At 62.6% G+C, this 180,611-nt stretch carries 160 protein-coding genes and 3 tRNA genes; 79 read left to right on the top strand and 84 right to left on the bottom strand.

The window, feature by feature from the left end:
• Positions 1-223: 223 nt before the first annotated feature.
• From etfB to ABIB24_RS16090, 6 genes are all read right to left on the bottom strand, one after another.
• Positions 224-994: an electron transfer flavoprotein subunit beta gene (gene etfB, locus ABIB24_RS16115; RefSeq protein WP_003257512.1), complete on the bottom strand. Its 771-nt coding sequence runs from the start codon at positions 992-994 to the stop codon at positions 224-226.
• A gap of 10 nt (positions 995-1,004) precedes the next feature.
• Complete coding sequence (gene etfA / locus ABIB24_RS16110; protein ID WP_039613190.1) at positions 1,005-2,237, bottom strand: electron transfer flavoprotein subunit alpha; 1,233 nt, start codon at positions 2,235-2,237, stop codon at positions 1,005-1,007.
• A complete protein-coding gene (dgcB, locus tag ABIB24_RS16105; RefSeq protein ID WP_013970509.1) occupies positions 2,237-4,189 on the bottom strand; it encodes a dimethylglycine demethylation protein DgcB in 1,953 nt (650 codons plus the stop codon). The genes etfA and dgcB overlap by 1 nt, the downstream gene beginning before the upstream one ends.
• Positions 4,190-4,395: 206 nt before the next feature.
• Positions 4,396-6,456 carry a dimethylglycine demethylation protein DgcA gene (dgcA, locus tag ABIB24_RS16100; protein ID WP_025337383.1) on the bottom strand — a complete coding sequence of 687 codons (2,061 nt, stop codon included), beginning with the start codon at positions 6,454-6,456 and terminating at the stop codon, positions 4,396-4,398.
• A 15-nt stretch (positions 6,457-6,471) separates the two neighbouring features.
• The gene (locus tag ABIB24_RS16095; protein WP_013970507.1) at positions 6,472-7,002 is read right to left on the bottom strand and encodes a DUF5943 domain-containing protein; all 531 of its coding nucleotides are present in this window, start codon (positions 7,000-7,002) and stop codon (positions 6,472-6,474) included.
• 77 nt (positions 7,003-7,079) lie between these two features.
• Positions 7,080-8,057 (bottom strand): dipeptidase, encoded by a 978-nt coding sequence (locus tag ABIB24_RS16090; protein WP_003257506.1) that lies wholly within the window; start codon positions 8,055-8,057, stop codon positions 7,080-7,082.
• Positions 8,058-8,344: 287 nt separating this feature from the next.
• On the opposite strand from ABIB24_RS16090, the gene ABIB24_RS16085 reads away from it, so the two are divergent.
• Positions 8,345-8,746, top strand: coding sequence for a lysozyme inhibitor LprI family protein (locus tag ABIB24_RS16085; RefSeq protein ID WP_274079974.1), 402 nt, complete (start codon positions 8,345-8,347; stop codon positions 8,744-8,746).
• Between the two features lie 299 nt (positions 8,747-9,045).
• On the opposite strand, the gene ABIB24_RS16080 is transcribed toward ABIB24_RS16085, so the two are convergent.
• The gene (locus tag ABIB24_RS16080; RefSeq protein ID WP_354316859.1) at positions 9,046-9,990 is read right to left on the bottom strand and encodes a GlxA family transcriptional regulator; all 945 of its coding nucleotides are present in this window, start codon (positions 9,988-9,990) and stop codon (positions 9,046-9,048) included.
• 147 nt (positions 9,991-10,137) lie between these two features.
• Here ABIB24_RS16080 and choX (ABIB24_RS16075) point away from each other — a divergent pair, with 147 nt between their 5' ends.
• The 4 genes from choX (ABIB24_RS16075) to ABIB24_RS16060 all read left to right on the top strand — a co-directional run bounded on the left by choX (ABIB24_RS16075) (position 10,138) and on the right by ABIB24_RS16060 (position 13,561).
• Positions 10,138-11,082, top strand: coding sequence for a choline ABC transporter substrate-binding protein (choX, locus tag ABIB24_RS16075; RefSeq protein ID WP_013970502.1), 945 nt, complete (start codon positions 10,138-10,140; stop codon positions 11,080-11,082).
• A gap of 123 nt (positions 11,083-11,205) precedes the next feature.
• Positions 11,206-12,090: a 3-dehydrocarnitine:acetyl-CoA trimethylamine transferase CdhC gene (gene cdhC, locus ABIB24_RS16070; protein ID WP_137162798.1), complete on the top strand. Its 885-nt coding sequence runs from the start codon at positions 11,206-11,208 to the stop codon at positions 12,088-12,090.
• Positions 12,091-12,108: 18 nt separating this feature from the next.
• Positions 12,109-13,074 (top strand): L-carnitine dehydrogenase, encoded by a 966-nt coding sequence (locus tag ABIB24_RS16065; RefSeq protein WP_137162797.1) that lies wholly within the window; start codon positions 12,109-12,111, stop codon positions 13,072-13,074.
• 10 nt (positions 13,075-13,084) lie between these two features.
• Complete coding sequence (locus ABIB24_RS16060) at positions 13,085-13,561, top strand: thioesterase family protein (protein WP_137162796.1); 477 nt, start codon at positions 13,085-13,087, stop codon at positions 13,559-13,561.
• Between the two features lie 177 nt (positions 13,562-13,738).
• Here ABIB24_RS16060 and ABIB24_RS16055 read toward each other — a convergent pair whose 3' ends face one another.
• A complete protein-coding gene (locus ABIB24_RS16055; RefSeq protein ID WP_137162795.1) occupies positions 13,739-15,328 on the bottom strand; it encodes a reprolysin-like metallopeptidase in 1,590 nt (529 codons plus the stop codon).
• Between the two features lie 347 nt (positions 15,329-15,675).
• Between ABIB24_RS16055 and ABIB24_RS16050 the strand changes: the two genes are divergently transcribed.
• A complete protein-coding gene (locus tag ABIB24_RS16050; RefSeq protein WP_003257487.1) occupies positions 15,676-15,933 on the top strand; it encodes a hypothetical protein in 258 nt (85 codons plus the stop codon).
• A 119-nt stretch (positions 15,934-16,052) separates the two neighbouring features.
• On the opposite strand, the gene gbdR is transcribed toward ABIB24_RS16050, so the two are convergent.
• Both gbdR and ABIB24_RS16040 read right to left on the bottom strand, forming a co-directional pair.
• Positions 16,053-17,159, bottom strand: coding sequence for a choline metabolism transcriptional regulator GbdR (gbdR, locus tag ABIB24_RS16045; RefSeq protein WP_025337376.1), 1,107 nt, complete (start codon positions 17,157-17,159; stop codon positions 16,053-16,055).
• Between the two features lie 517 nt (positions 17,160-17,676).
• On the bottom strand, positions 17,677-19,053 hold the full coding sequence (locus tag ABIB24_RS16040) for an L-serine ammonia-lyase (protein ID WP_025337375.1): 1,377 nt from the start codon (positions 19,051-19,053) through the stop codon (positions 17,677-17,679).
• 453 nt (positions 19,054-19,506) lie between these two features.
• Here ABIB24_RS16040 and choX (ABIB24_RS16035) point away from each other — a divergent pair, with 453 nt between their 5' ends.
• The 3 genes from choX (ABIB24_RS16035) to choV all read left to right on the top strand — a co-directional run bounded on the left by choX (ABIB24_RS16035) (position 19,507) and on the right by choV (position 22,559).
• Positions 19,507-20,454 carry a choline ABC transporter substrate-binding protein gene (choX, locus tag ABIB24_RS16035; protein ID WP_085591296.1) on the top strand — a complete coding sequence of 316 codons (948 nt, stop codon included), beginning with the start codon at positions 19,507-19,509 and terminating at the stop codon, positions 20,452-20,454.
• Positions 20,455-20,535: 81 nt separating this feature from the next.
• Positions 20,536-21,384 (top strand): choline ABC transporter permease subunit, encoded by an 849-nt coding sequence (gene choW / locus ABIB24_RS16030; protein WP_169774667.1) that lies wholly within the window; start codon positions 20,536-20,538, stop codon positions 21,382-21,384.
• Complete coding sequence (gene choV / locus ABIB24_RS16025; protein ID WP_025337373.1) at positions 21,381-22,559, top strand: choline ABC transporter ATP-binding protein; 1,179 nt, start codon at positions 21,381-21,383, stop codon at positions 22,557-22,559. The genes choW and choV overlap by 4 nt, the downstream gene beginning before the upstream one ends.
• A gap of 120 nt (positions 22,560-22,679) precedes the next feature.
• Here choV and hisF read toward each other — a convergent pair whose 3' ends face one another.
• From hisF to ABIB24_RS15995, 6 genes are all read right to left on the bottom strand, one after another.
• On the bottom strand, positions 22,680-23,450 hold the full coding sequence (gene hisF / locus ABIB24_RS16020) for an imidazole glycerol phosphate synthase subunit HisF (protein ID WP_025337372.1): 771 nt from the start codon (positions 23,448-23,450) through the stop codon (positions 22,680-22,682).
• 10 nt (positions 23,451-23,460) lie between these two features.
• A complete protein-coding gene (gene hisA, locus ABIB24_RS16015; RefSeq protein ID WP_003257484.1) occupies positions 23,461-24,198 on the bottom strand; it encodes a 1-(5-phosphoribosyl)-5-[(5-phosphoribosylamino)methylideneamino]imidazole-4-carboxamide isomerase in 738 nt (245 codons plus the stop codon).
• 27 nt (positions 24,199-24,225) lie between these two features.
• Complete coding sequence (locus ABIB24_RS16010; RefSeq protein ID WP_274078857.1) at positions 24,226-24,486, bottom strand: DUF2164 domain-containing protein; 261 nt, start codon at positions 24,484-24,486, stop codon at positions 24,226-24,228.
• Positions 24,487-25,125: an imidazole glycerol phosphate synthase subunit HisH gene (hisH, locus tag ABIB24_RS16005; RefSeq protein WP_025337371.1), complete on the bottom strand. Its 639-nt coding sequence runs from the start codon at positions 25,123-25,125 to the stop codon at positions 24,487-24,489. It lies immediately after the preceding gene.
• Positions 25,126-25,719, bottom strand: coding sequence for an imidazoleglycerol-phosphate dehydratase HisB (hisB, locus tag ABIB24_RS16000; RefSeq protein ID WP_003255736.1), 594 nt, complete (start codon positions 25,717-25,719; stop codon positions 25,126-25,128).
• A gap of 233 nt (positions 25,720-25,952) precedes the next feature.
• Positions 25,953-27,614, bottom strand: coding sequence for an OFA family MFS transporter (locus ABIB24_RS15995; protein ID WP_137162792.1), 1,662 nt, complete (start codon positions 27,612-27,614; stop codon positions 25,953-25,955).
• Positions 27,615-28,030: 416 nt separating this feature from the next.
• On the opposite strand from ABIB24_RS15995, the gene ABIB24_RS15990 reads away from it, so the two are divergent.
• The 5 genes from ABIB24_RS15990 to ppk2 all read left to right on the top strand — a co-directional run bounded on the left by ABIB24_RS15990 (position 28,031) and on the right by ppk2 (position 32,958).
• Entirely contained in the window at positions 28,031-30,277 is a 2,247-nt protein-coding gene (locus tag ABIB24_RS15990; protein WP_274078856.1) for an AsmA family protein, read from the top strand.
• The gene (gene mutY / locus ABIB24_RS15985; protein ID WP_013970490.1) at positions 30,274-31,341 is read left to right on the top strand and encodes an A/G-specific adenine glycosylase; all 1,068 of its coding nucleotides are present in this window, start codon (positions 30,274-30,276) and stop codon (positions 31,339-31,341) included. The genes ABIB24_RS15990 and mutY overlap by 4 nt, the downstream gene beginning before the upstream one ends.
• Positions 31,338-31,610: an oxidative damage protection protein gene (locus ABIB24_RS15980; protein WP_003257478.1), complete on the top strand. Its 273-nt coding sequence runs from the start codon at positions 31,338-31,340 to the stop codon at positions 31,608-31,610. The genes mutY and ABIB24_RS15980 overlap by 4 nt, the downstream gene beginning before the upstream one ends.
• A gap of 90 nt (positions 31,611-31,700) precedes the next feature.
• Positions 31,701-31,776 (top strand) — tRNA-Phe (locus ABIB24_RS15975).
• Positions 31,777-31,983: 207 nt separating this feature from the next.
• Positions 31,984-32,958 carry a polyphosphate kinase 2 gene (ppk2, locus tag ABIB24_RS15970; protein ID WP_274078855.1) on the top strand — a complete coding sequence of 325 codons (975 nt, stop codon included), beginning with the start codon at positions 31,984-31,986 and terminating at the stop codon, positions 32,956-32,958.
• A gap of 59 nt (positions 32,959-33,017) precedes the next feature.
• Here ppk2 and ABIB24_RS15965 read toward each other — a convergent pair whose 3' ends face one another.
• On the bottom strand, positions 33,018-33,287 hold the full coding sequence (locus ABIB24_RS15965) for a hypothetical protein (protein WP_137162790.1): 270 nt from the start codon (positions 33,285-33,287) through the stop codon (positions 33,018-33,020).
• A 238-nt stretch (positions 33,288-33,525) separates the two neighbouring features.
• On the opposite strand from ABIB24_RS15965, the gene ABIB24_RS15960 reads away from it, so the two are divergent.
• On the top strand, positions 33,526-33,969 hold the full coding sequence (locus ABIB24_RS15960) for a hypothetical protein (RefSeq protein ID WP_013970488.1): 444 nt from the start codon (positions 33,526-33,528) through the stop codon (positions 33,967-33,969).
• Positions 33,970-34,150: 181 nt separating this feature from the next.
• Here the strand turns inward: ABIB24_RS15960 and gabP are convergent, their stop codons facing one another.
• Positions 34,151-35,536: a GABA permease gene (gabP, locus tag ABIB24_RS15955; RefSeq protein ID WP_025337364.1), complete on the bottom strand. Its 1,386-nt coding sequence runs from the start codon at positions 35,534-35,536 to the stop codon at positions 34,151-34,153.
• A gap of 663 nt (positions 35,537-36,199) precedes the next feature.
• Between gabP and ABIB24_RS15950 the strand changes: the two genes are divergently transcribed.
• From ABIB24_RS15950 to ABIB24_RS15930, 5 genes are all read left to right on the top strand, one after another.
• Complete coding sequence (locus tag ABIB24_RS15950) at positions 36,200-36,973, top strand: ABC transporter ATP-binding protein (RefSeq protein WP_075044343.1); 774 nt, start codon at positions 36,200-36,202, stop codon at positions 36,971-36,973.
• A gap of 11 nt (positions 36,974-36,984) precedes the next feature.
• Complete coding sequence (locus ABIB24_RS15945) at positions 36,985-37,737, top strand: ABC transporter substrate-binding protein (RefSeq protein WP_013970486.1); 753 nt, start codon at positions 36,985-36,987, stop codon at positions 37,735-37,737.
• A gap of 54 nt (positions 37,738-37,791) precedes the next feature.
• Positions 37,792-38,484: an ABC transporter permease gene (locus ABIB24_RS15940; RefSeq protein ID WP_025337363.1), complete on the top strand. Its 693-nt coding sequence runs from the start codon at positions 37,792-37,794 to the stop codon at positions 38,482-38,484.
• A complete protein-coding gene (locus tag ABIB24_RS15935) occupies positions 38,484-39,173 on the top strand; it encodes an ABC transporter permease (protein ID WP_015268628.1) in 690 nt (229 codons plus the stop codon). The genes ABIB24_RS15940 and ABIB24_RS15935 overlap by 1 nt, the downstream gene beginning before the upstream one ends.
• 127 nt (positions 39,174-39,300) lie before the next feature.
• Positions 39,301-40,506, top strand: coding sequence for a methyltransferase (locus ABIB24_RS15930; RefSeq protein ID WP_354316858.1), 1,206 nt, complete (start codon positions 39,301-39,303; stop codon positions 40,504-40,506).
• Positions 40,507-40,894: 388 nt separating this feature from the next.
• Here ABIB24_RS15930 and ABIB24_RS15925 read toward each other — a convergent pair whose 3' ends face one another.
• Complete coding sequence (locus ABIB24_RS15925) at positions 40,895-41,170, bottom strand: DUF3077 domain-containing protein (protein ID WP_013970482.1); 276 nt, start codon at positions 41,168-41,170, stop codon at positions 40,895-40,897.
• A 563-nt stretch (positions 41,171-41,733) separates the two neighbouring features.
• Here ABIB24_RS15925 and ABIB24_RS15920 point away from each other — a divergent pair.
• The 7 genes from ABIB24_RS15920 (at position 41,734) to ABIB24_RS15890 (ending at position 48,913) form a co-directional block, all read left to right on the top strand.
• On the top strand, positions 41,734-41,982 hold the full coding sequence (locus ABIB24_RS15920; RefSeq protein ID WP_085618309.1) for a hypothetical protein: 249 nt from the start codon (positions 41,734-41,736) through the stop codon (positions 41,980-41,982).
• 98 nt (positions 41,983-42,080) lie between these two features.
• A tRNA-Thr gene (locus ABIB24_RS15915) sits at positions 42,081-42,156 on the top strand.
• Positions 42,157-42,320: 164 nt separating this feature from the next.
• Positions 42,321-43,649 (top strand): tyrosine-type recombinase/integrase, encoded by a 1,329-nt coding sequence (locus ABIB24_RS15910; RefSeq protein WP_354316857.1) that lies wholly within the window; start codon positions 42,321-42,323, stop codon positions 43,647-43,649.
• 899 nt (positions 43,650-44,548) lie between these two features.
• Complete coding sequence (locus ABIB24_RS15905; RefSeq protein ID WP_354316862.1) at positions 44,549-45,529, top strand: integrase domain-containing protein; 981 nt, start codon at positions 44,549-44,551, stop codon at positions 45,527-45,529.
• Positions 45,526-45,801 (top strand): hypothetical protein, encoded by a 276-nt coding sequence (locus ABIB24_RS15900; protein ID WP_354316856.1) that lies wholly within the window; start codon positions 45,526-45,528, stop codon positions 45,799-45,801. Before ABIB24_RS15905 ends, ABIB24_RS15900 begins: the two co-directional genes overlap by 4 nt.
• Positions 45,802-45,956: 155 nt before the next feature.
• On the top strand, positions 45,957-46,823 hold the full coding sequence (locus ABIB24_RS15895) for a hypothetical protein (protein ID WP_354316855.1): 867 nt from the start codon (positions 45,957-45,959) through the stop codon (positions 46,821-46,823).
• A 293-nt stretch (positions 46,824-47,116) separates the two neighbouring features.
• Positions 47,117-48,913, top strand: coding sequence for a reverse transcriptase domain-containing protein (locus ABIB24_RS15890; RefSeq protein ID WP_354316854.1), 1,797 nt, complete (start codon positions 47,117-47,119; stop codon positions 48,911-48,913).
• Between the two features lie 573 nt (positions 48,914-49,486).
• Here the strand turns inward: ABIB24_RS15890 and ABIB24_RS15885 are convergent.
• The 5 genes from ABIB24_RS15885 to ABIB24_RS15860 all read right to left on the bottom strand — a co-directional run bounded on the left by ABIB24_RS15885 (position 49,487) and on the right by ABIB24_RS15860 (position 53,766).
• Positions 49,487-50,101 (bottom strand): hypothetical protein, encoded by a 615-nt coding sequence (locus ABIB24_RS15885; RefSeq protein ID WP_354316853.1) that lies wholly within the window; start codon positions 50,099-50,101, stop codon positions 49,487-49,489.
• Between the two features lie 356 nt (positions 50,102-50,457).
• Positions 50,458-51,123 carry a hypothetical protein gene (locus ABIB24_RS15875; RefSeq protein ID WP_354316852.1) on the bottom strand — a complete coding sequence of 222 codons (666 nt, stop codon included), beginning with the start codon at positions 51,121-51,123 and terminating at the stop codon, positions 50,458-50,460.
• A gap of 17 nt (positions 51,124-51,140) precedes the next feature.
• The gene (locus ABIB24_RS15870) at positions 51,141-52,256 is read right to left on the bottom strand and encodes a protein kinase domain-containing protein (RefSeq protein ID WP_354316851.1); all 1,116 of its coding nucleotides are present in this window, start codon (positions 52,254-52,256) and stop codon (positions 51,141-51,143) included.
• A gap of 636 nt (positions 52,257-52,892) precedes the next feature.
• The gene (locus tag ABIB24_RS15865) at positions 52,893-53,366 is read right to left on the bottom strand and encodes a helix-turn-helix domain-containing protein (RefSeq protein WP_061550697.1); all 474 of its coding nucleotides are present in this window, start codon (positions 53,364-53,366) and stop codon (positions 52,893-52,895) included.
• A 46-nt stretch (positions 53,367-53,412) separates the two neighbouring features.
• Positions 53,413-53,766, bottom strand: coding sequence for a type II toxin-antitoxin system HigB family toxin (locus ABIB24_RS15860; protein WP_082810503.1), 354 nt, complete (start codon positions 53,764-53,766; stop codon positions 53,413-53,415).
• A 177-nt stretch (positions 53,767-53,943) separates the two neighbouring features.
• Here ABIB24_RS15860 and ABIB24_RS15855 point away from each other — a divergent pair, with 177 nt between their 5' ends.
• A complete protein-coding gene (locus ABIB24_RS15855; protein WP_354316849.1) occupies positions 53,944-54,150 on the top strand; it encodes a DUF3079 domain-containing protein in 207 nt (68 codons plus the stop codon).
• Between the two features lie 594 nt (positions 54,151-54,744).
• Here ABIB24_RS15855 and ABIB24_RS15850 read toward each other — a convergent pair.
• A complete protein-coding gene (locus ABIB24_RS15850) occupies positions 54,745-57,042 on the bottom strand; it encodes a TonB-dependent siderophore receptor (protein WP_354316848.1) in 2,298 nt (765 codons plus the stop codon).
• A 140-nt stretch (positions 57,043-57,182) separates the two neighbouring features.
• On the opposite strand from ABIB24_RS15850, the gene ABIB24_RS15845 reads away from it, so the two are divergent.
• The 3 genes from ABIB24_RS15845 to ABIB24_RS15835 all read left to right on the top strand — a co-directional run bounded on the left by ABIB24_RS15845 (position 57,183) and on the right by ABIB24_RS15835 (position 61,212).
• Positions 57,183-57,902 carry a response regulator gene (locus ABIB24_RS15845; RefSeq protein ID WP_054573664.1) on the top strand — a complete coding sequence of 240 codons (720 nt, stop codon included), beginning with the start codon at positions 57,183-57,185 and terminating at the stop codon, positions 57,900-57,902.
• Between the two features lies 1 nt (position 57,903).
• Positions 57,904-59,319 carry an ATP-binding protein gene (locus ABIB24_RS15840; protein WP_354316861.1) on the top strand — a complete coding sequence of 472 codons (1,416 nt, stop codon included), beginning with the start codon at positions 57,904-57,906 and terminating at the stop codon, positions 59,317-59,319.
• Positions 59,320-59,547: 228 nt separating this feature from the next.
• Positions 59,548-61,212, top strand: a complete 1,665-nt coding sequence (locus tag ABIB24_RS15835) for an FMN-binding glutamate synthase family protein (RefSeq protein WP_274078839.1) — start codon at positions 59,548-59,550, stop codon at positions 61,210-61,212.
• A 127-nt stretch (positions 61,213-61,339) separates the two neighbouring features.
• On the opposite strand, the gene ABIB24_RS15830 is transcribed toward ABIB24_RS15835, so the two are convergent.
• Positions 61,340-62,659: an OprD family porin gene (locus ABIB24_RS15830; RefSeq protein WP_354316847.1), complete on the bottom strand. Its 1,320-nt coding sequence runs from the start codon at positions 62,657-62,659 to the stop codon at positions 61,340-61,342.
• A 504-nt stretch (positions 62,660-63,163) separates the two neighbouring features.
• Here ABIB24_RS15830 and ABIB24_RS15825 point away from each other — a divergent pair.
• On the top strand, positions 63,164-65,242 hold the full coding sequence (locus ABIB24_RS15825) for a TonB-dependent receptor (RefSeq protein WP_274078837.1): 2,079 nt from the start codon (positions 63,164-63,166) through the stop codon (positions 65,240-65,242).
• A gap of 515 nt (positions 65,243-65,757) precedes the next feature.
• On the opposite strand, the gene aguA is transcribed toward ABIB24_RS15825, so the two are convergent.
• Positions 65,758-66,864, bottom strand: a complete 1,107-nt coding sequence (gene aguA, locus ABIB24_RS15815; RefSeq protein ID WP_025337343.1) for an agmatine deiminase — start codon at positions 66,862-66,864, stop codon at positions 65,758-65,760.
• Between the two features lie 279 nt (positions 66,865-67,143).
• Here aguA and rfbC point away from each other — a divergent pair, with 279 nt between their 5' ends.
• The 4 genes from rfbC to ABIB24_RS15795 are packed head-to-tail and all read left to right on the top strand — an operon-like array spanning position 67,144 to position 71,404.
• Positions 67,144-67,689, top strand: a complete 546-nt coding sequence (rfbC, locus tag ABIB24_RS15810) for a dTDP-4-dehydrorhamnose 3,5-epimerase (RefSeq protein ID WP_137162780.1) — start codon at positions 67,144-67,146, stop codon at positions 67,687-67,689.
• Between the two features lie 42 nt (positions 67,690-67,731).
• Positions 67,732-69,546: a sensor histidine kinase gene (locus ABIB24_RS15805; protein WP_354316846.1), complete on the top strand. Its 1,815-nt coding sequence runs from the start codon at positions 67,732-67,734 to the stop codon at positions 69,544-69,546.
• Positions 69,543-70,949: a sigma-54-dependent transcriptional regulator gene (locus tag ABIB24_RS15800; protein ID WP_025337340.1), complete on the top strand. Its 1,407-nt coding sequence runs from the start codon at positions 69,543-69,545 to the stop codon at positions 70,947-70,949. Before ABIB24_RS15805 ends, ABIB24_RS15800 begins: the two co-directional genes overlap by 4 nt.
• Complete coding sequence (locus ABIB24_RS15795) at positions 70,949-71,404, top strand: thioesterase domain-containing protein (RefSeq protein ID WP_274078836.1); 456 nt, start codon at positions 70,949-70,951, stop codon at positions 71,402-71,404. Before ABIB24_RS15800 ends, ABIB24_RS15795 begins: the two co-directional genes overlap by 1 nt.
• A gap of 156 nt (positions 71,405-71,560) precedes the next feature.
• Here ABIB24_RS15795 and cysQ read toward each other — a convergent pair whose 3' ends face one another.
• Positions 71,561-72,379: a 3'(2'),5'-bisphosphate nucleotidase CysQ gene (gene cysQ / locus ABIB24_RS15790; RefSeq protein WP_084785110.1), complete on the bottom strand. Its 819-nt coding sequence runs from the start codon at positions 72,377-72,379 to the stop codon at positions 71,561-71,563.
• The gene (gene nudE, locus ABIB24_RS15785) at positions 72,376-72,942 is read right to left on the bottom strand and encodes an ADP compounds hydrolase NudE (RefSeq protein ID WP_015268611.1); all 567 of its coding nucleotides are present in this window, start codon (positions 72,940-72,942) and stop codon (positions 72,376-72,378) included. The genes cysQ and nudE overlap by 4 nt, the downstream gene beginning before the upstream one ends.
• Before the next feature lie 64 nt (positions 72,943-73,006).
• On the opposite strand from nudE, the gene yrfG reads away from it, so the two are divergent.
• Positions 73,007-73,669, top strand: a complete 663-nt coding sequence (gene yrfG, locus ABIB24_RS15780; protein ID WP_003257447.1) for a GMP/IMP nucleotidase — start codon at positions 73,007-73,009, stop codon at positions 73,667-73,669.
• Positions 73,670-73,780: 111 nt separating this feature from the next.
• Here yrfG and lysM read toward each other — a convergent pair whose 3' ends face one another.
• A complete protein-coding gene (lysM, locus tag ABIB24_RS15775) occupies positions 73,781-74,221 on the bottom strand; it encodes a peptidoglycan-binding protein LysM (protein WP_023661080.1) in 441 nt (146 codons plus the stop codon).
• A 187-nt stretch (positions 74,222-74,408) separates the two neighbouring features.
• Here lysM and fdhD point away from each other — a divergent pair, with 187 nt between their 5' ends.
• The 3 genes from fdhD (at position 74,409) to ABIB24_RS15760 (ending at position 78,391) form a co-directional block, all read left to right on the top strand.
• Positions 74,409-75,239 (top strand): formate dehydrogenase accessory sulfurtransferase FdhD, encoded by an 831-nt coding sequence (fdhD, locus tag ABIB24_RS15770; protein ID WP_075044326.1) that lies wholly within the window; start codon positions 74,409-74,411, stop codon positions 75,237-75,239.
• Between the two features lie 5 nt (positions 75,240-75,244).
• Positions 75,245-77,590, top strand: coding sequence for an FdhF/YdeP family oxidoreductase (locus ABIB24_RS15765; protein WP_137162776.1), 2,346 nt, complete (start codon positions 75,245-75,247; stop codon positions 77,588-77,590).
• A 318-nt stretch (positions 77,591-77,908) separates the two neighbouring features.
• The gene (locus ABIB24_RS15760) at positions 77,909-78,391 is read left to right on the top strand and encodes a YMGG-like glycine zipper-containing protein (protein ID WP_085599970.1); all 483 of its coding nucleotides are present in this window, start codon (positions 77,909-77,911) and stop codon (positions 78,389-78,391) included.
• Positions 78,392-78,446: 55 nt separating this feature from the next.
• Here the strand turns inward: ABIB24_RS15760 and ABIB24_RS15755 are convergent, their stop codons facing one another.
• The 3 genes from ABIB24_RS15755 to hslO form a co-directional block, all read right to left on the bottom strand.
• A complete protein-coding gene (locus tag ABIB24_RS15755) occupies positions 78,447-78,887 on the bottom strand; it encodes an acyl-CoA thioesterase (RefSeq protein ID WP_274078835.1) in 441 nt (146 codons plus the stop codon).
• A 290-nt stretch (positions 78,888-79,177) separates the two neighbouring features.
• On the bottom strand, positions 79,178-80,719 hold the full coding sequence (locus tag ABIB24_RS15750) for a phosphoenolpyruvate carboxykinase (RefSeq protein ID WP_061550685.1): 1,542 nt from the start codon (positions 80,717-80,719) through the stop codon (positions 79,178-79,180).
• A 179-nt stretch (positions 80,720-80,898) separates the two neighbouring features.
• Positions 80,899-81,798 carry an Hsp33 family molecular chaperone HslO gene (gene hslO, locus ABIB24_RS15745; protein WP_137162774.1) on the bottom strand — a complete coding sequence of 300 codons (900 nt, stop codon included), beginning with the start codon at positions 81,796-81,798 and terminating at the stop codon, positions 80,899-80,901.
• 121 nt (positions 81,799-81,919) lie between these two features.
• On the opposite strand from hslO, the gene ABIB24_RS15740 reads away from it, so the two are divergent.
• Positions 81,920-82,714: a phosphatase PAP2 family protein gene (locus ABIB24_RS15740; RefSeq protein WP_274078834.1), complete on the top strand. Its 795-nt coding sequence runs from the start codon at positions 81,920-81,922 to the stop codon at positions 82,712-82,714.
• 126 nt (positions 82,715-82,840) lie between these two features.
• Here ABIB24_RS15740 and ABIB24_RS15735 read toward each other — a convergent pair whose 3' ends face one another.
• A complete protein-coding gene (locus ABIB24_RS15735; RefSeq protein ID WP_013970457.1) occupies positions 82,841-83,242 on the bottom strand; it encodes an RNA-binding S4 domain-containing protein in 402 nt (133 codons plus the stop codon).
• Positions 83,243-83,351: 109 nt separating this feature from the next.
• On the opposite strand from ABIB24_RS15735, the gene rimB reads away from it, so the two are divergent.
• A complete protein-coding gene (rimB, locus tag ABIB24_RS15730; protein WP_003257436.1) occupies positions 83,352-83,834 on the top strand; it encodes a retropepsin-like aspartic endopeptidase RimB in 483 nt (160 codons plus the stop codon).
• Positions 83,831-84,736, top strand: coding sequence for a 30S ribosomal protein S6--L-glutamate ligase (gene rimK / locus ABIB24_RS15725; RefSeq protein ID WP_013970455.1), 906 nt, complete (start codon positions 83,831-83,833; stop codon positions 84,734-84,736). Before rimB ends, rimK begins: the two co-directional genes overlap by 4 nt.
• 114 nt (positions 84,737-84,850) lie before the next feature.
• On the opposite strand, the gene ABIB24_RS15720 is transcribed toward rimK, so the two are convergent.
• Together ABIB24_RS15720 and ompR are read right to left on the bottom strand one after the other, a co-directional pair.
• Positions 84,851-86,164: an ATP-binding protein gene (locus tag ABIB24_RS15720; RefSeq protein WP_013970454.1), complete on the bottom strand. Its 1,314-nt coding sequence runs from the start codon at positions 86,162-86,164 to the stop codon at positions 84,851-84,853.
• 13 nt (positions 86,165-86,177) lie between these two features.
• On the bottom strand, positions 86,178-86,918 hold the full coding sequence (gene ompR / locus ABIB24_RS15715) for an osmolarity response regulator transcription factor OmpR (RefSeq protein WP_012270052.1): 741 nt from the start codon (positions 86,916-86,918) through the stop codon (positions 86,178-86,180).
• Positions 86,919-87,135: 217 nt separating this feature from the next.
• On the opposite strand from ompR, the gene ABIB24_RS15710 reads away from it, so the two are divergent.
• From ABIB24_RS15710 to ABIB24_RS15695, 4 genes are all read left to right on the top strand, one after another.
• Positions 87,136-89,460: a Tex family protein gene (locus tag ABIB24_RS15710; RefSeq protein ID WP_354316845.1), complete on the top strand. Its 2,325-nt coding sequence runs from the start codon at positions 87,136-87,138 to the stop codon at positions 89,458-89,460.
• Positions 89,460-89,843, top strand: coding sequence for a PaaI family thioesterase (locus ABIB24_RS15705; RefSeq protein WP_003257433.1), 384 nt, complete (start codon positions 89,460-89,462; stop codon positions 89,841-89,843). The genes ABIB24_RS15710 and ABIB24_RS15705 overlap by 1 nt, the downstream gene beginning before the upstream one ends.
• 286 nt (positions 89,844-90,129) lie before the next feature.
• On the top strand, positions 90,130-91,707 hold the full coding sequence (gshA, locus tag ABIB24_RS15700) for a glutamate--cysteine ligase (protein WP_274078833.1): 1,578 nt from the start codon (positions 90,130-90,132) through the stop codon (positions 91,705-91,707).
• Entirely contained in the window at positions 91,707-92,339 is a 633-nt protein-coding gene (locus ABIB24_RS15695) for a TetR/AcrR family transcriptional regulator (protein WP_025337328.1), read from the top strand. Before gshA ends, ABIB24_RS15695 begins: the two co-directional genes overlap by 1 nt.
• Before the next feature lie 139 nt (positions 92,340-92,478).
• On the opposite strand, the gene ABIB24_RS15690 is transcribed toward ABIB24_RS15695, so the two are convergent.
• From ABIB24_RS15690 to ABIB24_RS15655, 8 genes are all read right to left on the bottom strand, one after another.
• The gene (locus ABIB24_RS15690; protein WP_003255829.1) at positions 92,479-92,694 is read right to left on the bottom strand and encodes a TOBE domain-containing protein; all 216 of its coding nucleotides are present in this window, start codon (positions 92,692-92,694) and stop codon (positions 92,479-92,481) included.
• A 40-nt stretch (positions 92,695-92,734) separates the two neighbouring features.
• Entirely contained in the window at positions 92,735-93,547 is an 813-nt protein-coding gene (gene ssuB, locus ABIB24_RS15685; RefSeq protein ID WP_013970450.1) for an aliphatic sulfonates ABC transporter ATP-binding protein, read from the bottom strand.
• Positions 93,544-94,341 (bottom strand): aliphatic sulfonate ABC transporter permease SsuC, encoded by a 798-nt coding sequence (gene ssuC / locus ABIB24_RS15680; protein WP_274078832.1) that lies wholly within the window; start codon positions 94,339-94,341, stop codon positions 93,544-93,546. The genes ssuB and ssuC overlap by 4 nt, the downstream gene beginning before the upstream one ends.
• Before the next feature lie 10 nt (positions 94,342-94,351).
• Complete coding sequence (ssuD, locus tag ABIB24_RS15675; protein WP_025337326.1) at positions 94,352-95,500, bottom strand: FMNH2-dependent alkanesulfonate monooxygenase; 1,149 nt, start codon at positions 95,498-95,500, stop codon at positions 94,352-94,354.
• A 58-nt stretch (positions 95,501-95,558) separates the two neighbouring features.
• Entirely contained in the window at positions 95,559-96,524 is a 966-nt protein-coding gene (locus ABIB24_RS15670; RefSeq protein ID WP_025337325.1) for a sulfonate ABC transporter substrate-binding protein, read from the bottom strand.
• 84 nt (positions 96,525-96,608) lie between these two features.
• On the bottom strand, positions 96,609-97,202 hold the full coding sequence (gene ssuE, locus ABIB24_RS15665) for an NADPH-dependent FMN reductase (protein ID WP_024087992.1): 594 nt from the start codon (positions 97,200-97,202) through the stop codon (positions 96,609-96,611).
• 289 nt (positions 97,203-97,491) lie between these two features.
• Complete coding sequence (locus tag ABIB24_RS15660; protein ID WP_013970445.1) at positions 97,492-98,130, bottom strand: peroxiredoxin; 639 nt, start codon at positions 98,128-98,130, stop codon at positions 97,492-97,494.
• A gap of 165 nt (positions 98,131-98,295) precedes the next feature.
• On the bottom strand, positions 98,296-99,621 hold the full coding sequence (locus tag ABIB24_RS15655) for an OprD family outer membrane porin (RefSeq protein ID WP_274078830.1): 1,326 nt from the start codon (positions 99,619-99,621) through the stop codon (positions 98,296-98,298).
• A gap of 659 nt (positions 99,622-100,280) precedes the next feature.
• Here ABIB24_RS15655 and tauA point away from each other — a divergent pair.
• Genes tauA through tauD form a run of 4 tightly spaced genes read left to right on the top strand, consistent with a single transcriptional unit; the run spans position 100,281 to position 103,786 of the window.
• On the top strand, positions 100,281-101,252 hold the full coding sequence (gene tauA / locus ABIB24_RS15650) for a taurine ABC transporter substrate-binding protein (RefSeq protein WP_274078829.1): 972 nt from the start codon (positions 100,281-100,283) through the stop codon (positions 101,250-101,252).
• Positions 101,253-101,279: 27 nt separating this feature from the next.
• Positions 101,280-102,068: a taurine ABC transporter ATP-binding subunit gene (gene tauB / locus ABIB24_RS15645; RefSeq protein ID WP_023660883.1), complete on the top strand. Its 789-nt coding sequence runs from the start codon at positions 101,280-101,282 to the stop codon at positions 102,066-102,068.
• Positions 102,065-102,904, top strand: a complete 840-nt coding sequence (gene tauC, locus ABIB24_RS15640) for a taurine ABC transporter permease TauC (RefSeq protein WP_274078828.1) — start codon at positions 102,065-102,067, stop codon at positions 102,902-102,904. Before tauB ends, tauC begins: the two co-directional genes overlap by 4 nt.
• A 48-nt stretch (positions 102,905-102,952) precedes the next feature.
• Positions 102,953-103,786, top strand: a complete 834-nt coding sequence (gene tauD / locus ABIB24_RS15635) for a taurine dioxygenase (protein WP_075046922.1) — start codon at positions 102,953-102,955, stop codon at positions 103,784-103,786.
• A gap of 114 nt (positions 103,787-103,900) precedes the next feature.
• On the opposite strand, the gene betT is transcribed toward tauD, so the two are convergent.
• A complete protein-coding gene (gene betT, locus ABIB24_RS15630) occupies positions 103,901-105,862 on the bottom strand; it encodes a choline transporter BetT (protein WP_170929293.1) in 1,962 nt (653 codons plus the stop codon).
• A 332-nt stretch (positions 105,863-106,194) separates the two neighbouring features.
• Positions 106,195-107,127 (bottom strand): serine O-acetyltransferase EpsC, encoded by a 933-nt coding sequence (epsC, locus tag ABIB24_RS15625; protein ID WP_085618358.1) that lies wholly within the window; start codon positions 107,125-107,127, stop codon positions 106,195-106,197.
• Positions 107,128-107,520: 393 nt separating this feature from the next.
• Here epsC and tcyJ point away from each other — a divergent pair, with 393 nt between their 5' ends.
• The 9 genes from tcyJ to ABIB24_RS15580 all read left to right on the top strand — a co-directional run bounded on the left by tcyJ (position 107,521) and on the right by ABIB24_RS15580 (position 116,602).
• Complete coding sequence (tcyJ, locus tag ABIB24_RS15620) at positions 107,521-108,315, top strand: cystine ABC transporter substrate-binding protein (protein WP_003257420.1); 795 nt, start codon at positions 107,521-107,523, stop codon at positions 108,313-108,315.
• Positions 108,312-108,980, top strand: coding sequence for a cystine ABC transporter permease (gene tcyL / locus ABIB24_RS15615; RefSeq protein WP_025337317.1), 669 nt, complete (start codon positions 108,312-108,314; stop codon positions 108,978-108,980). Before tcyJ ends, tcyL begins: the two co-directional genes overlap by 4 nt.
• Before the next feature lie 2 nt (positions 108,981-108,982).
• Positions 108,983-109,741 (top strand): L-cystine ABC transporter ATP-binding protein TcyN, encoded by a 759-nt coding sequence (gene tcyN, locus ABIB24_RS15610; protein ID WP_013970435.1) that lies wholly within the window; start codon positions 108,983-108,985, stop codon positions 109,739-109,741.
• A gap of 374 nt (positions 109,742-110,115) precedes the next feature.
• Positions 110,116-111,357: an SfnB family sulfur acquisition oxidoreductase gene (locus ABIB24_RS15605; protein WP_274078826.1), complete on the top strand. Its 1,242-nt coding sequence runs from the start codon at positions 110,116-110,118 to the stop codon at positions 111,355-111,357.
• A 134-nt stretch (positions 111,358-111,491) separates the two neighbouring features.
• Positions 111,492-112,673, top strand: coding sequence for an SfnB family sulfur acquisition oxidoreductase (locus ABIB24_RS15600; protein ID WP_354316844.1), 1,182 nt, complete (start codon positions 111,492-111,494; stop codon positions 112,671-112,673).
• On the top strand, positions 112,673-114,064 hold the full coding sequence (locus tag ABIB24_RS15595) for an LLM class flavin-dependent oxidoreductase (RefSeq protein WP_354316842.1): 1,392 nt from the start codon (positions 112,673-112,675) through the stop codon (positions 114,062-114,064). Before ABIB24_RS15600 ends, ABIB24_RS15595 begins: the two co-directional genes overlap by 1 nt.
• The gene (locus tag ABIB24_RS15590) at positions 114,057-114,857 is read left to right on the top strand and encodes a MetQ/NlpA family ABC transporter substrate-binding protein (protein ID WP_274078824.1); all 801 of its coding nucleotides are present in this window, start codon (positions 114,057-114,059) and stop codon (positions 114,855-114,857) included. The genes ABIB24_RS15595 and ABIB24_RS15590 overlap by 8 nt, the downstream gene beginning before the upstream one ends.
• A gap of 1 nt (position 114,858) precedes the next feature.
• Positions 114,859-115,968, top strand: coding sequence for a methionine ABC transporter ATP-binding protein (locus ABIB24_RS15585; protein WP_274078823.1), 1,110 nt, complete (start codon positions 114,859-114,861; stop codon positions 115,966-115,968).
• Complete coding sequence (locus ABIB24_RS15580) at positions 115,958-116,602, top strand: methionine ABC transporter permease (protein ID WP_008096606.1); 645 nt, start codon at positions 115,958-115,960, stop codon at positions 116,600-116,602. The genes ABIB24_RS15585 and ABIB24_RS15580 overlap by 11 nt, the downstream gene beginning before the upstream one ends.
• A gap of 291 nt (positions 116,603-116,893) precedes the next feature.
• Here the strand turns inward: ABIB24_RS15580 and dibA are convergent, their stop codons facing one another.
• The gene (dibA, locus tag ABIB24_RS15575) at positions 116,894-118,789 is read right to left on the bottom strand and encodes a phosphodiesterase DibA (protein WP_137162764.1); all 1,896 of its coding nucleotides are present in this window, start codon (positions 118,787-118,789) and stop codon (positions 116,894-116,896) included.
• A gap of 146 nt (positions 118,790-118,935) precedes the next feature.
• On the opposite strand from dibA, the gene desA reads away from it, so the two are divergent.
• A complete protein-coding gene (desA, locus tag ABIB24_RS15570; RefSeq protein ID WP_039614263.1) occupies positions 118,936-120,120 on the top strand; it encodes a delta-9 fatty acid desaturase DesA in 1,185 nt (394 codons plus the stop codon).
• 111 nt (positions 120,121-120,231) lie between these two features.
• On the top strand, positions 120,232-121,260 hold the full coding sequence (locus ABIB24_RS15565; protein ID WP_137162763.1) for a GGDEF domain-containing protein: 1,029 nt from the start codon (positions 120,232-120,234) through the stop codon (positions 121,258-121,260).
• A 116-nt stretch (positions 121,261-121,376) separates the two neighbouring features.
• Here the strand turns inward: ABIB24_RS15565 and ABIB24_RS15560 are convergent, their stop codons facing one another.
• The 5 genes from ABIB24_RS15560 to ABIB24_RS15540 all read right to left on the bottom strand — a co-directional run bounded on the left by ABIB24_RS15560 (position 121,377) and on the right by ABIB24_RS15540 (position 130,047).
• The gene (locus ABIB24_RS15560) at positions 121,377-122,639 is read right to left on the bottom strand and encodes an HDOD domain-containing protein (RefSeq protein ID WP_354316841.1); all 1,263 of its coding nucleotides are present in this window, start codon (positions 122,637-122,639) and stop codon (positions 121,377-121,379) included.
• A gap of 136 nt (positions 122,640-122,775) precedes the next feature.
• Complete coding sequence (gene gabT, locus ABIB24_RS15555; RefSeq protein WP_003255866.1) at positions 122,776-124,053, bottom strand: 4-aminobutyrate--2-oxoglutarate transaminase; 1,278 nt, start codon at positions 124,051-124,053, stop codon at positions 122,776-122,778.
• A 183-nt stretch (positions 124,054-124,236) separates the two neighbouring features.
• A complete protein-coding gene (gene gabD / locus ABIB24_RS15550; RefSeq protein WP_015268576.1) occupies positions 124,237-125,679 on the bottom strand; it encodes an NADP-dependent succinate-semialdehyde dehydrogenase in 1,443 nt (480 codons plus the stop codon).
• 337 nt (positions 125,680-126,016) lie between these two features.
• A complete protein-coding gene (locus ABIB24_RS15545) occupies positions 126,017-127,693 on the bottom strand; it encodes an aryl-sulfate sulfotransferase (RefSeq protein WP_085618370.1) in 1,677 nt (558 codons plus the stop codon).
• Between the two features lie 17 nt (positions 127,694-127,710).
• Positions 127,711-130,047 carry a TonB-dependent receptor gene (locus tag ABIB24_RS15540; protein WP_354316839.1) on the bottom strand — a complete coding sequence of 779 codons (2,337 nt, stop codon included), beginning with the start codon at positions 130,045-130,047 and terminating at the stop codon, positions 127,711-127,713.
• 192 nt (positions 130,048-130,239) lie between these two features.
• Between ABIB24_RS15540 and ABIB24_RS15535 the strand changes: the two genes are divergently transcribed.
• Positions 130,240-131,154 (top strand): LysR family transcriptional regulator, encoded by a 915-nt coding sequence (locus ABIB24_RS15535; protein ID WP_075044302.1) that lies wholly within the window; start codon positions 130,240-130,242, stop codon positions 131,152-131,154.
• A gap of 114 nt (positions 131,155-131,268) precedes the next feature.
• On the opposite strand, the gene ABIB24_RS15530 is transcribed toward ABIB24_RS15535, so the two are convergent.
• Positions 131,269-132,174, bottom strand: coding sequence for a TauD/TfdA dioxygenase family protein (locus ABIB24_RS15530; RefSeq protein WP_025337303.1), 906 nt, complete (start codon positions 132,172-132,174; stop codon positions 131,269-131,271).
• A 37-nt stretch (positions 132,175-132,211) separates the two neighbouring features.
• Positions 132,212-133,249: an ABC transporter substrate-binding protein gene (locus ABIB24_RS15525; protein ID WP_025337302.1), complete on the bottom strand. Its 1,038-nt coding sequence runs from the start codon at positions 133,247-133,249 to the stop codon at positions 132,212-132,214.
• A 297-nt stretch (positions 133,250-133,546) separates the two neighbouring features.
• Here ABIB24_RS15525 and ABIB24_RS15520 point away from each other — a divergent pair, with 297 nt between their 5' ends.
• Both ABIB24_RS15520 and ABIB24_RS15515 read left to right on the top strand, forming a co-directional pair.
• Positions 133,547-135,136, top strand: a complete 1,590-nt coding sequence (locus ABIB24_RS15520; RefSeq protein WP_249352803.1) for an ABC transporter permease — start codon at positions 133,547-133,549, stop codon at positions 135,134-135,136.
• Positions 135,133-135,993 (top strand): ABC transporter ATP-binding protein, encoded by an 861-nt coding sequence (locus ABIB24_RS15515; protein WP_137162757.1) that lies wholly within the window; start codon positions 135,133-135,135, stop codon positions 135,991-135,993. Before ABIB24_RS15520 ends, ABIB24_RS15515 begins: the two co-directional genes overlap by 4 nt.
• On the opposite strand, the gene ABIB24_RS15510 is transcribed toward ABIB24_RS15515, so the two are convergent.
• Positions 135,990-138,164: a dermonecrotic toxin domain-containing protein gene (locus ABIB24_RS15510; RefSeq protein ID WP_137162756.1), complete on the bottom strand. Its 2,175-nt coding sequence runs from the start codon at positions 138,162-138,164 to the stop codon at positions 135,990-135,992. The genes ABIB24_RS15515 and ABIB24_RS15510 overlap by 4 nt on opposite strands.
• Before the next feature lie 190 nt (positions 138,165-138,354).
• Between ABIB24_RS15510 and ABIB24_RS15505 the strand changes: the two genes are divergently transcribed.
• The 6 genes from ABIB24_RS15505 (at position 138,355) to ABIB24_RS15480 (ending at position 142,631) form a co-directional block, all read left to right on the top strand.
• Positions 138,355-138,431 (top strand) — tRNA-Arg (locus ABIB24_RS15505).
• Between the two features lie 217 nt (positions 138,432-138,648).
• Complete coding sequence (locus ABIB24_RS15500; RefSeq protein WP_087501888.1) at positions 138,649-139,152, top strand: hypothetical protein; 504 nt, start codon at positions 138,649-138,651, stop codon at positions 139,150-139,152.
• Positions 139,153-139,163: 11 nt separating this feature from the next.
• On the top strand, positions 139,164-139,694 hold the full coding sequence (locus ABIB24_RS15495; protein WP_137162755.1) for a DUF5384 family protein: 531 nt from the start codon (positions 139,164-139,166) through the stop codon (positions 139,692-139,694).
• A gap of 57 nt (positions 139,695-139,751) precedes the next feature.
• Positions 139,752-140,075, top strand: coding sequence for a hypothetical protein (locus ABIB24_RS15490; protein WP_015268559.1), 324 nt, complete (start codon positions 139,752-139,754; stop codon positions 140,073-140,075).
• Between the two features lie 174 nt (positions 140,076-140,249).
• Entirely contained in the window at positions 140,250-141,980 is a 1,731-nt protein-coding gene (locus ABIB24_RS15485; RefSeq protein WP_354316838.1) for a dipeptidase, read from the top strand.
• A gap of 213 nt (positions 141,981-142,193) precedes the next feature.
• Entirely contained in the window at positions 142,194-142,631 is a 438-nt protein-coding gene (locus ABIB24_RS15480) for a CBS domain-containing protein (RefSeq protein ID WP_196181284.1), read from the top strand.
• Positions 142,632-142,637: 6 nt separating this feature from the next.
• On the opposite strand, the gene ABIB24_RS15475 is transcribed toward ABIB24_RS15480, so the two are convergent.
• From ABIB24_RS15475 to ABIB24_RS15465, 3 genes are all read right to left on the bottom strand, one after another.
• The gene (locus ABIB24_RS15475) at positions 142,638-143,276 is read right to left on the bottom strand and encodes an NADH:ubiquinone oxidoreductase subunit N (protein WP_137162753.1); all 639 of its coding nucleotides are present in this window, start codon (positions 143,274-143,276) and stop codon (positions 142,638-142,640) included.
• A gap of 69 nt (positions 143,277-143,345) precedes the next feature.
• Positions 143,346-143,588 (bottom strand): DUF2789 domain-containing protein, encoded by a 243-nt coding sequence (locus ABIB24_RS15470; protein ID WP_274120029.1) that lies wholly within the window; start codon positions 143,586-143,588, stop codon positions 143,346-143,348.
• A gap of 60 nt (positions 143,589-143,648) precedes the next feature.
• Positions 143,649-144,107: an aminoacyl-tRNA deacylase gene (locus ABIB24_RS15465; protein WP_003260230.1), complete on the bottom strand. Its 459-nt coding sequence runs from the start codon at positions 144,105-144,107 to the stop codon at positions 143,649-143,651.
• 98 nt (positions 144,108-144,205) lie between these two features.
• On the opposite strand from ABIB24_RS15465, the gene ABIB24_RS15460 reads away from it, so the two are divergent.
• Both ABIB24_RS15460 and ABIB24_RS15455 read left to right on the top strand, forming a co-directional pair.
• A complete protein-coding gene (locus ABIB24_RS15460; protein WP_289514950.1) occupies positions 144,206-145,552 on the top strand; it encodes an NfeD family protein in 1,347 nt (448 codons plus the stop codon).
• A 2-nt stretch (positions 145,553-145,554) separates the two neighbouring features.
• Positions 145,555-146,307, top strand: coding sequence for a slipin family protein (locus ABIB24_RS15455; RefSeq protein ID WP_025337287.1), 753 nt, complete (start codon positions 145,555-145,557; stop codon positions 146,305-146,307).
• A gap of 106 nt (positions 146,308-146,413) precedes the next feature.
• Here the strand turns inward: ABIB24_RS15455 and ABIB24_RS15450 are convergent, their stop codons facing one another.
• The 3 genes from ABIB24_RS15450 to ABIB24_RS15440 form a co-directional block, all read right to left on the bottom strand.
• Positions 146,414-147,046 carry a LysE family transporter gene (locus tag ABIB24_RS15450; protein ID WP_354316837.1) on the bottom strand — a complete coding sequence of 211 codons (633 nt, stop codon included), beginning with the start codon at positions 147,044-147,046 and terminating at the stop codon, positions 146,414-146,416.
• A 199-nt stretch (positions 147,047-147,245) separates the two neighbouring features.
• Positions 147,246-147,833, bottom strand: a complete 588-nt coding sequence (locus ABIB24_RS15445) for a mechanosensitive ion channel family protein (RefSeq protein ID WP_075044289.1) — start codon at positions 147,831-147,833, stop codon at positions 147,246-147,248.
• Positions 147,833-149,743 (bottom strand): ATP-binding cassette domain-containing protein, encoded by a 1,911-nt coding sequence (locus tag ABIB24_RS15440; RefSeq protein ID WP_137162751.1) that lies wholly within the window; start codon positions 149,741-149,743, stop codon positions 147,833-147,835. Before ABIB24_RS15440 ends, ABIB24_RS15445 begins: the two co-directional genes overlap by 1 nt.
• 50 nt (positions 149,744-149,793) lie before the next feature.
• Here ABIB24_RS15440 and ABIB24_RS15435 point away from each other — a divergent pair, with 50 nt between their 5' ends.
• Complete coding sequence (locus tag ABIB24_RS15435) at positions 149,794-150,276, top strand: TIGR02444 family protein (protein ID WP_137162750.1); 483 nt, start codon at positions 149,794-149,796, stop codon at positions 150,274-150,276.
• Here the strand turns inward: ABIB24_RS15435 and ABIB24_RS15430 are convergent.
• Positions 150,252-151,286, bottom strand: a complete 1,035-nt coding sequence (locus ABIB24_RS15430) for an AlgP family protein (protein WP_354316836.1) — start codon at positions 151,284-151,286, stop codon at positions 150,252-150,254. The two genes, ABIB24_RS15435 and ABIB24_RS15430, sit on opposite strands and share 25 nt — an antisense overlap.
• A 380-nt stretch (positions 151,287-151,666) precedes the next feature.
• Here ABIB24_RS15430 and ABIB24_RS15425 point away from each other — a divergent pair, with 380 nt between their 5' ends.
• Positions 151,667-152,305, top strand: a complete 639-nt coding sequence (locus tag ABIB24_RS15425; RefSeq protein ID WP_075044285.1) for an FKBP-type peptidyl-prolyl cis-trans isomerase — start codon at positions 151,667-151,669, stop codon at positions 152,303-152,305.
• A 9-nt stretch (positions 152,306-152,314) separates the two neighbouring features.
• Here ABIB24_RS15425 and rsd read toward each other — a convergent pair whose 3' ends face one another.
• The 7 genes from rsd to ABIB24_RS15390 form a co-directional block, all read right to left on the bottom strand.
• Entirely contained in the window at positions 152,315-152,785 is a 471-nt protein-coding gene (gene rsd, locus ABIB24_RS15420) for a sigma D regulator (RefSeq protein WP_137162748.1), read from the bottom strand.
• A 230-nt stretch (positions 152,786-153,015) separates the two neighbouring features.
• Positions 153,016-153,522, bottom strand: a complete 507-nt coding sequence (locus ABIB24_RS15415; RefSeq protein WP_025337279.1) for a disulfide bond formation protein B — start codon at positions 153,520-153,522, stop codon at positions 153,016-153,018.
• Between the two features lie 221 nt (positions 153,523-153,743).
• Positions 153,744-154,982, bottom strand: a complete 1,239-nt coding sequence (locus ABIB24_RS15410) for a heme biosynthesis protein HemY (RefSeq protein WP_025337278.1) — start codon at positions 154,980-154,982, stop codon at positions 153,744-153,746.
• Entirely contained in the window at positions 154,979-156,079 is a 1,101-nt protein-coding gene (locus ABIB24_RS15405) for a uroporphyrinogen-III C-methyltransferase (RefSeq protein ID WP_025337277.1), read from the bottom strand. Before ABIB24_RS15405 ends, ABIB24_RS15410 begins: the two co-directional genes overlap by 4 nt.
• Before the next feature lie 45 nt (positions 156,080-156,124).
• Positions 156,125-156,892, bottom strand: coding sequence for a uroporphyrinogen-III synthase (locus tag ABIB24_RS15400; RefSeq protein ID WP_354316834.1), 768 nt, complete (start codon positions 156,890-156,892; stop codon positions 156,125-156,127).
• Positions 156,889-157,830, bottom strand: a complete 942-nt coding sequence (gene hemC / locus ABIB24_RS15395) for a hydroxymethylbilane synthase (RefSeq protein WP_137162746.1) — start codon at positions 157,828-157,830, stop codon at positions 156,889-156,891. Before hemC ends, ABIB24_RS15400 begins: the two co-directional genes overlap by 4 nt.
• A 243-nt stretch (positions 157,831-158,073) precedes the next feature.
• On the bottom strand, positions 158,074-158,817 hold the full coding sequence (locus ABIB24_RS15390) for a LytR/AlgR family response regulator transcription factor (RefSeq protein WP_015268539.1): 744 nt from the start codon (positions 158,815-158,817) through the stop codon (positions 158,074-158,076).
• A 296-nt stretch (positions 158,818-159,113) separates the two neighbouring features.
• Between ABIB24_RS15390 and argH the strand changes: the two genes are divergently transcribed.
• Positions 159,114-160,508, top strand: a complete 1,395-nt coding sequence (gene argH / locus ABIB24_RS15385; protein ID WP_025337274.1) for an argininosuccinate lyase — start codon at positions 159,114-159,116, stop codon at positions 160,506-160,508.
• Between the two features lie 105 nt (positions 160,509-160,613).
• On the opposite strand, the gene ABIB24_RS15380 is transcribed toward argH, so the two are convergent.
• Positions 160,614-161,276 (bottom strand): glutathione S-transferase, encoded by a 663-nt coding sequence (locus ABIB24_RS15380; protein WP_274079749.1) that lies wholly within the window; start codon positions 161,274-161,276, stop codon positions 160,614-160,616.
• A gap of 147 nt (positions 161,277-161,423) precedes the next feature.
• On the opposite strand from ABIB24_RS15380, the gene ABIB24_RS15375 reads away from it, so the two are divergent.
• Positions 161,424-161,726 carry a hypothetical protein gene (locus ABIB24_RS15375; RefSeq protein ID WP_025337272.1) on the top strand — a complete coding sequence of 101 codons (303 nt, stop codon included), beginning with the start codon at positions 161,424-161,426 and terminating at the stop codon, positions 161,724-161,726.
• Positions 161,727-161,796: 70 nt separating this feature from the next.
• Complete coding sequence (locus ABIB24_RS15370; protein WP_075044277.1) at positions 161,797-162,042, top strand: TIGR02647 family protein; 246 nt, start codon at positions 161,797-161,799, stop codon at positions 162,040-162,042.
• Positions 162,043-162,192: 150 nt separating this feature from the next.
• Here ABIB24_RS15370 and ABIB24_RS15365 read toward each other — a convergent pair whose 3' ends face one another.
• The 8 genes from ABIB24_RS15365 to ABIB24_RS15330 form a co-directional block, all read right to left on the bottom strand.
• Positions 162,193-164,136 carry an FTR1 family protein gene (locus ABIB24_RS15365; RefSeq protein ID WP_354316833.1) on the bottom strand — a complete coding sequence of 648 codons (1,944 nt, stop codon included), beginning with the start codon at positions 164,134-164,136 and terminating at the stop codon, positions 162,193-162,195.
• Positions 164,137-164,396: 260 nt separating this feature from the next.
• Positions 164,397-165,215 (bottom strand): RHS repeat-associated core domain-containing protein, encoded by an 819-nt coding sequence (locus ABIB24_RS15360; RefSeq protein ID WP_249352802.1) that lies wholly within the window; start codon positions 165,213-165,215, stop codon positions 164,397-164,399.
• A gap of 184 nt (positions 165,216-165,399) precedes the next feature.
• The gene (locus ABIB24_RS15355) at positions 165,400-166,866 is read right to left on the bottom strand and encodes an efflux transporter outer membrane subunit (protein WP_137162741.1); all 1,467 of its coding nucleotides are present in this window, start codon (positions 166,864-166,866) and stop codon (positions 165,400-165,402) included.
• The gene (locus tag ABIB24_RS15350; RefSeq protein WP_137162740.1) at positions 166,863-167,738 is read right to left on the bottom strand and encodes an efflux RND transporter periplasmic adaptor subunit; all 876 of its coding nucleotides are present in this window, start codon (positions 167,736-167,738) and stop codon (positions 166,863-166,865) included. The genes ABIB24_RS15355 and ABIB24_RS15350 overlap by 4 nt, the downstream gene beginning before the upstream one ends.
• Positions 167,735-167,947, bottom strand: a complete 213-nt coding sequence (locus ABIB24_RS15345) for a DUF1656 domain-containing protein (RefSeq protein ID WP_003255905.1) — start codon at positions 167,945-167,947, stop codon at positions 167,735-167,737. Before ABIB24_RS15345 ends, ABIB24_RS15350 begins: the two co-directional genes overlap by 4 nt.
• Positions 167,944-170,031 (bottom strand): FUSC family protein, encoded by a 2,088-nt coding sequence (locus ABIB24_RS15340; RefSeq protein WP_025337267.1) that lies wholly within the window; start codon positions 170,029-170,031, stop codon positions 167,944-167,946. The genes ABIB24_RS15345 and ABIB24_RS15340 overlap by 4 nt, the downstream gene beginning before the upstream one ends.
• Positions 170,028-170,480: a MarR family winged helix-turn-helix transcriptional regulator gene (locus tag ABIB24_RS15335; RefSeq protein ID WP_137162739.1), complete on the bottom strand. Its 453-nt coding sequence runs from the start codon at positions 170,478-170,480 to the stop codon at positions 170,028-170,030. The genes ABIB24_RS15340 and ABIB24_RS15335 overlap by 4 nt, the downstream gene beginning before the upstream one ends.
• 234 nt (positions 170,481-170,714) lie before the next feature.
• On the bottom strand, positions 170,715-171,509 hold the full coding sequence (locus ABIB24_RS15330) for a tetratricopeptide repeat protein (protein ID WP_025337265.1): 795 nt from the start codon (positions 171,507-171,509) through the stop codon (positions 170,715-170,717).
• 207 nt (positions 171,510-171,716) lie between these two features.
• On the opposite strand from ABIB24_RS15330, the gene ABIB24_RS15325 reads away from it, so the two are divergent.
• Positions 171,717-172,277 (top strand): WCX domain-containing protein, encoded by a 561-nt coding sequence (locus ABIB24_RS15325; protein WP_025337264.1) that lies wholly within the window; start codon positions 171,717-171,719, stop codon positions 172,275-172,277.
• Between the two features lie 118 nt (positions 172,278-172,395).
• On the opposite strand, the gene ABIB24_RS15320 is transcribed toward ABIB24_RS15325, so the two are convergent.
• The 6 genes from ABIB24_RS15320 to ABIB24_RS15295 form a co-directional block, all read right to left on the bottom strand.
• The gene (locus ABIB24_RS15320; RefSeq protein WP_015268522.1) at positions 172,396-173,259 is read right to left on the bottom strand and encodes an ABC transporter permease; all 864 of its coding nucleotides are present in this window, start codon (positions 173,257-173,259) and stop codon (positions 172,396-172,398) included.
• Positions 173,260-173,273: 14 nt separating this feature from the next.
• Positions 173,274-174,137 carry an ABC transporter ATP-binding protein gene (locus ABIB24_RS15315; RefSeq protein WP_085591750.1) on the bottom strand — a complete coding sequence of 288 codons (864 nt, stop codon included), beginning with the start codon at positions 174,135-174,137 and terminating at the stop codon, positions 173,274-173,276.
• Positions 174,138-174,143: 6 nt separating this feature from the next.
• Complete coding sequence (locus tag ABIB24_RS15310; RefSeq protein ID WP_025337262.1) at positions 174,144-175,163, bottom strand: ABC transporter substrate-binding protein; 1,020 nt, start codon at positions 175,161-175,163, stop codon at positions 174,144-174,146.
• An 18-nt stretch (positions 175,164-175,181) separates the two neighbouring features.
• Positions 175,182-176,081: a TauD/TfdA dioxygenase family protein gene (locus ABIB24_RS15305; protein ID WP_354316832.1), complete on the bottom strand. Its 900-nt coding sequence runs from the start codon at positions 176,079-176,081 to the stop codon at positions 175,182-175,184.
• 199 nt (positions 176,082-176,280) lie between these two features.
• Positions 176,281-176,622 carry a tryptophan synthase subunit beta gene (locus ABIB24_RS15300; RefSeq protein ID WP_354316860.1) on the bottom strand — a complete coding sequence of 114 codons (342 nt, stop codon included), beginning with the start codon at positions 176,620-176,622 and terminating at the stop codon, positions 176,281-176,283.
• A gap of 305 nt (positions 176,623-176,927) precedes the next feature.
• On the bottom strand, positions 176,928-180,611 hold a 3,684-nt coding region (locus ABIB24_RS15295), incomplete at its 5' end, for an immunoglobulin-like domain-containing protein (RefSeq protein WP_502945827.1).

Genomic DNA, 180,611 nt, shown 5'->3' with positions numbered 1-180,611 from the left:
TTGTGCTCCCACTCGTGCTCATGGCACCTGCGGCATTCAGCTTGTCATTCACCGCTCTCACTCCAGATTTTAATCCCTCATCAAGACACAAGCGGCCTTGTGTCGCGAAAGGGCTGCGCAGCGGCCCCGGGTTTTTAGTCACTGCAGAAATGGATGGGGCCGCTAACGCGGCCCTTTCGCGGCACAAGGCCGCTCCCACAGAGAAATCTCCAATCCTCCAGCTTCAGCGCAGCACGCCCTCTTCCACCAGCAGCTTGAGGATGGCCTCGGCGCCTTCCTGTGGAGAAACGTCCTTCAACACCTTGCCACCGCCACCACTGGCCTTGGCCGTCGCCGCTTTCATCCGGTCGGCACCGCTCTTGGCCTTGATCACCTTAAGCCGCTTGGGCCGCGGGCGGGCCGGTTGCAGTTCGGCTTCGGCCAGCAGTTCGTCTTCGACGATAGCCACGTTACGCGCCGCCAACACACCCCGACGCGCCGGCCCGAAAGCGCTCTGGCGCGGCTTGGGCGCAGCGTTATCCACAGTTGCCAGCAACGGCAGGCGCACCTTCAGCCGACGCCGCTGACCGCGCGGCAGCGCCTGCAATACTTGGGCGGTGCCGTTGTCGATCGACTCCACTTCAGCCAACCCCACAATCAGCGGCCAACCGAGCTTTTCCGCCAGCAGGAACGGCAACATGCCCGACCCCTCGCCGGTCTCGGCCTGGCTACCGGTCAGCACCAGCTGTGCCCCGGCATCGCGCAGGTAATCCCCGAGCACGCCCAGCACGTCGGCACCGGCCGGCTGCTCCAGCACGTCCAGATGGTCCAGGCCCATCCCCAGGTAGGCGCGCAGCGCCTCTTCCCGTGGGTCGCCGGCATGCACTACCTGCAAGTTATCCCCAGCCAGCTGCAAACCCAGCTCCACGGCGCGCGCATCCTGCTCGGCGCGGCGAGCGCGGCCGGAGCTGGGGTGGGCACCGATGGAAACCAGGCTGATCACTTTCGTACTCATGCTCGTGCCCTTATGCCGCGTCGCGCTGGCCGCCGCTGCGGTAGTTGTCCACAGCCTCGATCAGTGCCTGGAGAATCGCCGAACTGTCGCCAATTACCGACAGGTCGGCCCGTTTGATCATGTCGCAGCCCGGGTCCATGTTGATCGCCACCACCTTGTCGCAGGCGCCGATGCCCTGTAGGTGCTGGATCGCGCCCGAGATACCCACAGCCACGTAGACCCGCGCGGTAACCCAGGTACCGGTGGCACCCACCTGGCGGTTGCGCGGCATGAAGCCGTCGTCCACCGCCACCCGCGAGGCGCCTTCGGTGGCGCCAAGGGCCGCGGTGGCCTTGTGATACAGGTCCCAGTCCTTCACCCCGTTGCCACCCGAGACAATGAACTCGGCTTCGGCCATGGCAATGGTGGCCGGGTCCACGGCCACCGAGCCGAGGTCTTCGATGCGCGACAGGCTGCGCGCCACGCTTGTGGACAACTCCACCGGCAGCGCTTCGTGACGGGTTTCGCTGACCGGCTCGGCGCACTCGGCCGCCGCCAGGATCAAGCGTGGTACGGCGCGCTGCAGGTCTTGCTGGCCGGCGCCGGCACGGCCGATGCACTGGCCGTCCTTGACCTGCCATACCCGCGTCGCCGGGCGCTCGCCCAGTGCCGCGCCCAGGCGCCGGCCCAGTTCGCCACCACCGGTGCGGCTGTCGGGCAGCAGCCAATGGCGCGGGGTGAACTGGTTATCCACAGCCCGAAGGCCTTGAACGAGTTGCTCCGGTGCATAACCTTCGAAAGCCTCGCCTTCGATGACCAGCAGGCGGTCGACCCCGGCTGTGGAAAAGTTGCTTTCCTTGTGCTCGCCAAACACCACTGCCAGCACCGCACCGTCGCTGCCGGCCAGGCTGTGGGCCAGGCCGAGCAGGTCGCGGTCGTGGCTGCTCAGGCGGCCACCGACCATGTCCGGCACCACGGCGATGTAGAACGCCGGCGCCGGCACCTGGTGCAGCGGCAGCTTGACTTCGGCCGCCGCCGTGCGTCGCCCGCCCACGGCGGTGCCCTGCTGGGCGCCGCTGCGGTCGATGCGCTTGATGCCGGCCGGGCCGATGAAGCCTGCGGCAATCGCATGGGGGTTCTTGCGGATGAGGCCGTTGGGCCCCATCCAGCTGGTCTGCTGCGTCTGCATCGCTGCATGCAGCGGGTGCAGACGGTTACGGGCGATCCACTCGGCGCGTGGGTCGCGGCGGATAATGTCGCTCATCAGTGCACCTCCGCAGGTTCACGTTTGGCCGTTTGCGGCTTTGGGGCAGAGGGCGCGTCCTCTTCGATCAGCACGTCGGCCACCAGTTCGGCCAGGTCCTTGATCTGCGGGCGCGGTTCGACCACACCTTCGAGCATGGCGGTGCACTGTGGGCAACCCACAGCTACCAGCTCGGCCTCGGTCTCGCGGATGTCGTCCATGCGCATGTCCGGGATACGCTGCTTGCCAGGGATGTCGGTGATCGGCGCACCGCCACCACCGCCGCAGCAACGGGAACGGAAGCCCGAGCGCTGCATCTCGCGCACTTCGATACCCAGGGCCTTGAGCACGGCACGCGGCGCTTCGTACTCACCGTTGTAACGGCCCAGGTAGCACGGGTCGTGGTAGGTGACGCTGCCGCCCTTGTGCTGGCCGAGGTTGAGTTTGTTGGCCGCGATCAGTTCGGCGATGTAGGTGCTGTGGTGCTGCACCTGATAGTCGCCACCCAGGGCGCCGTACTCGTTCTTCAGCACATGGAAGCTGTGCGGGTCGCAGGTGACGATGCGCTGGAACTTGTACTTGGCCAGGGTCTGGATATTGCGTTTGGCCAGTTGCTGGAAGGTCGCTTCATCGCCCAGACGGCGCGCCACGTCGCCACTGTCGCGCTCTTCCAGGCCGAGCACGGCAAAGTCCACGCCCGACGCCTTGAGCACTTTGACGAACGAGCGCAGGGTGCGCTGGTTGCGCATGTCGAAGGCACCGTCACCGACCCAGAACAGCACCTCGGTGGTTTTCACCTCCGACAGCAATTGCAGGTTGAGGTCGGCGGCCCAGTTCATGCGCCCGCCAGGGGCGAAGCCGCCCGGGTTGTCGGTAGCGATCAGGTTGTCCAGCACTTCGGCGCCCTTGTTCGGGGTGGCGCCTTTTTCCAGGGTGAGGTGACGGCGCATGTCGACGATGGCATCGACGTGCTCGATCATCATCGGGCATTCCTCGACGCAGGCACGGCAGGTGGTGCACGACCACAGCGTTTCGGCGTCGACCAGGCCATTGACGATCGGCTGGTGCGGGTGGCCGCCATGCTCACCGATCGGTTTGCCCGGGTATGGGCTACCGGCGAACTGCGCGTCGGTGCCACCGGCCAGGCCGATGACCATGTCCTGGATGAGCTTTTTCGGGTTCAGCGGCTGGCCGGCGGCAAAGGCCGGGCACATGGCTTCGCATTTACCGCACTGCACGCAGGCATCGAAGCCCAGCAGCTGGTTCCAGGTGAAGTCCACCGGCTTTTCCACGCCCAGCGGCGCATTCGGGTCTTCCAGGTCCAGCGGCTTGAGGCCGGTGGAACGGCCGCCGCCGAAGCGTTCGGCGCGGCGGTGCCAGGCCAGGTGCAGGGCACCGGCGAAGGCGTGTTTCATCGGGCCGCCCCAGGTCATGCCGAAGAACAGCTCCGACACGCCCCACAGCACGCCCAGGCCGAGAATGCCCACCATCACCCAGCCACCGGTGTTGGCCGGCAGGATGCCGGCGACCGGCAAGGTGGCAATGAAGAAGCTCACGGCAAACGCCAGCAGGCTCTTCGGCAGGCGCATCCACGGGCCCTTGGACAGGCGCGAAGGCGGGTTGAGACGGCGCTTGAAGACGAAGATAGCGCCGCTGAACATGATCACCGTGGCCACCAGCAACGCGTAGCCGAGGATCTTGCTCTGCAGGCCGAAGCCATGCACCAGGATCGCCAGCACGGCCGACAGCACGAAGCCGCCAGCGGTGGCCACGTGGGTCTTGGACATGTACTTGTCGCGCTCGACCACATGGTGCAGGTCGACCAGGTAGCGGCGCGGCATGGCCAGCAGGCCGCCGATCAGGTTGACCTTGGACGGCCGGCCACGCCGCCACATGCGCACCCGGCGCAGGGCGCCGAGCACTGCCAGGCCAAGGGCAGCGAACAGCAGGATAGGTAGAAGGGTGTTCAACATGGGAGGCTCCCACAACAGCTGGATTCTTGCGCCACACATCAAGAGGTGGCGCGGACCCCTGTAGGAGCGGCCTTGTGTCGCGATGGGCTGCGCAGCAGCCCCAGGGTGAGCGGCGCTGCACAAATCCTGGGGCTGCTGCGCAGCCCATCGCGACACAAGGCCGCTCCTACAGGGGGGCCAGTCCCGCCTCTAGAGAGGCGGTGCGATCAGAAGTCCTTGCACAGGCGCAAGGCGTCGTAGATCGCCGCATGCACGTTGCGCTGGGCCACGCAGTCGCCGATGCGGTACAGCAGGTAGCCTTCGCCCGGCTGGCTGAGGATCGGCTGTGGCTTGATGGCAAACAGTGCCTCCACGTCGATCTGGCCTTTGTTGCGCGAACCTTCCTTCAGTGCGTAGTACAGCTGCTCGTCAGGACGCACGCCGTTCTCCACCACCACCTGGTCGACCACGCGCTCTTCCTTGGCGCCGGTGTATTCGTTTTCCAGCACCGCCACCAGCTTGTCGCCTTCGCGGTAGACCTTTTCCAGCATCATGTCGCCGGTCATGATCACTTCTTTCGGGTACATGCTGCGGTAATAGGTCGGGAAGGTAGTACCGCCCATGGCCACGCCCGGCTTGATGTCGTCGGTGACGATCTCGACCTGGCTGCCCTTGTCGGCGATGAAGTCAGCCACCGACATGCCGGTGAACTCGCAGATGGTGTCGTACACCAGCACGTTCTTGCCCGGCGCAACCTTGCCGTCGAGCACGTCCCAGCTGCTGACCACCAGCCCTTCGGCGGCGCCCCAGTGCTCGTTCTGCTCCAGGAAGGAATGCCCACCCACCGCCAGCACGATGATGTCCGGGCGCAGGTCCTGGATGGCAGCCACGTCGGCGGCGGTGCCCAGGCGCAGGTCGACCTTCAGGCGCGCCAGCTCCAGCTGGTACCAGCGGGTGATACCGGCGATCTGGTCGCGCTGCGGGGCCTTGGCGGCGATGGTGATCTGCCCGCCGATCTGCTCCTTCTTCTCGAACAGGGTCACATCGTGGCCACGTTCGGCAGCCACGCGGGCCGCTTCCATGCCGGCCGGGCCGGCGCCAACCACCACCACCTTGCGCTTGGCGCCGGTGGTCTTCTCGATGATATGCGGCACGCCCATGTATTCACGGGAGGTCGCGGCGTTCTGGATGCACAGTACATCCAGGCCCTGGTACTGGCGGTCGATGCAGTAGTTGGCACCGACGCACTGCTTGATCTGGTCGATCTGGCCCATCTTGATCTTGGCGATCAGGTGCGGGTCAGCCATGTGCGCACGGGTCATGCCGACCATGTCCACGTAGCCGCCTTCGAGGATACGCGTGGCCTGGTTCGGGTCCTTGATGTTCTGCGCGTGCAGCACCGGGACCTTGACCACTTCCTTGATGCCGGCCGCCAGGTGCAGGAACGGCTCCGGCGGGTAGCTCATGTTCGGGATGACGTTGGCCAGGGTGTTGTGGGTGTCGCAACCCGAACCGACCACGCCGATGAAGTCGAGCATGCCAGTGGCGTCGTAGTAGGCAGCGATCTGCTTCATGTCCTCGTGGCTGAGGCCATCGGGGTGGAACTCGTCGCCACAGATACGCATGCCCACGCAGAAGTCGTCACCGACTTCGGCACGCACGGCCTTCAATACTTCCAGGCCGAACTTCATGCGGCCTTCGAAGGTACCGCCCCATTCGTCGGTACGCTTGTTGACCCGCGGGCTCCAGAACTGGTCGATCATGTGCTGGTGCACGGCCGACAGCTCCACGCCGTCCAGGCCACCTTCCTTGGCGCGGCGGGCAGCTTGCGCGTAGTTGCCGATCACGCGCCAGATCTCTTCCACCTCGATGGTCTTGCAGGTGGCGCGGTGCACGGGTTCACGGATACCCGACGGCGACATCAGGGTCGGCCAGTTGAAGCCGTCCCAGCGCGAGCGACGGCCCATGTGGGTAATCTGGATCATGATCTTGGCGCCATGCTTGTGCATGGCGTCGGCCAGGTTCTGGAAGTGCGGGATGATGCGGTCGGTCGACAGGTTGACCGACGCCCACCACTCCTGCGGGCTGTCGATGGCCACCACCGACGAGCCGCCGCAGATCGCCAGGCCGATACCGCCCTTGGCCTTTTCTTCGTAGTACTTCACGTAGCGGTCGGTCGTCATGCCGCCGTCAGTGGCGTAGACCTCGGCGTGCGCGGTGCTGAGCACACGGTTGCGGATGGTCAGTTTGCCGATCTGGATCGGCTGGAACATTGCTTCGAATGCCATGACGCTATCTCCGGCTTACAACGGCTTTGTAACGAACAGGCCATCTTCGTGGCCTTCTTCCGACCCGCCATAGACCTGTTCGGCCACAGTGCGGATCGAGCTGCCGCGGGCAGCGAGAATCTGGTCCATGGCGCCGGCGAACCAGCCGGTGAACATGTAGTCGACCTTGCGGCCGCACTTGCCATAGACGTACACGAATGCGGAGTGCTTGAGCTTGACGCTGCAGGTGCCCTTGTCGAGGTCGATGTCCTGGATTTCGAACAGGCCCCAGCCGCGCTGGCTCAGGCGCTTCATGTAGTGCTCGAACACCGCCACGCCTTCCAGGCCATGGCACTCGGCCTCTTTTTCACACCAGTGCCAGGCGGACTTGTAGCCGGCCTTGTAGAGGATCTCGGCGTACTTGTCGGCGCCCAGGACTTCTTCGATGCCCATGTGGTTGTTGACGAAGAAATGGCGCGGCACATACAGCATCGGCAAGGCGTCGCTGGTCCAGACACCGGTCTCGCTGTCTACTTCGATTGGCAATTGCGGGGCGATCTTGGCCATGGAAACTCAACTCCATAAAATTTTTTATCGGGATGCCCCGGCGTTGCTGGCAGGGGCTTTCAGGCTTGGAGAGCGGCTTATTCGCCCCACACGTCCTTGAGGACGTTGACCCAGTTCTCACCCATGATCTTGCGCACCACGCGCTCGGAGTGGCCGCGCTTGAGCAAGGTTTCGGTGAGGTTGGGGAATTCGCCCACAGTGCGGATGCCCAGCGGGTTGATGATCTTGCCGAAGTTGGTCAGGCGACGGGCGTAACCCTTGTCGTGGGTCAGGTACTCGAAGAAGTCCTGGCCGTGGCCCTGGGTGAAGTCGGTACCGATACCGATGGCGTCTTCACCGACGATGTTCATGGTGTACTCGATGGCTTCGGCGTAGTCGTCGATGGTGGAGTCGATGCCCTTGGCCAGGAACGGTGCGAACATGGTCACGCCGACGAAACCGCCGTGGTCGGCGATGAACTTCAGCTCTTCGTCCGACTTGTTGCGCGGGTGCTCTTTCAGGCCCGAAGGCAGGCAGTGCGAGTAGCAGACCGGCTTTTTCGACTCGAGGATGACTTCTTCGGAGGTCTTGGAGCCGACGTGGGACAGGTCGCACATGATGCCGACGCGGTTCATTTCGGCAACGATCTCGCGGCCGAAGCCCGACAGGCCACCATCACGCTCGTAGCAGCCGGTGCCGACCAGGTTCTGGGTGTTGTAACACATCTGCACGATGCCCACGCCCAGCTGCTTGAACACGTCGACGTAGGCGATCTGGTCTTCGAAGGCATGGGCGTTCTGGAAGCCGAAGAGGATGCCGGTCTTGCCCAGCTCCTTGGCCTTGCGGATGTCGGCGGTGGTGCGTACCGGCATCACCAGGTCGCTGTTATCGCGGATCAGCTTCTGGCTGGCGGCGATGTTGTCGACGGTAGCCTTGAAGCCTTCCCAGACCGACACCGTGCAGTTGGCCGCAGTCAGCCCGCCTTTGCGCATGTCCTCGAACAGCTCGCGGTTCCATTTGGCAATGATCAGGCCGTCGATGACGATGCTGTCGGCATGAAGTTCGGCTGGGCTCATCAGGCTGTCCCCTTTTATTGAATGGGTTTGCGCCAAACCTTATTGCCGGCGCTTTGGGGCCAGCATATGCCTGTGCCCAAAGGCGCCCCGATGCAAAAACGACAGGGGGTTTGCCGAAAGCGTCAATGCGCGACATCGCGCCCTCTGGCGCGCCGTCTGGCGATGAGAGACAGTCTCGATAACGACATTTCCGGCCGTTTCATGAACATTTCTTCAGGGAGCTATCGTCTTGTCGGCGGCTGAGCGAGAATCCAGCCGATTCGTCAGCCTTGTTGAGGAGAAAACGGATGAAATCAATGGCATGGCTGGTATTGCTGGCTGTCGTATCGGGCGCCCAGGCCGGCGAGGAAGAAAGCACCCCGTGCGACAACGTCGAGACCGACCAGCAGACCTACGCCTGCGCTGCGTTCAACAAGCAGACCGCCGAGCGCGAGCTGAAAGCGGCGTATGACGAACTGATCCAGCGCATCCGCGACCAGTATGCCGATGAAGGCGACAAGGCCACTGCGCTGGTCGCGCGCATGGACGCGGCCGAGAAGCTGTGGGCACAGTTGCGCGATGCCGACTGCAAGGTCGAGACCTATGCCGAGAAGCCCGGCAGCAAGGCGTTCCAGGCGGCGTGGGATACCTGTGTGGCGCAGCGCAGTGATGACCGTTCGGAGTACCTGCAGTCCATCGGCCAGCAGTAAGCCTGTACCGGCCTCTTCGCGGGCACGCCCGCTCCCACAGGCGGCGGGTTTCCTGTGGGAGATTGCCCAGCCCTTTTGGGCTGCGCTGTCGCGCAGAGAACAAATATCGCTCGTCTGACGCGTCCTTTGTAGGAGCAGCCTTGTGCTGCGAAGAGGCCAGTACAAGCAACAGACAGGCTTTGTCAGTACCGGCCTCTTCGCAGCACAAGGCTGCTCCTACAGAACCTCGCCGAACCAATGAGTCATGTGTTGTTCTATGAGAGCGGGTTTACCCGCGAAGAGGCCGGTACAGGAGGAAATCAAACCACCCGGGCCAAGCGGTCCTCCCGCGGGCAACGCTGGTACCGTGCCCGATAGCAGCGGGTAAAGTACGAAGCCGACTCGAACCCGCACGCCACCCCCACCTCCAGCACACTCATGTCGGTCTGGCGCAACAACTGCCGTGCCTTGTCCAGGCGTAGTCGCAAATAGAACCCACTGGGCGTGTCATCCAGGTGCACGCGGAACAGCCGCTCCAGCTGGCGTCGGGTCACCTGCACCGCTTTGGCCAGCACCTGGGTATTGAGCGGCTGCTCGGTGTTGCGCTCCATTTCACCAATCACCTTCACCAGCTTCTTGTTGCTAATGCCATAGCGGCTGGCGATCTGCATGCGCTGGTGGTCCTGTCGCTGGCGGATACGTCCGAGCACGAATTGCTCCGACACCTGCACCGCCAGTTCACTGCCGTGGGCCTGGGAAATCAGGTCGAGCATCAGGTCGATCGAAGCGGTGCCACCGGCACAGGTGATGCGCCGCCGGTCAATTTCGAACAGTTCCTGGGTGGCCTGCAGGCTCGGGTAGTTCTCCTTGAACGCCTCCAGCGCCTCCCAGTGCACGGTGGCGCGGTGGCCGTCGAGCAGGCCGGCCTCGGCCAGCACCACCGCGCCGGTATCGATGCCACCCAGAACCACCCCCTCATGGTCCAGGCGGCGTAGCGCCTGCTGCAGCGCCGGCCCGTAACAGGCCAATGGCTCGAAACCGGCGACGATCAGCAGGATGCCACCAGGCTCGCCCGCCGCCAGCGCTGCATCGGCGTTCACCGACATGCCATTGCTGGCCTGCACCGCCCCACCGTCCAGGCTCAATACCTGCCAGCGATACAACGGGCCCTTGAAGCGGTTGGCCACCCGCAGTGGCTCCAGGGCACTGATGAAACCCATGGCCGAGAACCCGGGCAACAACAGGAAGTGAATGATTTGCGGCATTGCATGCTCCACGGCAAAGGTGGTCGCCTCCGTGCAAATGTTGGTCGCCAGGGTGCGATTTTCCACCCTGACAGCAGCGTAGCTTCTTCATACGACCCAGAGAGGTCGAACCCCAATAACAATATGCACTGCCGATGGAGAGCCACCATGCACAGCTTGATCCGCCGCAGCCTGTTGACCCTTGCCCTGAGCAGCATCGCCACTTCACCACTATTCGCCGCCGAGCCTGCGGCCTGCAAGAACGTCCGTCTGGGCGTGGTCAACTGGACCGACGTCATCGCCACCAGCGCCATGGCACAGGTGCTGCTCGATGGCCTTGGCTACCAGACCAAACAGACCAGCGCCTCGCAGCAGATCATCTTCGCCGGCATCCGCGACAAACGCCTGGACATGTTCCTGGGTTACTGGAACCCGATCATGACCCAGACCATCACCCCGTTCGTCGACGCCAAGCAGGTCAAGGTGCTCGACAAACCCAGCCTGGAAGACGCCCGCGCCACCCTGGCGGTGCCCAAGTACCTGGCCGACAAGGGCCTGAAGACCTTCGCCGACATCCACAAGTTCGAAAAGGAACTGGGCGGGAAAATCTACGGCATCGAACCGGGTTCCGGCGCCAACACCCAGATCAAGGCGATGATCGCCAAGAACCAGTTCGGCCTGGGCAAGTTCCAGCTGGTCGAGTCCAGCGAGGCCGGCATGCTCGCCGCCGTCGATCGCGCGGTGCGGCGCAACGAAGCCGTGGTGTTCTTTGGCTGGGCACCGCACCCGATGAACGTGAATATCGACATGGTCTACCTGGGCGACAGCCAGGACGCCCTGGGCCCTGACGAAGGCCGCGCGACAGTGTGGACGGTGACCGCGCCGGACTACGCCGAACGCTGCCCCAACGCCCACCGCCTGCTGGCCAACCTGAACTTCAGCGCCGAGGACGAGAGCCGCATGATGCAGCCGCTGCTCGACCACAAGGATGCGCTGGAGTCGGCCCGCCAGTGGCTCAAGGACCACCCCGAGGACAAGGCCCGCTGGCTGGAGGGTGTGACCACCTTCGATGGCAAACCGGCTGCCGACAACCTCAACCTCACTGCCAACTGACAGGCCTTTCGCAGCACAAGGCTGCTCCTACAGGTACAGCGCAAAGGTCAAGGTCTGCGCAGACCCTGTGGGAGCGGGCGTGCCCGCGAAAAGGCCACAACGGTTACCACAAGGAACCAAGCCATGAACCACGACGTCATCATCACCTGCGCCCTAACCGGCGCCGGCGACACCGCCTCGAAAAGCCACCTTGTTCCAGTCACCCCCAAGCAGATCGCCGAGTCTGCCGTAGAGGCCGCCAAAGCCGGCGCCACCGTGGTCCACTGCCACGTGCGCGACCCGCAAACCGGCCGCTTCAGCCGCGACGTGGCGCTGTACCGCGAAGTCATGGAACGCATCCGCGAGGCCGACGTGGACATCATCGTCAACCTTACCGCGGGCATGGGTGGCGACCTGGAAATCGGCCCGGGTGAAACACCACTGGAGTTCGGCGCGGGTACCGACCTGATCGGCCCACTGGAGCGTCTGGCCCATGTCGAAGCGCTGCTGCCGGAAATCTGCACCCTCGACTGCGGCACCCTCAACTTCGGCGACGGCAACTCGATCTACGTCTCCACCCCGGCACAACTACGCGCCGGCGCCAAGCGCATTACCGAGCTGGGGGTAAAAGCCGAGCTGGAAATCTTCGACACCGGCCACCTGTGGTTCGCCAAGCAGATGATGAAGGAAGGCCTGCTCGACGACCCGCTGTTCCAGCTGTGCCTGGGCATCCCGTGGGGCGCGCCGGCCGATACCACCACCATGAAGGCGATGGTCGACAACCTGCCGGCCAACGTCACCTGGGCCGGGTTCGGCATTGGCCGCATGCAGATGCCGATGGCCGCACAGGCGGTGCTGCTGGGCGGCAACGTGCGGGTGGGCCTGGAGGACAACCTGTACCTGGACCGTGGCGTGCTGGCCAGCAACGGCCAGTTGGTCGAGCGCGCGGTGGAGATCATTTCGCGCCTTGGCGCCCGTGTGCTGACCCCGGCCGAAGGCCGGGAAAAGATGAACCTCAAACGCCGCTGACACTTTCAGGAGCCCAACATGACCTTCATCACCAAGATCAAGACCTTCGCCGCCCTGGGTAGTGGCGTGATCGGCAGCGGCTGGGTCGCGCGCGCCCTGGCCCACGGGCTGGACGTGGTCGCCTGGGACCCGGCGCCAGGCGCCGAGCAGGCGTTGCGCAAGCGCATCGCCAACGCCTGGCCGGCATTGGAAAAGCAAGGCCTGGCACCAGGCGCCTCACAAGACCGCCTGAAGTTCGTCGCCACCATCGAGGAATGCGTCCGCGATGCCGATTTCATCCAGGAAAGCGCCCCTGAACGCCTGGACCTGAAACTCGACCTGCACGCAAAGATCAGCGCTGCCGCCAAACCCGACGCGATCATCGGTTCAAGCACCTCGGGCCTGCTGCCCAGCGAGTTCTACGAGTCGGCCACCCACCCCGAGCGCTGCGTGGTCGGCCACCCGTTCAACCCGGTGTACCTGCTGCCGCTGGTGGAAATCGTCGGCGGCAACCGCACCGCCCCCGAGGCCATCGAAGCTGCCAGGGCCATCTACACCAACCTGGGCATGCGCCCGCTGCACGTACGCAAGGAAGTGCCCGGGTTCATCGCCGACCGCCTGCTCGAAGCCCTGTGGCGCGAAGCCCTGCACCTGGTCAACGACGGCGTGGCCAGCACCGGCGAAATCGACGATGCCATCCGCTTCGGCGCCGGCCTGCGCTGGTCGTTCATGGGCACGTTCCTCACCTACACCCTGGCCGGTGGTGACGCAGGCATGCGTCACTTCATGGCTCAGTTCGGCCCGGCGCTGCAACTGCCGTGGACTTACCTGCCGGCACCAGAGCTGACCGACAAGCTGATCGACGATGTGGTCGAAGGGACCTCCGAGCAACTGGGCGACCGCAGCATCGCCGCCCTGGAGCGCTATCGTGATGACACCCTGTTGGCAGTGCTGGAAGCGGTGAAGACCAGCAAGGCCAAGCACGGTATGGCTTTCGGCGACTGAGGAGACCGCGATGCCCGCACTGATCACCTACCGCACCCCAGTCCAGGAGGACTGGGTCGACTATAACGGGCACCTGCGCGATGCCTTCTACCTGCTGATCTTCAGCTACGCCACCGACGCGCTGATGGAGCGCATCGGCCTGGATGCCGACAGCCGCGGCCAGAGCGGTAACTCGCTGTTCACCCTGGAGGCGCACATCAACTACCTGCACGAAGTGAAGCTGGGTAGCGAGGTGTGGGTGCAGACACAGATCATCGGCTTCGACCGCAAGCGCCTGCATGTCTACCACAGCCTGCACCGGGCAGGGTTCGACGAAGCACTGGCGGCCAGTGAGCAGATGCTGCTGCATGTGGACCTGGCGGGGCCGAAGTCGGCGCCGTTCAGTGAGCGTAGTGTCGGGTTGCTGCAAGGATTGGTGGGTGAGCAGCAGGATGTGCCTCCGACTGAGTTCGTCGGCCGGGTGATAGCCCTGCCTACGCCAAACTGAGCAGCAACACATAACCTGTGGGAGCGGGCGTGTATTCAGGCAAAAAATAACCCCGGAAAGCCGTGAGCATCCGGGGCCAAGAGCGAGCAACATCCACTGTGCACGAACGAGGGTGACCAAACCCTCCGTTGCTTTGAGGGCTCAGTGTGGCCAGCCCCCGAGCCTGATTACAATGCGCTATCTTGAGCTACTTATGCCATCGACCATATTGTTGATAGAGCCTCCGCCAGAAGACCACTCAATACCGACATCAACATCTGGATAATCGCCAAATTGGTAAACGGGCAAAATACCGCTGTACGTTTTACTTAAGAACGACTCATAAGCATGCTTGTCATGTGTAAATTTCACGCTGACGCCCGGGGCCATGCCGATAACCTTTGCAGAGCTCACAATAGTCCCCCATTCCTCCCCGCACTGCGCTCGCACATCAGTTGAAGAACCGATGCCCTGAACAAATTGACAAGATCGCCCGTTAAAATTACTGCCATCGTAAAGTATGAACTCAAGTACCGGTGGATAAAAACCTTCAACCGTTTCCCTGCGCTCATTGAACCGTCGGGCTACATCATGATGTTCTGCCGTTCCGACGGGGATACCTTCATACGTCACGCGCGGATTAGAATGGTAGGGTATGCGCGGGCATGCCGGGCTGCATGCGTACGACATCTGTGTACTGAAGCGAGGCGTTCCCGCCTGGTAGCGATAACCGAACATGTAGGGTGGATTGCGCTCGTTATCGCCCTCATGCCAATTGTGGTCTGCCCCAAGATTATGCCCTAACTCATGGCCCAGAGAGCCAAAACAAGCGATGCCGGAAAAAGCATTACTCTTATTGGAAGTGATGGAGGCCCAACCGCAGTATTCGGGATTGACGAGCAAAATAGATACCAAGTGAGCACGTAAGGCATCTCGCCGCTCACCCACTGCTTTGCCAAAAGGCTGATCGGTTTGGCGGAGGGCATACACCATTTCTTTGAATGTTTTTCCCTGCTCACTGATAGCGCCGTCGTAGTACCCGGCCAGTTCATAGGTGATATCCACTTTACTATTGATCATGTACTGATTGGCGCTCTGCAACGCATTGGCCAACGTGCCTTTATAATCAGCATACCTTGCCCGAGACTCTTCAGTGGTCACGAACATGACACGAATGATGCTTCGCTGTGATTTCGGTACATATCCAGACGTCGTGTCCGGTGCAGAAGTGCTATTTTCTAAAAGCGGCTCAGCTTCAGGCGGCAATTTTGACTCATTAACCTTCACCAGCACGTGCTGGCCTCGCCCGACAGGCTGCAACTCATAGCGCATACCATCAAAGTTGATACTGCCTATCAGGTTTCCTTCATGAAGCACCAACGATATCCAGTCTTTATCAAAATCACCTTCTGCCGTCGACGTGAACTTCTTCCGCCGATCAGTCGACACATCACCTACCCACCCCACCATACCCGGTGCCGGAGGGTCGGCCCGTCGCAGCTGGAATGTAACGCTGTCTTTTTCGTTCAGAGAGACGGTCAATGATTTCGTATCTGGCGAAACCAGCGAAGTGTCCACGGTAACCGGCCGAATGTCCTCGTTAGCCGGGTCGCTTACAAGTGCATTCAAATAGGGCGCCACCCCCACTGCTGCCTGGAGTTCCGTCAGGCTGTTGCTACCGCGAAACTCGAACAATTTCTTCGCCTGGACCGAGTGATGCGATGTACACGCCACCAGCAGCCCAAGGCTCGCAGAGGCGATTAGGCTCGTCATTTTCCTTATACGCATGGTGCTGCTCCATTAAGGTACTTACGCCTCAACTAAGCGCCCTACGCAGCAAGCTTCACAACTGGCAAAAATATCAGGTCAGGAAAAAAATAACCCCGGAAAGCCGTGAGCATCCGGGGCCAAGAGCGAGCAACATCCACTGTGCACGAACGAGGGTGACCAAACCCTCCGTTGCGGTAGATGGCTTGAGTTTGCGCACTTCCCGGCAGGTGGATTTAGCCGGGAACGACCTGTTCTTAGCCAAAGCAGCCATGGCGCCATTCTGTTGTTGCGGGCATGTCGCCGGCGTCACAGAATCGGTCGTAAATCACAGCAGCACTCTCTTAGCGATAAAAGGGACAACAGCCATGATGCATGCGGATTTGATTGACCAGGACGATCTGGCAGGCCACCTGCGCGCGCGCGGGTTCGAGATTCCGGCCGGCGCTACTGCCGAGCAGGCGTGCGAAGCGGTGGTGCGTGGGCTGACCGAGCCCAATGCACGGGCGCTGAAGGGGATGGTGGAGCAGATGTATACCGGTAGTGCGACGATCCTGCCGGCGGTGCGCCAGGCCATCGACAAACAGCTGTTGCCGGCGTTGGCGCAGTTCAACAAGCGCGGCTGATTCGTTTTCCTGTACTGGCCTCTTCGCGGGTAAACCCGCTCCCACAGGTACTGCACTGCTTTTGAATTCAGTGCAGTACCTGTGGGAGCGGGTTTACCCGCGAAGAGGCCAGTGCTGTTTCAGAGCCTTACACTGGCAAAGGTCGACTCGTTGCGCGCCTGGCTCAAGGCCGCCATCGGCCCGCTGTGCGGCGACAGGGTCATGGCCTGAGGGATCGGCATCATCGCCACCTGCTGCGCAGTGTTGGAGCCCACGCGCTCGTCACGCGGCGGAATGCCGAAATACTCGCGGTAGCACTTGGAGAAGTGCGGGGTAGACACGAAGCCGCACACCGACGCCACTTCGATGATCGACATCGGCGTCTGCTTCAGCAGCTGCCGGGCGCGGATCAGGCGCAGCTTCAGGTAGTAACGCGACGGCGAACAGTGCAGGTACTTCTGGAACAGGCGCTCGAGCTGCCGACGCGATACCGACACGTATACCGCCAGTTCATCCAGGTCGATCGGCTCTTCGAGGTTGGCCTCCATCAGCGCGACGATTTCCTGCAGCTTCGGCTGGTTGGTGCCAAGCATGTGCTTGAGCGGCACGCGCTGGTGATCCTGCTCGTTGCGGATGCGCTCGTAGACGAACATTTCGGAAATCGCAGCCGACAGTTCACGGCCGTGGTCGCGGCTGATCAGGTGCAACATCATGTCCAGCGGCGCGGTGCCGCCGGAGCTGGTGAAGCGGTTACGGTCGAGGGTGAACAGGCGGGTGCTCATGTTGACCCGCGGGTAGGCCTCCTGCATGGCCGCCAGGCATTCCCAGTGCACGCTGCAATCAAAGCCGTCGAGCAGGCCGGCGCAGGCCAGGGCCCAGCTGCCGGTGCACACTGCACCCAGGCGACGCGACTGACGGGCCTGGGTTTGCAACCAGGTGACATGCTCGCGGGTAACGCTGCGCTGGATGCCCACGCCGCCACAGACAATCACGGTATCGATGGGGGGCGCACTGTGCATGGCGGCGTCAGGGGTTATCTGCAAGCCATCGCTGGCCCACACCTGTCCACCATCGGCGGTGAGGGTGTGCCAGCGGTACAGCTCGCGGCCGGACAGCTGGTTGGCCATGCGCAGCGGCTCGACGGCCGATGCCAGGGAAATCAGGGTGAAATTGTCCAGTAGGAGAAACCCGATGGACTGGGGGGCTGTGCGGTTCTGGGTTGGGTTCCCGGAGGTGTACGACGTCATCGCGATTTCTCCTCACACAAATGCAGGGTGTGCCTCAGGCGAGCACTGATTTCTTGTTATGTATGGCCCCGGTTCATGTGCAGGGGCCTTGGTGCCAATCTCAACGCAAACGCCGTGCCTGAAATTGAACGGCTATCCAAAAAAACCTGAAAACGACGCCTTTGTCAGGCAAATCAGGTGCTTTGATCGAGTTGGCCAATCTTCGTGGAACTGGCGTGCTAGGCGCTGTGCGTGTAACGGCTGAGCAATTTGGTGACATGCGCAGTGTAGGATGCCCAGAAACGACACTCATGAGTGTCACCGACAACGCCCACACTGATAACGACACCCGACGATCGGTATGCGTCGTACTGCACCATAAAGGGGCATTGGGGGACTGTGCTGCACCTGCGTCAAACTCAAGGGCCTCTTCGCGGGTAAACCCGCTCCCACAAGTACAGCACCGCGAGTGAGAGCAACGCAGTACCTGTGGGAGCGGGTTCACCCGCGAAGAGGCCCTTGAGGTCAGATCAAGCTATCAGCACTCGATTGCGCTGACCGCCAAACCACCGCGCGAGGTCTCTTTGTACTTGTCGTGCATGTCGGCCCCGGTATCGCGCATGGTGCGGATCACCTGGTCGAGGGAAATGAAGTGCTCGCCATCACCACGCAGGGCCATCTGCACCGCGTTGATGGCCTTTACCGCGGCAATCGCGTTGCGCTCGATGCACGGCACCTGCACCAACCCGCCGACCGGGTCGCAGGTCAGGCCCAGGTTGTGCTCCAGGGCGATCTCGGCAGCGTTCTCCACCTGTGGCGGGGTCGCACCCAGCACTTCGGCAAGGCCCGCCGCGGCCATGGCGCAAGCCGAACCGACTTCACCCTGGCAACCCACTTCGGCACCGGAGATCGACGCGTTCTTCTTGCACAGGATGCCCACCGCGGCAGCACCGAGGAAGAAATCGACCACGCTGGACTCGTCCACCGCATCGCTGAAGCGCATGTAGTAGTGCAACACCGCCGGGATGATGCCCGCCGCACCGTTGGTCGGCGCGGTAACCATGCGCCCGCCGGCGGCGTTCTCTTCGTTGACCGCCAGGGCGAACAGGTTGACCCACTCCATGGCGCTCATGGTCGAGCCGATCACGTTGGGCTTGCCGATTTCCTGCAGGCTGCGGTGCAGCTTTGCGGCGCGGCGGCGCACGTTCAACCCGCCGGGCAGCGTGCCTTCGTACTTGAGGCCGTTGTTGACGCATTCCTGCATGGCTTCCCAGAGCTTGTGCAGGCCGGCGCGGATCTCTTCCTCGCTGCGCCAGACCTTCTCGTTGGCCATCATCAATTGCGACACGCTGAGGTCGTTTTGCTTGCACAGGCGCAGCAGTTCGGCAGCGCTGTTGAAGTCGTACGGCAGCACCGTCTGGTCGGCATCCAGCACGCCGCTGGCGGCCTGGGCGGCATCGACCACGAAGCCGCCACCGACTGAGTAGTAGGTGTCGCGGTGCAGCTCGCCCTGCTCGCCTTCGGCAATCAGGGTCATCGCGTTGGGGTGGTACGGCAGGTTCTCGTCCAGCAGCAGCATGTCTCGGGCCCAGACGAATTCGATGGGCAGGCGGCTGTCCAGCTGCAGGGTGTTGGTTTCGCGCAGGTCGGCGATACGCGGTGCGATCTGGGTCGGGTCGATGGCGTCAGGCCATTCACCCATCAGGCCCATGATGGTGGCATTGTCGGTGCCATGCCCCACACCCGTGGCCGACAGCGAGCCATACAGGCGCACTTCGATCCGCTTCACACGTTCCAGCTCGCCGCGTTCGCGCAGGCCCTGAACGAACAGGGCGCCAGCACGCATGGGGCCGACGGTGTGGGAGCTGGAGGGCCCGACACCGATCTTGAACAGGTCGAACACGCTGATGGCCATTATCGAATCACCTCTTGCTGGGCTTGTCTCTGCGCGCCATGCGCAGGGCGGGGCAGCTGCTAGGCTGAAGCAGCGGGCCGCCTTGAATGCACGCATCATCGGGCTTTTACCAACCCCCTCGCCGTCTGCAACCGACGTACTTTTGTCCAGCAGCGCCGCGCTGTTTTTTACCGGGGAGCTGCCCTCGCCACGCCGCTTTCCGGCGGCCTGGTGACGTAAAAATGCGGCTGAGGGGGTGGAAAAATCCATAAGCGACATCGCCCATACTGGATACGACCCGTTCCGTACTGGTTACGACCCCACCAGTAGGCGATTGCCCAGCGCTGGAGGATTATCGAAAGCGACTCGTAAAGCACGGCCACGCATCCTGCCCTCTGCAGGCCTGGTCGACCGGACCCTGAGAAAGCCCGGCGACCCACGCGAACCCGAAGACAAAATCACAGGAGTCCATCCATGAAAGGTTCACCCTCGCTGTTGCTGGTTGCGTTGCTGTCCGCGCCTTTGCTGGCCCAGGCCGCCGAACCCGAGCAATGTCAGACGGTACGGTTCTCGGATGTCGGCTGGACCGACATCACGGTAACCACCGCGACCACCAGCGTTGTGCTCGAAGCACTGGGTTACAAGACCCACACCACCATGATCTCGGTACCGGTGACCTACAAGTCGCTGGCCACCGGCAAGGACCTGGACGTGTTTCTCGGCAACTGGATGCCGACCATGGAGAACGACATCAAGCAGTACCGCGACGCCGGTACTGTAGAAACAGTGCGCGCCAACCTGGAAAACGCCAAGTACACCCTGGCCGTGCCCCAGGCGCTGTATGACAAGGGCCTGAAGGATTTCAGCGACATTCCCAAGTTCAAGAAAGAACTCGACAGCAAGATCTACGGCATCGAGCCCGGCAACGATGGCAACCGCACCATCCAGAGCATGATCGACAAGAACGCCTTCGGCCTGAAGGACGCCGGCTTCAAGATCGTCCAGTCCAGCGAGGCCGGCATGCTGTCGCAGGTCGACCGCGCGCAGAAACGCGGCGATGCGCTGGTGTTCCTCGGCTGGGAACCGCACCCGATGAACACCCGCTTCAAGATGCAGTACCTGACCGGCGGGGACGAGTTCTTCGGCCCCGACTTCGGCAAGGCAACCGTATTGACCAACACCCGCAAGGGTTATGTGCAGGAATGCAGCAACGTTGGCCAGCTGTTGAAGAACCTGTCGTTCGAGCTCAAGGATGAAAGCACCATGATGGGCTATGTCCTGGACGACAAGATGAAACCCGAGGCGGCGGCCAAGAAGTGGCTCAAGGACAACCCTGGCAAACTGGATGCCTGGCTGGCCGGCGTAACCACCGTGGATGGCAAACCCGGCCTTGAGGCGGCCAAGGCCAAGCTGACGCAATAACGAAATACGCAATAGCGCTACCTCGGGGCAGGCCCGTGCCTGCCCCGGGTTGATTTCAATCTATGCAGGTGGAAGCTCGCTATCATGCTTATCGATCAGAAAATACCCCTGGGCCAGTACATCGCGTCGTTCGTCGAGTGGCTGACCCAGAACGGCGCGAATTACTTCGACGCCATCGCGCAAGGCCTGGAGTTCATGATCCATGGCGTCACCAGTGCCCTGACTTTCTTCAATCCGTTCGTGCTCATCGCTCTGTTCGCCGCCTTGGCGCATTTCATCCAGCGCAAGTGGGCGCTGACCGCATTCGTTGCCCTGTCGTTTCTGCTGATCCTCAACCTGGGTTACTGGCAGGAAACCATGGAAACCCTGGCGCAGGTCACCTTCGCCACAGTGGTTTGCGTGGCCATCGGCGTGCCACTGGGCATCGTCGCCGCGCACAAACCGATGTTCTATACCGCCATGCGCCCGGTACTCGACCTGATGCAGACGGTACCTACCTTCGTCTACCTGATCCCCACCCTGACCCTGTTCGGCCTGGGTGTGGTGCCGGGGCTGATCTCGACAGTGGTGTTTGCCATCGCCGCGCCGATCCGTCTCACCTATCTGGGCATCTGCGACGTCCCGCAGGAGCTGATGGATGCCGGCAAGGCATTTGGCTGCTCACGGCGCCAGCTGCTCACCCGTATCGAACTGCCGCACGCGATGCCAAGCATCGCCGCCGGCGTTACCCAGTGCATCATGCTGTCGCTATCGATGGTGGTGATCGCCGCCCTGGTCGGCGCTGACGGCCTGGGCAAACCTGTGGTCAACGCACTGAACACCGCCGATATTTCCCTGGGCTTCGAAGCGGGCCTGGCGATCGTGCTGCTGGCGATCATGCTCGACCGTATCTGCAAGCAACCGGACCTGCCGGTAAGGGGTGAAGCATGAGCATCATTCGTTTCGAAGACGTCGACGTCATCTTCTCCAACAAGCCGCGCGAAGCGCTGGCGCTGCTCGACCAAGGCCAGACCCGCGAGCAGATTCTCAAGCAGACCGGCCTGGTGGTGGGTGTCGAGAAGGCCAACCTGGATATCCAGAAGGGCGAGATCTGCGTGCTGATGGGCCTGTCCGGCTCGGGCAAGTCGAGCTTGCTGCGCTGCATCAACGGCCTGAACACCGTCAGCCGCGGCAAGCTGTTCGTCGAGCACGAAGGCAAGCACATCGACATTGCCCACTGCACCCCGGCCGAACTGAAGATGATGCGCACCAAGCGCATTGCCATGGTGTTCCAGAAGTTCGCCCTGATGCCCTGGCTGACGGTGCGCGAGAACATCAGCTTTGGCCTGGAAATGCAGGGCCGCCCCGAGAAGGAACGGCGCAAGCTGGTCGACGAGAAGCTCGAGCTGGTGGGCCTAACCCAGTGGCGCAACAAGAAGCCGGACGAACTGTCTGGCGGCATGCAGCAGCGCGTGGGCCTGGCCCGGGCGCTGGCGATGGATGCCGACATCCTGCTGATGGACGAACCATTCTCGGCACTGGACCCGCTGATCCGCCAGGGCCTGCAAGACGAGTTGCTGGGCCTGCAGGCCAAGCTGAGCAAGACCATCGTGTTCGTCAGCCACGACCTGGACGAGGCGCTGAAGCTGGGTAGCCGCATCGCCATCATGAAGGACGGGCGGATCATTCAGTACAGCAAGCCGGAAGAGATCGTGCTCAACCCGGCCGACGAGTATGTACGTACCTTCGTCGCCCATACCAACCCGCTGAACGTGCTGTGCGGGCGTAGCCTGATGCGCAGCCTGGACAACTGCAAGCGGGTGAATGGTTCGGTGTGCCTGGACCCGGGTGGCGACTCGTGGCTGGACCTGGGCGAAGGCAACTCGATCAAGCGCGCACGCCAGGGGCAGAACGGGCTGGAGATGCAGAACTGGGCGCCGGGGCAGTCGGTGGAAGGGCTGGGTCGCAGGCCGACTCTGGTGCACGCGGATATCGGCATGCGTGATGCGCTGCAGATTCGTTACCAGACCGGGAACAAGCTGGTGCTGCAGGAGAATGACAAGGTGGTGGGGATTCTGGGCGACAGCGAGCTGTATCACGCGCTGCTCGGCAAGAACCACGGCTGATGCCATTGGGGCCGCGTTGCGGCCCTTTCGCGACACAAGGCCGCTCCTACAGGGGAACGCGTATCCCTGTAGGAGCGGCCTTGTGTCGCGAAAGGAGGGCAAAGCCCTCCCGACAATGGATCAGCGAACGACGATCCCGCGCGAAGCCATGTAGGCCTTGGCTTCCGGAACCGTGTACTCACCAAAGTGGAAGATACTGGCCGCCAGCACCGCACTGGCATGCCCTTCCAGAATGCCGTCAGCCAGGTGCTGCAGGTTACCCACCCCGCCCGAGGCAATCACCGGAATACCCAGCGCATCACTGATCGCACGGGTAACACCCAGGTCGAAGCCGTTCTTCATGCCGTCCTGGTCCATGCTGGTCAGCAGGATCTCGCCGGCCCCCAGGCCTTCCATCTTCTTCGCCCATTCAACGGCATCCAGCCCGGTAGGCTTGCGCCCGCCGTGGGTGAAAATCTCCCAACGCGGCTGTTCACCCGGGCCGGACACCTTCTTGGCGTCGATGGCGACAACGATGCACTGCGAACCGAAACGGTCCGCTGCCTCGCCGACAAACTCCGGGTTGAACACCGCGGCCGTGTTGATCGAGACCTTGTCGGCACCGGCATTGAGCAGGTTGCGGATGTCCTGCACGGTGCGCACACCACCGCCCACGGTCAGCGGGATGAACACCTGGCTGGCCATGCGCTCGACGGTATGCAGGGTAGTGTCGCGGCCGTCGACGCTGGCAGTGATGTCGAGGAAGGTGATTTCGTCGGCACCTTGCTCGTCGTAGCGACGGGCGATTTCCACCGGGTCGCCGGCATCACGGATGTTCTCGAACTTGACGCCCTTGACCACCCGGCCGTTGTCCACGTCCAGGCAAGGGATGATGCGCTTGGCCAGTGCCATGGTTCAGTCCTCAGCCTTGGTAGTTGTCGCAGAAGGCCTGGGCCTCGGCGACATCGAGGGTGCCTTCGTAGATGGCACGGCCGGTGATGGCGCCGATGATGCCCGGGGCCTTGGCGTCCAGCAGGGCCTTGATGTCGCCCAGGTTGTGGATGCCGCCCGAGGCGATCACCGGGATCGAGGTAGCTTCTGCCAGCGCCTTGGTGAACGGCACGTTGCAGCCTTGCATCATGCCGTCCTTGGCGATGTCGGTGTAGACGATCGCCGAGACGCCATCGGCCTCGAAACGCTTGGCCAGGTCGATGACCTGCACCGAGCTCACCTCAGCCCAGCCGTCGGTGGCGACGAAGCCATCCTTGGCGTCCAGGCCAACGATGACCTTGCCCGGGAAGGCCTTGCACGCTTCGGCGACGAACTCCGGCTGCTTGACCGCCTTGGTGCCGATGATCACGTAGCTGACGCCAGCCTTGACGTAGTGCTCGATGGTTTCCAGCGAGCGGATGCCACCGCCGATCTGGATCGGCAGGGTCGGGTAGCGCTTGGCAATGGCGGTGACCACTTCACCGTTGACCGGCTGGCCTTCGAAGGCGCCGTTGAGGTCGACCAGGTGCAGGCGGCGGCAGCCACCCTCGACCCACTTGGCGGCCATGCTCACCGGGTCGTCGGAAAATACCGTGGAGTCTTCCATGCGGCCTTGGCGCAGGCGCACGCAGGCACCGTCCTTCAGATCGATAGCGGGGATAATCAGCATCTTGGGAACCTGTCTGTTCTTGGGTTTTCAGGGCTTCTCGAGCGCCCACAGATCGCTTTCGATGCTCTCGAACCGCTCCTTGAGGTGCAGCTGAACATCGGCAATCGCCCTGTTGTAGTAAAGGGGTGCAATTTCTTTGCTGAACAGCTCGAGGACTTCGGCCACTTCGAACGACCCCAGCTCCAGCTCGAAACGGTCTTCGAGGAAGCGCTTGAGCGTGTGCAGCGCATCGCGCTCCTGCTCGGGGGCCAGGGTGATGACCGGGGCCTTGGTCTTCGACCTGCTCATTTACCAGCGCCCGTCCCAGGCGACGAAGTTCTGCAGCAGCTGCAGGCCATGGGTATGGCTCTTCTCCGGGTGGAACTGCACGGCAAAGCGCGAGCCATCGGCCAGCGCAGCGGCGAAATCGACACCGTAATGGCCGCGGCCGACCACCTGGGCCGGCTTGCCGGCATTGATGTAGTAGCTATGCACGAAGTAGAACCGCGCACGGTCGGGGATGTCGTGCCACAGCGGGTGGTCGTTGGTCTGGCCAACTTCGTTCCAGCCCATGTGCGGCACCTTCAGGTGCTCGCCGTCTTCCTGCAGGTCTTTGCCGAAGAAGCGCACCTGGCCGGGGAACATGCCGATGCAGTCGACACCGTCGTTTTCTTCGCTGTGGTCGAGCAGTGCCTGCATACCCACGCAAATGCCGAGGAACGGCCGGTCCTGGCTGACTTCGCGCACCAGGCTGTCGAAGCCCAGGCGGCGGATTTCGGCCATGCAGTCGCGAATCGCGCCCACGCCCGGGAATACCACGCGGTCGGCTTCGCGGATGACCGTGGCATCGCTGGTGACCAGCACCTTACCGGCCCCTACATGCTCGAGCGCCTTGGCCACCGAGTGCAAGTTGCCCATGCCATAGTCGATTACGGCTACCGTCTGCATTTACAGGCACCCTTTGGTGGATGGCATCTGCCCGGCCATGCGCTCGTCGAGGGTAATGGCCATGCGCAGGGCGCGGCCGAAAGCCTTGAACACGGTCTCGATCTGGTGGTGGGTGTTGTGGCCACGCAGGTTGTCGATGTGCAGGGTCACCAGGGCGTGGTTGACGAAGCCCTGGAAGAACTCCTGGAACAGGTCGACATCGAAGCCACCGACGCTGGCGCGGGTGTACGGCACGTGCATCTGCAGGCCCGGGCGACCGGAGAAGTCGATGACCACGCGCGACAGCGCTTCGTCCAGCGGCACATAGGCGTGGCCGTAGCGGAAGATGCCCTTTTTGTCACCGATGGCCTGGGCGAATGCCATGCCCAGAGTGATGCCGACGTCTTCGACGGTATGGTGATCGTCGATATGCGTGTCACCCTTGCACTCGATATCCAGATCGATCAGCCCATGGCGGGCAATCTGGTCCAGCATGTGTTCAAGGAAAGGCACACCGATATCGAATCGGGCCTTGCCACTGCCATCGAGGTTGATCGAGCACTTGACCTGGGTTTCCAGGGTATTGCGCTCGACGGAAGCCTTACGTTCGACCATCACCAGCTCCGCAAAATCATTAGGCGAAAAGGGCTTCATTATAGGCCTAGAACGCGCCGGCTTGAAACGCGGATGACATATGGCAGAACGAGGAGTTACGCAGGCTGGATACCGTTACAGGTCTATACAACCGGGGGCCTGGGGCTGCTTTGCAGCCCATCGCGACACAAGGCCGCTCAGGGTTCACCTGTAGGAGCGGCCTTGTGTCGCGATGGGGCGCAAAGCGCCCCCAATCAATGGAACAGCACAGCCGTCTTCTGCAGGGTAATCCAAACGCCCCAGGCCAACGGCACGACCACCACTGCCCAGGCCAGCAGCACCAGCGGCAGGCTACCCGGCGCCGCCTTCCACTCCAGCGAGCGCGCCCCGTCGGCGCCCTTGTCATGGCTCAACGCCCGCTCGGCAGCCAGTTCGGCATCGCTCATGAAATGCTTGTCGGCCACCGGCCGCACCAGCATGTTGCAGACAAAGCCCAGCACCAGCAGGCCGGCGAGGATGTACAGGGTCATGTCATAAGCAGCCGCACGCTCCACCCCGGCCGCCAACTGGTACTCGCGCAGGTAGGTGATAAGCACCGGGCCCAGCACCCCCGCCGCCGCCCAGGCGGTCAGCAGGCGGCCATGAATGGCGCCGACCATCTGCGTGCCGAACAGGTCGGCCAGGTAGGCCGGTACCGTGGCAAAACCACCACCGTACATCGACAGAATGATGCAGAACGCCGCCACGAACAGCGCCACGTTACCCAGGTGCCCCATGTTCGGCACCAGGCTGTACAAGCCCACGCCCAGGGCGAAGAAGGCGAAATAGGTGTTCTTGCGGCCAATGTAGTCCGAGAACGACGCCCAGAAGAACCGCCCGCCGATGTTGAACAGGCTCAGCAGGCCGGTGAAGCCGGCGGCGATCGCGGCAATCTGCGCCAGCTGGGCGCTGTTCAACTCGCTGAAGCTCAGCCCGTTGCCCAGCAGCTTGCCGGCGAACACTTCCTGCAGCAACGGCGAAGCCATGCCGAGGATGCCGATACCCGCCGACACGTTCAGGCACAGCACCAGCCAGATCAGCACGAACTGCGGGGTCTTCCAGGCCACGCTGACGTGCACGTGGCGGTCGGTGACCATGGCGTTGCCAGCCTTCTTCACCGGGGCGCTCCAGCCTTCTGGCTTCCAGCCGGTCGGCGGTATGCGATACGCCAGGGCACCGGCGGTCATGAACACGAAGTAGATCGCTGCCATGACGACGAAGCTCTGCCACACGCCCACTTCCTGCGCATTGCCGAAATGGCCCATCAGCGCGGTGGCCAGCGGTGCACCGACCATGGCCCCGCCACCGAAGCCCATGATCGCCATGCCGGTGGCCATGCCACGCTTGTCCGGGAACCACTTGATCAGGGTCGACACCGGCGAGATGTAGCCCAGGCCCAGGCCGATACCACCGATTACGCCGGACCCCAGCCACATCAGCCACAGCTGATGGGTTTTTACGCCAATCGCCGAAATCAGCATGCCACCGCACCAGCACAGCGCCGACACCAGGCCGGCCTTGCGCGGGCCGGCGTGTTCCAGCCAACCACCCAGCACGGCCGCCGAGCAACCGAGGAAGACGAAGAACAGGGTGTAGATCCAGCTCAGCATGGAAATCGGCCAATCGCATTCGGCGCTGAACATACGGGCCATGAAGCCCATGTCTGCTGCGCAGGCAACCGGGGCGGTGATGCCGAGGGCTTGCGACAGCGGCAGCCAGAACACCGAGAAGCCATAGGCCATGCCGATGCACAGGTGGATGGCCAGGGCGGCCGGCGGGACCAGCCAGCGGTTGAAGCCCGGACGGGCGATGATGCGCTCCTTCGACAGGAAGCCTGGCGCACTGGCCAAGGTCCCCGCCGCGACGGTACTGCTCATGGATCAGATCCTTCTTATAGGTAGGGTGCAGGCAAAGCGGCGCAAGGGTAGCAGCATCAAGTAGCGTGAAAGCAATCTGATATCGTTAATTTTTGCTCGGCTGAAACGGTCCTCTTTCCGAAAACCTGCTCTCCCCTGTAGGAGCGGCCTTGTGTCGCGAAAGGGCTGCGCAGCAGCCCCGACATTGCCTGCTGCGAAGCTGAAAGTGCGGGGCCGCTTTGCGCCCCATCGCGACACAAGGCCGCTCCTACAGCGGACCGCATTTCATCGCGGGCTGAAAAATCAAGGTCGAAAGCCGTACCATCTGCCATACACGTAGGAAATGCCCTGTATCTCTAGTCGAATACGCAGGGGCAACCACTGCGGCGCTATACTCTGGCGCTTGAATTTCAAAAACGGACTACAAGGACTCGCCCATGAAAGCGTTCGGCAAAATCCTGGGACTTGGGCTTCTCGGGTTGCTGCTGATCATCGTGGCGCTGGGCTTCGCCCTGACCCACCTCTTCGATCCCAACGACTACAAAGACGAGATTCGCCAGCTGGCACGTGACAAGGCTCACGTCGAGCTGACCCTCAACGGTGACATTGGCTGGAGCCTGTTCCCGTGGCTGGGCCTGGAGTTGCACGAAGCGAGCATTGCCACCTTGAACAAACCCAAGGAACCGTTCGCCGACCTGCAGATGCTCGGGCTTTCTGTACGTGTGCTGCCACTGCTGCGCCGCGAAGTGCAGATGAGCGACGTACGCGTCGAGGGCCTGAACCTGACCCTGGCCCGTGACGAACAGGGCCATGGCAACTGGGAAGACATCGGCAAGCCGCTGCCCGCGCAGAACGGCGCCAGCGCCGATGCGCAGGCCAGTGCTCCGGCCCAGGCACCGGCCGAACAGGCGTCGGCACCGGTCGCCAGCAACGAACGCGCCGTCAAGCTGGACATCGACAGCCTGACCGTGAACAACGCCCGCGTGCAGTACACCGATGCCAAGACCGGCCAGAGCTACAGCGCCGAAAGCATCCAGCTGAGCACCGGCCCGGTCCACGAAGGGGCGAACATTCCGCTCAAGGCCAGCGCCTTCCTCAGTGCCAGCCAGCCGAACATCAAGGCCCGCACCGAACTGGCCGGCGAGCTGCGCTTCGACCGCAAGCTCAAGCGCTACAACTTCGAAGACATGCGCCTGTCTGGCGAAACCTCGGGTGAGCCCACCGGCGGCAAGACCGTGACCTTCGCCGCCCAAGGCCAGTTGCTGGTCGACTTGGCCGCCAATGTCGCCTCGTGGAACGGCCTGAAAGTCTCGGCCAACCAGCTGCGCGCCCTGGGCGAGCTGAACCTGCGAGACCTGGACAAGGCGCCACAGCTGAGCGGCGGCCTGTCCATCGCCCAGTTCGACCTGCGCACCTTCCTCGACAGCATCGGCCGCCCGCTGCCGGTCACCAACGACCCGGCGGCCTTCGCCAAGCTGGAACTGGTCACCCGCCTGCAGGGCACGCCGAACAGCCTGGCCCTGGAAGACCTGGCGGTGAAGCTGGACGACAGCACCTTCAGTGGCCGCGTGGCCGTCGAAGACTTCGCCAAACAGGCCCTGCGCCTGCAGCTCAAGGGCGACACCTTCAACGCCGACCGCTACCTGCCGGCCAAGAGTGAAGAGGCCAAGGGCGCCACCGCCGCGCGCCAGGCCGAGGTCAAGCAACAAGAAGCCAGCGCGGTCGCCGGCCCTGGCACCACGCCGCTCCCCAACGCCCCGACCCAGGTCGCCTGGAGCGACGACAAGCTGCTGCCGGTCGACCGCCTGCGCGCCCTCGACCTGCAGGCCGACCTGGCCTTCGGCTCGCTGACCCTGGACAAACTGCCGATCGAAGACGCCCAGCTCAAGGCCATCGGCCAGGGCGGCCTGCTGACCCTGCAAACCCTGCGCGGTGAACTGTACAACGGCACCTTCGAGGCCAAGGGCACCGTCGACGTGCGCCCTGCCGTGCCGCAACTGGGCGTCAACACCAGCATCCAGCGGGTGCCGGTAGAACACTTCATCAAGACCGAGGGCAAGGAACAGACGCCACCGGTCAAAGGCCTGCTGACCCTGACCAGCGACCTGACCGCCACCGGCAACAGCCAGAAGGCCCTGGTCGACACCCTCAACGGCAACGCCAACTTCGTCATCAACGACGGCGTGCTGGTCAATGCCAACCTGGAACAGCAGCTGTGCAAGGCCATCGCCACGCTGAACCGCAAATCGCTCACCGGCGAGCCTCGCGGCAAGGACACCCCGTTCCAGGAACTACGTGGCAGCCTGGTAGTACGCAATGGCGTCGCCAACAACCCGGACCTCAAGGCACGCATTCCAGGCCTGACCGTCAATGGCCATGGTGACCTCGACCTGCGTGTACTGGGCATGGACTACAACGTTGGCGTGGTCGTCGAAGGCGACCAGCGCGCCATGCCGGACCCGGCCTGCCAGGTCAACGAACGCTATGTGGGTGTCGAAATACCGCTGCGCTGCCGTGGCCCTCTGGAGCTGGGCGCCAAAGCCTGCCGCCTGGACCAGGACGGCCTGGGCAAGGTTGCCGCCAAGGTGGCCGGCAACCGCCTGCAGGACAAGATCGATGAAAAACTCGGAGACAAAGTGAGCCCGGAACTGAAAGACGCGCTCAAGGGGCTGTTCAAGCGATGAGCCCCGAGCAGTTCTCCAGCGCAGTGCTGGATTGGTATGACGAACACGGCCGGCACGACCTGCCCTGGCAACAGGGCATCAACCCGTACCGGGTGTGGGTGTCGGAAATCATGTTGCAGCAGACCCAGGTCAGCACCGTGCTCAACTACTTCGACCGCTTCATGCAGGCCCTGCCGACCGTGCAGGCCCTGGCCGAGGCGCCGGAGGACGAAGTGCTGCACCTGTGGACGGGCCTGGGCTACTACACCCGGGCACGCAACCTGCAAAAGGCCGCGAAGATCGTGGTCGAACAGCATGGCGGCGAATTCCCGCGCAGTGTCGAGCAGCTCACCGAGCTGCCCGGCATCGGCCGCTCCACCGCCGGCGCCATCGCCAGCATCAGCATGGGCATCCGCGCACCGATCCTCGACGGCAACGTCAAGCGCGTGCTGGCCCGCTACACCGCCCAGGCCGGCTACCCCGGCGAACCCAAGGTAGCCAACCAGCTGTGGGCCACGGCCGAACGCTTTACCCCGCAGCAGCGAGCCAACCACTACACCCAGGCGATGATGGACATGGGCGCCACGCTGTGCACCCGCAGCAAGCCCAGCTGCCTGATCTGCCCGCTGCAGCGCGGCTGCGAAGCGCACCTGCACGGTGAAGAAACCCGCTACCCCGAGCCCAAGCCGCGCAAGGCACTGCCGCAACGCCGCACACTGATGCCACTGCTGGCCAACCACGAAGGCGCCATCCTGCTTTACCGCCGCCCGTCCAGCGGTCTGTGGGGTGGTTTGTGGAGCCTGCCGGAGCTGGACGACATCGCCCAGCTCGACGATCTGGCCTACCAGCACGGCCTGCGCCTGGCTGACAGCCGCGCCATGGACGGCCTGACCCATACCTTCAGCCACTTCCAGCTGGCGATCGAGCCCTGGCTGGTGCGCGTCGACCCGGTCGGCCAGCACGTGGCCGAGGCCGACTGGCTCTGGTATAACCTCGCCACCCCGCCGCGCCTGGGCCTCGCTGCCCCGGTGAAAAAGCTGCTCAAACGCGCGGCCGACGAACTGATTGCAGGAGACGCCCGATGACCCGCACCGTGATGTGCCGCAAGTACAAAGAAGAACTGCCAGGCCTGGAGCGCCCGCCCTACCCCGGCGCCAAGGGCCAGGACATCTTCGAACACATCTCGCAGAAAGCCTGGGCCGACTGGCAGAAGCACCAGACCATGCTGATCAACGAAAAGCGCCTGAACATGATGAATGCCGAGGACCGTAAATTCCTCCAGGGCGAGATGGACAAGTTTTTCGCCGGCGAAGAATACGCCCAGGCGGAAGGCTACGTTCCACCCTCGGAATGACCCCACGGAACGTAAGCGACGGAATTAATTTAAAATTTTTTCAAAAAGTCGTTGACGAGCGGTCTGAAAGTCTATTTAATTCACCTCGTCGCCCAGATAGCTCAGTCGGTAGAGCAGAGGATTGAAAATCCTCGTGTCGGCGGTTCGACTCCGTCTCTGGGCACCACCTTCACGCTTCTGGTGGTTGCAAAGTTACCCGAAGCGACAACAAGAAACCCGCCTAGTGCGGGTTTTTTGTTGTCTGTGAGTTTTCATAATCCAACAGCTTCAATCCTCAAATCCCCTCACGTCTCATTGATAGACATCAAATAGCTATCACTCGCTCACCTTCACAATCGAAGACGGACATCCGACTCGACCCGCAAGGACCTCCATGAGCGAAGAATCCCCCCTCCTGCTCCCCGCCCCCAGCGAGCCCGCCATCACCCCAGCCCGCACGCGCCGCCCACGCCAGCGCAAGCCGGAGCCGACGATTACCAGCATCAGCCAGCAACCTGCGGCACTGGAAGTCGCCACCGCCCCCAAGGGCAGCAACGAAGACAGCACCTCGGCCCACCTGCCGGCCAGCTACCCGTACCGCACCCGCATGCGTCGCCAGGACTACGAAAAGGCCAAGCACGCGCTGCAGATCGAGTTGCTGAAGGTACAGAGCTGGGTGAAGGAAACCGGCCAGCGCGTGGTGATCCTGTTCGAAGGGCGCGATGCCGCAGGCAAGGGCGGCACCATCAAGCGGTTCATGGAGCACCTCAACCCTCGTGGTGCACGCATCGTTGCCCTGGAAAAGCCTTCCGAGCAGGAAAAAGGCCAGTGGTACTTCCAGCGCTACATCCAGCATCTTCCCACTGCGGGGGAAATGGTGTTCTTCGACCGATCCTGGTACAACCGCGCCGGCGTCGAAAAGGTGATGGACTTCTGCACGCCGCTGCAATACCTGGAATTCATGCGCCAGGCCCCGGAGCTGGAGCGGATGTTGTGCAACAGCGGCATCCTGCTGTTCAAGTACTGGTTTTCGGTGAACCGCGAAGAGCAACTGCGCCGCTTCATCTCGCGCCGGGACGACCCGCTAAAGCATTGGAAGCTGTCACCCATCGACATCAAGTCGCTGGACAAGTGGGAAGACTACACGGCAGCCAAGGAGGCGATGTTCTTCCATACCGATACTGCCGATGCGCCATGGACCGTGATCAAGTCCGATGACAAGAAGCGTGCGCGGATCAATTGCATCCGGCACTTTCTGCATTCGCTGGATTATCCGGGGAAGAACCACAGTGTGGCGCATGCGCCGGATGAGTTGCTGGTCGGTCGGGCTTCGCGGGGGTTCGAAGAAGATGGGTTGGCGCAACCATAGACTGAAGGTTCACGCCAACGCCAGCCATCCGCAACCCAAGAAGGACTGCGGATCGAACCTCAGTCCTCGTCAGCTTCTTCGTCTGCCCCCACATCAGGCATGGAGCGAAGATGTTCGAAGGCGTCTTCGGTCATGTAGCCCAGGTAGGAGACACTATGCAAACCGAGGCCGCTCTTGAAACGTTTATCGTTCTCATAAAGATCGTCCATAATTGCGCCGAGATCCTCCTTCGTGATCCGCGGCCCATCGCAGGGGGCGAATCCGCTCGGAAAGACAAGGCGACCTTTTTTGGTATAACCGTATAGGGTGACAAGATAGAAATGCTTCATTGTTCTCTCCTTTTGCGCAGACCTACGCGTGCTCAAAGCGCCGATCCATTATCGAAATTGGCTGTCGCCTGGCGTGAGTGACAGCAGGAGAGAAGCTACTGACGTTGCGCAATCGCCATAATCGGGATACGAATCCCTGGTACATCTGGCAGCCTATGCCGAAAAGGGGCACAGCTTGGGTTTCTCTGGTAATTGCGCTTCAATACGCGCACTTTTCAGACACGCCCAAGGATTCCCCATGGCCACCCCCACCAAGCAACAGAAACGCGCCAAGCGCGCCGCCAGCAAGGCCAAGCAGAACCGCATGGTCCGCAGCGGCCAGGCAGTCAAGGCCAGCGCAGGCGACAGCGCCAGCATCGAGCAGGTGTACAACAAGGCCATGGAATCGGGCAGCTACGACCCGCTGTTCAAGAAAATGAAGGAAGCCCAGGAAGGCGGCCTGGTGCCGATGATTTCGGTGTTCCTGGTAGACCCGCTGCTGGCCCTGGTGCTCAAGGGGCACAAGGAAGAACACGCCACCGACTACATCGTGCTGGTGTTCAATGCCTACCGCAAATGGCTGGACGGGGCCGACGAAGAGGCCACCATGGCCTGGCTGGAGAGCGATGAGTTCCAGGCAGCCTATGTGGCGGCTTCGGAGCTGGTTGCCAAGCAGCAACAGCAGCAGAAGCAGTTTGGCTGACAGGGCCATGTGACCTGCCCCGGCCCATTCGAGGGTAAACCCGCTCCCACAGGGATATCACAGCAATTGAGATATGTGGTGTACCTGTGGGAGCGGGTTTACCCGCGAAGAGGCCGGTACAGTCAACAAAAAAGGCCGCGCCCTTCACAGGACGCGGCCTTTTCATTTCAGCCAGCGCGGATCAGTTATCCAGCGCCACCCGCCCGGCAGCTTCACGCTTGCGGTGCACCAGCAAGCCAGCCGCCACCACACCAATGCTCAGCAATGCGGTCGCGATGATTTCGGCGCGGTGGTCCTCACGCAGCGCCATTACCACCAGGATGGCAATGATGAAGGCAATGGTCGCCCAGGTCAGGCCCGGGAACAGCCACATCTTGAAAGTGATCTTCTCGCCGCGGGCCTCACGCTGGGCGCGCATGCGCAGCTGCGACACGGCAATCACCAGGTAAACCAGCAGCGCAATGGCACCAGAGCTGGCCAGCAGGAACTCAAATACCTGGGCCGGGGCCACGAAGTTGGCGAACACACAGAGGAACGCCGCTGCAGTGGACAGCAGAACCGCCACATGCGGGGTAGCCGACTTGGTGGTGCGCTGGGCAATGGCCGGGGCGTCACCACGCTTGCTCAGCGAGAACAGCATGCGCGACGAGGTGTACAGCGCCGAGTTCAGGCAGCTGGTCACGGCGATCAGCACGACGATGTCGACGATCAGCTTGGCATTCGGCACGCCGATGCGGCTCAGCACGGTCTGGTAGGAACCGGTCTCGGCCAGGGCCGGGTCGTTCCACGGTACCAGGGCCACGACCAGGAAGATCGACACCAGGTAGAACAGGCAGATACGCCAGATCACCGAGTTGGTGGCGCGGCTGATCTGCTTGCCCGGGTCCTTCGACTCGGCAGCGGCAATGGTAACGATTTCGGTACCCATGAACGAGAACATGGTGGTCAGCATGGCTGCCAGCACCGCGCCCAGGCCGTTAGGCATGAAGCCCTGGGTGTCGAACAGGTGGCTGGCACCGCTTACCTGGCTGCTCGGCACAAAGCCGAACATGGCAGCACAACCCACAGCGATGAAGCCGATGATCGCCAGCACCTTGAGCAGGGCGAACCAGAACTCGAACTCGCCGTAGTTCTTCACGCTGCACAGGTTGGTCAGGGTCAGCGCCAGGGTGATGACCAGAGAGAACGCCCACAGGTCGACCGCAGGGAACCAAGCATGCAGGATGGCCGCGGCGGCGTTGGCCTCCAGCGGAATTACCAGTACCCAGAACCACCAGTACAGCCAGCCAATGGTGAAACCGGCCCAGCGCCCGATGGCGCGGTCGGCATATGTAGAGAACGAACCGGTGTCAGGCGAGGCGACAGCCATTTCACCCAACATGCGCATCACCAGCACGACCAGCGTACCGGCGGCAGCGTAAGCCAGCAGCACGGCTGGGCCGGCAGCAGCGATGGCGTGGCCGGAGCCAACGAACAGGCCGGCACCGATGACGCCAGCGATGGACAGCATGGTCACATGCCGTTGTTTGAGCCCCTGAGCGAGGTCATTGGAATTGTTACCGCTCATTAAAACTACCTTTGTAAGGAGTGGACCACTCCGACTGCGGTTACGGAGCGCGCCTGGGGTGACCTGGGCGTCGCTGCAATCGGCGGTTTCCTACTGGCAATAAGCGCGCCATATGCTGAATGCATTCGTCAGAAAAGTCGGCAGGCCTTTTAGCGTGCGGTTTGGAGGGCTTTCGGCCAACGGCTGACCGAAAGGCCGCCAAATCATCGGATTACTGAAATACCCACTTACAAACGCACCAAAGGTGCTCCCCGGTAACACCTGTGCACCGCTGCAATGCAAAAAAGTGCAACCTAGAGGTACAACCTGAAGACCCGGCCTCCCCCGTTCGCGGGCATGCCCGCTCCCACAGGTCAGGTGCAACCATTTGAGCTTTTTAACGAACCTGTGGGAGCGGGCGTGTCCGCGAAAGGTCTAAAACCGCTTCCATGAGAGGGCCAAAGCTGGCACCATCGCGCCTTTTTTCATCAAGGCTCTGGTGCTGGGCGACACCTTCGCGGATATCCGCGCGACGTTGCGCTGCAACGATGCGACAAACCGCCCCACCAGCGCCCCGAGTCCCCAGCGACCCTGTTGGCCGTGATAATGCCGCTATGCTAGCTTGGCGCACGCCAGGAAGGCCGCCAACAGCTGGGAACGCACCCGTACACATGAGGACCGCACATGGCTCAGGCCACGCCCGCGCTGGAAATCCGCAATCTGCACAAACGCTACGGCGAGCAGGAAATTCTCAAGGGCATTTCGCTGACCGCACGCGACGGTGACGTGATCTCCATCTTGGGGTCGTCCGGCTCCGGCAAGTCCACCCTGCTGCGCTGCATCAACCTGCTCGAGAACCCGCACCAGGGCGAAATCCTGGTCGCCGGTGAAGCCCTCAAGCTCAAGGCCGCCAAGAACGGCGACCTGGTCGCCGCCGACAACCGCCAGATCAACCGCCTGCGCAGCGAGATCGGTTTCGTCTTCCAGAACTTCAACCTGTGGCCGCACATGTCGATCCTCGACAACATCATCGAGGCGCCACGCCGCGTGCTCGGCCAGAGCAAGGCCGAGGCCATCGAAGCCGCCGAAGCCCTGCTGAACAAGGTCGGCATCTACGACAAGCGCCACAGCTACCCCGCCCAGCTTTCCGGTGGCCAGCAACAGCGCGCCGCCATTGCCCGTACCCTGGCCATGAAGCCCAAGGTCATCCTGTTCGACGAGCCAACTTCGGCGCTCGACCCGGAAATGGTCCAGGAAGTGCTAAACGTTATCCGCGCATTGGCCGAAGAAGGCCGTACCATGCTGCTGGTGACGCACGAGATGAACTTTGCCCGCCATGTGTCCAGTGAAGTCGTCTTCCTGCACCAGGGCCTGGTCGAAGAGCAGGGATCGCCGCAGCAGGTCTTCGAGAACCCGACCTCGGCGCGTTGCAAGCAATTCATGTCCAGCCACCGCTAACGGAGCAATACATGCACACTTACAAGAAGTTCCTCCTGGCAGCTGCTGCCACGCTGGTGATGTCGGCCAACGCCCTGGCCGCAGAAAAACTGCGCATGGGTATCGAAGCCGCCTACCCACCGTTCAACAACAAGGATGCCAGCGGTAACGTGGTCGGCTTCGACAAAGACATCGGCGACGCCCTGTGCGCCAAGATGAAAGTCGAGTGCTCGGTCGTCACCTCCGACTGGGACGGCATCATCCCGGCCCTGAACGCCAAGAAGTTCGACTTCCTGGTGTCGTCGCTGTCGATCACCGACGAGCGCAAGCAGGCCGTGGACTTCACCGAGCCGTACTACTCCAACAAGCTGCAGTTCATCGCGCCGAAAAACGTCGACTTCAAGACTGACAAACCTTCGCTTAAGGGGAAGGTCATTGGCACCCAGCGCGCAACATTGGCTGGCACCTACCTTGAAGACAACTACCCGGATGTCGAGATCAAACTCTACGACACCCAGGAAAACGCCTACCTCGACCTGGTTTCCGGCCGCATCGACGGCATCCTGGCCGACAAGTACGTGCAGTACGAGTGGCTGAAGAGCAAAGACGGCTCGAACTTCGAGTTCAAGGGCGAGCCGGTGATGGACAGCGACAAGATCGGCATTGCCGTGCGCAAGGGTGACACCAAGCTGCGCGACGACCTGAACAAGGCCCTGGCAGAAATCAAGGCCGACGGCACGTACAAGAAGATCAACGACAAGTACTTCCCGTTCAGCATCGAATGATCCGCCCCGACCGGCGCGCCCTTGCGGCGCGCCAGTCCCTAGAATGACCTGCCCATGAATATCGACCTGCACGGATTCGGTCCGGCCATGATGGCCGGCACCCTGATGACCGTAAAACTGGCGCTTTGCGCCTTGCTGCTGGGCCTGGTCCTGGGCCTGCTCGGCGCCCTGGCCAAGACTTCCTCGATCAAGCCGCTGCAATGGCTTGGTGGCTTCTATTCGACCCTGGTTCGCGGCGTGCCCGAACTGCTGTGGGTACTGCTTATCTATTTCGGCACCGTCGGCTTGATGAACGCCCTCGGTGAAGCCCTGAACATGCCGGGCCTGGAGCTCAGCGCCTTCGCTGCGGGCGTGATCGCCCTGGGCCTGTGCTTCGGCGCCTACGCCACCGAAGTGTTCCGTGGCGCCATCCTGGCGATCCCCAAGGGCCACCGTGAAGCCGGCCTGGCGCTTGGCCTGTCCAAAGGCCGCATCCTGTCGCGGATCATCCTGCCGCAGATGTGGCGCATCGCCCTGCCCGGCCTTGGCAACCTGTTCATGATCCTGATGAAGGACACCGCCCTGGTGTCGGTGATCGGCCTGGAAGAAATCATGCGCCACGCACAAATCGGCGTGACCGTGACCAAAGAGCCGTTCACCTTCTACATGGTTGCGGCCTGCATCTACCTGAGCCTGACCATCATTGCCATGACCGGCATGCACTTCATGGAAAAACGCGCCGCTCGCGGCTTTGCGAGGGCCGAATAATGAATTGGGAAGTCATCATCAAATGGCTGCCACGCCTGGCCCAGGGTGCGACCCTGACCCTGGAGCTGGTGGCCATCGCGGTGGTTGCCGGGTTGATCCTGGCCATCCCGCTGGGCATCGCCCGCTCCTCGCGCCACTGGTATGTGCGCGCGGTGCCGTTCAGCTACATCTTCTTCTTCCGTGGCACGCCGCTGCTGGTGCAGCTGTTCCTGGTCTACTACGGCCTGGCGCAGTTCGACGCGGTGCGTTCGAGTTCGCTGTGGCCGTACCTGCGCGACCCGTTCTGGTGCACCGTGCTGACCATGACCCTGCACACTGCTGCCTACATCGCCGAGATCCTGCGCGGCGCGCTGCAGTCGATCCCCAAGGGTGAGATCGAGGCGGCGCGGGCGCTGGGCATGTCGCGGGGCAAGACGCTGTTCTACATCATGCTGCCACGCGCCGCGCGCATCGGCCTGCCGGCGTACAGCAACGAAGTGATCCTGATGCTCAAGGCCAGCGCCCTGGCCAGTACCGTGACCCTGCTGGAACTGACCGGCATGGCCCGTACCATCATCGCCCGCACCTACCTGCCGGTAGAGATCTTCTTTGCCGCCGGGGTGTTCTACCTGGTGATCTCGTTCGTGCTGGTGCAGGGCTTCAAGCTGCTGGAGCGCTGGTTGCGCGTGGATGCCTGCCAGGGCCGCTGAGACCACTTAGCTTTCTTCGCGGGTAAACCCGCTCCCACAGAGTCCCCACAGCCCTAAAGCTGTGCACTATACCTGTGGGAGCGGGTTCACCCGCGAAGAGGCCCTAAAACCCAACACACTCTCCCCCATGCCCAACCACCTCCACAGCCCCCACCTAAGCACCCGCTTCCAGGCCCTCGACCAGTTCCTGATCGAGCACCAGCAGCTGTGGAAACCCCGCCCGTTCACCAGCCTGCAACTGGCCTGGGAAACCGCCCACTCCGAGCTTGCCGCCCACCTGCGCCAATGCTCCCTGGCAGACGCCGAAACCGACACCACCGCTGCCCCGTTGCCCGCCCCGTTCCCGCAACTGGCCCAGCAAGCCCGACAGCTTTCGGCACTCGGCAACCTCCCGGAAACCGACCTGCCCCCCGCCGCGCACCGCCTCGACGTAGCCGTCCCCGGCCGCAAATGGCAGCAGATCGAAGCCTTCGCCAGCCACCTGGCCTTCCGCGAACAGCCCCGTCACTGGCTGGACTGGTGCTCCGGCAAAGGCCACCTGGGCCGCCGCCTGCTGCAACCCGGCCAACACCTGACCTGCCTGGAGTACGACGCCGAACTGGTCGCTGCCGGCCAAGCCCTGAGCACGCACCACCACTTGCCGGCGCAGCATGTGCACCAGGATGTGATGGCCAACGACAGCGCCCGCCACCTGGCTGGCGACAAAAGCGTGGTCGCCCTGCACGCCTGTGGCGACCTGCATGTGCGCCTGATGCAACTGGCCAGCCAGCAAGGTTGCCGGCAACTGGCCGTGGCCCCCTGCTGCTACAACCGCATCGCGGCGCAGCAGTACCAAGCGTTATCCACAGCCGCCCAAGCCTCCAGCCTGCGGCTTTCACTGGACGACCTGGGCTTGCCCTTGAGCGAAACCGTTACCGCCGGCGCCCGCGTGCGACGCCAGCGCGACACCTCGATGGCCCGGCGCCTGGGCTTCGACCTGCTGCAACGCCAGCAGCGCCAGACCGACGAGTACCTGCCAACACCGTCGCTACCCGTGGCCTGGCTGGAGAAGCCCTTCGAGCAGTACTGCCGCGACCTGGCCGAACTCAAGCAATTGCAGCTGACTGGCAACCCGGACTGGGCAGCCCTGGAAGCCGCAGGCTGGCAACGCCTGGCCGAGGTCCGCAACCTGGAGCGCGTGCGCAACCTGTTCCGCCGGCCGCTGGAGCTGTGGCTGGTACTCGATCGCGCCCTGTTCCTCGAAGAACAAGGCTACAACGTGCGCCTTGGCCTGTTCTGCGACTACCCACTCACCCCGCGCAACCTGCTAATTCTTGCCGAACGCGACCGTTAGCCGCAGCACAACCTGTGGATAACTCTGTGAACAAGCTTGTGATTACCTGTTGGATCCAAGCGCTATTTCAAGCGTTTCGCTTATTCCAGCTTGCGCGTCAAGGCCAGTAAAAACAGGCGTTTGCGCAAAGACCGGCGGTGTATCGATCCGGCATGCCTTTCGCGCAAGGCGCCGATGCCACTTGTGCATAAACATTTCTTGTGGTTGGCGACTGCGTCTAAAGCCTTACCCAGAATGGCCTGATTTACGCGGTCCCTTGTAGGAGCGGCCTTGTGTCGTGAAAGGGCTGCAACGCAGCCCCAGCGATCTCTGCAAATACGCCAAAAACGGGGGCCGCTTTGCGGCCCATCGCGACACAAGGCCGCTCCTACAATGACCGCGTGAGCCTTCAATGCGCCTTATTCTTGGCAATCTCGATATCGTTCATCAGCGCCTTGGCCATGTCGCACAGATAATCGGCGGCGCCCAGGAATTTATGGTCATCCTCCATATCCCCCTCGCGCACCAGATGCTTGATGTAGCCCATCAGAATCGAGACATGCTCATAGGCAGCATCGACGGGGACGCCAGGCTCGACGCGTAACAGATTGAGGGATGGGTTACCGGCTGCGAGGAAGGTTTCCACGCCTGCGGTGGTGATGGGTTCGATGATGGTTTTCTTCATGGCATAAATCCTTACTCGGGGAAGGGACTGCCAGAAATCTTTCTCACGGATTTGGGTGGCAGCCGTACGCGGGGTGAGAAACCGGTCGAATAAGGAAGCCCGGCCAGACCGAAGTCTGCCCGCGTACGGCCACCATAAATGGGTAGCGCTTATTCGATCAGGGTTCTCACACCCGGTCGCCAGAGCGACCCGAAAAAGGTATCCGTGAGCCATTTCCCCGACAACAGCGATACTTCGGCGGCGCGCGTAGGATAGTTCCGAAGCCACCAAACCCTGAAGTTGTTAGCCCTAAAGTTCAGAATCTTCGTACAGCTGATGGCCCTTTCGCGGGCGCGCCCGCTCCCATAGGTACTACACAGTTTCAAGGCTTGTGGAGATCCTGTGGGAGCGGGCAAGCCCGCGAATAGGCCATCACAAGCAACACAAAGCTAATGCCCGACCACCGCAACGGTGTATCATCCGCCCCCCAAATCATTAAAAAGTGACGTCGCGCGCTGCCCGCCAGCCCCGCGACCTTCTGGCGTTGCGCCAGAACCGACAATGGACTAACGGACCCGACCATCGTGACCCAAGCCAAGCCCCTCGCCCTGCTGACCCTCGCCCTGGCCCTGACCGGCTGCGCCAGCGGCACCGCTCCCCACTCCAACAGCAGCCTGGGCTGGAACCACCCCGGCATGCAGCTGGGCGGCGACAACGGCCTGCCCCTGCGCACCGAAAGCCCCTGCCGCAAGCGCGGCTGCGACAACGACAAGCTGTTCTTCAACCCGGGCAAAACCGAGCCGAGCGTCACCACCATCCATCGCGGCTGGTAGGAAAATTCTTCTTTCAGGTCGGTGACTTAGGTCATTTGCGAACATTCGCAACGAAGTGGTTTACAGGCGCCAACCGATCGTTATAATGACGCCCCATTGCCGGTATAGCTCAGATGGTAGAGCAACTGACTTGTAATCAGTAGGTCCCGGGTTCGATTCCTGGTGCCGGCACCATATCCAGCTCCGTCGCATTCCACCGAATGCCTTGGAAGCCCCTAAAACCCGCCCTTTGGCGGGTTTTTTCGTTCCAGGACCCTCCGTCGGGATCCAACAAAATACCCCATCCCCGGGGGTATTTTTAGGGTACAGCGTCTTGCCTGCATGGAGAACGTACCCTTATGCCACGTCTAGCCGTTCCTCTCAGCGACCTCAAATGCCGTACGGCGAAACCTCGCGAACGTGCCTACAAGCTGTTCGACGGTGGCGGCATGTACCTCTTCGTGAAACCCAACGGCGTGAAAACGTGGCGATTGCGCTATTTCAAGCCCAGCGGCAAGGAAGGCACGCTGATCATCGGCAACTACCCCATCATCTCGCTGGCCGTCGCGAGGACCAAGCGCGATGAAGCCAAGGCCCTGTTGATCGACAACATCGACCCGATGGAAGAGAAGAAGAAAGCGAAGCTTGCTGCTCAACGGGCTTCCCTGCTTTTTGAAACCGTCGCCCTGGAGTGGCACGCCGAAATGTCGCGGCGCTGGACGGAGGGACACGCCAAGACCGTCATGAGCCGGTTGCGCACCCACGTCTTCCCCCTGATCGGCCAACGTCCCATCGCTGAGCTTGATACCCATGATCTGCTTGAGATCACTCTGCGTATCAAAGAGCGCGGCACCATGGACGTTGCTCTGCGCGTGCAGAATTATCTCTCCACGATCATGCGGGGCGCGAAGCGGGCACGGCAGATCAGCCAGAATCCTGCGCTCGATCTGGCAGGGTCGATTCATGCCCCGCGTACCGTGCACCGCCCTGCCCTCTCACTCAACCGTCTCCCCGAACTACTCAGCCGGATCGACAACTACAACGGCCGTGAGCTAACCAAGCTGGCTGTATTGCTGACGCTGCACGTATTCGTGCGCTCCAGCGAACTGCGCTTTGCGCGCTGGGATGAGTTCGACCTGCAAAGGGCGATGTGGGAAATCCCGGACACCCGTAAGCCAATCGACGGCGTGCGCAATTCTACCCGTGGCACCAAGATGAGCGGAGACATACAGATGGTGCCTCTCTCTCCCCAAGTCATCGCGATCCTTGGACGGCTGCGCGGCATGAGTCGCTTCTCCGAGCTGGTGCTGCCCGGTGACCACAAGTACTGGAAGCCAATGTCGGAGAACACGGTTAACCAAGTGCTGCGCAACGTTGGCTACGACACCTCCAAGGAGGTATGCGGACATGGATTCAGGACCATGGCTTGCAGCGCCTTGCTTGAGTCAGGGCTGTGGACAGACGCGGCCATTGAGCGGCAGATGAGCCACAAGGAACGCAATCGCGTACGCGCCGCCTATATCCACAAGGCCGAATTTCTGGAGCAGCGTCGGCTGATCATGGCGTGGTGGAGCAATTACATCGATGCCAACAGATCGGGGCATGTCACTCCACATGAGTTCGCCCACCCAGCTGGCGACAACATCACTACCTTGCCAAGTGGGCGTGGCGCACTCAATCGTCGGTGAACCCTCCAGATCACCGTTGGCCGCTCTTTAATTCGGGTCCATCCAAACAGGGCTGCAAAGCCGCCCTGTTTGGATGGACCTCGCTTTGCAAAGCTAAAAGCCGACACAAATCCTTTGGATACCACTGATTTCCACCGGTGGACAATTTCATGCACAAGCCCAGATGGCCCGTGAACTGTGGCGTTGACCAAATTTATCCACAGGCGTAGAACTGAGGGTGCAAACGCTGTCTTGGACAGCACCCAGGTGACCAGAACCTTGAAGGTCACGCCGCTCTCGCGGTGGTTCTCCCCCCAAATGGCGATTCGCATCCGGCAGCTCGCCCGGTCACCTCCCCGGTGATGGATGCCTACTTCACATCTTGGCCCTCGTGCGCCAGACAACACCTCCTACTTCGCCGCCCTGCAGCAACCTATCCGCTTGGCCGAATCATGCGCCAACCTGCGCCGTCTCTTTCTCCTGGAAAGAGACGGGCGCTTCTAACAATGCTGCAGCCCTCATCGCACTTGGCTTTGCGGCTACTCCACTCGTGACAATCGGCGTGACAAACGCCGATGTCACCAGCAACAGCGCTGAAGATGATGGTGCCGCAGGCCAGGGATTGGACTGCACCTGACTGACAGTCAGGCACGCCCCGGTCATCGCATCGCTGTGCTCACCCGGTTCAGGATCTTCAGGCACTGGTCTCGTCAGCCAATGCAGCCTCCACCCGCCCACCGGTAACGGTGTTCAGGAGGCCAGATCATGAGATGCCCTTGCTCCCGGTCGTAAGGAGTCGCCAGTCCCGCGTTAGAGGACATCCCCACAGGTCGCAGGGGCCTTGATCCCTGATAACACTCAGCATTCTTGGCGGGATGACGTGGGGCGAGGATTGGAGAAGCGGCGATGAGATGATCGACATGGCATTGGTAGGTAGACGCGATGGCCGCAATTTCGGTTACGGCAGGCAACTGAGCTACGCAGGGCCACAAGCGCTGAAAGACATGTTCGGCGGAGGCCACTACGGCACGGTCAAGGCGCACTGTGATCGGTGGCAGGCATTTGTGAAGTGGTGCCGCTCCGATCAGGGGCCCGGCATCAATGATGCGCGGCAGATTGATCGGAAGCTGTTGGCCGACTATGCGGCGTATCTGCGCGACATTGTTAAGCGCGGTGATCTCGCCGTCAGCACCGCACAAAACCGACTATCCAGCGTTAACAGGACCATGGCAGCGCTTCGCGGTGATCAGTGCGTGAAACTGCCAAGTCCGAGCAAGGCGTTGGGTATGCAGCGCAGCGGAGTTCGACACTCAGTGCCACAGGGCCAAGACAATGAACAGGTTAAGCAGATTGTCGATGTACTTTGCCGCGATCATCAGCTACGGGCCGCTGCAATCGTTCTACTGGCGCGAACCACCGGCATGCGCTTGCGTGAGGCCATCCTAGCCGACTTGCCACGGCTGAGCCGTGAGGCTAACGACCTAGGCAGGATAAACATCCAGGATGGCACCAAAGGCGGCCGAGCTGGCGCCTCGGCGCCACGATGGATTGCGGTGGACCACCATGTTCAAGACGCACTTGGGTTTGCACGGCAGGTGTCGCCTGCGCGTAGCCGCAACCTGATCGCGCCAGACGAAAGCTATCGGAATGTTCTACAGGAAATCATCCGCCCAGCGCGGGACGTCCTGCATGCACACAAGCTCAAGGGCTTCCATGAGCTACGAGCGGCGTACGCATGTGAACGCTATGAGCAAATCACCCAACACCCCGCGCCTATCAACGGCGGCCAATGTTGCCAGGCAGATAGGAACCTAGATCGTGAGGCCCGAAGGCAAATCAGCTATGAGCTGGGGCACGGTCGGATCGATGTGGTCGCGGCCTACATTGGCGGACGCATATGAGTAAGCCATTCGATATGGAACTGTTCTTGGCTGCGGTGCTGACGGGATCGTACGCAACGCGGCAGCGCCATTTACGGCAAGCAAAGCTCATCCAAGCTGAGATATCTGAATGCTGGCAGCTAGAAACACCTTGGGGTTGGAAGAAAAAACATGTTGTTTGGTTTCTCGACCACCGACTAGCGAGGCGATGCAAGGCAACTCGATATTACTACCTGCTGACCGTGCGGCTGCTGGCTCGTCGTTTAGAAAGAGCATGGGTCTTCAAGGGCTAAGGAGGTCTGACTTTGATAATAACGACCGACCGTAACCAACCCATTGAGGACGATCATTCAACTAATTGAAACCATGACACTCGTTCTGACTGCTTCGAACCACAAACTTTCGCTTATCCTTCAGGTTCCGGTACTAACTCAACGAAGGGAATTTGATGAGCGACAGAAGCGAGGTTCTGGAAGAGTTACGCGGGGTAATTGGAGAGCAGTCGAAGCTCCTGAGCTTGATACTCTTTACGCTCTCCGAAGGGCCGGTGCTACGCGAGGGACAGTGGCTGTCCTGCCGTTTGGAACCCAACCAAGCTCGGGCTACGGCGGCAGTTGCCATGGGCGCCGGCCAATCGCTTGGCACTGTCGTGACGAACTCGGCTGAGCGAGGACTTCCAGTCCGCGACCTGTATCCCATTGCTCGGAGCGTGGTGGAGGGATTCATCAATGCGGCATTCTTCGCTACCCAGCCTGTTGAGGTTTCTGTGCGCGCTCTTGCGCACATCCGTTACGCTGCGTGGAAGCATAAAAATCGCGTGATCGGTACTGGGGATTTCATGATGACCCTAGGCGATGATCCAGCCCCCAAAGCGACAGCGGCCAGACTCTTTCCTGAGTTTTCCGGGCGGGGACAGGACTCATGGTGTTCGCTCGATGCTCCGTCAAGGATCAATCGGATTGGCCAGGTTGTGCAGGCGTCCGGGGGAGCGCTACTGGGTGCCTATGGCGGTATCTACTCAGTATCCTCAGAAATCATCCACGGATCCGTCTACGGCATGAGCTATTTCATGAGCGCATACACAGGGCAGGCGCGGACAACGGAGGCGTTTCAGCGCGGAACTGAGGAACAGATGATCGACATCCTCTCAGCCGTTGCGCATGCAGCCAGTGGTTTCATTTCTGCCTACGCGAATATTCATCGATATGGCCCACTGGTGCTTGAAGAACACGAGTTGTTCAAACGGCTGTTCAAAGCAGCCACGGGAGATGCTTGGGTAGGTGGAGATCCCCCCGCTGCCAAGCCTAAGCGCTGACGAATTACGGCCCCCTCAATCTCCCCCGGCGGCGGCATAAACTGCCGCATACGGAAAAAAATGTCGCTTTTGAGCATGATTCTCTGACACCGGCCTAAAAATTCTTCCAGTACACGTTGACCAGTAATGCATGTCGTGATATCAGTTTAACATCGGGCTCGGGGCACGATTTAACTTTCCACTGACTATATGCGGTGGCCACTGCAAGGGTAGCTTTGCCTGATCGCGCTATACGTTGACGTTATCGATGGCGCTGGTAGAAGAGAAAATAGCCCCGAGACCCGGTACTACGAATGGATATCGAAGAAATTTTCAAGAATTTGTTTGGCCCCGACTTTAGTAGTCTTGATGGATTCTGCCAGTTACTAGAGGTTGATCAAAACAAATTACTAAACTTTCTTTACAAAAGGAAAGGCAGCCATTACGTAAGTTTTTCCATTCTAAAGAAAAACAAAACCCATCGCACTATCAAAGCCCCAAAACGGGTGATGAAAAAAATTCAGCATGCACTATTGCCGCATCTGGAAAGATTTTATTCCCCAAAATCCTCAAACCATGGCTTCGTCAAGGGAAGGAACGTTAAGACAAATGCTCAGATCCATACCAGAAAGAGATATGTGTTCAATATAGATCTGAAAGATTTTTTTGACAGCATTCACTTCGGGCGAGTCAGAAACCTATTCATGGCTCATCCATTCAATGCACCCCATAATGTTGCGACGGTCATGGCACAAATTTGTTGCAGCGATGGGAAGTTAGCTCAGGGCGCCCCTACGTCACCTCTGATTTCTAACATGATATGCCGCAAGCTTGACTCACAGCTGCAGGCGTTAGCAAAGTCAGGCAAATGTCATTTTACTAGATATGCTGACGACATCACATTTTCGTTTACCAGCACCGCAAAACATCTCCCGAAAGATATTGTTGAAATTTCCGAGGACGGCAGAGCGATACCAGGGCGCGAGCTGGAAGAAATCATCAAATCCAATGGATTCATCATAAATCCTGAAAAAACGCGTCTTCAGCACCGAACGCAGCGACAGATGGTAACTGGGCTTGTCGTTAACGATATGCCGAACGTCACCAGAGAGTTCATCCGTTTAACGAGTTCAATGATCAACGCCCTCAAGCGCTACGGGCCTGAGTTGGCAGAAGCCAGATATTTGGAGATCCTCAAGGGCGAAAATCAGCCACTGCAGCCTCGACAAATTCTGCGGACAAAGGACAATGCTGGAGATTTTTATATCAAGGTGGTCAAAGGACGACTGAATTACATCCAGATGGTTCGAGGGCGAGGCGACAAAATATACCGTCGATTGGCGTACGATTTTACAGTAGCAATAGGCAAAGAAAATACCGAGTTCAAAAAATCACCAGAAGAGATTTTAGGCAACTCAATTTTTGTCGTGAACAATATCATTGACGAAAGCCAAGGAACAGCCTTCCTTCTGGAGGGGGTCGGCATCGTGACCAACGAACACGTCGTGACCGGGGTATCCAAATCCATCGCTCGACACTCCATTTCATTCCACCGTGCCGGTGACCCGAAAGAATACTCCGCAGAGCTTATCCTTTCGGACAAGAAAGCAGACTTGGCTATTTTCCATCCCAATGAGGATTTTAAAAACATACCTGCCCTGAAAAAATGTAATAAAACTATAATTCGCCCCACCGACCCGGTTCTATCTATCGGCTTTCCTAAACATCGAGACGGCACAGCACACTACATCGCGAAAGGTAACACTACTCAACGGCGTCGACAGGTGGACCTAGACCTTTGGCTGGTAGATTTCACGCTAATGGAGGGAAACAGCGGAGGTCCTATGTTCAACGACTCAATGGAAGTAATCGGCGTCACAGCCAGAGGCGCTAAAAACAATATCGACGCAGCGCTTTACGGTTTCATACCATTAGAGAGCTTGAACGATTTTACAAAAAGAGCCGATTTTATGCTCCTAAAAAGGTTGTACGACTATATGGGGGATGGAACGTTAAACCTCTTGCCCGACATTCCCGGCAAGGGGGTTTTTAGCAGTACTTACCAAACAATGTTTCATAAGAAACGCTTTCAAAAAACTAAATCAGCTTGATGGATGACGGCGTTTTTCAAGGTAAGTGTCGCGTCAGCCCCCCCCCAGCTACGTAGCTTGCTTCTTGTGCTGTTGCTCCCGATGTATTCCCGACGCCATCGTACGCTGAGGACATTTGGGCTGTTTGTGACCGCCTCGAACTCTTGGCGCCCACCTCGGAAGCATCTGGGGCGTAGTTGGTAGAAGGCGAAGTCCAGCATCTCTGCATCACCTGGATAACCTCAAGCGCTCTCGAAGGCACGGGAACTGTAGGAATCCTGTTTCAACAGCTCGGAGATCGGATGCTGTCGGCACTCAGGGACTATAAGAGCAAGTGGCTGCTTAGCAGGTGAATGAGAGGATCGGTAACAGTAAACGTCCTCCCAAAATTCCCGATTCGATTCCACAGAAAGTCATAAGTAGCTGATTTTTTATAGATACCCTTTGAAGTACGTAAAAAATCCACCAAATTCCAGTCCCGACAAACTCGGGGCCTACCAGCCAACAACCGTTCGTTTGGCGCCCCACCTTAGAGGCCCGCGATGCGGGGCTTTCGCGTTTCTGAGGCACCCTAAAAACGGTTTTCACGCCACTTCAGCGTCCACAAACTTTCCACATTCGGACGGCTAGCCTCTTCAGGAACGACGAGCGCTTCGTCACAAGTTCATCAGCCAACCTCATCGCCTCCTCCAACAAGTCCGCAGCATCGTCAAAATCCTCTGCTTCATCACTCCCTTGGGCGAGAATGCCGCCTTCGGCAACGTCCGATCGGACGCTTTCAGCGAGGATGTGGAATCGAACGATTGATACTGCTTCATGCTCTGAAAGCACCCCCAAACGGCCAAGATTCGCCTTGTAGATTTGGTTGTAGTCTGGCGAGATTGGTATCTCGAATTTCCAGGCGCCGCCTTCGCCCCTCATCTTCTCGCCGCTCTCACCTTTAAGCTGATCAGCGGTTTGTCGAAGTTCATTTAAATACCCTCGCAGCTGCACTACCTCCCTGAGAGCCGCGACCTCTGCGAGAAGAGACGCCCTGACACTGCGTTTCTCGCATCTCTCTTGGTAAATACGCCCTAAGATGACTGAAGCGATAGTGAAACAGCCAGCGAGCACGGCGACAATCAACGGGGTGTGACCACTGGCTCCACTGCTTGCATTATCACCTGTGACCTGCCACACAACAGTGCACCACTCTAACGCGTCCTTCATTCACCACCTGCCAAAGCTGCAATCGGATTCAAAGCTACTAGTTCAGCAAGATGAACAGGACCGAAGTGCACATAGCGCATCGTCATTGTCAGGGACGAATGACCGAGAAGGCATGTACGCCACCCACACCCCCTGACGATAGGAGCCACAGAATATTTTTCTTCACACCACATAATCTCAAACTCATACCAACAAGTGTGCCGAGGTCAGAATATATAGCTGTTCTTGCAGCTCTTGCAGCGCTTCTCGGCACCCGAGCTTGCACCTACCGTTCGGCTAAGAATTAATTGGCATCCGCATTGAATTTTGCACACCAGAGAGCAGAGTCGGCACCGCGAGCAGTGAGGCCATATAAATTAGGCATCAATCTCAACTAGGTTCGTGAGCATTGAGGTAACCTTAAACACTCCAAAGAAATTATGCACAAGCGTAATACTGGACTTAAATCCAGGGACGCCAAATATAGTTACAGTGTAAATTCTTTCATTCTTCGTTTCGGGATCACCAAACTCCAGAATACCCATTGGTTCACCAGAGTAAAACTCACCAATGGCATCTTGCAGAGCATGCAGCTTGTCATCCGCATCACTCAGGAAATTATGATATATGTGAGAGTGCCTATAATTGACTGGCAGCGATGAACCACAGGATTTAAAAACTATCCCACATGAGAGAGCAGTAAAAAAATCATCAAACCGCGAATGGTCGACTTGATATTTAACCGCTCCACAGACTGACTGAACAGCGCCGTTTAGCAACAGCTTACGCAACGCATCATTATTGTAAGATAACTGCGGAGCGACTTTATTAACAAACACTTCTCTCGCCCTATTGTTCGGCGAAGCGTTCATACAAATATGAGCCAGCACATAAATATCATTAACCGACTTTGCATTATTATGCTTTTTGCACGACCTGACAGTTAGCAGCTGAACTTTCTCCCCTTCTGGAAAGAATGATCGAGGCGGTATGTGCTCTTTTGTCTCACCATCCTCATTACAGCCTTGAAAATAACATTTCATTAACTTAAATCTCCTAATTACAAAGCTCGGGAAATACGGTACCTCTTGGAGTTGCTACCCTTGAAGATCATTCCGTCCTTAAGGAGTTCATCAATATAATCATTAACCACATCACAGCGCTTATCAGTGCGGCGCTTCCACCCCAAATAACTGGCAATAACTGGGTATAAAGTTGTGGAAAACTCTGCTTTGGTTGCATTATCAAGTTCACTTTTAACCAGTTCCCGGAGACTCATCAAGCGAAGCGACTCTTTATTGAAAATTTTATTATCAAGGAACTTAAGCATTTTCTTTGCGGTAGTGAATTTCTGACTTGTGGCATTCTTACAAACAGTCACAAAGTCAATCGTAACTTCATCTAAATACTCAGATCCTGATGATCTTTTCGCTAAAACCTTCCTTAAGCGTCGCTTATCGCCCATTTGCTGATGGGTAGGTCTGTGTCCGGTTAAAAGTTCCACAAACGAAACTGCTACAGCATAAAGGTCATAGCCGTGCGTGGCCTGAGTCATGCCCTCTGGCCGATATGCTGGCGTATATCCTCGCAACTCCTCACCCCGCCCAACTCCAACACCGAGGTCAATTATCTTAATCATATCCATGTAAGACGGCATACGAAAAACAGTATGCGGGCGTTTTTTAGGCTTTATCAAAACAAACAAATTTGCCGGCTTTATGTCTGCATGAATAAAAGAATTTGATCGCTGGTATGGCTCCCCATGCAAAGAGCTCAAACCGTGAAGCACTGAGCGAATTATCTCAAAGGAATCAAAATAATGTTGGATATCGTTATCCCGATAGCGATGCTTCGATATATATGCAGACAATGTCACCCAGGATCCGCCAAGATGCTCCATTGCGAAAGCATGCCAACCGTCCTTACTCTTGTAAAAATCAAAGATTCGGACTGTTTCACCATCGATATCCCTACACAGCTTTACCTCAGCAAGTAAATCTTCCTCACTAATCTTCAACGCAACAAGACAATTCACCCACGTATCAGTTGCACACCACACCGCCCCGAAACCACTGGCCTCGCCAATCGCTTTATCGCCAATTATCTGGTAACGCAGTTTAATTTCCGGAAATTTTTCGTAGATATCGTCTTTAGAAAGAAGCTCAGCTGAATTCATGCCTCGTCCTTGCACTATTGTGACTAGCCATTTCCTGCCAAAAAAAGCCTGAAGCCTGAGGCTCAAAGCTACTACTTTGACATCACTTTGTCCAGCTCACATCCGCAGAAAAACCAACATTCAGCTTATAGCTATTTGGCAACCAAAAGTTACAAAAGTGTAGGACACACCTTGTTTAATTCAGCCAGAACTCGACATGAATTCTCACTCTTTAATTTGCCCAGATCGTAACCGCACAACTTAAAACTTTCAACAAACGGTAGATGAAGCGTTCACGATCTCCCAAGCACAATCTGTTAAGAGCTTCTGGCATATTTACTATCGTAAATATAGAAAATCCAATAGCACCCCGACATGCACCCATCTCGCCAATTTATACGATCATATAACGACTCAAAGCTGACAGACTAAAACCTTCCGGGTTCGATTCCATCGAATTCCATAACCAGCTGATTCGTTTATAGCTACCATTTGAGGTACGCCATAAAATCCACCAAATTCCAGACCCGCGAATCCCCTACCCTCACAGCTAGAAACCGTTCGTCTGGTGCCCCATACGCAGTATCAAAAAAGGCTCACCGAAAGGTGGGCCTTTTTTGTTTTCTGTGTCCCGCGATCCCAGCGTCCCTACCGCTTTCAAACCACCCCATGCATGAAAAACTCGACCGGTACGCTGAAAAACTCAGCAAAGCCCTTTATCTGGGCAACCGTCATCTTCCGCTTGTTGTTCAAAATCTCTGAAACCGCGCTCTGGGTTGCTATCGAGGCAAGGTCCTTCTGCTTCACGCCCCTGTCCGACAGCAGGAAGGCCAACGCTTCGGCCTGGCTCGCAAACGGCACGAGTACCGACTCACTCTCATACTCATAGACACGATCCGCCACCATCTCCGCAAAGCGCGCAGCTGCGTGACCTTCGCTGTCGGCATGCGAGTAGAGCTCATCGATCAATGCCATCCGCGCCTGGAGCTCAGCATCGTCCTTGATGGGGTCATGGCAGGCAGCAAGAAGCTGGGCCATGGTTGCCATCTGGGCGTTCAGGCCATCCAGCATGGGTGAAATATTAGCGATGAAGGCATCTAGTCCATTGGCTTCGATTTTATCCCGCTTCATGGTTGTCACCTGTCGAATCGGTAGGTTTTGGGCAAGTGCCAGGCGGCTACCTGACATCGCTCTTGCACCACTTGTCGTACTCCGCGTGCGACAGAATGGCCTTGATATAGAGGGTGCCCGTTCGTGTGTTGAGCCATGCGATCAGACGGCATTCGTTTTTCTTGATATCGAATACATAGACATCAAGCGGCCCTTTTCGGCTGGAGGGCCTGAGTTTTGAACAAGGAATGCGGTCAACGTTCCAGCCAGAGGCGGTAGACCACGTATCCCTTAGCTGCTCAAAAGACTCGAAGCGCAGCGTCGCCCTATCAAAGGTCGTGAGCCACAGGCTCAGGGGGGCTTTCCACTGGGCGTGAGCTTCGATGGCTTTGGTAACCGCCGCTTTCGTTATCACTCGCATCGTGTTGTCTCGGCGTACCAAGGTGACTACAAATTATTCCGGACCCAGATATCTGTCAAGCAGATATCTGGATCCGGAATATACGCTCTGCTGGGGGTCACCTGGATATTGATGTCGATCAAGCTGAGTAGCGGGCCGAGGTATAGGTTGGGGACATAGTCCTGAGGGAAGCTGACCATGGCCAAGAAATTCCCCACAAACCCCAGCCACCCGGAGCGCATCTGCTGGGGCTGCGACCTGTACTGCCCGGCCAAGGCATTAGCCTGTGGCAATGGCGCGAGTCGGACCATGCACCCGGTGGAACTGTTTGGCGAGGATTGGGACAGTTTCGAGGACCGGCTGGAGAAGTCGATTGATCGCGAGCAAGGGACAGGGCACAGGTGAAATGGGGCCGCTTTGCGTGCCATCGCCGGCAAGCCGGGCTCCTACAGGTACAGCGCATGCCTTGAAGCCCGGTGCAGCCCCAGCGAATCAGGTGCCGCGGTGAATGGCACGGGCTTCGCCCGTATTCGCGGGCGCGCCCGCTGCCACAGGGATCGCACCACCTATCAGAAATTGAGCAAGGCAGTTGTTCCTAAAGGAGTGCGCCGGGCTCAAGGCATGCGCTGTACCTGTGGGAGCGGCTTTAGCCCCGAACACCGGCGCAGCCGGTGCCATACACCGCGTTGGATTCTTCGCGGCTAAAGCCGCTCCCACAGGGTACGCGGATTGCTTGCAATTTCAGTTATCTACGCGACAGCGCAGCCCAAAGGGCTGGGCCATCTACCACAGGTACAGCGCATGGTTTGAGCCTGGCGCCGACCCAGCGAATCAGGTGCTGTGGTGGATGGCACGGGCTTCGCCCGTGTTCGCGGGCGCGCCCGCTCCCACAGGGATCGCGCCACCTGTTAGAAATTGAGCAAGGCAGTTGCTACCAAAATACCTGTGGGAGCCCGGCTTGCCGGCGATGGGCTGCGCAGCAGCCCCAGGTGCGGTTGGTCAGAACGCTGTGCTGACCATCAGCGACAGGTTGCGTGGGTCGCCGTAGATCGCCCCGGCATAGAACCCGTAGCGGGTGTAGTAGTGCTTGTCGAACAGGTTGTTGGCGTTGAGGCTGACGCTGGTGTCGTCGGTCAGCTGGTACTTGGCCATGGCATTCCAGATGGCATAACCGGACCAGTTCACGTCAGTGGCACCGGTGCTCACACCATTGCTCGGCTGGCCCGCCGGGCTGGAGATCGCGCGGATGTTGCTCTGCGCAGTCACCCCGGCGCCCAGGGTCAGGCGGTCGAGGGGGCCGGAAAGGCGGTAGGTGGTCGAGGCCTTGAACAGGTGCGATGGGTCGCTGCGGCCGTCGCTGTCGACGCGGCGGAAGTGCAGGTAGGTGTAGCCGGCGTACACGTTCCAGCTGGGGGTCAGGGCGCCGGCGATTTCCAGGTCGATACCGTCGGTTTCCTGGCCGGAACCGGCTTTGTAGGCGTCGCCACCGGTGGGGGTGGTCAGGTCGCCGTCGAGCACTGCCTTGTTTTCCTGCTTGGTGCGGAAGTACGCCGCCGAGGCGTTCAGGCGGCCATCGAACCACTCACCCTTGATACCCGTCTCGTAGCTTTGCCCGCGAATCGGCTCGACCTTGCTGCCGCTGCTGGTTTCAGCGGTTTGCGGGGTGAAGATGTCGGTGTAGCTGGCGTACAGCGAGTAGTTGTCGTTGAGGTCGTACACCGCGCCCAGGTACGGGGTGACGATGCCGTTCTCTTCCTGGCTGGTACGTGCGCCAGCCACGCTGCGGGTGGTGGCCGAGTAGTTGCTGGTGCGCACGCCGAGGATGACCGACAGTGGGTCGGTGATGCTCAGGCGGGTTGCCGCGTACATGCCCTGCAGGCGGGTCGTGGTCTTGCTGTGGCGGCCGGTGCGCGAGGCGATGATGTTGTAGTCGTCATCCACGCCATTGCGCCAGTCGGTCAGCGGGAAGCCGTTGTTGGCGCGGAACTGGCAGCCCAGCGCAGGCGCACTGGCCATGCCGTCGCCAACCATGGTGCAGGTGTATTCCGGCGACCAAGCCACGGTGCGGCTGTCGTTGTAGCCAACCATCGCCTGGTGGGTACGGCCGAACAGCTGGAACGGGCCGGACAGGTCGATCTGCGCCGACTGTTGGGTGGTGTCGGTGGAGCTGTGCAAGCCGTTGAGCACGGCGCCGCTGCCATCCTGGTCCCAGTAGCCGCCGTAGCTGCCACGGCCCGCCGAGTTGACCTTGGCCAGGCCGCGGTGGTTGAGGGTTTCGGCGGTGCTCTGGGCGGCTTTCAGGTTCAGCGTCCAGTCGTTGTCGAAGCGGTGCTCCAGCGAGCCGAACGCGGTGCGGGTGGTGTACTCGCCAAAGCTCCAGCTGGGTACCACGTTGGTGCTGCGTGGCAGGTCGGTCTTGCTGCCATCGCGGTACCAGATCGGGATGTTCGCACCCCAGCCACCGCCAACAATCTTGTTGTACTCGTACTGGTAGCCGGCACCGAGGGTGGTGGCGTCGTTCAGGTCGAACTCGAAGTTGGCCAGCGCGGCGCGGGAGCGCTCGGACTGGTTGTCGCGGAATGAGTTGGCGTCCTGCTGGGTCATCACGAAGCGCGAACGCAGGCGGCCGTCTTCGGACAGCGGCAGGTTGAGGTCGGCGCCCAGGCGGCGCTTGTCCCAGCTGCCGTAGGTGGCATAGGCGCTACCGCCGAACGTCCTGGTCGGTGCCTTGCGGATCAGGTTGACGGTGGCCGACGGGTCACCGGTACCGCCCAGCAGGCCGTTGGCGCCGCGCACGATGTCGATGCGCTCGTACAGGTCCATGTTCAGTGCGTTGCCGCCACCACTGAAGTCGGAGCCGCCCTGGAACTGCAGGCCATCGACCTTCCAGTTGCTGATCGAGTAACCACGGGCACGGTAGTCGGTGCGCCCGCCCACTTCGGACTTGCTCGCGGTCACGCCTGGGGTGGTTTCCAGCGCTTGCTCGATGGTGTGGATGTCGCGGTCATCCATCTGCTGGCGGGTAATGGTGGTGACCGACTGCGGCGTCTGGCGCGGCGTCAGGGCCAGGCCGGTGGAGCTGCGGGTGCTTTCGACCGTGTAACCCAGCTGGCCGGCTTCGTCGGCAGGCAGCAGGGCGCTGTCTTCGATCTGCGTGGCCTCCAGTTCCAGGGGCTTGCTGTCGGCAGCCATCGCGCCACCGCTGACGGCCACGGCAATGAACAGGGCCAGCGGTTTGAGGCGAGTGCCGCCTCGGCTGATGGGGGGGAAGGCGTTCGGGGTGCTCTCGGAGTTCATTTGGGAAGGCTTCGTATTTGCAGATGATTTTTTGTTAGGATTCTAGGGATCGGCCCCCGGGGCTCCAGACCCGGCTTGTACGGGGATGTAATCGAACGTAACGAGCGCCACCGGCCCTCACCGAACAGGTGTTTTTCTGCATGAGCACAACTTTGCTTGTTGTCGACGATGACGACGAGATCCGCGAACTTCTTTGTGATTACCTGACTGATGCCGGCTATAACGTGCTGGCAGCGGCTGACGGCGAGCAGATGCGCGAACAACTGGCCAGGCACAAGGTGGAACTGGTGGTGCTGGACCTGATGCTGCCGGGCGAAGACGGCCTGAGCCTGTGCCGCCAGCTGCAAGCCACGCCGGGGCTGGCGGTGATCATGCTGTCGGCCAAGGGCAGCACGCTGGACCGCATCATCGGCCTGGAGGTGGGTGCCGATGACTACCTGGCCAAGCCCTTCGAGCCACGCGAGCTGATCGCCCGGATCAAGGCCGTGCTGCGTCGTCCGCAACGCCTGGATGCCCCCGCCGAAGAGCCGGTAGAAGATGCCCAGCTGTTCGCCGGCTTCCGCCTGGAACACGTGAAGCGCCTGCTCACCCGCCCCGATGGCGAGACCCTGACCCTGCCCCGCTCCGACTACCGCGTACTGCGCGAGCTGCTGGAAGCCAACAACCGCGTGGTGTCCCGCGACCAGCTGACGCGCAGTGCGTTCGGCCGCGACCACCTGCCAGACGACCGTTCGGTGGACATGTGCGTCAGCCGCCTGCGCCAGCACCTGCGCCACGCGCCGGCGGGTGCCGCGCAAATTCTCACTATCCGCAACGAAGGCTATTTGCTGAGCATCGCCGCCAACGGGGCCGATGCCTGACATGCGCTGGCTGCGCCGGCTGTGGCCACGCACGTTGTTCGGCCAGTTGCTGCTGATAATGGTCAGCGGCACCGTGCTGATCCAGTTGATGTCCAGCAGCATCTGGTTCGATGTGCGTTTTGCCCAGGTTCTCGAGGCCCCTGTCCGGCTGATTGCCGCACGCAGCGCGCCGTTGATCGCTCAGGCCGACTGCCGTGCCGGTGCACTGCAGGCGCCAGCGCATTACCAACTGCGTTGCAGTGAAGCCCTGCCCACGCCGGTGCAGGACGAGCGCCGCGGGCGCAGGCGTGTCGAGCTGTTGCTGCACCAGGCCCTCGAGTACGAATTGGGGCATGCCCAGGACGTGCGCCTGATGAAGGTGCAGTTGACCGACGAACAGGGCCAACCGATCGTCTGGCGCAGCCTGTTCGGCCTGCGCACGGCCCAGGCGCATCTGCAGTTCGCGGTGCCGTTGGCCGATGGGCACTGGCTGACCATCGAGGGCCAGGAACTGCAAGGCTGGAGCGGTGAGTCGGCCTGGGTGCTGATCAGCGATTACCTGTTGCGGGTGTACGCGCTGCGCATCGTCGCGGTATTGCTGGTGTGCCTGATAGCCGTGCGCCTGTGCCTGCGCCCGTTGCGGCGCCTGGCCGATGCCGCGCGCGGCCTGGGCAGCAACCTCGAGCAGCCGCCCTTGGCGCTGGATGGCCCGGAGGAAGTGCGCCAGGCGGCCCAGGCCTTCAACGCCATGCAGCAGCGGCTGATCGCGATGGTCAACGACAAGGCCTACTTCCTGGCCGCCGTGTCCCACGACCTGCGCACCCCGCTGACGCGCATGCGCCTGCGCCTGGAGCGCCTGCCGGACGACGAAAACCGGCAGCGCCTGCCGGACGACGAAAACCGGCAGCGCCTGCGGCAGAACATTGCGCAGATGGACAACATGATCGGCCAGGTGCTCGATTACCTGCGCGCGGGGGAGCAACAGAACTTGCAGCAGGTGGACCTGGACCGGCTGGTGGTGCGCCAGTGCGCGGAGCTGGCCACTGCCGAAGAGCCGTTGCCGGTGCATGGCCAGGCGGGCAGCCTGCGGGTCGATGCCCTGCTGCTGCAGCGCTGCCTGCAGAACCTGCTGGTCAATGCGTTGCGTTATGCCAAGGAGGTTTCGGTCACGCTGGAGCAGGCGACCACGGGGGTGTTCATCCATATCGATGACCGCGGCCCGGGGATTGCTCCGAGCCTGTTGGCGACCATCATCGACCCGTTCGTGCGTGGTGAAGGGTCGCGCAACCAGGCGTCCGGGGGGTATGGGCTGGGGTTGAGCATCGCCCAGCGGATTGCTGCCAGCCATGGGGGCGAGTTGCTGCTGGCGAACCGCGAGGGGGGTGGGTTGCGGGTCAGCGTGTTACTACCCAATCAGCCTTTACGCGCCCCCCTGTAAGAGCGGCCTTGTGTCGCGATGGGCTGCGCAGCAGCCCCGGATTCTGGAGTTGATGCAAAGAGTGCCGGGGCCGCGTTGCGGCCCTTTCGCGACACAAGGCCGCTCCTACAAAGGACCGCATGAGCCTGGAAATACGCGATCAGGTAACAGTCTTTTACCGATTACCCAGGTTTTCCCCTCCCCGCCTTTGCCTATCCTATGCCCGGTCATCCTGCCTGCGATGGACCCATGAAACACTCTCTACCCAGCCGCTACGCCTGCCTCGCCCTCTGCCTGCTGTTCACCTTCGCCAGCCTGCCGCTGCTACCCCAGCATGCCTGGCTGTGGCCGTTGACACTGATCACCGCGCTGCTCAGCCTGGTCGGCCTGAACGACCTGCGGCAAAGCCATCACGCCGTGCGCCGCAACTACCCGATCCTGGGCAACATCCGCTACCTGATCGAAACCATCCGCCCGGAAATCCGCCAGTACCTGATCGAGGGCGACGACGACAAGCTGCCGTTCTCCCGCTCGCAGCGTTCGCTGGTCTACGCCCGGGCCAAGAACGAAAGCGCCGAGAAGGCCTTCGGCACCCTCAACGATGCCTACAAGCCCGGCTTCGAGTTCATCAGCCATTCCATGCTGCCAGTGGCCACGCCAGACCCGGCATCGTTCCGCATCGCCATTGGCGGGCCGCAATGCCGCCTGCCCTACTCGGCATCGATCTTCAATATCTCGGCCATGAGCTTCGGCGCCCTCAGTGCCAACGCCATCGCTGCCCTGAACCGCGGTGCACGCATGGGCCGTTTTGCCCATGACACCGGCGAAGGCAGCATCAGCCCGTACCACCGCGAACATGGCGGTGACCTGATCTGGGAAATCGGCAGTGGCTACTTCGGCTGCCGCACCGAGGACGGCCGCTTCGACCCACAGCGCTTCGCCGAGCAGGCGCGCTCGCCGCAGGTGAAGATGATCGAGATCAAGCTTAGCCAGGGCGCCAAGCCGGGCCACGGCGGCATCCTGCCGGGGCACAAGGTCAGCCCCGAAATTGCCGCAACCCGTGGCGTGCGCGTGGGCGAGGATTGCATCTCGCCGGCAGCGCACAGTGCCTTCCGCACGCCGGTCGAGTTGCTGCAGTTCGTTGCCAGCCTGCGCGAGCTGTCGGGCGGCAAGCCGGTGGGGTTCAAATTCTGCCTGGGCCACCCTTGGGAATTCATGGGCATTGCCAAGGCCATGCTTGCCACCGGCATCACTCCGGACTTCATCGTCGTCGATGGCAAGGAAGGCGGCACCGGGGCGGCGCCACGCGAGTTCAGCGACAACATGGGCGTGCCGATGCGCGAGGGCCTGATGTTCGTGCACAACACCCTGGTCGGCCTGAACCTGCGCGCCAATATCCGCATTGGCGCGGCAGGCAAGATCGTCAGCGCCTTCGACATCGCCAGCGTGCTGGCCATCGGGGCGGACTGGGTCAACTCCGCGCGCGGCTTCATGTTCGCCATTGGCTGCATCCAGTCGCAGAGCTGCCATACCAACAAATGCCCGACCGGCGTGGCCACGCAAGACCCGCTGCGCCAACGCGCCCTGGTGGTGCCGGACAAGGCCGAGCGGGTGGCCAGCTTCCACCGCAACACGCTGCATACGTTGGCCGAAATGTTGGCTGCCGCTGGCCTGGAACACCCTTCGGAGCTCAAGCCCAAGCACTTGGCGCGACGTATCAGCCCTAGCGAAATAGGGCTGTTCTCGGACCTGCACACATTCCTCAAGCCGGGCGAATTGCTCAGTGGCTCGATTGAAAGCGAGTTTTATGCGCGGATGTGGCAGATGGCGCGTAGTGACAGCTTTGCGCCGGAGACTGGGGCGGGGGAGGTGAAGGTTGCTGGTGTGCGGCGCAGGGAAGTGGAGCCTGCGTGAAAGCCGGGGGCCGCTTTGCGGCCCTTTCGCGGCACAAGGCCGCTCCTACAGGAGTACGCAATCTCATGTAGGAGCGGCCTTGTGTCGCGATGGGCTGCAAAGCAGCCCCTAGGCCATCAGATCAGGATCAGAAGATGCTGATCGGGTACTCGACGAATACGCGGACTTCGTTGCCGTCGTCGTTGTAACCGTTCTGCTGCACGGCGTTGTTGGTACGCACGAACGAGCTACGCAGCTTGATCGACAGGTCCTTGGCCGGGCCGTCCTGCACCACGTAACGGATCTGGTTGAAGATCTCGCGCTCTTTACCTTCACCGAAGCCCTGCGGGTTGTCGACGTTGCGGGTGTTGATGTTGTCACCCACCACGTAGGCCAGCTTGTAGGTCAGGCCCGGGATGCCGTAGGCACCGAAGTCCAGGCCGTAGCCCAGCTGCCAGGAGCGCTCGTCTTCGGCGTTGAAGTCGGACCAGTACGAGTTGGCCAGGTAGATGGTCGAACCACCGTCACCCACGCCACCCTCGTTCTGGTACCAGCCGTAGTTGTAGCCGGTGCTGCCGGTGCTGCGCTGGTGGGCGATGGTGAACGAGTGCGCACCGAACGCGTAGGTAGCTGCCAGGCTCCAGATGGTGTTGGAGTCGCCGTTGAGTTTGGCGCTCTTGACGAACTTGTTGTCGATGTCCGACTTGTAGCCGTTGAAGTCCAGGGTCAGGGACTGGTCGTTGGCGATCGGGAAGACGTAGTTCAGGCCCAGGTAGTGCTTCTTCATCACGTCTTCGTTGTCGGCGGTGTACAGCGAAGCGGTGAAGTTGTCGGTGAACTTGTAGCTACCACCAAGCACGTTGATCGACTTCAGGCCACCACCGTCACGGCGCTCGGCGCTCTTGCGCGCTTCCTGGGTGAAGCGGCCGGCGTTCAGTTCCAGGCCCTGGATCTCTTTGGAGGTGATCAGGGTACCGGTGAAGCTTTCTGGCAGCAGACGGGCGTCGTCGTACTGCAGCACTGGCAGTGCCGGCATCTGGTCACCGTACTTGAGCACGGTGTTGGAGATGCGGAACTTCACTGCAGCGCCACCACGGGCCAGGTTGTGCGGCGAGTTGGCGTTGTCGTTCTCGTCCTTGAAGTCCGAAGGTTTGAAGAAGTCGACACCTGCGCCACCGTTGTGGCCCTTGCCGCCGTCCAGACGCACGGCGTACAGGCCGAATGCATCGACGCCGACACCGACGGTGCCCTGGGTGAAGCCGGAGGAGAAGTTGGCGATGACGCCCTGGCCCCATTCGATCTGGTCGTCGGTGCCGTGCTTCTTGTCACGATTGATGTAGGCGTTGCGCAGCAGGACGTTGGCGTGACTGTCCTCGATGAAGCCTTTGCTGTCGGCCTGATCATTGGCCTGTGCCTGGGTCGCGGCGATCATCGCCAGGGCGACCAGGCTGATCCTGGTTTTCAACATGTTGTTTTCCTTATTTCTTAATCAAAAACGCTCTGCAATATGACGCCAGGAACCAACGCCCCTTCGTAGGTTCGACGCTATGCGGATCCAGACTGGAAGGCCTGCCGATAATCACACGGCGGCCTCTGGCAGCAGCATGGCCAAGATCATGGCCAGCAGGCGTTGGCCGAATCCTAGCCGTGTGCGATTACAAATGTCAAAAAGTCGTGAAATGCAGGTTGATATAACCAAAATTGCCTGTGGGTCTGGTGCATTTCCATGCAGGGTTGCGCTATCAGCGGACAATTTATCTTGTGTAGGAAATAGCCTTTTGATCGAACGGACAATTTCCGGTGAGGGCGCTTTCGCAGCACAAGGCTGCTCCTGCACGGAAACGCGGCGCAGCAGCGACCGTAACAAACTGACACAGATGTAATGACAACCCTTTACAAATACTCAAGCAAGAGCAAATAACAAGCATTACCATCCGCACCTCTTTTTCACCTGCTCGATCCGGATGTGCCCATGCTTGTACCCTGCCGTCTTTCACCCCTGACGCTTGGCCTGTCGCTGCTGTTCGGCGCCAGCCTGGCCAGTGCCGCCACCACCACCCTGCCGGAACTGTCGGTAACCGCCGACAGTGAGCGCGAAGAGGACAACCCGCGGGTCAAGGAGGTAAGCACCGCGACCCGCACCTCGACGCCGGTACGTTATGTGCCGCAGGCCATCGACACGGTGAAGACCGTCAACGTGCTGGATTACGGCAGCAACACCCTGGGCAAGGCGCTGGAAGGCATCCCCAACGTCAGCAGCGGTGCCGACACCCGCTTCGACAGCGTGCGCATCCGCGGCTTCGAAGCCAGCAACGACTTCTACCTGGACGGCATTCGCGACGACAGCCAGTACATCCGCGACCTGCATAACATCGAGCGGGTCGAAGTACTCAAGGGGCCGGCAGCGGTGCTTTATGGCCGTGGCAGCCAGGGTGGTATCGTCAACCGGGTGAGCAAGGCGCCGGAGCACGGCCGCCGTTCGAGCATCGAGGCACAGGCTGGCAGCGAAGACCTGCGCAGCCTGTATGCCGACCTCAGTGCCGACCCCAGCGACACCGTCAGCCTGCGCCTGAACATGGGCAACCAGGACAACAACAGCTTCCGCGACGGCATCGACGGCAGCCGCCAGCTGTTCGCCCCGTCGATCAGCTGGCAGGTCACCCCCGACCTGAACTGGCTGGTGCAATACGAATACAGCCGCTACAACCGCACCCCGGACCGTGGCATCCCCGGGGTCAACGGCCGCCCGGCAGATGTCAGCCGCAGCACCACCTATGGCGACACCCAGCGCGACTACATCGAGGACCGCGCCCAGTCGCTGCGCTCGCGCCTTAACTACCAGCTGAACGAAACCTGGCAGTTGCGCCATACCTTGGGCCTGTTCAAGCTCGACAGTGAGTTCGACAACACCTATGTCACGGGCTACGACGCCAGCACCGACACCTTGACCCGCCAGCGCTGGCAGCAAGACCTGAACACCCGCAACCTGTTCAACAACCTGGAGGCCGAGGGCGACTTCGACACCCTGGGCCTGGAGCACAAGCTGTTGCTGGGCCTGGAGTTCGGCAACCAGAAGCGCGACCCGGTGCTGTACAAAGCGGTCGACCAGAAGCTGCAGGGCCTGGGCAAGCCCGGCCGCGACCAGCAGCTCAATGGCCCGATGACGGTGTTTAGTGACAACCATACCGTGGTCGATAGCCGCGGCCTTTATCTGCAAGACCAGATCCGCTTGAACGATCAGTGGCAAATCCTGGCTGGCGTGCGCTTCGACCAGTTTGAAGTGGAAACCACCAACAAGGATGGCGTGCGCGAAACACAGGACAGCAACAGCACCAGCCCACGCCTGGGTGTGGTCTACACACCGTGGCGCGACCATTCGTTCTACGCCTCGTGGAGCAAGACCTTCTCGCCTGTAGGTGGCGGTCTGATCGGCATCACCCCAGGCGCAAAGGGCAACGGTAACGATGCCAAGCCGGAAGAAACCCGCCAGAAAGAAATCGGCGTGAAAAGCGACTGGCTGGACCAGCGCCTGACCACCACCCTGGCCATCTACGAGCTGGAACTGTACAACCGCCGCACCCGCGACCCGATTGTTCCGGAAAACATCTTGCTCAGCGGCATGCAGCGTTCGCGCGGTATCGAGTTGACCGCCACCGGCAACATCGTTGGCAACTGGTACGTGCGCGGTGGCATCGGCCTGCAGGACGCGACCATCGTCAAGGACAACAACGGCCAGGAAGGCAACCGCATCAATGACGTAGCCAAGCGCAACGGCAGCCTGTTCGTGACCTGGAAACCGGAACTGGGCTGGTACGCCGAAACTGGCCTGACGCTGGTGGGCGAGCGATATGCGGACAACCAGAACACCACGGTGCTGCCGGGGTATGGCCGCTGGGATGCATTGGCGGGGTACCGCACGCAGGACTGGGATGTGCGGGCGGCGCTGAGCAACATTGCCGACAAGACCTACTACAGCTCGGCGACCAGTGCGGCGCAGATCCAGGTGGGTGACCCGCGTAGCCTGGTGGTGACTGGCAGCTACAGCTTCTGATCTTTATTGCCTGTGCCGGCCCCTTCGCGGCTAAAGCCGCTCCCACAGGTACCCCACATGTATCGAGATCAGTGGGGTACCTGTGGGAGCGGCTTTAGCCGCGAAGGGGCCAGCACAGGTTTAAGCAATCGATCAGTGCCACACCGCCATCAGCGCCTGCATTTCTGCTTCGCTGATCAGCCCTTGGGGATATCGTCCGGCAAGCAGACGTTGTGGGTCGGTCGTCCTGACCCTGATGCATCCATGGTGTTTCAACCACTTCGCCACAAGCCTGAGCGATTGGTGATTCACTGCCGATGGGCGCAAAGCCGACTCACTTGCTGCGTTCATTTCTACACGTACTCCCTGGCCCGTGAGCGGCTAATCTACGTAAGGATTGTTACAGATCCGAGAGCTCGGCATGGCCGAGCTATCTGACTGAAAACAATACAAAACATATGCCAGCACAGGCCTGCGGACGGCCCCGGAAACAAAAAAGGCCCGTCATCTGACGGGCCCCTTCATTCACCGTGCGCTCAACGCTTGACCGGTGCCGGCTGCTGCTGGGTCAGGCAGTGGATGTTGCCACCGCCCAACAACAACTCGCGACCTGGGATCATCACCACCTCGTGGTCGGGGAAGATCTTCGCCAGAATCGCTCTGGCTTCGGCATCTGCCGGGTCGTCGAAGCTTGGCGCGATGATGCCGCCGTTGACGATCAGGAAGTTCACGTACGAGCCGGCCAGGCGCACCGACGGGTCACGCTCCTGGCTGCCGGCCACCTGATCGACACCGGCACACTCTTCGGCGGTGGCGAACAGCGGACCCGGGATTGGCATCTTGTGCACGATGAATTCACGGCCCTTGGCATCGCGGGTGTTCTTCAGCACCTCCATGGCGGCATGGCAGCGTGCATAGTTGGGGTCGTTGGAATCATCGGTCCAGGCCAGTAACACTTCGCCCGGGCGCACGTAACAGCAGAAGTTGTCGACGTGGCCATCGGTCTCGTCGTTGTACAGGCCATCCGGCAGCCAGACCACGGTGTCCACCGCCAGCTGGTCGCGCAGCACCGCTTCGATCTGCTCGCGGTTCAGGTGCGGGTTGCGGTTGCGATTGAGCAGGCACTCCTCGGTGGTGATCACGGTGCCTTCGCCGTCCACGTGGATCGAGCCGCCCTCGAGCACGAAACCTTCGGTGTGGTAGCGCTGGCAGCGCTCCATTTCCAGGACCTTGGCCGCCAGCTCCTCGTCGCGGTTCCACGGTGCGTACAGGCCGCCGTCAAAGCCGCCCCAGGCATTGAAGCCCCAGTCCACGCCACGCACTTCACCCTGGTCGTTGATGACGAAGGTCGGGCCGGTGTCACGCACCCAGGCGTCGTCGTTGCTGATCTCGACCACGCGGATGTTCGGCTGGTCGAGCTGACGACGGGCATTTTCGTACTGGCCAGCGGAAACCGCGACGGTTACCGGCTCGAAGCGGGCAATGGCCTTGGCCAGGGTCACATGGGCAGCCTGCGCCGGCTTGCCGCCCAGGCGCCAGTTGTCGGGGCGCTCCGGCCAGACCATCCACACCTGGGTTTGCGGGGCCCACTCGGCGGGCATGTGGAAACCATCGGCACGGGGAGTGGAGTTGAGGGTTTTCATGGTTGACCTCTGTGATGGCCCTGAGCCGGACTGTGCTGGGGCGTTTGTCAATTTATAACCGATATATATCGATATTTGAAGCCCGATAATCGGGAAATCTATGAGCGAATACCGCTATTAAATCGATAACAATCGAAACATACGCAACCTTGGCCGAGAACCAAAGCGGCACGACCTCCACCATAGCCAGCCCTTGTGAATGCCGTTGAAGCCCAAGGCGGAAAAAACGGCCAGACCGGCTAGGGTCAATACATGAGCAGAACGGGCCAGCGAACCGCCATGAACATCATCCCTACCGCGATCCCTGAAGTACTGATCATCGAGCCAAAGATTTTTAGTGACAGCCGTGGTTTTTTCTTCGAGGCGTTCAACGCCCGTGAGTTCGCCCGGCAAACCGGCGTGAATGTCGAGTTCGTCCAGGACAACCATTCGCGCTCCATCAAGGGTGTGCTGCGTGGCCTGCACTACCAGGTGGCAAACACCCAAGGCAAGCTGGTGCGCGTGGTGCAGGGGGAAATCCGTGATATTGCCGTGGACGTGCGCAAGAGCTCGCCAACCTTCGGCCAATGGGTCGCGGTGCAGCTGTCGGCCGACAACCATCGCCAGTTGTGGATTCCGCCCGGCTTCGCCCATGGCTTTGCGGTGATAAGCGAGTCGGCCGAGTTTCTCTACAAGACCACCGACTACTACAACCCGGGCGCCGACCGCTGCATCCGCTGGGATGACCCGACGCTGGCCATCGACTGGGGGCTGCAGCAGCCACCGGTGCTGTCGGACAAGGACAAGCTCGGCCTGCCGCTGGCAGAGGCGGAACTGCTGCCTTAACTAGCGCATAATTGCGGCAGACTTTTCTGGCGCCTTTACGTGATGATTGCAAAACCCACGCCCCCACGCCGTCCCCGCTGGCGCAGCCTGGCCCTGTTGGCCCTGTGCCTGGCCCCGTTACTGTGGCCCCTGCATCACCTGGCCGAACGTTACTACCAGGAAGAACTGGCCTCGCAGAACCGCCAGACCCTCGACCTGTACGTCGCCAACCTGCTCGGTACCCTGCACCGCTACGAAACCTTGCCGCAGATACTCGGCGACCTGCCGGCGCTGCGCGGGGTGCTGGCCGACCCGTTCCGCCTGGAAGCAGTGACCAATGCCAACCGCCTGCTCAAGGACATCGTCCAGCAGACTGGCGCCGAGGTGATGTACCTGATGGACGTCAGCGGCAATACCCTGGCCGCCTCCAACTGGGACAAGCGCGACAGCTTCGTCGGCCGCAACTTCGCCTTCCGCCCCTACTTCAACGAAGCCATGGCCGGCCGCCTGGGGCGCTTCTTTGGCCAGGGCACCACATCGGCCAAGCGCGGTTACTTCTTCGCCGCCGCCGTGCGAGACCGTGAACGCATCGTTGGCGTACTGGTGGTCAAGGTCGACCTCGACCATACCGAAACCCTGTGGGGCCGAACCCCCGAGCAGCTGTTGCTGACCGACCACAATGGCGTGGTCATCCTGACCTCGCGGCCCGACTGGCGCTTCCGCGCGACCCGCGGGCTGACCGAAGCCGAGCGCCAGGCCATCATCGCCATCCAGCCCTACCCGACCCAGGCCCCGCAACCGCTGGTGCTAAACCAGGACGCCTGGATCAGCCAGACCCGCGACATCAAGGAAACCGGCTGGCAGGTCAGCATCCTCGCCCCGCGCATGCTGGTCGACCGTTCGGTGCAAACCGTGATGGCCATCGGCGCTGGCACCCTGCTCGTGCTGATGCTGCTGGCCGGCCTGGTGATGCAGCGGCGCCGTCACTACATCGACCGCATCGACTTCGAGGCACGTGGGCGCCAGGAACTGGAAAAACGCGTGGCCGAGCGCACCGCCGACCTCGAAGGCCTGAACACCCGGCTCAAGAGCGCCGTGCTGGAGCGCGAGAACGCCCAACAGGAGGCCGTGCGCGCCCAGGACGAACTGGTGCAGGCCGGCAAGCTGTCGGTGCTCGGCACCATGTCGGCCAGCATCAGCCACGAACTCAACCAGCCGCTGGCCGCCATCCGCAGCTACGCGGAAAACGCCGAGATCCTGCTCGACCACCAGCGTACCGAAGACGCCCGCGGCAACCTCAAGTTGATCGGCGAGCTGACCGGGCGCATGGCCTCGATCATCGCCCACCTGCGCGCCTTCGCCCGTCGTGACCGCCATGCCCCGGAGAGCGTGGCCCTGCAGCCGGCCCTGGACGATGCCCTGGCGCTGCTGGCCAAGCGCCGCCGGGCGATGGCCGTCGAGCTGATCCGCGACCTGCCGGAAGCCACCTTGTGGGTACAGGCCGGCGAGACCCGCCTGCGCCAGGTGCTCGGCAACCTGCTGGCCAATGCCCTCGATGCCCTGACCGAAAAGGCCAACCCGCGCCGCCTGTGGCTAAGTGCCGAGCAGCGCGATGACTGCGTCTACCTGTACATTCGCGACAACGGCCCCGGTTTCAGCCGCCAGGCCCTGGAGCACGCCAAGGAGCCGTTCTTCACCACCAAGACCCGCACCCAAGGCCTGGGCCTGGGCCTGGCCATCTGCGAAAGCCTGATGCGCGCCCTTGGCGGTGAACTGCTGCTGGCCAACCACCCGGAAGGTGGCGCACTGCTGACCCTGCAGCTGCGTGTGGCCGCGCCTGGCGCTACTTTGCCCAATTCGGAGGACCCCTCGGCATGACCACCGAGACACTGATCGACAGCCGAGCCCAGGTCATCCTGGTCGATGATGACCCGCACCTGCGCCAGGCCCTGAGCCAGACCCTGGACCTGGCCGGGCTCAAGGTGGTCGCCCTGGCCGATGCCCAGGGCCTGGCCGAACGCATCGAGGCCGACTGGCCTGGGGTGGTGGTCAGCGACATCCGCATGCCGGGCATCGATGGCCTGCAACTGCTGGAACAACTGCACGGCCGTGACAACGAGCTGCCGGTGCTGCTGATCACCGGCCACGGCGATGTGCCGCTGGCGGTGCAGGCGATGCGCGCCGGCGCCTACGACTTCCTGGAAAAACCCTTTGCCAGCGATGCCCTGCTGGACAGCGTGCGCCGCGCCCTGGCCCTGCGCCGCCTGGTGCTGGACAACCGCAGCTTGCGCCTGGCCCTGAGCGATCGCCAGCAACTGGCCACCCGCCTGGTGGGCCAGTCGCCGTCCATGCAGCGCCTGCGCGAGCAGATCGGCGCCCTGGCCGGCACCCGCGCCGATGTGCTGATCCTGGGTGAGACCGGTGCCGGCAAAGAGGTGGTGGCCCGCGCCCTGCACGACCTGTCCAGCCGCCGCGACGGGCCGTTCGTGGCGATCAACGCCGGCGCACTGGCCGAGTCGGTGGTCGAAAGCGAGCTGTTCGGCCATGAGCCTGGGGCGTTCACCGGCGCGCAGAAACGCCGCATCGGCAAGTTCGAGTTCGCCAACGGTGGCACGCTGTTCCTCGACGAAATCGAGAGCATGAGCCTGGATGTGCAGGTGAAACTGCTGCGCATGTTGCAGGAACGGGTGGTCGAGCGCCTGGGTGGCAACCAGCTGATCCCGCTGGACATCCGCATCATCGCCGCGACCAAGGAGGATCTGCGCCAGTCGGCCGACCAGGGGCGTTTCCGCGCCGACCTGTATTACCGCCTGAACGTGGCGCCGCTGCGTATTCCACCGCTGCGCGAACGCGGCGATGACATCCTGGTGCTGTTCCAGCACTTCGCCGACGCCGCCAGCCAGCGCCATGGCCTGCCGCCACACGCCCTGCAGCCGGCCCAGCGCGCCATGCTGCTGCGTCACGACTGGCCCGGTAACGTACGCGAGCTGCAGAACGCCGCCGAACGTTTCGCCCTTGGCCTGGAACTGGCCCTGGACGGCCAGGCGCCACCTGCGGCAATGCCTGCGGTACCGATGCCGAGCGGCAACCTCAGCGAACAGGTCGAGCAGTTCGAACGCTCGCTGATCGCTGCCGAACTGGCCCAGCCACACAGCTCCATGCGCAGCCTGGCCGAGGCGCTGGGTATCCCCCGCAAGACCCTGCACGACAAGCTGCGCAAGCATGGCTTGAGCTTCGACGGCGGTAGCGGCGGGCATGACGATCAAGAGGACAACCGTTAATGAACACCGATAGCCAGTACTTGCAGTCCGTCCTGCACGGCGACATCCCCCTGACCTGCGAAATGGGCCTGGAAGTGCTCGATTGGCAGCAGCACACCCTGCGCCTGCAATTGCCGCTGGCGGCCAACGTCAACCACAAAAGCACCATGTTCGGCGGCAGCCTGTACTGCGCCGCGGTGCTGGTGGGTTGGGGCTGGCTGCACCTGCGCCTGCGCGAGTTGGGGATCGATGACGGGCATATCGTCATCCAGGAAGGGCAGATCAGTTATCCGCTGCCGGTTACCGGGGCGGCGGTGGCGCGCTGTGCGGCGCCGGAGGAGAAGACCTGGGAGCGGTTCCTGACCATGTATCAGCGCCGCGGGAGGGCACGGTTGACGCTGGAGACCACGGTGAGCAATGCCGGTAGTGACGAGCCTGCTGTAACCTTCAGCGGCCAGTACGTGCTGCACCGCTGAAACCAATGGACTGTCGCGACTCCTGTAGGAGCGGCCTTGTGTCGCGATCGGGCCGCGAAGCGGCCCCGGCAATTAATGCGGCAATGCTGAAACCCTGGGGCCGCGCTGCGGCCCGATCGCGACACAAGGCCGCTCCTACACGATCATGTCCGCCTGTCAGATCAGGCTCAGGAAGGCTTGGCGCCACGCAGCATTTGCCGGCAATGCCAGGAAATGCGGGTTGAGCAACGACTCCCGCGCCGGGTACCGGAACGGCAAGCCATCCAGCCCGATTACCTCCCCACCAGCCCCTTCCACCACGCCCTGCGCCGCTGCGGTATCCCACTGCGAGGTCGGTGCCAGGCGCGGATAGCAATCGGCGCTACCCTCGGCCAACAGGCAGAACTTCAGCGAACTGCCGATATTGGCCAGCTCCAGCTCACCCACCGCAGCCCCCAACCCGGCCAACAAGGCTTCCTGTTCCGGGCTGGAATGGCGACGGCTGGCAACCACGGTGAAACGCCCACCCGCCGGCGGCGCATTACGTACCTGGATCGCCTGGGCGGCCTCACCCGCCTCCGCACGCCAAGCGCCCAACCCGCGACCACCGAAGTAGCAGCGCCCGTTGGTCGGCATGGAAACCACGCCAAACACCACCTCGCCGTTTTCGACCAGCGCGATGTTGACCGTGAACTCTTCGCTGCCGGCAATGAATTCCTTGGTGCCGTCCAGCGGGTCGACCAGCCACCAGCGGCTCCAACCCTGACGCTCGGCCAGCGGAATGTTGCAGTCCTCTTCAGACAGCACCGGGATCTGTGGCGCCAGCGCCAGCAGGCCATCGGCAATCACCCGGTGTGCCGCCAGGTCGGCGGCGGTGACCGGCGAATCGTCGGCCTTGTTGGTCACGGCCACATCGGCGCGCCAGAACGGCAAGATCGCTTCGCCCGCCAACAGGGCCAGCTTGACCACTTCGTGCATCAATTGCAGGTCGTTCATGCTTCCAGCAGCCCCCGCTGAATCAGCAGGTCACGCGCCAGGTACAGCGCCGCCAGGGCACGCCCCTCGGTGAACTGTGGGTGCATGGCCAGGGCCGAGAGTTCGCGCAGGTTGACCTTGTCGACCCGCATCGGCTCCGGCTCGTCGCCCTCCAGGCGCTCCTCGTAAAGGTCGCTGGCCAGCACCACCTGGATCTTCTGGCTCATGTAGCCCGGCGACAGCGACAGCTCGGTCAGGTGCTCCAGCTGGCGCGCGCCAAAACCGGCCTCTTCCTTGAGCTCCCGGTCGGCTGCCGCCAGCACGTCCTCGCCCGGCTCGATCAGGCCCTTGGGCAACGACAGCTCGTATTCGTCGGTGCCGCCGCAGTATTCCTCCACCAGCACCGCGTGCTCGGCATCGAGCATGGCCACGATCATCACCGCGCCGTAGCCATTACCCCGGCCCACCAGGCGCTCGTAGGTACGCTCGTTGCCATTGCTGAAGCGCAATTGCACGGCTTCGACGCGAAACAGGCGGCTGCTGGCGACGATTTCGCGGCTGAGGACGGTGGGTTTCTGGCGCATGGGGCGGCTCCTTGGCGTGAACGGGTTACTATACCGTGGCTTGCCGACTGATCGAGAGTTTCCCATGCCTGTTCTTCCCTGGTCTGCCATCGATACCGTCCTGCTGGACATGGATGGCACCCTGCTTGACCTGCATTACGACAACCGCTTCTGGCTGGACCACCTGCCCCAGCGCTATGCCGAGCTGCACGGGGTGAGCCGGGCCATGGCGGAAATGGAGCTGCAGCCGCTGTTCGAACGCAATGCCGGCACGCTGAACTGGTATTGCCTGGACTTCTGGAGCCGCGAACTGCGGCTGCCGATCCGCGAGCTGAAACAGGAAATCGCCGACCTGATCGCCCTGCGCCCGGATGCCGATACTTTCCTTGCCGCGATCCGCGACGCAGGCAAGCGCGTGGTGATGATCACCAATGCGCACCGGGATTCGCTGTCGCTGAAGCTGGAGCGGGTGGAACTGGCGCCGTATTTCGAACGGCTGATCAGCTCGCATGACTATGGCTACCCGAAGGAAAGCCCGCAGTTCTGGGACGCATTGCAGGCGGACATCGGCTTTGAACCGGAGCGCAGCCTGTTCATCGATGACACCCTGGCGATTCTGCGCAGTGCGCGACGGTTTGGCGTGGGGCATCTGCTGGCGGTGCGCCAGCCGGATAGCCAGGCAGGGCCGCGGGATACCGAAGAGTTTGCGGCGGTCGAGGATTACCGGGAATTATTGGTAGGCCTGTGAAGGCCCTTTCGCGGGTAAACCCGCTCCCACAGGATCACCACAGGTCTGAACTGTGTGCGATCCCTGTGGGAGCGGGTTTACCCGCGAAGAGGCCGGTACAGGCTGTAGATATCAGTCAGGAATACGCAACACCTGCCCCGGATAGATCTTGTCCGGGTGCTTGAGCATCGGCTTGTTGGCCTCGAAGATCTTCTGGTACTTGTTGGGGTCGCCATACACCTTCTTCGAAATGGCGCTCAACGTATCACCCTTCTCCACCGTCACGAACCGCGCGGCCTGGGCCACCGGTCCGGTCACGGTGATCTGGTCATCGACACTGGCCACGCCAGCGACGTTGCCCGCCGCCAGGATGATCTTCTCCTTCTCCTCCTGGCTGGCCACCTCACCCTTGAGGATGATCGTGTCTCCCTCTACAGTGGCCGTGATATTCGGGTTGCCCAGGCCGACACTTTCCACGTGTTTCTTCAGCTGCTCTTCGGCATTGGCATTGCCGGGGGTCAGCAGGTCGATCAACTTCTCGCCCGCTTCCTTGACGAAACTGAACAAGCTCATAGCGCTCTCCTTGTTGACGAAACCTCGGACACAGCAGTCTAGGCCAGCTTTTCCCCTGGCGCCCCCATGCGACCAATCGACGCGGTCTATCAAGGCATAGACCCTAGCGATTAGACGCCGCCGGCCCGCACGCCTAGGCTTGTGCTATCTGAAAGCTGCCGATAGCCCCGATGAAAAGTCAGCCCCGATGAACAGCAAACCTCCGGTCTGCGCGGCCTCATCGCCCTTGACCATGCCCGCCGCCAGCAACACCTACGATTACGTCCAGCTCAATGACGCCAGACGCGACAGCACGCCCCTGGCCGAAGAAGTGGCCCTGGCCATTGTCTACAACGGCCTGAACCAGGCGGTGATGCTGGTCAGCCCAACCGACCTGGAAGACTTCGCAGTCGGCTTCAGTGTCGGCAGCGGCATAGTGGAAGGCACCACGGAAATCTACGACCTGAAACTCTCCGGCAGCGGCTCGGCAATGTATGCCGACCTGGAGATTTCCAGCCGTGCGTTCTGGAACCTGAAAAACCAGCGCCGCCAGCTGGCCGGCACCAGTGGTTGCGGCCTGTGCGGGGTCGAAGCACTGGAGCAGGCACTGCCAGAGCTGGCCAAGTTGCCTGGCGCACCCTTGCCACCAGCGCAATGGCTGGTCGGCCTGCGTGAGCGCATCGATGCCTTCCAGCCTCTGGGCCAGCACTGCGGCGCGGTGCATGCGGCGCTGTTCATGGACCGCCACGGCGAACTGCTGCTCGGCCGCGAAGACATCGGCCGGCACAACGCCCTCGACAAGCTGATCGGCGCCTTGCTGCGCCAAGGCATCGACAGCCAGGGTGGCCTGGCCATCGTCACCAGCCGCTGCAGCCTGGAGCTGATCCAGAAGGTGCTGCGGGCCGGTATCCAGACCCTGGTCAGCCTGTCGGCGCCCACCGGCCTTGCCCTGCAATGGGCGCGCAAGCACAACCTCAACCTTATCCATCTGCCCAAGCACAGCGCACCGCGGGTCTACAGCCCAGCGGCGGAGTCGTAACAGTCGTGACCTCGTACCAGCACCTCCCGGACAACGCCCCAGCCTCCTCCCCTCGCTACAAGCCCTACCACGGCCCCGCCGGTGGCTGGGGCGCGCTGCGCAGCGTGGCCAAGGCCTGGGTTGGCAGCGATAACGCGCTGAAGAACATTCGCGCGCTGCTCAAGACCAACCAGAACGGCGGCTTCGATTGCCCCGGCTGCGCCTGGGGCGACTCGCCGGAAAGCGGCATGGTCAAGTTCTGCGAGAACGGTGCCAAGGCAGTGAACTGGGAGGCGACCAAGCGCCGCGTCGATGCCGCCTTTTTCACCCGCTACAGCGTCACTTCGCTACTGCAGCAGAGCGACTACTGGCTGGAGTACCAGGGGCGCCTGACCGAGCCGATGGTCTATGACGCGTCCAGCGACCGCTACCAGCCGATCAGTTGGGACGCCGCCTTCACCCTGATCGCCCGCGAACTGAACAAGCTGGCCAGCCCTGACCAGGCCGAGTTCTACACTTCGGGGCGCGCCAGCAACGAAGCGGCGTACCTGTACCAGCTGTTCGTGCGGGCCTACGGCACCAACAACTTCCCCGACTGCTCGAACATGTGCCACGAGGCCAGCGGCGTGGCCCTGGGGCAAAGCGTCGGGGTCGGCAAGGGCACCGTCACCTTCGACGACTTCGAGCACGCCGACGCGATTTTCGTCTGGGGCCAGAACCCCGGTACCAACCACCCGCGCATGCTCGACCCGCTGCGCGATGCGGTAAAGCGCGGTGCCCAGGTGGTGTGCATCAACCCGCTCAAGGAGCGTGGCCTGGAGCGCTTCCAGCACCCGCAGAACCCGCTGGAAATGCTGACCAACAGCGACCGACCGACCAACACCGCATTCTTCCGCCCGGCCCTGGGCGGCGACATGGCGCTGCTGCGCGGCATGGCCAAGTTCGTCCTGCAATGGGAACGCGAAGCCCAGGCCAACGGCGAACCGGCAGTCTTCGACCACGCCTTCATCGCCGAACATGGCCATGGCGTCGACGACTACCTGGCGGTAGTGGATGCCACCTCGTGGGAGCACATCCAGGCCCAGTCCGGCCTGGCGCTGGCCGACATCGAACTGGCCGCGCGCATGTACTGCCGTGGCAAGCGGGTGATCATGTGCTGGGCGATGGGCATTACCCAGCACCGCCACTCGGTGCCGACCATCCAGGAAATCGTCAACCTGCAAATGCTGCGCGGCAATATCGGCGCGCCAGGCGCAGGCCTGTGCCCGGTGCGTGGTCACAGCAACGTGCAGGGTGACCGCACCATGGGCATCAACGAGCGCCCGCCGGTGGCCCTGCTGGACGCCATCGAGCAGCGCTTCGGCTTCCCCGTGCCCCGGCACAACGGCCACAACACTGTCGAGGCAATCCACGCCATGCTCGACGGCCGGGCCAAGGTATTCATCGGCCTGGGCGGCAACTTCGCCCAGGCAACGCCGGACACCGAGCGCACCGCCCAGGCACTGCGCAACTGCGAGCTGACCGTGCACATCAGCACCAAGCTCAACCGCAGCCACCTGGTGCATGGCAAGCAGGCACTGATCCTGCCGTGCCTGGGGCGCACCGACATCGACCTGCAGGCAGAAGGGCCACAGGCGGTAACGGTAGAGGACTCGTTCAGCATGGTCCACGCCTCCAATGGCCAGCTGAAGCCGCTGTCGACGCAGATGCGCTCGGAGCCGGCGGTCATCGCCGGTATCGCCGCCGCCACCCTGGGCAAGAAGCCCGTGGACTGGCACTGGCTGGTGGCTGACTACGACCGTATCCGCGAGCTGATCGGCGACACCATCGCTGGCTTCAGCGGCTTCAACCAGCGCCTGCGCGAGCCGGGCGGTTTCTACCTGGGCAACAGCGCTGCCAGCCGCGAATGGAATACCAGCACCGGCCGCGCCAACTTCAAGGCCAACCTGCTGCCCGACACACTGCTCGACGAGCGTGTACGCGCCAGCGGCCAGGTGCCTGACCTGATCATGCAGTCAATGCGCTCGCACGATCAGTACAACACCACCATCTACGGCCTGGACGACCGCTACCGTGGCGTGCGTGGCCAGCGCGAGGTGCTGTTCGCCAACGAAGCCGACATCATCCGCCTGGGCTTCCAGCCGGGGCAGCAAGTCGACATCGTGTCGTTGTGGGGGGATGAGCATGTGCGCCGTGTGCACGGCTTCACTCTGCTGGCCTTCGACATCCCGGCCGGGCAGGCGGCGGCGTACTACCCGGAGGTGAACCCGCTGGTGCCGCTGGAAAGCATTGGCGATGGCAGCCATACGCCGACGTCGAAGTTTATCGCCATCAAGCTGGAGCGGGCGCGGGACGACGGGCGCATCCTGTAGGAACGGTGCTGGCCTCTTCGCGGGCATGCCCGCTCCCACAGGAGTTCCACATGTTTCGATTCCTGTGCTGTACCTGTGGGAGCGGGCGTGCCCGCGAAGAGGCCGGAAGCCATGCCGCCAAAAACGAAAAAAGCCCTGTTCCATCAAGGTTCAGGGCTTCGTCATAAAGATCTCAGACAGCGAAAAAACGATAAAGTTTCACAGTAAATACAGTAAGTTAGAGAATTGTGTACAACTCGTGTTACTCGTCGGATTTCCGTTGCCAGGCGTGCCTGCAAGGCTCAAAAATCGCCTCGTCATCCTTATGAGGCTCTCTTGATGAAGAAGTACTCCTCGATACTGTTGTTGTCTTTCAGCTTGCTCAGCGGCGTTGCCATGGCAGGCGGCACCACCGAGGCCGGCATTGGCGGCGCATTGGGTGGGGTACTGGGCTCCGTGGTGGGCAACTCCATCGGTGGTAGCACCGGCGGCGCCATTGGTGCCGGCCTGGGCGGCGCGGCTGGCGGTGCCCTGGGTGCCGACAAGCGTCAGCGCGGGGAAGCCGCTATCGGCGGCGCGCTGGGCGCAGCAGGCGGTAACGTGGTCGGCCGCTCCGTGGGCGGCACTACCGGTAGCTACATTGGCGCAGCAGCCGGCGGTGGTGCCGGTGGCGCACTGGGTAACTACCTTGGTAAAGAGGCCGACAGAGACGATTACCACGAAGGCCGCCGCTACCGTCGTGGTTATGACGACGACCGCCGCCACTGGGACCGTGGCCACCACTACGGCCATCGCAAGCACAAGCGCCACTGGCGCGACTAACGCCTGAGGGCCTTGCCCCGGCAACAAAAGCCCCGCCCCTGCCAGCGGGGCTTTTTTATGCCTGCTGTTCCAGCAGCAAACCAGACAGGATCACCTGCAGCGCTTCTGGCAATGCCACTGGCCGGCCACTGGCGCGTTCGATGAACACCTGCACCACCGAGCCTGCCGCACACGCCTCCGGCTCGCCTGGGCGGAACAGGGCCAGGCGGTACTCCACCGTACTGCCCGCCAGGCGTGCCACCCCCAGCCCCACTTCCAGCACGTCCGGGAAGCCTGGCAGCGCGTAGAAATCCGCCGCCGAACTGACCACGAAGGCCGCCAGCTCGCCGTCACGCAGGTCCAGTTCGGCCTGTTCGACGAGGAACGCCTGGATGGCGGTTTCGAAGAAGCCGTGCACGGTGGCACCGGCGATGTGGCCGTTCAGGTCATTGTCCTGGGGGCGGGTGAGGATGGGGTGGAAGTGGGAGAAGGCAGTGCGCTGAGGGGATTCGGTCATCTGGCTGGCTCTTGTCTTCGCAATGGATGCTGACAGTGAAACAGAAAAACCGGATTTCCGCTGCTTGTGCCGGCCTCTTCGCGGGTCGCGATCCTCTGTAGGAGCGGCCTTGTGTCGCGATGGGCCGCAACGCGGCCCCGGGGGTTTCAGCTTCCATGCCTGAATTGCCGGGGCTGCTTTGCAGCCCATCGCGACACAAGGCCGCTCCTACAAGAGACTGCACCCGCCGGGAATCAGAAAACAAAAAAGCCGCCCCAAGGGGCGGCTTTCTCGTTGCGGGCGGGTGCAGCTTACAGCTGCGGGCCAGCGGCCTTGATGGCGTCGGAAACTTCGAACTTCTTGAAGTTTTCGATGAACAGCTTGGCCAGGCCTTTGGCGGCCTCGTCGTAGGCAGCCTTGTCAGCCCAGTTGGTGCGCGGGTTGAGCAGCTCGGTATCAACGCCCGGAACGGCCTTCGGCACGTCCAGGTTGATGATGTCCAGGTGCTCGGTTTCGGCACCGATCAGCGCGCCGCTCTGGATCGCAGCGATCACGGCACGGGTGGTCGGGATGCTGAAGCGCTTGCCAACGCCATAGCCACCGCCGGTCCAGCCGGTGTTGACCAGGTAGACCTTCGAGTCGAAGCCCTTGATACGCTTGATCAGCAGCTCGGCGTACTCGCCAGCCGGGCGCGGGAAGAACGGTGCACCGAAGCAGGTGGAGAAGGTCGACTTGATGCCGCTGCCCGAACCCATTTCGGTGGAACCGACCAGCGCGGTGTAGCCGGACAGGAAGTGGTAGGCCGCCTGCTCGTTGTTCAGGATCGAAACCGGAGGCAGAACACCAGTCAGGTCGCAGGTCAGGAAGATGACTGCGTTCGGCTCGCCGCCCAGGTTCGCTGCGGAACGCTTGGCAACGTGCTCCAGCGGGTAGGCCGCACGGCTGTTCTGGGTCAGGCTGACATCGGTGTAGTCGGCGTGCTTGTTGGCGTCGAGTACGACGTTTTCCAGCACGGCGCCATGCTTGATGGCTTTCCAGATGACCGGCTCGTTCTTCTCGGACAAGTCGATGCACTTGGCGTAGCAGCCGCCTTCGATGTTGAAGACCACGCCCTCGCCCCAGCCGTGCTCGTCGTCACCGATCAGGTAACGGCTTTCGTCGGCCGACAGGGTGGTCTTGCCGGTGCCGGACAGGCCGAAGAACAGGGTCACATCGCCTGCTTCGCCGATGTTGGCGGCGCAGTGCATTGGCAGCACGTCGGCAGCCGGCAGCAGGAAGTTCTGCACCGAGAACATGGCTTTCTTCATTTCGCCGGCGTAGCGCATGCCAGCGATCAGCACCTTCTTCTGGGCGAAGTTGATGATCACGCAACCGTCGGAGTTGGTGCCGTCACGCTCAGGCTCGCACACGAAGTTGGCGACGTTGAGGACCTGCCACTCGCCACGGCCAGCCGGGTTGTACTGCTCCGGGTTGATGAACAGGCAACGGCCGAACAGGTTCTGCCAGGCAGTCTGGGTGGTCATCTTCACCGGCAGGTAGTGCTCGGCGGCAGCCCCTACGTGAACGTAGGAAACGAAGTGATCCTGGGCGTTGTTGAACGCCTCGACGCGGTCCCACAGGGCATCGAACTTGTCGGCCGGGAACTTGCGGTTGATCGGGCCCCAGGAAATGGCGTCCTGGGTGGAAGGCTCTTCGACGATGAAACGGTCAGCCGGCGAACGGCCAGTACGGTGACCGGTCTCCACGACCAGTGCGCCAGTATCGGCTAGTACGCCTTCACCGCGTTGCAGCGCTTCTTTTACCAGCTCATCGACGCTCAGGTCGGTGTACACGGTGTTGTTGGCTTGCGTCATGAGATACCCCATCCGGCCCGAGGCCGAGTGCTCCAAACGTTTTGTAGTTGTCTTGAAAAAACTACTACAGCGAAAAAAGTGGCCGGATTATGCCAGAAACGCCCAAAAAAAGTAGGCCCCTCCTGTCAGAACTGCGCTTTTGCGCAATTCGACAGGAGATTGTCCTGTAGTTAAACGTTTCAGTGACGAGTTTCTGAGGCTACGTCAGTGCCGCCACCGGCAAACAGTTGCGCCACATCGCTGGCGTCGAAGAAATAGCGCTCGTTGCAGAACTGGCAATCGATCTCCACCTGCCCGCCGCATTCTTCCACCAGCGCCTTGGCATCGTGCTCGCCCAAACTGACCAGCGCATTGCCGGATCGTTCGCGCGAGCAGCTGCAATTGAAGCGCAGCGGCTGGATATCGAACAGGCGCACGGCATCTTCGTGATACAGGCGGTGCAGCAGGGTTTCGTTGTCTTCCGACCACTCTTCGGGCTTGAGCGTCTTGGCAAGGGCTACCACATGCTGCCAGCTGTCCTCGCGCTCTTCGTCGTCCGGCTGGCGATCGCGCGGCAACTGTTGCAGCAGCAAGCCACGGGCCTTGCCACCCACGGCGTTGAGCCAGAAGCGGGTGTTGAGTTGCTGTGACTGCACAAAGTAGTTGGTGAAGCATTCCGACAGGTCGGCGCCGTCGAGGTCGACGGTGCCCTGGTAGCGCTGGCCCTTGACCGGATCGATGGTCAGGGTCAGGTGGCCGTCGGGCATCAGCTGCGACAGGGTCGCATCCGCCGGGATCTGGTCCGCTTCGTAGCGGGCCATGCCACGGATGTCCCGGTCACCGGAACATTCCACCATCAACAGCGGGATCGGCCCTGCGGAACGCGCCTGCAGAATCAGCAGGCCGTCGAACTTCAGCGCCCCCACCAGCAAGGCGGTGGCGGCCATCAGCTCGCCCAGCAGTGCCTGCACCGGCTGCGGGTACTCATGACGCGCCAGCACCGCGGCGTAGCTGTCATCGAGAGACACCCACTCGCCGCGCACATCGCGCTCGTCGAAGATGAAACGTTGGGTGAAATCGGTATCAGGCAAGTCGCTCATAGGTTTTGGCTATCTGAAAATGATGACAAAATGGTTACAAGGGTTGTCGAAAAACATCCGAGAACCCCGTGACAGAGCGCTCACAAGGCGCTCCGATTCCTGTTTGCAATAGAGGTATTTTATGGATAATCGACCACTGTTCCAAGCAAGGTGGTCCTGGGGGCCATTGGCAGCCTGTACGCTGCTTCCTATCGCTCTACTGTGTTTCTGGTTATGGCCCATTGGCCAGATCTTGTGCCTGACTTTCGACGAGTGGCTGTTCCACAGCCTGAATGCGCCGCTGGCCGACAACACCACCTGGCGCTACATCTGGACCGTCGGTAGCCTGCGCCCATTCGACATCGTCGTCGGCCTGATCCTTCTGGCAGTGCTTATCCGTGGCGACTGGGTGTTCAAGGCAACCCAGGTGCGCCAGGCCTTTTTCGGCTTCCTGGTCACGCTAATCCTCTTAGTGGTGATTCGCGCGCTGTTTTCCAAGTGGGTGGATGCAGCCGGCTGGCAGCACAAGAGCCCTTCGATGATGTTCGACGAGGTGGTGCACCTCAGCGACTACTATCCGAACCTGGAGGCGGCCTGGGAGCTCAAGGACCGTTCCAGCAAGAGTTTCCCGGGGGATCATGCCTCGGTGCTGCTGGTCTGGGCGCTGTTCATGAGCGTGTTCAGCCGCCGCCTGGTGCAGTATCTGGTGGTCTGGGGGATGGCGGTGTTGTTCATGTTGCCGCGCCTGGTGGCCGGTGCCCACTGGGGGCAGGATGACTACATCGGCGGGCTGCTGATGGCAGTGCTGGCGTTGGGCTGGAGCTGCTACACGCCGCTGGCGGCCAAGGGGAGTGCAGTGCTGATGCGCTGGACGGCGCCGTTGTTCGCGATCGCGGCCAAGTTACCGTTGGTCGGGCGCTTGGCGGTGACCCGCTAGATCCTTGGGGCTACTGCGTAGCCCATCGCGACACAAGGCCGCTCCTACAGGGATTGCACAAGTTTCAAGGCTTGCGCAGTACCTGTGGGAGCTGGCTTGCCGGCGATGGCCGCAAAGCGGCCCCGGCTATTCGAAGCTCCCATGCAATTGGTGAATCTGCCGCCGCTGCTTCTTGGTCGGCCGCCCATCAGTGGTCACGCCCATCGCCCCGGCCTTGCGCAGTTCCGCCGCCTGCTCACGCCGGCGCACGCTGTCCTCGGTCTCTTCGTACAACGTCTGCGCCTCTGGCGCCCCACGCCGTACTACCGACAGAGCCTTCACCACCACGGTGCGCTCGTCGAACCCGGTGCGCAGCACGAACTCGTCACCCACCCGCGGCTCCTTGCCCGGCTTGCAGCGCTCACCCCGGCAATGCACCTTACCGCTCTCGATCGCCGCCTTGGCCAGCGCGCGGGTCTTGTAGAAGCGTGCCGCCCACAGCCATTTGTCCAGGCGGACCTTGTCGTCGTCTTCGGCTTTTTGTGCCATCCCGTTACCTCGAACGCTGTGTTTCATCGAACTGTACTACCGTAACGATCGGATGCAAAAAATCCCCGCCGTGCTTACAGTTCACCACCTCATCCGCAGGGTGCGTTTCGTGAAGACATTTGACCATTTGACTGTGATCGGCCTGCGCGAGTGGGTCGCCCTGCCCGACCTTGGCGTGGCCGGGCTGCGCGCCAAGATCGACACTGGCGCCAGCACCTCCAGCCTGCACGCCACCGAGGTGGAACCGTTCGAGCGCGACGGCCAGCCCTGGGTCCGCTTCACCGCACACCTGGGCTCGGTGGTGCAGTTGCGCCACCGCCGCTGCGAGGCACCGCTGGTGACCATGAAAACCATCAAGAGCTCCAACGGCCAGGCCCAGACCCGCTATGTCATCCGCACGTCACTGGCCCTGGGCGATGGTGTGTGGGAGGTGGAGTTCACCCTGGCCTGCCGCAAGAACATGCGTTATCGCCTGTTGCTGGGTTCCAAGGCCCTGATCCATGGCCAGCTGGTGGTCAACCCTGGCCTCAAATACGTACAAGACAAACCGGCCTTCCCGGCCACCCTTTCTACTGCCACAGGTGCTGCATGAAGATCGCTGTGCTGTCGCGCAATCCGCGTCTGTATTCCACCCGCCGCCTGGTCGAAGCCGGTACCCAGCGGGGCCACGAAATGGTGGTGATCGATACCCTGCGGGCCTACATGAACATTGCCAGCCACAAGCCGCAGATCCACTACCGCGGCAAGCCGCTGGAAGGCTTCGACGCGGTGATCCCGCGCATCGGTGCCTCGGTGACCTTCTATGGCTGCGCGGTGCTGCGCCAGTTCGAGATGATGGGCGTGTATCCACTCAACGAGTCGGTAGCGATAGCCCGCTCCCGCGACAAGCTGCGCTCGCTGCAACTGCTGTCGCGGCGCGGCATCGGCCTGCCGATTACCGGCTTCGCCCACTCGCCGGACGACATCCCCGACCTGATCCAGATGGTCAACGGCGCCCCGCTGGTGATCAAGGTGCTGGAAGGTACACAGGGCATCGGCGTGGTGCTGTGCGAAACCACCAAGGCCGCCGAATCGGTGATCGAGGCGTTCATGGGGTTGAAGCAGAACATCATGGTGCAGGAATACATCAAGGAAGCGGGTGGCGCGGATATCCGCTGCTTCGTGGTCGGCGACAAGGTCATCGCGTCGATGAAGCGCCAGGCCAAGCCGGGGGAATTCCGCTCCAACCTGCACCGCGGTGGGGTGGCCAGCCTGATCAAGATCACCCCGGAAGAACGCATGACCGCCATTCGCGCGGCCAAGGTGATGGGCTTGAGTGTGGCGGGTGTGGATATCCTGCGCTCCAACCACGGGCCGCTGGTGATGGAGGTGAACTCGTCGCCGGGCCTGGAGGGGATTGAAGTGACCACCGGCAAGAACGTGGCCGCCATGATCATCGAGCATCTGGAGAAGAATGGTGGGCCTAATCAGACTCGGACCAAGGGTAAGGGCTGAGATTTTGGGGCTGCTTTGCAGCCCATTCGCAGCACAAGGCTGCTCCTACAAGGGATCGCGCGCCCTGTAGGAGCGGCCTTGTGTCGCGAAAGGGCCGCAAAGCGGCCCCGGCAATCACACGGCATTACGCGGCAGCAACAGCCCCAAAGGCAACCGTACCCGCGCCTCGATCCCGCCACCAGAGCGATTGCGCAGTTCCACATTCCCACCATGCTGCGCCGCAATCCGCTTGACGATCGCCAGCCCCAGCCCGGTGCCCTTGCCACCCCGGGCCCGGTCACCACGAATGAACGGGTTGAAGATGGTCTCCAGCTCCGACTCGTCGATCCCCGTCCCGCGGTCCAGCACGCTCAGCACCACATACGGCGCACTCTCGTCGCCCGACACATAGGCGGCCACCTCGACCCCCTTGCCGGCGTGGTGCAGGGCATTGCCGATCAGGTTGCCCAGCATGCGCTTGAGCGAAACCCGGCGCAGCGGGAACGGTGGGATCGGCTCCAGGCACAGCCGCACCCGTTCTTCCGGCTGGTTGTACGGTGCCACCACTTCGCGCACCAGGTCGGCCAGGTCGACCTCCTCAACCGGCTCGTCACGGCCATCGCGGATAAAGGCCAGGAACTGGTCGAGGATCGCGTCCATGTCCTCGATATCGCGGACCATGTCGTCACTCAGTTCGCTGTCGCTGTCCAGCAACGACAGCGACAGGCGCAGGCGCGTCAGCGGTGTGCGCAGGTCGTGGGAAACCCCGGCCAGCATCAGCTCGCGCTCGCGCCCGGCCTGCTCGACATCCTCGGCCATCTGGTTGAAGGCCTTGTACACCTCGGTCATCTCGCTGGGCGTGTCGCTGATCGGCAGGCGCACGCTGCGCCCCTGGCCCAGCTGCCGGGCGGCGAAAACCAGGCGTTTGAGCGGCTGGTTCAGCTGGCGCACGAAGATCCAGGCCGAAGCTGTGGACAACAGGCCGATGGCCAGGAACCAACCCAGCACGTTCCAGATCTTCTGCCCACGCAGCGGGTGCGGGTACAGCGGTACCTTCAACCAACCCGGGCCCAGGCTTGGCGCATTGACCCACAACGCCGGCGGCGCATGAATGCGCAGCCGTACCTCGGTGTCTTCGCCCAACTCGGCCTGCATCTGCCGTTGGTAGATTTCGCTGTAGGGCCAGTGCTGCTCACCCTCGGGCACGCCCGAGCCGGTGACCCGGATAAGGCCTGCCGCTTCGGCGATCTTGTCGCGGTTTTCTTCGTCGGCCGCCCAATAGGCGCGCAGGGTCAGCGCAACACCGTGGCTGTACTGACGGTCGACCAGCACGTCCTCGTTCATCAGCAGGTAGACCAGGGTCAAGGCCTTGGAGAACAGGACGACGATCAACACCAGCCACAGGGTGCGGGCGAAGAAACTTTGCGGAAACCAGAGCGGTGTTTTCATCGACGGCGCGGCATCATTTACCGGCGTTTCCGTCCGGCACGAACACGTAGCCCACGCCCCACACGGTCTGGATATAACGCGGCTTGGACGGGTCCGGCTCGATCATGCGGCGCAGACGCGAGATCTGCACGTCGATGGAGCGTTCCAGCGCATCCCATTCGCGGCCACGCGCCAGGTTCATCAGCTTGTCGCGGGTCAGCGGCTCGCGTGCGTGCATCACCAGCGCCTTGAGCACGGCGAACTCGCCGGTGGTGAGCATGTGCACTTCGTCGCCACGCTTGAGTTCGCGGGTGGCCAGCGACAGCTCGTAGTCGCCGAAGGTGACCGACTCGTCTTCGCTACCAGGCGCACCCGGCACGCTCGGTGCCTGGCGACGCAGCACGGCCTTGACCCGGGCCATCAGCTCGTCCGGGTTGAACGGCTTGCCCAGGTAGTCGTCGGCGCCCAGCTCCAGACCCTTGATACGGCTGAGTTCATCGCCCTTGGCGGTGAGCATGATGATCGGGATCTGGTTGTTCTGCTGGCGCAGGCGCTTGCACGCCGACAGGCCATCCTCGCCGGGCAGCATCAGGTCGAGCACCACCAGGTTGAACACCTCACGCTGCAGCAGGCGGTCCATCTGCTCGGTGTTGGGCACCGCGCGGGCACGGTAGCCCTTGCTGGTGAAGAAACGTTCCAGCAGGCTGCTCAGCCCCGGGTCGTCGTCGACGATGAGAATCTTGTCACCTTCAGCGGTGTTTGGCGTGCCGGTCATGAATAACTCCTCTGATATCGCCGCGCATTATGGCGTAGCCATTGCTGCACGTTGCGTGAGCATTGTTAGCAGATTTTTCCCCCGGCGCCAGTTTCGGCTGGCCGGGCGCCATCACCGCAAGCCGTTTGCGATGGGTATAATGCGCGGCTTTCATCCAGCGCCGCCGGGCGAAAGGCCCACAGGCGACCCCCGTATTCACAAATGTCAGGTGGTTTACATGGACAGCATCAACAGCCGTATCGCCGAGGAACTGGGCGTACGCCCCCAGCAGGTCGAGGCGGCCGTGGGCCTGTTGGACGAAGGCTCGACCGTGCCCTTCATCGTCCGCTACCGCAAGGAAGTGACCGGTAGCCTGGACGACACCCAGCTGCGCCATCTGGAAGAGCGCCTGCGCTACCTGCGCGAACTCGACGAGCGCCGCGCCAGCATCCTGGCCAGCATCGAGGAGCAGGGCAAGCTGACCCCGGAACTGGCCCGTGAGATCAAGCTGGCCGATACCAAGACCCGCCTCGAAGACCTGTACCTGCCGTACAAGCAGAAGCGCCGCACCAAGGGCCAGATCGCCCTGGAAGCCGGCCTCGGCGAGCTGGCCGACGGCCTGTTCAACAACCCAGACCTTGCCCCGGAAAGCGAAGCCGCACGCTTCGTCAACGCCGACAAGGGCGTGGCCGACGTCAAGGCCGCGCTTGAAGGCGCCAAGTACATCCTCATGGAGCGCTTCGCCGAAGACGCCGCCCTGCTCGACAAGCTGCGCAGCTTCCTCAAGCAGGAGTCGGTGCTCAGCGCCCGCGTCGTGCCTGGCAAGGAAGAAGAAGGCGCCAAGTTCCGCGACTACTTCGCCCATGACGAACTGCTGCGCAACGCCCCGTCGCACCGCGCCCTGGCAATTTTCCGCGGGCGTAACGAAGGTGTGCTGAGCGCCTCGCTGAAAGTCGGCGAAGAACTGCCCGGCACCCTGCACCCGTGCGAACTGATGATCGGCAACCACGTCGGCATCGAGAACCGCAACCGCCCGGCCGACAAGTGGCTGGGCGAAGTGGTGCGCTGGACCTGGAAGGTCAAGCTCTACACCCACCTGGAAACCGACCTGTTCGGCGAGCTGCGCGACAACGCCGAAGGCGAGGCGATCAATGTGTTCGCCCACAACCTGCACGACCTGCTGCTGGCCGCCCCGGCTGGCCCGCGTGCCACCCTGGGCTTCGACCCGGGCCTGCGCACCGGTTGCAAGATCGCCGTGGTCGATGCCACCGGCAAGCTGCTGGACCACACCACGGTCTACCCGCACGCGCCGAAGAACGACTGGGACCGCACCATTTCGATCATGGCTGCACTGTGCGCCAAGCACTCCGTGGAGCTGATCGCCATCGGCAACGGCACCGCCAGCCGCGAAAGCGACAAGCTGGTGGCGGAGCTGGTCAAGAAGTACCCGGCGCTGAAGATCACCAAGATCATGGTCTCCGAGGCCGGCGCTTCGGTGTATTCCGCATCGGAACTGGCCGCCCGCGAATTCCCGGACCTGGACGTGTCGATCCGTGGCGCCGTGTCGATTGCCCGCCGCCTGCAGGACCCGCTGGCCGAGCTGGTGAAGATCGACCCGAAATCCATCGGTGTCGGCCAGTATCAGCACGACGTGTCCCAGCTGAAACTGGCGCGCGGCCTGGACGCTGTGGTCGAGGACTGCGTGAACGCCGTGGGCGTGGACGTCAACACCGCCTCGGTGGCGCTGCTGACGCGCATCTCCGGCCTCAACGCCACCTTGGCGCAGAACATCGTCGCCCATCGCGATGCCAACGGCCCGTTCGCCACTCGTGCTGCGCTGAAAAAGGTCAGCCGCCTGGGTGAGAAAACCTTCGAACAGGCCGCCGGCTTCCTGCGCGTGATGAACGGCGACAACCCGCTGGACGCCTCCGCGGTTCACCCCGAGGCCTACCCGCTGGTACAGCGCATTGCCGCCGACACCGACCGCGACATCCGCTCGCTGATCGGTGACAGCAGCTTCCTCAAGCGCCTGGACCCGAAGAAATTCACCGATGAAACCTTCGGCCTGCCGACCGTCACCGACATCCTGCAGGAACTGGACAAGCCTGGCCGCGACCCACGCCCCGAGTTCAAGACCGCCACCTTCCAGGACGGCGTCGAGGACCTCAAGGACCTGGAACCGGGCATGATCCTCGAAGGCGTGGTGACCAACGTCACCAACTTCGGTGCCTTCGTCGACATCGGCGTGCACCAGGACGGCCTGGTGCACATCTCGGCGCTGTCGGAGAAGTTCATCAAGGACCCACGTGAAGCGGTCAAGGCCGGCGACGTGGTCAAGGTCAAGGTCATGGAAGTGGACATCCCGCGCAAACGCGTCGGCCTGTCCATGCGCATGAGCGACACCCCGGGCGAGAAGGTAGACGGCAACCGCGGTGGTAACCGTGGCAATGGCGGCAACCGCCAGCAGCAGGCGCCGCGTCAGCGCGAAACCGCCACTGCGGCACCGGCCAACAACGCCATGGCCGCCCTGTTCGCCAACGCCAAGCAGCTGAAGAAGAAGTGATGGACGTTCCACGCGAATACGTCGAAAGCGCCTTCAGCCAGCTCCTCGGGTGCCGCCTGCAACGCCTGGAGACAGGTGTTGCCGAGGTAGCCCTGGCGCTCGAGCCACACTTGCGCAACCGCGGCCAGAAGCTGCACGGCGGGGCGATCTTCAGCCTGGTGGACATTGCCATGGGCCTGGCCTGCTCGGCCAGCCATGGCTTCGACCAGCAAAGCGTCACCATCGAGTGCAAGATCAACTACATGCGCGCCGTCAGTGACGGCGAGGTGCTGTGCACCGCCCGTGTGCTGCACGCCGGGCGGCGCACCCTGGTGGTCGACGCCGACGTAGTTCAGGGCGACAAGCTGGTGGCGAAAGCGCAAGGAACCTTCGCGGTTCTCTAGCTCACCAAGCAGTATCTGCGGTATTTTCGGCAACAGCCGGGGGCCGCTTCGCGCCCCATCGCCGGCAAGCCGGGCTCCCACAGGTAATCCACAAGCCTGAATATCGTGGTTTACCTGTGGAGCCCGGCTTGCCGGCGATGGGCTGCGAAGCGGCCCCCGAAGTCGGCGCTGCGCAATGCCGGAACCGCGTAAACCAGGCGACAACGCCAGTTCCTTTTCCCACTACCCTTGTAGACCGTCTTTTCTACCCCCATATTGGGGCGACTGACGCGTGAAGGAATACATCTTGAGCGACCTCCTCAACCGCCGCCTGAGCCTGCTCGGCGCCAATCTCCCCCTGCTCAAGCAGTGCCTGCACGGTATTGAGCGCGAATGCCTGCGCGTGACCGACGAAGGTCGCCTGGCCCAGACCCCGCATCCGCAAGCACTGGGATCGGCGCTGACCAACGAGCAGATCACCACCGATTATTCCGAGTCGCTGCTGGAGTTCATCACCCCGGCCCTGCCCGACCCGGCCAAGGTGCTGGAAAGCCTCGAAGAGACCCACCGTTTCGTCTACAGCAAGCTGGGCGACGAATACCTGTGGAGCCCGTCGATGCCCTGCACGCTGCCGGCCGAGGAGGACATCCCGATCGCCGAGTACGGCAGCTCGAACATCGGCAAGCTCAAGCACGTCTACCGCAAGGGCCTGGCCCTGCGCTACGGCCGCACCATGCAGTGCATCGCCGGTATCCATTACAACTTCTCGCTGCCCGAAGCGCTGTGGCCGTTGCTGCGCGCCGCAGAAGGCGGCAGCGAGAGCGACCGCGACTACCAGTCGTCGGCCTATATCGCGCTGATCCGCAATTTCCGCCGCTACAGCTGGCTGCTGATGTACCTGTTCGGCGCCTCGCCGGCCCTGGACAAAGGCTTCCTGCGTGGCCGCCCGCACCAGCTCGAAGAGCTGGACGCCGAAACCCTGTACCTGCCCTACGCCACCAGCCTGCGCATGAGCGACCTGGGCTACCAGAGCAACGCCCAGGCCGGCCTCACGCCGTGCTACAACAACCTGGCCAGCTACACCGACAGCCTGCGCAAGGCGGTGGGCACGCCCTACCCGCCTTACGTCGAAGTCGGCACGCACGTGGATGGCGAGTGGGTACAACTGAACACCAACATCCTGCAGATCGAAAACGAGTACTACTCGAACATTCGCCCCAAGCGCGTCACCTACACCGGCGAGCGGCCGATCCAGGCCCTGACCTCGCGCGGCGTGCAGTACGTGGAAGTGCGTTGCCTGGACATCAACCCGTTCCTGCCGGTGGGCATCGACCTGACCGAGGCGCGCTTCCTCGACGCGTTCCTGCTGTTCTGCGCGCTGGAAGACAGCCCGCAACTGGACAACGGCGAATGCGGCCAGTGCACCAACAACTTCCTGACCGTGGTCAAGGAAGGCCGGCGCCCGGGCCTGGAACTGCACCGCAATGGCCAGCCGATCGGCCTGAAGGCCTGGGCCAGCGAGCTGATCGAGCGTATTCGGCCACTGGCCGAGCTGCTCGACCAGGCGCAAGGCGGTGCAGAACACGGCAAGGCCCTGGATGCCCAGCAGGCCAAGGTCGACGACGCCTCGCTGACCCCGTCGGCCCAGGTACTGGCGCGCATGACCGAGCATGACGAAAGCTTCGTCAAGTTCTCCCTGCGCCAGAGCCGCATCCACGCCGAAACCTTCCGCGAGCAGCCACTGCCGGTCGAGCGCCAGCAGGCCTTCGAAACCCTCGCCCGCGACTCGCTGGCCGAGCAGTCGCGCCTGGAACAGCAGGAAGTCGGCGACTTCGACCTGTTCGTCGGCGCCTACCAGGCCAGCATCCTGGCGATCAGCAACTGATGACCCGCACTGCCACCCCGCGCAAGCCGCGCGCCAGCAGCCAGGCCAGGATCGAGGCGATCCTGGCGGCTGCACGCGAGTTGCTGGCCGAGCTGGGGGTGGCGAGCCTGTCGATCTACAGCGTGGCCGAGCGCGCGCAGATTCCACCGTCGTCGGTGTACCACTTCTTCGCCAGCGTGCCGGCGCTGCTGGAGGCGTTGACGGCCGATGTACACCGGGCCTTCCGTGAAGCGCTGAGCGCGCCGATCGACAGCAGTGCGTTCAACACCTGGCACGAACTGTCACGGCTGATCGAGCAGCGCATGCTGGATATCTACAACGAGGACGCCGCGGCGCGGCAACTGATCCTGGCCCAGCATGGCCTGAGCGAAGTGGTGCAGGCCGACCGGCAGCACGACATGGAACTGGGCGACTTGATGCACAAGTTGTTCGACCAGCACTTTCATCTGCCTGTGATGCCGGCGGATGTGGATGTGTTTGCCCTGGCCATGGAGTTGAGTGACCGGGTGTATGCACGGTCGGTGCAGCTGCATGAGGCGATCACCCCGCGCATGGCCGAGGAAGGCAAGCGAGTGTTCGAGGCGTATCTGGGGTTGTATCTGCCGCCATTTCTGGCCAAGCGTTCCAGCTGAGATCATTGGGGCCGCTGTGCGGCCCTTCGCGGGCACGCCCGCTCCCACAGGGTCCGCGCAAAACCTGAAACCTGCGCAGTACCTGTGGGAGCGGGCGTGCCCGCGAAGGGCTGCAAAGCAGCCCCATGGCCCACACCCATCACAGCTTGGCGATGGACACTTCAGTCGACTTCACGAAGGCAATCACCTCACTGCCCACCTGCAGCTCCAGCTCACGCACAGAGCGGGTGGTGATGACCGAAGTGACGATGCCCGAGGCGGTCTGCACGTCGATTTCCGACAGTACCGGGCCTTCCAGGATTTCCTTCACGGTGCCTTTGAACTGGTTGCGAACGTTGATGGCTTTGATGGTCATGATTTGATTCCTTCTCTATGGCTTCAGTCTGGTAAGTGAGTCAGTGCGCCCAACGCAGTTGCGTGGGCAAAGGGGCTACAGGATCCGGCTCGGGCGCAGCGCCCGGAGCCGACAGAACACGGTTGAGCACTTCGCTTTCCAGCGCGGCCAGGCGGTGCGAACCACGCGCCCGAGGCCGTGCCAGGTCGACAGTGAGGTCGAGCCCGACCTCGCCGTCCTCGATCAGGATCACCCGGTCAGCCACGGCGACTGCCTCGCTGACATCGTGGGTAACCAGCAACACGGTGAAGCCGTGCTGACGCCACAGGCGTTCGATCAGTTGCTGCATCTCGATACGGGTCAATGCATCCAGCGCACCGAGCGGTTCGTCCAGCAGCAGCAGGCGCGGCTGGTGAATCAGCGCCCGGGCCAGGGCCACGCGCTGCTTCTGGCCGCCCGACAGAGCCGCCGGCCATTCATTGGCGCGATCGGCCAGGCCAACCGACTCCAACGCTTCCAGCGCACGCGGGCGCCAGTCGCCGGACAGGCCCAGGCCAACGTTGTCGATCACTTTCTTCCATGGCAGCAGGCGCGCGTCCTGGAACATCAGGCGGGTTTCTTCACGGGCCTGCTCCAACGGCGCGGCACCGGCCAGCAACTGGCCTGCAGTGGGCTGGTCGAGACCGGCCAGCAGGCGCAGCAAGGTGCTCTTGCCGCAGCCACTACGGCCGACGATGGCGACGAACTGGCCGGCAGGAATATGCAACTCGATGCCCTTTAGTACCTCGCGCTGGCCAAAGGTCTTGCGCAGGCCGCTGGAAGCCAGCGGGATGCCACGCAGCAGGCGTGGCGGCTGTTCTTTGAGTACGGTCATGCGCCCTCCTTCTTCGCCACTTGATAGCCCGGGTGCCAGCGCAGCCACACACGCTCCAGGCCGCGGGCGGCGAGGTCGGCAAGCTTGCCGAGCACGGCATACAGGACGATGGCCAGCACCACCACGTCGGTCTGCAGGAACTCACGGGCGTTCATCGCCAGGTAACCGATGCCGGCATTGGCCGAAATGGTTTCGGCAACGATCAGGGTCAGCCACATGAAGCCCAGGGCAAAGCGCACGCCGACCAGGATCGAAGGCAATGCCCCGGGCAGGATCACCTGGCGGAACAGGCTGAAGCCGGACAAACCATAGCTGCGCGCCATCTCCACCAGCGCCGGGTCGACGTTGCGGATGCCGTGGTAGGTGTTCAGGTAGATCGGGAACAGCGTGCCCAGCGCGACCAGGAAGATCTTTGCCGACTCGTCGATACCGAACCACAGGATCACCAGCGGGATCAGCGCCAAGTGCGGCACGTTGCGGATCATCTGCACCGAGCTGTCGAGCAGGCGTTCGCCCCAGTTCGACAGGCCGGTGATGAAGCCCAGCACCAGGCCGATGCTGCCACCGATGACGAAGCCCAGCCCGGCACGCCAGCCACTGATGGCCAGGTGGGTCCAGATCTCGCCGCTGCGCACCAGCTCGACGCCGGCGCTGACCACGGCGCTGGGCGCCGGCAGGATGCGCGTTGACAGCCAGCCGGCGCTGACCGCCAGCTGCCAGGCAGCCAGCAGCAGTACCGGCAGCGCCCATGGCGCCAGGCGCTGGCCAAGGTTGTTGGAAGTTGCACGACTCATGGCCTGGCCCTCAGCTCTGCGCAACGGACTTGGGCAGGATGTCGTTGGCCACCATTTCGCCAAACGGGCTCACATAACCACCGGTCTTGGCTTGCTCCGGGCGTTGCACATCCAGGTGCGGGAACAGCAGCTCGGCCACCCGGTACGACTCTTCCAGGTGCGGGTAGCCGGAGAAGATGAAGGTATCGATGCCCAGCTCGGCATATTCCTTGACCCGCGCCGCGACGGTCGGGCCATCCCCCACCAGCGCGGTACCGGCACCACCACGCACCAGACCGACACCGGCCCACAGGTTGGGGCTGACTTCCAGCTTGTCACGGTTGCCGTTGTGCAGGGCGGCCATGCGTTGCTGGCCGACCGAGTCGAAGCGCGCCAGCGAGGCCTGGGCGCGAGCGATGGTGTCGTCGTCCAGGTGCGAGATCAGCTTGTCGGCAGCGGCCCAGGCTTCTTCGTTGGTTTCCCGCACGATCACGTGCAGGCGGATACCGAAGCGCACTTCGCGGCCCTGGGCGGCGGCTTTCTCACGCACCTGGGCAATTTTTTCAGCGACCGCACTCGGCGGCTCGCCCCAGGTCAGGTACAGCTCGACCTGCTCGGCGGCCAGGTCCTGCGCAGCTTCCGAGGAACCGCCGAAATACAGTGGCGGGCGTGGTTGCTGGATCGGCGGGTAGAGCAGCTTGGCGCCCTTCACCTGGATGTGCTTGCCGTCGTAGTCGACCACCTCGCCTTCCAGCACCTTGCGCCAGATACGGGTGAATTCCACAGAGGCTTCATAACGTTCCTGATGGTTCAGGTGCAGGCCGTCACCGGCCAACTCGTCCGGGTCGCCACCGGTCACCAGGTTGAACAGCGCGCGGCCGTTGGACAGGCGATCAAGCGTTGCTGCCTGGCGTGCCGCCACGGTCGGCGAAATGATCCCGGGGCGCAGGGCGACCAGGAACTTCAGGCGCTGGGTCACCGGGATCAACGATGCCGCGACCAGCCAGGAGTCCTCGCAGGAGCGCCCGGTAGGGATCAGGACGCCACCAAAGCCGAGCCGGTCGGCCGCCTGGGCGATCTGCTGCAGGTAGCCATGGTCGACGGCGCGCGCGCCATCGGAGGTGCCCAGGTACTTGCCGTCACCGTGGGTAGGAAGGAACCAGAAGATGTTAAGGCTCATTGGAGTTGTCTCCTCAAGGGGGCTCAGCCAGGGCGGCGCCCCGGCGCAGGCAAATCAATCAAGGCGCACTGGCGACCTTGGCCGGGGGTGTCCAGATCACGTCCTTGATGCTCAGCGGCTTGGGAATCAGCTTCAGTGCCTGGAACGTGTCGGCGATCTTCTGTTGCGCGGCCACCACTTCCGGGGTGAGCGGCGCGGCACCGTAGCCTTGGCGCTTGACCGAGGTCAGGGTGATGTCGGCAGGCAGGCCGAGCAGCGGCGCGACCTGGTCGGTCACTTCCTGCGGGTTGGCCTGGGACCATTGACCTACGGCACGCACTTCTTCGATCAGGGTGTTGATCACCGCCGGGTGCTGGGTCGCGTAGTTGCGGGTGGCCAGGTAGAACTGATGGTTGTCGACCAGGCCCTTGCCGTCACGCAGGGTATGAGCCTGCAGCTGTTTCTCGGCGGCAGCCTGGTACGGGTCCCAGATCACCCAGGCGTCCACGCTGCCGCGCTCGAAGGCGGCGCGGGCGTCGGCCGGGGGCAGGTACACCGGCTGGATGTCGCTGTATTTCAGGCCTGCGTCTTCCAGGGCGCGAACCAGCAGGTAGTGAACGTTGGAGCCTTTGTTGAGGGCGACTTTCTTGCCCTTGAGGTCTTTGACCGACTGGATCGGCGAGCCCTTCGGCACCAGGATCGCCTCGCTGTGTGGCGCTGGCGGCTCGTAGGCGACGTACAGCAGGTCGGCACCGGCGGCCTGGGCGAACACCGGCGGGGTTTCACCGGTGACACCAAAGTCGATGGAGCCGACGTTCAGCCCCTCAAGCAGCTGCGGGCCGCCGGGGAACTCGGTCCATTGCACCTGCACGCCCTGCTCGGCCAGGCGCTTTTCCAGCGTGCCCTTGGCCTTGAGCAGCACCAGGGTGCCGTATTTCTGGTAACCGATACGCAGGCTCTCGGCCTGGGCTTGGGTGATGGCGCCGAAGGACACAGCCGCCGCAAACAGGGCGACCAGACCGCGACGCAAGAAGACTGTGCGCATGGCGCTCTCCTGTGCGAGTGGGTTCGGGTTGCACCTGCTTGCCTCGTTGTCGGGCGAGTAAGGTGGTAAAGCGGGTTGGGCCGGTCAGATGCTCCAGCGAGCGCTGATCAGGCGTTCGTTCAATACGCCGGGGGCCACGGGGCGCGGCCGACGGGCCAGTGCAACGTGGAAGGTTTCCAGCGCGTCCTGCAGGCGCTCTTCCAGCGCTGCTACCAGCTGCGCGGGCCTGGAGCCTTCTGCGTAGGCGACCTGGCTGTCGTCGGCGAAGATCCCTTGCAGGGTCTCTTGCGCCTTGAGTGCCGACAGCACGGGTTTCAGTGCGTAATCCACCGCCAGCATGTGGGCGATGCTGCCGCCGGTGGCGATCGGCAACACGATCTTGTGTGCCAGGGCGCGTTCGGGCAGCAGGTCGAGCAAGGTTTTCAGGGCACCGGCAAACGAGGCCTTGTACACCGGCGTGGCGACGATCAGGCCATCGGCCTGGGCCACCAGCTGCTGGAAGTGCTGCACCTGCGGGCTGTCGAATCGGGCGTGCAGCAGGTCTTCGGCGGGAAAGTCACGTACCTGGAACGTCACTACCTCGACGCCACGGTCCTGCAGCCACTGGCGAGAACGCTCCAGCAGCACGCCGGAGCGTGAACGGGTACTGGGGCTACCACCGATTGAGACGACCAGCATTGCAGCGCTTCCTTGTGTTCTGTTGGAGGTGACATTAACAGTCGCCGCATATATCTAGAAATCATATTTTTTCATTTGTTTATTCCATTTTTATCAATCTCCTGTTTTGGCCCTTTCGCGGGTAAACCCGCTCCCACAGGGACCGCACAAGGCCTGAGACTTGCGCTATCCCTGTGGGAGCGGGTTTACCCGCGAAGAAGCCCACGCAGTTTCAGCAGGCATAAAAAAGGGCCGTCGAAACGGCCCGAATATCCCTGCTTTGGCTAAGAGCAATGCAACGAGGAATCCTTTAACGATTGGGCTGCGGGGTCAGCCGCAGATAGGGTTTGACCGCCCGGTAACCTTTGGGGAAGCGCTGCTTGATCTCTTCCTCGTCCTTCAGCGAGGGCACGATCACGACGTCGTCACCGTCCTGCCAGTTACCTGGTGTGGCGACCTTGTGGTTGTCGGTCAGCTGCAGCGAGTCGATCACCCGCAAGATTTCGTTGAAGTTGCGCCCGGTACTGGCCGGGTAGGTGATGGTCAGGCGCACCTTCTTGTTCGGGTCGATGACGAACAGCGAGCGCACGGTCAGGGTGTCGCTGGCGTTCGGGTGGATCAGGTCGTACAGGTCGGACACCTTGCGGTCGGCGTCGGCAATGATCGGGAAGTTGACCACGGTGTTCTGGGTTTCGTTGATGTCATCGATCCAGCGGTGGTGCGAATCGACCGGGTCCACCGACAGGGCGATGGCCTTGACCCCGCGTTTGGCGAAATCGTCCTTCAGCTTGGCGGTAAGGCCCAGTTCGGTGGTGCACACCGGGGTGAAATCGGCCGGGTGAGAGAACAACACCCCCCAGCTGTTGCCCAGCCACTCGTGGAAGCGGATCTTGCCTTCGCTGGAATCCTGTTCGAAATCGGGGGCGATATCGCCGAGTTTTAGGCTCATGGGCTGCGGCTCCTGTGCTGGGTTATCTACCGTGTGGGTTCAATGTGCCTGCATTCGATTAAAAATAAAAAGAATAAATACTGATTTATTTATAACCATTCGGCATACGAAATTGCAGACACAAAAAAGCCTCGCACTAGGCGAGGCTTCTTGTTCAGCTACGGCTTACATGAAGTTGTAAGTGTAGTTCACGATGAAGCGAGTCTGATCTTTGTCGACTGGCGCTTCACCCTCACCACGGTAGACACCGTGACGCAGGCTAGCGCCCAGGCCCTTGAGGGTGCCTTCCTGGATCACATAGTCGATACGAGCGTCACGTTCCCACTCGTGGTAAGTACCGTTACCGGAGAAGTTACGGATATCGGTACCGCGCAGGTAGGCGACCGAAGCCTTCAGGCCAGGCACGCCAACGCGGGCGAAGTCATAGCTGTACTGGCCGAAGGTGGTGTTGGTACCAGCACGGGCGAACTGGTTGATCATACTATCGGTGAACAAGTAGAAGCTCGCGCCACCTGCACCTTCTGGTCGGCCATTGCCATCGGTCACCGAACCTTGGTTCAACCAGACGAAACCACCGTCATCGCTAACTTGCTGATGACCCAGCATCAAGGCATGGCCACCCAAGCTGTAGGTAAACATGGCAGACCAGGTCTTGTTGTCGACCTCGCCATTGTTCTTGCGATAGCCGCCGTTGTTGTTGAAGCTGTATTCGCCAGGCCCGTTCTTGCCATCGCTACTGCTGTCGAAGTATCGCAGATCAGTCTTGAACGATTGGTCATCGGAAATCTTGAAGATGTGGGTAGCACCCAGGAAGTGCTGCTTGTAGAAGTCTTTCAGATTCGAGTAGTAGTACTGCAGCGTCAGGTCAGGGGTGAGCTTGTAGTCCAGGCCACCGTAGATGAACTTGTTGCTGTCGGCAGTAGCACCGTTGACCGACAGGCCAGTACGGTTGCTCGAAGCACGCCCCATAGCGTGGGTCAGCTGACCGGCGTTGATGGTCAAGTTGTCGATTTCTTTCGACTGGATGGTGCCGCCTTCGAAGGTTTGCGGCAGCAAACGACCATCGTTGGAGACCAGAATCGGCAGGTTCGGCGCCAGGGCGCTACCGAAGTGGGCCTCGGTTTTGGAGAAACGAGCCTTGGCGTTACCACCAATACGAGCCCACTGGCTCACGGCGGAACCATCGGTGTCGCTCGGGAAGAAGGTGCTGCTATTCGGGTGCTTGCCGCGACCGCCGTCGAGGTGGATACCCCACAGAGCTTGTACATCAACGCCGAAGCCTACGGTGCCCTCGGTGAAACCGGAAAGGTAGTCGAGCTTGAAGCCCTGACCCGACTCACGGTTGTCAGCACCACCTTCGCGGTTGTCATCGTTGAAGTACATGGTGCGCGAGCTGAGCGACAGTTTGCTGTCTTCAACGAAACCGGCAGCGCCTGCTTGTTGGGCGAGAACCCCCAGTGCCACGGCCAGTGCCAGGCTGGACTTGTACATGTTTTGCTCCTCTACGTTCTAATTCTTGTGTATCTCTGGCGGTGGGATCTGCTGCCCCGCTCACCGTGGATTGGCGATTTAGTCCCAAAGCGTGACCGTTTAGTCAATCGTTTCTAAACATTTCGCGACTTTGGTCTAAGACGCCACCTGCGCTACAGGATAATGACAATCCTATAAATCCAAAATGACCGTTTTATGAATTGGTAAGATTTTTAAGGAATATGTTAGGAACTGTTACTGCGATTCGTTAGCAGCAGGTCGCTTTTCATAACTGCTGGTTATTTGCAAACGTTTGCTCATAACCTAATTCCGTATCGTTCTATCGGGACGAAAAAGCCTAGCAGCACTCTCGGATTTCGCCATTGAGCGAAATCACCAGCCCTCCCTGCTAATGCGCCCCCCCCCTGTAGGAGCGGCCTTGTGTCGCGATGGGGTGCGAAGCAGCCCCCAAAATCTCAGCCAACGCCGCATAAATTGCCGGGGCCGCTTTGCGGCCCATCGCGACACAAGGCCGCTCCTACAGGGATCGCGTAAAGGCAGGCGGTGATTTCAAACAATTGGCTCCTAAGCTAATGCAAAAAAGTTATTTATTTTACTTTTCTTAGATCATTTAGCCTTCTCGCCATCCATCACATCGATTGCCTGACGAGAGGTTCACCATGATCCCGCACGCTCCGCTGCGCCTGTTCGCCGCCCTGACCCTCGCCAGCGCCAGCTGGTTGGCCCAGGCTGCAGACCTGACCGTGGCCTACCAGACCACCGTCGACCCGGCCAAGGTGGCGCAGGTCGATGGCAACTACGAAAAAGCCAGCAAGGCCAGCATCGACTGGCGCAAATTCGACAACGGTGCCGACGTAATCACCGCCGTAGCCAGCGGCGATGTACAGATCGGCTACCTGGGCTCCAGCCCGCTTGCCGCAGCAGCCACCCGCAAGCTGCCGGTCGAGACCTTCCTGATCGCCACGCAGATTGGCGCCGGTGAAGCACTGGTCGCCCGCGACAGCATCAAGACGCCGCAGGACCTGGTCGGCAAGAAAGTCGCCGTGCCTTTCGTCTCCACTGGCCACTACAGCCTGCTGGCCGCGCTGAAGAGCTGGAACATCGACCCGGCCAAGGTGCAGATCCTCAACCTGGCGCCACCGGCAATCATTGCCGCCTGGAAGCGCGGCGACATCGATGCCACCTACGTCTGGGACCCGGCCCTGGGTGTGGCCAAGGAAAACGGCAAGGTGCTGATCACCTCCGGCGAGCTGGCCGAGAAAGGCGCACCGACCTTCGACGCATGGATCGTGCGCAAGGACTTCGCCGCTAAGCAACCCGACGTGGTCAAGGCCTTCGCCAAGGTCACCCTCGACGCCTACGCCGACTACCGCAAGAACCCGCAAGCCTGGCTGGCAAACCCCGACAACGTGAGCAAGCTGGCCAAACTTTCGGGCGCCAAGCCTGCCGACATCCCGGTGCTGCTGCAGGGCAACGTCTACCCGCTGGCCGCCGACCAGGCCAACGCACTGGGCGCACCGACCACCCAGGCGCTGACCGACACGGCCACCTTCCTCAAGCAGCAAGGCAAGGTCGACGCGGTGCTGCCGGACTACTCGCCCTACGTCAGCGCCAAGTACCTCCCCAACTAAGCCTGTAGAAACCGACCGGAGCCTGCCATGGCCTTGCTCGAACTGGAGCGCATCAGCGCACAGTACCCCGGTGCCGAAACCCCGGTACTGGCCGACATCAACCTGAGTCTGGGGCCGCGCCAACTGCTGGTGGCCCTGGGTCCTTCCGGCAGTGGCAAGACCTCGCTGCTCAACCTCATCGCAGGCTTCGTCGCCCCCAGCGGCGGGCGCATCACCCTGGACGGCGTGCCCGTCCAGGGCCCCGGCGCCGAGCGCGGCGTAGTGTTCCAGGACGATGCGCTGCTGCCCTGGCAGAACGTGCTGGGCAACGTCGCATTCGGCCTGGAACTGGCCGGCGTGCCACGCGCCGAGCGTGAGGCCAAGGCCCGCGAAATGCTGGCCCTGGTCGACCTCGACGGCTTTGGCGAACGGCGTATCTGGCAATTGTCCGGTGGCCAGAAGCAGCGTGTTGGCCTGGCCCGGGCGTTGGCAGCCGATCCACGAGTGTTGCTGATGGACGAACCGTTCGGCGCACTTGATGCCTTCACCCGCGAGCAGATGCAGGAGTTGTTGCTGCAGGTATGGCAACGCACCGCCAAGCCGGTGTTCCTGATTACCCACGACATCGAAGAAGCCGTGTTCCTCGCCAGTGAACTGGTACTGCTGGCGCCCAACCCGGGGCGCGTGGTGGAGCGCCTGCAACTGGACTTCGGCCAGCGCTACGCAGCGGGTGAATCGGCGCGGGCCATCAAGTCCGACCCGGCTTTTATCGAAACCCGCGAGCACGTACTTGCGCGGGTGTTCTCTCAACGCCAAAGCCTGCAGGAGCGCGCATGAGCAGCCTGGACCTGCCGGTCACCGGCAAGCGCAATACCCAACCCCGGCCAGCCACCAAGCTGCGCCGCCCCCTGCCCACCCGCTGGATCAGCACTCTGACCCTGGCCAGCCTGCTGTTGGCCTGGTGGCTGGTGACCGCGGTCGGCTGGATCGAGCCGCTATTCCTGCCCTCGCCCGCCGACATCCTGGCCAAGGCCGGGACCCTGCTGACCCAAGGCTATATGGATGCCAGCCTGTGGCAGCACCTGGGTGCCAGCCTGGGGCGCATCGGCGTGGCCCTCCTTGCCGCCACCCTCACCGCCATCCCGGTGGGTATCGCCATCGGCTACAACCGCGTGGCCCGCGGCATTCTCGACCCGCTGATCGAGTTCTACCGGCCGATCCCGCCGCTGGCCTACCTGCCGCTCATCGTCATCTGGTGCGGCATCGGCGAGCTGTCCAAGGTGCTGCTGATCTATCTGGCAATCTTCGCCCCCATCGCCATTGCCACCGCTACCGGCGTGCGCACTGTCGACCCGGCCAAACTGCGTGCAGCGCAGTCACTGGGCGCGACCAAGGCCCAGCTGATCCGCCACGTGATCCTGCCCAGCGCCCTGCCCGACATCCTCACCGGCATCCGCATTGGCCTGGGGGTTGGCTGGTCGACCCTGGTGGCCGCCGAGCTGATCGCCGCCACCAGCGGCCTGGGCTTCATGGTGCAGTCGGCGGCGCAGTTCCTGGTTACCGATGTGGTGGTGCTGGGGATTTTGCTGATCGCCCTGATCGCCTTCGCACTGGAAATGAGCCTGCGTGCCCTGCAACGCAAACTGGTGCCTTGGCACGGGCAGAGCCACTGAATCCTGTTGACCACGCCAGCAGCCTGGCGCCTGATTGAAGAGACCGACATGAGCCTGACCATCACCCCCCTCAGCCCGGCGCTCGGCGCCCAGATCAGCGGCGTGGACATCAGCCGCGATATCACCGTCGAAGAACGAGACGCCATCGAGCAGGCACTGCTGCAGCACCAGGTGCTGTTCTTCCGCGACCAGCCGATCAACCCGCAGCAGCAGGCGCGGTTTGCCGCCCGCTTCGGCGACCTGCACATCCACCCTATCTACCCCAACGTGCCGGAAACCCCGCAGGTGCTTATCCTCGACACGGCGGTGACCGATGTGCGCGACAACGCCGTGTGGCACACCGATGTGACCTTCCTGCCGACCCCGGCCCTGGGCGCGGTGCTCAGCGCCAAGCAGTTGCCGGCCTACGGCGGCGACACCCTGTGGGCCAGCGGCATCGCTGCCTTCGAAGCCTTGTCGGCGCCGCTGCGCGAGCTGCTCGACGGGCTGACCGCTACCCATGACTTCACCAAGTCGTTCCCGCTGGAGCGCTTTGGTACCACGCCGGAAGACCTGGCGCGCTGGGAAGCAACCCGGCGCAACAACCCGCCGCTGTCGCACCCGGTGGTGCGCACGCATCCGGTGAGCGGGCGCAAGGCGTTGTTCGTCAATGAGGGGTTCACCACGCGCATCAATGAGCTGAGCGAACTGGAAAGCGAGGCACTGTTGAAGCTGCTGTTCGCCCATGCGACGCGGCCGGAGTTCAGCATTCGCTGGCGGTGGCAGGAGAATGACGTGGCGTTCTGGGACAACCGCGTGACCCAGCATTTTGCCGTGGATGACTACCGGCCGAACCGGCGGGTGATGCATCGGGCGACCATACTCGGGGATGCGCCCTTCTGAAACTGGGAGGCCTTTGGCCTCCATTCGCAGCACAAGGCTGCTCCTACAGGGAAGCGCGATCCCTTGTAGGAGCAGCCTTGTGCTGCGAATGGGCCGCAAGGCGGCCCCAGCGATCTAGCGGACCAGATGCAGGTACTGCATGTGCCGTTCGTACTGGTCGAGGATGTCGTTGATGATCTGCTCCTTGCTGTAGCCCACCAGGTCATAGTTCTGGCTGCCTTCGCTCAGGTGCACCTCCGCCCGGTAGTAACGGCGGTTCTTCAACTCTTGCGTACCCAGCCCACCCAAGGCGAACGATGGCGTGAAGTAGCCACGCATCTGCACCTGGTAAATGAACGGCTGTTCCTCGCCATGGCCAATCTTCAGGCTGACGTTGTCGTGGCTCGGGTCGTCCTGGGTAATCAGTACCAGGCCCTTCTGCTCGAACACTTCACGCACATCGGCAATTGCCGGACGCACCACGTCGTCCATGAAGCGGTACACCTCATCACGCGACGGGAAGTGCACCGCCTGGCTCAGGCGCTGGCGCCAGCCACCACGGCCGCGGCGTGACTGGGCGAACGGGGCCAGCGAATGCATCTGCGCGATCTGCCGTTGCGACTCCAGGTAGAACGCCTTGTGCAGCCCCCACATCATGCACAGCAGGATCAGCGAGAACGGCAGCGAGGTCAGCACCACCGCCGATTTAAGCGAATCGATGCTGCCGGCGAACAACAGCGCACTGGTGATCAGCGCCGTCATCGCGCCCCAGAAGATGCGCAGCCAGTTCGGCCCATCCTCGTCGGCATCACCCCCCTTGGCCGACAAGGTCGACAGCACCACGGTGCCCGAATCGGCCGAGGTGACGAAGAACACGAAACTGATGAACACCGTCATGGCGATCACTGTCTTGCTCCAGGGGTAGGTCTCCAGCAGCAGGTACAGACTCATCGACGGGTTATCCAGCGCCGACTGGCCCAGCGCGGTCATGCCGTGGTTGATGACCTGGTCCAGGGCGCTGTTGCCGAAGATCGACATCCACGCCAGGGTGAAGCCCAGTGGAATCAACAGCACACCAAAGACGAACTCGCGGATGGTGCGGCCACGGGAGATGCGGGCAATGAACAGGCCCACGAACGGCGCCCAGGCAATCCACCAGGCCCAGTAGAACACCGTCCAGCCGCCCAGCCAGTCACGGTTCTCGCCGTAGGCATAAACGTCGAAGCTCTTGCGCGGCAAGGCCCCCAGGTAGTCGCCGAGGTTCTGGATCAGCGTGTTGAACAGGTGCTGGGTAGGCCCGGCGAACAACACGAACAGCAACAGCGCGCAGGCCAGGAACAGGTTGATGTCGCTCATCACCCGCACGCCCTTCTCCACCCCGGCGACGGCCACGGCCACCGCCGCGCCCATCATCAGGGTGATGAGCAGCACCTGCACCCACTGGCTGTGGTCGATGCCGAACAAGTAGTCGAGGCCGGCGTTCAGGTGCAGCACGCCAAAGCCCATGTCGGCGCCCAGGCCGAACACCGTGGCGATGATGCCGAAGCCGTCCACTGCATAACCGATGGGCCCATTGATGCGCTTGCCGATCAGCGGGTACAGCGCCGAACGCAAGGCCAGCGGCAGGTTGTGCCGGTAGGCGAAGTAGGCCAAGGCCATGCCGACGAAGGCGAACACGCCCCAGCCATGCAGGCCCCAGTGCAGGAACAGGATCTGCATCGCCTGGCGCCCGGCCTCGGCCGTGCCCGCTTCGCCCTGGGGCGGCTGCAGCATGTGGGTCAGGGGTTCGGACACGCAGAAGAAGAACAAGGTGATGCTGATGCCGGCGGCAAACAGCATGCCGGCCCACGACAGGTAACTGAACTCGGGCTCGTCGTGGTCGGCACCGAGCTTGATCTTGCCGTAGCCGGACAAGGCGGTGACCACCACGAAGACCAGGTACAGCGTCATCGCCAGCATGTAGTACCAGCCGACCGTGTTGGCCGCCCAGTTCTGCGCCGCCAGCAACCAGTCGCCTGCTGCTTGCGGATAGGAAATGACCACCAGGCCAAAGATGAGGATGAAACTTGCCGCGAAATAGAACACCGGGGGGTTCATGCGGATCTTGCCATTGGCAAGGGAAGGGGTCGGTGCACTCATTGGGGGCGCACCTCGTCGAATGACGTAAGGCTCGGAATGAACGGGTTCAGCAAAGGAATCCTCCTGTTGAACACCGGCAGCGGACCAGCGTTTTTCATTGAACAAGCGTTCAAGTTAAACATGGATCGGATTTCAATGCGAATTGGGGTGCTGATTGGTGCCCTCCTGTTCCGGCCCTTTCGCGGGTAAACCCGCTCCCACAGGTACTGCACAGGATTCAAAATCTGTGGGGGCCCTGTGGGAGCGGGTTTACCCGCGAAGAGGCCGATACAGGCCAAGGAAATGCCAGATCAGTTCTTGTCCTGGCAATCCAGCTGCAGGTTGGCCTGGGTAATGTTGCTCTCGGCCGGCACACTGCGGGTCAGCCACACATTGCCGCCAATGGTCGAGCCTTTGCCGATGGTGATCCGCCCCAGCACCGTGGCCCCGGCATAGATCACCACATCGTCCTCGACGATCGGGTGGCGTGGCAGGCCCTTGTGCAGGGTGCCCGATTCATCGCTGGGGAAGCGCTTGGCGCCCAGGGTCACTGCCTGGTAGATGCGCACGCGCTCGCCGATGATCGCGGTTTCGCCGATCACCACGCCGGTACCGTGGTCGATGAAGAAGCTCGGGCCGATCTGCGCCCCGGGGTGAATGTCGATCCCCGTGGCCGAATGCGCCAGCTCCGAGCTGATCCGCGCCAGCAGCGGCAGGCCGGCCTGGTACAGGTGGTGCGCCAGGCGGTGGTGGATGATCGCCAGGATGCCTGGGTAGCACAGCAGGACTTCATCGACACTGCGCGCCGCCGGGTCGCCGTGGTAGGCGGCCAGCACGTCGGTGTCGAGCAGCACGCGCAGGCCCGGCAGGGCGGCGGCGAAGCCCTGCACCAGGCTCAGCGCATGGGCATCGACGCCGGCCAACTCGCCCTTGCTTTGCCGTGCGGCGTAGCGCAACTCCAGGCGGGCCTGGGCCAGCAAGGCGGTCAGCGCGGCATCCAGGGTATGGCCGACGTAGAAGTCTTCGCTTTCTTCGCGCAGGTCGACCGGGCCAAGGCGCATGGGGAACAGTGCGCCGCACAGTTGCTCCAGGATGTGCCGCATCGCTTCGCGCGAAGGCAGCTCACGCCCGCCCTGCTCGCCGCTGCTGCGGCCATTGCGGGTACGCCATTGTTCACGGGCACCGCGCAGGCCGGTGACGATGCTCTGCAACTGCCAGTGCCCGGGTGAAGGTTGTTCGCTCACGGTTTTCTCCTGCCTGAGTAGGCCAAACTCATTTTTATTTGCAGGTCCGGCCTCTTCGCGGGCTTGCCCGCTCCCACAGGGACTGCACAGGTTTCGATGCCTGTGCGGTCTCTGTGGGAGCGGGCGAGCCCGCGAAAGGGCCGAACCTGCCTACATGCAATCCACTCTACGGCAAATCCATCCCTTGGAAAAAACAACGCTTTATTCCATCCTGCGCTAAGTCAGGCATAAGCCGCGATGACGGAGCAGGCAACCTCGCCTACCCTCAAAGCAGCCAGCACCTGGCAAAAACCAAAAAGGGAATAACAAAATAATTTTTTAGTATTTCCTGGCCTAAGCAGCCGACCCTATAGTCGCCACCCACCACTTACACAACAAGCGCGGGGCTCTGAAATGTCGAAATTCGCCAAACCGCTACTCAACGCCAGCCTGGCACTCCTGCTGGGTGCCGGCCTGCTCGGCCAGGCCTTCGCCGGCGAGCAGTTGAAGACCATCCAGGAAAAAGGCGTGATCAACGTCGGCCTCGAAGGCACCTACCCACCGTTCAGCTTCCAGGACGAAAACGGCAAGCTGACCGGCTTCGAAGTGGAACTCTCCGAACTGCTGGCCAAGGAGCTGGGGGTAAAGGCCAAGGTGCAGCCGACCAAGTGGGACGGCATCCTCGCCGCACTGGAGTCCAAGCGCCTGGACGTGGTGATCAACCAGGTGACCATTTCCGAAGAGCGCAAGAAGAAGTATGACTTCTCCGAGCCTTACACCATCTCCGGCATCCAGGCGCTGATCCTGAAGAAGAAGGCCGAGCAGCTGAACATCCACAAGGCCGCAGACCTGGCCGGCAAGAAGGTCGGCGTGGGCCTGGGCACCAACTACGAGCAATGGGTCAAGAAGGACGTGCCGCAAGCCGATGTGCGCACCTATGAAGACGACCCGAGCAAGTTCGCCGACCTGCGCAACGGCCGTATCGACGCCATCCTGATCGACCGCCTGGCCGCGCTGGAATACGCGCAAAAAGCCAAGGACACCGAACTGGCCGGCGATGCCTTCTCGCGCCTGGAAAGCGGCGTGGCCCTGCGCAAAGGCGAGCCGGAACTGCTGGCAGCGATCAACAAGGCACTGGACAAGCTCAAGGCTGACGGCACGCTGGCCAAGCTGTCCGAGAAATACTTCGGTGCCGATGTCACCAAATGATTGCTGAAAGCCTGCAACTCGTTGTCGACTCCGCGCCCTTCCTGCTGAAGGGCGCGGGTTATACAGTGCTGCTCAGTGTTGGCGGCATGTTCTTCGGCCTGCTGCTGGGCTTTGCCCTGGCACTGATGCGGTTGTCGAAGATCTTGCCGCTGAACTGGCTGGCGCGGGTTTACGTGTCGTTCTTCCGCGGCACGCCGCTGCTGGTGCAGCTGTTCGTCATCTACTTCGGCATGCCGCAGATCGGCATCGAGCTCGACCCGATACCGGCCTCGCTGATCGGCCTGTCGCTGAACATGGCCGCCTACATCTGCGAAATCCTGCGCGCGGCAATTTCCTCGATCGACCGTGGCCAGTGGGAAGCCGCCGCCAGTATCGGCATGACCCGCGTCCAGGCCATGCGCCGGGCGATCCTGCCCCAGGCCTTGCGCACCGCACTGCCGCCGTTGGGCAACAGCTTCATCTCGCTGGTCAAGGACACCGCCCTGGCGGCGACCATCCAGGTGCCCGAGCTGTTCCGCCAGGCCCAGCTGATTACCGCGCGCACCTTCGAAGTGTTCACCATGTACGTGGCGGTGGCGGTCATCTACTGGGTGCTGTGCAGCATCCTCGCGCACTTCCAGAACCGCATGGAAGCGCGAGTCAACCAGCATGACCAGGAGCATTGAGCATGATTGAAGTCAAAGGCCTGACCAAGCGGTTCAAGGGCCAGACCGTGCTCAACGGTATCGACCTGACCGTGCAGCCCGGCGAAGTGGTGGCCATCATCGGCCCCAGCGGCTCGGGCAAGACCACCTTCCTGCGTTGCCTCAACCTGCTGGAAACACCCGATGCCGGGCAGATCCAGATTGGCGACATCAGCATCGACGCCAACCGCCCGCTGGGTGGGCAGCAAAGTGCGATTCGCCGCTTGCGCCAGCAGGCCGGGTTCGTGTTCCAGAACTTCAACCTGTTCCCTCATCGCACCGCCCTGGAAAACGTGATCGAGGGGCCGGTGATCGTCAAGAAGACGCCCCGCGAGCAGGCCATCGAACTGGGCCGGCGCCTGCTGGCCAAGGTTGGCCTGGCGGGCAAGGAAGACGCCTACCCGCGGCGCCTTTCCGGTGGCCAGCAGCAACGGGTGGCCATCGCCCGCGCCCTGGCCATGGAGCCGGAGGTGATCCTGTTCGACGAACCGACCTCGGCGCTGGACCCCGAACTGGTGGGTGAAGTGCTGGCGACCATCCGCGGCCTGGCCGAGGAGAAGCGCACCATGATCATCGTTACCCACGAGATGAGCTTTGCCCGCGATGTGGCGAACCGGGTGATCTTCTTCGACAAGGGCGTGATCGTGGAACAGGGCGAGGCCAAGGCGCTGTTTGCGGCGCCGAAGGAAGAGCGTACCCGGCAGTTCTTGCGCAAGTTCCTCGGTACTGCTGCTTCCGAATAGGCACGCACATACACAGTCCCTGTAGGAGCGGCCTTGTGTCGCGAAAGGGCTGCGCAGCGGCCCCAGGCTTTCAGCATCACCGCTGAGATTGCCGGGGCTGCTGTGCAGCCCTTTCGCGACACAAGGCCGCTCCTACACCGATCACGCCTGCCTGGAACAGACACTCCTCCTTCCATCTATACATATTCCAAAGAGTTAGTTCATAAACTTTTTATAAAGCATTATGGTATATAAACCGGACCACCGGACCAGCACACATCTGTCGCGATCAGCTGTAGCGGCATCACTTTTTTTGTGAGGTCAGGAATGGTCAGGATCACAATCACCCCAGTGCGTAACGCCAGGGCATTGAGTGCAGCCAAGGAGCGGTACTGATGTCCAGCCAACCCAATACCCAATTCCACAGCGATCTCGACAGCTCGCCCCTGCTGCTGCCGGCCAAGGTACTGCGCAACGACGCCGAAGCCCTGCAAGCGGCCCGCGAACTGGCCGAGGTCGCCCGCGAGCAGGCCGCCCGCCGCGACCAGCAACGCAAACTGCCATGGGCCGAGATCGAACTGTTCACCCGCAGCGGCCTGGGCAGCATCAGCGTACCCAAGGCCCATGGCGGCCCCGATGTGTCATTCGAGACCGTGGCCGAAGTGTTCCGCCTGATCAGCGCCGCCGACCCGGCCCTGGGGCAGATCCCGCAGAACCAGTTCGGCATGCTGCAACTGCTGCGCCTGACTGCCACCGAGGCGCAACAGGCGGTGATCTTCCGCAGCGTGCTCGATGGCTGGCGCATCGGCAATGCCGGCCCCGAACGCAGCACCAAGGACACCCTGACCCTCAAGGCCAGGATCACCCGCGTCGGCGACAGCTATCGCATCAGCGGTGAGAAGTTCTATTCCACCGGCGCCCTGTTCGCCCACTGGGTGGCGGTCAAGGCACTGGACGACGAAGGCCGCCAGCGCCTGGCATTCGTGCGCCGAGGCAGCCCGGGGCTGCGCATCGTCGATGACTGGTCCGGGTTCGGCCAGCGCACCACTGCCAGCGGCACCGTGCTGCTCGACCAGGTACCGGTGGATGCCGACCTGGTGATCGACAACTGGCGCCAGCGCGACATTCCCAACATCCAGGGCGCTGCCTCGCAGCTGATCCAGGCGGCGATCGATGCCGGCATTGCCGAAGCGGCGATCGAAGACGCCATCAGCTTCGTGCGCGAAAAGGCCCGGCCATGGATCGAGGCCAAGGTCGACCGCGCCAGCGACGACCCCTATGTAATCGCCGACATCGGCCGCCTGAAGCTCGAGCTGCACGCCGCCGAAGCGCTGCTGCGCAAGGCCGCGCGAGTCCTCGACGAGGTCAACGCCGCGCCGGTCGATGCTGCAAGCGCGGCGCGGGCCTCGATCGCGGTGGCCGAGGCCAAGGTGCTGACTACCGAGATTGCCCTGCAGGCCAGCGAAAAGCTGTTCGAGCTGGCCGGCAGCCGCGCCACCCTCGCCGAGTTCAACCTCGACCGCCACTGGCGCAATGCCCGGGTGCACACCCTGCATGACCCGGTGCGCTGGAAGTACCACGCGGTTGGCGCTTACCACCTCAACGGCACCTTGCCCGCGCGGCATTCCTGGATCTGATTTGTGGGCCTTGGGGCTGCTTTGCAGCCCATCGCGACACAAGGCCGCTCCTACAAGGGATCGCGTACCTCCTGTAGGAGCGGCCTTGTGTCGCGATGGGCCGCAAAGCGGCCCCAAGGCCCCGGAGAAACACCATGACTACAAACATCATCGCCAGCGACACCGAAGCCCTGAACGTCGCCGAAGAAGTCGCCCGACACCTGCGCCGCGACAGCGCCCTGCGCGACCGCGAGCGCCGTCTGCCGCACGCCGAACTGGAACTGTTCACCCGCTCCGGCCTGTGGGCCATCAGCGTGCCCAAGGCCTTCGGCGGCGCCGGCGTGTCCAACGTAACCCTGGCCAAGGTCATCGCCCGCATCGCCCAGGCTGACGGCTCGCTCGGGCAAATCCCGCAAAACCATTTCTATGGCCTGGAAGTGCTGCGGGTAAACGGCACACCCGAACAGCAACAGCGTCTGTACGCCGAAGTACTGGCTGGCAGCCGCTTCGGCAACGCCCTGGCCGAACTGGGCACCAAGACCGCCAACGAGCGCACCACTCGCCTGACCCGCGATGGCGATGGCTTTCGCATCAACGGCCGCAAGTTCTACTCCACCGGCGCCATCTACGCCCAGCGCATTCCCACCTCGGTGGTCGATGAACAGGGCGTGCAGCACCTGGCCTTCGTCCCGGCCGACAGCCAGGGCCTGCAGGTGATCGACGACTGGAGCGGCTTCGGCCAGCGCACCACCGGCAGTGGCTCGGTGGTATTCGACAACGTGTACGTCAGCGCCGCCGACGTGGTGCCGTTCCAGAGCGCCTTCGAACGCCCCACCCCGGTCGGCCCGCTGGCGCAGATCCTTCATGCCGCCATCGACACCGGCATCGCCCGCGCCGCATACGAAGATGCCCTGCACTTCGTGCGCACCCGCAGCCGCCCCTGGGTCGACTCCGGCCTGGACAAGGCCAGCGATGACCCGCTGACGCTGAAAAGCTTCGGCCACCTGGCGATCCGCCTGCACGCCGCAGAAGCCTTGCTGGAGCGCGCCGGCGAATACCTGGACCGCGCCCGCGACGACAGCACTGCCGACAACGTGGCCGCCGCCTCCATCGCGGTGGCCGAGGCCCGTGCCATCAGCACCGAGATTTCCCTCGCGGCCGGCACCACCCTGTTCGAACTGGGCGGTAGTCAGGCCACCCTGGCCGAACACAACCTCGACCGCCACTGGCGCAACGCCCGCGTGCACACCCTGCACGACCCGGTGCGCTGGAAGTACCACGCCATCGGCAACTACTACCTCAACGATGCCAACCCACCACGCCGGGGGACCATCTGATGGCCAAACAGATCCTGCTCAATGCCTTCAACATGAACTGCATCGGGCACATCAACCACGGCCTGTGGACCCACCCACGGGATACCTCGACCCAGTACAAGACCCTGGATTACTGGACCAACCTGGCGCGCCTGCTGGAGCGCGGCTTGTTCGACGGGCTGTTCATCGCCGACATCGTCGGCACCTACGACATCTACGGCCAGTCGCTGGACGTCACCCTCAAGGAGTCGATCCAGCTACCGGTCAACGACCCGCTGCTGCTGGTCTCGGCCATGGCCGCCGTCACCCGCCACCTGGGCTTCGGCCTTACCGCCAACCTCACCTACGAAGCGCCGTACCTGTTCGCCCGGCGCCTTTCCACCCTGGACCACCTGAGCAATGGGCGGGTGGGCTGGAACATCGTCACCGGCTACCTCGACAGCGCTGCCCGGGCCATGGGCCTGACGCAGCAACCCGAGCATGACCGCCGCTACGACCAGGCCGACGAGTACCTGCAGGTGCTGTACAAGCTGCTGGAAGGCAGTTGGGCCGACGATGCCGTGGTCGCCGACCGCCAGCAGCGCGTCTATGCCAGGCCCGACAAGGTGCGCAAGGTCAACCACCAGGGCGAGTTCTACAAGGTCGACGGCTACCACCTGTGCGAGCCCTCGCCGCAACGTACACCGGTACTGTTCCAGGCCGGCAGCTCGCAGCGTGGCCTGGCCTTCGCCGGCAACCATGCCGAATGCGTGTTCATCAGTGGCCAGGACAAGGCCGCCACCCGCGCCCAGGTCGACAAGGTGCGCACCGCCGCCCAGGCCGCTGGCCGCGACCCGCAAGCGGTCAAGGTGTTCATGGGCATCACGGTGATCGTCGCCGCCACCGAGCAGCAGGCCCAGGCCAAGCATGCCGAGTACCTGCGCCATGCCAGCGCCGAGGCCGGGGTCGCGCACTTCGCAGCGTCCACCGGCATCGACTTCGCCGCCTACGCCCTGGACGAGCCGATTGCCTTCAGCCAGGGCAACGCCATCCAGTCGGCCACGCGCCAGTTGCAGGACAACGCCTGGACCCGCCGGCGCCTGCTGCAGCAGCACGCCCTGGGTGGCCGTTACGTGACCCTGGTCGGCGCGCCCGAGCAGGTGGCCGAACAGCTGATCGCCTGGATCGATGAAACCGGCCTGGACGGTTTCAACCTGACACGCACCGTAACCCCGGAAAGCTTCGAGGACTTCATCGACCTGGTCATCCCGCAGTTGCAACAGCGTGGCCGCTACAAGACCGCCTACGCCGAAGGCACCCTGCGCGAAAAACTGTTCCAGGCCGACCACCCGCATTTGCCCGCCGACCACCCTGGCGCGGCTTACCGCTTTACCTCTACCCCTGCCCCGACTGGAGCCCTGCACCATGCTTGATAAACTGTTCCGGCCCGTCGCGGCCATTGCCCTCACCCTCGGCCTGTCCGCCAGCACGCTGGCTGCCGAACCGCTGAAAATCGGCACCACCTCGGCCTTTGCCATCCCGCTGGAAGCCGCAGTGGAAGAAGCGCACAAGCAAGGCCTGGAAGTGAAGCTGGTCGAGTTCAGCGACTGGATCGCACCCAATGTCAGCCTCAACAGCGGCGACATCGACGTGAACTACTTCCAGCACATCCCGTTCCTGGAAAACGCCAAGGCGGCCGCGAGCTTCAACCTGGTGCCCTACGCCCCGGGCATCATCAACAACGTCGGCCTGTACTCGAAAAAGTACAAGAGCTTCGCCGACCTGCCCGAAGGTGCCAGCGTGGCCATCGCCAACGACCCGATCAACAGCGGCCGTGGCCTGCAGCTGCTGGCCAAGGCCGGGCTGATCACCCTCAAGCCGGGGGTCGGCTACAAGGCCACCGAGGACGACATCGTCGCCAACCCGAAGAAACTGAAGATCCTTCAGGTCGAGGCCGTGCAGCTGGTTCGCGCCTATGACGACGCCGACCTGGTGCAGGGCTACCCGGCCTACATCCGCCTGGCCAACAGCTTCGACGCTGGCTCCGCTCTGCTGTTCGACGGCCTGGAGAACAAGGAGTACGTGATTCAGTTCGTCATTCGCCCGCAAAGCAAGGACGACCCACGCCTGGCCAAGTTCGTCGACATCTACCAGCACTCGCCAGTGGTGCGCGCAGCCTTGGACAAAGCCCACGGCAAGCTCTACCAGGCCGGTTGGGAGGGCTGACATGAGCCAGGCCAGCGCGCTCCGGGCGCCCACCGCACAACCACTGCCGCCAACGGCCAGGGAGCAGGCCTTGCGCCCGGAGGTCAATGAAGCCCATGTGCGCTTCATCGGCCTGGGCAAGACCTACCCGGGCCAGGCGCAACCGGCCTTGCAAGGCATCGACCTGAACATCCGCCATGGCGAGATCTTCGGCATCATCGGCCGCAGCGGCGCCGGCAAGTCATCGCTGCTGCGTACCATCAACCGCCTGGAGCAACCCAGCCAGGGCCGGGTGCTGATCGACCAGGTAGACATCGCGCCCTTCGACGAGGACCACCTGGTAGCCCTGCGTCGGCGTATCGGCATGATCTTCCAGCACTTCAACCTGATGTCGGCCAAGACCGTGTGGCAGAACGTCGAGCTGCCCCTGAAGGTGGCCGGCGTGGCCAAGGCCGAACGACAGCGCAAGGTGCGCGAACTGCTGGAGCTGGTCGGCCTGCAGGAAAAGCACCACGTGTACCCGGCGCAGCTGTCCGGCGGGCAGAAACAGCGCGTGGGCATTGCCCGGGCGCTGGTGCATGACCCCGAGATCCTGCTGTGCGACGAGGCCACTTCGGCGCTGGACCCGGAGACCACCGCTTCCATTCTCGAACTGCTGCGCGACATCAACCAGCGCCTGGGCCTGACCATCGTGCTGATCACCCATGAAATGGCGGTAATCCGCGATATCTGCCACCGGGTGGTGGTGCTGGAACGTGGAGAAGTGGTCGAGCAGGGTGAGGTCTGGCGGGTGTTTGGCTCACCACGCCACGAAGTCACCCGTACCCTGCTGGCACCGTTGCAAGCCAGGTTGCCAGCCACGCTGCAAGCCAGCCTGCGGGCCAGCCCGACAAGCCGCGACAGTGCCGTGGTGCTGAGGCTGACCCTGCTCGGCGAGCCCGAACTGTCTGCCCTGTTCAACGACCTTGGCGGCCGCGTGCGCCTGCTGCAGGGCGGTGTGGAAACCATTGGCGAGCATGCCCTAGGGCAGCTGATCCTGTCGGTGCAGCACTCGCCGCACGACACCCATCAATTGCTGGAACGCGCCCGCCGCTGGGCCGAGGACGTGGAGGTACTGGGCCATGTGGTTTGATCGCCTGCTGGAAGGCTTGCTCGATACCCTGCTGATGGTTGGCGTGTCGTCGCTTATCGCCCTGCTGGTGGGGGTACCGATGGCGGTGCTGCTGGTCACCAGCGACAAAGGCGGGATCTTCGAGGCGCCGCTGCTGAACCGGGTGCTGGGTGCCTTCGTCAACCTGTTCCGCTCGATACCGTTCCTGATCCTGATGGTCGCGCTGATCCCCTTCACCCGCCTGGTGGTGGGTACCACCTATGGCGTGTGGGCGGCGGTGGTGCCACTGACCATTGCCGCCACGCCGTTCTTCGCGCGGATTGCCGAGGTCAGCCTGCGCGAAGTCGACCACGGCCTGGTGGAGGCTGCGCAGGCCATGGGCTGCCGACGCTGGCACATTGTCTGGCACGTGCTGCTGCCAGAGGCGCTGCCGGGGATTGTCGGGGGCTTCACCATTACCCTGGTGACCCTGATCAACTCCTCGGCCATGGCCGGAGCGATCGGTGCCGGGGGACTGGGGGACATCGCCTACCGCTATGGCTACCAGCGCTTCGACAGCCAGATCATGCTGACCGTGATTGCCATGCTGGTGGCGTTGGTGGCGTTGATCCAGCTGGGTGGAGACCGGTTGGCGAAAGGCTTGAACAAGCGCTGAATGCTTCGCGGGCACGCCCGCTCCCACAGGTACTGCACAGGGCTTGAATACAACGATATCCCTGTGGGAGATGGCCCAGCCCTTTGGGCTGCGCTGTCGCGCAGATAACTGAATTCGCAAGCGATCCTCGTACCCTGTGGGAGCGGCTTTAGCCGCGAAGAATCCAACGCGGTGCATGGCACCGGCTGCGCCGGTGTTCGCGGCTAAAGCCGCTCCCACAGGGTCCCTGCTGATTCAATGAGTTATGTGCAGTTCTATTCTATGGGAGCGGGCATGCCCGCGAAGGGGCCTTCAACCCCAGCGAAGATCCCCGGCAGGCACCGGCCGCCCGAACCAGTACCCCTGCCCCAGCTGACACAGCTCATGCAGCAGGAAACTGGCCTGCTCTGCCTGCTCGATGCCCTCGGCATGCACCTGCATGCCCATGCTGCGGGCCAGGGCGATGATCACCCGGACGATCGCGATGTCGTCCTCATCCAGCGGCAACCCGGCAACGAAGCCCTGGTCGATCTTCAGCTTCTGCACCGGCAAGCGCTTTAACCGCAGCAGCGATGAATAACCGGTACCGAAGTCGTCGATGGCCAGGGTCACCCCCAGCTCGCGCAGGCGATGCAACTGCTCCAGAGCCACCTCCGGGTCCTCCATCACCGCGCTCTCGGTCACCTCCAGCTCCAGCAAGGCCGGGTCCAGGCCGGTGTCGTGCAGCACCTCGGCCACCTGCTGGTACAGCTCGTGCTGGCCAAACAGGCGACTGGAGATGTTCACCGCCACGAACGCCAGCTGCCGCCCTTCACCCTGCCATCGCACCATCTGCCGACACGCCTGGCGCAGTACCCAGGCGTCGATCTCGGCAATCAGCCCGGTACGCTCGGCAATCGGGATGAACTCGCCCGGCGGCACCAGGCCGCGCTGGGGGTGCTGCCAACGCACCAGGGCCTCGACGCCGACCTGGCGGCCACTCGCCAGGTCGTGCACCGGCTGGTAGAACACCCGTAGCTCGTCCTGCTCCAGGGCCCGGCGCAGTTCGCCGGCGGTTTCAACCCGCTGCTGGGCGTGGGCGGTCAGCTCTTCGGTGTACAGCGCATAGCAGGCCCGCCCGTTGCTCTTGGCCTTGTACAACGCCGAGTCGGCATTGCGCAGCAACTGCTCGGCACTCAAGGCATCGCTGGGGAACAGGCTGATGCCCACGCTGACACTGATGAACAGGCGGTGACCGTCGAACAGGAACGGCTCGCGCATGCGCTCGATGATGCCCTGCGCCAGCTTGCCCGCCTGGCCGACCTCATGGCAGTTTTCCGCCAGCACGCCAAATTCGTCGCCCCCAAGGCGCGCCAGGGTCACGCCGCTGCCCAGCACCTCACCCAGGCGCTCGCCCACCAGTTTCAGCAACTGGTCGCCAATGGTGTGGCCAAGGCCGTCGTTGATGCTCTGGAAGTGGTCCAGGTCCAGCAACAGCAGGGCACAACCACGCTTGTTGGCCTGGGCTGCCGCCAGGGCCTGCTCGACCCGGTCGTTGAACAGCAGGCGGTTGGGCAGGTCGGTCAGCGGGTCGTGGTGGGCCAGGTAGGCCAGTTCCTGTTCCGAATGCTTGATCGCGCTGATGTCGCTGAACACCGCCACGTAATGGCTGAGCTCGCCTTCATCGTCGCGGATGGCGCAAATGGTCTGCCACTGCGGGTAGATTTCACCACTCTTGCGCCGGTTCCAGATTTCGCCGCTCCACTCGCCCTTTTCCGCCAGGGTGGCGAATATCTGCTGGTAGAACGCCAGGCCATGGCGGCCCGACTTGAATTTGTTCGGACGCTGGCCGATGACCTCGTCCTGCTGGTAGCCGGTGATGCGCATGAAGGCACGGTTGACGTGCACGATCAGGCCATGGCGGTCGGTCACCAGCACGCCTTCGAGGGTGCTGTCGAACACTGCCGCAGCCATGCGCAGGCGTTCACGGTCTTCACCACGCATACGCGCGCCAACGCCGATGAAGTCGAGCAGCCGCACCCGTGATACATAGATCAGCAAGGCGCTCATCAGCACCCAGACCACCACGTTGATCTGCCGGCCCACGGTCAGTGCCAGGGGATCCTCGGTCATGCTGTGCAACACCACCTCGGCCAGCGTCAGCCAGAGGATCGAGAGCACCACATACAGCGCAGCCATGCGCAAGGCGTCGCGAACGGAAACAGACATGTCGGGTGCAATTGCCCATAAAAAATGATGGGGCATTATAAAGGCTGAAACATGTCGTGACTTCCTATCTGAACGGGTGACTGTATTTATTTCCTGCCCAAGGGATAATCAGCCCCTCCTCCTGCATTCCGAGGGTATTTACACCTATGTGGTACAACGGCCTGCTCGACTTGTCGGCCTGGCAACTGGTCGGCATCACCCTGTTGATGACCCACGTGACCATCGTCAGCGTCACGGTCTACCTGCACCGCTATTCCGCGCACCGGGCCCTGGAGCTCAATGGCGCGCTCAAGCACTTCTTCCGTTTCTGGCTGTGGCTGACCACGGCGCAGAACACCCGCGAATGGACTGCCGTCCACCGCAAGCACCACGCAAAATGCGAAACCCCCGACGACCCGCACAGCCCGCTGTACAAGGGCCTTGGCACGGTGCTACGCAAGGGTGCAGAGCTTTACCGGGAAGAGGCGCGCAACCCCGAAACCCTGCGCATCTACGGCAAGAACTGCCCGGACGACTGGATCGAGCGCAACCTCTACTCGCGCTACAAGCTGGGCGGCATCGCGCTGATGGCGGTAATCGACCTGCTGCTGTTCGGCACCATCGGCATCACCATCTGGGCAGTGCAGATGATGTGGATTCCGTTCTGGGCCGCCGGCGTGGTCAACGGCCTGGGCCACGCTCTCGGCTACCGCAACTTCGAGTGCCGCGACGCCGCGACCAACCTGGTGCCGTGGGGCATCGTCATCGGTGGCGAAGAGCTGCACAACAACCACCACACCTACCCCAACTCGGCCAAGCTGTCGGTCAAGCGCTGGGAGTTCGACATGGGTTGGGCGTGGATCCGCCTGTTCTGCCTGCTGCGCCTGGCAAAGGTGCAGCGCGTCGCGCCCATCGCCCACCGGGTGGCCGGCAAGGCCAGCCTGGACATGGACACCGCCATGGCCATCCTCAACAACCGTTTCCAGATCATGGCCCAGTACCGCAAGCTGGTGATCGGCCCGCTGGTCAAGCAGGAACTGGCCCGCGTCGATGCCTCGCTGCGCCACCACTTCCGCCGCGCCAAGCGCCTGTTGTCGCGCGAGACCAGCCTGCTGGAAGACCGCCACCATGTGCGCATCGAGTCGATGCTCGCCCACAGCCAGGCGCTGAAGACCATCTACGAAAAACGCCTGGCCCTGCAGCAGATCTGGGCGCGCACCAGCGCCAACGGCCACGACATGCTGGCCGCCATGAAGGACTGGGTACACGAGGCGGAAACCAGCGGCATCCACGCCCTGCGCGACTTCGCGGCACAGCTCAAGACCTACTCCCTGCGCCCGACCGGCGCCTGACCGGCGCCTGACCGCCGTTGATCGGCACGCCCCTTTGGCGGGGCGTGCCGCCCGGAACTTCGCCCTCTCGTTTACACTCATATCTGGCACATCGCCCGCGTGGCGGGCCAGATGCTGGCCGCACGCTTTCACGCCGAGATCTGCTCCGTGCACATGGCCAAGAACATTCCAACGACACTGCCCGGCACCCCGCCTCCCGAAGCCGCCCAGACCTTGCTTGCGCTGCTCCACGCCCAGGGCGAGGTTGCCCGCCTGAGCGAGCGCGAGCAGCTGTTCAGCTCGCTGCTCGACAGCGTCAACGCGGTGCTATGGGCCTTCGACTGGGAAACCCGTCAGGTGCTGTACGTCAGCCCCGCCTACGAGCGCATCTTCGGCCGCCCGGCCAGCCTGGTGCTGGCCGACTACAACGAGTGGCGCGACAGCATCTACCCCGACGACCTGGAGTTCGCCGAGCGCAGCCTGGCCCAGGTACTGCTCAAGGGCTCGGTGGAAGACCGCGAGTACCGCATCCTCAATGCCGACGGCCAGCTACGCTGGCTGAGCGACAAGTGCTACATCAACCAGCAACGCGATGGCGACCGGGTGATCATCGTCGGCATCGCCGAAGACATCACCGAGAAGAAGCAGCTCGAAGGTGAACTGCAGCGCCTGGCCACCACCGACGTGCTGACCCAGAGCAGCAACCGCCGGCACTTTTTCGAATGCGCCCAGCAAGCCTTCGACAGCGCCCGCGAAGACGGTACGCCACTGGCCTTCCTGCTGCTGGACATCGACGACTTCAAGCGCATCAACGACAGCTACGGTCACCAGGAAGGCGACCAGGTGTTGCAGCAGATCGCCGATAGCGGCAAGGCCGTGCTACGCCGAGGTGACCTGTTCGGGCGCATTGGTGGCGAGGAGTTCGCGGCAGTGTTCCCCGGCTGTAGTGCCCAGGTCGCGGAGCAGATTGCCGAGCGCTTGCAGCGGCAGATCCAGCGGCTGAGCTTCAGCCATGGGGAGCAGACCTACGGGGTGACGGTGAGCCAGGGGTTGACCGGGCTGACTGACGAGGATGTGGCACTGGACAGCCTGTATGCCCGGGCCGATGCGGCGATGTACCAGGCCAAGCGGCAGGGCAAGAACCAGATCGTCCGCGGCTGAGCCTTTGGGGGGGGCTTTGCCCCCCTATCGCGACACAAGGCCGCTCCTACAGGCAACCGCGCACCCGTGTAGGAGCGGCCTTGTGTCGCGATGGGCCGCAAAGCGGCCCCAAGATCTCAGCCCGAAACTTCACCCTCAGCTAAAGGCGGTTCTTCCTGCTGCGGTTTCACCTCCGGGTTCTCCACCTTACGCAACCGCCTCAGTTCCGGCAGGCCAAGCTTGAGCAGCCGCGCGGTCTTGCTGCTGGCCACCTTCTCCAGCCCCTGCTCGGCCGGCAGCCGCGACAGTTGCCCGGCCAGGTTCATGGCCAGGATCTCCCGCGAATACACCCCGCCGCCCAGCTGGTAGATCGCCGCAATCAACTCGCGCAACCCCAGCGGCAACCGCCAGCGCGTACGCAGCGCCGAGCCGAACGCCGCCCCGAACTCGTTGAGCGACAGCTGCACCTGGTCCTCATCCAGCTCGCCCCCGGCCAGCCGCCATTCCTGCAGGCAACGCAGCACCGCCAGGTCGCCCAGGCAATGCAGCAACCCCGCGCAATAACAACGCCCTTCGTCCAGCTCGAGCATGCGTGCCAAGGTGCGGCCATATTCGGCAGCGTGCAGCGACAACCCCCAGTAACGGGCCGCATGCTCCGCCAGCAGCGGGTCGCTGAGGCGCGCACTGCGCTTGAGGGTCATGCCCAGGATCAGGTTCATGCTCTGGGTGCTGCCAAGCTTGTTCAAGGCCTGCAGCAACGTCTGCACCGGTGCTTCGCGGTGCAGCGCTGCGCTGTTGGCCGCAGCGATCAGCACGGCGGTGATCTGCGGGTCGCCCTGCACTTCCTCTTCGAGCACTCTCAGGTTCAAGCCCTGGGGGTTGAGCGCGCGCTTGATCGCCACCTGCACATCGGCCAGCAGCGGCCCGCCATCGGCGGTAGCGCGACGCTGTTCGAGGTAGGCCGGCAGGCTGGCACCTGCCTGCAAGGCCGGCACCGGGCAGGCGATCTCTTCGCCAACCGCCAACAGCAACTCTTCCAGGCGCTTGCGCAGGGTGTCCAGGTTCAGCGGCTTGCTCAGGTAGGCCGTGGGGTGCAAGGGCAGTGCTTCGCGCACACTGGCACTGTCGCTGCGGTTGCTCATGAGAATGAACGGCAACCCCGGACCTTTGGCACGCACCTTGCGCAACAAGTCGAGGCCATCGACACCGGCCAGTTCGCGCGCGGCGATGATCAGGTCGGGTTTGCTGGACAGCGCACTCAAGGCCTGCGAGCCGTCGGCGCAGACCTGCAGCCGGGCATCACAGCGCACGCTCAGCAGCATTTCGCTGAGCATGTCGCGTACCCAGGGGTCGCCCTCGACAATCAGTACGCTTGGTGGGGTGGGGTCTGCAGCGTTCATCGCCAACTCCTGAATAGCCCTGACACACAGTCCGTCGCAGCTTCCTGAGCAAATCCTCCGACAACGATAGCGCCCCACGGCTTTCCTGGGCACAAAAAAAACCCGCCGAAGCGGGTTTTTTCTGAAGCACGTCACATCAGGCGATTTCAGCGAAGCACTCTTCGATGATAGCCAGGCCTTTGTCCAGCAGAGCGTCTTCGGCGGTCAGCGGAACCAGGATACGCAGGACGTTGCCGTAGGTGCCGCAGGACAGCAGGATCAGGCCCTTCTCGCGCGCCTTGGCGACAACCTGGCCAACGGCAGCAGCGTTCGGGGTATGAGTGCCTTTCTCGAAGACTTCGACAGCGATCATCGAGCCCAGACCACGGACGTCACCGATGATCGGGTACTTCTTCTGGATTTCGCGCAGGCCAGCGGTCAGGCGCTCACCCACAGCTTTGCTGCGGTCCAGCAGTTTCTCTTCTTCGAACACTTCGATCACGGCCAGGGCCGCGGCGCAAGCGATCGGCGAACCGGCGTAGGTGCCGCCCAGGCCGCCAGGAGCGATGGCGTCCATGTACTCGGCCTTGCCGCACACACCGGCCAGCGGGAAGCCGCCAGCGATGGATTTGGCGAAGGTGGTCAGGTCAGGCGCAACGCCCATCTGTTCCATGGCGAAGAAGGTGCCGGTACGGCCAGCGCCGGTCTGTACTTCGTCGGCGATCAGCAGGATGCCGTGCTGGTCGCACAGGGCGCGCAGGCGCTTCATCAGCTCTTTCGGCGCTGGCAGGAAGCCGCCTTCGCCTTGTACCGGCTCGAGGATGATCGCGGCGATGTCGCGCGGCTCGGCGTCGTTCTTGAAGATGCGCTCGACCGAGGCGATGGCGTCGTCAACGCTGATGCCGTGCAGTTCGCTCGGGAACAGGGCGCGGAAGATGCCACCTGGCATCAGGCCCATGCCAGCGGAGTACGGCACGACCTTGCCGGTCAGGCCCAGGGTCATCATGGTACGGCCGTGGTAGCCGCCGGTGAAGGCGATGACGCCAGCGCGGCCAGTGGCGGCACGGGCGATCTTGACGGCGTTTTCAACGGCTTCGGAGCCGGTGGTGACCAGCAGGGTCTTCTTGTCGAAGTCGCCTGGGACCAGCTTGTTGATCTTTTCGCACAGCTCTACATAAGGTTCGTAGGCCAGCACCTGGAAGCAGGTGTGGCTGACCTTGGTCAGCTGCTCTTGCACGGCCGCAACCACTTTCGGGTGCAGGTGGCCGGTGTTCAGTACTGCGATGCCGCCGGCGAAGTCGATCAGTTCGCGGCCTTCAACGTCGATCACGGTCGAGTTCTTCGCGGTATCGACGAAGATCGGGTGGATCTGGCCAACGCCACGTGGGACGGCGGCGACACGACGTTGCATCAAGGATTCGTTGGTCTTGCTCATAATGCCCTCATTGCGCCGGTTTGGAGTGGCGCTTTTATTCGGGGGTGGCTGGGAGTGCTCGCGAACAGTATTCGTTGATCGACTGCCGTGAACGCCCTGGCCACCAGGTACTGCGATGTAAAAAAGGCCAGCGAGACGTCGCTCTCGCGCCCCGCTGGCAGAGGTAAAGCCGTTACCGTGCTATCAGACGCTGATGCACAGGTATTTGATTTCGAGGTAGTCCTCGATACCGTACTTGGAACCTTCGCGGCCCAGGCCCGAAGCCTTGATGCCACCGAACGGTGCCACTTCGTTGGAGATCAGGCCGGTGTTGATACCTACCATGCCGTATTCCAGGGCTTCGGCAACACGGAACACACGGCTCATGTCGCGGGCGTAGAAGTACGAGGCCAGGCCGAACTCGGTGTCGTTGGACATGGCGATGACTTCGGCCTCGTCCTTGAAGCGGAACAGCGGCGCCAGCGGGCCGAAGGTCTCTTCCTTGGCGACGGCAGCGGTCTTCGGTACGTCGACCAGAATGGTCGGCTCGAAGAAGTTGCCTTCGATGATCTTGCCACCGGACAGTACCTTGGCGCCTTTGCCAACGGCGTCTTCGATATGTTCCTGGACCTTGGCGACAGCCTTGCCGTCGATCAGCGGGCCAGTGGTGGTGCCTTCTTCCAGGCCGTTACCGATCTTCAGCTTGGCAACAGCGGCGGCCAGCTTCTGGGCGAACGCGTCGTAGACGCCGTCCTGCACGTAGATACGGTTGGCGCAGACGCAGGTCTGGCCGTTGTTGCGGTACTTGGAGATGATCGCGCCCTCGACCGCCTTGTCCAGGTCGGCGTCGTCGAACACGATGAACGGGGCGTTGCCACCCAGCTCCAGGGAAACCTTCTTGATGTCCTTGGCGCATTCTTCCATCAGCTGGCGACCGATTTCGGTCGAGCCGGTGAAGGACAGCTTGCGGACCAGGGAGTTGCCGGTCAGTTCACCGCCAACTTCGCCAGCGCTGCCGGTAACCACGCTCAGCACGCCAGCCGGGATGCCGGCACGGTGGGCCAGCTCGACCAGGGCCAGGGCGGAGTACGGGGTCTGCGAGGCAGGCTTGAGCACCATGGTGCAGCCAGCGGCCAGGGCCGGGCCGGCTTTACGGGTGATCATGGCGGCCGGGAAGTTCCACGGGGTGATGGCCGCGGTAACGCCGATTGGCTGCTTGATGACGATCAGGCGCTTGTCTGGCTGGTGGCCCGGGATGGTGTCACCGTAGACGCGCTTGGCTTCTTCGGCGAACCACTCGATGAACGAGGCAGCGTAGGCGATTTCGCCCTTGGCTTCGGCCAGCGGCTTGCCTTGTTCGGTGGTCATCAGGCGAGCCAGGTCGTCCTGGTTCTCGATCATCAGTTCGAACCAGCGACGCAGCTTGGCCGAACGCTCCTTGGCGGTCAGGGCACGCCAAGCCGGCAGGGCCTTGTCGGCGGCTTCGATGGCGCGGCGGGTTTCCGCGGTGCCCATCTTCGGCACGGTACCGATGACTTCACCAGTGGCCGGGTTGGTGACCTTGATGGTCTGGCCGTTGTCCGCATCCAGCCACTCACCATTGATGTAGGCTTGCTGGCGGAACAACTGAGCGTCTTTGAGCTGCATGTCGGCTTCCCGAATTGTTGATTGTTGAAAAGCGCCCAAGGCAGGGCATCGAGCGTTTGAAATCTCAAACGAATGCTAAGCGGCTGCTGGGGTGTTGGACAATAGGCTGTTCGAAAAAAAGAACGAATGGTTGAACACCCTGGCGGAAATTTCATCATTTGCATAATGGCAACGGGCCTCTTCGCGGGCACGCCCGCTCCCACAGGTACCCCACCGGTTTCGAACTCGGTGCAGTACCTGTGGGAGCGGGCGTGCCCGCGAAGAGGCCAGTACAGGTTAGACGAACGAGCTGAAGAAATGTGATGGGAGGACCGACGGCCCTCCCGGAAGGGATGGGTCAGAAGGCCTTGGCCAGGTCGATCACCAGGGCCCGGTAACCCACGCTGCCCGGCTGCCGGCTGTGCACCTTCAGCTCCACCAGCACCTCCTGAGTCCCGCGCCGCACCTCGTTGAGCACGGTGGTGGTCAGTTTCTCCGGGGTCAGGAAGTTCACCGACGCCGAGTAGATGAACTGGGTGTCGGTCTCCGGCCGGTAGGCCACCACCGAGGTCACCGGGCTGTACCACTCGTCACCGCGCTCCTTGCCATATTCCCACACCTGTTCGACCGTGCCCTTGGCCTCGTCGATGCGGTACTCCACCGCCCGGCTGTAGTTGCCGGTCAGTCTGGTCGGCGCAAAGTCGCGGCCCCAGCCGTTGTCGAACACGGTCAGTGTGCCTTTGCCGGTCAGCCAGGCGGTGTGCTGGGTCCAGGACCAGTCGAAGCCTTCGCTCGCCACCGGCTTCAGCACTTTCTCGCGCAGACGCTCAGGCCAGCCTTGGGGCGAGGCGAGAATCCACTTCACCTGCTTGTCGCGGCCGATCTTCACCACGCCCTGGTGCCGTGCTGAAACGATGATGCTGTCGTCATCGGCGTCGTAGTCGATGGCATTGACGTGCGCCCAGTTACGCCCGGTGCCCACCCCCGGGGTGTCACCAAAGGGCAGGTCACCCTCGGCCAGTTCGTTGGCCAGCCGCTCGTCCTGTTTCTGCACCCCGGCCGGCAACTGGATGGCTGCCTTGCCCAGGGTTTCCAGCAGGTCGCCACGGTACGGGTCGAGGATCTGGTTGAGGTCCCAGAAGTCCAGCACATCACCGGCCTCGTCGACCTCGATGATGTGGTCGCGGATCGAGCGCACGCGCTTGCCGTCGGGCCGGCGATAGTCACTGGTGCCCACCCGCAGCAGGTAGGTGCCATTGGCGGTCTCACGGATTTCATGGGAGAAGTCGGCGAACTTGTCGGGCAGGCTGCGCTGCCAGATGCGCCGGCCCAGCAGGTCGTACTTGGAGTAGGTCTGGCCCTGGCCCCAGATCAGCTTGCCGTCACGGGTCTGCTGGAAGCCCATGGTTCCGCCCAGGCCATCGCGGCGGTTGGAGTCGTGGATCTGCTCGATGTCCAGGTACCAGCGCACATCGCCATTGCTGTCGGCGATCCAGTTGTTGCCCACCTGGTCCCATTCCGCCGCGCCGCCCAGGGCATTCCACTTGAAGGCGCGCCCGCCCGGGATGTCCCCCTGCAGATGGTTGAACAGGTACAGGCGCTTTTCAAAACCTGGCGCTACCTTGACCGGCTGCACCTCAGGCAAGGCAGCGGTCTGCCTGGCCACCACCGGCAGACGCACGGCCGGGGCGTAGATCTGGTACTGCTCGCGGATGCGCTCGCCGTCGAGCTTGTAGGTCACTTCCACCTGGTTGACGTGATCCGGGTACAGGCCGAATACCGGGATGCCGCCATAGGTCCACAACGAACGGTCGGACACCTCGTAGGCGATGTCCACACCGCGCTCGCCCCGCCCCAGCACGCGCACGTGCGCGGCACTCAGGCTGCGCCCACCATCGCGAATGATCGCGGTCAGCGGCGCCAGGCGATACGGGTTGACCACCACGTCGCCGAGCAGCGCCTCGTCACGTTCGGGAACCTTGGCGGTCAGGCAGGCGCCTTCAGGCAATGCAGGGGTTTCGGTCTTGGCATTCATGGCATAGCTCCTTGTGCTCAGAAGTCGTAACGGGCGGTGGCGCCGAAAGTGCGCGGGGTACCGAGCACGCCGGCATAGCCACCGTTGGCGGAGTTCCACAGGCTGGTGAAGTAGGTCTTGTCACCGGCGTTCTTCACCCACAGCGACAGGTCGACCACGCCGTCGCCCTGGTCCAGGCGCACACCGGCGGAAAGGTTGACCAGCGCGTAGCTGGGGATCTGGCCGAAATCGGAGTCGTCGATGGTGCCCACCGCCTTGGAGCGGAAGGCGTAGCTGGCGGTGACGTAGGGTTCGATGTGCTCGCTGGCCTGCCACTTGTACTGGGTGTTGAGGTTGGCGATGTACTTGGAGGCGCCGACCACCTGGTGGCCGGACAAATCGCAGGTGGCAGTGGCATTGGCCAGGCTCACTTCCGGCGGGCATGGGGCGTCTTTGTACTCGGTGTAGCGCACGTCGTTCCACGAGCCGTTGAAGTTGACCGTGAGGCCGCGCAGCGGCAGCGCCGTGGCTTCGAACTCCAGGCCACGCGAGCGCACGCGGCCGGCGTTGGCCAGGTACTGCACGCGGTTGATCTGGTCGTAGACGTTGGCCTGGTAGCCATGCACTTCGGCCCAGAACAGGTTGGTATTGAGCTGCAGGCGGTCGTCGAACAGCGAGCTTTTCAAGCCGAGTTCGGCGTTGTTGACCCGCTCGGTGCCGACCAGCAGCGAATCGGTGCCCAGCCGTGGCGCAGCGCCAACGGTAAGGTTGATGCCGCCAGACTTCTCGCCGTGGGTCAGGGTGGCGTAGCCCAGCAATTGCTCGTTGAAGCGGTAGCTCAGGCCCAGCAGGCCAGAGGGGCTGAAGCTGTACTGGTTGAGGTCGCCTGAATCGTAGGCGCCTACCCGGCCCTGGCGTGCTGCTGCGGCGGCCCCGGTTACTGCCGCACCGCCGGTTGGTGCATCGCGGGTCACCCAGGCGCTCTTTTCTTCATAGGTGCCGCGAACGCCGGCGGTGAAGTCCAGGCGGTCGGTGATGTGCCAGGTGCCCTGGGCGAACAGCGCGTAGCTGTCCGTGTCGATGTGCCCATTACCAATGGTGTCGACGTTGGCCAGGGCGCCGGCCGGGGTGAGGTTCCAGATGTCCGCCTGCGGCCCGTAGAAAGTGAAGGATTTGTTGTCCAGGTCCTGCTTGAAGTAGTACGCGCCCAGCACGTAGTCGAAGGCACCACCGGTGGGCGAAGCCAGGCGGATTTCCTGCGAGTACTGCTTGTCGCGCACCGACACCCCGGCGCTGTAGAACACCGGCACGTTGAGGCCGTCGTCGTTGCGCGGAGTGAAGTCCCACCAGCGGTAGGCGGTGATCGAGGTCAGGGTGAAGTCGTTGGGCAGGGTCCAGTTGGCCTCCACCGAGGTGCCGCCCTGGAACACCGTCACCTGCTGGTCGGCGTCGAAGTTGACCTTGCGGTGCTTGCCCGACACCAACGTCGCGCCGGCCTGGGCGGCCAGGCTTTCATAGCGGTTGACGCCATTGATGGTAGGGCCGGTGCTGTACAGGCTGAGGATGCCGTTGTCGGAGTCTTCTTCGTTGTATTCGCCGATCCAGCGCAGGTTGAAGGTTTCGCTCGGTTTGAACAGCAGCTGGGTACGAAAACCTTGGCGCTTGCCGCCGTTGAGGTCGTCGCCGTTGTGGATGTTCTTCACATAGCCGTCGTCTTCGGTGCGATAGGCGCTGATGCGCCCGGCCAGTGTGTCGCTGATCGGCCCCGAGAAGCTGCCTTGGGTTTGCAGGTAGCCGTCTTCACCAATCGACTGCTGGATGCTGCCCTCGCGGTGGAAGGTGGGCTTGCGCGTGGTGATGTTGAGCACACCGGCGGTGGTGTTCTTGCCGAACAGCGTACCTTGCGGGCCGCGCAGCACCTCCAACTGCTCCACGTCCAGCAGGTCGAACACCGCCATGCCGGGGCGGCCGAGGTAGACGTTGTCCAGGTAGATGCCGACGCTGCCTTCCAGGCCATCGCTGGCGGGGTTGTTGCCCAGGCCACGGATCGAAATGCTCGACTGGCGGGCATGAACGTAGGCGACGTTGGTGCTGGGTACCAGTTGCTGCAGGTCCTGCACGCGGTAGATGCGTTGGCTTTCCAGGGTTTCGCTGTCGAGCACGCTGATCGGCGTGGGCACGCTTTGCGCGGTTTCTTCGCGGCGGCGGGCATTGACCGTGACGGTGCCGAGCTTGGCTTCCTGCTCCACCGCCGGGGTGGCAGTGATCGGTTCTTCGGCGAAGCTGGCAGAGGACGCCGCCAGCAGCACGCCGGCAGCCAAGGGTTGCAAGGTGAAACGCGACGCGCGCGCAGGCCAACGGGAAACTCCGGACATGCAAATGCTCCTTGAGGCATGGGCCCTGGCGAGCATTTCCGTTGGCGGAACCGAATCGCGGTCAGTCGGGCTTATATTCTTTTATGTGATATAAATATTTGTAATTCATATTTTGTGGAATAAGTGACTCCCTTTATAAGGGGGCTAACCCTTGTCAGCAATTGCATTCGACCGAAAGTTTCAATGTAAAAAATGCATATCGATCTCCGTCAGCTGCGCCACTACATTGCCCTTGTCGAGCACCGCAGCTTCGTTGCTGCGGCGGCTGCGGTGAACCTGTCGCAATCAGCGTTCAGCCGCAGCATCCAGACCCTCGAGCACAACATCGGCTGCCGCCTGGTGGACCGCGCCAGCAAGGAGCTGGCGCCGACTCGCCAGGGCCTGCTGGTGCTGGAGCATTCGCGGCGGCTGGTGCATGGGGCGCACAACCTGGTCAACGAGATCCATCAGTTCAACGGTGCCACTACCGGCGTGGTACGTTTCGGCTCCGGCCCGGCGCCGGCAGGGGGTTTGGTACCGCGGGCGGTGGCACGCTTCGTCGCCGAATACCCCGCGGCGCGTACCTGCTTCCAGGTGGATAACTGGCAGGCGCTGAACCGCAAGCTGGTTGCCGAGGAGATCGAGTTCTTCGTCGCTGACACCCGCCAGTTCGAGTCCGACCCGGACTACCAGGTGCACAAGCTGACGCCGCAGCGCTGGCATTTCTGCTGCCGCGTCGGGCACCCGTTGACCGAGCGCGAGAGCGTGCGGGCGCGCGACCTGTTCGACTACCCACTGGCTACCACCTTCCGCCCGCCGAACATCCGCAAGATCCTCAGCGACCTCAGCGGGCGGCAGGATTTTCTGCCGACGGTGGAGTGCGAGCATGGCTATGCACTGCTGAATGTGGTGATGCATTCGGACACCATCGGCATTGCCTGCAATGCCAACTTGCGGCCGTATCAGCGTGACGGGGGATTGGTGGCATTGCAGCTGGCCGACCTGACGGTGGAGCAGGAAGAAGCGTTCTATACCCGTTATGGGGTGGTGAGCCGGGTGGGGTATGGGCTATCGCCGTTGGCTCAGGGGCTGGTCAGGCAGTTGATTGCCTGTGATACCGAGTTGTAGCTGGCGGGGGCTTTGCCCCCGTTTCGCGACACAAGGCCGCTCCTACAAGGGTATGCGATCGCCTGTAGGAGCGGCCTTGTGTCGCGAAAGGGCCGCAAAGCGGCCCCGGCGATATCAGCCTTTACGCGTAGTGCGGCTGAGTTGCCCATCCACCCCGACCGGCACCTCACCCGCCAGGGTCACCCGCCGCACCACCCGCGGTTGGGTCCCGTAATCATCCACCGCATAATGCTGCGTCGCGCGGTTATCCCAGATGGCCACGTCCCCCGCCTGCCAGCGCCAGCGAACGGTGTTCTCCAGGCGCGTCACATGCCCTTGCAGCACCGCGAACAGGTGCTGCGAATCCGCCAGCGAATAACCTTTGATGCGCTTCACGAAGTGCCCCAGCTGCAGCACCCGCTCGCCACTGATCGGATGCACGCGCACCACCGGGTGCTCGGTCTCGTACACCGTCGAGGTGAACACTTTGCGATAGCGCTCCAGCTTGGCGGGGTCCACATCGGGCTTCACGCTGGCGTAGTCGTATTCGTTGCTGTGCACCGCCCACAGTTTGTCGGCCAGCTCGCGCAGCGGCTCGGGCAGCTCCTGGTAGGCCGTGGCGGTGTTGGCCCACACGGTGTCGCCACCGGATGCCGGTGCCACCACGCTGCGCAGGATCGAGGCTTTGGGGTAGGCGTCGACGAAGGTCACGTCGGTGTGCCAGGAGTTGGCCCGCTGGCCTTCGGCACCATCGAGCTGCAACAGGTAGCTGGTGCCATCCACCACCGGCACGGTGGGGTGGGCGACCGGCTCACCGAGCAACTTGGCGAAGGCTTCCTGGCTTTGGTCATCCAGATGGGTCTGGCCACGGAAGAAGATCACCTTGTGCTTCACCAGCGCGGCCTGGATGGCGTCGAGGGTGGCGGCATCAAGGTCGGCGGACAATTGCACCCCGCGAATTTCGGCACCGATGCGGCCGGCAACCGGGTGGATGTCGAGTTCGAGGGTTTGTGGCGCGGTGGCCAGGGCGGCGTTGCTCATGGTCGTGTCCTTGCGGTCATTGTCGGGTTATCGGGGTTCAGCGGGCGGCCTGCACGGCCTGCTTCTGTTGCAGGGCGGCATCGAGGAAGCGTGGTTCGATCCAGTCGGCCACCTGGAAGCCACGACGGATCAGGCGCTCCTTGGCGGCCAGGTCCACGCCCTGTTGCAGCTGGCCGACGAATTCGGCGTCCAGCCGTGGATCGAAGTAATGGGCCAGGTCTTCCTTGGCCAGGTCGTCGTTGAGGATGCTGCGCGGCCAGTTGGCATTGCTGGCTACCAGCTCGACATAGGCCTCGCGGTTGTGTTCGTCGCGCAGCCAGGCGCTGGCCTGTTGCTGGGCATTGACCAGGCGCTGCACCAGCTCGGGGTATTTGCGGATGAAATCGCCAGTGCCCAGCAGTACCGCCTGGGTACTGCCGGCACCTTCCAGGTCATGCGAGTTGACCGGTAGCTCTACCAGCCCGCGCTCGCGCAGCGACAGCAGGTTGGACAGGCCCCAGGTGGCGTCGATCTGCTTGGCGGCCAGTGCGGCATTGGCGGCGTTGAAGTCCAGGTTGATCACCTTCAGGTCGCGCTCGCTAAGCCCCTGGCTGGCCAGGGCGCTGGCGAACGACAGCTGGTTGGCGGTGCCACGGAACACCGCCACGCGCTTGCCTTTGAGGTCGTGCAGGGTCTTGATGCCGGAACCGGGCACCACGCCCAGGTAGCTCTTCACCCCACGTACCCCCGCCGACAGCACGCGGGTGTCCAGGCCATTGGCCTTGCCGACGATGGCGGCCAGGTCGCCGAGGTAGGCGAAATCGGCCTGGCCGTTGGCCAACGCTTCGTTCACCACCGGCCCGGCGCCCTTGAAGAAGTGCCAGTCGATGCGAATGTTGTCCTTGGCGAATTCCTTCTCCAGCAGTTGCTGGTCACGCAGCACGTCGACCACGCCACCGGCGCTGGGCTTGCTGCCCGCGCTGAGGTCGGGCACGGCGATGCGGATGCTTGCTGGCTTGGCCGGTTCAGCTGCGTGGGCGCTGAGGGTGAAGGCCAGCCCAAGGGCGGTGATCAGGTGGCGCAGCGGGGTTTTCATGGCAAGGCTCCTTGGCAGGCTGCCACCGGCGATGGCCGGCGCTTTGGCCAGAAGCTAGGCAGGTCTGGTTAGAACCTACAAAGATCAAAACTTCATTCTTCAGTAACTGGAAGGCATAAATCAGGCGGCATGCGGGCCTGCGGCAGGCTTGCGGAAAACGCATGGAAAATATGAGGAAAACGCAACGACAAGGGGCTTCCGTATGCATGAAGCGCATGCTCTTATCTCTTGAAAATCATTTTTTAGAATTTTTAATTCCATAAATGAATAATCTAACAACGCTTCGAGAGATGGCCGATGAATGGAGTTCTGAGCAGGAATCGGAGGTGGCTCCGGGGGCCGCTGCGCGGCCCTATCGCGACACAAGGCCGCTCCTACAAAGGCCTCGCATACCTGGTGCCTGCAGCAATTGCCGTGCTGTGGGTAGTGGCCAGCCGGGAGCACTGGATGAGCGAGCAGATTCTGCCGGCACCAGCATTGGTGTGGCAGAGCGCGGTGGAGTTTGGCTCCGGCGAGCTGTGGGGGCACCTGTGGATAAGCTTGCAGCGGTTGTTCTGGGGGCTGGCGGTCGGCATCGGCAGCGGGTTGCTGCTGGGGGTCTGGCTGGGTGCTTCGCGGCGGGCGCAGACGCTGGTGCTGCCAACCTTCGTGGCGCTGGCACAGATACCTACCCTGGCCTGGATCCCGTTGTTCATGCTGTTCTTCGGGATCGGTGAGCTGCTCAAGCTGGTGGTGCTGGTGAAAGCCGTGGTGGTCCCCGTTACCTTGCACACGCTGGTCGGTGTACGCGATGCCCAGCCCAAGCTGCGAGAGGCCGCTGCGGTGCTGCGCCTGCCTCGCCATCTACTGTTCCTGCGCCTGCTGCTACCGGCTGCCCTGCCCGCCTTCCTCACCGGCGTACGCCTGGCCCTGGCCACCGGCTGGACCTCGCTGCTGGCGGTCGAACTGCTGGCCTCCAGCGAAGGGATTGGCTACCTGATGGTGTGGGGACGGCAGCTGTTCATGCTCGACCTGGTGCTGCTGTGCATCCTGGTGATCGGCCTGGTCGGCGCACTGCTGGAGCGCGGCTTCTCGGCCCTGGAAAAGCGCCTGCTGTACTGGCCGCAAGCGGCCACAGGGGAGCAGCACCGTGGCCCCGTGCCGCGGGGTTGGCAAAGCCTGCTGCTGCCACTGGCACTGTTGGCACTGTGGCAGGCCAGCAGCAGCTTTGGCTGGGTCGACAGCAACATCCTGACCTCGCCACTTGAAGTGTTGCGCACCCTGCTGACCGGCCTGGCCGATGGTTCGCTGCCGCAAGCCTTGCTGCTGAGCCTGCAGCGCGCTTTGGCCGGCTTGCTGCTGGGCGGTAGCGCTGGCCTGCTGGTCGGTTTGCTGTTGGGGCTTTCGGCCAATGCCGAACGTATCTTCGGGCCCAGCCTGTCGGCCTTGCGTCAGGTGGCGCTGTTTGCCTGGGTGCCGCTGCTCACAGCCTGGTTCGGCCTGGGTGAAGGGGCCAAGCAGGTATTCGTCGGCATGGCTGCGTTCTTCCCGTTGCTGATCGCCACCCAGCGCGGTATCGCCAGCCTCTCGCCGCAGCTGGGTGAAGCCGCGCGCACCCTGCGCCTGAACCTGTGCCAGCGCCTGCGCCTGCTGGTGCTGCCCGGCGCAGCCCCGGCCATTTTTGCCGGCCTGCGCCTGTCGCTGATCTACGCCTGGCTGGGCACCATCGGTGCCGAATACTTCATGCCCTCGGACGGTGGCATCGCCAGCCTGATGATCGGCGCCCAGCAACTGTTCCGCATGGACCAGGTAATGGCCGCCATGCTGCTGATCGGCCTGGTCGGCGCCCTGCTCGGCACCCTTGGACAACGCCTCGAATCGCGCGCCACGCGCTGGAGAACCGCATGAACGCCTTCAACACCTCGCACCTGCACGCGGCCAACCAGCCCGACGTCACCCCGCCCCTGGTCAGCTTCGAGGGGGTCGGCAAAGTGTTCAGCGTCGATGGCCAGCCGCTGGAAGCCATCCGCAACTTCAACCTGTCGATCAACCAGGGTGAATTCATCGCCATCGTTGGTGCTTCCGGCTGTGGCAAATCCACCCTGCTGCGCCTGCTGGTAGGGCTGGATACCGACTACAGCGGCAATATCCGTGTGGACGGCCACACTGTCAGCGGCATTGGTAGCGAACGCGGCATCGTGTTTCAGGAACACCGGCTGTTCCCCTGGCTGAGCGTGGAACAGAACATTGCCCTGGGCCTGGTCAACGAACCACTCACCCAGGGTGAGCGCGCGCGGCGGGTACACGAGTTCGTGCAACTGGTGGGGCTGGTCGGCTTCGAGTCGGCCTATCCACACCAGCTGTCCGGCGGCATGGCCCAGCGCGTGGCGATCGCCCGAGGCCTGGTAGCCAGCCCGCGTATCCTGCTGCTCGACGAACCGTTCGGCGCGCTGGATGCGCTGACCCGCCAGCAACTGCAGGACGAGCTGCTGGCCATTCGCGAACGAGCCGGCATTACCACGCTGCTGGTCACCCATGACGCCGAGGAGGCCACCTACCTGGCCGACCGGGTGGTGGTTCTGGAGCCGCGCCCGGGGCGGATCAAGTCGGTAGTGGAGATAGACCTGCCACACCCACGCTTGCGCACCGGCGCAGCCCTGCATGGCCTGCGCGAGAAGGTGCTGCACCAGATCACCGGCGACGGAGGCTACGTGCCCCCGGCACGCCGGGTGGAAGGGCTGCGGCCAGAACTGATCGCCCTCTAGGCCCAGTCCACCGCCGGGAAAAAGCGCTCGACCACAGCGTCGTGCTGAACCAGCTGCCGATAGGCCTGGCGATCGAACAGCAAGCCGGTGCGCATGGCGTAAACCGGCGTGCCGGCCGGCCGCGGCACTTCGCGCAGGCGAATACGCAGGAAGCGATAATGCTCCCCCCTGACCTCGCCTGCCGACTCAATCCGGAAATAGCGGCCGGGCGTGAACAGCACTTCGGCTTCCTGCCAGTTCAGCGACAATGGCGCGACTGGCACCCCGCTTGCCCGGCCATCCGCCAACAGTTCGTACAACACCGTGGTGTCATCGAAATGGCCCGCCACCTGCGCCAGCGGCAAATCGACCGCTTCCTTGGGCAGCATGAACCGGCGCGGGATGTACGGGCTCTCGGTGAAGGAGGTGATATCGGTGCTGACCAGCACGTCCCCCGCCTTGATATCGCCAGCCCGCCAACGGGCCCCAATTGTCACGCGCGGGCCCCGACCGCCGCGCCATAGCACCTTCGCTTCACTGGCTGGCAGTTGTGCCATCGAGTCGAACAAATGGCCGAGGAACGCCCGCAGCTCCTCCTCAGGTATCGCGGCCAGGCGCCTTCTGCCAATACTGAACACATCGTTGACCTTGGCCATGTGGCCGCTGTACTGCTCGATCAGGTTGTTGTGAACCTCGCCTTCCTGCCTGAAGCTGTAATGGCGAACGCCCTCGCGCTCGACATGCGGCGTACCGAATTCATCCATGGGCGCCATGTGCCCCTTGAACGACGGCAGATCGGCCTTGTTCAGCAAGGCCTTGTGCCGCTGGCGCACCGCTCGTGAAAGCAGGTCGCTGGATGTCGCGTCCACGTCGAGGTAGCTGTCCCACTGGCGCGGGGCCGCATTCGGCTGCGCTTCGCCGAACGCCGAAAAAACCATTACCAGCAGGTCACCGATGGCCGCAGCGAAGGCCTCATGCCGTTGTGCCTCGCTCCGGGCATTCACATAGGCTTCGATATCCAGCCCAAGCCCGACGACACCGGCGGTGAACAACAACATACCGACCGGCTCGCTGATGAGAGCAAAGGCGCCCAGCACGACAATCGCCAGGTTCAGCTCGTCACGCCAGTGCTGGCGACGCAGGTCGCCGTTGCTGACCAGCAGACGAAAGCTGGCCTCCAGGTCTTCCCTGATCCAGTCCCGCATCTCGGCAAACAGCGGCTGGCTGACTGGCACGCCCTGGCCAAAGGGCCAGCGCGGTGCACCAGGCACACCGCAGCGCGCGCGCACCGCTTGCAACCGGGCCTTGCGCTCGGCCGGGTCGGTGTGTCCGTGCGGTTTGTGCAGCGTGTCATACCAGGCTTGGGCATCATCCGCCAGCAGGCGCTCGGTCACCCAGGCATGCAGGGCGTGCTCAGTCTTGAACTGGCGCAGCGGGGACGTGGCAGTCGGGGTGTACAACAGCACACGTCCCTGCTTGCCCTTGAAGGTCAGCAAGTGCCCGGCCCCTTCCATCTGATAGGCCTGTACATCGAACCCACTACCGCCACCCGGCTCGGACAACGCAAACAGGCTCACCCGCCGCCCCGGTTCAAGCCCCATCCAGCTCCACAGCCGAGTACGATCATCGACCTCGATCAGGCCATCACCCAGGCTGACTTCGATGTCGGCGATAAAGCGGACCTTGATCAACAGCGGCAGGTCCAGGCCCTCCTTGCGCCAGAAGTCGTCATTTTTTGCGCGCACCTGCGCTGCGAAGTTGAGCGCCCAGAAGTCATCCATGACCTTGCGCGGGTCAAGCTTCACCTCGTTGTGCGCACCGTACTCACTGGCGTCGTCGCCCTGATCGTAGAAGCCACCGTCGGCCCAGGCAGTTTCCTGGTACTGGAAGTACTGGCTGAAACGCTGGATCCACAAATCGGTGAAACGCATGGAATGCACGGGGGGATAGCGGTGCGACCAACCGCTGAAGGTGGCGGCCGGACGCTTGTCACGGGTATTGAAGCTGTGCCACCAGACTTGATCGGGGTCCAGCGCCGAGCCGGTGTGCTGCAACAGGTAGTCGCTTGCCTGCCTGTAGGCCATGGCCTCCAGGTCAGGGAAGGCTGCCCGGTAATGCCGTGCCTTTTCCATCACGATACGCGCATCGGTGAGCCACGCCAGGCTGCGTGCAAAAGGGTCGTCCTGAATCATCTTCACAAAGCTCCGAGGTAGAGGAGCCGTGATTGGACTGCGTGCGGCACCTGGCAAGGCAGCAACCGGGTGCCACCTACGATGCCCTGGAGGGCGTGAAAGCCAGGGGCTGCTGGCAGCCGTAGGAAAAACAGCTACAGATCAAGGCGATGGACGCCACCGGATCAGATGGGTATCATGCGTGCGCGTTGCACTCGTAGCTCAGCTGGATAGAGTACTGCCCTCCGAAGGCAGGGGTCGTGGGTTCGAATCCCGCCGAGTGCGCCATATCCCCCCACAAAGCCCGCCTTGCGCGGGCTTTGTCGTTTCTGCAAGTCAGCACCGGGCTGCTCGCGTTATTTCGTTTGGCGCTTACCAAAGCCGGCTTTAGTCCTGATGGCTTTACCTGGTTGGATCCATCTGCTTAGAATAGTGGCATTATGCCTCATCCTTCAGATGGATCGTCGCAAGGTTAACCATACCCTCCAGGGACTCAGGAATGAAAATGCTGAAACACTGTCTGGCCTTGACCATCGCCGCCACACTCGTGGGTTGCCAGGCGACCGGTGAGCAATACCAATCCGATGTGTTCGATGCCAGCCAGGTAAACACCCAGCAAGAGGCCAAGACCGTGAAAATCATCACGGTCTCGCCGACCAAGATCAAGGTCAGCAACGAGAAGAACCAGAAGGCCGCGATGGTGGTTGGCGGTGTACTGGGCGCACTGGGTGGCGCGGCGCTGGGTGCGGGCCACAACAAGGACACCGCGATCATCGGCGGCGTGGCAGGCGGTGGCGCCGGAGCCCTGGCCGGTTCGCTGGTCAGCGATACCTCGCTGGTGCCTGGCGTGCTGATCGGCTACTCGGAAAACGGCAAGATCTACACCTCCGCCCAGGTTGGCCGCCCGTGCGATTTCGAAGTGGGTGGCATCTCCCTGATGGTCATGACCATCTCCAACGAAACCCGCATCCAGCCAAATGCGACCTGCCCAGATCCGAAAAAGAGCTGAGGCCTGAGCACATGAAACACTTTGTTCTGGGCACCGCCCTCGCACTGTCTGCCGCCACTGCCGCGGCGGGCCAGTTCGATCAGCTTTACCAGATCGAACAGCAGACCAAGCAATCCGAAGCCGCACTGGAAACCGAACGCCTGCGCCAGGCCGCCGCCGCCGAGCAGCGCGCCGAAGCTCGCGAAGCCGCTGCCCGCCAGCAGCGCGCAGCGTCCCAGCGCGCTTCCGCGCAACGTGCCGCCGAGAAACAGCAGGCGCAAGCAGCCGAGCGCAAGCGCGTGCAGACCCGCGAGGAAGCCTACGAGGACGACCTGCGGGCGCTGGAGCTGGAAGAGCGTCGCCTGGCCCTGCAAGCGAAAAAGGCAAAGGTCGCCCGTGCCAATGACTACATCGATGCCGAGCTGCGCGACAGCGCCGCACGCACCGACGTGATCCAGTCCAATGCCGATTCCGCACGCAACGTCACCTCGGGCGCCAAGTCGCTGCTCGAGGATTCCGGCAAGGCAGAAGTGAAACGCGCCGGTAGTCTGTTCGGCGAGTAACCATCCAGGTGCAGTCCCGGCCCGCCGGCCGGGGCCGCCCGTTGCAGAGACAACATCATGCTACGTCTGATCATGCTGGCCACGGCCGGCCTGTTGCTGAGCGGCTGCCTGCAGGAAGAAGCCAAGTTCCCCACCGTCGACTTGCACGGCCGCCTGGTCGTCGACCAGGAAATGACCGCCTCGCGCCAGGCGCAGGGCATCCAGGGCGAGTACTTCAAGCGCGTCCTGAGCGTGAACGGCCAGGACATGGCCTTCAATGACTTCGTCCAGCAATACTGCCCGGACAGCAACACCCGTAACGAAACCTGTATCAAGGCCTTCCGTATCAAGAAGATCGACGATGTCAGCGGTGCCACGAGGTTCCTGCCCAACGGGCTGTAATCACCGCTCGAAGCACTGAAAAGGCCCCGGCAACCCGCCCGGGGCTTTTTCGTTTGTGCGACACGTCGCGTTTCTGGCACTCCCGTGCCATGGGTCATTGGTGTTAGCGTGGGCGTCTTCCCGTTTCCCGACGGGTAACCCACAACAATGATTGGCGAAGGAATGCGCACAACCATGCACCTGAAAAAACTTACCGCCACCACCCTGCTGCTGGCCAGCATCGGCCTGTTCACCCTGCCGGCCCAGGCCAACCTTACCCAGCAACAGTCCGCGGCCATCGTCAAAGCCTTCGACGGCAGCGACCCAAGCGACTTCAAGCAGTTCCTCGGCAAGCTCAAAGGGAGCGACCTGGCCAAGGCCGACAACCTCGCGGCAACCCTCGATGCCTACCTGGCCGGCAAGCCATTGGCCGCCGAGCAGCAGAACGAGATCAACCGCCTGCTCGGCCTGTACACCCGCATCAAGTACGGCAAGGCTGCCAGCGAAACCCTGCGTGAACTGGTGGCCATCCCCACCTTCAACGTCGAGGGCACGCCGCAGCACGAGAACCCCGAGTTCCTCAGGATCGCCGACAAGATCAAGGCCCTGGCCGACAGCTTCGGCCTGGCTTTCCGCAACATCGACAACCGGGTGTACGAGATTTCGCTGGGCAGTGGCAAGGAAGTGGTCGGCATCCATGCCCACGCCGACGTGGTGCCGGTCAACCCGGACAACTGGAAGCTGGCCGATGGCACGCGCCTGGACCCGTTCAAGGTCACCCTGATCGGCGACCGCATGTACGGCCGTGGCACCGAAGACGACAAGAACGGCATTGTCGTGGCGATGTACGCGCTGAAAGTGGCCAAGGACGAGAACCTGCCGCTGGCTCGCCAGTTCAAGCTGCTGATCGACACCACTGAAGAAACCAGCGGTGATGCCATCCCCTACTACTTCGAGCGCAACCCCACGCCCGACTACAACCTGGCACTCGATGGCGGCTACCCTGTGGTCATCGCCGAGAAAGGCTACGGCACGATCATGGCCAGCTTCAGCAAGCGCCAGGCCAGTGGCAAGGGTGCCGAGATCGTCAACCTGACCGGCGGCCTGGCCACCAACCAGATCCCGACAACCTCGGTCGCGACCCTGGTCACCGACAACCCGGCGAAGCTGGCCAGCCAGCTGGAAAAAGCCGGCGCCGATTACGTGAAGCGCAATGGCGGCGACTTCAGCATCGCCGCCAAGGTCGATGGCAAGCAGGTGTTGCTCACCGTGACCGGCGTGTCCGCCCACTCTTCGGAGCCGGAGTCCGGGGTCAACCCGGTGGCGCGCATGCTTGGTTTCATCAACGGCCTGGGCAAGGATGTGCCGCTCAAGCACAACCACTTCACCGATGCCGCCCGCTACGCCACTGACAACTGGGGCCTGGACTACCTGGGCAACAAGCTCGGCGTGGCCTTCAAGGATTCGTTCATGGGCCCGCTGACCGCCTCGCTGACCTTTGTCGGGGTGGATGAAAAAGGCCTGAAACTGGCGGTGAACCTACGCATTCCGAAAGGCAAGCCAATTGCCACGATCAAGGACGAACTGGCTGACAAGCTGGGCAAATGGACCCGGCAGAGCCATACCTCCGTGGCCTTCGACTACAGCCTGGACGAGCCCATGTACCGCAACCCCGAGGGCGAATGGGTCAAGGCCTTGCTTGATGTAGCCACCGAGAACCTGGGCATGAAGCACGAGTTCGGTACCTCGGCGGGCGCCACCTCGGTACACGACTTGCCTAACGGCGTGCAGTTCGGCCTGGCCATGCCGGATGTGAAGTACACCGGGCACAACGACAACGAGTTCAAGACCGTTGAGCAGTTCATGCTGGACTTGCAGGTGGTGAGCGAGATGGTGGCGCGGATCGGGCAGATGCCAAAGCTCTGAGCCAACTTTACCGGCCTCTTCGCGGGCACGCCCGCTCCCACAGGAATTACGCAACCTGTGGGAGCGGGCATGCCCGCGCAGAGGCCGGCACAGGCGACCGCTCATGACGTTTTTCAATCGACTCGATGCCGTTTCCTGCATTGCCGTGCAGAGCGCCGTGCCGGATGCTTTATTTACTCCGAGACATCGCTTTTTTCACCCGCAGAGGCCCGTATGAAGACCGTCGAACAAATCCTCAAGACCAAGTCCCAGCACCAGACCGTGTACACCATCGGCCCGGATGACTCGGTACTCGACGCCCTGAAGCTGCTGGCGGAGAAAAACGTCGGTGCGCTACCGGTGGTCGAGGCCAACCAGGTAGTGGGTATCGTCAGTGAACGGGACTATGCGCGCAAACTGGTGCTGAAGGGCCGCTCGTCCGCCGCCACCCCTGTGCGCGAGATCATGAGTGCGCCGGTGGTCACCGTGGAACCGAAGCAGAACCTCGAGTACTGCATGAACCTGATGACCAACCGCCACCTGCGCCACCTGCCGGTGGTCAGCAATGGCGAGCTGCTCGGCCTGCTGTCGATCGGTGACCTGGTCAAGGAAACCATCGCCGAACAGGCAAGCCTGATCCTCAAACTGGAGCAATACATCCGCGGCGAATGAACCACCTCAGTGGTAGGCGCGCTCCAGCTCGTCCAGCTGATGGTCGAAACTGCGCAGGCGCGCCGACCAGGTGTACACCAGCACTTCCAAGTCCCGGTTGAGCACGGCGGTGTTGCCATGACCGCTGCGGGTCGGCTCTCCCACATCCAGCTGGTAGCGTTCACGGGCCATGGCCTGGGCCACGCTGGACAGGTCGCGGGCATTGGCCAGCCAGTGGTGATGGTGGTCATGAATTTCGCGGTCGAGCAAGCGGCACTGGCGTTTCAGGGCATCCAGGCTCTGCTCCAGCGGCGTGCCCTTGAGCTCGCCCATGACCTCTTCGAAGGTGCGCCCCGAATGCCAGTAGCTGCCCCAGAAGTAGCGGTCGAACACCGTCTCGACGCGGCGTAGCGCGACCTTGGTGTTCCAGATGGTCAGCAACGTTCGCCCCTGCACCACCTCACGCTTGTTCAGGTGCAGTTGCTGCCAGGCGATCCAGGCCAGCGCCACCAGTGCAACCGCCACAGTGACAGCGGCAGCGGCATACAGGAAATGCACCGCCTGGTTCATCTGTTGCGTTTGCCGTACGCCGTAGAAATAACTGGCCGTCAACGTGCCCAGGATCGTCACGGAGCACCAGAAGCCTGGTGCGTAGGGATCTTTCATCGCGCTATCCCCTTGTTGTTTTCCTGAGCATAGCAACGGCCAATCACTCGTCAGGCACCACTCGGCGCTTTATTTTTTGCTTGGATGCAGCGCCTCGTTCAGTTGGTCGATCATCGGAATCCAGTCGTCATCAGCGATGTACTTCTCTTTCAGGAAATCGCGCTGTGAATCGCTCCAGAAAGGCGCGTCAACCAGCTTTATATCGTCGTCGAGCGGCGAATGGGTGGTGATGAAACGGTCGATATCGACCGGATCGTCAGACAGCCCCAGCTGTTTGAAAATCTCGGACAAAGGATGAATCGGCTTATCCATGGTTCCTCCTCGTCGCCAGACCGGTCGTCGACGATGCCGGCCCGGCATGGGTTGAGAGCATCAGCTGAGCTCACGCACTTCGGCGCGCGGCACCAACTTCAGATATTGCTCCATGCTCATGTGGATCAGGTGATCGTGATCACCCGCCTCCAGATAGACATCGCCTTGGCGGGTAAGACTCGAATCAAGCAGCATCTTTATCTGGTAGGCATCGCCAAGCGCCGGTACGGCACCGCGCTCGCAGTCGCCGAACAGGCTCGGCAGGCCGCTTTCACGGGTCAGTTGCCAGGCCCCGGACATGCGCACCTTGGTCATGTCCAGATGCCGGTTGGCCGGTAGCACGGCCATGATGTAGTTGCCATGACGGTCGTCGAGCATCACCGACTTGGCGACCCGCTCGGCGGGCACGCCGGCCGTACGGGCCGACTCCAGGCTGGTGGCCGAGTGTGGATGGGGAATGATGTCGTAATCGCAGTTGGCCTTGTCCAGGCGATCCTGCAGGGTCTTTGCCATACGCATGATGCACCTCCGGTTTCGCCCCCCAATTTCCAATTTTAGGCCGGGTACCAGCAGGCAGGGCTAAACTTGTGCAATAGAGGCAAACGAGGTGACGACAGGTGATCACCCGCTGCTGGCGCTGGCTGTTGCTGCTGTTGCTGCTTGGTATCACGCCAGGCGGCTTGGCAGCGCCCGGTGCAGTCTGGGTGCTGGGCATCGATGACGCCATCGGCCCGGCCAGCGCCGACTACCTGGTGCGCAGCCTCGACCAGGCCAAGGCGCAGGGTGCGCAACTGGTGGTTATTCGCATGGACACCCCGGGCGGGCTCGACAGCGCCATGCGCCAGATGATCAAGGCGATTCTCGCCAGCCCCGTGCCGGTCGCAACCTTCGTCGCCCCCAGTGGTGCCCGCGCCGCCAGCGCCGGCACTTATATCCTCTATGCCAGCCATGTCGCAGCCATGGCGCCCGGTACCAACCTGGGCGCCGCAACCCCCGTGCAGATAGGCGCCCCGCCAGGCACGCCCAAGGACGACAAGGCCAAAGGCAGCGATGACGAAACCCTCGCGCGCAAGCAGGTAAACGATGCGGCGGCCTACATTCGTGGCCTGGCGCAGCTGCGCGGGCGCAATGCCGACTGGGCGGAGAAGGCCGTGCGCGAGGCGGTCAGCCTGTCCGCCAGCGAGGCTTTGCGGCTCGACGTGATCGACCTGATGGCCGATGACCTGCCCGACCTGCTGCGCAAGCTCGATGGCAAAACGCTCACTGTCGCTGGCCAGCCCCAGCAGCTGCAGACTGACGGCGCCAGCCTGGTCGAGCACCTGCCGGACTGGCGCACACGGGTGCTCGCAGTCATCACCAACCCCAGCGTGGCGCTGATCCTGATCATGATCGGTGTGTACGGCCTGCTGTTCGAGTTCATGAACCCTGGCTCGACGGTAGGCGGCGTGGTCGGCGGCATCTGCCTGCTGCTGGCGCTGTATGCCCTGCAACTGCTGCCCGTGAGCTTCGCCGGGGTGGCGCTGATTTTGCTCGGCATCGCCTTCATGATCGCCGAAGCCTTCCTGCCCAGTTTCGGCGTGGTCGGCTTTGGCGGCATCGTCGCCTTCGTGGTCGGCGCGCTGATCCTGATCGACACCGATGCCCCTGGTTTCGGTATCCCGCTGGCCCTGATCGGCACCTTAGCGGTGCTCTCGGCGCTGCTGATCGGCGGCGTGCTGGGCATGGCGCTCAAGGCCCGCCGACGGGCGCAGGTCGGCGGTGACGCCGGCCTGGTCGGCAGCCTGGTCACCGTCACCCAGGTGATGGCAGGCAACCCGTTCTGTGGCTTCGTGCTGGCCCAGGGCGAGCAATGGCAGGCGCAGTGTGGAACGCCACTGCAAGCGGGCCAGAACGTGCGGGTGACCGCGCGCCATGGCGTCATGCTGGAAGTGAGCGCCGCCGCGCCCGCGGCGCAAGGAGAATGACCATGTTCATGCAATTGGGCTTCGGCGCGGTGCTGATCGTGCTGGCGATGCTGTTGCTGTCGGCATTCCGCATCCTGCGCGAGTACGAGCGCGGCGTGGTGTTCCAGCTGGGGCGCTTCTGGCAGGTGAAGGGGCCGGGGCTGATCCTGTTGATCCCGGTGATCCAGCAAATGGTGCGGGTCGACCTGCGCACCGTGGTGCTGGATGTACCACCGCAGGATGTGATCACCCGCGACAACGTCTCGGTCAAGGTCAACGCCGTGGTCTACTTCCGCGTGCTCGACCCGCAGAAGGCGATCATCCAGGTCGAGGACTTCCTCGTGGCGACCAGCCAGCTGGCCCAGACCACGCTGCGCGCGGTGCTCGGCAAGCACGAACTGGATGAACTGTTGGCCGAACGCGAGCAGCTGAACTCGGACATTCGCCAAGTGCTGGATGCACAGACCGATGCCTGGGGCATCAAGGTGGCCAACGTCGAGATCAAGCACGTCGACCTCAACGAATCGATGGTGCGTGCCATTGCCCGCCAGGCCGAGGCCGAGCGTGAACGACGGGCCAAGGTGATCCATGCCGAGGGTGAGTTGCAGGCGTCGGAGAAATTGATGCAGGCGGCGCAGATGCTGAGCAAGGAGCCGGGGGCGATGCAGTTGCGTTACATGCAGACGCTGGGGACGATTGCCGGGGACAAGAGTTCGACCATCGTCTTTCCGCTGCCGGTGGATTTGCTCAAGGGGTTGGTGGACAAGCAGAAATAGAGGTGGCCCATTCGCGGGCTTGCCCGCTCCCACCGGTACTGCGCTGCCCTCAGGGCTGCAGTAATACCTGTGGGAGCGGGCAAGCCCGCGAATGGCCTACGGTCTGTCAGACTGGCGCGCGACGCAAAGTCGCCAGGAAGGTGGCCGCGCCAATGAACAACCCGGCAAACGTCCGGTTCAAACGCTTCTGCTGCTTGGGCGTATGCAGCAAGCGCAACACCCGCGCAGCCAACCCGGTGTACCCCGCCATCACCAGCATATCCACGGTAACCATCGTCACGGTGATCGCCACATACTGCGGCAACAGCGGTTCATGCGGGTTGATGAACTGCGGCAGCACCGCCAGCATGAACACCAGTGCCTTGGGGTTGCTGACGTTGACCAGGAAGCCACGGAACACCAGGCTCAGCGGTTTACCGATAGGGCGCACGGCGGACTCATCGCTCATGTCCATCGGCAAGGCTCGCCATTGTTTGTAGGCCAGGTAGACAAGGTAGGCGACGCCGAACCATTTGATGATCTGGAAGGCCGTGGCCGAGGCGGCCAGGATGGCGCCGACGCCGGCGGCGATGATGGCGATCTGCACGATCAGGCCCAGTTGCAGGCCCAGGGCGTTCCAGTAACCACGCCAGAAGCCGTATTGCAGGCCGCTGGACATCGAGGCAATCGCCCCGGCACCGGGTGAAAGGCTGATCACCCAACAGGCGGCAAAGAAGCCCAACCACACTTCCATCGACATCACACACCTCGCTCGAACATATGTTGCAAAACGTTAAGCTAAGGTGTTGGTGAAAAAATAACCAGCGATTTCTGAAGGATTTGTATTGCCTGTGCTGGCCTCTTCGCGGGTGAACCCGCTCCCACAGGTATCGCGCTGTCCCCAAGGGCTGCGGAACTCCTGTGGGAGCGGGTTTACCCGCGAAGAGGCCGGTTCAGGTTCAGTCAGCCTCGACAGGCGACTCTTTGTGCATAACCTGCACCTCAGCCCCGCGCCAGCGCCGTACCGACTTCTGGAAGAACTGGCTATTGGGCACCTGCACCAGCGCCCCGCCCGCCTCGGGCATTTCCATCAGGGTGGTGAACAGCAGGTTGATGGCAATCACCCGGCCTTTGACGCCCGGCTTGTCCAGGGTGTCGACCAGTTCGACCACGTCACCAATACGAAACGGCCCGACGGTGAAGATCAGCACCGCGCACAGCAGGTTGGACAGCACGCTCCACATGGCGAAGAAGGCCACTGCCGCCACCGCGACGAAGCCGGACAGTGCTGTCCACAGCACAGTCGCCGACACACCCAGGCGCTCCAGCACAAACAGCAACGCGCTGCCCATGATCAGCCAGCGCAGGCCGCCACGCACCGGCACCAGCAGTTCCGGCGGCAACGGGTAACGCTGGCTCAGGCGGCTCAGCCCGCGTGCAACGATGCGCTGCAGGACGAAGGCCGCTACCAGGATCAACAGGATCTGCAAGCCCAGCCAGAAGGTGTCCATCCATTGCCCTGGCAGCAGCGAACGCAGTTCCTCCATCAGGACAGCGCCTCGAGCTCGGCCTGCATGCTTTCGAGGGTTTCCAGCGCTTCCATCCAGGCCTCTTCCAGTTCGCCTTCGCGCTGCTTCAGCTTGCTCTGGCGCGCCAGCAGGTCACGCAACTCGTCCTTGCGCGACGCGTCGTAGAGGCCACCATCGCCCAGCACGGTCTCGATCTCGGCCAGTTGCGCGTGCACCTGGTTGAGCTCGGCTTCCAGCTTGTCAGCAGCCTTCTTGTGCGGGGCCAGTTGCTGGCGCAAGGCTGCGGCAGCCTGGCGTTGGGCCTTCTTGTCGGTCTTGTCCGGGTTGACCGGGGCGGTACTGGCCGGCGCGCTGCGCTGGCGGTACTCGACCAGCCAGCGGCTGTAGTCGTCCAGGTCACCATCGAAGATGTCGACCTTGCCGTCAGCCACCAACAGGAAGTCGTCGGTAGTGCTCTTTAGCAGATGACGGTCGTGCGACACCACCACCACGGCACCGGCAAACTCCTGCAGGGCCATGGTCAGCGCCAGGCGCATTTCCAGGTCGAGGTGGTTGGTCGGTTCGTCGAGCAGCAACAGGTTCGGTCGCTCCCAGGCGATCAGGGCCAGCGCCAGGCGGGCCTTCTCACCACCGGAGAAGTTCACCACCGGCTCGTCGACGCGATCGCCATGGAAGTCGAAGCCACCCAGGAAGTCGCGCAGGGTCTGCTCACGCTCGGCGGGGGCAATGCGTTGCAGGTGCAGCAGCGGGCTGGCCTTGTCGTCCAGCGAATCCAGCTGGTGCTGGGCGAAGTAGCCCACGGCGAGGTTCTCACCCCGCACCAGGCGGCCCGACAGTGGCTCGAGTTCGCCTGCGAGGTTCTTGATCAGGGTCGACTTGCCAGCGCCGTTGGGGCCGAGCAGGCCAATGCGCGCACCGGGGGTGAGCTGCAGCTTGACCTTGTCGAGGATCGCCTTGTCACCGTAGCCCAGGCGGCCTTCGGACAGGCTGAGCAGCGGGCTGGAGATTTTCTGCGACTCGCGGAAAACGAAGTCGAACGGCGAATCGACATGCGCCGCCGACAGCTCCTCCATGCGCTCCAGGGCCTTGATCCGGCTCTGTGCCTGGCGGGCCTTGGTGGCCTGGGCCTTGAAGCGGGCAATGTACTTTTCCATGTGCGCACGCTGGGCCTGCTGTTTCTCGTAGGCCTGCTGCTGTTGCGCCAGGCGCTCGGCCCGGGTGCGCTCGAAGGCGGTGTAGCCGCCTTTGTACAGGTTCAGCTTGCGCTGCTCGACGTGCAGCACATGGTCGACCACGGCATCGAGGAAGTCGCGGTCGTGGGAGATCAGCAACAACGTGCCGGGGTAGCCCTTGAGCCAGTCCTCCAGCCACAGAATAGCGTCCAGGTCCAGGTGGTTGGTGGGCTCGTCGAGCAGCAGCAGGTCGGACGGGCACATCAGGGCCTGGGCCAGGTTCAGGCGCATCCGCCAGCCACCGGAGAAGTCGCCGACGCGGCGGTCCATCTGTTCGTTGGTGAAACCAAGGCCGGCCAGCAACTTGCGTGCGCGGGCGTCGGCGGTATAGCCGTCGGCGCTATCCAGCTCAATGTGCAGGCGCGCCAGGGCAGTACCGTCGTGGGCCTGCTCGGCCGCGGCCAGTTCGGCCTGGACCTTGCGCAGGCGCACGTCGCCGTCGAGCACATAGTCCACGGCCAGGCGGTCGAGGGTATCGACTTCCTGGCGCATGTGGGCGATGCGCCAGTCACCGGGCAGCTGGCAATCGCCGGCATCAGGCGACAGCTCACCGCGCAGCAAGGCGAACAGGCTGGATTTTCCGGCGCCGTTGGCGCCGATCAGGCCGGCCTTGTGACCGGTGTGCAGGGTCATCTCGGCGCCTTCTAGCAAGCGCTGCGGACCACGCTGTAAAGTGAGGTTGGATAGTCTGATCATGATGGTCGCGGAGTCTACCAGCTTCCTCGGCCCATAGCGCGAGTGGAACCATGCACACCGACCTGTGGAATCACGCCCTGGCCCTGTACGCCAGGCCCGGCGTAGAAGCCGCCTGCCTAGACTTGCAGGCGCTGGGTGGCGATGTCTGTCTGCTGCTGTGCGCAACCTGGCTGCAGGCGCGTGGCGTGGCCGTGCGGGACGAACGCGTGCAGGCATTGCGCGAGGTTACCGAGCCTTGGCAGCGCGAAGTGGTCAACCCGTTACGTAGCTTGCGCCAACAGTGGCGAGCAGCGGCGCAAAGTGATGCGCAGCTGGCGGCGTTGCGTGAGCAGGTGAAGGGGTTGGAGTTACAGGCCGAGAAAGCCTTGCTGGAACGCTTGCAGGAGCGTTCGCGACAGTGGCCGGTGGGCGCCCATGAGCCCATGGAAAACTGGCTGGACCGGCTGGCGCCGGCCCAGGCCCGCCACCACGACGCGCTGATTCGGTTGCGCGTCGCGGCGGCAGCGCTTCAGGACGCCGAAGACGGTGCCTGAGCCGGGGTGCTGGCAGGTGCCGATGGCGCTACCGAAGCTGCCGGGGTGGCCGAGTTGGTCGCGGCGGCCGGAGTGCTGACGGCTGGCGTAACCGGTTTGGCTTCGGCTGGCTTGCTGGCAACAGGCTTGGCAGCTGCTGGCTTGGCGGCGGGTTTGGCGGCCGTACGTGCTGGGGCCTTGGCGGCAGCTGGTTTCGTGGCCGGCTTGGCAGCAGCGGCTTTGGCTGGCGTTTTGGCCGCCGCTGGCTTGGCTGCAGGTTTAGCGGCTGCGGTGGCTTTGGCTGCTGGCTTGGCTGCAGGTTTGGCAGCAGCAGTGGCCTTGGCGGCTGGCTTGGCCGCAGGTTTGGCAGCAGCAGTGGCCTTGGCGGCTGGCTTGGCCGCAGGTTTGGCAGCAGCAGTGGCCTTGGCGGCTGGCTTGGCCGCAGGTTTGGCAGCAGCAGTGGCCTTGGCGGCTGGCTTGGCTGCAGGTTTGGCAGCAGCAGTGGCCTTGGCAGCAGGCTTGGCTGCAGGCCTGGCAGCAGCAGTGGCCTTGGCGGCAGGCTTGGCTGCAGGTTTGGCCGCAGCAGCCTTGGTGACGGGTTTGGCGGCTGCCGGTTTGGAGGTCTTGGCAGCACGCTGGTCAAGCGCCTTGGCTGCAGCTTCGCGAACCTTGCCTACACCTTGGGCCAGCTTGAGGCTGTCCTGGGCATCGCGCTTGAGTTGCTGGATATAAGAACGGGTCTGGGTTTGACGCTCCTTGAGGGAGTCGAGCAGTTCTTCAAGTTCGCCAATGGCTTTTTGTGCCTTGGTCTGCGCCTTGGCTTTACCTGCCTTGGCGGCGTCTTGCAGTTTCAGGCGACCGTTGTGCAGTTTTTCCTGGGCCTTGCCACGCTGCTTTTCCAACTTGGCCAGCAGTTTTTCCGCATCAGCCAGCGCTTGCGAGCAGGCATCTTCCAAGTGTTCGAGCAAGCTGCCCGAAAGTTGCTGGAGCAGGTGTAACGGCGTGCTTACTGGCTTCTTTTTAGCCGACATGGTTTACCTCCTGGCTGACGAGATTGCGGCTCATACTATGCTTCTGCTGCTACCGCCGCTAGGGCATGTTGACAGTATTATTTACGCCGCGTTGCATGCCTGGGCAAAGTTGTTATCTTGCAGCTCCGAGCAAGTGTAGTTGCTGAATAAATCATTGCTGATATTTGGCAGTTATCTGTACTGCACAGCCCCCTGTAGGAGCGGCCTTGTGTCGCGATGGGGCGCAGAGCGGCCCCCGGTGTCAGCGCCAGGGCAAATATCGCCGGGGCTGCTCCGCAGCCCTTTCGCGACACAAGGCCGCTCCTACAGCGGGCGTAAAAAGGCAAATACAAATAACGAACACTGGCATACTTCCCCGCTCATTGGCGCAGGAACTCACCATGCCTCGATATCTTGTTTTAGGTTTATGCCTGCTGGCACCCATCGCCTTGGCTGACAGCGAAGAACATGACCTCGCCTACAGCATCGGCGCCAGCCTGGGTGAGCGGCTGCGCCAGGATATGCCGGGCCTGCAACTGGATGCGCTGGTAGAAGGCCTGCGCCAGTCCTACCAGGGGCAACCGCTGAAACTCGACAAGGCACGCATGCAGGCCTTGCTCCAGCAGCAGGAAGCCCAGGAAGGCGATGCCGCCATGCAGAAACTTCAAGCTGCCGAAACACGTTTCATGGCCAACGAGCGTGGTCGTTATGGCGTGCACGAACTACCGGAGGGCGTGCTCTACAGCGAACTGCAAGCAGGTACGGGTGCGCAGCCCAAAGCCGGTGGCAAAGTGCAAGTGCGCTACGTGGGCAGGCTGCCAGACGGCTCGGTGTTCGACCAGAACCAGACGCCCCAGTGGTTCAGCCTGGACTCGGTAATCGAAGGGTGGCAGGTGGCCTTGCCAAAGATGCACACCGGCGCCAAATGGCGCCTGGTGATTCCCTCAGCGCAAGCTTATGGCGCCGAGGGCGCGGGCGACCTGATCGAACCCTATACACCCCTGGTGTTCGAGATCGAACTGCTGGCGGTTGGCGACTGACGCCAACTCTCAGGCCTGGACCGCGCCTTCTTCCTTGTGCGCGTTGTGCAACACTTCGATCAGGCAGTCTTCCAGTTCGAAGCGCTCGTGCAGCAGGCCACCCAGCTTGCCCAGCTTTTCGGCAAAGCGTTCGGTGTCCTTGCATTCACCCTTGGCGCAATGGTCATTGAAGGCCAGTGCGATCTGAGTAATGTCGTTGATCCGTGGGTTGATCTCTTCGGCCAGCATCAGCGCCTTCTCGTCGCCGAAGGCCTTGGCCTCACTGACCAGCTGCTCGCAGACCTCGAAATGCCACGCCGAAACGTAGTCGACAAGGAGCGCGCAAAAGTCCCCGTTCGTGTCCTTGTCGGCGAAGGCCGGCTTGGCATCGCGCAGCGCGCGGAAAGCCTGCACCAGTTCCTGGCGCTCCTCCAGCCAGCGGTCGATCAGTTTGTGAACCCCACCCCAGCGTTCCTGAGCGTTCTGACAACTATCGAGCATGGCGATCTCTTCCCTTCTGGGTAGATGCCGCTGCACCTCGCACCACGACCGTGCAGCACAAAGGTGACATCAGCAGGCGGCATCGAGCAGTTGTGTTTTCGGTATGCGTGCTGGGAGATTATTCCCGCGCGTGCTGCCCTTCAAGGTACGCAGCGGACAAAGTTCATACAAGTGTTTAATACCCTGTTACATGGCCATTGGTCGTGCCAATGGCGCAACCTTGCGCCAGGTCATGTTCTCGCCAGGGTGCGGAAACGATACGCCAGCAGGCAACTCAAGGGCAGCACCGCCAGCAGCAGGAAGGCCAGCAGGCTCCACTCGGGCAGGGTCAGGTCGAGAAAGCTCCAGGCCAGCGAGTTGCAATCCGGGCCGCCGAACAACAATTGCCGGGCCGCCTCGCCCCAGGATTGCTCGAACAGCCGCCCGAGCGGCACCGGGCAGACCGGGATGGCCCCGTCATCCCCTTGCAACCAGACATGTCGCGCTGCCAGCAACGCCCCGGCCAGCGAACAGCCCAGCGTCGCCCGCGCGTAACAGCGAATGCCCGCCGTACTTGGTGCCTGCAGCACCGCCGCCAGGCACAGCAGCGCGTACAGGCCAAGCAGCAGCCGCTGGCTGAAACACAATGGGCAGGGCACCAGCCCGAGGACGCTTTCCAGGTGGAAGGACGCGGCCAGTACCGCCAGTGCAGCAAGGCAGGCAGGTAGGAAAAAGGTGCGCAAACGGGCCGGCAACATGGGCGGTGAAGGTCCCGGGATAATGAAGTGGCCTGAAACGGTAGAGGAAAGACGCGCTTTGTTTCAAGGCGCGACAGCAACGACAAGTCGCTGAATCGCGAAGGAAATTTCCAACTATGCAGTAGGAAACGTCTGAAGAAATGGATTGCAGATCTAACTTACATCGAGAGAAAGGTTACCCGCCCCCAAGGCCCGCGCCTTTGCGCGGGCCCTGGGGTAGGTCAGGCGCGTACGCCTTCGGGCAAAGGCAGAGCTAGCAGGCGCTCGTCCAGCAGGCCGAGGCCCTCCTGGAACAGCTGGTTGCTGCGCTCGGTCTCGCCAAGGCCGGCGAGCAGGCGCGCCAGCTCGGCACAGGCCTCGGGGTTGCGCTCCATGCGCAGGCTGCTTTCCAGGTAGTCGCGCGCCTTGCCCCACAGGCGGTTCTGCAGGCTCAGACGGCCCAGGGTAAGCAGCAGGCTGGCATCTTGCGGGTGGGCCTTGAGCCAACCTTCGGCTGTTTGCAGCTGGCGCGCCGGGTCATCGCCGCGCACCAGGCCGTACAGGCGGGCCAGGTGGCTTTCGTATTCACGCTTGAGGGCGGTACGCAGCACTTGTTCGGCTTCGCTCTGGGCACCCACCTGGCGCAATTGCTCGGCATAGGCCAGCACCAGCTGTGGCTCCTGGCGCTGGGCTGCGGTCAGTTGCTGCCAGGCGCGCTCCAAGGCCTGACGGGCACTTTGCGCGTCCTCGCCACGGGTGGTGGCCAGGCTCAGGTTCTGGCCCCAGGCACGTTGTTCCAGGGCTGCCAGCTCGGCGGCCGGCAGCACCTTGCCCTTGCGCAGGTCGGGCAGCAGGCGGATCAGTGCCGACCAGTCGCCGCGCTCCAGGTACAGGCGCTGCAGCAGGCGCAGCACCTGGCCGTTGTGCGGGTGGCGCTCCTGCATGGCCAGCAGGGTTTCGAGGGCGCCGTCGCTTTCGCCACGGTCCATCTGCAACTGTGCATGGGTCAGGGCGATAGCCAGTTCCGCTTGCGGCTGGCGCTCCAGGGCACGTTCCAGCAGGTTGTCGCTGTCTTCGGTTCGGCCTTGCTCGTTGGCGGCACGCGCGGCACCGAGGTAGTACAGCAACGGCTGGCGCTCGGCCTCGGCGGCACGGTGCAGATGGCGCTGGGCACTGGCCCAACGGCCCTCGGCGAGGTCCAGCTGGCCCTGCTCGATGGCCAGACGAACGCGCCGGCTGCGATTACGCCGCGACCACGGGTTGACCACGCCGCTGGAAGTCAGCACCAGGCCGACCAGGTAGCGCACCAGCCACAGCAGCAGCACTACAGCCAGCAAGCCGGCCAGGGCCGCCCACAGCCCCGACTGGTAGCGGAAGCTGCCATAGGAGATCAGCACGTAGCCGCTGTGCTTGGCGACCGCAATACCCAGCGCCGCGGCGACCACGATCGCCAGCACGGCCAGCAGGTAGACACGCTTCATGGCTTGCCCCCTTCAGCCTCGGCCGGCAGGTGGCGGCGCTGTATATAGGCCTGCACTGCGGCCAGGCTTTCGCTGAGGTCGGGGGTAACCACCGACACCGGCTGCTCGGCCAGGGCGTTGAGGCTGTCAAGCATGGCCTTGCTTTGCGGGTTGTCGGCGTTGAAGTTGGCCAGCAGCACGCTGCGGGCGTCGTCCAGCGCCTGGGTGTACACCTTGCTATCGCCATTGAGCGCTGCCCACTGGGCCTGCTCGATGGTCAGGCTCAGGGCCAGGCGCAGCTGGTTCAGTTGCTGCCCGGCCAGCAGCGGACGCACGTTGTCATCGGCGTTGAAGTCGATCTGGAAGTACTTGGAGATCTCGGCCCACCACTGGGACAGGCGACTGGCGCCGTCACCATCGGCGGTGAGCGCGCCCAAGGCATCGGCATTGGTGTCGAACTCCGGCGACTGGGCGCTGAGTTGCTGCACCAGCTCACGCTGAGCGGCCAGTTTCAGGAACAGGCCGGTACGGTCCGGTTGCTGGGTGCTGTTGAGCGTGGCCAGGCTGCGCGCCAGTTGCTCACGGGCGGCGAAGGCACCCGGATCGCTCTGCTCGCGCAGGATCTCGTCCGCCCCCTCGACCAAAGCCTTGGCGCTGGTGATGTCCTGCAGCGCAGACAGGCGCAGGGTGGCCAGGCGCAGCAGGTGCTCGGCCTCGGCCAGGCGCCATTCCTTGCGGCTTTCGCCCAGTACGGTTTCCAGGCGCTGGCTGAGGCGTTGCTGGTCGCCTTGCAACTGCGCCACCAGGCGGCGGCGGTCTTCCAGCTCGCTGGCCGCCGGCAGGCTGGCCAGCTGCGCGCTGATCTGCTGTTCACGCTGCTGCAGGGCTTCGGCGCGCTGGTTCAGCGCCTCGATGTGCTGGCCCTGGTTGAATTCGCTGCCTTGCAGTTGACGCACCTGCCAGACACCCCAGCCACCTACCGCCACCCCGGCCGCGCCCAACAGCAGGGCCAACGTTGCCAGGCCACTGCCGGAGCGCTTGGCAGGTGGGGCGGTGACGGGTTCCGCCGGCGCCTGTGCCGACGGCTGATCGTTATTGGACAAGACAGTCTCGCTCACGTATCCATCCTTTGCATGGGGGCGCATCGCGTTCAGCTTAGCGCCTTAAGAGGCAGGTGCAGCGCTGCGCTGCACGGCTGCCAGCAAGGCCGTGGCACTGGCGCCACGGCAATCCACAACCTGTTGGGCCCCGGCGGCCCTGGCCTGCTCGGCAACCCGAGGGCTGGGCACGAACAGCGGCAGACGCGCCAGCTGCGGCCAATCGGCGCCGGCCATCTGCTGCAAGTGTTCAAAACCCTGCCCACTGCTGACCACCAGGCCATTGAGGCGTTCCGCTTCGATGCGGCGCATCAGGGTGCCCGCCGGGTAAGCCGGCAGGCAGCGACGATACAGTTCCAGATAATCGACACTAGCACCTTGCTCTGCAAGACGCTCTGCCAGCAGTTCGCGACCTCCGACGCCACGAACGATCAAGATCCGCGGTGCCGGCACGGCAACTGCCTGGCGCAGGGCTGGCAGCGCCAGCAACGCTTCGCTGTCATCGCCACGTGGGGGGAAGCTCACCGCCAGGCCCGCACCCTGCAGCACGGCGGCGGTTGCCTCGCCCACAGTGAACCAGCCTTGCACGGGTGGCTGCAGGCCGGCATCGGCCAGTTGCTCAAGCAACAACCGGGCTGCCGGCTTGCTGACCACGATGATCGCCTGGAAGCCCTGCAGGCCTTCCAGCAACAGGCGTTGCTGGTTATCCACAACGACGGGCTCGATTGCCAGCAGCGGCAGGCAGCTGCTGGCTACCCCCGCCGCTGCCAGGCTTTGCGCCAGCGCCGCACAGTCCTCGGCAGGCCGGGTCAGCAACAGGCGCCACGAACTCACGGGTGGCCGGCCTCGCCGTAGACTTCCTTGAGGATGGCCTCGGCGCCCTGCCCCAGCAGGTCCTCGGCCACCTGCACGCCCAGGGTTTCGGCGGCAGTACGTGGGGCGCGGGCATCGGCCACCAGCAGGGTACCGCCGCTGGGCTGGCCGACCAGGCCACGCAGCCACAGCTGGTCACCTTCCAGCACCGCATAGCAGGCAATCGGTACCTGGCAGCCACCATTCAGGCGTTTGTTCAGGGCGCGTTCGGCCACCACTCGGTCGGCGGTATCGGCATGGTGCAGCGGCGCCAGCAGCGCGTGGATTTGCTGGTCGGCGCTGCGGCATTCGATGCCCACCGCGCCCTGGCCGCCAGCCGGCAGGCTGTCATCGACGCTGATGGTGGAGGTGATGCGGTTTTCGAAGCCCAGGCGGATCAAGCCGGCGGCGGCGAGGATGATGGCGTCGTACTCACCGGCATCCAGCTTGGCCAGGCGGGTGTTGACGTTGCCGCGCAGGAAGCGGATTTGCAGGTCCGGGCGACGCGCCAGCAACTGGGCCTGGCGACGCAGGCTGGAGGTACCGACGATGCTGCCGGCAGGCAGCTCATCGAGGCTGTCAAAGGTATTGGAAACGAAGGCATCGCGCGGGTCTTCCCGCTCGCAGATGCAATACAGGCCCAGGCCTTCGGGGAAGTCCATGGGCACGTCCTTCATCGAATGCACGGCGATGTCGGCTTCGTTGTCCAGCAGGGCGGTTTCCAGTTCCTTGACGAACAGGCCCTTGCCACCGATCTTTGCCAGCGGCGCGTCGAGCAGCTTGTCGCCACGGCTGACCATGGGCACCAGGGTCACCAGCAGACCGGGGTGGGCCTGCTCGAGGCGGGCTTTGACGTATTCGGCCTGCCACAGGGCCAAGGCACTTTTACGGGTGGCAATGCGGATTTCGCGAGTGGACATGGAACGCCCCGATCCAGAGAAATGCTGTCGATGATAACAGCATCGCCGGTATCGCTAGCAGATACGGATCAACAGGCCGTGCGTGGTCTGCTGTGGGAGCGGCCTTGTGTCGCGAAAGGGCCGCACAGCGGCCCCAGGATTTCGGCAGTGATGCATAATTTGCTGGGGCCGCTTTGCGGCCCTTTCGCGACACAAGGCCGCTCCCACAAAGCCCGAGCAGATCCACAGACTTGCGCAAAGGGCTCAGAGGGTTTGCATCATCTTGCGCACACCGGCCACATGGCGCCGGCTGACGGTCAGGGCGTCACCGTCCAGGCCTTTCAGGTATAGCTGGAAATGCCCCAGCGGCGTGCGCTGCAGGCGTTCGATACGCTCACGGGCGACCAGCGCATTGCGGTGGATACGCACGAAGCGTTCGCCAAACTCGTCTTCCAGGGCCTTGAGCGGCTCGTCGAGCAGTACTTCCCCGGCCTCGTGGCGCAAGGTCACGTACTTGTGATCGGCAATGAAATAGATCACCTGGGGCAAAGGGATCAGCTCGATGCCTTTGCGCGTGCGGGCACTGATGTGGCTACGCGGGCCACCGCCTTCATTGGCCGGCCTGGTGAGCGCCGCCAATTGGGCGCGGTTGGGCTTTTCAGCCTTGCGCAAGGCATCGCGCAAGGCCTGGGCCTGGAAAGGTTTGGTCACATGGCTGAGGGTACTGTCCTTGAAAGCCTCGGCACCGTATTCATCGTCCCCGGTGCAAAACACCACCGCCGGCGGCGCCTCGCGCTCGCACAGGCGAGCAGCAACCTGCAGGCCGTCCAGGCCCGGCATGCCGATGTCCAGCAGGACCACATCGGGCTTGAGGCTTTCGATCAGCGCCAAGGCTTCCTCGCCGTTGGTGGCGCTAGGCTCCAGCACGGTGTAACCCTCCAGTTCGCCGAGCAGCCGGCTAAGGCGCTCACGGCCTTGGGGTTCGTCATCAACGATCAGGACATTCATAATTGCGCTGGATTCCTGAATGAGTCTCGCACAGGTATAGCGTAGACAGGTATGGTTCGAGCGACACTAAGGTCACGCTCTAGACCGGTGCGAAGGCCAAAGATTCACTCGGCCGGCAGATTCACTGCCAGTCCTCTGTCCAACTGTAGACGGTCCGTGGAACACTGCCGTTCATTCCTGCAAATCCTTCTCTATCGTTTTCCGCGCATTTCTCTCGACCAGCGCCCTGCGGCGGCCAGCCCAACCCTGCTATCATCGGCGCCACTTTTTCGTTCACGCCTGCAATGAGTGAATCCATGAGCACCGACAAGACCAATCAGTCCTGGGGCGGCCGCTTCAGTGAGCCCGTCGACGCCTTCGTCGCCCGTTTCACCGCCTCGGTCGATTTCGACAAGCGCCTGTACCGCCACGACATCATGGGTTCGATCGCCCATGCCACCATGCTGGCGCAGGTCGGCGTGCTCAGCGATGCCGAGCGCGACACCATCATCGATGGCCTGAAGACCATCCAGGGCGAGATCGAGGCTGGCACCTTCGACTGGCGTGTCGACCTCGAAGACGTGCACATGAACATCGAGGCACGCCTGACCGACCGTATCGGCATCACTGGCAAGAAGCTGCACACCGGCCGTAGCCGCAACGACCAGGTGGCCACCGACATTCGCCTTTGGCTGCGCGACGAAATCGACCTGATCCTGGCCGAAATCACCCGCCTGCAGCAGGGTCTGCTGGAGCAGGCCGAGCGTGAAGCCGAGACCATCATGCCCGGCTTCACTCACCTGCAGACGGCCCAACCGGTCACCTTCGGCCACCACCTGCTGGCCTGGTTCGAAATGCTCAGCCGCGACTACGAGCGCCTGGTCGACTGCCGCAAGCGTGCCAACCGCATGCCCCTGGGCAGCGCCGCGCTGGCAGGCACCACCTACCCGATCGACCGTGAACTCACCTGCAAGCTGCTGGGCTTCGAAGCCGTGGCCGGCAACTCGCTGGACGGCGTGTCGGACCGCGACTTCGCCATCGAATTCTGCGCCGCCGCCAGCGTGGCGATGATGCACCTGTCGCGCTTCTCCGAAGAGCTGGTGCTGTGGACCAGCGCGCAGTTCCAGTTCATCGACCTGCCAGACCGCTTCTGCACCGGCAGCTCCATCATGCCGCAGAAAAAGAACCCGGACGTGCCGGAACTGGTACGTGGCAAGAGCGGCCGTGTGTTCGGCGCCCTGACCGGCCTGCTGACCCTGATGAAAGGCCAGCCGCTGGCCTACAACAAGGACAACCAGGAAGACAAGGAACCGCTGTTCGACGCCGCCGACACCCTGCGCGACTCGCTGCGTGCCTTTGCCGACATGATCCCGGCAATCAAGCCCAAGCACGCCATCATGCGTGAAGCGGCCCTGCGCGGTTTCTCCACCGCTACCGACCTGGCCGACTACCTGGTACGCCGTGGCCTGCCGTTCCGTGACTGCCACGAGATCGTGGGTCACGCGGTGAAGTATGGCGTGGACACCGGCAAGGACCTGGCCGAAATGAGCCTGGACGAACTGCGCCAGTTCAGCGACCAGATCGAGCAGGACGTGTTTGCCGTGCTGACCCTGGAAGGCTCGGTGAATGCCCGTAACCACATTGGTGGTACCGCACCGGCGCAGGTGCGTGCGGCCGTCGCCCGCGGCAAGGCGCTGCTGGCTTCGCGTTAAGGCCCATTGCGAGGGCTTCGCCCTCGTTCGCGGGCACGCCAGCTCCCACAGGTACATCGTTTCCCTGTGGGAGCGGGCATGTCCGCGAAGGGTCCAACACCAGACTCAGCGCTTGCCGCTGCGAATCATCTCCATGAAGGCCGGCATCGCCGCCTCCTTTTCCGCCACAATCCGCGCCATGTGCGGGTTGTCGCCCATCAGCTGCAGCAACGCCTTGGCCTGCGGGAAGTCCGCCAGGAAGTCGATGTTCAGCACCTTCTTGCCCACCGCGCAGGCCAGGTCGACCGAGAAGCAGAACATCAGGTCTGCCAGAGTCAGTTGCTCACCCGCCACATAGGGTGCGAAGCGGCCGTTGCGCTTGAGCGTGGCAAAACCGGCCAGCAGGTCGGCACGGGCTTTTTCCTTTATCAGCGGCTCGACCTGCATACCAAAGAAAGATTCGGCATAGCAGGTACGCGCCGGCAGTTCGATGTACAGCTCGATTTCCTTGAGCAGCTCACGCACCTTGGCTTGCCCGAACGGGTCGGCCGGCAGCAGCGCCTTGCCGCCCTGGGTCTGCTCGATATAGTCGAGGATCACACTGGTTTCGCTGAGGAAGCCGTGTTCGGTCTGCAGCACCGGCACCTTGCCTCGCGGGCTCACTTCCAGCGCCTGTGGCGCCTGGCCGCCATAGAAGGTGACTTCCTCGAAGGGCAGGCCTTTTTCCAGCAGGGCCAGCTTGACCATGTTGTAGTAGTTGCTGACCGAGAATCCATGAAGCTTGAGCATGAGGTAACAGCCTCCAGGCCGTAAGGGGTTGGCCCGGCTTTTATAGACCTTACGCCCGCTCCTGACCAGCGTCATGCGCCCCGTCAATGCCCGGGCATTGCCGCCACAGGCGTGGCACACTGTGCATCCCATCACAGGAGTACCGCCATGAGCGAGCCCACCGACATCGACAATGACGACGACGAAGCCTTCGCCGAGGCAACGCTGACCCAGGCCATCGAGAACCAGATCGAAAGCGGCGACCCGGCGGCGGCGAAAGCCACGTTCAACAAACTGACCCTGGTCGGTTACGAGCGCGAAGACATTCTCAACCTGATGGCCCATGTACTGGCCTTCGAAATTGACAACATGCTGGTGGAAGACCGCGAGTTCGACCGCCAGTGGTACGAGAATGCCCTGCGTGCGCTGCCCGAGCTGCCACCTGAGATGGATCAAGGCGAGGACGAATAACCCGGCTACACTCGAAGATCAGGCACCGTAGAACGGTGCCGTCATCCTTGTCTGGAAGTCAGGAGTCGCCATGCCTTTTACCCCCGATCTGATCGCTGAACTGGAAGTCCTTTCGCTGTTCAAGCACGACAGCAGCCAGGAAGGCATCAAGATTCACAAGAACGCTTCCCCCGACCTGGTAGCCGCCGCGCAACGCCTGCATGAAAAGGGGCTGACCGATCAACCTGATGGCGGCTACCTGACCAGCCTGGGTCATGACGCTGTCGAAAGTGTCCAGTTGCTACAGAACATTCTCAAGGCGCCACAGCCGGCCTGAATGGCGGTCTTGCTCAAACTTTGAAACTCGCGCGGTCCCTGTGGGAGCGGCTTTAGCCGCGAACACCGGCGAAGCCGGTGCCATACACCGCGCCGCTTGCTTCGCGGGTAAACCCGCTCCCACAGGGGGCCGCGCCAGCCTGTCAGGCGATCAGTTGGCCGCTGCCCTGCGCCTTTCCGCCAGGCGCGAGCGCCCGTACAGGAACACGATCGCCAGCAAGGCCAGCGCCTGCGCCGAAAGCGAGTAGGCGTCAGCGTGAATCCCCAGCCAGTCGAATTCGAAGAACGCCACTGGGCGCGTGCCCAGTACCCCGGCCTCTTGCAACGCCTTCACGCCATGCCCGGCGAACACCACCGACAAGGCACATAGCAGTGCGGCGTTGATGCTGAAGAACAGTGACAGCGGCAGCTTGGCCGAGCCACGCAGGATCACCCAGGCCAACCCCACCAGCAGCACCAGCGCCGTGGCACCACCCGCCAGCACCGCCTGGTGCCCGGCTGGGCCGGCCTGCAGCCACAGGGTTTCGTAGAACAGGATCACTTCGAATAGTTCGCGGTAAACCGAGAAGAACGCCAGCACGGCAAAACCGAAACGTCCACCACCACTGACCAGGCTGCTCTTGATGTAGTCCTGCCAGGCGGCGGCATGGCGGCGGTCGTGCATCCACACGCCAAGCCACAGCACCATCACCGCGGCGAAAAGCGCCGTGCAGCCTTCCAGCAGTTCGCGCTGGGCGCCACCGACGTCGATCACGTAGGCTGCAAGCGCCCAGGTTGCGAAACCAGCCACCAACGCCAGGCCCCAGCCGATGTTGACGCTGCGCACCGCCGACTGCTGGCCGGTATTGCGCAGGAAGGCCAGGATCGCCGCCAGCACCAGAATCGCCTCCAGGCCTTCGCGCAGCAGGATCAGCAAGCCGGATACAAAGCTCAGCGACCAGCTCAGGCCATCGCTGCCCAGCAGCTTGGAAGCCTGCTCCAGCTTGGCCCTGGCTTCGCTCAGGCGTTGCTCGGCCTGGGCCACGGGCAAGCCGTCCTGCAGCGACTGACGGTAGGCCATCAGCGATTTTTCGGTGTCCTTGCGCGCCTGGGTGTCGATGTTGTCCAGCGAGCTTTCCACCAGCTCGAAGCCTTCCAGGTAGGCCGCCACTGACAGGTCATAGGCCTGGTCGTGATCACCTGCGCGGTAGGCCGCCAGGCTCTTGTCCAAGGTGCTCGCGGTGTATTCGAGCAATTGCGCAGGGCCACGCTTGACCTGCGGCGGCTGGGCGCGCTGGGCGCGGAACGCCTCCACGGCCGTGGCACCTTCGCTGGTGGCGACTTCGGCCGGGGTCTGGCGGGCCAGGTCGGCGATGTTCCAGGCCTTGTCGCCTTTGCCGGCTTCTGGCTTTGCGGTGAAGCTGGCGATATAGGCAGCCACATCCCAACGCTGGCGGTCATCCAGCTGGTCGGCAAAGGACGGCATCTCGGTGCCATCGATGCCCAGGGCCAGGGTGTTGTAGAGGTCGAACAGGCTCAACTGGTCGAGGCGCGAAACATCGCGCAGGTTGGCGGGTGCAGGCTCCAGGCCCACGCCGGCCGGGCCGTCGCCGGCGCCAGTGTCGCCGTGGCAGATCGAGCAGTTTTGCGCATACAGCGAAGCGCCGCGGGCCGGGTCCGGAGTAATTACCGGAGCCTGGCTGACCTCGTAGGCCACCGCCAGACGCGCGCCCAGTTGGCGGGCCTGTTTGGCGACTGCCGGGCCGTCCTGGCGGTGGTCGATGGCTTGGCGCAACGCCTGGATGCCCTGCTCCAGAGCAGCTTGCTCGGCGTTTGCAGGCAAGCTCTTGACCAGCTCGGCCAATACCGCGCTGAACTCTTGCTGCTCGCGGTATTCACCATCGTCGATCACCTTGCCGTCTTGCACGGTCGGCGGGTAGTCGGCGCCAATGTAGTCCAGCAGGTGCAGGGCCTTGGTAGCCTCGGCGGGGGCTTCGGCCAGCACCAGGGTGCTGCACAGCACCAGCACCGGGCCGAGCAATATAGCCGGTAGCCAGGCAAGCAGACGGGAACGGGTATTCATGGCCAGTCTCAAAGTAAATGCGAAAGAGAACATTGTTCACTTCCACTTTTCTTCCTTCAAGGGCGCCAGGCGGATTTCATGAAAAATCTTGGTACAAATTTAGAGGAAGCGGGATGACAACCGGGCCTGAGCATGGCGCAGCACCTGTGAGAGTTGACTTGCCGACGATGGGCCGCACAGCGGCCTCAGGTTCTCAGAGGCTATTTGCAAAACCTTGCTTTCAGACAGGGACTAAGGCCAGCGGCTTCTAGCTCTGGAACCACAAGGTTAAGCACTTCCCACCCATGGCGCACTCAGAACGGCGCTTCCGATGCTCTTGGTAGCATTTGCCGCTGATTTGGCTGCCCTCGTCGTATCACCACTTGTTCATACATTGGTCCATACAATAACAATTCCATTTCTTCGAGTTTCCTGGGCACTAACCCACCCTCGCCCATCGTGCCGAAACGGTAGTCTTTACCGGGTACCTTCGCGTTGAAATTGTAAGCGAACACCGAGTAAACCTCTGGCTGCACGTTTTCTCTAGGTCCGGCTTGGCGTGCATAGTCCGCAGCCATGTCAGCAAAATCTTTCGCTGTAGAATCAGTGAGCGCAACATAGAAACCCTTGCCGGAACTAAGACCTCCGGCGGAGTTTTGATATTTAGCATTTAACCCTTGCAGCAAGCCCGTAGCGTTGATATTAGTTGAGCCGTGACGCCCTATATAGTTCAACGCGCCGCCGAGAGAGCCGACCGGAGACATGCTATCGGCTTGATCCAGTTGAACCGATCCTCTTGGCGTCCGCGTTCCGCTTGACCTACCCACTTTCAACGACCTGAAAAGAAAGCTGACACCGGCCCACGTATGTCCGCTGGGATCCTTCCGATTGACGGGGTCACAACCACAATAGGCATAAGCATGCAAACCACCCAATCCAAATGGGCTCCAACTATCCGGACAGGTGAACCGCATCAACACCGAGCTGTATGGCCGGTAACCGTTTCCAAGCAGATAGAGCCCAGAAAGAACATCCGGATGTTCTCCAGTAAAACCAAACAGAATAGGTGGGTCTAGCCTTGGCGAGCTGTAACCATACGCAAGGTAAGCAAATGTGTTTGGACGAGCGGACATAGTTGCCATACTCCTCAACATTCATGGGAAATGCCATTAATTACTTTAATATAATTACAAGACCACTATCCTTACCCAACGAGCTGTCTACCTCAGCGTATAGAATAATGCCTGACTGAACTACTGTCACTTTTGATAGGATCATCGACTACCGGCACTATTGCTGAGCGCTCCGTATGCAAAGTCATCGTTTTGGTCGCGCAATAGCGAAAGTTTCTCCAGAGTCTCGGAATCCGGGCCTAGCCGTGGTCTTCCAGCCACCACCTAACGCCAGGAATACCCCAATCTGCCCCAACGCCACCTCGCTATTGGCTGCCGCCAACTGCGCGCGCATGTCGGTATAGGTCCGCGTCGCCTGCAAATCCGCCAGGAACGACTCACGCCCAGCCTGGTAATACCGGTGCGTCTGGTCCGCCGCTTCCTTGGCCGACTTCTCCGCCTCGGCCAGCGCGTCACGCCGGTCCAACAGGGCGCTGTACTGCGCCAGGCGGGTCTGGGTCTCGCGAATGGCGTTCAGCACTACCCCATCAAAATTCGCCAGGGCTGCCTGGGTCGAGGCTTCGGCCATGCGAATGCGGGCGCGGGTGCCATTGGTGGGGATGGTCCAGCTGATCTGCGGGCCGAAGCCCCAGCGGTTGGTCGCCGGCTCGCCAAGGTTCTCGAGGATACCAATGGTGCCAACCTGGGCGCCAATGCTGATGTCCGGGTACAAGGCGCCGGTGGCCACGCCGATGTAGGCAGTGGCAGCGGCCAGCTGCCGTTCGGCCTGGCGCACGTCTGGACGGCGCTTGAGCAACGCCGCGCCATCGCCCACCGGGACCAGCTGGCTCAGGTGCGGCAGCTCGGCACAATCGGCAGTGCCGGCAGGCAGCTGATCAACCGGTTTTGCCAACAAGGCAGCCAGTGTGTACATGCCGGTCTCGCGCTCCGCCTTGAAGCGTGGCAGCTCGGCGCGCAAGGATTTGAACTGGGTTTGCGAGCGGGTGACCTGGGTTTCGTCGCCACGCCCGGCATCACGCAGGCGCTGGTTAAGCTTCACGTTCTGCTCCTGCAGGTCGAGCGACTCGCGGGCAATGTGGTATTCCTCGTTGGCCGAGCACACCTGGGTGTAGGCCTTGACCACATCCGCCACCAGGGTGATGCGGGCGGTATCGGCGGCGGCCTGCACTGCGTCGGCATTGGCCTTGGCCGCCTCGGTGCCACGCTTGAAAGTACCCCACAGGTCGAACTGGTACGAAGCACTGATGATGGCTTCGCCGATGTTGGCCACCGGCACTTTCTCTGGCAGCAGGAAGGCCTCGCCCGATTCCTGCAGGCGCTGGGCGCCAAGTTTGACGCCGCCGTTGAAGCCACCTTGCGACTCGGCCACTTCGACCTGGGCGCGCGCCTTGGCAATGTTGGCGGCAGCCACGCGCAGGTCGGTGTTGGCACTCAGGGCCTGGCGCACCAGCTCGTTCAGCCGTTGATCCTGGTACAGCTGCCACCAGTCCTCAGGCACCGGTGCCGATACCACGCTGTCGGCATCCTGGCGCAGCGGGCCGTTGAGGTCGCTGCGTTGCACCGCCGCGTCCTTCGGCACCTCATAGTCGGGGCCGACCATCATGCAGGCCCCCAACGACAGGCACAGCCCCGCCAGGATCAGCTGTTTCATGGGCGCTGGCCCTCGATGATCGACACCGTGGCGGTTCGCCCGGCAATCATGCGGAAGTCTGGCGGCACTTCATCAAAGGCGATGCGCACCGGAATACGCTGGGCCAGGCGCACCCAGCTGAATGCCGGGTTGACGTTGGGCAACAGGTTGGCGCCACTGCTGCGGTCACGGTCTTCGATGCCGGCGGCGAAGCTTTGCACATGGCCACGCAGGCGGGTGTTGTCGCCCATGACGCGAATGTCCACGGCATCGCCGATGTGGATACCGCCAAGCTTGGTTTCCTCGAAGTAGCCATCGACGTGGTACGAGGCGCTGTCGACCACCGACAGCACCGGGCGGCCGGCGGTGACGAATTCGTGATTACGCGGTGCTCGGTCGTTCAGGTAACCGTCCACCGGGCTGCGCACCACCGAGCGGTCGAGGTTGAGCTGGGCGGTATCGACGGCCACCTGCGCTTCGCTGACGGCGGAACGGGCACGGGCCTCGCGGGACTGGCTTTCTTCCAGCTGTTCGGCGGCCACCAGGTTGCCCAGCTTGCGGTTGCGCTGCGCTTCGCGGGAGGCCTGGGCCAGGGTTTCCTGGCGCTCACCCAGGGTCGCCTTGGCCTGGCGCAGGGCCAGGGTGAAGCGGTCCTGGTCGATGGTAAACAGCACATCGCCGCGCTTGACGGTCTGGTTGTCACGCACCTCGACCTTCTGGATCAGCCCGGACACGTCCGGGGCGATCTGGATCACGTCGGCGCGGATGTGGCCGTCGCGGGTCCAGGGGGCGAACATGTAGTACACCACCATCTGCCACACGAGCACGGCGGCGAAGGTCACTACCAGCAAGGTCAGGACCACACGGCCCAGGGTCAGCAAAGGTTTTTTCATGGCAGCATCAGGTTTCGGCAAAAGTGGTCCACCGCACCAAGCAGCACGGCATACAGAGCAACGTTGAACAACGCCCGGTGCCAGACCAGACGGTAGAAATGCAGGCGCACCAGCACCGCGTGCACCCCGAGGAACAGCAGGTAGGTGCCAAACATCATCACCAGCAGCGTGGGCAGGAATACCCCGCTGATATCCAGTTCACCAATCACAGGGGCGCTCCGTCGAGGCCAGGGGGTAGTTGCGGTTGTTCGGCTGGCTCGAGCATCACCTCCACGCCCGGCAGCAGCGCCAGGCGCAGGCCGCTCAGCGCGTGCAGCAGGTGGGTACGGGCATCGCCGCGCTCGTACAGCTCATCCAGGTTCAGCGCCAGGCGCGCGCGCTCCATGTTGCGCAGCAGCGCGGCCGGGGCGTGCAGGCGCTCGCCGGCGCGCAGGCAGGCGGCATAGTGCGCGCCGACTTCCTCGACTACCGTGTTCAGGCGCTCACGAGCCTGCTGCCCGGCACGCGGCATATAGGCCAGCAGGTCGAGCAGGTTCAACCCCACGCGCAGGTCGCGCAGTGCCACGCCGCTGTCCTGCCCGGTTTGCGACAAGCGCGGCAGGTGCTGCATCAGGCGGTCGAGCATCTGCACACCGACCTGGCGGTGCTCGGCCAGGGTGGCCGGCTCGGTCATTTCGACGATGTCGCGCCAGGCGAAGCGGGTCATGCGCTTGGCTGCCAGCTCCACGCCGAACGGGCGCATCACCAAGGTCCAGATGAAGGCGAACAGCAGCCCCACGGGGCCGGCCAGGTTGGAATTGAGGAAGGTGAAGAAGTCAGCATCGTAGGCGCCCTGGATGCTGATGAAGGTCGAGGTGTTGACGATGGTCAGCAAGGTACCCAGGTAGAAGCGCGGCTGCACGGTCAGGGTGCCAACGCAGATGAATGGCACGGCGAAGGCCAGCACCAGCATCGGGAAGTCGTGCAGGTTGGGCAGCACCAGGAACAGGTACAGGCTGGAGAAGATGACCGACATCAGCGTCCAGAAGAAGAACCTGTAGATCTGCGGCGCCGGGTCGTCCATGGCGGCGAAGAAGCTGCACGACACGGCGGCGAGGATCACTGCGCTGGCGCCGTCGTTCCAGCCCAGGCCAATCCACAGGCCGCAGGCGACAACGATCGCCAGCACGGTTGAGGCCACCGAATACAGCATCAGGCCACGGTCGAAGAACGCCGTCAGGCGGCCCAGGCGCCAGTGGCGGTACACCGCGCGCCAGGGTTTGGAATCGTCGCTGCGCAGGGCATGTTGCAGGCTGCAGCAGTCCTGCCACAGGTCGGCCCATTCGGTCAGGCGATACAGGGCGTTGGACAGCAGCAGTTCGGCGCGCTGGTCGAGGGCAGCGGCGCCGGGCTGCAGGCGCTCGATCTGTTCGTGCAGAGCGGTCCAGCGGGCGACGGAAGCGCTGTCGACGGTGCCCTTGAGCCATTCGCGGGCGGCATCGAGCAACGGTTGCAACTGGGCGAACTGTGCCGGGGCGCGGCCTTCGAGGGCGACCAGGGCGTCGTCGAGGGCATCGATCACGGGCAGCAGGTGGATCATGCGCCCGCGCAACTCGCGGGCATTCTTCAGGGTGTGCGGACCGGCGCCTTCATGGCCGAGCTGGCCGATCATCAGCTCCAGCGAGTTGAAGGTGGCAACCATCGCCCCGCGCATGCCGCCAACCTGGTCTGCACTGGCCTGGCGGGCCAGGTAGGTGTCGCTGTAGCGGATCGCTTCGGTGAACCAGCTACCAGTGGCACCGACTACAACTGGCGCCAGCCGGCGCGGCCAGAAGATCGCTCCGACCACGGCCGCGCAGACGATCCCCAGGCAGATTTCCTGGGCGCGGGAAGACGCCACGTCGAACACAGCAAGCGGGTTGTCGACCACCGCCAGGGCAATCATCGGCAAGGTGTAGCCGGCCAGCATCAGCACGTAGTTGTTGGCGGTGCGCAGGTTCAGCGAAAGGAACAGCAAGGTGCCGGTCCACAGGGCGATGGCGATGCTCAGCAGCAACGGCGACTGCACCAGCGGTGGTACCAGGAAAATCGCCCCGCCGGCACCGAGCAGCGTGCCCACGGCACGGTACAGGGCCTTGGAGCTGGTGGGGCCAAGGAACGGGCTGGAGACGATGTACACCGTGGCCATGGCCCAATAGGGGCGCGGCAACTGCATGAGCAGGGCGATGTACAGGGCGATCATGGAGGCGGCAAAGGTACGCACGCCATAGAACCAGTCGCGGGCCGGGGGCACCGAGCTGAAGAAACCGTTCATGCTGCCCCGCCTGTGTTGCCCAGGCCGGCGGCTTCGAAGGCACGCAGCACGCGCAAGGCGGCTTCCAGGTCGGCCTGGTCGATGCCATACAGCACCTCGCGGCGCAGGCGCACCAGCTCGGCTTCGATGGACTCGGCCAGGGTGCGGCCTTCGGCGGTCAGGCTCAGGGCCTTGGCGCGGCGGTCCAGCGGGTCTTCGCTGCGACATACCAGGCCAGCCTTGCACAGCTGGTCGAGCAGGCGCACCAGCGACGGGCTTTCCAGGCCGGCAGCCTGGGCCACGGCCACCTGATGCACGCCGTCACCCAGGCGCACGATCATCAGCAACGGCGCGGCGCAGGCCTCGGATATGCCGTAACCGGTCAGGGCGGTATGGCAGATGCGCCGCCAATGGCGGGCGGCAACCACCATGCCACTGCTGACTTGCAGGCGCAGGAGATCAAGGGACATGACAGGAACCAAGGATATTCATAGTTTGCTAACTATCAATATACGCCTGTGCCTCCCCCTGTCGTCAACCGGGGGGATGGATGAATTGTTGTTCATGCTGGGGCTTCTGGCCTGCCTGTGCCGGCCTCTTCGCGGGTAAACCCGCTCCCACAGGTGCTGCATAGGATTCAGCCATGCGCGGTACCTGTGGGAGCGGGTTTACCCGCGAAGAGGCCCGGACAGGCAACAGAGCATTCAGGGCTGAATCTGGTCTTCCAGCTTCATGGTCAAGGCCAGTGTGCTGCCCATCTGCACCGCGCGGTCACGCCACTCCTGGTAGCGGCCCTCGTCGCGGCTGCTGAAGTGCACCGCCAGCTCTTCGGCCGCCTGTACCACCCCCGCAGCTGCCGCCAGCTCCAGCCAGTACAGCGCGGCCTTGAGATCAGCCTCCACGTACAGCCCATGCATCAGCCGGTAGCCCACCTCGAAACGGCAGCGTGCCTCGCCCTGCTCGGCCCCGCGCAAGAACCACTGGTAGGCCTGCACCAGGTCGACCTGCCACTGCAGGCCGCCATCACACACCTCTTCCTCGTACAGGTCACCCAGCGCGGCAGCGGCATGCAGCATGCCCCGCTCGAAAGCCTGCCGGTAGCACTCCGCCGCCTGCATGTAAGAGGGCTCGATGCCTTTGCCGAAGTAATGTTGCTGCCCAAGGTTGAACCATGCCGCGGCATTGCCTTGCAGGGCCGCCATGCGCAACAGGTGGCCGGCCAACACGGTGTCAGCACGCCAGTATTTGCCGTTGAGCCAGATCCAGCCAAGGTCGTTGAGCGCCGCCACGCTGCCTTGCAAGGCCTGGCGGCGCAGGTCGACGTACACCGCCTGCAAGTCGCTGGCTTCGTCCAGGCGGCTGACCAGCAGCGAGCGCTGGCTGGGCAACCCTATCCCGGCAAACAGTCGCTGTCGCCTCCCGACAGCGGCCGGTGGGGCAATGACCCGCTCGGGCAAAAGGCGGGCAAGCAGCGAATGGATATTGCTGGCAGCAGACATGTTCATCCTCATTGAACGACACACAACCCCAACCTTCGGCTGTGATGAGGCGTGATTCTGCGTGACGTAACGTCAAAACCTGTCGCGAACGATTCGGCGCCAGGCAACCAAATGCGACTTCCTTGATCTGAGCAGGCTGTGGCCAATTGCCATGACCCACGCCTGCCGCCATCCTATTGCGGCAAGCCTAGACAAGGACGTTATCTTTTGCCGTTCGCCACAACTCGCGCCACCCTCAGCCGACAGTGGGCGCTGCTGCGCCAGTTGCCCAGCCGTTCCCCAGGCATTACCAGCGCCGAATTGGTCTGGCGCCTGCGTGACGTGGGCTTCACTGTCAGCAAACGCACTGTCGAGCGTGATCTCAATGAGCTGTCGCTGATATTTCCGCTGGAGCGCAATGACAAGAGCATCCCGTTTGGCTGGCATTGGTCGGCGAGCGCAGTGGGCGACTTGCGCGGCAATTTCGACTTGTTGACGCACTTGCGCGGTGATGCGCTGCAACCGGCTCGGGGCGAGGGGGTGGAGTTGGTGGCGCGGATCAGCGATACGCTGGCGCGGCAGTTGCGGGTTGCGCCGTTGAGTAGCGACATGCAGCTGACGGCCTTGGAGCACGGACATCGGTTGCAGGCCACGGTGAGTGACGGCTGGCCACTGCGCTGGTGGTTGTTGAGCCATGGCGATGGGGTGGTGGTTGAGCAGCCGGGCGGCTTGCGGGAGGAGATTGGCAAGATCCTGAGCAATGCGGCAGCGCAGTACCAGAATTTTTAGCCTGTGCTGGCCTCTTCGCGGGCTTGCCCGCTCCCACAGGTACTCTACAGATTCTGAAGTGTGTGGTTTTCCTGTGGGAGCGGGCAAGCCTGCGAAGAGGCCGGCACAGGCATACCAGTTAGCGCTGCATCCCCCAACGCCGCACCGTCAGCCGCTCGAGGGTATTGAACACCAGCCCTTCCACCAGCAAGCCGATCAGGATCACCACCGCCAACCCGGCAAACACCTTGTCGGTGTACAGCTCGTTGCGGTTCTGGAAGATGTACCAGCCCAACCCGCCTTTGCCACTGCTGGCCCCGAACACCAGCTCGGCAGCGATCAGTGTGCGCCAGGCGAATGCCCAGCCGATCTTCAGCCCCGAGAGGATTGATGGCAGCGCCGCCGGCACCAGGATATGCAGCACCAGCCGCAGCCCTTTCAGGCCGTAATTGCGCCCGGCCATGCGCAGGGTTTCCGACACGCCGAGAAAGCCCGCATAGGTGTTCAGCGCCAGCGCCCATAGCACCGAGTGCACCAGCACGAAGATCAGGCTGTTGTCGCCCAGCCCGAACCACAGCAAGGCCAGGGGCAACAAGGCAATCGCCGGCAACGGGTTGAACATCGAGGTCAGGGTGCCCAGCAGATCGCGCCCAAGCTGGGTCGACACCGCCAGGCTGGTTAGGCCGAACGCCAGGATGATCCCCAGCAGGTAACCCTTGAGCAGAATCACCAGCGACACGCCAACCTTGGCCGGCAACTCACCGCTGACCATGCCGTCCCACAGCGCCGTGGCCGTCTGCAGGAAGGTCGGTAGCAGCAGATCGTTGCCCTGGTAGCGGGCAATGGCCTCCCACAGCACGGCGATCACCAGCAGGATGACCGCCTTGCGCAACCAGCCGTGCTGCCACAGGCGCTGAGCCAACGGCAGGTTGCGCTCCACAGGCACACTGAGCAAAGGCTCCAGCTGCACCTCGTATTCCTGGCGTACAGGTGTAGTGGTCATGGCTGAAGCTCCTGTCAGTAGGCGATACGGATATCGTTGAAGCCAAGATCGTCGGGCTGTTCGGGGGCATCCGCCTCATCGAACAGCAAACGATGGATGCGCCGGGCACTGGCCTGGAAGTCGCTACCACCCAGGCTGCCCAAGTCGTACTGGTGGCTGTGCACTTCGGCGCGCACCCGCCCTGGGTGGGGCGACAACAGCAGGATGCGGTTGCCGACCACCAGAGCCTCTTCGATGGAGTGGGTAACGAACAGCAGGGTAAAACGCACCTCCTCCCACAGCAGCAGCAGTTCTTCCTGCATCTTGCGCCGGGTCAGCGCATCAAGTGCCGCGAACGGTTCGTCCATCAGCAGGATCTTCGGCTGCGTGGCCAAGGCCCGGGCAATCGCCACGCGCGCTTTCATACCGCCCGACAGGGTGTGTGGGTAGGCATCGGCGAAGGCGGCCAGGCCGACTTTTTCCAGATAGTGCAGCGCCCGCTCCTCGGCCTCGGCGCGTTTCAGCTGGCCCGACACCAGCAGAGGGAACATGACGTTCTGTTTCACCGTCTTCCATGGCGGCAGCTGGTCGAACTCCTGGAACACCACGATGCGGTCGGGGCCTGGGCCGCTGACTGGCTGACCTTGCAGCAGAATCTGCCCCTCCTGGGGCGAGATGAACCCGGCCACGGCCTTGAGCAAGGTGGACTTGCCGCAGCCGGAGGGGCCGAGCAGCACGAAGCGGTCGGCACGGTCGACTTCGAAGCTGACCTGGTGGGTGGCCCGCACCACGCGTTGCGCGGTGCGGTATTCGAGGCTGAGGTTATCCACCTTGAGCAAAGGTGGCGTTGCGACACGGCTCAGGTTGCTGGCCGTGTGGCCTGGCAATGGGGCGGTCATGATCGGTCAGCTCCCCTGCAGCGGGCGTTCATCCTGGAAGAAGTAGTCCTTCCACGATTCCGGCTTGTGCTTGATGGCGCCTACCCGATAGAGGAAGTCGGCCAGCTTGTAGGTGTTTTTTGGCGTGACGGTGAATTCGTACTGCGGGTTGTCGATCAGCTTGATCAACGTGTCGCGGTCGATCTTGGCCTTGGTCACGCGGATGTAGGTGTCGGCGGCGGCCGCCTTGTCCTTCTGGGCGAAGTCCGCGGCTTCGGCCAGCGCATCGACGAAGGCCTTGTAGGTCTTGGGGTTGTCCTTGCGGAATTTTTCGGTGGCGAACAGCAAGGTCGGCGAGTTGGGGCCGAGCAGGTCGTAGCTGTTGAGCACCACGTGCACGTTCTTGTTGGCCAGCACTTGGTCCTGGAACGGCGGGTTGGAGAAGTGCCCGTTGAGTTCGGTGCCACCGGCCAATAGCGCGGCAGTGGCATCCGGGTGCGGCACGGCCAGGGTGTACTTGTCGAGGCGGTTGTATTCCTTGTCGCCCCATTGCTGGGCGGCGGCGTATTGCAGGAAGCGCGACTGCACCGAAACGCCTACCGCCGGCACGGCGATGCGGTCTTTGTCGGAGAGGTCGGCAATGGTCTTCACGTTGGGGTTGCTGCTGACCAGGTAGTACGGGAAGTTGCCCAGCGAGGCCACGGCCTTGACGTTCTGTCGGCCCTTGGTGCGGTCCCACACGGTCAACAGTGGGCCGACGCCGGCACCGGCGATGTCCACCGAACCGGACAGCAGTGCGTCGTTGATGGCCGAACCACCCGACAGCTGGGCCCAATCGACTTCGATGTCGATGCCCTGCTCCTTGCCATGTTTTTCGATCAGATGCTGGTCACGCACTACGTTCAGCAGCAGGTAGACAATGCCGAACTGTTCGGCGATGCGAATCTTGCCTTCTGCTTGCGCCGCGGCGGGGGCCGCCAGGCTGCCTACGACCAGGCTTGCGCCCAGGCCGATGCTTGCCGCCAGGCGGCTGATGGATTTACGCATGATGGGTTTCCTCAGTCGTCAGAACGGGGCATCGCCCTGGATGGTGGTGCGGTAAAGCTTGCGCCGCAGGTGTGCGGGGCAGCCGGTGGCCAGGTGGATCAGCGAGCGGTTGTCCCAGAACACCAGGTCGTGGGGCTGCCACTGGTGGCGGTAGATGTTCTGCTCCAGCACGCTCAGGGCATACAGCTGTTGCAGCACGTCGCGGCTTTCGTCACTTGGCAGGCCGACGATACGGGTGGTGAAACCTTCGCTGACGAATAGCGCCTTGCGGCCGTTTTCCGGGTGGGTACGGACCACCGGGTGGATGACTTCCTGTACCTGCGCCAGTTGCTCGGCGGTCAGGGTCGGGCGCCAGTTGCCTTCGAATTTGGTCTCGGCGTAACGGGCGGTGTAGGAGTGCGCAGCATCACGGCCCTCGATGACCTTGCGCAGGGCCGCGGGTACGCCTTCCCAGGCCTTGTGCATGTCGGCGAACAGGGTATCGCCGCCCTCGTCGGGCAGTTCCTGGGCATGCAGCATGGAGCCGAGGCTGGGCAGCTCCTTGTACGACAGGTCCGAGTGCCAGAACTTGCCGGCATCACCCAGGCCGATGTTCTGGCCGTTTTCGACGATGTTGGAAACGATCAGGATCTCGGGGTGGCCGGCGAGCAGGAACTGCTTGAGCACATGGATCTGCAACGGACCAAAACGGCGGCTGAAGGCGATCTGCTGGTCGGGGCTGATGCGCTGGTCGCGGAACACCAGCACATGGTGATCGAGGTGGGCGCGATGGATACGGGCGAAATCCTCGGCGTTGACCGGTTTGGCCAGGTCCAGGCCGATGATCTCGGCGCCTACGGCACCGGAGAACGGACGGATTTCGAAGCGTTGCGGCTGGGCGCTGTCGATGATCGACAAGGCGTTCGAGGCGGCTGACATTTTTCACTCCCACGCAGTGCGCGACTTCAATGGCGCGCAACGATCAGAAACGCACGGGGATTTCCCGTGTGGGTTCAAGTCGTGCGGCGCATCGATTGGTCGACGGGTACGCAGTGAAAGTGACTATATAGTCATAAGAGCGCTATTTTAAATACCGTTAAAGAATAACCATAGCACTGCTGTCAGGGGCGCTACGCAATCAGATCAAGCCGCCCTGCTCTTCTTCATCGATGAGGTTGTTCAGGCTACTGAGCGCCTTGCGCGCTTTAGAACGGTTGAGCAGTTTGGCCTGCGCACCAGGGGGCAGGTCGGTGATCTTGAACACACCCTTGGCGGTCAGCACATCGATCAGGTCCTCGAGCACGCGGATCATGTCGAGGTCGCTTTGCTTGAGCTGGTTGAGGCTGTTTTCCACCATGTCATCGGCAAACCATTCCTGGATATCGGCATGGTCGGCGGGGAGCATTTCGGTGAACTCGTCAAAAGCGGCTGCTTCGACCCGCTGCAACTCGCCAGCGGCATCGCGTTGCACGTAGAACATGGCGGTGTCCCTCGTCACATTGGTTCCTGGGTGGTAGACAGCAGCATAGGCAAAGATCACCGGGCACGCAGGCCCGGCGCCAGAGTATGCGCTGTCATGGAGTTGCGGGAAAGGCCCAGGCACGCACCCTGTAGGAGCGGCCTTGTGTCGCGACAGGGCCGCAAAGCGGCCCCACGGTTTCGGCAACAATGCCGGAAACCTGGGGGCTGCTCTGCAGCCCATCGCGACACAAGGCCGCTCCTACAGGGACAGCGCCAGCCTGAAGCCGGTGAAGGCGATGGGCTGCAGGGCAGCCCATTGGCGCATCAGCTGTCCTTGTTGTGGATGATGATGGTCGGGTCAGCACCGCTGATCAACGAGTTGATCGTGGTGTTGGACCAGTTCACCCCTTCCAGCTTGATGGTCACGTCGGCATTGGCGATACCACCGTCGGCGTTCAGCTTGCCTTCGCTGCTGACCTGCAGCGTCGTCGTGCCTTCCACCGTGGTGAGCTTCAGGTAGTTGTCGATGGTGCTGCCCTTCTCACCTTGGAGCAGGTCCTTCAGGTCGATGCGGTCGCCTTCGGCTACCTTGAAGTCCTTGATGACATCGTTGCCGATGTCACCAGCCTTCCACACGAAGGTGTCGGCACCGCTTCCGCCGATCAGGATATCGTTACCCTGGCCACCGATGAGGGTGTCGTTGCCGGTACCGCCCAGCAGGATGTCGTTACCTTTGCCACCATCCAGCGTGTCGTTACCCCCCTGTCCAAAGAGGATGTCGTTGCCATTGCCGCCGGACAGGAGATCGTGGCCGTCGTTGGCACCGGAAATATCGAACTCGTTGTAGTGCTCGGTAATGTACTGGTGAACGTTGCTGGTGGTGACGGCACTGGCTTCGACACCGCTCTTCTGCGCCACGTACGTCTGCAGCGCCTGGTAGCCTTCGCTGACGACACCGTTGAGGGAAATCAGGTCACCGAAGATGATATCGTTGCCGTTGCCGCCATCAAGGCTGTCAGCGCCCGGCAAGGTCGCCTCGGAATGGCCGAGAATCGCCTTGGCCAGGTCGGACGGATCGATGCCTGCCTGAGGCTTGCCAGCAGAGTCGTACGGTTTCAGATCGTTCAGCGTGACATCGTTGTTCAAGCCAATCGCCTGCACTTTGCTCACGCCGTTGGTGCCACCCAGCAAGTTGAAGCTCGTGGTAGTGCCTGTTGCCGACTCCTGATAGTTCCAGTACTCACCGTAGCCCGAACCATCCAGGCTGGAGAACTCGTAGGTGCCGTCGCCCTGAGCATGCAAGGTGCCGACGGTGCTGGTGGACTGCAGCACCAATTCACCCCGTTTGTTCTCGCTGTAGGTCAGCACCTTGACCGAGCCACTGCTGCTGATCTCGACTTTGTGAGTGGCGTCTGCCCAAACGCTGAAAGTGTCGCCAAGCTTGTAGTTGTTGACGTTGACCACGTCATCCAGGTACTTGCCGTTGGTCCACAGCCGCGGGTTGGTGCTCTCCCCGCTCTGATAGTAGGTCGGCTTGCCGTCGGTGATGAAGTAGGTCAGGTTCTCGGCATTGGTATTACCGCTGGCCATGGTGCTCTTGAAGAAGTTGGCCGTGGCCTTGAACACGTCCTCGTAGTTGGTACCACCACCGCTCGCCATGGAGTTCAGTACGGACTGCAGCTTGCTCAGGGCATTCGGGTCGGCAAGGTTCACCGCCACGTTCTGCTTGACCTGGGTGTCGAAGTCGACCAGGAAGATGTTGACCGTGCCCGACGTATCCGAACCCAGGCTGGCTTTGAGCGTATTGAACACCGAGGCCAGCTGGGTCTTCGCATCGGAAAGCGACTTGTCGCTCATGCTGCCCGAGCTGTCGACGATGAAGGCAATGTTGTAGTTCTTGCCTTGAACCACGTTCAGGCCGGATACGTCGGCGACCATGATGTCGTTGCCTTCGCTGCCGGTCATCGCATCGTTGCCCGAAGTACCCACGTTGGCTTTGTAGGTCGCAGCGTATACGGTCACCGGAATATTGCCGGTGGTGACAGCCGAACCGCCCACGCTTTCGGTCGCGACCGAAGTGACCGTGATGTCGAAGGAACCTTTGAAGTAGGCCGGCGGAGTCAGCGTCAGGCTGCTGAGTTTCCAGCCGGTCACGTCTACCGGGCCCGTACCGACCGTGACAGTGTGGCCTGCGCCGTCGCTCAGCACGGTGCCTTTCGGAATGCCGCTGAGGGACACGTTCAGGCTCTCGGAACCGTCGGTATCGGTCAGTGCGGTCGAGATACCGACCAGTTTCACCGAGCCGCCTTCCGGTCCCTCATTGAGCTTGTAGCCGTCGTAGTAGCTCTGGCCATTGACGGTATGCAGGTCGGACACGCCCAGGCCCGCGTTGGCCATCTCGGTCACGTTCTGGTACATCTTGATGTTCGAGCTGCTCAGGTCGGTAACAGCACCCGAGCCGACTTGGATATTCAGGTCATAACTGCCTGGCCCGCTCTGGTTGGCATGATAGACCTCGATCGGGTAGTAGCCACTGGTGTTCGGGGTAAAGCTCCCCGAAACCTGGCCACCCGCACCCCAGGTGGCCGTGACCACTGTCTTGCCACCGATGGTGACCACGAAGCTGTCGTCGGCGGTCCCGCTGAAGTTGTAGGTCTTGCCGGCTTCCAGATAGATCAGGCCCGACGTTTTCGAGCCGGTGCCAGCGCTGATGCTGCCATCGGACTGCACGTTGGTGGTGGTGCTGCTGGCGTTGGCATTGCCCGAGTTGGCAAAGACTGTCTTCAGCGAGTCGCCGGTAATGCCGTTACCGTCGGTACCCAGGCCTTTGAGGCTGGTCCACACTTCCTTGGTCAGGCCTTTGGACTCGATCTCGGCGCTGCCGAAGCTCAGGGTCGGTTTGTCGGCAACCGGGCTGATGTCGACCTTCATGGTCACTTCACTACCCAAGTTGGTGCCGTCGTTCGGCTTGAACTTGAACTGCGCGTAGTCGGCCTGCTGGTTGCCTACGCCATTGCCACCGTAGTTGTCCGTACCCGACTGGTTGAGGGCCGGCACGAACTTGAGGTTGTTGGCAGTAATGTCAGCCTGGCTGACTACCTGGCCAACGGCCACGTTCACCCATGTTGTGCCGTTGAAGAACTGCAGGGTACCGGCAGCCGGCAGCGAGGTAATAGTCACGGACAAGCCTGTGTTGGCATCGGCATCGGTGACCTTGAAATCACTCCAGGCAAACACGTAGGCGGTGTCTTCCACGCCAAACACTGCACCGCCAGGCGAAACCGGCAGGTGGTCATTGTCGAGGATGGAAGTGGTCACGCTGGCATTGCCGCTGTCGACCTTCAGATTCTCGAAACCGCCACCGGTGGCGGTTTCGATCTTCACGGTAAAGTTCTCGGTGCCCTCGACAAGCTTGTCGTCGATGGTCGCGATGTCGAACGTGGTGCCGGTGCTGTTGGCCGGGATCTTCACGGTGGTGACACCAGTGAAGTCCTCGCCATTCTTGGCAGTGCCGCTGTAGCTGAGGGTAATGGTGACCTCAGACTTCGACGGGTTGCTCAGGGTCAGCGTGTAGTGGCCGGTTTCACCTTCGGTCAGCGACGTGCTACCGCTGATGCCGACCGTGGTGACATCGCCCTGGCCGCTGCCTGGTTCATCGGTCACGGTGGTGCTGACCGGGGTCTTGTCCAGGGTCAGCTGCTCAAACTTGCCGACGTCCGCGCCAGCAACGGTGGCGATGGACTTCACGACCGGATCGTTAGCCCCCACATACACGTTGTCCGGAGCAGTCACGGTGACCGAACCAGTCGTGCCGTTGGCCGGCACGGTGATGACGGTCTTGCCGTCGCTCAGCGTGAAGGTCAGCGCCGAGTGGTTGTTGATCGGTAGGCCGTCTTTGTTGGTCAGCGTGACGGTGTAGGTGATCTCGCCACCTTCGGTAACCGAAGGAGTCGCAGTCAGCTTGGCCACCACTTCGTCGGTGGTGTCGGTCACCTGAACCGAGGCGTT

Source organism: Pseudomonas sp. UYEF17, assembly GCF_040546125.1.
GTDB classification, from domain to species: Bacteria; Pseudomonadota; Gammaproteobacteria; order Pseudomonadales; family Pseudomonadaceae; genus Aquipseudomonas; species Aquipseudomonas putida_Z.
The sequence above is the reverse complement of the archived record's forward strand: the minus strand, read 5'-3'. Positions and strand labels throughout refer to the sequence as shown.

Excerpts from the sequence above, each read along its gene's own strand:
- dibA (WP_137162764.1), bottom strand. The coding sequence starts at position 118,789 with ATGTCTGTTTCCGTTCGCGACGCCTTGCGCATGGCTGCGCTGTATGTG.
- ABIB24_RS15515 (WP_137162757.1), top strand. The coding sequence starts at position 135,133 with ATGAACGCCTTCAACACCTCGCACCTGCACGCGGCCAACCAGCCCGAC.
- ABIB24_RS15415 (WP_025337279.1), bottom strand. The coding sequence starts at position 153,522 with ATGTTGCCGGCCCGTTTGCGCACCTTTTTCCTACCTGCCTGCCTTGCT.
- nudE (WP_015268611.1), bottom strand. The coding sequence starts at position 72,942 with ATGCGCCAGAAACCCACCGTCCTCAGCCGCGAAATCGTCGCCAGCAGC.
- ssuE (WP_024087992.1), bottom strand. The coding sequence starts at position 97,202 with ATGCTGGTCGTCTCAATCGGTGGTAGCCCCAGTACCCGTTCACGCTCC.
- ABIB24_RS15580 (WP_008096606.1), top strand. The coding sequence starts at position 115,958 with ATGTGGTTTGATCGCCTGCTGGAAGGCTTGCTCGATACCCTGCTGATG.
- gabP (WP_025337364.1), bottom strand. The coding sequence starts at position 35,536 with ATGAGCGGTAACAATTCCAATGACCTCGCTCAGGGGCTCAAACAACGG.
- ABIB24_RS15445 (WP_075044289.1), bottom strand. The coding sequence starts at position 147,833 with ATGGAGGAACTGCGTTCGCTGCTGCCAGGGCAATGGATGGACACCTTC.
- ABIB24_RS15365 (WP_354316833.1), bottom strand. The coding sequence starts at position 164,136 with ATGTTCTCTTTCGCATTTACTTTGAGACTGGCCATGAATACCCGTTCC.
- ABIB24_RS15470 (WP_274120029.1), bottom strand. The coding sequence starts at position 143,588 with ATGGATAAGCCGATTCATCCTTTGTCCGAGATTTTCAAACAGCTGGGG.
- ABIB24_RS15480 (WP_196181284.1), top strand. The coding sequence starts at position 142,194 with ATGAAGACCGTCGAACAAATCCTCAAGACCAAGTCCCAGCACCAGACC.
- ABIB24_RS15950 (WP_075044343.1), top strand. The coding sequence starts at position 36,200 with ATGGCTCAGGCCACGCCCGCGCTGGAAATCCGCAATCTGCACAAACGC.
- argH (WP_025337274.1), top strand. The coding sequence starts at position 159,114 with ATGAGCACCGACAAGACCAATCAGTCCTGGGGCGGCCGCTTCAGTGAG.
- cysQ (WP_084785110.1), bottom strand. The coding sequence starts at position 72,379 with ATGAACGACCTGCAATTGATGCACGAAGTGGTCAAGCTGGCCCTGTTG.
- ABIB24_RS15590 (WP_274078824.1), top strand. The coding sequence starts at position 114,057 with ATGCTTGATAAACTGTTCCGGCCCGTCGCGGCCATTGCCCTCACCCTC.
- ABIB24_RS15855 (WP_354316849.1), top strand. The coding sequence starts at position 53,944 with ATGGCCAAGAAATTCCCCACAAACCCCAGCCACCCGGAGCGCATCTGC.
- ABIB24_RS15595 (WP_354316842.1), top strand. The coding sequence starts at position 112,673 with ATGGCCAAACAGATCCTGCTCAATGCCTTCAACATGAACTGCATCGGG.
- ssuC (WP_274078832.1), bottom strand. The coding sequence starts at position 94,341 with ATGAGTCGTGCAACTTCCAACAACCTTGGCCAGCGCCTGGCGCCATGG.
- ABIB24_RS15330 (WP_025337265.1), bottom strand. The coding sequence starts at position 171,509 with ATGTCTGCTGCCAGCAATATCCATTCGCTGCTTGCCCGCCTTTTGCCC.
- ABIB24_RS15540 (WP_354316839.1), bottom strand. The coding sequence starts at position 130,047 with ATGTCCGGAGTTTCCCGTTGGCCTGCGCGCGCGTCGCGTTTCACCTTG.
- ABIB24_RS15510 (WP_137162756.1), bottom strand. The coding sequence starts at position 138,164 with ATGATTCAGGACGACCCTTTTGCACGCAGCCTGGCGTGGCTCACCGAT.
- ABIB24_RS15490 (WP_015268559.1), top strand. The coding sequence starts at position 139,752 with ATGCTACGTCTGATCATGCTGGCCACGGCCGGCCTGTTGCTGAGCGGC.
- etfB (WP_003257512.1), bottom strand. The coding sequence starts at position 994 with ATGAGTACGAAAGTGATCAGCCTGGTTTCCATCGGTGCCCACCCCAGC.
- ABIB24_RS15890 (WP_354316854.1), top strand. The coding sequence starts at position 47,117 with ATGGATATCGAAGAAATTTTCAAGAATTTGTTTGGCCCCGACTTTAGT.
- ABIB24_RS15305 (WP_354316832.1), bottom strand. The coding sequence starts at position 176,081 with ATGTCAGCCGCCTCGAACGCCTTGTCGATCATCGACAGCGCCCAGCCG.
- dgcB (WP_013970509.1), bottom strand. The coding sequence starts at position 4,189 with ATGTTGAACACCCTTCTACCTATCCTGCTGTTCGCTGCCCTTGGCCTG.
- ABIB24_RS15965 (WP_137162790.1), bottom strand. The coding sequence starts at position 33,287 with ATGAAGCATTTCTATCTTGTCACCCTATACGGTTATACCAAAAAAGGT.
- ABIB24_RS15380 (WP_274079749.1), bottom strand. The coding sequence starts at position 161,276 with ATGCTCAAGCTTCATGGATTCTCGGTCAGCAACTACTACAACATGGTC.
- aguA (WP_025337343.1), bottom strand. The coding sequence starts at position 66,864 with ATGAAAACCCTCAACTCCACTCCCCGTGCCGATGGTTTCCACATGCCC.
- ABIB24_RS16095 (WP_013970507.1), bottom strand. The coding sequence starts at position 7,002 with ATGGCCAAGATCGCCCCGCAATTGCCAATCGAAGTAGACAGCGAGACC.
- ABIB24_RS15995 (WP_137162792.1), bottom strand. The coding sequence starts at position 27,614 with ATGAGCAGTACCGTCGCGGCGGGGACCTTGGCCAGTGCGCCAGGCTTC.
- tcyN (WP_013970435.1), top strand. The coding sequence starts at position 108,983 with ATGATTGAAGTCAAAGGCCTGACCAAGCGGTTCAAGGGCCAGACCGTG.
- ABIB24_RS15425 (WP_075044285.1), top strand. The coding sequence starts at position 151,667 with ATGCCTCGATATCTTGTTTTAGGTTTATGCCTGCTGGCACCCATCGCC.
- ABIB24_RS15755 (WP_274078835.1), bottom strand. The coding sequence starts at position 78,887 with ATGACCGAATCCCCTCAGCGCACTGCCTTCTCCCACTTCCACCCCATC.
- ABIB24_RS15800 (WP_025337340.1), top strand. The coding sequence starts at position 69,543 with ATGACCACCGAGACACTGATCGACAGCCGAGCCCAGGTCATCCTGGTC.
- ABIB24_RS15980 (WP_003257478.1), top strand. The coding sequence starts at position 31,338 with ATGACCCGCACCGTGATGTGCCGCAAGTACAAAGAAGAACTGCCAGGC.
- choX (WP_013970502.1), top strand. The coding sequence starts at position 10,138 with ATGCACAGCTTGATCCGCCGCAGCCTGTTGACCCTTGCCCTGAGCAGC.
- gabT (WP_003255866.1), bottom strand. The coding sequence starts at position 124,053 with ATGAGCAAGACCAACGAATCCTTGATGCAACGTCGTGTCGCCGCCGTC.
- tcyJ (WP_003257420.1), top strand. The coding sequence starts at position 107,521 with ATGTCGAAATTCGCCAAACCGCTACTCAACGCCAGCCTGGCACTCCTG.
- ABIB24_RS16060 (WP_137162796.1), top strand. The coding sequence starts at position 13,085 with ATGCCCGCACTGATCACCTACCGCACCCCAGTCCAGGAGGACTGGGTC.
- ABIB24_RS15495 (WP_137162755.1), top strand. The coding sequence starts at position 139,164 with ATGAAACACTTTGTTCTGGGCACCGCCCTCGCACTGTCTGCCGCCACT.
- etfA (WP_039613190.1), bottom strand. The coding sequence starts at position 2,237 with ATGAGCGACATTATCCGCCGCGACCCACGCGCCGAGTGGATCGCCCGT.
- ABIB24_RS15760 (WP_085599970.1), top strand. The coding sequence starts at position 77,909 with ATGAAGAAGTACTCCTCGATACTGTTGTTGTCTTTCAGCTTGCTCAGC.
- ABIB24_RS15740 (WP_274078834.1), top strand. The coding sequence starts at position 81,920 with ATGGATAATCGACCACTGTTCCAAGCAAGGTGGTCCTGGGGGCCATTG.
- ABIB24_RS15310 (WP_025337262.1), bottom strand. The coding sequence starts at position 175,163 with ATGCGTAAATCCATCAGCCGCCTGGCGGCAAGCATCGGCCTGGGCGCA.
- ABIB24_RS15690 (WP_003255829.1), bottom strand. The coding sequence starts at position 92,694 with ATGACCATCAAAGCCATCAACGTTCGCAACCAGTTCAAAGGCACCGTG.
- ABIB24_RS15875 (WP_354316852.1), bottom strand. The coding sequence starts at position 51,123 with ATGAAATGTTATTTTCAAGGCTGTAATGAGGATGGTGAGACAAAAGAG.
- ABIB24_RS15655 (WP_274078830.1), bottom strand. The coding sequence starts at position 99,621 with ATGTACAAGTCCAGCCTGGCACTGGCCGTGGCACTGGGGGTTCTCGCC.
- ABIB24_RS15850 (WP_354316848.1), bottom strand. The coding sequence starts at position 57,042 with ATGAACTCCGAGAGCACCCCGAACGCCTTCCCCCCCATCAGCCGAGGC.
- ABIB24_RS15435 (WP_137162750.1), top strand. The coding sequence starts at position 149,794 with ATGCACACCGACCTGTGGAATCACGCCCTGGCCCTGTACGCCAGGCCC.
- rimK (WP_013970455.1), top strand. The coding sequence starts at position 83,831 with ATGAAGATCGCTGTGCTGTCGCGCAATCCGCGTCTGTATTCCACCCGC.
- ABIB24_RS15670 (WP_025337325.1), bottom strand. The coding sequence starts at position 96,524 with ATGCGCACAGTCTTCTTGCGTCGCGGTCTGGTCGCCCTGTTTGCGGCG.
- ABIB24_RS15520 (WP_249352803.1), top strand. The coding sequence starts at position 133,547 with ATGAATGGAGTTCTGAGCAGGAATCGGAGGTGGCTCCGGGGGCCGCTG.
- ABIB24_RS15925 (WP_013970482.1), bottom strand. The coding sequence starts at position 41,170 with ATGAAGAAAACCATCATCGAACCCATCACCACCGCAGGCGTGGAAACC.
- ssuD (WP_025337326.1), bottom strand. The coding sequence starts at position 95,500 with ATGAGCCTTAACATCTTCTGGTTCCTTCCTACCCACGGTGACGGCAAG.
- hemC (WP_137162746.1), bottom strand. The coding sequence starts at position 157,830 with ATGTCCACTCGCGAAATCCGCATTGCCACCCGTAAAAGTGCCTTGGCC.
- ppk2 (WP_274078855.1), top strand. The coding sequence starts at position 31,984 with ATGAGCGAAGAATCCCCCCTCCTGCTCCCCGCCCCCAGCGAGCCCGCC.
- gabD (WP_015268576.1), bottom strand. The coding sequence starts at position 125,679 with ATGCAGCTCAAAGACGCTCAGTTGTTCCGCCAGCAAGCCTACATCAAT.
- ABIB24_RS15910 (WP_354316857.1), top strand. The coding sequence starts at position 42,321 with ATGCCACGTCTAGCCGTTCCTCTCAGCGACCTCAAATGCCGTACGGCG.
- ABIB24_RS15900 (WP_354316856.1), top strand. The coding sequence starts at position 45,526 with ATGAGTAAGCCATTCGATATGGAACTGTTCTTGGCTGCGGTGCTGACG.
- hisH (WP_025337371.1), bottom strand. The coding sequence starts at position 25,125 with ATGCAGACGGTAGCCGTAATCGACTATGGCATGGGCAACTTGCACTCG.
- ABIB24_RS15935 (WP_015268628.1), top strand. The coding sequence starts at position 38,484 with ATGAATTGGGAAGTCATCATCAAATGGCTGCCACGCCTGGCCCAGGGT.
- ABIB24_RS15320 (WP_015268522.1), bottom strand. The coding sequence starts at position 173,259 with ATGACCACTACACCTGTACGCCAGGAATACGAGGTGCAGCTGGAGCCT.
- ABIB24_RS15485 (WP_354316838.1), top strand. The coding sequence starts at position 140,250 with ATGCACCTGAAAAAACTTACCGCCACCACCCTGCTGCTGGCCAGCATC.
- ABIB24_RS15390 (WP_015268539.1), bottom strand. The coding sequence starts at position 158,817 with ATGAATGTCCTGATCGTTGATGACGAACCCCAAGGCCGTGAGCGCCTT.
- ABIB24_RS15795 (WP_274078836.1), top strand. The coding sequence starts at position 70,949 with ATGAACACCGATAGCCAGTACTTGCAGTCCGTCCTGCACGGCGACATC.
- cdhC (WP_137162798.1), top strand. The coding sequence starts at position 11,206 with ATGAACCACGACGTCATCATCACCTGCGCCCTAACCGGCGCCGGCGAC.
- hisF (WP_025337372.1), bottom strand. The coding sequence starts at position 23,450 with ATGGCACTGGCCAAGCGCATCATCCCTTGCCTGGACGTGGACAACGGC.
- ABIB24_RS15710 (WP_354316845.1), top strand. The coding sequence starts at position 87,136 with ATGGACAGCATCAACAGCCGTATCGCCGAGGAACTGGGCGTACGCCCC.
- ABIB24_RS15735 (WP_013970457.1), bottom strand. The coding sequence starts at position 83,242 with ATGGCACAAAAAGCCGAAGACGACGACAAGGTCCGCCTGGACAAATGG.
- ABIB24_RS15340 (WP_025337267.1), bottom strand. The coding sequence starts at position 170,031 with ATGAACGGTTTCTTCAGCTCGGTGCCCCCGGCCCGCGACTGGTTCTAT.
- ABIB24_RS15825 (WP_274078837.1), top strand. The coding sequence starts at position 63,164 with ATGCTTGTACCCTGCCGTCTTTCACCCCTGACGCTTGGCCTGTCGCTG.
- ABIB24_RS15350 (WP_137162740.1), bottom strand. The coding sequence starts at position 167,738 with ATGAAAAAACCTTTGCTGACCCTGGGCCGTGTGGTCCTGACCTTGCTG.
- ABIB24_RS15440 (WP_137162751.1), bottom strand. The coding sequence starts at position 149,743 with ATGATCAGACTATCCAACCTCACTTTACAGCGTGGTCCGCAGCGCTTG.
- ABIB24_RS15360 (WP_249352802.1), bottom strand. The coding sequence starts at position 165,215 with ATGTCCGCTCGTCCAAACACATTTGCTTACCTTGCGTATGGTTACAGC.
- ABIB24_RS15410 (WP_025337278.1), bottom strand. The coding sequence starts at position 154,982 with ATGAAGCGTGTCTACCTGCTGGCCGTGCTGGCGATCGTGGTCGCCGCG.
- ABIB24_RS15845 (WP_054573664.1), top strand. The coding sequence starts at position 57,183 with ATGAGCACAACTTTGCTTGTTGTCGACGATGACGACGAGATCCGCGAA.
- ABIB24_RS15465 (WP_003260230.1), bottom strand. The coding sequence starts at position 144,107 with ATGCGTATGGCAAAGACCCTGCAGGATCGCCTGGACAAGGCCAACTGC.
- ABIB24_RS15500 (WP_087501888.1), top strand. The coding sequence starts at position 138,649 with ATGCTGAAACACTGTCTGGCCTTGACCATCGCCGCCACACTCGTGGGT.
- yrfG (WP_003257447.1), top strand. The coding sequence starts at position 73,007 with ATGCCTGTTCTTCCCTGGTCTGCCATCGATACCGTCCTGCTGGACATG.
- ABIB24_RS15430 (WP_354316836.1), bottom strand. The coding sequence starts at position 151,286 with ATGTCGGCTAAAAAGAAGCCAGTAAGCACGCCGTTACACCTGCTCCAG.
- ABIB24_RS16010 (WP_274078857.1), bottom strand. The coding sequence starts at position 24,486 with ATGAGCAGGTCGAAGACCAAGGCCCCGGTCATCACCCTGGCCCCCGAG.
- rfbC (WP_137162780.1), top strand. The coding sequence starts at position 67,144 with ATGAACATCATCCCTACCGCGATCCCTGAAGTACTGATCATCGAGCCA.
- ABIB24_RS15535 (WP_075044302.1), top strand. The coding sequence starts at position 130,240 with ATGCATATCGATCTCCGTCAGCTGCGCCACTACATTGCCCTTGTCGAG.
- ABIB24_RS15960 (WP_013970488.1), top strand. The coding sequence starts at position 33,526 with ATGGCCACCCCCACCAAGCAACAGAAACGCGCCAAGCGCGCCGCCAGC.
- choX (WP_085591296.1), top strand. The coding sequence starts at position 19,507 with ATGAAAGGTTCACCCTCGCTGTTGCTGGTTGCGTTGCTGTCCGCGCCT.
- tauA (WP_274078829.1), top strand. The coding sequence starts at position 100,281 with ATGATCCCGCACGCTCCGCTGCGCCTGTTCGCCGCCCTGACCCTCGCC.
- ABIB24_RS15660 (WP_013970445.1), bottom strand. The coding sequence starts at position 98,130 with ATGAGCCTAAAACTCGGCGATATCGCCCCCGATTTCGAACAGGATTCC.
- ABIB24_RS15840 (WP_354316861.1), top strand. The coding sequence starts at position 57,904 with ATGCGCTGGCTGCGCCGGCTGTGGCCACGCACGTTGTTCGGCCAGTTG.
- ABIB24_RS15860 (WP_082810503.1), bottom strand. The coding sequence starts at position 53,766 with ATGCGAGTGATAACGAAAGCGGCGGTTACCAAAGCCATCGAAGCTCAC.
- ABIB24_RS16050 (WP_003257487.1), top strand. The coding sequence starts at position 15,676 with ATGATGCATGCGGATTTGATTGACCAGGACGATCTGGCAGGCCACCTG.
- ABIB24_RS15720 (WP_013970454.1), bottom strand. The coding sequence starts at position 86,164 with ATGAAAACACCGCTCTGGTTTCCGCAAAGTTTCTTCGCCCGCACCCTG.
- ABIB24_RS15450 (WP_354316837.1), bottom strand. The coding sequence starts at position 147,046 with ATGTCGATGGAAGTGTGGTTGGGCTTCTTTGCCGCCTGTTGGGTGATC.
- hisA (WP_003257484.1), bottom strand. The coding sequence starts at position 24,198 with ATGCTGATTATCCCCGCTATCGATCTGAAGGACGGTGCCTGCGTGCGC.
- ABIB24_RS16040 (WP_025337375.1), bottom strand. The coding sequence starts at position 19,053 with ATGGCCATCAGCGTGTTCGACCTGTTCAAGATCGGTGTCGGGCCCTCC.
- ABIB24_RS15940 (WP_025337363.1), top strand. The coding sequence starts at position 37,792 with ATGAATATCGACCTGCACGGATTCGGTCCGGCCATGATGGCCGGCACC.
- choV (WP_025337373.1), top strand. The coding sequence starts at position 21,381 with ATGAGCATCATTCGTTTCGAAGACGTCGACGTCATCTTCTCCAACAAG.
- ABIB24_RS15355 (WP_137162741.1), bottom strand. The coding sequence starts at position 166,866 with ATGAAACAGCTGATCCTGGCGGGGCTGTGCCTGTCGTTGGGGGCCTGC.
- ABIB24_RS15805 (WP_354316846.1), top strand. The coding sequence starts at position 67,732 with ATGATTGCAAAACCCACGCCCCCACGCCGTCCCCGCTGGCGCAGCCTG.
- ABIB24_RS16055 (WP_137162795.1), bottom strand. The coding sequence starts at position 15,328 with ATGCGTATAAGGAAAATGACGAGCCTAATCGCCTCTGCGAGCCTTGGG.
- ABIB24_RS15560 (WP_354316841.1), bottom strand. The coding sequence starts at position 122,639 with ATGAACGCTGCAGACCCCACCCCACCAAGCGTACTGATTGTCGAGGGC.
- rsd (WP_137162748.1), bottom strand. The coding sequence starts at position 152,785 with ATGCTCGATAGTTGTCAGAACGCTCAGGAACGCTGGGGTGGGGTTCAC.
- ABIB24_RS15750 (WP_061550685.1), bottom strand. The coding sequence starts at position 80,719 with ATGACGCAAGCCAACAACACCGTGTACACCGACCTGAGCGTCGATGAG.
- gbdR (WP_025337376.1), bottom strand. The coding sequence starts at position 17,159 with ATGACGTCGTACACCTCCGGGAACCCAACCCAGAACCGCACAGCCCCC.
- ABIB24_RS15545 (WP_085618370.1), bottom strand. The coding sequence starts at position 127,693 with ATGAATGCCAAGACCGAAACCCCTGCATTGCCTGAAGGCGCCTGCCTG.
- ABIB24_RS15585 (WP_274078823.1), top strand. The coding sequence starts at position 114,859 with ATGAGCCAGGCCAGCGCGCTCCGGGCGCCCACCGCACAACCACTGCCG.
- ABIB24_RS16065 (WP_137162797.1), top strand. The coding sequence starts at position 12,109 with ATGACCTTCATCACCAAGATCAAGACCTTCGCCGCCCTGGGTAGTGGC.
- betT (WP_170929293.1), bottom strand. The coding sequence starts at position 105,862 with ATGAACCCCCCGGTGTTCTATTTCGCGGCAAGTTTCATCCTCATCTTT.
- ABIB24_RS15945 (WP_013970486.1), top strand. The coding sequence starts at position 36,985 with ATGCACACTTACAAGAAGTTCCTCCTGGCAGCTGCTGCCACGCTGGTG.
- ABIB24_RS15455 (WP_025337287.1), top strand. The coding sequence starts at position 145,555 with ATGTTCATGCAATTGGGCTTCGGCGCGGTGCTGATCGTGCTGGCGATG.
- lysM (WP_023661080.1), bottom strand. The coding sequence starts at position 74,221 with ATGAGCTTGTTCAGTTTCGTCAAGGAAGCGGGCGAGAAGTTGATCGAC.
- ABIB24_RS16085 (WP_274079974.1), top strand. The coding sequence starts at position 8,345 with ATGAAATCAATGGCATGGCTGGTATTGCTGGCTGTCGTATCGGGCGCC.
- ABIB24_RS15475 (WP_137162753.1), bottom strand. The coding sequence starts at position 143,276 with ATGAAAGATCCCTACGCACCAGGCTTCTGGTGCTCCGTGACGATCCTG.
- ABIB24_RS15865 (WP_061550697.1), bottom strand. The coding sequence starts at position 53,366 with ATGAAGCGGGATAAAATCGAAGCCAATGGACTAGATGCCTTCATCGCT.
- ompR (WP_012270052.1), bottom strand. The coding sequence starts at position 86,918 with ATGACCGGCACGCCAAACACCGCTGAAGGTGACAAGATTCTCATCGTC.
- ABIB24_RS15375 (WP_025337272.1), top strand. The coding sequence starts at position 161,424 with ATGAGCGAGCCCACCGACATCGACAATGACGACGACGAAGCCTTCGCC.
- hisB (WP_003255736.1), bottom strand. The coding sequence starts at position 25,719 with ATGGTCGAACGTAAGGCTTCCGTCGAGCGCAATACCCTGGAAACCCAG.
- ABIB24_RS15605 (WP_274078826.1), top strand. The coding sequence starts at position 110,116 with ATGTCCAGCCAACCCAATACCCAATTCCACAGCGATCTCGACAGCTCG.
- tcyL (WP_025337317.1), top strand. The coding sequence starts at position 108,312 with ATGATTGCTGAAAGCCTGCAACTCGTTGTCGACTCCGCGCCCTTCCTG.
- ABIB24_RS15370 (WP_075044277.1), top strand. The coding sequence starts at position 161,797 with ATGCCTTTTACCCCCGATCTGATCGCTGAACTGGAAGTCCTTTCGCTG.
- ABIB24_RS15930 (WP_354316858.1), top strand. The coding sequence starts at position 39,301 with ATGCCCAACCACCTCCACAGCCCCCACCTAAGCACCCGCTTCCAGGCC.
- ABIB24_RS15525 (WP_025337302.1), bottom strand. The coding sequence starts at position 133,249 with ATGAAAACCCCGCTGCGCCACCTGATCACCGCCCTTGGGCTGGCCTTC.
- ABIB24_RS16080 (WP_354316859.1), bottom strand. The coding sequence starts at position 9,990 with ATGCCGCAAATCATTCACTTCCTGTTGTTGCCCGGGTTCTCGGCCATG.
- tauD (WP_075046922.1), top strand. The coding sequence starts at position 102,953 with ATGAGCCTGACCATCACCCCCCTCAGCCCGGCGCTCGGCGCCCAGATC.
- ABIB24_RS15895 (WP_354316855.1), top strand. The coding sequence starts at position 45,957 with ATGAGCGACAGAAGCGAGGTTCTGGAAGAGTTACGCGGGGTAATTGGA.
- tauC (WP_274078828.1), top strand. The coding sequence starts at position 102,065 with ATGAGCAGCCTGGACCTGCCGGTCACCGGCAAGCGCAATACCCAACCC.
- hslO (WP_137162774.1), bottom strand. The coding sequence starts at position 81,798 with ATGAGCGACTTGCCTGATACCGATTTCACCCAACGTTTCATCTTCGAC.
- ABIB24_RS15870 (WP_354316851.1), bottom strand. The coding sequence starts at position 52,256 with ATGAATTCAGCTGAGCTTCTTTCTAAAGACGATATCTACGAAAAATTT.
- fdhD (WP_075044326.1), top strand. The coding sequence starts at position 74,409 with ATGAACAGCAAACCTCCGGTCTGCGCGGCCTCATCGCCCTTGACCATG.
- ABIB24_RS15905 (WP_354316862.1), top strand. The coding sequence starts at position 44,549 with ATGGCATTGGTAGGTAGACGCGATGGCCGCAATTTCGGTTACGGCAGG.
- ABIB24_RS16090 (WP_003257506.1), bottom strand. The coding sequence starts at position 8,057 with ATGAGCCCAGCCGAACTTCATGCCGACAGCATCGTCATCGACGGCCTG.
- ABIB24_RS15695 (WP_025337328.1), top strand. The coding sequence starts at position 91,707 with ATGACCCGCACTGCCACCCCGCGCAAGCCGCGCGCCAGCAGCCAGGCC.
- dgcA (WP_025337383.1), bottom strand. The coding sequence starts at position 6,456 with ATGGCATTCGAAGCAATGTTCCAGCCGATCCAGATCGGCAAACTGACC.
- ABIB24_RS15830 (WP_354316847.1), bottom strand. The coding sequence starts at position 62,659 with ATGTTGAAAACCAGGATCAGCCTGGTCGCCCTGGCGATGATCGCCGCG.
- ABIB24_RS15600 (WP_354316844.1), top strand. The coding sequence starts at position 111,492 with ATGACTACAAACATCATCGCCAGCGACACCGAAGCCCTGAACGTCGCC.
- ABIB24_RS15705 (WP_003257433.1), top strand. The coding sequence starts at position 89,460 with ATGGACGTTCCACGCGAATACGTCGAAAGCGCCTTCAGCCAGCTCCTC.
- tauB (WP_023660883.1), top strand. The coding sequence starts at position 101,280 with ATGGCCTTGCTCGAACTGGAGCGCATCAGCGCACAGTACCCCGGTGCC.
- ABIB24_RS15990 (WP_274078856.1), top strand. The coding sequence starts at position 28,031 with ATGAAAGCGTTCGGCAAAATCCTGGGACTTGGGCTTCTCGGGTTGCTG.
- ABIB24_RS15835 (WP_274078839.1), top strand. The coding sequence starts at position 59,548 with ATGAAACACTCTCTACCCAGCCGCTACGCCTGCCTCGCCCTCTGCCTG.
- ABIB24_RS15530 (WP_025337303.1), bottom strand. The coding sequence starts at position 132,174 with ATGAGCAACGCCGCCCTGGCCACCGCGCCACAAACCCTCGAACTCGAC.
- desA (WP_039614263.1), top strand. The coding sequence starts at position 118,936 with ATGTGGTACAACGGCCTGCTCGACTTGTCGGCCTGGCAACTGGTCGGC.
- ABIB24_RS15885 (WP_354316853.1), bottom strand. The coding sequence starts at position 50,101 with ATGAAGGACGCGTTAGAGTGGTGCACTGTTGTGTGGCAGGTCACAGGT.
- ABIB24_RS15565 (WP_137162763.1), top strand. The coding sequence starts at position 120,232 with ATGCTGGCCGCACGCTTTCACGCCGAGATCTGCTCCGTGCACATGGCC.
- ABIB24_RS15300 (WP_354316860.1), bottom strand. The coding sequence starts at position 176,622 with ATGTTCTACGTGCAACGCGATGCCGCTGGCGAGTTGCAGCGGGTCGAA.
- ABIB24_RS15335 (WP_137162739.1), bottom strand. The coding sequence starts at position 170,480 with ATGTCCCTTGATCTCCTGCGCCTGCAAGTCAGCAGTGGCATGGTGGTT.
- ssuB (WP_013970450.1), bottom strand. The coding sequence starts at position 93,547 with ATGACCGTACTCAAAGAACAGCCGCCACGCCTGCTGCGTGGCATCCCG.
- ABIB24_RS15315 (WP_085591750.1), bottom strand. The coding sequence starts at position 174,137 with ATGACCGCCCCATTGCCAGGCCACACGGCCAGCAACCTGAGCCGTGTC.
- mutY (WP_013970490.1), top strand. The coding sequence starts at position 30,274 with ATGAGCCCCGAGCAGTTCTCCAGCGCAGTGCTGGATTGGTATGACGAA.